This window comes from Paenibacillus sp. FSL H8-0079 (assembly GCF_037991315.1).
Taxonomy (GTDB): domain Bacteria; phylum Bacillota; class Bacilli; order Paenibacillales; family Paenibacillaceae; genus Paenibacillus.
Window position 1 is genome coordinate 2651643 of sequence record NZ_CP150300.1, and the last position, 230686, is coordinate 2882328.

The window sequence follows — 230686 nt, forward strand, 5'->3', positions numbered from 1 at the left end:
ATTTGAACAACATTGGAAGCGCTCCCAACTATACAATCAATGCGGCATGGCTGAATCGAATTCAGCAAGTCGTAGATTATGCGTACAATGAAGGTCTGTATGTCATCATCAATATTCATGGCGATGGATACAATTCCGTACAAGGTGGATGGCTGCTCGTAAATGGTGGCAATCAGACTGCCATCAAGGAAAAGTATAAAAAGGTGTGGCAGCAGATTGCTACCAAGTTCAGCAACTACAATGACCGTCTGATTTTTGAATCCATGAACGAAGTATTCGATGGCAACTATGGCAATCCGAACTCGGCGTATTACGCCAACCTGAATGCCTACAATCAAATCTTTGTGGATACGGTTCGTCAGACTGGAGGAAACAACAATGCCAGATGGTTGCTGATTCCAGGCTGGAATACCAATATTGACTTCACCGTTGGTAATTATGGTTTTGCTCTTCCAACAGATAATTTCAGATCATCGGTAATTCCTAGTTCTCAGAAGAGAATCATGATCTCGGCGCACTATTACTCTCCGTGGGATTTCGCAGGTGAGGAAAACGGTAATATCACGCAGTGGGGTGCAACAGCAACGAATCCTGCCAAAAAGTCTACTTGGGGACAAGAAGATTATCTGGAATCCCAGTTCAAGTCCATGTACGATAAATTTGTGACTCAAGGCTATCCTGTGGTGATTGGTGAATTCGGTTCAATTGATAAAACGTCCTACGATTCAACCAACAATGTATATCGTGCGGCTTACGCCAAAGCAGTTACAGCAAAAGCCAAGAAATACAAAATGGTTCCTGTGTATTGGGACAACGGGCATAACGGTCAACATGGATTCGCTTTGTTTAACCGTTCAAACAATACCGTGACGCAGCAAAACATCATTAATGCGATCATGCAAGGCATTCAATAATTTCCTATCTATCTGTATCCGTGTAAACGGCGTGTTCCTGCAAAAGGAACATGCCGTTTTTTTGTGCTACCCGAAGATGAAGATGAGCAATATTTACCAATGCATTTTACATAAGCCATATACAGAATTCATTAAATCCCACACTACCTTTTATATACTTAATTTGCTTGATATAGCGGACTAAAAGGACTAGGTGGTAGACAGAATGTTAAAAAAACGTGATTTGCAGGAATGCCATTCACTGTACAGCTTAATGATGGACCCCGCAGTTTCTCCTTACGTTCGTTATGCATGCCAATCGTATGAAGAATATCTATTCCTGACCAAACAATTGATGGCCGAAGAAGAACAAAAGACGGTGATTTCCCGCACGATTTTGAATGAAACTGGGCAGCCTATTGGTACCATTGATCTGTATCATATCGAGCATCAAACGGGTTTCTTAGCCACATGGATTGGATCACCGTATTTTGGGAATGGGTACAGCCAAAGAGCGAAATCAGCCTTTTTCGTTGAATTGTTTTTGGAACATGACATTGAAACGGTATTTATGAAGATTCGTAAGCAAAATATAAGGTCTAGAAAAGCGGTAGAAAAACTGCCATATGTGAAATTAGCTAATGATGTCTACTCCGATGTATATCAATTCATCAATGCCAAGGAGCAGCTCTATGATCTGTATCATGTAGAACGGTCAGCCTTTTTCGAAAATAGTATGGATCTGCACCATGTAGTAGCTACGTAACCTGTTCAGAGAGCGTACAACAGCGCCGTCAGTAATGACGACGCTATTTGCTATGATGAAATGGGATTAGATTCGGATTCGTTGATGAAAATGCAGGAATATGGGATAGAGAACCGAAAGACATTAAGTAGATAAAGCTGATGTAATATTGTGGAGGGATGAGATTGTCCGAACATGAGGAAGAATTTACGGGAGGTAATGTGAATCAGGTTGTCAGAATAGGCGAGACGGTTCGCCGGCATGCCAAACCAAATCCATATGTGCATGAACTGCTTTTACATCTCGAAAAATTTGGTTATACCCATTCTCCTCGATTTCTGGGAATAGATGAACAGGGGAGAGAAGTACTTTCTTGCCTTGAAGGCATCGTTCCATGCAATGACTACCCTGAGATCGAAGAGTATATGTGGTCAGACGAATCTTTGATCGAAGTTGCTAAACTGTTGAGAAGTTACCATGATGCGACCGTTGGATTTACAACAACATCAGAGTCAACGAACAGATATCCAGGCATAACAGAAGATGAAGTTGTATGTCATAACGATTTTGCGCCGTATAATATGGTGTACAAGGGTGGACGTCCTCAAGGGATTATTGATTTTGATATGGCAGGTCCGGGTCCGCGAATGTGGGATATCGCCTATGCCTTGTATACAGCCGTTCCCCTCGCAGATTTTTCACCAAAGATGGATGGAAAAGGTGTTGTACCTTACACTAGCCAGGCGTACGGAACTGTTCGAAAAGAACGTATTGCATTATTCATGACTACGTACGGGCTGAGTGTGCCAGCAGATTTGAAGGAATGGGTCATATCCCGTATCCGTTTTATGTGTAAAACACTGACTGATCGTGCGGCTGCCGGGGAACTCGCTTTTATAAAAATGATAGAAGAAGGTCATCTCGCACACTATGAGAAAGAGCTTATCTTTCTGGAAAAGCATTTTGATGACTGGACCTAATTAAGGAGTGATTGCTTCAGTGTACAAACCAAAAACAACCATAACAGACCAAAGCGTCATTGAATTTATTGAACTGATCGAGAATCCAAAGAAACGGGAAGACGCCTATCAATTATTGGATATTTTCACGGAGACAACAGGTTATGATGCAAAAATGTGGGGACCGAGTATTATTGGATTCGGTGCATATCATTACAAATATGAATCGGGTCACGAAGGGGATGCACCTCTAGTGGGCTTTTCGCCAAGAAAGGCCAAGATTAGTTTATATTTTGCCTCAGGGGATCGTGAGCGAGAGGATCTATTAAAGGACTTTGGAAAACATACGACAGGTAAAGCGTGTGTGTACATCAACAAGGTAGCAGACATCGATGTGGATGTGTTGAAAGCGCTAATTGTGCAGTCTGTCCGGTTTCTACAAGAAACCTATCTGGATCAATAACTCTGCACACTATCACTTCGCCACCATAATCGAGATGAGTGAGGGAGAATTAAACAATTGGAAATCAAAGATCGTCCAAAGATTGCAATTAAAAAAACGAAATTAGAAATAGCTATAGACGTCACAACAATTATTTTGTTTGTTATCTTTACGGTATACTTCACGCAGCAATGGAGGACTTTGCCCAATGAGTTGCCTATACATTTTAACATGAAAGGAGAACCAGATGGTTGGGGAGGAAAGTGGGTAGCTTGGATACCTTTAATAATTGGGCTTATATTATGGATTGGGCTATCGAAACTTGAGAAATATCCACATACTTATAATTACTTGAATTTAAACCTAGAGAATGCAGAGCGACAATATAAAAATGCTCGTATCATGATTAATATCATGAAAGCGGAAATAACCATATTATTTATGTATATAAGTTGGATGATCATTGGTTCTTCCAGTGAAAAAGAGTCTGCCATTAATAATGGTTGGATACCCATTCTAATCTTCATTATCGTTTTATTCGGTTCAATTGCATTTTTTATTCACAGATCATTTAAGCTGAAATAGATCTTTTAAAGGCATTGGAGTACCCCTCGAATTCATGATAACTCCCAAGGGGCTGTTCCAGTGCTTTTTACGTTCAGTTCTTACCTACTTACTGTTGGCTCCCCGTACGCCCGAATCTCAATCAACTCGGCGTATCTGCTGCCATTGGTGGCATCGATGCTTACCCTAAGCGCCTGTGCATCCACAGGTGTGTTCAGGGAATGAATGACTTTTCTTCTGCGGTTTTCCGTTACACGTACAATCTCGATCCATTCCTCAGACCGACTCAATACTTCCACCCGATAATCACGCACAAGTTCAGGCATAACGCGGAATGTTGTGCGATGGTGATGCAAATTAACCAGATCCTCGTTCACATCATCATTGAACGTCAAGTGCAGTTCAGCCACGGTTTGTGGCTCCTCCCATGTCAGTTGTACCCATTCCGGCTTGCCAGACTGCATCGGCTGCGACATCCACTGCTGCGGCCCGCCGAAAGGGCGATGGTAGCCGTTAATCGTGTTGTCCGCTGAATAGGCCATAGTCTCAGAGAGGGTGCGACAGCAGAAGGGCTGACGCGCCAACCCTTGCATGGACCATAATACGACAGGCTGATCTGTGGCATGATCCTCCAGATTTTTGGACACGTGGTTTTCTTCTGTTTTGAAGAAGATTAGCACCCCGCTGTGTGCTTCCGTAGAATGGTAGAGGGTGACGGCTGCATTCGCCTTGATGATGATAAAAGCATTTTGCAGTTCTTCCGGTCGCCATTCGAGCGGAAGCTTCACCCACTGCGCGGTTCCCGCCGTCACGTTAACGGTCGCCGTAGCTTGTAACGAATGCGGGACGTAGTTCTCCTTACGCCCCGTATCCCACAGCTCTACCGTCAGCGCGGTATCGCTGGATGCATCCAGCAGCAGCTCCAGACCGCTGAGCACTGGATGCACAGGCAGCAGCAGGGCAACATCCGTACCTAGCGGGTACGTCTTGCCAGGCTGCTCCAGAGCGATGCCCGTCAGCGTGCTGGAGGCTGTAGCCTTGGCACGCCGGGCCAGATCCAGCTCATCGTGGCTGCGCACTCCGATGATGGATGCGTCCTGCCGCAGCAACGTCTGCTGCAGCACCGCAAGATGCCTCGCGTGCAGCTCGCGCGGCGACACCCCCATGGCCGCGCAGAGCGCCGCGCCCGTACCTGCGGCTTCGCCGATGACCGCGCATGTCGCCATGACGCGGGTCGTGCCGAAGGCGACATGCGAAGCGCTGATGTCGCGTCCGGCCATGAGCATATTCCGCACATTCGCGGAATACAACGAGCGGAACGGCACGTGATACACGCCATCGGCATGCATATGCTTCGAGCCGCTCGCTTCGGCGTACATGCCCTGCGGGGGATGCAGGTCAATGGACCAGCCGCCAAAGGCAACAGCGTCCGGGAACTCCCGCTGGCTAATAATATCGTTCTGGGTGAGCACATAGTCACCCGTGAAGCGGCGGTATTCCCTTTTGCCAGGCAGTGAACCGATCCACTCCAAAGTCATATGGTCGGCTTCGAACTTGCCGGAGTTCTTGATATAGTCCCAGATCCCGTAGATCACGGACCACAGCTCATCACGGATCAGCTCATTGTCATGAACGGTGTCATGTTCACCGCCCCATTCAATCCACCAGTAATGACAACCGGAATCCCCACTGCGAATGACCCGGCGAATCGGGATGCTCGTCTGCGTGATATCCTTGGCAAAAGAGGGCGGGATATAACGGACAGGCGCGCCCGTATCCTTGGTATAAAAGAGGAGCGTACTACCCAGCGTGATCTGGTCTGCCACCTCAGGCGCCCATTCTTCACCATATTCGCTACGGGCTTCCCGGCCGAGTGCAAACTTAGCTCCAGCCAGGAAGCCCACCAGTCCATCGCCCGTACAGTCCAGATAGATCTGACTCTCGAATCGGATTTTGCGTTCAGAACCCATCATCCACCCGGTAACGGAGGTAATCATGCGTTCCTCTCCATCTCCAGTGGCCTCGACTTCATGGACATCCGTGTTCAGGTACAGGGTGATGTTGGATTCAGCTCGAACGGCTTCCAGAATCACCAAGTCCCATAGATAGGGATTGCCCTCCGGATTACGATATTGATTCTCTACAAACAGTTCCCCCATGATGCCTGTCTCGCGGGCATAGCGGTTAATCCCGTGGGCGGTAGCGCCACAGACCCATACGCGTACTTCGCTGCTGGAATTGCCGCCGAGTACGGGGCGATTCTGCACCAGCGCGACCTGTTGGCCCAGTCGTGCCGCAGATATAGCCGCGCATACGCCAGCAAGCCCGCCCCCGATGACGGTGATATCCGGTTTAACGAGTTCGTGTTTCATAGGAACACCTCTCTCATTGAATGTTAAGGAGCTTAAGCTCACATTTCATATCTATAATTTCATAATAGTTCTATATATTTACTTTTCAAATACACTATATTATCATCGAGCATATACTTTATTTCACAACAAAGGCAGGTGTGTCATGGACCTCCTTAACCACATCTACTGGAAGAAGAAAGCTGAATTTGCTCTGGCAGAAGATATCTACGACGCTTGGGTGGTCTTTGCCGTTGAAGAGGGCGTATTCCGTTATGAGATTGGGGGGCAGACCGGAGAGGCGGGTTTCGCTGATTTGGTGTTGTGTCCACCCCAAGTGCCTTTTCGCAGAGAGACGATAACACCGCTGACGTTTCACTATATGCAGTTCAGTTGTGACGCCGCAGAGCATGAGTGTCTTCTACCACCAATCGGCAAATCACAGATTAATGATACGAAGCGGCTAGCTTCAACATATGCTTATCTGCGTCAGGCGAGCGAGGACAACGATGCGGTTACAACAGGATGGAAGACCCATCTGATGATGGATTTATGGCAATTGTATCAATGGGAGCGCAGACAGAGCAGGCTAATGGAACGAAAGTTCACCGAAGATGCTCTCATGGCTGAAGCGGCAGTTTTGTTAGAGGAGTGGGCAGGAGAGGCGATCAGTCTACGAGCATTGGCCGAGCGTCTGGCGTTGAGTCCAGTCCAGCTCACCCGAAGGTTCCGGGAGGCCTTTCAAGAAACACCATCCGATTATCTGAAAGCGATCCGTCTCAAAAAGGCAAAAGCCTTGCTTGCAGATAGCGGTCTGACCCTTGCACAGATTGCTGAGAGATGTGGATATGAGAACGGATTTTATCTGAGCCGCGTATTTTCGTCCACCATAGGAATCAGTCCCTCGGAGTATAGGAGAAGACATCAAGTATGAGGTAAAGAGTCTCGTCCATCTAGCCATCCATCCATTCACTCATTCATTCATTCATTTCTTTTTTACACCAATAGAACATATCTGTGCATTTCACATGAATGCAGACAACGAATATCACAAATCCATGCAAATCATTCGACCCCGGCCGTAAATGGCAGACAGGTGCTATAATGGGGTCATTAATTGTAGGGGAGCGAGCGCAAAGGAATGAAGAAGCCAAACTGGAAGAGTTGGTTGCCACAGCGGCTCAGGTACCGTCTGTTCGGTGCATTTGTGGTGTTGATTCTCTTGCCGTTCAGTGCATTGAATGTCTACAATTATCAGCAGATTGAATCCCTGGTCGAGCAGAAAATCAGCGAACAGAGTCATGAGCAGCTGGTGCAGATGTACCGCTCTCTGGAGGATCAGATGAGTATTGCCTTCAAAACGCTCATTTTTCTGGAACAGGATTCTGCCGTAAGAAGTGTGCTCACCTCCCCGGACAGTCGTACTCCGCTTGAGAATAAGTCGCTGGTGGAAGAGAAGTTCAAGATGATCAACAACAGTTTCTTTCTATACAATCCTTCGGTGTACTTTACCTTGCTGGATTTTTATGATAGCGTTTACACTTCGTATTTGCCCAAAAAAGCACTGGCTTATGGCCCCTATTTGGAGCAATTCCGCGAGCGTCTTGGCGAAATAACTATCTCAAAAACGGGTGCAGATTCGCACCCACTTCAACCAGAAGAACTCTTTTATCGCTGGGATGCCCGGGATACCAACCACGTGCTCAGAGAGTTGTCCTCCAGCCCGTATCTGTTGTCGCTGTATGCCTACATGAAAGATAGCGGCGGCAAGCGGTACGGACTGGCTCGGATCAGCATTGATTACTCCTACTGGTTCCAGACCATGCTGAAGGATTCACAGAATAACCGGGAGTACTTTCTAATTACAGGTAGCGGAGAGACCATCGCCCGTTCATCCAAAACAGCGGCGCTTTCCCCAGAGGTTACGCGTGAAATAGCTCTTCATCCGGCACAGGCTTATCTGACTGATGCAGCCTCGGATACGCTGATTAACTACGTGTATATTGAATCACTGGACTGGTATATGGTGAATCGCATTCCGCTGTCCATCCTGTTTACAGAGATATCCGAGCTTAAGCAGCGTTACTTTTTGACCTTTTTTGGTTTCACAGGCGCATTTGTGCTGATGGCTTTTATGATCTCGGCGACGTTTACGCGCCCTTTATCGCATTTACAGAAACAGATGAAGGATGTCGTCCGCAAAAACCTCAAGATTCGTATTCCTGAAGGCCACAGCCGTGGCGAAGTGCTGGAACTGACACGTACGTTTAATACGATGCTGGATGATGCCAATCAGATGATCAACAGACTCAAGACGGAGGAACGGCAGAAGGAAGCGGTACATTTTCATATGCTCTTGGCTCAGATGAATCCGCACTTTCTCCTGAACACGTTGAATACAATGAAATGGAGTGCGATCCGCAGTGGAAATGAAGAAATCTCAGAGATGTGTGTTTCCCTGGGCAAATTGCTGGAAGTCAGCCTGAATTCACAGGTCGAATTGGTGTACCTGAAGGATGAGATCGAGTTGGTTCAAGCCTACCTTCATATCCAACGTATTCGTTATCGGGACAGCTTCGAGGTGACTTGTGAATTTGACGATAAGCTGGAGTATGCGCTGGTGCCCAAGCTGAGCTTGCAGCCACTGGTGGAGAATGCCATTCACCACGGTGTCGGACCACAGGAGCAGCTTGGTCAGATCCGTATCAGCATTTATAGGCAAGACACAGGAACACTGATGCTGGAGGTGGCAGACAACGGAATCGGAATGGAGGAATCCCGGCGTCTGCAGGTCACCCGGACGCGTCCGGGGATCGGCCTGTCTAACCTCAGGGAACGATTGAGGTTACTGTTCAGAGGTCAAAGTAAACTTGAAATAATGGATAATCAACCTGGGACATTAGTGAGGTTCAGCATTCCTTTTTTATTGTCGACGCCTTACGTACAGAAGCGGTCTGACTAGACGACTGGAGAGGGGAATCTGGAATGTGGAAGGTACTACTTGTAGAGGATGAGGTATTCGTACGAGAATCGGTGCGAGAGATTATTTCCTGGGAGGAGCTGGGCTTCACGGTCATCGGAGAATCCGGTAATGGGACCGAAGCGCTGGCGATGATCATTCAGGATACACCGGATCTGGTGCTGACTGATATTGTTATGCCGGGTATGGACGGTCTGGAATTACTCAAACAGACTCGTCAGGCCGGGCTGAAGACCAAATTTGTGATGCTCACCTGTATGGGGGAGTTCGAATATGTACGCCGTGCAATGGAATACGGGGCTTCCAATTATATTCTGAAGCTGTCCATGAGTGTGAATTCACTGCGCGATACCTTGCGTAAAGTAAGTGCGGAACTTGGTACTTCGACGGAAGTTCGAACGGATGCAGACCATCATGGAGTGCCATCTCCACCTCCGCTAATCACATCAACGCCTGATTCGCCTACTTCACTGATGGTCTCTTCTGCGCCCGCGTCTGAGACGGATCTTCCGTTCACACCTGTTCGTGAGCTGGTTGTGAAGCATCCGGAGATTAGCAAAATAATTGAGTACATTGGACAGCATTACGACCAGGACATTACCGTCAAATCCATGTCACGATATGTGATGATGGGCGAGAATTATGTGAGTGCTTTGTTTAAAAAGAAAACGGGCCATACCCTCATTCATTACTTGCACGGGGTACGGATGGAGAAAGCGGCTGAATACTTGCGCGAGACGGATCTTCCTGTACAGGAGATTGGTTATCGGGTAGGGTTCGGAAGTGATAATTATTTCATCAAAATATTCAAGCGTTGGACCGGTTGCACGCCCAGTCAGTATCGCCATCGCTCGTGACTCACAGGATGAGTAGAAGGAATATGTGTACCAAGTACTCAGGCAAGCACAAGTAAATCCGTATTTTTGTTCAATCCGAATCATGGATATGTATCTTATGAACCCAGCAAGGTCCCTGCTACGATGTAACGGAAGGTACACTTCAATTCAGGGAGGTCATGTGACCAGATGAGAATCAAAAAAGGATTAACCGGGTTAATCGTAGGTGCGCTGATGCTGAGCTTGCTTGCCGGCTGTGTAGGTAAAAATGAGACGAACGGTGGAGATAACGGAGGTGGAGCGGCAGGTGGGAAAGTGAAGCTCACCATGTGGGGCGCCGTGCCGCCCGAGAATGGTCCACAGGAAGTGGTGGATACCTGGAATGCGGAGAATCCTGATATTCAGGTGGAATATGTACGGTTTGTGAATGACGATGATGGCAACCTGAAGCTGGATACGGCGCTGTCCACTGGGCAGAACGTTGATTTATATGTCAACTACACCCTCACGAATCTGGATAAACGTATCAAGGGTGGAACAGCACTGGATCTGGGCGAATTCACTGACTACAACATTGATGAGAAAATGGGTGAAGATGCGGCTTCCTGGAAAGTGGACGGAAAATATTACGGAATGCCGACCAAGAAAAACGCTGCCTTCTTCGCTTTAAATATGAAAGCGCTTGATCTAGCAGGACTGAGTGTACCGACAGCCTGGACTTGGGATGAAGCCCGTGAATATGCACTCAAGCTGAAGACGGCTGGATTCAAATACGGATTGGTGCAGCATACCGCTTCCTATGTAGACCCGCTCGATTCCGTTCTGGTGAAGAATGGCTATGTTAAGGCAGATGGTACTTCCAACCTCGATGATCCGCTCGTCACTAAATGGATGGAGACATTGAACGGAATGATGAAGGAGGATGCAACTACGCCACCACTTGGCGAGCAGTTGACTTCCAAAATGCCGGTGGAGAACATGTTCCTTGGCGGTGAGTCTGCCATGATTAATATCGGCGAATGGCTGATCCGCACATCAAACAATATGACCGAGTTCCCGCGGGATTGGAAAATCGCCTTTGCCCCTGTACCGAGACTGGCTGCACAAGAAGCAGATATGGTGAAGAGTGGAGGACTTGGTGACTTTATTGCGATCAATTCCAAGTCGAAAAATAAAGAAGCTGCATGGGAGTTCCTGAAATGGTACGCCGATGGAGGAATGATGCCGATGGCTGCTGGTGGACGTCTGCCTTCCTCGAATGCGGTTGACCAACAGACTGCCATTGATCATCTGCTAGGTGATTATGCCGATTCCTATGACAAAGAGTCACTGGAATTCGTGTTGTACGGTGATGAGACACCTACGTTTGTCCGCAGCATTGCGCAGGAAGTGGTCGATTTGCGTGCACAGGAGTACGAAAAGTTCTTCCTTGGTAACCAGACTGCTGAAGTTACGGTTCAGAACATGGTCAAACGCCATAATGACTGGCTGAAGCAGAATCAATAGAATGCGAATGCACTGAGTCCAAAGGCCGTCCCAATGGGGCGGCTTTTTCTATATAAGTAATAGTTCAATAGAGAATTAGATGTAAGGCATTAGCTAGGACTTTCCGGGCTTAAAGGAAATAGAACAATTCCATGTTATTTCTCTCCCGAAAGACACTGCCGAAATACATATATCTGTGATATCAGGTACAGGGTTATGTTCCTTAAATGTTAGAGGACATCTTGTTATGCTTAATTCCAGAACAGATGTTAAGGAGTGGGGGAGCATATGCATAAATCCTGGATGAAACGGCAGAGCAGGCTCGGGTATCTGTTTATTGGGCCCAATATGATTGGCGTGCTGTTGTTTTTTATTATACCGGCTGTCTATTCGTTCTATCTCATGTTCACTGATTACAAATTTATGAGCCCAGAGACGAATTTCGTTGGACTGGACAATATCCGCAGAATGTTGAATGATGATCTGTTTGGGGTGGCGCTGCGAAATACATTTGTCTTTTTATTAGCGGTTCCCGTATCGATGGGGTTGGCATTTATCGTGGCTGTAGCGCTGAACAAGTCGGTGTACTGGCAAAAAACGCTGCGTGCCCTCTATTTCATGCCCTATATCACCAGCGGTGTTGCCATCGCCTTTGTCTGGATGCTGCTGTTCCAGCCAACGTCGGGGCCGATTAACGGTTTCTTGCGGGGAATCGGTATTACGAATCCACCCGGCTGGTTATCGACAACCGAGTGGTCCATGTATGCAATTGATATCATCTGGATCTGGTTCATGCTGGGTTACAACATGATTATTTATCTGGCCGCCTTGCAGGAAATCCCGGAGGAATTGGTTGAGGCTGCACGGATTGATGGAGCCCGTCCTTGGCAGACGATACGCCAAGTGATCTGGCCGCTTGTGAGCCCGACTACCTTTTTGCTGCTGATTACAGGGCTGATTATGACCATCAAGAACTTTGGTATCATTCAGGCGATTACCCAGGGTGGGCCGGGGAACAGTACAACCGTCCTGTCGCTGTTTATCTACCAGAATGCCTTCCGCTACTACGAGATGGGCTACGCTGCTGCCATTAGCTGGGCACTCTTTGCCATCATTATGATCTTCACTGTTTTGCAGTGGCTCGGTCAGAAACGTTGGGTTCACTATTAAGGAGGGGAGGGAATCGTTATGGAGAAACCAATTACCTCGAACGCGAAGCCCACAGCTCCGCAATCACCTAAAGTCCGCATGGAGTCCTTGACGCAGATTCGGAGAATCATACTGACGCTTCTGATGGCCGGTTTTGCCTTACTGATGATTATGCCGTTCATCTGGATGATCAGCACGTCGTTCAAATCTCCTGCGGACGTATTCACCTATCCCATCCAGTGGATACCCTCCAGCCTGAACTGGGAGCATCATATCAAGGTCTGGAGTGGGGCGGATACCTTTGCGACGTATTATCTGAACTCGTTGAAAATATCTCTAATTAGCACGGTCGGAGCTATATTTCTCTCGGCTTTTGCAGCCTATGGCTTCGCACGGATTCAATTCAAAGGTCGGGAGACACTGTTCCTGATCTATCTCTCGATGATGATGGTACCTCCGCAGGTGCTCTTTGTACCAAAGTTTCTGATGTTTGAGTGGGTTGGCATATATAACACGCATTGGGCCTTGATCCTGCCCGGAATGTTCACGATCTTTGGGGTGTTTATGCTGCGGCAGTTCTTCCTGTCGGTGCCTTCAGAGATCTCGGAAGCGGCGTTCATCGACGGAGCTGGACACCTGCGCATATTCTTCAGGCTGATTCTGCCCTTGGCAAAGCCTGCGCTGGCTACGCTGGCGATCATCGATTTCTCCTGGCATTGGAATGACTATGAGAACGCGCTCGTGTTCCTGATCGACAAAGACCTGTACACCGTGCCGCTCGGATTGCAGAACTTTATTCTGGAGAACAATGTAGACTACAACGGCATGATGGCCGCTGCCACGGCAGGCATTATTCCAATGATTATCGTCTTCCTGGTGGGACAGCACTATATTATCCAGGGTGTGGCCGGAAGTGCCGTGAAGGGGTGAAGCTGCTATAACTGTGATCCCATAATATAACCCTTTTGCTGAACGAAGAGATTTTCGCGGCAGAAGGGTTTTCTATTGAAAGGGAGAATTAATCTAAGATCTGAGTTTATCAATTGGAGGAGATTCTTATGGAAATGAAAGTCATCACTTTGCCTGCTTTTCACATTGTAGGATACTCAATCGAAGCGACTATAGAAGAGTTCGAATCGGGTCTGGGCAAGAGCCACTATCATAAGCTTGTTGAGAGAAAAAATGAAATTCAACATCGAAAAAATGACAACGTCATGTTGATGCAGATATACCCGATGAATGAGGATTTTAACGCAAAGACTGATAAGTTCACACATCTAATAGGATATGAAGTAACTGGTTCAGAGAATGTCCCATTAGAGATGATAAGTCATGAGGTCCCTGACAGCCAGTATGTGACGTGCACACATCAAGGGATTGAGTCAGAGATTGGTGATACATACGACTATGTCTATGGACAGTGGATCTGTGAGAACGGACATAAACCCAAAGATTATGATTTTGAAATATGGGATGAGCGTTATCAACCGGAAAGTACCAGCAATGAGATTGATATATATGTAGCTTTGCAATAATCGTTATAGCTGTATCTTTCCGCATTACAATAGTTCAAATTTCGTATATAATTATCAATGATATACGATTCCATATGACTACATAACTATCGCGAGGTGCACTAGACTTATGCCAACCATCTATGACTTTACCGTAACCAGAACCAGTGGAGAGCGTTTCCCGCTCTATCAATATGAAGGAAAACCTGTGCTCATCGTAAACACGGCAAGCAAATGTAAATATACGCACCAGTTCGATGACATGCAGAAGCTGTATGACCAGTATAAGGATCAAGGGCTTCAGATTATTGGTTTCCCGTGTAACCAGTTTGCAGAGCAAGAGCCTGGAAGCAGTTCGGAAGCGGAATCGTTCTGCCAGATTAACTATGGTGTGAAATTTCCGATGTTCTCCAAACTGGATGTGAATGGAGAAGCGGCGCACCCGCTCTACGACTTTTTGAAAAGATCAGGGCCTTTTGCTGGCTTTGATGAAACAGATATACAGGCCAAATTATTGAAATTAATGGTGGCCGATAAAGCACCAGAATGGTTACATGGAGATGCAATCAAATGGAATTTCACGAAATTCCTGATTGATGCAGAGGGTCGTGTGGTCAGACGCTTTGAACCGATCGACTCCATCGACGAGATTCAAGAAAGTATTAAACAGCTTCTATAATTTCACTTTCATATATCCTATAGGGGCATGACTGGAGTCATTTCCCTCTCCCGAACAGGAGGTGCATGAATGTGCCGAGTATGATGCAATTTAGTGCTCCACTAGAGTATAGCTACCGTTCCACCAGTATGTTTAACCCAGGGAAGTCAGATGGATTCCATTCACATCCACACTATGAAATTTATTATTTTCATGCTGGAGAATGTACCTATATCATAGGAGACCGGGTATACAATCTGGAGCCGGGTGATCTGGTGCTGATGCATGGCTTGACTCTTCATCGACCGCATCCGAAACCAGGCAGTGCTTATGAGCGAAGCACACTGCATTTTGATCCGTCTGCCATGCGCAGCAGCCTGCATCCGGACCGCATGGTTGAGGTGCTCAAGCCATTTGAAGAACTCAGAAATTGCCGAGTCAATCTGACGGGAGAGACCCGCTCTGAATTCGAAGCACTGTTGCATGATCTTCATCGTTTGTCTCAAAGTCAGAGCAATTTCAGGCAAGAGCGCATGAATGTGCGGCTGTGTGATCTGTTGTATTTTATAGCAGAGATCTGCCAGGGAGATGTAGAAGAACACCTTCCTTCATCGGAGAGGGAGCGGCATGTGCAGCACATTATCCGTTATGTGGATACGCACTATATGAAGGATATTGGTCTGGATGATTTGGCACTGGAATTGCATCTGTCAAAGCCATATCTGGCAGGCATGTTCAAGGAAATGACAGGGCTGACGATATTCAAATACCTGTATGACCGTCGCATCAATCAGGCGAAGCTGTTGTTTCAGTTCCAGCCGGAAATCACCGTGACAGAAGCAAGTCGATTGTCCGGTTTTAAACGCCTTTCACATTTTAGCCGGATGTTCAAACAAAGTGTGGGATGTTCGCCTGATCTGTATCGTTCCCAATTGCATCGTCAAACATAGAAGCCTTCTGTGAGCTGACCAGCTTGTCTGGTTGGCTTTTTTTGATGATTTTCTTTCAGGAAATGCATATCACCTTGTTTAGAGGACAGGCAGAACAGGTAAAGAAAGGGTAATGAAACCAGAGGAGGCGATCATGAATGAAAGAGCGCACACCGGATCAGAATAACAGCGATACCCGTCAGGAACGATCCCATGACAATCCCGAACAATACAAAACGGAGCACGACAGTTTGCTTGACCGACATGAAGAAGAACAGACTGTAGATCCAATTCCGATGGAAGATCTGAATATGGAGGCTCAGGAAGAGAAGAATAAAGATCAGACGAAAAGCAACTCGTCTACCGAAGAGAAATACCGGGCAGATTACCGCAAAAAGGCGAGCGAAGGGTAATTACAATTGCTTTTTTGAGCAAAGAGGTTGAAGTGTTTTCGGTGAATGTATATTTAGTGAAAATAAATTAGTTTGTTGACTAATGTATGTTACTATATTATAGTTACTATGTTGGCAATGAAAAACACCATTTTGGGAGGCGAATAAGAATGACTACTTTTTTTGATGCGTTAAAAAACAGAAGATCTTATTATGGAATCAGCAAGGAATCTACAATTTCGGATGCCAAAATCCAGGAAATCGTAGAAGAAGCGGTGAAATATACACCAACTTCCTTCAACTCACAAACATCCCGTGCCGTTGTATTGCTCGGTGAACAGCATGATAAATTGTGGAATCACACAGAAGAAATTTTGCGTGAAGTGGTAGGTAATGAAGAAGCCTTCAAATCCACAGCTGAGAAAATGACCGGATTCCGCAGTGGATATGGTACGGTTCTCTTCTTCGAAGACAACAATGTGATCGCACAGCTTCAACAGAATTTTGCAGCTTATGCAGATAACTTCCCGATCTGGGCTAACCAATCCAACGGTATGTTGCAACTGGTAATCTGGACTGCTCTGGAACAAGAAGGTCTGGGTGCATCTTTGCAGCACTACAATCCGCTGATTGACGAGAAAGTGAAGCAAGAATGGAACATTCCTGAGAACTGGAGATTGATTGCTCAGATGCCATTTGGTAAACCAACGGCAGCACCAGGCGAGAAAGAGTTCCAACCGATCGAAGAGCGCGTAAAAGTACACAAATAAATCAATTTCATAATACCTTTAGCTGCTTCAATCAAGGCTAGATATAGATCAAAACGTTTCAATTTGTCTATATCTAGTTACATAAATTCATTTTAATGAGTTATGAAATTGATTCAAGTAAGCTTCGCATTTCCCAACATTTAACCACATACGGCCTCGCTTCAATTTGATACGATGATACTTGATCGTAATTCAATGAAGGGAGGCTTTTTAATGTGAATAATAGATTAAAAGACATAACGAACCAACGTCTATGGAAAATGGCCTTATGCGGGATATTAGTACTTGGATCGGTGGCTGGATATAGCAATATTGTTCAAGCTGCAACAGTCCAGAAACAGTTTCAGGATACGCGTACCAGTTATGCCAAGGATGCCATTACACATTTGGTGGACAAAGGCATTGCTGCCGGTACTTCAGAGACTACGTTTGAACCGAAGAAAGCCGTTACTCGTGCAGAATTTGCGACATTTGCGGTGAGATTGCTAGGTTTGAAGCCCGTTAAAAATAACATTAATCCTTATCAGGATATAAGCATGAATGCTTGGTATTACGGCAACGTTGCCGCCATGACGAATCTTTTTATTCTGGAGGGCAAGGGTCAGGGAACGTTCCAGCCTAACGCTTCCATTACGCGCGAAGAAGCGGCAGCCCTGCTAGTTCGGATGTTAAAACAGCAACCCGTAGAGACATCACTCTTATCTTCAACGTATTACGATGCAGCTGATATCTCAGACTGGGCACGCCCTTATGTGCAGACGGTATATCAACTTGGACTAATGCGGGGAAGCGAAGGCGTGTTCCGACCACATGACCAGGTAACACGCGAAGAAGCAGCCGTTATGCTCGATGCCATTTTACAAAAGAAAACATGGTCTGAACAGTTACAACGTGGGGATGAGCTCGGCGTTCAGCTGGGGTGGCAATATAACTCCACTACAGCCGAATTCAAGAAGCAAGTGGAACACTCTGAGGTCAATACGCTCGTCCCACGCTGGTTTTTCCTGAACAGCAGTATGAAAGTAACAGATCACGCCGACCCGACACTGATCTCCTGGGCATCCGCTACTGACAGGCAGCTATGGCCATTGCTTGGTAATCGTTCGGATTCGGCACTTACCCATCAGATGTTATCCAGTTCGGTCAACCGAGCTGCGGTGATCTCACAGGTAGCCGCCTTTGTCAAAACCTATAAGCTGGACGGGATTAATGTGGACTTCGAGAATGTCGATCCTGCGGATCGTGAAGGGTTAACCGCATTTGTCACTTCCTTGACGGCTACGTTGCACGCACTGGGTGCAGTAGTGTCTGTGGATGTATCACCAGACCTTGGTACAGATTGGACGGATGCATTTGATTATGCCAAACTGGGTGCTGTATCGGATTACATGGTGCTGATGGGATACGAGGAACACTGGAACGGTGATCCGAAAGCAGGATCAGTGGCGTCTCTTCCATGGTTGGAAAAAGCATTGGATACCATGCTCTCCGAGGTGGTACGTGCCAAAACAATTTTGGCTCTTCCGCTATATACACGGGACTGGTCTTCAGTGAATCCGGCAGCTAGTTCTTGGGACATTACACTGGCAGAACAGGGAACACGTGCGCATACCACGGGATCTGTAAGACGATGGGATGCAAGTCTGGTTCAATATATTATCGGGTACAACAGTAACGGTATGCCAAGATATATATGGGCAGAGGATAGTCGTTCGTTATCTGCCAAAGTGTTGATGAGTGAGCAACGGCAAATTGCTGGACTGGCATACTGGTATATGGGCGGCGAAACAGCCGATGTATGGAATGCTATATCGAATGCATCGCGATTTGAATCTTATAATTTTTAAGCAATCATAAATCTTATAGGCCCAAACTCACCGTGATTCGGGCGGATGGTTTGGGTCTGTTTATTTTGGTATAAGATAAGCAATAAGAGGACGCGTTAAGTTTGACTGAACGGTTTAATGTATAGAAGGACAAAATATATGTTCAGGAGGAGAAGGAGCATGCGAGAGGTTGATTGCATAATCGTAGGTGGAGGGCTCGCAGGGCTTCAGGCAGCCATTCAGCTTGGGCGTTATTCGGCCCATCAGGTGTTGGTGATCGATGCGGGAGAGGGCAGATCGACGTTGTGTCGGACTTATCATAATATTCTCGGTTTCCCCGATGGGGTGTCTGGCGAAGAACTCCGTGCCCGAGGCAGGATTCAGGCAGAGCGGACAGGCATATCTTTTGAGAAAGACCGTATCGTAAAAGCGGGACGTCAGGGTGACAAGATTCAATTATTCGGTACTTCCGGATCTGAATATAGGAGCAAAACCGTACTACTGGCAACAGGGCTCTCGGATAGAGTTCCCGATATTCCGGGATTAACTCCGACGCTGGGGCGTACAGTCTATGTCTGCCCTGATTGCGATGGCTATGAGATTCAGGATCAACGTACAGTCCTGTTGGGATCTGGTGAAGCAGGTGCCAATATGGCGATGATTTTAATTCAGCGTACGAATGATCTGTTATATATCAATCATGAGCAGGCCCCCATATCTGCTGAGCTTCATCGCAGCATGAAAGAGGCAGGAGTTCGCTATCTGGAAGTGGCGGTCCAGGAAGTGCAGCAGATCGAGGACGGCCATATCACCGGTGTTCTGACCGAAGATGGACAGATTTTTGAGTCGGAGCGAGGGTTTATCGCATTTGGAGGCAATCGTGTACACTATGAACTGGCAGAGCAGCTTGGAGCTGTGATCGCAGATAATAAACATGTAGAAGCTGATCCACGCAGCTTGCAGGCAGCGACGAATGTATGGATTGCCGGAGATCTGGGTTTACATGCAGAGCAAGCAACGGTTGCGATGGGTGAAGGTTCCATTGCCGCGATCTGGATTCATAAGGCGCTGCAGCAGATGACAAAGGATTCACTTTGAAATGCACCTCCTGATATGAGGTTGATTGTTCAATTTTGCATTACCAAAAAGTCCTCCCAAGCCATGCATGTGGCAGGAGGACTTTTTGAGCTATCTTTTGCTAGGTAGAAAAGAATCACGCTTATTTACTCGATGAATCCGTTGACTTGGAAGAAGACTTCTCGTCCTTAGAGTCATGTGAGAAATCTTTGCGAATGTTGTCCACGATATCGCCAACGACACCTTCAATCATATCGGTTGGCCCGGGATTCTGCTTGTCTGGGTGTATAACCGTGTTCACGCCTGGTTCAAGTTCATCATTTGTTTTCTCATGTTTGGTTTTGTCGCTCATGGGAAATCCCTCCTTGTTCCGTAATGTACAGGTGTTTCTTAACATAACCAAACACCATTACGTATATGTAAACGATTAACCGCTGGAGTTCATTTGAAACGTGATGCTCGAAGATCAGGACGTTTACAGGATAGAAATGGACTGATTAATCTTGGACAAGCAGTTTATATTATAGATAACCGGTTAATGTTACGCGTGTTGCATGAATCCAATGAACGACTACTTTCAAGGAGGTTATTCAGATGAATGAACAAAATCACGTCATCCATAAAGATGGCCAAGTTTCGACTGACAAGGTGGACAATGCAATGATGCATTCAAAGAATACCTGGGTAAGCGAATTGCGATGGGAGAATCCATTGGACTAAGCGAGGAGCAGATGGCCAAAATCGCCGAGAAAGTAGCAGATTATCTGGCAGATCGGGAAGAACCTCGTAATCGTGAAGAAAAACTGCTTCAGGAGCTGTGGAATGTCGGCAAGGAAGATGAACGTCACATGCTGGCTCATATGCTCGTTCGTTTGGCGCAAAGCTCCACAACAAATCATTAAGAGTAGCAAGTAAAGAACCCCTGAATGGCGATGCCTTCAAGGGTTCTTTGCCGTTTACGAAGACGATAGACAGAAGTGATGACGCGCGTTGTAACTATTTTTAATCTGGCTGATACTTTTATAATCTCTGTTCCAAGTATGATAGGAAAAGAAAGAACGTTGGAATGGATAGTTCACATGAGCGTTTGAGAAGAAAGACTTCCGGTTAAGGAATAGTAACGTTCATATTAAGGAGAGATGTTACCTATGAAGAACGCGACAAAACAATGGAAACTACGAATGATCGGTGCAGTTGTTGCTTTACTTGGTATGATTGTGCTGACTACATATTTGCTTACCCCTGCGAATGCTCAAGGTAGTACGGACGCTCAACAACCTTCTGCGAAAGAAGCTCAGGTTGCAAACTCCGAGATGTTTACTGCCTACGTGGAAGGTTTGCACCAAGAGAATGGCAAGTTGTATATGACAGTGGACAAGATTGGCTGGTATCAAGGTGAAGAAGCCGATGCGGTTTTTGCACAGCGTAACCCGGAAGCCGGTATAGATGGTGCTCCAGATGGTTACTATATTGTTAATGACAGCAAAGAGCAGGAACAGGTTGAAGTTAGCGCCAATGCTGAAGTATTGATGCAGTTGTACGATCGGGATGGTACGATGCAGGGCGCAGACATTCAGTGGAATGAACCTGTGACATTATCCAAGTTCGAATCGTTGTATGAGAATACCCGTATCCTTGATCTCTCTGTATTCCCGTATCATCTGACGGTGCAGGACGGAAAAGTTACTAAAATTGTGCAACAATACATCCCATAAAAATGAGATGAAATTGATCAGTCAAGCATTCCTCCGGTTCTTTGGAACGGTGAGGGATGCTTTTTAGTTATGACAAATTCATGAAAGCGATTGTAATTAATGGTAGGTACATGTATCATTATTGGAATGGCGTTTTTACATAGTTCAGGAGGAGCCTCATGCTTAAAGACATGATTGCATTAACCAAACCCGGACTTCTAAGGCTGAATGTGTTTGCGGTGGCGGTAGGATTCTGGGTAGCTTCAAAATGGGATATCAACTGGTTATCTCTGCTCATGGTCGTGATTGGATCAACTTTGGTTATTGCTTCAGCTTGTGTGATTAACAATTATTGGGATCGTGAATTGGACCAAAAAATGGAGCGCACCAAAAAAAGGATGGATTACATTAACCATCTGAAGCCAGGGTTTGTACTTGGTTATGGCATTATCCTTGGTGTTGTGGGACTAGCAGTACTGTATCTCCTGGTGAATCCGTTATCAGGTTGGATGGCCCTGCTCGGATGGTTCGCTTACATCGTGATTTACACGATGTGGTTGAAACGCAGTTCAACGTGGAGCACGTCGCTGGGTGGAATTGCGGGAGCGATGCCTCCTGTCATCGGTTATACAGCTGTAACGAATGAAATTGATGCAGGTGCCTGGTTGCTGTTCGCGCTTTTGTTCCTGTGGCAACCACCACACTTCTGGTCATTGGGGATTCGCCGGGTGGAGGAGTATCGCGCTGCCGGTTTTCCGTTGTTGCCTGTCGTAAAAGGGGTAAAACGTACCAAACTTCAGATGATTCCTTACGTTTTCCTGCTGCTTCCTGCCGTATTTCTGTTGTATTACTACGACTATGTTGGTCTGGTATTCCTGATTGTATCCCTGATCGGTGGGCTAATCTGGTTCGTGCATACACTTAGCGGACTGAAGACACAGGATGATGAGAAATGGGCAAAAGTGAACTTTCTGATCTCGGTGAACTATCTCATGCTCGTATTTATTGTCATGGTCGCGAACACGGTATGGTCATAATTAGACGATGAACAGATCGTTTTGCGAGAGATTTCACCTCAAGCTAGCTGGCTGCATCGAATGAAAAAGCACACGATGGAATAGCGTTTGGACAACCTAGGTTGTTAAAACATATTCTCTGGGGTGCTTTTTTGGTATAATAAAACAATTGAATTATATATGTGGGAATTATAATGCAAGATGGGAAGTGACAGCATGAGTAATTTGGAACAGGCCGTGCAATGGAGACAAGAAGGTAAAGTACAGGAAGCGATTGAACTATTGCAAGAGATTACAGGGCAGGAACCCGAGAATGCGAATGTCTGGTATCAGCTGGCTTGGGCACATGATTCGCTTGGATTGGAGCGGGAGGCTGTCCCGCATTATGAGAAGGCACTAAGTCTTGGGCTTTCTGCTGAGGACAGAGCAGGCGCAATACTCGGGCTGGGCAGCACATATCGAACGCTTGGACAGTATGAGCAGGCAAAGGATTGGTTTGAAAAGGGGATGAAAGAATTCCCGGCGTACCGGGAATTTGAGGTATTCTATGCCATGGTGCTCTATAATCTGGGTGAACATGCAGAAGCGATGCAACGACTGCTCGTGCAACTCGCAGATACATCAAGTGACAAGAGAATAAACGACTATAACCGAGCGATACGTTTCTACGCAGATCAGCTGGATCGGGTGTGGGAATAGATCGAAGACACAGAAAAGGGAGATGGATGTATGAACTCCAATCAAGATCTGAAACAGGTAAATGAAAGATTGGATCAAATTGAGCGGAAATTGGATAACCTGGGAGGCAGCCAGCAGAACAAACGCTCACCTGGCGTGCGCTTCCTGATTGGTTTTGGCATCACGATTGCGGTTATATTTGTACTGATATTGACCCTCGGCGTTATCCAATTTGTGAGTGACGGATAGGAGAAATCGATCTTAACGACAGAGGTGTGAGTTCTCCAAATTTACATTGTCTGGCCGAGCCACTGTTGTACCTCTTCAATGAAACGCCGCGTAGCTGGCGATAGATTACCCAAAGATGGGCAGGCCATGCCAATCGTACGATAAGGATCTCCAGAGAGTGGCACGAGCGCGAGCGCATCGGTATGATTTTGAAGTACCATTTCCGGCAGCAAACTGATGCCCAGACCATTACGGACCATCGCCATGATGGCTTGATCTTCTGCGACTTCATAGACGACATTGAGCTTGGCTGCATGCTGCCGGATCAGTCGTTCAATCTCGTTATCTCCCCCCCATTTAGGCAGAATGAAGGGTTGCTCCAGTAGAATATCAAATGAAACAGACTCCTCTGAGGCGAGAGGATGATTCAGAGGCAGGATACACATCATCCTGTCTTTTTGCAATGGGATGGTCTCAAAAGGCGATGAATCGCCGAGGGACAGAAATCCGAGATCGATGGCGCCTCCAGCCAGCCAGCCCTCAATCTCAGCATAATCGCCTTCCCACAGCTTAATCTCAATTCCTGGGTGACGCAGGCGAAATTGTTTCAGAATACCAGGCAGCCACTGTGTGGAGACACTGGCGAAGGTACCGATACGCACGGTACCAATCTCGGCACCGCGAATGAGGGAGATCTCCTGGTTCATCAGTTCCGTCCAGCGCAGAATCTCACGTGTGTATCCCAGAATGCGTTCGCCTTCAGCGGTAACCCGTACACCGGAGCGGCCGCGATGGAGCAGGGAGAAACCACATTCTGTCTCCAGACTGGCGATGGCATGGCTGACTGCGGATTGGGTGATATTCAGCGCTTCTGCTGCTTTGGTAAGACTGCCATATTCGACAACGGTATTCAAAATTTCGTATTTGATCAGTGACATGAATGGTTCCGTTCCTTCCCATTTCAGATGCATGAGTTTATTTCATATAATACATTATAAATATTCATTTTTATAATGCAAAGAGATCGTTTATACTTGCCAAGGCGAGTTAGTTTGACGCACGATCTCACAGATCAGAATACATAGAATGAAGGTTGAAGCAAGATGAATGGTGTACAGGTAAATCAAGGTCAGGCAACAAGAAGAGCGGACATACAGATGCTGCTCGCAACGGTCATATGGGGATCATCCTATCTGTTTATGAAATCGGGCCTGGAGTCCATGCAAGAATTAAATCTGGTGGCATTTCGTTTCGGAATTGCCTTTATTGCGGCAGGGCTTCTTTTTCATCGGCGGTTGTTTAACATGGATCGTAGAACACTTGTGGCAGGCGCCATTATGGGAACAGCTTTATTCGCTGCATTTGTGTTCATCACCTACGGTGTGCAACGAACAACGACATCCCAAGCGGGATTTCTGATAAGTTTGGCCGTTATTTTTGTACCCATCCTGACGACAATCCAGCATCGTCGTATGCCGGACAAACGTTTGACGCTCAGTATCCTGGTTGCAGTTACCGGGCTTGGGTTGCTGACGCTTCAACATGAGCTAAGTCTGCACACGGGAGATATTCTGTGCATTCTTGCAGCACTCGTGTATGCGATCTATATAATGATTGCTGGCAAGTACACACCGAAGCATGATCCGTTAACATTGGGAACGCTGCAATTAGGTGTTGCGGCGGTGTGGGGAATTGCGGCTACATTTTTGCTGGAAACGCCACGTATGCCCGATACGGCTGAATCTTGGGCAGCAATTCTCGGGTTAGGTGTGTTGTGTAGCGGATTGGGATATATTTTGCAGACACTTGCACAGCGCCATGCTTCTCCCACGAGAACGAGTCTGATCTTCTCACTCGAACCACTGTTTGCAGCAGCCTTTGCATTTACCTTTCAAGGGGAGTCGCTAACGTTGCAAGGATATGTCGGAGCAACGCTAATGTTAGTCGGTGTTCTGATCACAGAGATCAAACTTCCACAGCCTATCTTCTGGCGCAGAAAACGTCCGGCTTTACAGTCGGAACTCGGCGATCAGGGAGCACCAGGCGTATAAGTAAGGGACAAAGGTCCTTTCGTCATCTTCTATGGAAGGTGAGGAGAGGGCCTTTTTTTGTTAGCGTGCCCAGAGGCACGCATTATCTAGTTGGTGAAAGTCCAATCAAAGGAGGGGCCAAGCCACCTTTGTAGCTAGGATGCTTGCACATGGCGAGATCTGTGTGTAAAAGCGCATCGACAAAAGTACCGGTCAGAGACCGGGCGAGCGACAATCCAGGCCGCAACATCAAGTGAATCCTGCCGCGTCGTCAAAAGGGCCCTGCGAAGGGGAAAAGAGGGAGCCGAGTCTTGTGACAATGGACGAAGGCCAAGGAAGCTGTGCAGAACTTGGGACAACAGTGAAGAACCCTCCGGCGTAAAGGGAACGGCATGGCTTGAAAGATGATGCAGTGAACTGGGGAGACCCTCCCCCACACGGATTTTTTTTTTTAGGAATTCCGTAAAGAGATGCTCTATAAGTCCAAAAGACGAAGTGAAACGTCTGTGGGAAGGGAGTCCGAGGGGCTCATAGTACCGAAGAACCCAAGGACAACATAACCTTGGGGAGGGAAGGAGCCCTGCTTTGTTTATGCTTTTGGAGGAGGTACGAGTGAGTGAATGCCAACCGGCTAACAACACCAAAGGAAAAAGTTCAAAAACTCCAAGAAAAGCTAGGCCATGTGGCCAAGGAGAACAGCAAGCGTAAATTCCATGCCTTGTACGACAAAGTCTACCGGTGGGATGTCTTGTGCGAAGCCTGGAGACGAGTGAAAGCGAACAAGGGAGCGGCAGGTGTAGATGCCATGACGCTTGCGGATGTGGAGGAACAAGGAGAAATGAACTTCCTCGAGGACTGTGAACGAGCATTGAAAGAAGGCACCTACCATCCGCAGCCTGTACGGCGGCACTATATTCCCAAGAAAGATGGGAAGCAAAGACCGCTGGGCATACCCACCGTGCGCGACCGTGTCATACAGATGGCAACGAAACTGGTGATTGAACCTATCTTTGAAGCGGATTTTGAGGACGTATCCTTCGGATTTCGCCCGAAACGAAGTGCAAAAGGAGCGCTGGAACGAATTCGGAAAGCCTGCAACCGCAAAGGGAATTGGGTAATCGACGTCGATATCCAAGGTTACTTCGATAACATTAATCAAGAGAAGCTTATGAAATTGGTGCAGATGCGCATCAACGACAGGCGGATACTGAAATTAATACGGAAGTGGCTTCAGGCGGGAGTGATGGAAGAAGGAAACGAAAGGCGCTCCGATTTAGGAACACCGCAAGGTGGTGTGATATCACCGCTTCTGGCGAATATCTATCTGAACTATTTTGACCGACTATGGGAGAAACATGGAAGAGGTCTGGGAGAACTGACAAGGTATGCAGACGACTTTGTAGTAATCTGTAAAACCAAAAAGGATGCCGAGCATGCGTATGAACTCATAGGCAAAATTATGGAACGTCTGGAGCTAACCCTGCACCCGATCAAAACTCGCATTGTAGGTCTATGGACAGGAGACGAGGGATTCGACTTCCTAGGAATGCACCACCGAAAAACGAAAGCAGAAACGTCGCAAGGGAAGGTATATCACACCACGCAACAGTGGCTAACGAAAAAGGCGGAGGAACGTATTCAAGGGGTAGTCAAAGAAAGACTGGCTCCACCGAGTATGCGGTCGAAATCGTTCGCGGAGCATGTGAAATGGCTCAATCCGAAGATTCAAGGATGGAGAAATTATTACTACACGAGCTACAGCCAAAAGAGATTAGCTAAGTTGGACTGGTATATTCTGCAACGATTAACACGGTGGTACGCGAAGAAGAGACAACGTAGGAGTTGGATGAGTTCACGATCGGAAGTCAAGTATATTGCCAATATGTATGGATTAAAAACGCTATTGTAATCTCTGCATGCCCATGAATGACGAACATCGGAAAGCCGTATGAGGGAAAACCTCACGTACGGTTTGATGAGGAGGGGCTGGTTTGAATCCAGCCCTTTACTCTAGTGTCGAACACCTTGTGTAACAGATAAATGACTACCTAACAAAAACAGAATAACATAACCTTGTTTTGTTGATTTTTGTTTTTTATGCTAAACTGAATGGAAAATAAGGAAAAACGGGTGAGTAGGATGGCCAAAAGAGTAACGATGCAGCAAATTGCAGATGCTGCGGGGGTATCCAAATTCGCAGTCTCTCGTGCGCTGACGGGCAAGCCTGGTGTGAGCGAGCATACACGCGAGATGATTGTCAGAACGGCGGGGCAGCTCGGGTATTTCAGAACCGAACCGAAGCGTTATCCGGGGGAGACACCGGCGTCTGCCGAGATGAAGCCAGTAGCGGAGCGACAAGGCACTATATTGATTTTGTTTCCTAACATTCGTTCTCAGAATCGATCATCCTTGTACTGGGGACCAGTGTTCGATGGCATTTCGGAGAGGCTGAATGAGAAGGGCATGGATATTTTAACGCTGACGGAACCCTCTTCAGATCGGATGTTCTCGGTCCTTAATCCGGAAGCGATTAGCGGAGTTATTACCGTGGGCACCATTTCAACATCAGTATTGCTGGAGATTTACAGGTTGCGCATTCCGCTTGTTATGGTGGATCATGAAGACCCCGCCATATACGCAGACTCGGTTTTTACGGACAATATAAAGTGTATGAAAGAACTTGTTCTCATACTCGTTGGAAAAGGGTACAGAAGATTCCAGTTTGCTGGGCAACTGCCTGATGCTGCAAGCTTTCGAGAGCGTTGGCTTGGATATCGTACGGTGCTGGAAGAGAAGCAGTTGGAGGGGGAGCAGCAAGCAGGCTTACTCGGAGCAGAGTACGAGCAGATCCGGAAATCCATTGCTGAAATGAAGCTGGAGGACATCCCGGAAGTCATCGTATGTGCGAATGACCATACAGCTGTCATTGTTATTCAGGCACTACAAAGTAGAGGTATTCAGGTGCCTGAACGCTGTGCCGTAACCGGGTTTGACAATACGCAGACGGATGAGCCCATTCTCGCTTCGGTGCATATTAACAAAGAGAATCTGGGCACGAGAGCGGTAGATCAGCTGTTGTGGCGGATCAAACATCTGGATGAACCTTATGAACGCAAGCTGATCTATTCGGAATTAATTATTCGCGATGAATATAATGCCAGTATACAGTAATAAGATACGAACTTATGGATCATTTTAACAATGAACATACGGGTAAATAAACTCAGGTGAGAGACATGGAGAGGTCAGAGCTTCATGTCTTTTGGCTATGCAGAAATTATTTAACAAATTAAATCACAAAACAGATTGACTACGAGAAGCATATTGTGTTAATTTTGTTTTGTAAGTTATTTATGTTTATGCTAACAAAACCTAACAAAATAATGTTTACCAACTCTAACAACAATGGAGGCTGTCATGAGCACAATACAATCACATGTTTTTCAGAATTGGACGTTCAAGGCTTGCGAAGATCAAGAGTGGATGCCGGCTCAGGTGCCAGGCTGTGTGCATACAGATTTGCTGAAACTGGGCAAGATTCCAGATCCTTTTTATGGAACGAACGAGAAGGAAGTACAATGGATTGATAAAATAGATTGGGAATATCAGACGGAATTTGACGTTGCCGAAACGTTGTTCTCCCAAGAACATCTGGAACTGGTGTTTGATGGTCTGGATACATATGCGGATGTTTATGTGAATGATGTGCATGTGTTATCAGCAGATAATATGTTCCGGGTATGGAAGGCGGATGTGAAGTCCGTATTAAAGGGGAGCGGGAACATTCTCCGAATACGTTTTCGGTCTCCAATTCAGGAAGACCTGCCGAAGCTGGAGAAGCTCGGCTATGCATTACCTGCATCCAATGATCAGTCCGATGTTGGCGGACTAGGCGATAAGAGAGTAAGTATCTTTGCTCGTAAAGCTCCATATCACTATGGCTGGGACTGGGGTCCGCGTTTTGTAACCAGTGGTATCTGGCGTGAAGCACGTCTTGAAGGTTGGACACAGGTGCGAATCAATGATGTGTACATCCAGCAAAATGAAGTAAGCGCTACCTTAGCTTCACTAACGGCTGTTGTGGAAGTCGAGACATCACAAGCGGTAGATACGGTCATTCGTATTGGGGCAGATGGTCAGAGATGGGAAAGATCCGTATCGCTACAGCCCGGAGCTCAGACGGTGGAGATTCCAATCTCCATGAATGAACCGAAACTGTGGTGGAGCCGTGGACTTGGTGATCCGCATCTGTATACCTTCCTTACCGAAGTGCTTCAAGGTGAGCGAGCTGTGGCTGAATCTACAGTGAAGACTGGGCTTCGTTCCATTCGGCTAGTACGTGACAAAGATGAAGCGGGAGCATCCTTTTACTTTGAACTAAATGGTGTTGCGGTCTTTGCCAAAGGGGCTAATCACATTCCGAATGATAGCTTCATCACCGAAATTACACGTGAACGTTATCGACATGAGATTGTATCTGCTGCCGAGTCCAATATGAACATGCTTCGTGTGTGGGGCGGCGGGATCTATGAGCAAGATGACTTCTATGAACTGTGCGACGAATACGGTATCCTGGTATGGCAGGACTTCATGTTTGCCTGCAGCATGTACCCGGGAGACGAAGCGTTCCTGAACAGTGTGAGACATGAAGCCATCGATAATGTGAAACGTCTGCGCAATCATCCAAGTATTGCACTCTGGTGTGGAAACAACGAGATTGATTCGGCTTGGGCTCACTATGTTGAGAATGGTGGCTGGGGCTGGAAGAAGGAATTTACTGCCGAGCAGCGTGAAAGCATCTGGGCCGATTACGAAGCCATCTTCCATGATCTGCTGCCAGAAGTGGTTGAAGCGTATGCTCCAGGTGTGGATTACTGGCCTTCTTCACCACTTGTATCACTGACAGGGGATGAGAAGCAACATGCGCACCCGTCCACAGCCGAAGGCGATATTCACTACTGGGGCGTGTGGCACAATGTAGAACCGTTTGAAAACTATAACGTGCATGTGGGTCGTTTCATGAGTGAATACGGATTCCAGTCTTTCCCGGAGTACAAGTCAGTTCGGACTTATGCGGAAGAAGAGGATCTGGCTCTGGAATCGGAAGTGATGCTTGCGCATCAGAAGAATGGCGCAGGTAACCGTCTGATCAAACAGTACATGGATATGTACATGCATGAATCGAAGGATTTCCCATCGTTCCTGTATATGAGCCAAGTGCTTCAGGCGGAAGCGATGAAGACAGCGATTGAAGCGCACCGTCGCCGCAAACCATTCTGTATGGGCACGCTTTACTGGCAAATGAATGACTGCTGGCCGGTGGCTTCATGGGCCGGTATGGACTACCTTGGTCGTTGGAAAGCATTGCAGTATTATGCGAAACGCAGCTTCAGCGATGTGCTCGTATCCGTAGACGGAACCAAGGAAGATACAACAGATATTTATGTCATCTCCGATCAACTTGAGCCGGTGAAGGGTCAATTGCAGGTTCGACTGATTGGATTCGATGGCACGGTGTACCGTGAAGAAGAGCATGAAGTAAGATTGGCTTCCAACTCGGGTCAACAGGTGTTGTCACTCATCCAGGCTGAATGGCTCGAAGGACATGATGCAGCATCTACGCTGCTGCGGATTGATCTGAAGCAGAATGGAGTAGCGGACATTGTGCAGGAGCATTATTTTGCACCATCCAAAGATCTCGCATTGCAGCCTTCACAAATTAAAGTAACTGAAGTTACTGAAAATGATGGCAAATATCTTCAACTGGAAAGTGATGTGCTTGCCAAACAAGTATGGATTTCCTCCGAAGCGGAAGGCGTATTCTCGGACAACTTCTTCGATCTCATTCCAGGCATTCCGGTGAAGGTGCAGTTCACTTCCAGAGAAGGGCTGCAATCTGCCGATGCGGTTTCCAATACAGGACTTATTCAGGTTCGTTCCATGGTTGACTTTATCAAACTATAATAAGGCTTAACATTAGAACGGTTGAGATCTCTCTATGAGAGATTTCGACCGTTTTTATTTTGGAGCACCCAAACAAACTAACTACAAGAGAAGTGGACTTCAAAGATAGCTTTAATATTGTTATAATTGATAATCATTATCAGTTATAAGTGGGTTTTTAGTCACATGCCAGAGTGTTGTGCGTGTTTGATTGCTTAGGAAAGGGAGTCAATATGGGAATTCAGAATGACATCAAGCTGTGGGATCAGGTTCAGGTTCGCGTGCTTGATGTCCGTCTTATATCACTGGCAACAAACGAGTTCATACGAAATTATGTGTTACCGACCAGTGCATTTGTGTATGTTCAAGGCAGGGGGCAGGTGTGGCTGGATGAAGAGGTGTGGTCTACAAGCCAGTTCTTGCTACTGCACGGGGGAAAAGGAACGCGCCTGACACTTGAAGCGACCGGGGCTACGGAAGTACATCTGATTTTATACAAATCAACGTTACCCTCCAATGTGTTGGTAGAGTACCGAATGATGCTGAACCAGCGTAATCCGTTTGAAGAGTCCTGGGCGACAGCGCCGGATCATGCACTTGAGCTACGTGAACTTGTGCGGAATATAGATAAATGCTGGTCAGGACAGGAGCAAGTGGGCAAAATTCAGGTCAAAGTGTACTTCTTTCAACTGGTACAGCTTGTATTGTTACAGCGGAATCGCATGCTTAACGAAGTTCAGCAGCCCTCGCTTACCGATCAGGTTTTGCGATATATCAAAGCTCATTATCGGGAATCGATCTCGCTTGATTCGCTTGCCCAGTCCTTGAGTTACAGTCCGCAATATCTATCACGCAAATTCAAGGAACAGACGGGATGTACACCGACAGAATATGTGATTCGGTTACGAATGGGTGAGGCAAGGAGTTTGCTTGCATCCACGGAAGCTCCATTACAGGAGATTGCTGCGTATGTGGGCTATATGGACCCGTTCTATTTCAATCGTATATTCAAAAAAGAGACCGGCATCACACCCGGACAATATCGGATGAAGCAGCAGGCAAACTCGAAATCAGTTTCGAATAGTACATTAAATGCAACAAATGAATCCATTGTAACAGAGGGAGAGGAACGTTATCCTTTAATTGATGATGATAATCATTATCAATATACGGGAGATGAGGAAATCAACATGTTTAACCATTTCAAATCAGCGATCATATCGCTTGCGCTTGTACTCACATTGAGTGCTTGTGGAACAGCCCAGCAGGGGGCAGAAACATCCGAAGTTGCGGCTGAACCCGAACAACCGGCAGTCGTGGAGACCCAAATGGTAAATACGACCTTTGGTGAGGTAGAAATTCCTGCACACCCGGAGCGAGTTGCTGCCATAGATTATCTGGGAACGGTGCTTGCTCTTGGTGTCAAACCGATTGGTGGAGGCCAATTTCTAATGAACAGTCCTTATCTGGAAGGTCACATGGATGGTCTTGAAACGATAGGGGATTCCGTTGAACAATTGATGGAGCTGGAACCGGATCTCATTATTACATTGAATCCGGACAAGGCCGCTTATGAGAAATACAGCAAGATTGCTCCAACCGTTTCGATCGCATCCATCACTTTCCCAGCACTGAAGGACGAAGTAAACTATTTCGGTAAAGTCCTTGGCAAAGAAGCGGAAGCAGAGAAGTGGCTGTCTGATTTCGATGAGGAGATTGCCAAAATCAAGCAGGAGGTGCGAAGCGTTGTTCCAGCTGACGCCACATTCTCCGTAATGCAGGAATATGATCGCCAAGTCTTCATTTTTGGCAATCAGTCGGGCCGGGGAGGACGTAACATCTATGAATTGCTCGGATTGCAAGCACCAAAGAACATTCCAGCCGAGTTGATGCAGGGCGCATATCATGAATTCTCCATAGAACTGCTTTCGAAATATGCCGGAGATTACATTGTGCTGACCAGTAACTCTCAATTGAAAGATCTTCAGGCAGATCCGATCTGGGGTTCATTGCCTGCTATCAAAAATGGAAAAGTGTACATATGGACGGAAGAACAATCCTGGTTCCGTGACCCTATCGCCTTGTTGAAACAGACACAGGATTTGGCTGAATGGATTATTGGACTTAATACACCGTCTAAATAAGGAACTTCAAAAAAACCGTGCCGCCCAGTTTGCTGAGCAGCACGGTTTTCATATTTCTATGTAGGACTGAACAGTAGAAGGGGATGAGCTGCCTGTACGGAGATGAAATAGCGGTGTGATGCCGTATAAGAGATATCGGTTATTGTTTCTTTTGTTCGTTCTGAATTTCTTGCAGATCCTCCAGTTGCAGTGTGAGGTCATTCTCGGGGTTTGCGCTCACAATGACTTCTGACTGTGATTGTTGCTGACCTGGCTGGTTCGATTTCGCGGCAGGTTTGATCACGTAGAGACTTTGAACGGAGTTGAGCAGGCTGGCAGGGGTGTCTTCATACGTTTCCAGGAAAAGCACATAGTCTTTGGTAGGGATCAGCTTAAGGTTATCATCATTAATAATCTCGGTGTTGCCCAACTGTCCGCCAAGTTGCTTCACTTCAATTTCTTCCCCGGCAGTGTAACCGCCCTTATAGGATTCAGCGACCTGAATCGTGTGGATCGTATAGATTTTGTCAAAAGAAGACGGCTCGCCGCCCGGATCGGACGCTGGGTTTAACTCGTTTTCATTCGCAGCATCGGTAGCTTGTACGATATCGTTTAAAGCTTCCACACGAGTCTCAACCACACTGCCTTTCACAATGGTATTTGCTCTCTCGGACAGGTCGCCAATGCTGACATAACTCGGGTAATCTTCAGAAGCAATAATGTTCATGGGTGCATCAGACGGGGACGCGGTAGGTGTAACAGAAGAACATCCAACAGCAGATAGAATGAAAATGGAAGAGAGAAGTAGCGTTAATACTCGTTTTTTGTTCATGGACAGGAATCCTCCTTGGATTTAGGAATGAGTTCGTAGCGGATTAGTACTTGGATCTTACGTTGTTGATATCAAAGGTTTGGGGTTGGGTCATGGAATTGCGGTTGCGGGAGTAAGACATAATGGAAGGACTGCTTGTTGTCGGGTTGTCACCGAGCCATACGGAGTGTCCGAGTTCGTGGACGAATACGCTTTGAATGAAGTTGGATAAGTTGGTCGCGTCAGGGGTGATCGTGGATGCATTGAGTTCGATGCGGAAGCTTACGACTTGATTGCCGGATACGGAGGCGTAGTTGACACCATATGCTGTGTTATTGAAGTTTCCTGCGGTGATGGTGTTCGGAGAGTTACTTGTTTTGGTGAATTGAACTTTGGCACCTGCATTGTTCCAGTTGGTAAGGGAAGCGTCCATTGGAATTTGCCATGCGGAGGCGTAATTATACGTGCGAATGGGGATGGTGGTGCTGGGATAACCATAGGTTAGAAAGGTTGCCGCATAGATGGTACTGCCGAACATGGCAATCGCCGAGAACAACATGATGCTCATCAAAAACTTCCTTTTCATACTTAAAACCTCCAATAAATGTATTTTATTCTCTATTATAGTAACAATTAATAGTTGGATTGAAATGAGTCCGAGGTCGTTGTTTTTGTCGTGAAAAATATGAAATATATCTTGATCCGACTATAATGGTGTCAAAATAAGTCATTTTCTGTTCGATGTTCATGCATAATTTCCCTAAAGTTACAAACAATACATCCAACTTACACAGGGAAAGGTAGTGCTTGAGCATGTGCAACCGTTTTTCATTGGCAGCCGATCTGGACGAAGTCAGAGATCATTTCAAAGTTCAGCGAGTGATGTATTATTACAAAAACCGATACAATATCAGTCCAACCCAGCATACGCCGATTATTTTGCATCAGGATGGTGAGCGTGTATTGGATGAGTTCCGGTGGGGGTTCATACCATTCTGGGGCCGCGATGCGGTTAACGCGAATCTCATGACTGTGCATGAGAATCCTTCCTATTACAAACTGGTAGAGACCAAGCGCTGCGTCATTCCTTGCAACGGATTGTATTACTGGCGGCAAGAGGGCAAGAAAAGTTATGCGGTTCGTGTTGTCATGCCGGATCGTGGCCTGTTTGGCATTGCTGGTTTATACGAAGTATGGAAAGACACACGGAAAGAGCCGCTTCGGACCTGCACGATGCTTATGACAGGGGCGAACATGGTTACCCGCGAGTTTGGTAGCAAAATGCCAGCCATTCTCTCCGAAGAAGAGATCAACACCTGGCTTGATCCTGCCAATACACGAGTGACTCAGCTGCTTCCGCTGATCAAATCCTATAACAGTACAGAAATGAATCTGTATCCGGTAACACCGATGGTTGCCAATGACGAACACGACTGTTTCGAATGTGTGGAAGAGATGGATCAGAAGCTGGCTTACATTCGGAGTTTCTGAAAATCTTATGAATAGAGTGAAGAAGATGAGGAGGCGGAGAGTCTGAAGACACTCTGCTCTTTTTTTCTTTCTGAAAATGAAGAGTTGCAATTGCGGTGAAACGTAACTATAATCATTACAGTAAGCGAACGCATATATTCATATATCTATTAAAAGAGATATTTATAATCAGGAGGGAACCACGAATGAATCCAAAGTTTAACCAGATGTTCGAACAAGTTTCACTACCGACTGGCATTACACTGAAAAACCGTATCGTGCTTGCTCCGATGACTCATATGTCCTCTAATGCAGATGGTACGATATCCGATGCTGAACTTGCTTATTATGCACGTCGCACCGGTGGTGCTGGTATGTCGATTACGGCTGTAGGGCATGTAACAGAGACTGGGATTGGTTTCCCGGCTCAGTTTGGCGTTTATGATGACCGCTTCATACCTGGTCTGAAGAAACTGGCTGATACCATTAAACAACAGGGCTCCGTAGCCGTATTGCAAATTTTCCATGCGGGCCGTCTGACACCAGAACAAGCCGTACCTGCGGGTCAAGTGGTTGCTCCTAGTGCAGTTGCGAGTGAGCGTCCGGGATCTCCTGAACCAAGAGAGTTGACCGATGCCGAGATTACTTCCATTATCAAAGACTTTGGTGAAGCGACACGTCGTGCAATCGAAGCCGGCTTTGATGGTGTTGAGATTCACGGTGCGAACGGTTATCTGATTCAGCAATTCTTCTCCCCGCATTCCAACCGACGTGAAGATCGTTGGGGCGGAAGTGCCGAGAAACGTCTGACATTCCCGCTTGCTGTAGTGGACGAAATTCAGAAAGTTGTTGCCGAACATACGAAACTGCCGTTCATCATTGGCTATCGCTTCTCCCCGGAAGAACCGGAAACACCGGGACTCACGATGGAAGAAACGTACCTACTAGTGGATGCGCTGAAAGATAAAAACCTGGATTACCTTCATGTATCTGTGAACGAGTTCTGGTCCAAACCAAGACGTGGCGAAGCAGATACGCGTTCAAGAATGGAATTCATCCTGGATCGTGTGAACGGCAAATTGCCTGTGATCGGTGTGGGTGCGATTCATACGGCTGCTGAGGCTGCTGAAGCGCTTCAAACGGGAGTGCCATTGCTTGCCATTGGACGTGAGCTGATTATCGAACCGGATTGGGTCGAGAAAATCGAGAGCGGACGGGAAGAAGATATTGAGACGATTCTGACCAAATCCGATCAGGAACGTCTGGTTATCCCTGACGGATTGTGGAATGCAATCATCCACACACCGGGCTGGTTCCCTATGGCAGAAGATAAATAAGATACACTTCAGGACTGGAATGGAGGGGGCGAAAGCTCCCTCTTTTTGCACGTGGACCAAATTCTCCTTGTGATCGCACTGTGGTATGATGGAGGAACAGGATCAACTGGATAATCAACGGTTTGGAGTGAAGGAATATGCTCGTAGCTGAACGGTATGAGAAAATAGTGGAATGGGTGGATACGCAAGGCAGCATGCGTGTGACTGAACTTAGTGAGCGCTGCGGGGTGACGGAGGAGACGATTCGTCGTGATCTGGACAAGCTCGAACAGGCGGGCAGGCTCAGGCGGTCCCATGGCGGGGCGGTTAGCGTGAAATACAAGGAAGAGTTACAGTCGGAGATTCCGTATCCGGAACGGGCTGTAGCTCATGCAGAAGAGAAGCGCAGAATTGCCAGCGAAGCGGTGAAAATGGTGGAATCAGGCGACCGGATCGCCCTGGATGCAAGTACAACGGCGTGGTATATGGCGGCAGGATTGCCGAATATTCCACTGACGGTATTAACCAACTCGATTAAGGTTGCTGCAGAGCTGAGTAACAAGGAGCAGATTCGTGTGATTGCCACAGGTGGGCAATTGGCTTCGAAGTCACTGTCTTTTGTAGGGCCACTGGCGGAACGTTCGCTGGATGCTTACCATGTGGATAAAGTGTTTTTGTCTTGCAAAGGTGTGCATCTGACCAAAGGCATTAGTGAATCCAATGAATTACAGGCCTTGGTGAAGCAAAAGATGATTCATATTGCAGATGAGGTCATTTTACTTGCCGATTCCAGCAAGTTTAACATACAGGCATTTACCAGAGTTGCTGAGATGAGCAGTGTGGGGAAAGTGATTACAGATCAGGGTGTAGACGAAGAACAAGTCAGCGCATTGATCGAACAAAATATTACGTGTATACGTGTGTAAATCAGAAAGGAATGAATGTCATGAAACATCCTTTTCATCTGAAAGCGGTATGGAATGGTGGACGTAACAGTGAGGGAACCATTGATGCAGGTGGATTAAAAACAGTCATATCGATTCCGCAGGAGATGGGCGGACCCGGTACGGGAACCAACCCGGACGAGATGCTGTTGGGTGCAGCCTCCACCTGTTACCTGATCACGCTGGCAGCGATGCTGGAGCGTTCGGATATTACGCCGGATGAGTTGACGCTGGAGTCGGAAGCAACGGTCGATGTTACGAATAACGTGTTTACGTACGAACGGATCGTACATAGACCCCGGATTGTGCTCAGTGAAGATGCCTCCGAGGCGGATCTAACCAAAGCCGAGCGCTTAGCGCACAAGGCTGAATCATCCTGCATGATCTCCCGAGCGGTGGCAGGTAATGTCGAGATGGAGACACAGCCAGTCATTGTTATCACTGGAGCTAACGCGGTGTGATATACTGAAGAATAGACGATTCAAGTCGTCATTTGTACAAAATAAGGAGAAATTCGGTATGAACACACAGAAGCGCAAGACTAACCGCTGGGTACGTTTAACACGTGCTATGAAGCTGAATTTCCTTAAATTGTTACGTGCTCCCGGAGGTGCCCATAAAGTATCCACCGGATTTGCCATAGGGTTCGGACTGGAACTGATCGTCATCTCGACCGCATCCCTGATATATCTCGTATTCTACCCCATTGTGCGACTGTCTGGAGGTTCGATGCCAGCAGCAATTGTTGGTAACGTGATTGGAAAACTTACGTTTTTGCCTATCATTCTGATGCCGCTCGCCAAACAAATTGGCTCATGGATTCTTCCTGCTCACAGTATGGGACAAGGACCGGTACACGAGAGTGCATTCATGGAACTGTTTCGTGGAAACTGGTCGGCCGTGAGTGAACTGTTGCTTGGTGGATTGGATATCCTGGCAGGCATGTCTGTGTTTGGTGTCATTTTGGGTGTGATTTCGTACTTTGTCGTGAAATTCTTCTACGTCAGAGCACTCAACCGGCGTTATGAACGCCGGCTGGAGAAACGCCGACAAGCGGATCTAGCGTCGGTATCGCCTCCGGTATTAATCAGGAAGCCATCACAATCATAATCGGCAGCATCAACATGGATGCAGCGGTTGTCCACAGGATGCAACGGGATACAAATTGCGGAGAAGCATTGAACTGTTCAGCCAAAATAACGGCGTTCACTGCGGTCGGCATCGATGCGAGGATCAGCAGCACACTGAACAACGTACCCTCGACCTGAAGCGCGGTCAGAATCAGCCAGGATAGGATGGGTGCAGCTGCGAGACGGACCACAAGTCCGGTCCAGAAGGCTCGGCGTACATTGGGCAGCCAAGGCACCGTTGCACCTTTTGGTCTGAGCATCTGTGCTCCCAGAATGGCGAGAACGACAGGAGAGTAACCTGCGGCCAGCATGGAGATGCCTCCATCGAGTGCGTCAGGCAGGCTGAGATTGGACGCACGTAGCGTAATGGCGATGCCAGCAGCATAGATGGAGGGCATGCGGAAAACGGACAGAATTGCATCTTTTACCGTGAATTGGGATCTTGCGGCAAAAAAGATACCTACTGTATTGACAATGATCATCTGTCCAATGACATAGACGGAAGCCTTGTCCAGTCCAAGTTGACCAAAGGCAAGCAGTACAAGCGGGAGCCCGTAATTCACGCAGTTCGTAAACGTGGACACGAGGGTGAGACCCGCTTTTTCGCTTGCACCCAGACGGAAAACCCGGCTTAACAGCTCGGCGAGTGCCCAGAGGGCAATCAGATTAATGATGGAGAACCAGAACGTGCTGGTGACGTCCGTCCAGGTAATCTCCGCATGCAGTAATGTATTGAAGATGAGCGCAGGGCTCAAAATATAAAGGGAAAAGGTCGAGAGTGACCGGGTATCCCAGTTCTTGAAGTGTTTTAACAGAATTCCTCCAATCACGGGAAGTGATATCGGCAGGAATACATGGTATAACGTAAGTAAAAATGAGTGAAGCAATGCAATTCAGTCCCTTCTGGATGAAAAACCTATCTTATCATAGCAGAAGATGCACCTCATATGAATGGATTTCAGTATGATCGTGTGCATTCCACGCGTTGTTTAACCGATAATTTTACGGTTGTACAGCGACAGCGGATTGCTATTTTGATATGGCAGATTTATTATAGAAGAGGTGCAACAAGATTACATACACATAGAGGAGGAAACTGTAATGAGTGAATCAAAACGCTTGCTCGTACTTGCTGGCTCTTATGCCGAAACGGAAAATGAGGGCATTTATGCATATGAATTGAATGAGGATACAGGCAGCTTGTCCAAGCTTGACGGCATCGCTGGTGTGAAAAACCCAACGTTTGTCAACGTGGATGCTGAGGGTAATAAACTGTATGCGATTGGTGAAACAGCGTCAGCTGAAGGCAATAAAATGTCTGAAGCTGTAGCTCTGAGCATTGATCCTTCTACAGGAAAATTAACGTTGCTGAACCGGAATAACTCCATTTCAGCTCCACCATGTCATATCCAGCGTGATCCTTCCGGAAAATACTTGATCCTTTCCAGCTACCACGGTGGTCTAGTAGGTCTGCAAGCCTTGACGGATAACGGTGAAGTTGGAGCGCTTCTGGACGAGAAGAAACATGAAGGACAAGGTGCGCATCCTGAACGTCAGGACAAGCCACATGTGCACTCCGCATTCTTCAGCCCGGATGGCAAATACATGATGGTACAGGATCTGGGTGCGGATAAAATCGCGATCTATTCCATTGATGCAGACAAGAATGAACTTGTACTGCACAGTGAAACCAAAACGCATGCGGGTGCAGGTCCACGTCACTTGGCGTTCCACCCGAATGGTCAATTCGCTTATGTCATCAACGAAGTGGATTCTTCGATTACTTCGTTCCAATATGATGCAGCAGCGGGTACACTGACTGAATTGTCTACCGTATCCACATTGCCTGATGGATATGATGGCAAAGAAAATACAACAGCGGAAATCACAGTTTCCAATGATGGACGTTATGTATATGGTTCTAACCGGGGACATGACAGCATCGTTGTATTTGCAGTAGATGCAGACAAAGGTCACCTGACACTGGTTGAGCATGTATCTGCTGAAGGCGAGCACCCGCGTCACTTTGCGCTGACACCTAACGGCAAATTGTTGATCGCAGCTAACCGTGATACCAACAACCTCGTGACATTCACGGTGGATCAGGAGAGCGGACGTCTGAAATACACAGGTCACAGCACAGGTGTATCCAAGCCGGTATGCGTGAAACCTGTATATCTGTGAAAGGTTAAACCTGAATTTCGAAAGCAGACATTAACAAATCATCTATAGGAATCTGCACTACGGAGTTTTTTCAAAAAACAGCTTGCACAAAATGGATGAAAGAAAAGCGTCCTATCTGAATTTGTTCAATTCACTTTCAAAATTCAGGATAAATCCTACTTAAAGAGGCTCAAACTTGCTATTGGTGGCTTAGCTTTGGCCTTTTCAAGTAGGATTCCCACTTACTAAACATCACAGCATAAGCTCGGTCGCACCAAAAGTTGAGTTGCTAAATTTATCCCATTCATGGACAGGAAGTAGTTACTGTGGAATAGGTTTGGTACCCATAAAATATCTTGGAGCTTCGCATATTGATGTCACTGTCTGAAAACAAATCGACTGATACGTGATCTTCAAAATCTGCTAAAACACCAAATTTTTAAATGTTATAGTAGGGGGATACCTTGTGATAAGAAATCTTAAAAAAGTAACAGTAAGTTTTATGATGCTAGTTGTTTTGTGTTGTTCGTTAGCAGTAGCTACTTCTGCTGAAAGCAAAACTGAACTACCACAATTAAGTAAGTTACCAATGGAGACGGGTGGCTGGTCGAAGTTTGCGGTAAGTCCTAATGGGAAATTGTTGTTTAGTGGAGGCGGAGAAAAGGCGTATCTTTGGTATCTGGATAGTGGTAGGAATAAAGAAATTACAGAAATAGGTGTATATTCCAATGGTAACGGATTTCTTATCATTGGGGATGCAGCGTTTAGTCCAGATGGAAAACTACTGGCGGTTTCTATTTCCAAGGATTCATCTGACTCAGATCAGTGGGTGGTGTTAATAGATAGTGAATCCGGTAGTGTAGTGGATAAAATTAATATTTCGACTGGTTGGGCTGTCAATTCCATTCAGTTTTCTAATGATGGGAAGGTTCTCATATTCGGAGCGCTGTGGGATCGGATAGGTGTAATAAATGTAGCATCACATGAGGAACTGTACAGCATTCCGAAAGAAGAATACATAGATATCATACGAACAAATCCAAAACGAAACGAGTTTGCGGTAAACAGTGCGTATAAAAGTGATGATAGTGTGGGTGCTGTGCAAATCAGAAATACAAGTACAGGAGAAATTATTAAATCTTTGGGTGATTCACTTCCTCTTGATAAAAGTAGAGTTCTTGATATGAAGTACTCTCCGAATGGAAGGTACTTCCTTGTCTCATTAAAAGACAATCTTGGAACTTACGTCTTTGATGCAGAACAATCATATAGACAAGTTGCTGTACTGAAACACTATGGGAGCATTTCCTTCAGCAAAGATAGTAATCTAGCTATCATTGGAAACTATGCTTATTTAGCTGCTGATAATTTTATAAATTTTTACAAATTGAAAGTGAAAGATTCTGATGAGAATCTCAATCCCGAATTAACATTTTTGACTGCTGATGGAAAGTACTTGATTAGTCAATTTGAGTCTTATAACCCTAGCGGTTTGGTTATTCTTGACGCTTCTAAGGTATCTATGCATCTGACGGGAATTCGAATTGAACCAGAATCAATAGCGGTTGGTGTCAACGATTCGCAAGATTTGAAAGTAAAAGGAATCTATTCGGATGGGACAGTTAAAAATCTTGATATCGAAGCGATTAAATGGACAGTGAAAGAGTTCTACAAGGCAGAGATTAGAGGAAGTATTTTGTATGGTTTGGGGAGTGGAGCTACGGAACTAACTGCAGAATACGGGGGATATAAAACTACAGTACCGGTAATTGTTGCCGAGTATCCGTCCCGGTTAAAGGCTACTGTAACTGGAGCACAAGTAAAAATGACGTGGGCCGGGATTAGTAGTTCAGATAATTTTGTTGGTTATAACCTTTACAGACGTACGACGAATGGAACTTACGGAGATGTCCCATTAACTGATTTTCCATTGAAGACGACTAGCTATATTGATGCGAATATTGATAGCAGTCAACAATATTACTACGTTGTCAGGGCGGTTTATTCCGACAATATGGAATCTCGTGCATCTAATGAGGTTTCTTCAACGTTGGGACAAAAAAGAATAGTTTTGCAGGTGGGAAATCCGAAAATGAAAGTAAATGACGAAAGCAAGGAGATTGATCCAGGCAAAGGGGTAACACCTGTCATGTATAAAGGCAGATTAGTGTTGCCTGTACGATCACTCATAGAAGAATTAGGCGGAAAATTAGTACTTCAAAGCGACGACAAGAAAATAACTATTGATCTGAATAGTAAGAAAATCGAATTGTGGATAGGTAAAAATGTAGCAGTCGTTAATGGTAGCGAGAAGACACTTGATGTTGCTCCAGTTGTAATTAATGGACGTACAATGCTGCCGCTTCGATTTATAGGCGAGAACCTTGGAGTTCATATAACATGGGATGGAACTAATCAATCGGTTGAAGTAGTTATGTAACGAAATCAAAATGGAGGTTTAAAAATGAAAATCATCGGTATTTTGTTATTGGCTATAGGTAATCAGACTTCAGCCACTTAGTGTGGCGTGGAAGCAAAACATTAACTTATAGTGTGAGGTGTTTGGATGAGTATATTCTTTTTTCTAGTATCCTTTTTAATGTTTTTTTTCTTAGTTTTGGGATTGATTTGTCCTAAAGCTGCAATTTATTGGGGTGATAAATCTAAGCGATCAAGAAAAAAAGTTCTTCTGTATCATGGGACAGGTATGTTGTTGTCGTTTATTTTGTTTGTTCTATTTTTACCTGAACTAACGCCAGAAGAAAGAGAAGCTCTAGCTCAGGAGCAAATAATTAAAGCAGAACAAAAGGCTGAGCAGGATAAATTAGATGAAGCTAAGAGAATAGAGGAAGTGCAACTAGCAGAGGCAGAAAAGGCTGAGAACGAGCGTATTAAAGAGGCAGAAAAGTCAGAACAAAAACGATTGGCAGCACAAGAGAAGCTTGAGAAGGAAAAGAAAGCGGCTAAAGAAGCTCGGTTAAAGGAAGAAGCAGAGCAGCAAAAACTAGAAGAAGCGGATCTATTAGAAGAAAAAAGTCGTCAAATTATTAAGGAACAAGCCCGAGGTGTTGAGTATGAATCGCTAGCTCGAAATCCAGATACACATGTGGGGAAAATTGTAGTTTTTCAAGGTCAAGTTGTACAGGTTGTGGAGGATGGAAATGATGTTTTATTTCTAGTAGATACTTATTTTGACCAAAATTTTGGCTACGATGGAGATACTGTTTATTTGACTTATGAAAGAGAGGATGGGGAAATGCGAATTTTAGAAGGAGATCTTATCAATTTATATGGTGAATATCAAGGTCTCGTTTCTTATGAAACTATTTGGGGGCAGCAGGTTACAATTCCACAAATTCAGGCAAGTTTTATTGAAATGACGGAGTGGGTATATTGAGGATTACTTTCATTAAGAAGACATTGAGACAATGTTGTATTTAACAGACGCTATTTTCAAGCTCACCTTCCTTGAAAATAGGCGTGGGATAAAACAATTCGTTCAGATACCTCGGTTTATGTGAGAAGAGCTGGGGTATATCTTTATTTGTGGCAATAATGTATTTGTTTTGGTGCAAGCCTGAACGCATTCCATGTAGCGTTTTATGTAGAACTTTCAAAGAGATAATTATGCTGTAATTGGAGTGGAACAGAAATTCCATCCTAATATGTTAATTCGGATAACAACGATTGATTATCAATAGTATCGTGCAAGTAACTACCCCACTTCAAAGTGCGTACTTCCTGAATGGATAGTCAGGGTCTACAATGAGTGAGTAGCCAAAACAAACACTGCATGCATCTGAACAGACAAATTGGTGCAGGCTAAATATCTGATTATTATTTTTACAGGAACGACTCATACTTGAACAACAAAGGAGAAATAAATGATGAAATTGCAATTGGCGCTCGACTTGGTAAATATCCCTGATGGTATCGCACTGGTTAAAGAGGTTGAACAATATATTGATATCGTTGAGATTGGTACACCAATCGTTATTAATGAAGGTTTGCACGCGGTAAAAGCGATGAAAGAAGCATTCCCTAATCTGCAAGTTCTTGCAGACCTTAAAATCATGGACGCTGGTGGTTATGAAATCATGAAAGCAGCTGAAGCTGGTGCGGATCTGATCACTGTGCTTGGGGCAACCAATGACAGTACGATCAAAGGTGCAGTAGCAGAAGCGAAGAAACAAAACAAACAAGTTCTTGTGGACATGATCAACGTGCCTAACCTTGAACAACGTGCTCGTGAAATTGATGCGCTTGGCGTAGATTACATCTGTGTACACACAGGTTATGATCTGCAAGCTGAAGGACAAAGCCCGTTCGAAGATCTGCAAACGATCAAAGCCGCTGTGAAAAACGCTAAAACGGCTGTTGCTGGTGGAATCAAGCTGGAAACATTGCCAGAAGTAATCAAAGCACAACCGGATCTGGTTATTGTAGGCGGCGGTATCACAGGACAAGCAGACAAAGCGGCAGTTGCAGCTGAAATGCAACGTCTCGTTAAACAAGGGTAAGCAGATGAGCAAAACACAGTACGCAGCTGACATCTTGAAGGAGCTGGAACGTACGCTAAGCCAGATCGATGATGCAGAGATGCAAGCGATGGCTGAACATATTCTGGCTGCGGAACAGATTTTTGTGGCTGGAGCAGGTCGGTCAGGTCTTATGGGAAAGGCTTTTGCCATGAGATTGATGCAGATGGGGCTTCGTGTATATGTGGTGGGTGAGACCGTTACACCTGGGATCAGCTCGAAGGACTTTCTCTTGTTATGCTCAGGCTCAGGAGAAACAGGCAGTCTGGTAGCGATGGCTCAGAAAGCTAGTTCGGCAGGTGCACCTGTCGGTCTGATTACGATCAAGCCAGAGTCTACGATTGGGCAATTGGCGACTACGGTTGTGCGTCTTCCGGCTTCAGCCAAAGAGGACACAGCAACTTCCGGAGCGAATGTAACCATTCAACCGATGGGCTCGTTGTTCGAACAAGGACTGTTGATTGGCATGGATGCTCTCATCCTTACGATGATGGAAATGAAGGGGATGACCGGAGCGGATATGTTTGGCCGCCACGCGAACCTGGAATAGAGTGAATAAATGAAAGACTGGAATCCTTTGATTGTGAAGGGTTCTGGTCTTTTTTGCGACACACAGTCATTCATGTCTATAGGTTTTATCCGTAATTTTCACTTAAACTTTGCATCCCGACCAGGCTGTAGTAGAATTAATAGAAAGCTGTATCGAATGAATGTACTTATTACATCATGCATGGAGCGGAAAGCATACTTTGTGTGAAGTGTCCCCGTGATATGCGTAATATACGCGATATAAGATTGAAGATGAGGGGGCTCGGAGCCATGGCATCCGAAGTGAAGGAACGGATTAATCTGAAAGAAATCAACTGTGAGAAGGAATTGACCCTTGCGGTGATCGGTGGCAAATGGAAACTGATTATTTTGTGGCATTTGGGTCTGGAAGGCACCAAACGTTTCAGTGAGCTGAAACGCCTAATCCCTCATATCACCCAGAAGATGCTGACCAACCAGCTACGTGAGCTGGAGGAAGACAAGCTGATTGAGCGCAAGGTGTATGCAGAAGTCCCTCCTCGGGTGGAATATACGTTGACAGATCACGGTCAAAGCCTGATGCCCGTCCTGCACGCGATGTATAACTGGGGTAAAAACTATGGTGAAAATGTAATCTGGAAAGAAAGCTAAATAAGTAAGATCTATAATGAACCGCAGGGCAAATGGATTCTTCCATTACCCGGCGGTTTTTTATTTACTTTTAAATTTTGGTCAGATGAGCAAAAGTTTATACAAAACGTAGAGGACAGAAATAGCTTGAAGAAGCGAAGTTAAAAGCTTTCTGAAAGAAAGCTACATCGGAAGCATATACTGGCCTTTATTCTAGATACCCCTTTTCTATAGATGGAACTAAACATTCACACGAGAACGTAGAGGACAGAAAGAACCTGAAGAAGCGGAGCGTTCGCCTTTATCACCGGATTTTCACCTTTGAAAAAGGGAATCAAAAAATCCGGGGATAACAGCGATCGGAAGGTTGTTCTGTCATCGGAGTGGTAAGTGTGAATAATCTTTAGTCCAATCTATACTCCCCTGAACCATTTTAGTAGATGTCATGTATAGATGCGCGGAATATGATACGATGAGAGATATTGGAAAATGCAAGGAGGATGACAACTAAAGATGGAAAAAATACGTACACGTGCTGAGGTAAACCAGGAAACGACTTGGGATTTGAGAGACTTGTTTACAACTGATGTAGAGTGGGAGCATGAGCTTCGATCACTTCCTGAGGCTGCGGCCCAAATCGAAACGTTCAAAGGACGTCTGGGCGAAGGCGCTGAACAGTTACTGGCTTGTCTGGATGCACGTGAAGCTTTGCAGGAGCGGATCGGCAAGACGGCTTCTTATGCCCGCTTGAAACAGTCAGAGGACAGCACCAATCCGGTGAATATTGAGAATTCAGCCAAGGCAGGAGATATCCTATCGAATCTGTCGTCGTCCTTGTCTTTTATCAATTCGGAGATCGTCGATCTGCCGGAGGGAACCGTTGAGCTTTACCTTGAAGAACTTCCGGGATTGGAACCGTACACGCGCAGTTTGGAGCGTTTGATTCGAGAAAAAGCACATCGGCTCACACCGGAGACCGAAAAGGTACTCGCTTCACTCGGAGAGGTACTGGATTCGCCATACCGTATCTATCTACGCGGTAAATTGGCAGACATGACGTTTGACGATGCTCTCGATGGAGAGGACAATAATCGTCCACTGTCCTGGTCATTCTATGAAAATAATTATGAGATGTCGTCCGATACGAAGCTGCGCCGTTCTGCATATGCTGCGTTCAGCTCGACATTGAATGAGTACAAAAATACGTTCGCAGAAGGTTATGCAACCGAAGTGAAGAAGCAGGTTGTTTTATCCAGACTGCGTGGTTACGACGATGTTACAGATATGCTTCTCAGCCCACAGCAAGTGAGCAAAGAGATGTACAATAATGTGCTCGATATTATCCAGCAGGAACTCGCACCTCATATGCGCAGACTGGCGGCTCTCAAGAAACGTGAGCTGGGTCTGGACAAGCTGATGTTCTGTGATCTGAAGGCCCCGCTTGATCCTGAATTTAGCCCTGCCATTACATATGATGAGGCGTGCACACTCATCCGTGAAGCACTTGCTGTTCTTGGACCGGAGTATGGCGAGATCGTAGAGCGCGCATTTAGTGATCGCTGGGTGGATTACGCAGATAATGCAGGCAAATCGACAGGGGCATTTTGTTCCTCCATATATGGTTCGCACTCCTATATTCTAATTTCATGGGCGAACAATATGCGTGGGGCATTTACGCTTGCGCATGAAGTAGGACATGCAGGCCACTTTATGCTCGCCGGACGTTACCAAAAGCTCACGAATACACGGCCATCTCTTTATTTTATTGAGGCACCGTCGACCATGAATGAAATGCTGCTGGCAGATCATCTATTGAAGCGTTCCGATAATCCGAGAATGCGTCGTTGGGTCATTTTGCAACTGTTGAATACGTATTACCATAACTTCGTTACGCATCTGCTGGAAGGGGAATTACAGCGCAGGGTGTATGCACTCGCAACCAATGATGAGCCCATTACGGCGAAGACGTTAAGTCAGCTCAAAGGAGATATCCTCTCCAAATTCTGGGGACCTGATCTGGTTATTGATGAAGGGGCCAAGCTCACGTGGATGAGACAACCTCATTATTATATGGGACTATATCCATATACCTATGCGGCAGGCTTGACGGCTTCCACAGCGGCTGCACAGCAGATCCGGGAAGAAGGACAGCCAGCCGTAGATCGCTGGCTTGAAGCACTCAAAGCCGGTGGAAGTCTCACACCGCAGGAGTTAATGAAGCTCGCCGGTGTGGATATGTCCGGACCTGAGCCAATTCGTTCTGCAGTTGCGTATGTCGGCAGTCTGGTCGACGAACTTGAACGTCTGTATTCCTGATCTGGTTCATATAGTATACGGACAAGGCAGAACGGGTTGTCTGCATGCACCGCCTTCCTTGCGTGGGGCGGTGCATCTTATTTTGCATGGGGAAAGGAACGATGATGAATGGCTTTAACGAACATGTCCTCATCGATCGGCCGATTAAGCGTAGATGGTTTCGGTGTGTTTGATGACATGAATGGAGTACCGGGTTTTGAGGGCAATCAGGGTGGCTTTTTTTCGGGATTCAATGAGTTTGCTGCAATGAATGCATTTGCTTCGATTTTCATTGGCGCCATATTTCTCATCATTGCGGGAGTTATTGTTTTTGTTATTATTTCAGGCATACGCTCAGGGTTGTCAAATAAAGCGGCAGCCTTGTTAACCCTGCACTCAACGGTGGTGGCCAAACGAACGGAAGTCTCGGGTGGAAGCGGGGATAGCAGTGCGACTACTCGTTATTATGCTACATTTGAATTCGACAATGGGGAGCGGACTGAACTAATTGTTGGCGGAAACCATTATGGCATGATGGTGGAAAATGATCGAGGGATGCTGACGTATCAGGGTACGCGGTTCAAGCATTTTGAGAGAGATGTACAGCCCCAGTCGGGGGTAAGCAAAGGTCAATTTTATACGTAGAAAAAGAACTGCGGCTCCTCCCAAGTGGGAGAGAGTCGTTTTTGGTATGCCCAAAAGAAAGAAAAACCGAAGGGTATTCAAACGCTTACAATGGTGATATACTCGTAAAATAAAGTAAAACAGTATTAAACAAAAACAAACAAACAATAAATACAGAATAAAGTACAGGGTTACGGACTGAATCAAGGGATACCGTTTGGAAAATAGGATGGGTTCGAAAGGTTGGTGAAGCGCGGTGAGTGTGCTGGCTTATGATTTGGGCGCTGGGAGCGGGAGAGCACTACTAGGACATCTGAATGATCGAGGGATCGAAACAAGCGAAATTCATCGGTTCAAGAATGAACCGGTGAAGGTTGGCGAGCGGATGCACTGGGATATTCTGCGATTGCATCATGAATTGTTGCAAGGGCTTACGCTTGTGAAGCAGCAAGGGGAACAGCCGGAGAGCCTGGGAATCGATTCTTGGGGCGTTGATTTTGGTCTGCTCGGTAATAATGGGGAGTTGTTGGGTAATCCGTATCATTACCGTGATACACAGTTTAACGGCATGATGGATCAGGTACGGCAAGAGCTGACCTCTCAGCGAATCTTTGAACGTACAGGGATTCAGTTTCTTAGCTTTAATACCCTGTATCAATTGGCAACGCTTCAACGCAGCGGTTCCCCGTTACTTCATGAAGCAGAGCGTTTTCTCATGATTCCGGATTTGCTACGTTATTTCCTGACAGGAGAAGCGGTGAATGAGTTCACCAATGCAACGACAACGCAATTATACAATCCATCGGCTGGTCAATGGGACAGTGAGTTGCTGGCGCATATTCGTATTTCGGAAAAACTGTTCGGTGAAGCCGTACTGCCAGGTACCCTTGTTGGACAGTTACGCAGCAGTATCTGTAACGATCTGGGTCTTACCCCGATTCCCGTGATCGCGGTTGCAGAGCATGATACGGGTTCAGCCGTTGTGGCTGTTCCTGCAACGGAACGTTCATTTGCTTATCTGAGCTGTGGGACCTGGTCCCTGATGGGTACGGAGATAGATCATCCGGCAATTAGTGCCGAGAGTCTGGCTTTGAACTTCACGAATGAAGGCGGGGCGGGCGGAACATTCCGTCTGCTGAAGAACATTATGGGACTATGGATTTTGCAGGAAAGCATGCGGGAGTGGGAGCGCCAGGGGCAGGGAATTAGCTATGATGCGTTATTGGCGCAGGCGGAACATGCACCTTCATTTTCCAGTTTGTTTGATCCGGATGATGAACTGTTCATGCCAGCAGGAGATATGACGACGCGTATACGTCAGTATTGTCGTGATACAGGGCAAGTGGTACCAGAGGATCAGGGGGCTATTGCCCGGGCAATTCTGGAGAGTCTGGCATTGAAGTATAGGAGAGTCCTGGAATGGACGGAACAATTATCGGGACAGACGTTCAACGGATTGCATATGGTCGGTGGAGGCATCCAGAACCGCCTGTTATGTCAGTGGACTGCAAATTCCATTGGCAAGCCGGTATGGGCAGGTCCGGCAGAGGGAAGTGCCATCGGGAATATGGCTGTGCAATGGATGGCAAGCGGAGCTTTTAAGGATATCTGGGAAGCCCGTAAGACCATTCGTGATTCATTTCCGGTAACTGCATATGAGCCGCAGGACAGGTCAGTTTGGGAAGATGCTTACGGCAAATTTCTGCATGTGACGGCTTCAGCTAATTCACAAGCGGGGAGTGAGGTGTAACATGCTGGCAGCCGAGCGGTATGACCGGATTGTGGAGATGGTGAATGTAAAGGGCAGTATGCGTGTATCTGAGCTTAGTGAGCGCTGCCGGGTGACAGAGGAAACCATCCGGCGCGATCTGGATCGGCTGGAACAGGCAGGACGATTGCGTCGTTCTCATGGTGGTGCAGTGAGTGTGAAGGAAGATCAACCGGAGATCCCTTACCGGATCAGGGAGACAACCCATGCGGAAGAGAAGAAGCGGATTGCACAAGCGGCTCTGGCGATGATTAATCCGGGTGATCGCATTCTGTTGGATGCCAGTACAACGGCAGGTTATATGGCAGCGAACATGCCGGATTTTCCGCTGACGGTCTTAACTAATTCTATTCAGGTAGCTACGGAACTGAGCAGTCGTGACAAGGTGGAGGTCATCTCAACAGGAGGCCAGCTGGCACCTCGCTCATTGTCTTTTGTAGGGCCGCTCGCGGAGCGTTCTCTGGAGACGTATCATGTGGATAAATTGTTCTTGTCTTGCAAAGGCGTACATCTTGAAGGTGGCGGAATCAGTGAATCCAATGAACTTCAAGCAAGGCTGAAGCAGAAGATGGTTGGCATAGCCGATCAGGTTATCTTACTTGCAGATGCCAGTAAATTTGGTGTTCGTGCTTTTGCCCGGGTGTCTGGGTTAAATGCAGTCCATACGATCGTTACCGATCAGCCATTGGAGGCTGAACAGACAGACCGTTTGAGCGGATACGACATAGGGATTATTACGGTTTAAGCTTTTACTTTATCTACAATTTATCTACTAATCAGTTAATAGGAGCGTGTAATTATGAAGGTCTCCTTATTCATTACCTGCCTCAGCGATGCCATCTATCCCCGAGTAGGGGAGGCCATGGTCAGATTGCTCGCCGCTCATGGCGTTCGGCTGGATTTTCCGCCGGTTCAGACCTGCTGCGGTCAGCCATCCTACAATAGCGGGTACTGGGACGAGACTCGGGTAGCGGCCAAAACGATTCTTGAAGCGTTTGACGACAGTGATTTTGTAGTCTGTCCATCCGGATCATGTACGTATATGATTCATCATTATCCCGAACTGTTCGCGGATGAACCGGTGTGGCTGGAGAAGGCAAAACGATTGGAAGCAAAAGCCTATGAATTCACTCAATTCCTCGTTCAGGTACTCGGGATAACTGATCTGGGTGCACATTTTCCGCACAAAGTAACCTATCATCCATCCTGCCACGGCAGCCGTCTGCTTGGTGTAAAGGATGAGCCGATGGCGCTGCTCTCTCAAGTAAAAGGTCTGGAATTGGTTCCACTTCCATTCGCTGAGGATTGCTGTGGGTTTGGGGGCACATTTGCTATTAAAATGTCCGATATTTCAGGAGCGATGGTGACGGAGAAGGTCGATCATGTCAAAGAGACACAAGCCGAAGTACTGGTGGGGCTGGACATGGCCTGTCTGATGAATATCGCAGGTAATCTGCGTTATCGGAATGAACCGGTGCGTGTGATGCATTTGGCGGAACTACTGTATGAGGGGGTGCGAACAGGATGAGCCAACCGGGAGTTATGGATACTACGGTCAAAGAACGTGCCGGACTGGCCTTGAATGATGATTTTCTGCGTAAAGCGGTAAAGTTCACGACAGAACGATTGCGTAACGGGAAAAAGTCCGCCTCAGAAGAACATGGGAATTGGGATGAATGGCGGGAGCGTGGCCGGCAGATTCGTCTGCATACGATTGCGTATCTGGATTATTATCTGAATGAATTTGTGAATAACGCCCGTGCGAATGGGGTTCATATTCATTTTGCAGATACATCGGTGGAAGCAGCGGCAATTGCGCTGGATATTGCGGCACACAAGCAAGCTTCTACGGTGGTGAAGTCCAAATCGATGGTGTCGGAGGAAGTACATCTGAATCATGTTTTGGAGTCGGCGGGCATTGAAGCCATCGAGACCGATCTGGGTGAATACATCATTCAGCTGGCAGGCGAAGCTCCTTCTCATATTGTCATTCCAGCCATCCATAAGAACCGCTATCAGATCGCAGAGTTGTTATCCAAAGAAGCGGGTGAAATTCTGGAGCCGGACACGACGGTACTTGCCGGATTTGTTCGCAAAAAGCTGCGCGAGAAGTTCCTCGAAGCGGATATCGGCATGACTGGATGCAATTTTGCAATTGCAGAGACAGGTTCCATGGTTTTGTTCGAAAATGAAGGCAATGCCCGTATGGTATCCACTGTTCCCAAAACGCAGATTACACTCATGGGCATGGAGCGGATCATCCCGTCGTGGACGGATCTGGAGGTCATGGCAACCTTGTTGCCGCGCTCTGCAACAGGTCAAAAACTCACGATGTACATGTCAGGCATAACAGGTCCTCGCCGTACAGCGGATGCGGATGGGCCGGATGAAATGCACATTATTATCGTGGATAACGGTCGATCCCTTCAGCTCGGTGATCCCGAATTCCAAGAACTGCTGAATTGTATTCGCTGCGGTGCTTGTCTGAATGCTTGCCCGGTATATCGCCATATTGGAGGTCATGCCTACGGTGGAACCTATAGTGGACCGATTGGCGCGGTACTGACACCCGCACTCAATGGCAACATTGATGAATGGAATGATATTGCCGGTGCTTCGAGTCTTTGCGGAGCCTGCTATGAAGCATGTCCGGTCAAAATTCCGCTGCATGATATGCTCGTTTATTTACGCAGACGCAAGGTAGAGGATGGTCATGGAAACAAAATGGAGAGCATGGGCATGAAGGGCTTTGCTGCCGTGGTTTCCAATTCGAAACGCTTCAGTGCGGCCATACGTCTGGGACAGATCGGACAAAAGGCAGTTGTACGCAACAACGGCATTTCTCTCAAGCTGGGTCCACTCAAAGGCTGGAATAATTATCGGGTTGCGCCAAGTCTCGCCAAGAAATCTTTCCGGCAGCAATGGAACAAGTTGGACCAAGAATTGAACCAGGAGCAACCGGCCATGAATTCTTCCGTTCGCAGCCGCATGGAGCAGATTATTCGTGAACGAGAGGAAGGGGAGGATAAGCATGGTCACTGAACATCAGCAATGGCTCGCGCAATTGGAGAAGAAGTCCATGGAGCAACAGGAGCAGTTCATGAATGACATTGCTTCGAAATTGAGAAGACCAAGGCAACAACATGCGCCGACCCAACCCTTTCGGGGAGCACCCGACTTTTGGACTGAGCTGGAATGGGATGAAGAGAAGCGCATTCAAGCATTTACCGATAACTTTGTGAGTGTAGGCGCCCACATTGCCCGGGTTCAGAACATGGAAGAAGTGTCTCAATTTATTGCCAACAAATCTCATGAACTGAGTGCGAAATATATCATTCGCCAAAATGAACAGGCGCTAAAGGATCTCGGATTGGAAGAACAGTTACCGGATGTGCAGATCTCAGTCTGGAATAGTCAAGCGGATGAGAACTGGAGGGCACGTGCAGCTGAGGCTGATATCGGGGTGGTCATGGCGGATTATGCGACAGCATACACAGGCTCGGTCACTGTGCTTTCTTCACCGGAAAAAGGTCGGTCAGTGAGTCTGTTGCCTACGGTACTCATCATCATTATTCCAGTGGATCGACTGTACACCAGACTGGGTGAGACGTTGGATCGATTTGACGAAGCGGGAAGAGAGAATCTTCCGGCAGGCATTCACTTTATTTCAGGGCCAAGCCGCTCTTCCGATATTGAAAATGATTTAACCATTGGCGTACACGGACCAGGTATTGTATATGGTTTGATTATGGGTTAACGGTGTGTTGATCGTGATAGAGCATCAAGATTTGATAACTGTCCTAGATGCAGAATTCGTCTGCTGAGGGCAGTTTTTTTTGTTTACATTTTATAGTTAAAAGCTATTGATATTATATTTATTATATATTTCACCTATTAATAATGGAGGCGTATAATCCATTTCAAGAGCGAATTTATATGAGGTACGAAAGAGAAAGAGGAGGATGAGTAGACATGAGTATATTTTCTTACCAGGTTCCGTTCATGGATGGACACGAGGGTGATTTTTCTGCTTTAAAAGGCAAAGTACTGCTTATTGTGAATACAGCAAGCCGGTGTAGCTACTCCCGCCAGTTCAGTGAACTTCAGCAGATGTATGAGAACTATCGTGATCAGGGACTGGAAATTCTGGCGTTCCCGTGCAACCAGTTTAACGGTAAAGAACCTGGGAGTAACATGGAAATAGCCGAGTATTGCAGAAGTCAGTTTCAGATATCCTTTCCGATTTTGGAGAAGGTTGAGGTCGTTGGGCAATCGGCGCATCCAGTGTTCCGTTATCTGATTGAAGAAGCGCCATTTCAAGGTTATGATCTGGCCACGAAGGAAGGAAAATGGATGGACACCTTTGTGAAGGAAAAGTATCCAGAGTTGTACCAAGGAGACGGGATCAAATGGAATTTCACCAAATTCCTGATTGATCGTAATGGGGACGTCCATGGCCGTTATGAAACGACAGTAGCTCCATTAGAGATGGAGTCGGTTATTCAGAATCTGTTGAAGAAATCATAGGTATATCGCAATCCCTGTCCTGAGGTCCTATGACTTTGGGACTGTTGAAGATTAGAACTGGAAATGTTAGGGTAAAAGAAGATAACCAATGCATACATTTTTTTTGATCAAAAATGACCAATATACCATTTCGGTCAGTTAGTTCTATTGTGGTTTTATAGTTATCTGGATGAAATATGAAAATGTGCAAAAAATAACTTGAATGGTTGTTCTGAAGAGTAAGTGTAATCGCGTCTGTAGTCACGTCATTATTTTTTAGTTGTAGAACTCTTAACTTGGAAAGAAGGAGTGAGTGTCATGCCACCAATTTCAGTGCCTCAACCGAAAACATTTGGCCCACTGGGCAACTTGCCGCAATTAAACTTTGATGAGCCGGTGCAATCCCTGGTGAAACTGGCTGAAGAATATGGACCGATCTTTCGTATGGAATACCCGGGGCGGAGTGAATTGTATATTTCCGGTCACGAACTGGTCGCTGAGGTAACAGATGAATCCAAATTTGACAAACGTGTGTGGGCACCTCTGGCTAAGGTTCGTGCTTTTGCAGGAGATGGACTGTTTACGAGTTGGACCGAAGAACCGAATTGGAAAAAAGCCCATAACGTGTTGCTACCAAGCTTCAGTCAACGTGCCATGCAGGGATACCACAACAAAATGATTGATCTGGCTGTGCAGCTGGTTCAGAAATGGTCACGATTGAACCCGGATGAGACGGTTAACGTTCCAGATGATATGACACGGCTTACGCTCGACACGATTGGACTATGTGGGTTCAACTATCGGTTTAACAGCTTTTATCGGGAAGAACCACATCCATTCATTACGAGCATGGTTCGTGCGTTGGACGAATCCATGAGTTCATTGCAGCGACTGCGTCTGCAAGACAAGCTGATGATCACCAAAAAGAAACAGTTTGAACAGGATATCCGTTCGATGTTCTCGCTGGTGGACCACATTATTGCCGAGCGCAAAGAACAGCCACAGGAAGGCGCAGACGATCTGTTGTCTCACATGCTCAGCGGCAAGGACCCGGAGACGGGAGAAACACTGGATGATGAGAACATCCGTTATCAGATTATTACCTTCCTGATCGCTGGACATGAGACCACAAGTGGACTGTTATCCTTCGCTGTCTATTATCTGATGAAGAATCCGGATACGCTGGCTAAAGCCCAAGCTGAGGTGGATCAGATTCTGAAAGATCCAGTTCCAACGTACAACCAGGTTCGCAATCTGAAGTACGTTCGCATGATTTTGAATGAATCACTGCGGTTATGGCCGACGGCCCCGGCATTTTCCCTGTATGCGAAAGAGGACACGGTACTTGCGGGTCAATATCCTTTGCAAAAAGGAGACAGCGTCAGTGTGCTTATTCCCAAGCTGCATCGCGACCGCGAAGCATGGGGAGACGACGTAGAGGAATTCCGTCCGGAACGATTCGAAGATCCGAGCAAAGTGCCGCATGATGCTTACAAACCTTTCGGTAATGGTCAGCGGGCCTGCATTGGTCAGCAGTTTGCACTTCAGGAAGCAACGCTCGTACTGGGCATGGTGCTCAAGCATTTTGACTTCATAGATCATTCCGATTATCAGTTAAAGGTGAAAGAAACCCTGACGCTCAAACCGGATAACTTTACAATTCGTGTACGTGCGCGTGGCGGTCAGCCAGTTATGGCCGTTCCGGGTGTATCGGTCGAAGAACCGACGCCAGTTGCCAAAAGAACAGAGCCGGATGCGGCGAATGCCCATCACACACCGATGCTTGTTTTGTACGGTTCTAATCTAGGTACCGCGGAAGGTATTGCACGTGAAATTGCGGATACTGCCAGATATCAGGGTTTCCGTAGTGAGGTTGCTGCGCTGGATGATCGCGTTGGCAAACTGCCGAAAGATGGTGCCGTTATTATTGTCAGTGCATCCTATAATGGTCAGCCGCCAAGTAATGCCAAGATGTTTGTCGAGTGGATCGAACATGCGGATGCCAATGAATTCAAAGGTGTGCGTTTCGCCGTTCTTGGATGCGGTGACCACAACTGGGCCAGCACCTATCAGCGTATTCCGCGTTTAATAGATGAACAGTTATCTTCCAGAGGAGCAGAGCGATTATCGCCGCTGGGTGAGTCAGATGCAAGCGGCGATTTTGAGAAACAGGTGGGGGATTGGACAGAGCAATTATGGCCGGATCTCGCACGAATGATGGGACTGAAATTAAACACAAGTTCCAATAGCGAACGTAGCTCACTGTCTGTACAATTTGTCAGCGGACTCGCCGTGACCCCGCTTGCGGGTACGTATGATGCACATGTGGCAGAAGTACTGGAGAACAGGGAGCTTCATAACGCGGGCAGTGAACGTAGCACACGTCACCTGGAGATCAAATTGCCTGAAGGCATAACCTACAAGGAAGGGGATCATCTGGGCATTCTGCCGCAGAATCCACCGGAGCTTGTGGAACGTGTACTTCGTCGATACGGATTTACTGGTACGGAGCATCTGGTTCTGGATGCATCCGGTCGGAGTGCCGCTCATCTACCGTTGCATCAACCTGTTAACCTGTACGATCTGCTCAGTCATAGCGTTGAGCTTCAGGAGGCGGCAACTCGTGCGCAGCTGAGAGAAATGGCAGCATACACAGTATGTCCACCGCACAAGAAAGAGCTTGAAGCGCTGCTTGATGAATCCATGTATATGGATGAAGTGCGGAATAAACGGATATCCATGCTGGACTATCTGGTGAAATATGAGGCATGTGAACTGCCGTTCGAGCGTTTCCTGGAATTACTGCCTTCATTAAAAGCCAGATATTATTCGATCTCCAGTTCACCACGTGTTCAGCCCGATCAAGCGAGTATTACGGTTAGTGTTGTGCGTGCCCCGGCATGGAGTGGACAGGGAGAATACAAAGGCATTGCGTCCAACTATCTGGCTAACCTGAAGTCGGGTGATGAGATTGTCATGTTTACCCGGACACCGGAATCCGGTTTCCAACTGCCGGAGGATGCACAGGTTCCCGTCATCATGGTGGGTCCGGGTACAGGCGTTGCCCCATTCCGTGGTTTCCTTCAGGCAAGGCATGTTTTGAAGGAACAAGGTCAAGAGGTTGGCGAAGCCCATCTGTACTTTGGATGCCGGAATCCCGAACATGATTATCTGTACAAAAATGAACTGGAAGCGGCCCAGCAAGAAGGACTTGTAGAGCTTCACACGGCCTTCTCCCGAGTGGATGGGGAAGAAAAATGTTATGTACAGCATCTGATGAGAGACGATGCCCGTCATCTGATTCCTTTGCTTGAAGCGGGTGCGCATCTGTATATTTGTGGTGATGGTAGCAAAATGGCACCTGATGTGGAAGCTACTCTCCAGCAGGCATACACTGATATTCACGGCAAGTCCGCGAAGGAAGCAGAAGATTGGCTTAATCAGCTTCAGCAGGAAGGTCGTTATGCCAAGGACGTATGGACAGGCATCTGAACTAAACATGTGAAGGATCAGCTTGATCCGTAATTGGCTGAGCGGTGAGATACAGAAGCAGTTCTGTTCTCACCGCTTTTTGACATAAACTGATTCTTCAGCAGAAGAGTGGGCGCATGGGTTATAATTATATATTGGAAGGGAGCACCCGTATGCAGACATTCGGAAACCAGTATAAGGTTTGTGAAAAGAACCAGCTTTACTTCCGGCTACAAGGCCGTTTCAGGCTCTTTCTTCCGGCGGTTGGCCGATAGATCGACTCAACGCTGGAGAGAGGAAATAGAATACGGGAAGGGACTCTGCCTTTTCCCTGGAGTTCAAGATAATCCAATCCCACGCCTACAAGTCTGATATTGTTAAATGCATTCCAGGAAGGGAACGTCGTACGGATTCCGACTCTGATGCCTCGCCGTGTTCGAGGAATATCGAATACCCGAATGGAATTCAGGCTGAGTGGAATGAATAATTGACGGTTTACTTTGATAAACTGCTTTGAATAGACACGACGAATACGTCCCGGTTCCAACCCGGAGAGTGGAGTATTCAGTTCGGCAAGGTGCCCCTGGAGTTCTGCCAGACGCTGCTGAAGTGTTTTTCCAGTATGGAGATGCTGCCAGCTCATAAGTATTCCTCCGTTCGCCATTTGTACCTAGTATATGAAGGAACGGGGTCGGAAGGTGTACGTTTGATAGCCCATGTTCGTTAAGGCTAACGGGGTTTCTTTTATAATAGAGGAGTGATTCACATGATCGTAGAAATGTATAAAGACCTCATTAAGGATGAGCGTGGCAATTATTATATGGCAGTGCAGATCGAGGACAATGAGCTTACGCTCGTTAATGCATTCGTCGAAGCGGCATTCACGCCTGAACTGATCTACAATGAAGAGTTTCGTACCAAGCATAAAGAGATGGAAGGCGGGTTTGTAGGCAAAATTGCGATGGACCTGTTAAGGCATGATGTGGTCATGGGGATGAAGCAAATCGACCGCAAACTGTTGAACTTGTCGGATGTGGAACAGCAGTTCACGGTAAATTATATTGATACGATTGAATTTTATCGTCATCCGGCGTGGCAACGGAAGGTGTAGAAATAAAGAAAGGGAAAAGCGCAAGTGCAGGGGCAGTAAACCTCCGCAACTTGCGCTTTTTGCATACGAACAATTAACGATACGTAGGATGGATGATGCCAATATCGCGCTCGGTTCTCAAACTTCCATTAGCATAACGCTGCATTTCATTTCCTTTGATCCGAATCGGAATACGCTCTCCTTGATAGAAAAGCTCTCCCTCGACGGTGCGGACGCTCATTCCAATAACGCCTTCCAGATGTCCACTATGATCCGTCACCAGTCGAATCCCTGACGGGCCGTCCAGATGAACCTTGCCTTCCAGATATACCGTCATGCGATCAGGAGTGTTGACCAATTCATATCTTAGTCCATGGACCTTCCGGCTATAAGCCGTGTTGCCAGATACGATCTCACCATGATCCATATCGATAGGAAGCAGACCGGTAAACCAGAGCTGATTCGATCCAACAGGCATAATTCCGCATAATCGCTCCACATAATCGAGAAGACAAAGGATAGTAGGTGAGTAAGTCTCGGTATAACCTTGTTCTCCGGTCCATGGGCTTAGTACCTGACCAAATCGCTTATCTTTGGATAGAGCGGACAAGATAGGCTGCATTACCCAGGTTAGCTCCACATAACGATGATGATACTCGAATGCGTGTGGTGCCCGAATCAGACTCAGGAAATTGGATGCCCCTCCCCAGCTGTTATAGGAGGAAAAGGGATCGAATCTGGGATCATCCATTGAAATCGATGTGAACGGGTATTTAGCGAAAAACTTCCTTGTATTCAACAGGTACCGACGCAGCATATTATCGAACAATTCACGGTCGCCCACCTCGCAGGCCATTACGCGGAGCAACACATCAGATTGGACTCTGACCAATTCGTCATTGCGATCCCGATCATAGAAGAACATATCCTGTTCGTCGTAACAATAACGGAAGAGACTTTCCAGGCTGGACTCGGCTTTTGCTTTCCAATCCGTTCCGGATTCTCCAAGCTCCTCAGCCATACGGGACAGATACATGCGCTGACAATAGATATTAGCGGTCAGATCTGGTGCCAGAAACGGCAGAATCGGAGAATCCGGGTGATAGGCAGAAGCATCATTCATGTAAGGTGTATCCGGAACATGCCAGAATCGGGGAGATAAGTCATGTCCGGTATCAAACGTACTGAAGGCTTCTACACAGCCGGTTCCTCGAGTATTACGGTTGCGTGCAATCCACTCATCGTAACGAACCATGGCCTTATACATCGTATTGAGGAAAGACGAGTGCTTGCCATGAAGCTGATAGTGGTTCCACACACTGCGTGCCAGTGGAGTGACCAACTGGATTTGCCGGAAAGAGGGTCCGTTTGCCGTGAGTTTATACGGAAGCAATCCATCATCTCTTTGCTGCTCGGCAAATGCGAGGTACGTTGTTTCGGACACGGAAGGCAGCAGGCGAGACAGCAGCTCCGCATTGATGGTACCTGTGCTCTCTAACCAACATCCCAGATAGATGCCACCTTCTTGTAAAATGGGATCGCTGTCTCCTAGGGGCAGGATGCAAGCAAGCAATTTTTCCACTGCCGCATAATACGTAGCTTCCATTTGACCGCCCGATGCCGCAAACCGGATACCCGACGCATGCCATTCCTGTAATAACTGCTGATCTTCCGGTTTAACTGGCTGAACTTGATCCATTATCGAAATGTTGCGTAGCCGATTCAGTATCTCTTCTGTCATTTGTTCCTCCTTGTAACGTCTGCTTATTGATTCGATTCAAAGATCCGAACGGTACCGTTATAGAAGTCGGAGACAGCTTGCTCCACACTTTTTCGTCCAAATCCGATCTCCTGATTCGTCGTCTGAGCTAACTTGGAGAACTCTGCAAATCCCGGAGGATTGTAACTTACGTCAAAAGGTTCAGTCTTCGTAGCTTCGGAGACAAGGCTCGTATAGTTATAGACAATCTCCTCCACAGGGCCTGCACCTTCCTGAAGAAGATTTCGATTGGCTTCCGTAACGGGCACCCCGCGGTCATTACCGAGGATTTTGGCTGCTTCAGGATCATGAATCCAGAAGTTCATCAACGTCGCCACTTCCTTCGGGTGTTTCGTATTGGCATAACCTGATAATCCCTGACTGGATTCAAATACAACTCCCGTTCCCTTAGGGCCACGTGGTACAGGGAGAAGAACTAACGGGTCTTCCGTCAAGCTCTGGAACGCAGCCAGCTGGTTGGAGGGCAGGAGGGTCATGGCTGCTTTACCTGTGATCAACAGGGACTTACTGGTGTCATCATGCGGGTTGGATACCTGCAATTCCGGTGTAACTACACCGCCGGATGCCGAAGTCTTTTCCCAATACTGGAACCATTCCAGAATATCTTCCTTGGCGAATCCGAGTGTGCCGTTTTTCATGTCATACAGCTGTTTACCCCGTTGTTTTAGATAAATATCCATTCCGTCGACGGTAAAATTGTACGTTCCATAGAAGCCGTCTCCGAGCTTGTCGGACAACTCCTTGCTAATGGCGGCATAGTCCGCCCAGTCCCAATCTGAAGCTGGCAAAGGCACGCCGGCTTTCTCGAAGAGTGCCTGATTCACAACAATTCCCCGTGCGTTCGCACCGGCAGAGATATGTTGCAGCTTCCCGTCGAGACGTCCGTATTCGATCATGGTTTCATCCATACCGTCCAGATTCAGTTCGTTGCCTACATACGGGTCCAGATTAAGTAGGACATCTTTTTTGGCATAGTCCACGACATTTCCACCAAGGAAAAAGACATCTGGTGCTGTGCCTGATGCCAACTGTGTATTCAGTTTGTCGAAATATCCGGAGGAGGGTGCAAATTCACCTACAATTTTAATATCCGGATGTTTTGCCTGAAAGATCTTCAAGGCTTCATTCGTAATATCTGCCCGTTTCTGGTCACCCCACCACATGATGCGCAGTTCGACCTGTCCGCCCTCGGTAGTTCCATTATCATTACCATTGCTTGCGTCATTAGCACCCGTATGGTCTGTTCCGGAGCAAGCGGTTACGAATAACAAGAGTGAAGTGATCATACCGATCATGAAGCGTTTGAACATGGTAAATCCCCCTGTCTGTGGATAATGAGAAACGTGTTGTTACTTCAGACCTGTCGTCGCAATGCCCTCAAGGAAATATCGCTGAAACAGTAAAAAGATGATGGTCACGGGAAGCAGTGACAGGGTGGACATGGCGAGCAAAGCGCCCCAATCGGATTGTCCTGATGGATCGAAGAGAGACCGAATGCCCAGCTGCACGGTGAACAGATCAATTTTGCTCAGATAGATCATCTGGCTGAAAAAATCATCCCAGCTCCACAGGAAGGTGAAGATCGCGGTTGTAATCAGTGCTGGAACGAGCAGTGGCACTACGATTCGGAAAAAGATCTGTGATTGCCCGCAACCGTCAATGGTTGCACTCTCGTCCAGCTCCCGCGGTATACCGCGTATGAATTGAACCATGAGCAAGATGAAGAAGGAATCCTGCGCGAGCCACTTGGGCAGAATCAGCGGGAAATACGTATTAATCCATTGAAGCTCATTATAGAGAATGTACTGGGGAACCAGAGTAACATGGTAAGGCAACATAATCGTGATCAACATCATGCTGAACCACAGGCCTTTGAATCTGAACTTCAATCTGGAGAAGGCGAAGGCTGCAAGGGAACAGGAGATCACATTGCCCAGCACACTCATGACCGAGATCAGCACGGAGTTGCCGAAGAAACGGCCGAAGGAGATGCCCTGGAGACCTTTCCAGCCATTAATATAGTGCTCCAGCGTGAAGCTGGTTGGGAAAAGACTGCCACTGGTGAAGATGAGATGGTTCGGTTTAAACGAACTGAGAATCAACCATAGTACTGGATATAACATCAGCAGACCGAGGAGTATAATGGCGGCATGCCTCCCGGCCTGAACCAGTTGTCGTTTGATTGGCATATGCATTACCTCCCCTCCTGATTATCCCCGTAGAACACCCAAAATCGGGATGTGACAAAGACGATTGCGGTAAATACTCCGATAATGACCAACATGATCCATGCCAGAGCCGAAGCATAACCCATATCAAAGAACGAGAAACCTTTCAGATACAGATACAAGGTATAGAACATCGTTGCATCGAGTGGACCCCCGCGGCCATCCCCGATCACATAAGCTGGTGTAAACGCCTGGAATGAATTGATCATGCTCATGATCAGGTTAAAAAAGATAACGGGGGAGAGCATGGGCAGGGTAATTCCAAAAAATTGACGTATCTTGCCCGCTCCATCGACATCGGAAGCTTCATATAAGTCTGCCGGGATCTGTTTCAGACCCGCAAGAAAGATGACCATGGCAGACCCGAATTGCCACACGGATAGTGTAATGATGGTATAGACTACATAATCCGGATGCGCAATCCAGGATGGTCCCGAGATACCAAACCAGCTTAAAAACTGATTGACCAATCCATTCCCCTCAAAAAGTTGCCGCCAGACGATTGCAATCGCGACGCTGCCACCCAAGAGGGAAGGGATGTAATATACGGTCCGGTAGATGCCGAGGGCTCGAATTCCTTTGTTCAGCGCCATTGCCACCAATAGGGCGAAGGCGAGCCTTAGTGGAACGGATAGAAAGACATAATAAAACGTCAGCCCAAGGGACCTGCGAAAGGTATCGTCCTCGGTAAAGATGTGAACATAGTTGCTGAGTCCAGTCCAAGTCGGTGATGACAGTAGATTGAATTTGGTCATGGATAAGTATAGGGACGCAACCATCGGTCCCAGTGTCAGACAGAAGAGTCCGATCAGCCAGGGCAGAAGAAACAAGTAGGCTGTGGTATTGTGCTGACCGTATAAGGGCTTGGTCTGTTTTTTCATATGTGCCTCCCTTCTGAATGGGTAAGAATAATGGTCACCAGTTATGAATCCGCTTACAACATACGGCGTTCTCTTGGTAACCACATCATACCGGGGAAGGGGATCAGCTTGAATCTCATTTCTTCGGATCATGACTATCGATTTTTTCGGAATGCAGCAAGCGATAGTCTGATGGACTCATGTTGAACATTCTTTTGAATTTCGAGCTGAAATAACTTGGCGAACTGAAGCCGGTCAGTTCTGTAATATCCCACACGGTTAATTGGGTTTCCTTCAGCAGTTGCAAGGCGTGTTTCATCCGAACGCCCGTCACATACTGAATAAAAGAGGTACCTGCCCCTTCCTTAAACAATTCGGAGAAATAGGTAGGATAATAGTTAAATCGTTCAGCGAGCAACGTCAACGTTAGCTCCTGCATGTAGTTCTCCTCGATATATCGTTTGGCTAACTCTATAATCGTCCCATCCCCATCTTCTGAAGGAAGTTGTCTACTCAGGAAATCTTGAGCCCATTGCATTAATAAGCGTTCTGCTTGATCTGGCGTCTTGAGCCACAGTATCCATTCCGGGGTCATCGGAAAATCCATCAACAGTGAAATTTGAAAAATACCTCGTGTCATTCGGGATGGAGAGAGCTGGAATGCTTCGTGAAGTTCCTTGCGGATCAGGCTGCGGAAGGAGTCCAGTTCCCCTCGGATGAGGCAACGATGTAGCGTTCGGGTAGTTTCCTCAGGCAGTAATGGACTATAATCTGTTCCTGCCTGAGGATTCGGAGTGTTGCCAGCCCGTTCAGCTGAATTCCAAGCCAGAAGGGAATGGATGTAACCTTCTTTCCAATGCTCAAGTCCAGAACCAGAAAGTCCCACCCCAATCTTGAGTTTCATGGAAAAAACAGATGCCGTATGTCCCGTGAGCTGTTGGATGAATTCGTACTGCATACCGTCTTGTACCATGAAATGCATGATGCCTGCGTGTGCTGAATCATGAAAAACCTGGACATTGTCTGAATCAGACTGGGCGATTTCGTAACATACCAGCTCAAAAGGGAGATGCATCTGCTCGTGTGAGCGATCTTTTCGAATATTCTGCTTGTCTGATTGACTTATACTCGCGGTGATGAAACAGACCTTCTGATCCTGCCATGATTCGAGATGGAACAACCGGAGTCGTTCTGGCAGTGAGGAAGGCGGAAGACGATTGCCTCTGACGAGATCAAGAAGGAAACGTCCCTTCATTTCCCGGTAATACTGAGAGAGGCGCCATTGCAGTAATTCGGAATCACCTCGTACTTTACGTTGATCATCCAGATCCGCTTTGATTTTGCATAATGTCGCTTTCAGTTCATCCCGGGTTACAGGCTTCAGTAAATAATCCATGACCTGGCTGCGGACACCCGCTCTGGCATATTGAAAATCTTCATAACCCGTGATTATGACAATCTGGATAGAAGAATTATAACTGCGGCAAACATCCAGTAATCGGACACCGTCCATAACAGGCATGTTCATATCGGTAATCAGCAGGTCGAAATGTTCAGATTTCAAAAGTTCGTCCGCTTCAATCCCGTTAGATGCTTCCCCTGTTATAACAAAGCCCATGCCGTGCCAATCGACTTTCAATTTTAATCCTTCGCGAACTTCGAATTCGTCATCTGCGATTAATACGTTGTACATCATATTCCTCCTGTACGGGTAGAGTTAGTTCAATACATGCGCCTCCGCTTTCATCGTTCTCCATGTGGACAGTGAACAAGTCACCATAATGCAGACGGCAACGAGCAATGACATTGCCCAGTCCAATATGCCAGCCTTCGTTATGCAATATGGATTCCAACGAGGGGGGAGCTACGTGATGCTGCAACTTGTGGATTATTTCTGCTGGAATACCTGGTCCATTATCTGAAACACTGATATGCAGACGATCATGCATCCGGTTGATCCGTATCTGGACCTGGGCTGTCGTCTGATGCTGGAAACTGTATTTTACTGCATTTTCAATAAGCGGCTGAAGAATGAACTTGATGATGACCAAGGCGTTCAATGTGCCTTCCTTCGTTATCGAAATGTCGAGTTTACGACCGAAACGGGTTTGCAAAATGGAGATATAACGTTGTACATAATCTAGCTCTTCGGTCAGGGGAACACGGTCGTCATTAGTGTTGATGGAAAAGCGCATCATTTTACCCAAATCCTCAATGACCTGAACCGTATCATCCGTTCTACGCTGAATGGCAAGGCTGCTCACCAGCTCCAGGGTATTAAACATAAAATGTGGATTAATCTGTATGAGAAGTGCTTTATACTCTGCTTGCTGGCGGAGCAGCTTCAGCTCGAATTCATTCTGGATATGCTGTCGCAACTGACTGATCATATAACGGAAGGTGAAGATCACATAACTGATCTCGCTCTTTACATTTTTATCCGGAGGCAGTAGTGAATCGGCTTGGTCGAAAGCACCTCGTTGAACTTGTCTCATCGCCAGCACCAATCTGGTCAAAGGTTTGGTTACACCATGGGATAGCCATGCAGCAGCCAAGAGGGAGACTAGAATCAGGGCAATCGTCACCGCCACAATCGTGCTTTGGAGCTTATGGAGAGACAGGTACATTTCCTTTTCCGGTGCCAGACCCGCCAATATCCAGCCCGTACGTCCCAGTTTCTTGTATACAAGGATGTCTCGCTGTCCTTCCTGGTTTGTGAGATATGTGACTCCGGATTTGAGCGGGCTATTACGAATACGATCGATCTCTGCGGTAGCTACAGCACCCAACGTGTCTACCTGCTGTGAGAGAATAGGATTTCCTTGCTCGCCCAGCAGAAAAATAGTGCTACTCTCCGCAAGATGTATGCGACGGAGCGGCTCCAGAAAATAGGATTCACTGACATTTACCTTCATGACACTCTGCGCTGTAGCATGATGAAAGGTGCCAATGGGCATCAGCAGACTGACCACTGGATTACCATGATCTCTCACACGTTCATGTTGGTCGGTGTGTGCAGGTAACCAGCGTTCCCCCAACGTGTAGAAATTCGTATACCAGGATTCTTGTTGAAAGGCAGGATCATACGCTACCTGATTCTCACTGCCAATTCGCAGTCCATTCCGTCGATAGATGGATACATCCGAGATACTGGTGTAGCTGTTAGTTGCCTGGGTGAGAAAACGGCTCATCGCGAGGTTGGCCAGCATCTTTTCTCCTTCCGAAAGGTTCGGATCTCCGATCGCATTATCCCAGTTCTTGCCCATATCACTATTGAAAACAAGAGAGGCGACATCATAGATTTGCATCTGCACCATATCTACGTATGAACCGTATTCCTCCATTTTCTCAAGAGCAGAGGATTCGATGTAAGAACGGATGACCATGCGTGATTCCTTGAAGAGCAGGTAGGAGAGTGTGCCAAAAGCGAGGACAAACAGGACAACGATAAAGGCAATCAGGCGGTTTTTTAAAGAGAAGAACATGGATTTCCTCCTTCTACCGAGTCAACTTGCGTGCGCAGGTTAATTATAAAAATATAAAAAAAGACTGCGTAACATGCGCAGCCTTTAAATAAAATTAATAATGTAGTGCAGATCTGGAAGACTTAGAAACGAACCAGATTATTGACGTTGACAGGCAAGCCCGTCGCGATGGCACGATTGGCCGCAATGCCGGTCAGAATGGATCTGGCACCGTCCACATGGTTAGCAGCGCGATGATACGGATCTTCAACAGGCTCTCCAAACAGATCATTCAGCAGAACCGGGTCACCTCCGCCATGTCCACCTGCTTTCTCTTCCACTTCAACCTCATATGGCGCATCGAACATCGGGAGAACCCGCAACGTTTTACCGATCAATGCACCTTCCTTACTTTTATCACCCAATGAATTGACATAGGATTGCTCCACAATGTTCATCTCAATCCGACCTTTGGTACCATTAATGGCAATGCGGTAACCTTCCCACGGCTGGTAGGCGACGAGGGAGTACGTCAGAATCGCTTTGTTCCGATACTTCACAAGAACGCCCATCGTATCCTCAATGTTGATGCCATCCCCGAATACGCTCTGATCGCGCTGGTAACCATCTTCTGATTCAGCATCCAGATACATGGACTTCATATGTGCATCCGAATCCAAATGCAGTGCAAAAGGATCTTCTTTCGCGATCGGATTGCCAGTTGCTCGATTGTAGAACTGCGTTACACCGCGTTCTTCTGCGTTTTCTCTGCCGTAATACATCAGATCACCAAATGCAAACACGGTATCCGGCTGCGAGCCAATCCAGAAATTCACCAAGTCGAAGTGATGGGTGGATTTGTGCACGAGCAGCCCGCCACTATTACGCTTGTCCCGATGCCAACGGCGGAAATAATCTGCCCCGTGGCGGGTATTCAGCAGCCATTCGAAGTGAACGGAAGTAACTTTCCCGATGGTATCATTCAGAATAAGTTCCCGAATCTTAGTATGGTGCGGCGCATAACGGTAGTTAAAGGTTACTCTGACGTTCTGACCAGTCCGCTTGACGGCATCCAGAATCTCCTGACATTTCTCCTCATCGACGGTCATCGGTTTCTCGGTGACAACGTCACAACCCAGTTCCATCGCGCGAATGATGTACCTGTGATGGGTGCGGTCAACGCTCGTTACGATGACATAATCAGGTTTCTCGTTCTCAATCATCTGATCAAACTGATCTGCAGGATAAGTGGGTACCTCAGGATACTCGTACTTTTCCTTCAATAGTTGATTCGCGTAGTTCATACGGACTTGATTTATATCGCAAAAGCCGACAAGCTCGGATGTATCCCTGTAATCCCGGGTCAAAGCACCATAAAAAAATTCGGCGCGGCCGCCGGTTCCAACTAATACATAACGTTTCTTGTTACTCATGTCTATCGCCTCCTTGAATATAGCTCTAGACTATAACAAGGGAGTACTTCTTTCGCCGCATTTTATGCGTAACCGCTTTCAAATGCCGCATATTTTGCTATAATTTATGGAAAGGAGAGAGGGCGACATGACAGAACCTTTTCGTGCAGATTTTCATGATCCCACGGATTTGCTACACATCGAATATGATCGTCGCATTGGATACTTCTCAATGACGGATGACCATCTGCATGATCATTATGAGTTGTATTATCTGTTGTCTGGCGAGCGTATTTATTTCATCAAGGACCGGACTTATCGGGTCAAGGCTGGCGATCTGGTGTTTGTTGACCGCAATACGGTTCACAAGACATTGGAGAGCGGTGTGCCCGACCATGAACGAATGGTGCTATATTTGAAGCCTGAGCTTTTTGCAGCCATAGCTACTTCCGCGGAGTTAGTTGAAGGCTTGAAGGAACCCTTCTGTTGGGAGATTCCCATTGTAAGATTTCCTTCACAGGTCACGGAGGTTTTGGAGCGTATGGTTAGCGAGATGGTGGATGAAATGCTTCGTCCCCAACCCGGAAGCAACTTGTTGCTTCGTCACCGGGCTATTGAATTGTTGCTGCATGCTTATCGGAATCAGCACCTGGGCAGGTTATGCTCCGATGATCGTGAGCCGGTTCTTCATCCCAAGACACAGGCAGTTGTACGTCACCTGAATGAGAACTATCAGAAACCACTGACATTACCTGAGGTGGCGGGTATGTTTCGCATTAGTCCGCATTATCTGAGTCGATTGTTCAAACAAACGACGGGATTTACCTTCAGTGATTATCTGAATCTGTTACGGGTGAAGGAAGCACAGCGTTTGCTGCGAGAAAGTGAGGAATCCGTTACGGATATCGCTTGGCTTGCGGGATTCAGTAACTTCTCTCATTTTGGCAAGATGTTCAAGCGTACTGTTCAGGTATCACCAAGAGTCTATAGGCAGGAGTACAGGGAAGCTGGTTTAATGAGAACGATAAAATAGGAGGAAAATAAACGATGATTGAAGCAAGAATGAAAGAACTGGGGATCATTTTACCACAGGCCAGCGCGCCCGCTGCAAAATATGCCAATGCCGTTATTGTCAATGGAATCATGTATGTATCCGGGAAAGGACCTGATACCTCTGAACGTGGCAAACTGGGATCAGACTTCACAACAGAGCAGGGATATGATTTTGCCCGGAATGCTGGACTGGAGGTGCTTGCTGTAGTTCGAGACGTGCTAGGTTCACTGGATCGGGTGAAGAGAGTGGTTAAAGTGCAGGGCTTCATCAATTCGTCCGCTTCGTATCAGGAGCATCATAAAGTGCTGAATGGATTCTCGGATCTGATGATGGAGGTATTCGGGGATCAGGGGGTACACGCCCGTTCGGTATTCGGTGCCGTATCTGTGAGGGATAATTTGCCGCTGATCATTGATTCTATTTTTCAGGTAGAGGAGTAGGTATAACGATGACAGAATCGTCTTCATTTAATCCGATCATGCTAACGATTCCCGAGAGCTTCTACACAGAACGTCTCATGATTCGTGCCCCGCAGTGGGGAGATGGCAAGGCTGTGAATGAAGCGGTCCGTGAAAGTGCGGAACAACTGCGGTTGTGGTTGCCTTTTGCCGAGAAGATCCCGTCATTGGAAGAGTCCGAAGTGACTGTTCGCAAAGCAAGACTGCAATATCTGGAGCGTACCGACATGATGTTACATTTGCGTGATAGACATACGGATGAATTCGTAGGCAGCAGCGGGCTACATCGCATTGACTGGAATGCACGCTGTTTTGAGATCGGTTACTGGATTCGAACATCGCGAGCTGGTGAGGGTTTGATGACAGAAGCGGTGAGAGGCATTGAGCAATTTGCCATTACTCATCTGGAGGCGAATCGGCTGGAGATCCGCTGTGATGCCAGGAATGTGCGAAGTGCCAAAGTAGCCGAACGAGCGGGTTATACGCTGGAAGGTACACTACGTAAGATGCGACGGGACAGTACAGGTACGCTGGTGGATTGTATGGTTTTCTCTAAAGTCAGAGGCAGTGAGTTCGGAGGGTAAATATGGAACGAATCGGTCAAGGAAGAACTGCAGAAATCTATGCATATTCGAACGAGCACATTATGAAGTTATATCGAATGGATTTTCCAATCGAAGCAGTCCAGAATGAATTCAGAATAAGTGAGTTTGCATTCAAAAAAGGACTCCCCGTCCCACAGGCAGTATCCTTGATGGAACATACTACATCGCGAGCAGGGATTGTTTTTGAACGACTTCAGGGGACTACCCTGTTAACACTTATCATTCAGCAACCGGAGTTGCTGGAGCAGCTGGCGTTTAAAATGGCTGACTGCCAATACAGACTTCATTGTGAGCGAGATGATGAAGGGACGCTCCCCTTACAGAAGCAGATTTTATCGGGAGCGATTCACAATGTTCGATTATTGTCGGAGGACGATCAAGCGCGAGTCCTTTCTTACTTAACAACATTGCCTGATCAACAGCAGATCTGTCATGGCGATTTTCACCCTGATAATGTTATGCTCAGTGAGGCTGGCGATCAATACTGGGTCATCGATTGGATGACTGGTATGTCCGGTGATCCTGCGGGTGATGTGGCTCGAAGCTGGGTAATATTAATGAGCGGCACTTTGCCGGAAGATACGGAGCCTGCGATACGAATGGGTTTTGAAATGGCTCGTGAATCACTGGTCGAATATTACATTAATCACTATATACATCTTTCCGGGATTTCCCGGGAAACGGTTGAATCCTGGATGCTGCCAGTTGCTGCAGCACGTCTTGACGAGGATCTGCCTGCTCAAGAAGCGGAACAGCTGCTAAAGTTTGTTCAGGAACGACTTCGTCAGCTAGACGAATCTAATTATTTTATATAAAAGGGTAGAGAAAGAGAGGGGACGAATTCATGCTGCATTCATTAAAGGCCATACAATCATACAAGTCAGGCAACATGCCGGAAGCCCAGCAGCAATGGCTGCAACTGCTGGCAGCGGCGGAGAAGCCCCATATTAACCTCGAACGCATTCATTCCATTGCCGAACTTGAGGGCACGAATCCAGTGTTGGATTACACTGAGCGTACACTGCACGTGCTGGAGAAACTTCAGGTTTCTTTTTGGGTGCGAGAAATTCTGGAGGACGTATTAATCTGGTCAGAGACGGCGAAGGCCGGATCACGGGAGCAGCGGCGAGGATGGCAAAAGCAGGGCGTTAACCTGTTTGTACACAATGTGGGGTCCGCCCAGTTATATGAGCTGTACTCAGGGGCAGACCACCTGAATAACGACATCGGTAAGAGCAGGGAGACGAGTATCAATCCACCTGGATCTCCGAGCGATGTCCTAAGTAAGAATGCGGAAATAAGCGAGCATACTGCGCCGCCTTCACACACGCCAAGATATGAGATTATTCGTACGCTAATTACTACGCATGGACTTATCGGCCAATATATACGCGGCGAGATTCCATTTGCCGAGAATGCTCCGCTTCACGGCTTGATCGTCAAAGGATGGCTAACTCCAGATGAACTCCATACCATACTGATGACATTAAATGAGTGCATTATCGCAGGCGTTGATCCAGCGCTATGGAATCAGGTTTGTGCTGAGGTACAGCGAATTGTAGGCTGGATTATCGCTGGACCGGATCATGAGGACTGGAGCGTGAAGGAACGGTTATCCCGCTTAAGAAGTTCATCCATACGGCAAGGAGAAGCTATGGACGAGGCTTATGCCAAACTTCAAACGGAACTGGATGTGGAACCAATTCTGGCTCCGCTGGCGCATCGTACGCTGTGGTATGTGGAGTCGGCCATGCAGGATTTTTCGTTGCAGGAGATGGTAAAAGTGTTCCTGTTGACGCTTCGCAGCGAAAGTATGAATCCAACATCCATGGAGAGTCGATCTGAAATCGTTCGTCATATCAGCTTCGAACTATTGATGAATACGATGTATTACGACTACAAGGGCGTTAAGAAGCTCAATATTTACAAGAAACGAATGATTGAAAAATATTTGGAACAGTATTCGTGGGAACAAATTGCGGCAGGGGAGCAGATCGTCTATCCCCATCTAACCCATCGCATTGAACGTCATACGGATCTTCCGGATACATTATTCGTGACCTTCGAATTTTCCCCAGCGGCGGAGAAATTGATCGCATTCTGTATTGAAGCGGAAAAGTCGCCGTTATATGAGAAGGCTGTTCTGCTTTTATTCGATCTGTTCGGGTTGCGCCGGGATGCCTATGATCGGTTCCATAACGAAGAGACGTATTTGTCCGATATGAACAGTTCTGGCGATTACAAAAAAGTGTTGCTGGACTATATCGTAGGTAAACGGGTACTTGATATTGGTCCAGGTGGAGGGATTCTGCTGGATCTGATTGAGCAGGAAAAACCGGAAGTGGAGCCAATCGGTATCGATATCTCAGCCAATGTCATTGAAGCGCTGGAGCGCAAAAAACAGCGCGAGGGACACAGCTGGCAAGTCATGAAGGGCGATGCCCTGCAACTGGAGCAATATGTGCAGCCAGGCACCGTGGATACGGTTATTTTTTCATCCATTCTGCATGAATTATATTCATATATTGAACTAGACGGCCGAAAATTTAATTCCGACACAGTCGCGGCAGCGCTGAGAAGTTCATTCCGTGTGCTGTCACCTGGAGGACGAATTCTGATTCGGGATGGCATCATGAGTGAACCGGAAGCACAGAAGCGCCAGATTCGTTTCCTGGAACCGGATGGGATGCGCTGGCTGGAGCGGTATGCAGAAGATTTTCAGGGACGTGCAATTGAATATGAGCGGGTTTCACACAACGAGGTTGTACTGCCGATTAACGATGCAATGGAATTTCTCTATACGTATACGTGGGGCGAAGAGGCATATGTACATGAGATTCAGGAACAGTTTGGTATATTTACGCCAACTGCCTATGAGAACTGTATTCGAGAAGCGCTAGGCGAACAAGCCGAGATTATCACCTTCGAACATTTTCTTCAGGAGGGGTACACAGAAGCACTCGGAGAACGAGTGATCTTCATGAACGAAGATGGGGAGCTTGCGCCTTTGCCAGACAGCACCTGCCTGATCGTCATTGAGAAGAAGAAAGGGTTGGCGGACGGATGATGAGCGAGGCCAGCACGGTTTTGTATTTTGTTAGACATGCGGAGTCTCGATATGTTGAAGGACAGGAGCGCGAGCGTGGGCTGACAGAACAAGGTCATCAGGATGCGAGAACGGTTGCCAGTCTGCTCCATGGGGAGCAGATTCAACTTTTCTATTCCAGTCCATACAGACGGGCGGTGGATACGATTCAGATTCTGGCAGATCGGTCAGGTGGAATGGTGGTGACAGAGGAAGATCTGCGTGAACGCCAGTTATCGAGTTCGGATGTGAAGCATGAGAGTTTCCATGAATCCAAGGAACGATTGTACCGTGATCTTACGTATGCGTTTCCTGGTGGGGAGTCTGGTGAACAGGCTCGCTTAAGAGCAGTAGCAGTGATCGAGATAATTCTGGATAAGCATGCGGGTCACAAGGTAGTCATCGGAACCCATGGAGATGTAATGACGCTTATTTTACAACACTATGATGCTTCATACGGTTATGATTTTTGGGAGAGTACTACGATGCAGGATATTTATAAGTTAGAATTTGATGGAACGCACAAGTTGGTTCAGGTCACTCGATTGTGGGAGTAACAGAGTTAAAAATGAGAAATGCATTAACCGTGATGAGAGTAGAGAGGAGTGAGTTGAACGGATGAAAATTACGCTGTTGCCTGATACATACTTTATTGAGAATCTAAGCGTATCTTCATTACAGGATAGAATGTACTGTATATTTGATCTCGAAGGTACGGGCATTAATCCTGTGGTGGAGAGTGTGACACAATTTGGTGCGATGCATTACCAAAGAGGACAACAATGTAATACAACATTTTCATCACTTGCACGTGCGAACAAACCTATACCAGAACCTGTGGCGAAATTAACAGGCATTTCGAATGAGGATATGTTGGAGGCTCCTTCGTTCGTAGAAGCATTTCAGACCTTTCAGGAGTTCATTGGGGATAACGTTCTTGTGACACAAGCCGGATATGAGTATGACCTGCCCATCTTGAAGCGGCATTGTGATGAATATGGTCTCCCGATGTTGACCAACCCGGTGTTGGATACAAAAGCGATGTTTACTTACATTCATCCTGAGATTAACGAGGTCGTTTCTACAGATTTTCTAATTCGGTATTATGATCTGAATACAGATGGAATTCACAGGCACAATGCTTTGGCAGATTGTGGTGTGATCGCTGGTATCTTTGAAAGTATCCTTAGCGAATATGAGGAACTTCAATTGGATCATTTTACAGCCGATCCTAATCGAATGATGAAGCGTTTTGTTATACCTGAGATGTATTTGACATGATGATGAACTGGAGGGGAGATCAATGAGCAAAACGGATGTGGAGAAGCTACTGTTGGATCTCAACGAGGGACGGATTCTGACCCAGCAGACATTCGAAGGATTGGATGTGGAAATTTACCTGGATGAAAGGGATGCCCCTGCATTTGCTGACGAGTGGATGAAATCCTTTGAACGATGGGTTCAAGCTTCCGCTGTGGCTGAAGAAGAGGTGCTGCGCGCAGGTAGGGAACAGGCGTTCAAACAGACCTTAGCTCTCACCGACGAACCTGAGTTAGCGGGGTATGTGAGTGATGATATGGGTTTAATTGGCGCTGCACTGTTACAGGATGTGATGCAAGATTCCTTTGTGAATCAGCTATTGGAGAGTTATCGTCAAGGTCGATTGCCCCTGCGATAAGCGGGGGAGGACGAACAGGGTTGTTTTCGTTTGTATAAAAAAATAGCATCAAATGTACATTGTGAGTCGGCTGAAGCATGAGGTACAATTCACCTAAGCAATAAATGAGAATGATAATCATTATATGTAAAACATTCTCATGGTTACATCAACAGATCACATAGGGGTGAAGGGTATCATGGTAGGTTTTATTAAAGGTTTCAAAGGGTGGGCGATTACATTACTGCTCATGGGTCTAGTTATTTCAGGATGTAGTACAAATACCGCAACGAATGCGGAACAGACTCCTGCAACTGAAAGTGCAGCTTCTGGAGAAAATACTACTGAAACCGAGACAGAGCCTGCTACACGGGTTGTACAGGATGAATTTGGAGATGTGACGATTCCGGTTCAACCACAGCGGATTGCTGGAATATATGTAGAAGATTATCTGAAGGCGCTCGATATTACACCTGTAGTGCAGTGGTATCATCCTTTGTGGGGTGTGCAGGAGTATTTAAAACTGGACGTTCCGCAATTTGATATAACAGGAAGTATTGAAGCTTTGTTGGAATATGATCCGGATCTCATTATTGTGGATGGTGTAGTGGATGCGGAGAAATATGAGATGTATTCCAAGGTAGCACCGACGTATCGTCTACCTGAAGGCATTCTGCAGGATTCCAATCAAGTCTTGACAGCCATTGCCGATGTTGTAGGTAAACCGGATAAGGGTGAAGAAGTTTCGAAGGCATTTGAGGCTAAAATTGCGGATGCCAAGTCGAAGTTGCAGGAAGCGGTCGGGGACGAGACTGTTGCGGTTGTCCGGTTGAATGTTAACGATAACACGCTGGCGTTGTTCGGCATCAAAAATCGCTACACCGGATTTATCTATTCAGAGTTAGGTCTGACACCTCATCCACTGGTAAGTAAAATGGAGGACTACCAGGAGATCCTGTCAGAAGAAGCAATTCCGCAGCTTGATGCGGATCACCTTATTATTTTCCCTTCCAATGGGGAATGGTCATCTCCAGAGAACAAGGAAGCCTTGAAGGTACTCGACAGCAAGTTGTGGCAATCGCTTCCGGCGGTTAAAAATAATCAGGTGTACATTATGGAAAGATCACATTGGCAATCAGGTGCGATTACAGCAAATTCCATGAAAATCGATGATCTCTTGGAAAAAATGACTCCATAAGCATAATCTCATAAGAAAGTTCTTCAGCCAGGGTTGAAGAGCTTTCTTTTTTCGTATACACTATTTTAAATGATAATAATTCTCAGTTAAGGACGATGAACATGTGCCCCATGATAATACAACTGATTCCCAAGCCCTGGCTATGCACGCTTCAACATATGGAATACGTAGATTATAATCAATCTCATATCGATAAACGTTTGCTATACAGAATGTCGTCCTCCCACTCTATATTCGTTGTAACGTCTGGGAAAGGTTCAATGGTTTGCTCAGATCGGGAAGTTCATTTGGAAAAAGGAATGATTATGTTTGTTCCGGCTGCAACATCCATTAAAATAGAAAGTTCTTCTTGGACTGAAAATGAATTGCAATACTATAAGCTTGATCTAATGGTGGCTGAATTGAAAGAAGAGAATTCGAACGCTTTGTCTAGAAGAAACATGGAGGAGCAGCAGGAACCTCCCCAAGGTACAGATTCTCCGAGAATACTACCTCTTATGCAGCTGAATTACAGCCCGTGGAGTTCCTGTCTGGAATCCTTGGAACAAATACTGCGTCAACAGATCACTGGCGATTGGCTGGAGCAATGGGAGGTGCAGCTTCGTTTCCAGGAGTGGTTCCGTGCTTTGCTTAGCCAGAGTAATCCTGAAATCGAAGCACCAGATGAGCGTGCACGTCTTCAAAGTTCAATTCGTTATATTGGCGACCACTATGATCAGACGATAACCGTGGATGAGCTCGCGGCAGATATTGGTCTTACCAGAGCTAGCTATACTCGGCAATTCAAAAAAATTACAGGCAAGCTTCCGCTTGATTATGTGAATACGGTTCGGCTGGAGCGTTCGAAACAACTATTGCAGCTGACGGATGATCGCATTCATGAAATTGCACAAAATGTGGGATTCAGCAGCGAGTATTATTTTGGTCGCCGTTTCAAGCAATATGCGGGTATTTCACCTGGATTGTACCGTCGTCATCACCGTCAAGAGGTTCGTGTCTTTGCTCCGTATCTGGAAGACTTTGTGTTGGCCCTTGGCGTAAAGCCTGTATTGCAATGTTCGCATCATTCCTGGGGCAGACAGCAATATTTGGAGTTGGATGATGTACCCGAATTTGATGTGAGCAAGCAGGATGCTCAGTTTAATCTGGGCAATGTACCTGACTTTATCATGCTGGACAAAGGATATGATCGATGGAATCTAGATCGCTTCGAGCAGGTAGCACCTACATTTTACGTGGATCATTTGGGAGAGGATTGGCGCTCCATTTTGAAATCCACAGCCGATGTGTTGGGGAAGGTGAGTCGGGTTCAAGATGTAATCGGTGCGTATGAAGACAAGGCAATGGAAGCCAAAGGAAGGTTAGCACGTTATATGCGTGGTCAGACGGTAGCTTTTTTACGTATATCTGCATCGGATATTACTCTCTATGGGGATCAGCAGGGCTACGTCGGGCCTGTAATTTATCAGGATCTTGGATTGACTCCTCACTCCCGTGTGCAGCAATGGACAAGACACGAGCGGAGGATTCTCATTGGATTGGAGCAGTTAAGTCAGCTTAATGCGGATCACTTGTTGATTACATTTGACACTGGAAATTCTGCTAAACCTGGAGATGAGCGCGAACTGCTCGAAAGGGATGAATGGAAACGCCTGCCTGCGGTGAAGAGTGGTAATGTGTATGAAGTGGATTTCATGTCGTGGATGAACTACGGCGTGATCTCTCATGGGAAGAAGATTGAGGATATATTGCGGTTTATGGCTTGATGGATGGGAGTTGAATAACAAACATACTGGATTCAACATCGGAGAAAAGGAAAATATTATAATATTCCATTTTAATGTATAATATAGGAAAAATAGAATTGGAGAAGGAGCTTCCTATGCGGAAAAAAATCTGGGCCTCACTTTTAGTAGTAGCTGTTATTGGGATGATTCCTGCTACAGCAATATCAACGACTACGGTTGCCGAATCGCATGAAATTTTGGGTGAAGATCTTCCTGAAAGCTTAAGATATGATTCTAACCATCCAGATGTAATTTATGTGAAGGATTGTGGGGTCTTCGAGAAAGTGGATTCTAGTTTAATAGATTACGGTGAAGAAGAAGTTGTGGTCGATGATATACAAAAGGTAACAGATAAAACGAATGTAATTATTGCTTATGATGCAACTTACATCAAAAAAGGTGAATGGGAATAGCTCATGCAATAGATTTATAATAGGGAGCGCAAGGAGAGTTTTATTCTTCTTGGGCTTTTTCAATATCCAATAAGAAAATAAAAATTCAAGAATTTAGCTGAATTTTATAGATGAGCAAGTTTATGTTTAGACACATGAACATATATACACTAAAGTGAGTTTGTACATAAACACTTTAGGAGGATTCATGTGAAGACAACATTGTTCAAGAAAGTTGGGTTATTGATTGGAGCATTAATTTTTACAATCGGTTTTGCATCTAATTCAGGGGTACATGCAGCGGTAGATTATAGCGGCGGGCTCATGGATAAGATGATAATGACACTTAGCGATACGGAAAACAAGGGGAGTAAATCTACATATGCATTAACAGATAATAATGAAGCAACAAGCGCGATTATAGAAAAATGGAACACGCCATCATCAGCAGTGGATCATGCTGTTGGAATCTTTAATGGAACAGTTACAGCGAATGCAATCCGTGTAAAAGCAGATTATGATGTTTCCGTTGGATTATTTGATTCCACTGGAAAGGCGATTATACCGACGTATTGGTACACAGTAAAAGCAAATCAGGCTGATGGAAGATTAATTTATCTTCCTACAACGTACAAAGGAATAGCAAAAGTTAACTTGTTTAATTACTCCAATACACGGACAGTCAGTGTATCCGAGTTTCAGCTGTATAATATTACACCTCCAGCTAATCCATTAGATCTCGAAGCATCTGCAGATGAATCATCCATTGGATTGGAATGGAATGAAGTAACAACAGCAACCAGTTATACGATTAAAAGATCAACTACAGCAAATGGGCCATATACAACAGTGGCAACTGGCGTAACCAAGGTCAATTATACAGATTCAGATGTAACTCCAGGTACGACCTATTATTACGTAGTGACTGGTGTTAATCCTGTTGGTGAAAGTGTTAACTCTAACGAAGCATCAGCCATTATTGAGAGCAACGGGCAGGTTGATCCGGAACCAGAGCAACCAACCACACCAGAACCTGAAGAACCTACAACTCCGGAACAACCAGAGCAACCATCCACCAACCGTGCCATCTTTGTCGTCACCATGACAACGGGCTTGGAGAAAGAATTCGACCTAAGCATGAAAGAAGTAAATGATTTCATCGACTGGTACGAAACCAAGCAAGCGGGAAGCGGAAAGGCATCTTATGCCATCGATAAACATGACAACAACAAAGGGCCATTTAAGAGTCGGAAGGATTATATTCTGTTTGATCGAGTGCTGACGTTTGAGGTAAGTGAATACTAAAAAATGTGAAGTTCCTTCAGCTTAGCTGAAGGGGCTTTTTTTTGGTTCACTCGATGAATGAGCCAATGCAACTACTCGAAAGGCTTGTGTTAACTTATTTTAGTGTAGCGTTTACAAAAAAACAGGATAACGAGCACGAAATGCGAAAGCGGGTGTCCTTGACTGAACGATTACGACATACCATTAAAATGAAGGCTGATCTGTAACGCAGGGATTGAGGTCTTCAAGCATAGCCATGAATGGCGGATGGGAGAGCTGTAATGACAAAACGGGTAATTCTGTTGGAAGAAGATATGGCAGAGATGAAAGGGCTAATGGGCAGTAAAGGGGCTGATCTTGCAGAACTTATCCTTGCAGGGTGGTCTGTCCCAGCCGGATTCGTGGTCACAACGGAATGCTGTCGCGAGTTCTGTACCCGTCTTGGACATCTTTCCGGTGAAGGAGAGGAAGAGATTGTTAACGCGATCCGGCATCTGGAACAGCAAACCGGCAAGTTCTTCGGACATTCGGAGAATCCGCTACTACTCGCAGTACGGACGGATCAGGATCGAGCATCAGCAGCTTCGACACAATCACTGCTCAATGTTGGTCTGAATGATGTTACTGTGGAAGGACTCGCACGTCAAACCGGTGATCGGTTGTATGCACTCCAATGTTATCTAGATTACTTAGAGGAATATGGACAGCTGGTATATGCAATTCCGTCTGAATTTTTCACAAAAATATCAAGTCACGTCAAGGGTCGGGATGAAACGGAACTTGAATTAACCATTACGGAATTTAAATATTTAATTGAAGCGAAGGAACGTAACCCTTTTCCTCAAGATGTTCAAATTCAATTCAAAGAAGCAGTGCGTGCGGTATCTCATTCACAGCGTATCAAAGCATCCAGATCTCAGAACGAGATCATGCGTAAACCATATTATATTTCTTCGGAGCAAAGCGCTCCTGTTCTTATACAGACGATGATGCATGGAACATGCGGAGACTTAAGCGGGACTGGAACAATATATACACGCAATCTACTTACAGGAGAAAGGGGAGTCACTGGACAATACGTCCCAACCGGGAACGCCAGCCAAATAGATCACGGTCTGGAGCGTTTACGGAATGAAGAACCTGAGCTGTATGCACGTTTGCTGGAGATAGGTAGCCAGTTGGAGACGCGTAAGGGAGAAGTGCAGGAAATCACCTTTGTAATCGAATCTGGCGTGTTGTATGTTGCTCATACTCAGCCCGCCCGATTATCCTCAACAGCCACACTGAGGAGTACTGTGGATTTTGTCCATGAAGGACTCATCACCAAGGAGGATGCACTTCTTCGCATCCAACCTGCGCATATCACGGAAGTGCTGAAGCATTACACAGATTCTAGAAAAGAAGAGAGTACTGGAAATCTTCCCACACAGATCCAGCCAGTAATGAATGATGAGTGTCCAGCATCTAAGAATAACTCAAGTTCGCCTTCATCAGCAGATCTGCAACTACTGCTCGAATGGGCTGATGAAGTTAAAGAGTTGACGATACTTGCTACTGCTGATCGACCACAGGATGCCATCACTGCAAGACTAATGGGGGCTGAGGGTATAGGTCTGTGCAGGACTGAGAACATGCTGTTGTCACCTGCACGGTTACCTTTTGTACAAAAAATGATCTTGGCAGACAGTGAATCCGAACGCAGGCGTGGGTTGGAGCGTCTGTTGCCGATGCAGCAGTCTGATTTTGAACAGATATTCGAAGCGATGGATGGATATCCGGTAACGATACGTTTGCTCGATTCGCCGTTGCATGAACTGTTACCGGATCTGGGAGTGTTGGAGAAACGACGTGAGTGGTTACAAGCAGAGGAGTGGCAGGAGCAAAAAGACCATCAGAATGAACTGGAGGAACTGGAGCGTGTCATTCGCAGAGTCTGTGAATTGCATGAACATAATCCGACATTGGGGCAACAGGCTTGTCGGCTGAGTACGGTGTTCCCGGAGATCGTTGATATGCAGCTGGAAGCGATATTCCGCGCAGCGGTGAAAGGCATCCGGCAAGGCTGGTGGGTACGTCCCGAGATTATGATCCCGCAGATCGGTCATGTGCATGAACTTCAGGTGATGAGAGATCTGGTGGATCATGTGGCTGACCAAGTGCTTGGTGAGGAGAAGCGGCATTGTCTCTATAGAGTGGGGGCGATGATCGAAGCTCCGAGAACGGCGCTGACGGCGACTCACATTGCTCGCCAGGCTGACTTTTTCTCGTTTGGCACGGATGAGCTGACAGAGATGACATTTGGATATAGTCGCCATGAAGCTGAGAAGCGGCTCCTTCTCCTTCAACGTGATACGGACTCTCGTGCGGTAACGAATAATCCATTTCATGTACTGGACATTGAGGGAGTCGGACAACTGATTGAGATGGCGGTCGTCCAAGGTCGAATTCGAAAACCTCATCTGAAGACAGGGATCTGCGGAGAAAATGTTGTGGATCTGGAGTCGATTACGTTCTGCCACCGCATTGGTCTGGATTACGTAAGCTGTTTGCCTGAACAGATCCCTTATGCACGAATTGCTGCTGCACAAGCAGCCATTAAGGGACAGAGAGAGGGAGCGGACACGCAGAACACGGATATCTCTACAATTGCGTAACGATCACCCTGTCCTACACGGAACTTCCATGGAATAGCAACCAGAAAACTGTTATACTGAAATATGCGTTTTGTAAAATGAACGTAAAATTTCAGGGTAAGGGTTGAAAGCGACCATGTATAATTCCAAAAATGAACGAACTTCATCACGGACCTTATTTGCCGTGTTATTCATTCTTATGCTGCTGAAGCTGTCACTGCTGCGGTATTTCTTTTTCCAGGGTCTGTCCGGCATTGGTCTGTTAACTGACGCATTAGGCGCACTAACTGTGGTATGCCTGCTGGATCTGATCGTGCCCAAAGGCTGGAAGCGAGCAGTATACGGAGGATTTAATGTTCTGTTTTCTCTAGTGCTGTTCGCGGCTACGCTGTATAACGTTCATTTCAGTTCGGTACCCACCTATACCGCGCTAAGTGAGCTGGGGCAAGTTGCCCAAGTACGGGGAAGTATCGGACCACTGGTACGACCGGAGCACTTTCTGTTTTTTGCAGACATCGTACTGGCATTGCCAATATGGTTGATTATGCGCAAACGTGCTGGCGGGCGTAACCGCAGCAGTTACCGCGATAGCGGTTTGACGTTTGGCAGAATTCGCAGACGTTACTGGGGCAAGCTCGGCGTTGCGCTTACGGCTGCATTCTGCATCGTGCTGTCTGGCAGTTTTATTGTCAAAGGTGAAACGATTGATAATGAGCTGGTGCGGGCCGAGAATCTCGGTTTCCTGAACTACCAGGTATCGTCTGCCATTCTGACGAGCAAAGAAAATGAGGCCATTGCGAATGGCAACATTAACGAAACGATTGCCAAGATCAATGAGCTGGTTAGCCAGTATCCGTATCAGGATAAACCAAGTGACGGTACAGCCGTGAAAGCCAAATATTTTGGTCAGGCCAAAGGCAGTAACCTGATTGTGCTGCAACTGGAGTCCTTTCAGAATTTCCCGATTAATGCTTCATTAGACGGTCAAGAGTTAACACCGGTACTGAATGATCTGGCCAAAGAAAGCTATTATTTCTCTCATTTTTTCCAACAGATCGGACAGGGAAACACATCAGACGCGGAGTTCATGTCGAACACGTCTATCTATCCAACCGGAGTTGTTCCCATGTCGGCAGGGTATAGTGACCGTGAACTGCCGAGTCTTCCAAAGTTATTAGGTAAAGAAGGATATGAGTCCGAGACGTACCACGTCAATGACGTCACCTTCTGGAACCGGAACAAAATGTATCCGGCACTCGGATTCACTCGTTACTTCGACAAGCCCAGCTTCGAGAACGACAGATTCAATGACTTTGGACCATCGGATGAAGAGTTGTACCGTGTAGGTGTGGAAAAAATGACTGCGCATCAGGCTGCGAACCAGCCGTTCTATGCTCAGTTCATAACGGCATCGAGCCACTCGCCGTTTACGGTTCCCGCTGATCGTGCACGAATTACGATTCCTGCGACCATCACGAACAAACTGCTTCACGATTATCTGCAAGCGATCAACTATACGGATTATGCCATCGGTCAACTCATTAATGAGTTGAAGGCGAACGGATTATGGGATAATACTACTCTAGTGCTCTACGGAGACCACTTTGGTCTGCCTGCTGATGAAGAGATTACACAGCAAATCCAGGCCAATTTGGGCGTCCCTTATGACGGTAAAGTAAGTCGATTCAACATCCCGTTCATGATTCATACGCCGAAACAGACCAAAGGACAAGTGATTGAGCAGCCAGGCGGTCAGTTGGATATGTTGCCAACGATCATGAACCTGATGGGTGTTTCGCTCCAGGATGAGAAATTCACTGCCTTCGGACATGATCTGCTCAACATGGACCATAATGCCTTCGGTATCCGGTATTATTTGCCGACGGGTTCATTTGTTAACAATGACATCATGTTTATCCCGGGTGCGGGCTTTGACGATGGAACAGCCTATTCGCTGAAAACATACGAGCCGGTAACGGATTTGGAACCGTATCGTGCCGATTATGAACATGTGCTCAGCCTGATGAAACTGTCTGACGAGTATGTGAAGTTGTTACCAAAACGTGCACCATAAATCAATTTTCTGCAATAGGTCAGTCAAAAACGTCACCAGTTCAAAAGCTGGTGGCGTTTTTTTGCATGTTTCTTGCACAAGTGTGGTAATAAAGAGAATAACTAAAGTTTGAAACTGTAATAATTAATGTTACAATGGAATGAGCAAGAATGAAGTGAGCAAAAGCGCGTAATATTCGCAGATCTCATATTCACAGAACGCATGAACCTAACAGACGAGAGGATTGAATATATATGAAACTGAGTGTACTCGAACATGGACATATCAATGAAGGACGAAGTGTACAGGATACGTTGCAGGAAACGGTGAAACTCGCACAACATGCAGATCAATTGGGGTACTCCCGGTTCTGGATGTCGGAGCATCACGGTAGTGGTGCGCTGTCATTCTCCAGTCCTGAAGTTATGATTGCACATGTGGCTGCACATACGGATCGAATTCGCGTAGGTTCCGGTGGCGTTATGCTTCCTCATTATAGTGCCTATAAGGTTGCAGAGAATTTCCGCCTGCTGGAAGCTTTGCATCCGGGGCGGATTGACCTGGGGATTGGCAGAGCACCAGGTGGCATGCCGATTGCCAGCAGAGCTCTGAATGAGGGGAAATCATCGAATGTACAATTCTTTCCGCAACAGATCGCGGATCTGGGCGGATACTTCCACGAGCAGTTGCCCGAGGATCATCGGTTTGCATCTCTGGTAGCCGGACCATCGGTTCCCACGGTACCAGAAGTGTGGTTGCTGGGTTCCAGCTCCGAAGGTGCGAGAATTGCTGCAGCGCAAGGGACATCGTATGCGTTTGCCCAATTCTTCGGAACACCAGGCGGCGAAGAAGCGATGAAACATTACCGCAGACATTTCAAGCCGTCCATCCTGAATGACAAACCACATTCAATGATTGCTGTCTCGGCATTCTGCGCGGAGACAGAGGAAGAAGCCGCTGAACTTGCGCGCAGCAATGAACTTTTCTTCTTACGCCTTGGACGAGGTCTTGAACAAAGTTCATTCCCATCTCTGGAGACGGTGAACAACTATCCATACACAGCGATGGAGATGGAACAGATTCGTCAACGTCGTTCTTTTTCCATCGTGGGAACACCGGATCAGGTGAGAGACAAAATTACCGCAATGGCTGAACGCCATGAAGCGGATGAAGTCATTATCGCGTCAGCGGTCCATTCGTTTGAAGCACGTCTGCGCTCATTCGGCTTGATTGCAGAAGCCTTTGGACTCAAGCAGGACTAATGGTGAGCAAGCGGGAATAACTACTCTAAACAGACTGGAATCTTGCTCATGCAAGGTTCCGGTTATACTCTTGCGTGATCAGGGGGAGGAGAGATTCACATGCGCAGATGTGTCATTAGTGATATTCATGGCTGTTACGATGAATTTAATGCACTGCTTAAGCTTGCAGATTATAATCCGCAGCAGGATGAATTGATTTTACTCGGTGATTATGTGGATCGCGGTCCAAGCAGCAAACAGGTCATCGAACAGATTATGCAGCTTCAGCAACAGCACGATATTATGGTGATCAAAGGCAATCACGATGCAATGATGGTCAAGGCGTTAACCCAGGATGTGGAGCAATATGATCAACACTGGATCCGTAATGGTGGATTACAGACGATGGCAAGTTATCTGGATCTGGAGCTTACTTATGATGAGCAGCAGATAGATTGGGAAGCTTATGCTGAAGCCAAAAAGTGGATACGTACACACTATGAACACCATCTTCGTTTTCTGGAACAGCTTCCGCTGGTGTACGAGATTCCGGGTTATATTTTTGTGCATGCCGGGATCAACCCGGATATCGAGGATTGGAGAAGCCAGTCCGAGCGGGACTTCATTTGGATTCGTGAATCATTCTATTCCAAACCAACGACGATTAGAGAGACGGTCGTATTTGGACACACCCCCGTGAAGCATTTGCATGATGAGACAGGCATTTGGTTTGACCCGAGCGGAGACAAAATTGGCATTGATGGTGGTTGTGCCTACGGAGCACAACTGAACCTGCTGGAGATTAGCGAGGACGGCAGTCTACAGACCTTTTTTGTACGGCAAGGGCAGAGCGCGGAAGAGCCTGAGATTTAATGTTTTCGTTGCGTATCAGAGTTTCGTATGCTAATTTATAAGGTTGTACGATGGAATAAATAGGATACATAGCATATCAGCTTGAGGGAATGAACCAAGTTTGGCTATTTTCCAAAATGACTTGCCTGAGAATGATTTGCAATTAATTCGCTGTAAAGGGATTGGAATTAAGCCTTATTAGCGCTATAATCAGTAGGGTATGATTAAATATGACATTTATTTTCTATATAAGTTCAACTAAACTTTTTACACGAGAACGGAGAGGACAGAAAAAAGCTGGAGAAGCGGAGCGTTCGCCTTTATCACCGGATTTTCCCTTTAAAAGGGAATCAAAAAATCTGGGGATAACAGCGATCGGAAGGTTATTCTGTCATCGGAGTGGCAAGTGTAAACATTCTTTGGTTAAACTTATATAAATCAGAATTGACGGAGGGCTATGAATATGGAAAAAGCGTTAATCTTCGGTCACAAAAATCCCGACACGGATACGATCTGTTCGGCAATCGCCTATGCGGATCTGAAAACAAAATTGGGTCAGGACGTTGAAGCTGTGCGTCTCGGCGAAGTCAATGGTGAAACCCAGTTCGCACTGGATCAATTCAAAATCGCAGCACCACGTCTGATTAAAACAGCTGCAAATGAAGTAAACAAAGTTATTCTGGTTGACCACAACGAGCGTCAGCAAAGTGTAAGCGATATTGAAGAGGTGACTGTTGTTGAAGTTATCGACCATCACCGTATTGCTAACTTTGAGACAAGCGGACCTCTGTATTTCCGTGCAGAGCCTGTAGGTTGTACAGCAACCATTTTGAATAAAATGTACAAAGAAAATGGTATCGAAGTGAGTGCGCCGATTGCTGGTCTGATGCTGTCTGCCATTATCTCCGATTCCCTGTTGTTCAAATCCCCGACTTGCACAGAGCAGGACGTAGCCGCTGCACGTGAACTGGCTATTATTGCAGGTGTAGATGCTGACACTTATGGTCTGGACATGCTGAAAGCCGGCGCGGATCTGAGTCAAAAAACAATTGCTGAACTGATTTCCCTGGATGCCAAAGAATTCGTAATGGGTCAATCCAAAGTGGAAATTGCACAGGTTAATGCCGTTGACGTGAATGATGTTCTCGTGAAGCAACCTGAGCTTGAAGCAGCTATTGAAGCGATTATTTCGAGTAAAGGTCTCGACCTGTTCGTATTTGTCGTAACAGACATTCTGAACAACGATTCCGTTGCTCTTGCATATGGCGCATCCACCAAAGCTGTGGAGAAAGCTTACAATGTAACGTTGTCTGATAGCAGAGCTATCTTGAAAGGCGTAGTATCACGCAAATCACAAATTGTACCGGTTCTGACTGAAGCATTCAACACGCTGTAAATCGGACGAATTGGCGTATTCGTACGCTGATATGTTTTGCAAATAGTAGCAACACCATCCTAGCCTGCTCTGATCCGTAAATGGTCAGGACAGGCTTTTGATGTGGAGGAGGAAGAATCATGATCAAAAATGAAAAAATCAAAGCGGCTGAAGTGCAGCTTACCGGATTGAACGGTGAAGATCTGGGCGTGATGTCGACGCAGGAAGCTCTTTTACTTGCGAAGCAGCATAAAGTAGATCTGGTGTGTCTGTCCTTGATGACGAGTCCGCCACCATGCAAGCTGATTGGCGCAGGAGCAGCCAAAGCGGAAGCGCAGCAGGCGAAGAAAAAAGAGAGTAAATCCCCCGATAAACGGAAAGTAAAAGAAATTCGTTTGAACCTTGGGATGGAGGATCATGACCGGGAGACGAAGCAGTCTCAGGCGGAACGTATCCTGAAGAAGGGTGATTCGGTAAGACTCGTCATTCAGGTGCATGGAGCCAAAGAAGGGGCTGCAGGCAAGGAATGGGCAGAGCAACTGAGCAAATCACTGGCTGATTTCGGTAGCAAAAAGACGGGTGTTCAGGTAAGTGGTAAACAGGTTGTTGTTCAACTGGACCCGAATGCGTAAATTGCCAGGAGCGATTCTCAATGTAGCACAAAGGTAAGACAATGCTGATACAGTAATGATCATTTGAATGTGAGGAAGCCCAATGAGGTGGCAGGGTAACTGCTGCTCCATTGGGCTTTTTTCGTGGTCATCCAGCTTGAGATATCATGCGCGCAATTCAATGTGCAAGCCGTTTCCGTTCCGTTAGTTCAGCTTCGTAAATAACGACTGCCCCCAAGGCGTACGTACAACTGTCCGGGTAATACAGGCGTAGAGCCAGCGGCCATATTATTCTGGCTGTTTTTGGCGAATCGGGATAAATAAAAGAAGTCCGGATAGATCACCATATCCATTAAGTAGGCGGAGACCCGGCTACCTGGAAAGCGGAACTGATTCAGAGTGCGTATAATATCTTCGCCGCGTGCAATGCCAATGCCATGTCCATAATACCAGTTCTCCCGCAGCATTATCGTATTCTCTCCCTGCCACTCGGGGGTTTCGGGAGAGACATCCGGATTTTTAAAATACAACACATCTCCCGGAAGGGCGGTTTCACTACCGTTTTTTTCCGTCAATCGCAAGTCACTGTCATAATGCCAGTCAAATAGTAACAGATTTCGAAACAGCGAATTAAAGGCATCTTCGCGAATGCTTCCCAGCACGCCACCATACAGCACAATGACGGTGGCTGTTGCACATTCAAAGGCGTATAAGTGTCCATTCCTCCAGATATCCCGGATGCCCTCAGCGGGGGTCACATTCGATTTGAGCTCGAATCCACCCTCAGCATTACGATTCCAGTAGGCAGGATTACATCTGGATTTTTCAAAGGATGCAAAACTCACCCCGCTTCGATCAAGTCCTTCAGCAGCATCCACAAGAGAGCCCCTCAAGTCCCATTCAAATCGAAGATGATCCATGGATTGGTACACATACCTCGTTGGACGATTCTGGAGTTGCTGTAACCAATACCATTCAAAATCAGACCATTCCGCTCGGTTCAGTTCGACCGGTTGATTGGCAACAATGATCATGTTCCATAACCTCCGTTCCTGTTCGAATATTCAACATTGTATAATCGGGAAAGCACGGGTATTGTGTAGTATATGACGTGATGTGTTCGAATTGGTATGTACACAATGAAAGTCGTCAGTATCCAAGATTAAAAATGTCGATTCATGTGGGGATTTTGCCTAACCTCGTTTATAAATCATGGCATTTGGGGTAGTACTCTATAGATGAAGTTATGTTCAGGTCGATCTGTTCATACGGAATACATTCAGATTCTCATAAAGGAGGACATGTGGTGTCTAAATCCATTACAGAGAGCCGGTCTCTGTTCGAACAATTGTACACGCACGCACCCATAGGCATTGCTGTCGCTTCACATGTGAATGGACGTTGGTTGCAGCTTAATCCGGCATTTTGCGAGATGCTCGCATACAGTGAAGATGAACTAATCGATACGTCGGTCATACATATGATCTATGAAGAAGATCTGAACATGGAGGAATTCCGCAGCAAATTCTGGGAAATGACCCATGAAACACGCCCAATGTATGAGACGGAGTTCCGTCTGAAACGAAAAGACGGTTCGTTATTATGGGCAACCATTAGAGCTTGCATTGTGAGGGATGAAACGAATGGTGAGCCATTGTATCTGTTGGTACAGGCTGCTGACATTACGAAACAAAAGGATGCAGAGGAACGCCTCATTGTGCAGCGTAAGCAACTGGAAGAGAGCAGTCGCATTTCACGTCTGCTGGCAGAATCTTCGCTTGACCTGATTGCCATACATCAAGCCGATCCTGATCGTACATTCAAGTATGTATCGGATGCATGCAAAAGCATGTTGGGCTATGAACCGGAAGAAGTAATAGGTAAGCCGGGAGTATTCGTTATCTATCCCGAGGATATCCCTTTGGTTGAAGCCTACGTGGAGGAGCAGAAGCGGGGTTTGGCTCCGAAACGAATTAGTTACCGACTGCAGCATAAGGATGGATCTACGGTATGGGCAGACACAATTACTCATTATGTATATAACGATTCAGGTACACTGATGGAGATGGTCGCGGTAACTCGTGATATCTCAGCCAGTCAGCAACAACAATTAAGTCTGCAGGAGTACAGATCGTTATTTGACTGTAACCCGCTGGGAGTCGCTTCTCTAGATCTGGAAGGCAATCTGTTGAAGGCCAACGTGGGTCAGGAACAATTGACAGGACACACCAAGGAGGAGCTGCTCAGTCGACCTTTTGATCATCTCGTTGATCCTGGGGATCTGGAGAAGACTCGTCATCATTTTGAAGAGACGGTGAAAGGCACTGCACAGAGCTACGAGATAGGTCTGATTCACAAGGATGGGCAACGAATTGAGACGAGTGTGATTAATGTTCCCATTTTACTTGAGGACAAAGTCGTTGGAATCTACGGGATCACCAGTGACATTACTGAGTCCAAACGTTACGTGGAAGAAATCGAGAACCTGAGTTATGAACGGGCACTGATTCTGAATGGCTTGTCTGAGGGTGTGATTGGACTGGATCTGGAAGGCAATCTGAACTTTGCCAATCCGGCCGCCGCGGAGATTATGAATTTCTGTCCAAGTGAAATGAATGGTAGACCGCTCGAACAGATGATGATCCAAATGCAGAGCGAAGGCATCCCTTATGCATCCAAGGATACACCGATTCTGCAGGCTGTACGTGAGGGACGAAGTCTCCCGCGTACCGAATCCGTATTTTGGAGACCGGATGGGTCTAGTTTCCTGGCTGAGTTTCAATTGAAGCCGATTATGGATCAGGGGAGAACCCGTGGAGCCGTTTTGGTTTTCCGTGATATGACATCGGTGAAAGACATCATACGTGCCAAGGAAGCAGCAGAACATGCAGACCGTGCGAAGTCCGAGTTTCTCGCTATCATGAGTCATGAGCTTCGTACGCCATTGAACGGCATTATGGGCATGGCTCATCTGTTGATGGAAACCGAGCTGGATGAGGAACAGAAAGGCTTTGCGGAAATCATCATTGACAGTGGTGAATCTCTTTTGTACATTTTGAATGAAATTCTGGATTTCAGCAAAATCGAGGCAGGCAAAATGGATCTGGAGCGCGCACCTGTAGATATTAAGGCGATGCTGAGTGGTGTGATCGAACTGTTTGCACTGAAAGCCTCTGAGAAAAATATTGAACTCTACTGTGAAATGTCAGATCACATTCCTGAACGTGTTCGAGGGGATGAGACGCGGATCCGGCAGGTGTTGATTAATCTGGTGGGTAATGCCGTTAAATTCACAGAGCAGGGCCGCATTACGGTGAAGGTAGGCGTTGATTTCTCAGAGGAACATGGTCAGGATCACCTGATGTTGATCTTTAAGGTCCAAGATACAGGAATCGGTATTCCAATGGAGAAGCAGCACCAACTGTTCCAATCCTTCTCACAGCTTGATCCGGCCATCAATCGCAAGTTTGGCGGGACAGGTCTGGGACTTGCGATTAGCAAGAAACTGGTGGAGTTAATGGGTGGAGCGATTGGCGTTCAGAGTGAGATTGGAGAGGGGGCAGAGTTTCAGTTCACCCTGGTGCTTGAACGCTGGCTCGATGAAAGTAGTGACCCGATCGAGGTCGCCGGGAATGATGAACTGCCATTGGATCGAGCAAGTCTTGCGAATAACATCAAAATTTTGATTGCTGAAGATCAGGCAGTCAATAGTCATCTGCTGGAGGAAATGCTGCGTAAATTTGGCGGGGTATGTGATATTGTTGAAAATGGTGCACAGGCCGTTGAGTTATTGAACAATGTACAATATGACCTGGTGTTCATGGATATTCAAATGCCGATTATGGATGGTATTGAAGCGACCTGCAAAATCAGGCAGACCCATCCGGAGATCCCGGTCATCGCAGCGATTACAGCCTTTGCAGGCGCCAGTGACCGTGAGGAGTGTCTGAAATGCGGAATGCAGGACTTTATCAGCAAACCGTTCCATTCTACAGAGATTAGCCGTGTACTGAATACATGGGTCCCATACATCCGCTCTCAAAGAGTAGAGTAACAGGAAAAATAACCTGTGCCTTGAAAATCAAGGTCCAGGTTATTCTGTCTTTCAGTCCTATTCATAGGCTCCTGATAACAAGGATCAGGACCATCCTCCGATTAACCCGGAGAGGGTTACGCATTCGTCATCTTCCAATTCTGCAATCAGAGTGAGTTCTTCGTTGTCTTGTGGATCAACGGAGAATAATTCACGGCGTCCGTCTTCGTGTACAATAATGACTAACTGATTGCCGCCCTTTGTATCAAACTGGTACTTAACTCCGATACCAGGTAGTGGGCATTCCCGGATATTCATGAAACCTGTCACCTCTTTAGCTTTTGCTTAATTAAAAATCTAACCGTTCACACAGTACGGATGTATTCTACTATCCATAACACCGTTTGGCAAGTCACAAATAAAATTATTGTGATGGAATTAACGTTTACCGCGATGTGATCTTGCACTTTGACGCTGTCTGGTCCGTCTGCGGCGAACGAAAATCCAGATGAGCAGTGCAACGATTAACAATAAGCCAAGGACTGCCACAATGATGATATTCCGGATATTGGGAACCTGTACAGTCAGATCTAGCTTATTCATCTGGAGTGGTGAAACGTGCCAAATGAGCGTTTTTCCACCATCCTCCACCTGGTCCGCGTTGGAATCGGCTGCCTTGATGGGCAAAGACAACTTGAAGTCAAAGTTAACATCTTTTAACAAGAGGTTCTTCAGAAAGCTAGGCACCTTGTTAATTTGGTTTTTGATCTCACCATCCGGCATGGACTCCATGAGATCGGCTTCTGCTGTGATATGCATTTTGGAAGTGAAGAAGCCAGCTGTAGTGGATTGTTCAACCTGGATGCCTTGGGGTAACTTGGACGTATCAAAGCTGGTCGTATTGTTTTTTTCATAATGGGTTGTCGCGGTGAGTTGCTTCTGATCTCCCTGTTCCGAAACCTCTGCCTGGAAGTTATTTCGATTCAATGCATCTGCGATCAGAGGCATGAGATTGTCTTGTCCGATCTTTCCAAGTGCAGAGTTGGTTACATTGAGATTGAGATCCAGATCCGTTGATCCATCCATATTCACCGTTAGATGCGCTTCTCCATCCGCACAGGCGGATAAAATAGATAACATAAGGACTAGTAAAACAGTAATCATTAGCTGACGTAAAGGAATGCGAGTCGACATGTCTTTCAACCTTTCTGCGTAAATATCCAAATTCCAATTCATAGAAGTATAGTATACACCGTAAGCATGGCGGATGAAACTTTGACAGTGCAGCAAGATAAGCATGATACAATGAGAATGGGGACATAATTGATTTATTAAAATTAAAGATTTCGTATTTTTGTCAATGTTCGGTCAATTCAAACGGGGCTTCACCGTGTACACTAGTAGTAGTGTGATGAATATACGGAAGCAGGGAGGTTACATTCATGACATATATCATTATTATGGCTGTTATTATGGTCGTGGGCATGGTCGGAATGGGCTGGTTCTATCAGATTATGGATAAAGACCAAAGCTAGTATTCATTAATTGTGGAAATGAAGAGACAAGCCTATAAGCTGGCTTCGCTAATGCGAGGCGGGCTTATTTGTGTGGAAAAACATCTTGAATTGCAAGACCTTACATTGGCACGTAATATATATGACCAGTCGTGTTGCACGATTTGACCGATGGACAAATATTTTTCGTAAAGATGGGATTTTTTAGCTGCTCTTTTGTATAATAGGGGATAGTTTAACTCGGGATATTCCCGAAATTCTGCCAAACAGGAAAGGGTGTACATAAATGAAATTTGGTGAGTATACGTATACACGTCCCGATCTGGAACACATCAAGACATCTTTCCGTGAGCTGCTGAGCGGTTTCGAAGCTGCGGCAACGGTTGAAGAACAAAGCGGATTCATGGATCAGATTAACGCGCTGCGCAGTGATTTTGAGACGCAAGCCCAATTGGTCTACATCCGTCATTCTATTGATACGAATGATGAGTTTTACAAGGCGGAGAACGAATTTTTGGATGAGAACGCACCAATTGTGCAGGAATACATCACGGATTTTTACCGCGCGCTGGTTAACTCCAAATTCCGCAATGAGTTGGAACAAAAATGGGGTTCACAGCTGTTCCAGCTGGCGGATCTTTCATTGAAAACATTCAGCCCGGAAATTATCGAAGAACTCCAGAAGGAGAACAAACTTTCCACAGAATACAATCAGTTGATCGCTTCGGCCAAAATTCCGTTTGAAGGTGAAGAGCGCACGTTGCCACAACTTCATCCATTTGAACTGTCCACGGATCGCTCCATGCGTGAGCGTGCTTCGGAAGCCAGATATACGTTCATGGCTGAGCACGAGGCTGAATTCGATCGTATTTACGACGAACTGGTTAAAGTACGTACACAGATCGCGAAGAAACTGGGATATCCAAGCTATGTGGAACTCGGCTATGATCGCATGAACCGTACAGACTACAATGCCGAGATGGTAGCCAACTTCCGTGCACAAGTTCGCGATTATATCGTGCCTGTAGCGACCAAGCTCAGAGAGCGCCAGCGTAATCGGATTGATGTGGAGACGTTGTATTTTTATGATCAGGGCTTCAGCTTCAAGACGGGTAACCCGACTCCGAAGGGTGACGCGGACTGGATTATTGAACATGGTAAAAAAATGTATGCTGAATTATCGCCAGAGACGGATGCCTTTTTCCAAATGATGACGGAAAATGAGCTAATGGATCTGGTAAGCAAAAAAGGTAAACAGGGCGGTGGATATTGTACGTTCCTGAACGATTACAAAGTGCCGTTCATCTTCTCTAACTTCAACGGTACATCGGGAGATATTGATGTATTGACGCATGAAGCAGGTCATGCTTTCCAGGTCTATGAGAGCCGTGATTTTGCAGTGCCTGAATACAACTGGCCGACGTATGAATCGGCTGAGATTCATTCCATGAGCATGGAGTTCTTCACATGGCCGTGGATGAACTTGTTCTTCAAGGAAGATACGGACAAGTACAAGTTTGATCACCTGTCTTCTGGTCTGTTGTTCATTCCGTATGGCGTAGCCGTGGATGAATTCCAGCATTTTGTGTATGCGAATCCGGAAGCTACACCAGCGGAACGCAAACAGGCATGGCGCAACATTGAGAAGACCTATCTGCCACACATCAATTACAAAGATAATGCGTATTTGGAGCAGGGTGGTTTCTGGCATAAACAGGGTCACATTTTCTCATCGCCATTCTATTATATTGACTATACGCTGGCACAAATCTGTGCCTTCCAGTTCTGGAAACGCAGCAACGAAGATGTGAAGTCCGCATGGGCCGACTATCTGACATTGTGCAAAGCGGGAGGAAGCCTATCCTTCACTGGATTGGTTGAACTGGCTGGATTGAACTCTCCATTCGAGGACGGTTGTGTATCCTCCGTAATTGGGGATATTGAGGCATGGCTTGACGGCGTGAACGATAAGGCCCTGTAAGCCATAGTAGATATGCTTTTAGTGAAAGCATCTTCCATTATAGAATAAGTAGTGGGGGGCTTTAAAATCGACAAGTGAGACGGCTTGGAGACCTGCGGGTGTCTGAGTCGTCTTTTTCATTGCGGGTAAAAATCCGATCTCAGTGTAACATTTATCGGACTCATTGTGATTTATTTCACTATATCTGAAAACGGATTCAGTTACAATGGAGATAGTAAATCAGGGGTTACAGGAGGCTGGTTCAAATGGCAACACATGCATATTATGTTCCGCCCGTGAACTTGATGGGTAGAGGATGTTTACAGGAAGCAGGCCAGATGATTGAACAGATGGGTATCCGCAAAGCGCTGGTTGTAAGTGATCGTCAATTAATTACTTCAGGCGTTGCAGAGCAGGTACTGTCTATATTACGAAAATCAGGGTTAGACTATGTCGTATATGATGAGGTTCAGCCTAATCCAACATGTCAGAATGTACATGACGGACTTCGAGTATTCCAGGATCATGGCTGTGACGCCATTATATCGATAGGCGGAGGTTCACCGCAGGATGCTGCCAAAGGCATTGGCATTGTAGCTACCAACGGTGGCCATATCCGTGAATATGAAGGATTGCATCAATCGAAACATAAGTCCGTGCCACTTGTGGCTTTTAACACAACGGCTGGCACATCGAGCGAGGTGACAATTAACTACGTGATTACAGATGAGGAACGTAAAGTGAAGATGGTGATGGTAGACCGCAACAGTCTGGTCTCCCTGTCGGTTAATGATCCGGAGCTGATGCTCAGCAAACCTGCAAGTCTCACAGCGGCCACAGGAATGGATGCGTTGACCCATGCCGTAGAAGCGATGGTTACGCCGGGTGGATTTACAGTGACAAGTGCGACAGCTGCAGCAGCTGTTGAACTGATCTTCGAATATTTGCCAAGAGCTGTGAGAGACGGCAGTGATCTGGAAGCGCGGGAACATATGACGTACGCATGTTTTCTTGGCGGGATTGCTTTTAATAATGCTGGCCTGGGTTATGTGCATGCGATGGCGCATCAACTGGGTGGCGTATATGATCTGCCGCATGGTGTGTGCAACGCAATGTTACTCCCTTATGTGGAAGAGCTGAATGCCAAGCATGTACCGGGCAAATTCCGTCATATTGCTAAGGCAATCGGTATGGATGTGAAGGGTAGAAGTGATGAGGAGTGTTCAGATTACGTCATTGAGGCCATTCGACAGCTATCGAAGGAAGTTGGTATCCCTGAGAAACTGTCTGAACTCGGCGTGAAAGATCCTGATGTTGAACTACTTGCTGATAACGCAATGAAAGATGCCTGTGCACCAGGCAACCCATATCAACCGTCCAAGGATGAAGTGATGGAGCTGTTCCGCAAAATTATATAGATTTGAGCACAAAGAGAGCCAGAGTATATTCTGGCTTTTTTAGTATTGTGTGAACTTCTGAGTCGGTTGAATACGGAACCATTTCCTGTAATGGATATATTAGTTTTAATCCTGCTGTAAGCAATATTTTTTGTTTGACAGAGGGATTTCTTTGATCCATAATCAATCCATACTAATCAGATATGAATTATTGGAAGGGGATATTCAGACATGTCACAGTTTAAATTATCAGCCAGAAAGTCATTATGGGTAGGAGCTTTAGCGGTCCTATTATTAGTGATCGTTAGCGGATGCTCCGGGTCCAAGAATGATCCCGCTCCCAATACAGCAGCTCAGCCAGGTTCTAGTCAAGGTACGGATGATAAATCAACAGACGAGACTGTGGCGGGAGGCACCTTTGTCTACGGCAGGCCAGCTTCTGTAACCTCGTTTGATTTGCATAATCAAATCACGTCGAACAATGCTTTTGCGATTGATAAAGTATTTGAATCTTTGGTTGCTTTTGACAGCAAGGGAGAAATTGTGGATTGGCTTGCCAAGTCGCATAACATCAGTGATGACGGCTTGACGTATACGTTTGTGTTGCGTGATGGATTGAAATTCTCTAACGGCAGTGATGTTACTGCTGAAGATGCTGTATTCTCTCTTGAGCGGCATTTGAAGGTTGGCGGCCCGCTGGCTATATCCGCCAAAGTGGATACGGTTAAAGCAACGGATAGCCAGACGCTGGTTATTACGCTTAAAGAGCCGTATACACCGTTTATCTCCGAGTTGTCCAACTTCTCGAATGGGATTATCCCGAACAATTTTGGTGGAGTTACGGAGGAAGAATTTTTCAAGAAACCGGTAGGTACGGGACCGTTCGTGGTTGAGCAGTGGGACCCGGCAGGCGATGTAACCTTTACTAAGAACACTCATTATTGGCAAGAAGGAAAACCTTCAGTGGATAAACTGGTGTACAAGCTGATTGAAGACGATAGTCAAGCCATCAACCAGCTGAAGGCAGGAGAAGTAAACGCGATTGAATCGTTGGCCCTGCAAAATGCCAATGAAATAAAGAATGGTGCAGATACAACCGTGGTAACGAACGGCAGTTGGGTGACAGAGCAAGTATTCTTCAATACGCTGGACAAGCATTTTTCCGATGTGCATGTTCGTCGTGCCCTGGCCCTGGCACTTGATCGTGACGGTCTGACTAAGGCGCTTACCTTCGGGTATGCACAGACCGCTAATTCATTGTTGCCTACGACGATTCCATATAATGCGAATGACACAATTAAGGCGCTGAACTTTGATGTAACTGCGGCGAAGGCAGAACTGGCAAAATCGGCTTTCCCAGATGGATTCACTACAAAATTGCTTGTAGCCTCAGGCAACAGCACTAGAGCGCAAGAAGCGCAAATCATTCAGGCAGCGGGAAAACAAATCGGCATCAACATCGAGATTGAATCGATTGAGCTGGCAACCTTCCGTGAACGATTCTTTGCTTATGATTTTGCAGTAATGTTGAATAGTGGACAGGCGGATTCTCCTGAAGCAAACTCCATTATTGCTTTCCAGACCGATCCTGACGGATTCAGTAAATCGTACTGGACACATTACACCAATGATGAAGTAACCAAGCTTCTGTATCAAGGTCAAAAAACTGCAGACGGCGATGGTCGTGCGGAAATCTACTCCAAGCTGCTTCAGACGCTTGCCGATGAAGTGCCATATCTCCCGCTTTATTATCCCGACATTCTGATCGGCGCTCGTTCTTCCGTAGATGGACTCGTGGTGTTGCCTAACGGCAGCGTACGGTTCGAAGACGTTCATATTCAGAAATGAAGAAGTTCTGGTTGTTCAGCGTTGTAGGAAGAGCATTGGTTGTAATCTTTTGTGTGATAACAGCAGTCTTTTTTCTCATCCGTATGGTACCAGGAGATCCCGCTAAAATGATTCTGGGGGAATATAGCACGCCAGAGGCGCTTGAGAGCATGCATCATGCTCTCGGGCTGGATCTTTCGGTGGGAGAACAGTACGTTCGGTTTGTCCAAACGCTGTTCACGCAGGGAGATACCGGCAACTCAATTATCAATGGAACCTCTACCCGAGAGTTGATTGCTGACCGGGCGCCCATCACGTTGTTGCTCATCGGTATGGCTTGTGCTTTGGCCATTGTAATTGCCCTTGTACTCGCCACGCTGGCAGCTACGCATAAGGATAAGCTGCTGGATCATGTCATACGTATTTTTCCTACCGTAACGCTAGGTATGCCAATCTTCTGGGTTGGCATCCTTTTGATTCTGCTGCTGAGTGTGCGTCTTCATTGGTTTCCCGTTGGTGGAGTCGGCGAAGGGTGGTGGGGCACCTTGTACAGCTTGACGCTTCCTGCCATTACCGTAGCTTTGTCACAGATTCCGACATTGGTTCGATCATTGAGAGCCCAGATGCTTGAAGTACTGGAATCTGATTTTGTAATTACTTTGAAGGCGGCGAGATTGCCAAGTCGGGTTATTTTGTTCAAACATGTCCTGCGTAATGCGGCTCTACCAACGCTGATTCTTCTTGGTGTTAATATTTCTTATCTGATTGGTGGGACCTTGGTCGTTGAACAAGTATTTGGCATTAAGGGAATCGGCAGTTTGCTGTTTAGTTCTATTTCTAAACGGGATTTCCCGGTCATTCAAGGCATAGCCCTTTACTGTGCTGTATCTGTGGTGATTATTAGTCTCCTGATAGAGATTCTTACCAGGTGGCTTGATCCCAGAACGAAAGGAAACCCATGAAAATGATAGGAACAGAATCTCGATTATATGAAGAGCACTTGAACCCGACCCTTATGAACCGTATCTTAAAAATCCCTTCCCTGCTTGTGGGAGGTGTTATGTTTGCTGTGCTGATTATCTTGGCTGTGAGCATCCCGTTTATTAGTCCGTATGACCCTTCCGAGCAGAATTTGAGTGCCTTTTTGCAGCCTCCGTCTGCCGAACATTGGCTGGGTACAGACCAACTGGGGCGTGATTTGTTTACCAGACTGATCCATGCTGCGCGAACCGACCTGAGTATTATGGTGTTGGCGGAAATTGTACCTTTTTGCATGGGGATATTTCTGGGTATGCTTGCAGGGTATTACGGAAAATGGGTAGATAAAATTATATCGTTGATTTCGGACACATTTATCGCGTTCCCTTTTTATCTAATCGTCATTATCGTGGCGTTTGCCAGCGGAGCAGGCGAGCGAGGAATTTATATTACGTTTATGCTCGTTGGCTGGATCGTATTTGCCCGTGTAGTCAGAGGCTTAAGTGCATCTTATCGTAAACAGGAATGGGTGGCTTCCGCACAGACGTTGGGACTACCGGGAATACGAATTATCCTTCGTCATCTCCTGCCTAACGTACTGCCCCAGGCAGTTGTTGTGCTAATGACGGATATGGTCGGCCTGCTCGTGGCAATTGTTACGCTCGGTTATCTGGGCATTGGCATCGCACCTCCTACCCCAGACTGGGGCACAATGATCTCGGATGGTCAATCCTTTATCACGACAGCTTGGTGGCTTTCGGCAGTTCCGGGATTCGCAGTGGTATACACTGGAATTGCTTTGTCTCTTGTGGGTGATGGGTTGGCCGATCTATGGAGGAAAAAATAATGTCCACAAGTCCGATTTTGGAAGTCGAGGCATTGTCACTGTCGACCAAGTCGAATCAAAAATTAGTTCAAGATGTGCATTTCTCGCTCGGCAGAGGGGAGAGCCTGGGATTAGTAGGTGAATCCGGTTCCGGTAAATCACTTACATTGCGTTCCATTCTGGGACTCCTGCCAAGCGGTGTGGAGCAGACTGGAGGTACCATTCGGAGTGACGTGAGCAGCGCAATGGTGTTTCAAGACCCGAGAGGTGCGCTCGATCCGCTCTGTACCGTTGTTAAACAACTGGCCGAAGTTGTCTATTACAGGCAAAAGTTAAGCAGGAAGGCTTCAAGGATAGCCGCACTGGAGTTGCTTGAACTGTTGGGTCTTCCCGACTCGCTGAAGCGTGAGGACCGATACCCTAGCCAGCTGTCAGGTGGGCAGTGCCAGCGTGTAGTTATTGCACTGGCTTTGGCCTGCAAGCCGGGCATTCTGCTCTGTGATGAGCCAACAACAGCGCTGGACGTTACGGTGCAGCAGCAAATTATAGAGACGATCACCCGATTGCAGGGTGAACTGGGCTTCGCCATGGTATTTGTAACACATAATCTTGCCATTGCAGCGACCCTCTGCTCGAAGCTGTGCGTGATGAAACAGGGGCGAATTGTAGAGCATGGAGATTCGCTTGCCATTTTGCAAAATCCACAAAATGCGTACACACAGATGCTGATTAACTCGGTGCTTTCTTTGCCGGAGCTTGAAGGGAGCAAATAACGATGAATCCAGCTTTACAAATACAAAATGTATCGGTTCGTTATGGTGACTTTACTGCACTGGACCACATTGAATTGAATCTCCAGCATCATACGACACTTGGTCTTGTCGGTGAGTCTGGTTCGGGAAAATCTACTCTTGCGAGGGTTATTGCCGGCTTGATCACGCCCGATGAGGGGCAAATTCTGCTGGGAGATCAAACATTGAAAAAGAAGAGAAGTCGTGAGCAATATAAAAAGATACAGATGATCTTCCAAAATCCGGATGCCTCGCTTAATCCCAAGCATTCCATCCGGCAGATTCTTGCTGAAGCACTGTTGTTTCATCGGATTGTGGAACGTTCACAGGTGGAGAAAAGATCGAGAGAGCTCCTGGCCCGTGTTCAGTTAGAGAGTAAAGCACTGGACAAGTATCCTCACGAATTCTCCGGCGGACAACGCCAACGGATTGCGATCGCACGAGCAATAAGCGTGGAGCCGAGCCTGCTGATTGCGGATGAACCGACGAGTGCACTGGATGTCTCTGTGCAGCTGAGTGTGCTTGAACTGTTCAATTCGCTAAAGCGTGAGCTTAATCTTACATTGTTGTTCATCTCTCACGATCTGGGAGTCATCCATGCTATTAGTGATACAGTAGCAGTTATGCGGCAGGGTCAGCTTGTGGAGATCAGTCCCAAGGAGCAATTCTTCACTCGTCCTGAAACGGCATATAGTCGAGAGTTGCTGTCCGCCGTTCCAAAAATGCCAAAATCAATTTCATCTGGAGGTTTATATGAGCCAACCTTATAAAGGATTTGTACCGCTTACGCGGAGTGAATACGAGACACTTACGCAGTTGCTCTCCAAGCTCTTGTCTACGGAGCATGCCCCGGTGATCATCCCTGGAGAGGCGATCTTGGGCATAGAGGCCGTGGCAACCGGAATATCCGCGCCGGGTCGTACCATTGTCAATGTCGTGACAGGGCCATACGGCAGTTTATTTGGTCAATGGCTTGAACGCGGCGGGGCCACGGTTATTGAAGTCAAAGTCCCTTTTGATGAAGTTGTACCTGCGGAGCAGGTTGCTGCCGCGATTGAACGGTATAAACCGTCCGCGTTATCCTTTGTTCAAGCTGAGGTGGTTACAGGTGGATCCAATCCAGCGGAGGAAATCATAAAGATTGCCCGTGCCCACAAACTGATTACGGTGAGCGACTCCGTCTCGGCAGTTGGGGGAGAGGCTCTACCTGTTGATGAATGGGGCGTGGATTTTGTAGCTATCGGTGCCCAAAAAGCTCTCGCTGGTCCGAATGGTATCAGCGCTGTAAGCATTTCGCCGCGCGGCTGGAAATTTCTTGAGTCCAATGCGTATGCGCCGCGTAATTCCATTCTCTCTTTGCTCGATCTGAAGCCATCCGGGAAGGGGATTGCACCGGTACGTGTTCCTCCCAACATTCCAACGCTGGAAGCCAGAGCGCTAATCACGGCATTGACAGCGATCGAGTCAGAAGGCTTGGAGCAGGTGATCAAGCGTCATGAACGGGCTGCTGCATCAGCCATTGCCGGTATTCAGGCTTTAGGTCTGGAGCCTTGGCAAAAAGATAACAAAACGTATTCTACACTAACTACGACGGTTCGAATTTCCGGGGAGGAGAAGTTGCATATCGATCACCCGATCGGCATTGTTGCTCCGGGGGACGGAGAACTTTTGGGTCAACTGCTGCGAATTAATCATTTTGGGGCCAATGCATCTTTGTCGGGCGTGGAGGAAGCTGTTGCGACTATTGCGGCATTATTGAATCAGGACCATGAGCAGGCAGTCCAGGCTGTTCGCCTCGTTTGGGGGAAATGAATATGACTCAGGTAAAATCGGAAGATCAAAACTTTAAACATATTTTCATAGCAGGTATTGATGGCAAACACTTCGATATCTCGATTCAGAATGGCCGGTTTACATCAGTTGTAGAATCCGTGTCACCGTATGATGATCAGGTTCGTCCAGATGCTGATTTGTGGATTAGTCCGGGCATAATTGATCTGCATACACATCTGGCATGGACAGACTTCGACCACTCGGATCAATTGAAGCGTGACAAGCAAGAGATTGAAGTCATGCAGGCGCAAGCTTTTGCAGCTACGCTTAGGACTGGCGTAACCACAGCTCGTGATGCAGGTGGATTGTTGCCAAGTACGGCTCAGCATCTTGCTGAACATTATGGACATTCTCTGAAGGTTGAAACCAGCAGTGATATGTTGGGTGCGGCAGATGCGCGTGGTGTGAGGCATCTGGAACAACGGTTGAACGATATATTTGATACAGGCGCAGGCTGGGTTAAAATTATGGCAACAGGTGGACTTGGAGCGCCTACCGAACAAGTACTTGATCCCGTATTTTCGGAGGAAGAGTTTGCATTTCTCGTTCGCCATGCACATGCTCATCATAAAAAGGTGCTTGTTCATACTTGGGGAGGCTTGACGATCGACTGGTCGATCCAGGCAGGGGTGGAATCAGTGGAACATGGGATGTTCTTAACCGAGGATCAGGCCGGCAGACTTGCCGAGTCCCGAACCGCCTTTGTGCCGACCACATCGATCTATAGGATTGCCGCAGATCCAAAAGGTGTACTGGCGCTGCCTGCTGTCATTAGTGATCGTGCCGCGCGTGCTGCTGAAGCTCATTCCACAGCCATCGGATATGCCAAAAGAGCAGGGGTTCGTTTCGGGTTCGGTACCGATTATGCCACACCTGCGCTCCATGGCTACAACCTGCAGGAGCTGGACACGATGATAGACTACGGCATGACTCGGACAGAAGCGTGGCAGTCTGCGACGACTCACGCTGCCGAGATTTTGGGTCGTGGCGACGAATTGGGGCAAATTGAAGAAGGTTATCTTGCGGATGCCATTATTTTCAATGCCGATCCATATCAAACGAAAAATGCAGATCAGCTGCGGGAGAGTATTGTTTCCGTCATTATCGGAGCGCAGAAACCATAAATTTGGTTTCTGCGTTTTTTCTTTATTGTTGGAGGACGTGAACGCTTCCGCTATCAGAAAAGAGAAGATAGGTAGATTTTATTCAGTGACTATTGATTTACCAAAAGTTTTCCAAAAGGATTTTGATTCCCTTATATCGAATACAATGTTTAATAACAAGGCACTAAGGAGGAGTAACACCTACCTGAATTTCTGTCGATGTTTTCCAGTAAGATTCCCCAGTCCGTTTCGTGTTTAATGTTAAATAGGAGTAGTCTATTACATTGTCCACGAGCTACACCTTAAGCTCTACATCTAACATTCACCTCAGTAAGTCAGTCAAGGCAATTCTACACCGCATTATCTCTATTTCAGGCTTCACAATCCAAGAAGTTCAATTGCAAGTTGATTCATCCAGCTACACATCTGTACAGCAAGCTCCTAATCAAGACAACAGTGTCCACACAACAGAATATCGATTATGGGCTCTGAAATGAATCAGAACGAATGCACGTGGAGGAGGCTGTAATGATGGCGAAAAAAGAAGTTGTAGCGATGCTACTTGCCGGAGGGCAAGGGAAGAGGTTAAAAGGATTAACCAAATCACTGGCGAAGCCAGCTGTATATTTTGGCGGCACGTACCGAATCATTGATTTTCCACTGAGTAACTGCTCCAATTCGGGTATTGATACGGTTGGCGTGTTGACCCAGTATGAACCACTTGTCCTGCATTCTTACATAGGCATTGGCAGTGACTGGGATCTGGACCGTAAAAACGGCGGGGTATACGTACTTCCTCCACATGAACGTGAAGACGGTAGCAACTGGTACCGGGGGACAGCGGATGCGATTTTCCGCAATCTGAACTTTATTGAACAATTCGATCCTGAGCATGTGCTCATTCTGTCAGGGGATCATATCTATAAAATGGATTACGAAAAGATGCTCCAGTATCACAAAGAAAAAGATGCGGACTGCACCATATCGGTTATTGATGTCTCATTGGAAGAAGCCAGCCGTTTCGGGGTGCTGAACACCAACGATGACTATAGCATTTATGAATTTGAAGAAAAACCTCCTGAGCCCAAGAGCACACTCGCTTCCATGGGTATCTATCTCTTCAAGTGGGATGTACTGAAACGTTTCCTGATCCAGGATGAACAACAGGCATCCACCTCCTATGATTTTGGTAAAGATATCATTCCTTTGTTGCTTGAAAATGAAAAATCCTTATATGCGTATCCGTTCGAAGGTTACTGGAAAGACGTAGGTACCATTCGCAGTCTGTGGGAATCCAATATGGACCTGTTGGACGAAGATACACCGTTTAATCTGAATGATCCGGACTGGCGTATCTTTACACGTAATCCAAATCAACCTGCACAATACATCTCGCCATCGGCCAAGGTGCGGAATTGTATCATTAGTGAAGGCAGTATCGTGCATGGTGAGGTCAATCATTCGGTTCTGTTCTACGGCATTGAAGTTGGAGAGAACAGCGCCGTCATTGATTCGGTCATCATGCCAAGGGTGAAAATCGGGCAAAATGTGCGCATTCACCGAGCGATTATCTCAGAAGGATTGGTTATTCCGGATGGAACACAGATTTCGCCTGCACCGGGAGATGAGAGTGATATATTGCTCGTGGATCAGGAAGAACTGGAACGTCAGCTTCGCCAAGGAATAACCAGCAAGGCCTAATTGAAGCCAAAAGGACGGTGCATGCGATGAAACCATTGATCGGAGTTATTAACCTTGACCATGAACTTGAGGAATTGAAGGAATTGACGTACTTTCGCTGCGGAGCCGCGGTGCCTTATGCCGGGCGTTACCGTCTGATCGATTTTGTTCTATCGAATATGATGAATGCAGGTATTGAGAGTATAGGGGTATTTGTACGGCGAAAATATCGCTCACTGATGGACCATCTCGGTGACGGCAAGCCGTGGGATCTGGATCGCAAGCATGGAGGTATGTTTATATTGCCACCGGACTGGAACGATCCAACAGATACGTCACAGGGGGACTTGCAGCATTTCCATAACAATTTGGACTTTTTCCACAGAGGTGCAGGGCAATATGTTGTGCATGCGGGCAGTCGCCATGTGACCAAAGCAGACCTTCAGGATGTCTATAGGTATCACATCAGCAAAGGAGCTGACGTTACACTGGTTTGCAAAAAAGTGGATCAGCTGCTGCCTGAGCATGACGCCTGTGTCAAAGTTGACCATGACGGGGACGGTAACGTGGTGGACATTCACCAAAGCGCCAATCATCCGAATATATATACAGAAATTTTCATCATGGAAAAGGAATTATTCCTGCGCCAGGTGCAACGCTGCATCGATCATGGCGAGAGCCATTTCTTCAGGGATGTCATTCAAAAAAATCCCGATGGATTGAATATCGCTGCGTATGCATATGATGGCTATCACGCAGTTATCAATTCGATCGACAGTTATTATCGCAACAGTATGGATCTGTTGAATACAGGGCAATATGAACAACTGTTCAAGGAAGATCCCGTTCAGACCAAAATTAAATATGAAGCCCCTGCCAAATACCTGGATACCGCTGATGTTAAACATTCTCTCCTTGCCAATGGCTGCATCGTAGGTGGAGAGGTGGAAGACAGCATTTTGTTCCGTGGTGTACAGGTGGCCAAGGGTGCCAAAATTAAAGGTTCCATCATCATGCAGAAATGTTACATTGGTGAAGGAACGGTCCTTGAGAACGTCATTCTGGATAAAGACGTGAAACTGACCGGAGGACAGACGCTGATCGGCGACCCGTCAAATCCATACATTTTAGCGAAAAGCACTATTATCTAATACCCACACGTAACCGATATCTTCTATATATAAAATAAAAATCCTGTAGGATGGATTCAAGGTTCATACACTTTCGACGCATGAATTGCATCTTCGAAAGTTCTCACCAGCATGCAAACGTAGTGAAGGGAACGAAATCGATTCTGAAGAAGCGTAGCGTTCGCCTAAAAGCTTTCTGCAAGAAAGCTACTCCGAAAGCATATGCTGTCTTTAAATTTTAACTTGTATTATATAAATTCAACTTAAACACTTACACAAAACGGAGAGGACAGAAATGACCTGAAGAAGCGGAGCTAAAAGCTTTCTGAAAGAAAGCTACATCGGAAGCATACGCCTCGCCTTTATCCCCGGATTTTCCCTTTTTAAAAAGGAATCAAAAAATCTGGGGATAACAGCGATCGGAAGGTTATTCTGTCATCGAAGTGTCCAGTGTAAATATTCTTTAGTTCAATTTATATAGGTTAATCAAGAAAATTTGGAGACAACAGGGATCATAAGAACGATTCGTAACCGTAACGGCCACTTTGCACAATGTTGAGCAACTGAGTGTATGTACCGCCACCGTCCTGCAGGATTTCCCCGGGAGGAACCTACTTTTGTTTGACAACAAGGAAACGTTCAAGAGTATCTTTACACGGAATCTGGTCAGCAAATTGGGCAAACCGATTGAAGAAGCAACACAGGAAGACGTGTACCACGTACTGGGAAGCATGATTCGTGAATATGCAGGCCAGGATTGGGCAGCGTCGAATCAGGGGTTTAAGCAGCGCCAGGATAAACAGGTCTATTACTTCTCGCTGGAATTCCTGATTGGACGTCTGCTCGGCAACAATCTGTTGAATGTGAATGAATTGGAATTGGTGCGCGACAGTCTGGCTGAACTGGGTTTCTCCTTGGAAGAGGTGGAAGAACAGGAGGCGGATGCAGGACTCGGTAACGGAGGTCTCGGACGACTCGCTGCCTGTTTCCTGGATTCACTTGCATCACTTGGATATGCAGGACATGGCTGCGGCATTCGGTATAAATATGGGTTGTTTGAGCAAAAAATCATCAATGGCAATCAGGTCGAATTACCTGACAATTGGCTGGATAAAGGCAACGAATGGGAAGTCCGTCGTCCAGACAAAAAGGTGGAAGTACAGTTCTGGGGCCGGGTAGAAGCTCATGAACAGGATGGAGAATATCAGTTTGTTACAAAAGATGCCGAATCGGTTGTCGCCATTCCCTATGACGTGCCTGTCATCGGTTATGGTCAAACCCATGTGAACACATTGCGTCTATGGAGTGCCGAGCCGAAGCGCGAGACTTCACTCGATACCCCATCGAACTACTACGGATATCTGGATTATAGCCGTTCGGTTGAATCGATCTCCGAATTCCTGTATCCGGATGATTCCCAGTACGAAGGAAAACTGCTGCGATTAAAGCAGCAATACTTCATGTGTTCAGCAGGCGTGCAAAGTGCGTTACGTACGTTCAATAAGCTGGAGCTTTCGTATGATCGTTTGCCAGATAAAGTGGCTTTCCACATCAACGACACGCATCCAACCTTGGTTATTCCAGAACTGATGCGCATCCTGATTGATGTGAAAGGTTATGGCTGGGATGAAGCATGGGATATCACGACTAGAACCGTATCGTATACCAATCATACGACGCTGAGCGAGGCGCTTGAGAAATGGCCTGTATCCATGATCAGCAAGCTGCTGCCACGCATCTATATGATTATTGAAGAGATCAACAAACGCTTCTGTGGCATGCTGCTGGACCGGTATCCGGGAGATCAGGATCGCATAGGGCACCTGGCGATTGTTGCGAACGATCAGGTACGGATGGCGCATCTGGCGATTGTAGGCAGTCATAGCGTGAATGGTGTCGCGGCATTGCATACCGAGATTTTGAAGGAGCGTGAGATGGCTCCGTTCTATGCACTGTATCCAGAGCGTTTCAATAACAAAACGAATGGCATTACCCATCGTCGCTGGTTGATGCATGCCAATCCGAAACTGTCGGATCTCATCACGGATACAATCGGTAACGAATGGATAACAGAGCCGGGCAAGTTGGATCAGTTGGCAAGCTTCGCGGATAATACATCATTCCAGGAACAGTTCCGTTCGATTAAGCGGGATAACAAGGAACGGCTTGCTTCGTATATTCTGGATCATACCGGAACGACAGTGAATCCGGATTCCATTTTTGATGTGCAGGTGAAGAGGCTGCATGGGTACAAACGGCAACTGTTGAACATTCTGCATGTGATGCATCTGTATAATCGGCTTAAGCATGATGCTTCGTTTGATATGGTGCCACGCACGTTCATCTTTGGAGCTAAGGCAGCACCGAGTTATTATTTTGCCAAAAAAATCATCAAGCTGATCAATACGGTATCTGACACGGTGAATCGGGATGCAGCGGTGAATGACCGCTTGAAGGTATTTTTCCTCGAAAACTATTCCGTTTCTCTTGCAGAGAAGATTATTCCGGCCGCGGATGTTAGTGAACAGATCTCAACCGCAGGCAAGGAAGCTTCGGGTACGGGCAACATGAAGTTTATGATGAACGGCGCCTTAACGATTGGCACGATGGATGGAGCCAATGTGGAGATGGCAGAGCAGGTCGGAGAAGAAAATATGTTCATCTATGGTCTGCGTGCGGACGAAGTGCTTGAGTATTATCGTTCTGGCAGCTATCGTCCGAATGAGATTGTGCAGCACGATGATCGGATTCGCGAGGTCGTGGAGCAATTGGTGCATCCAGGTGCATTCTGTTATCGAGATGGGGAGTTCTGGGACATCTATGACTCGTTGCTGGCTCATGGTGACGAATACTTTGTATTGCGTGATTTTGCTGCTTATGCAGACGCACATGCTGCCATTGACCAAGCGTATCGGGATGTTCCAGGCTGGACTCGGAAAGCGATATTGAACACGGCGCATTCCGGCATATTCTCCAGCGATCGTACCATAAGTGAGTACGCGACAGATATCTGGGGCATTCATCCGGTGTCCGGGAACTGGAAAGGTTAAGAATAAATTGTTAGGCAAAAAACCCCCCTTGTTCACAAGAGCTATCTCTACAGGTTACTCAATCAGCGTAGAGAGCATCTCCTTGTAGATCAAGGGGTTTTTGGCATACAGTGAATTAATGAACGGAGGGAAGGGCCGGACTTTGAAGTGACGGATGTCTGGAAATCGACCCCTGAACAACTGGACATGAAGATCTATATCCCGTTAAAATAGACCTTACCGCTTCGCGGAAATCAAGGTCGGAGGCATAGAATAAATGAGCGAAAAGTCGTGGCTCCACTCCAAGTGGATGCTGACCATTGTTGCTTGCATGGCAGTTCTTTACATACTGATTATGGGCAGTTTACTGTTTGTCAGTGGACGAACACCTAGCATGTATTATCAATATAATCTGGTACCCTTCGAGACGATTCGGCCACTTCTCTTGGAGAGGGAGAGGTACAATACAGATACCTGGGTCAAAAACCTGTTTGGCAATATCGTGTTGTTCATTCCGCTGGGAATCTGGATTCCATGGTTGTTTCGGAGGTGTCGTTCGTTCCTGACCTTTACATCGACAGCTGTCTTGCTTCTACTGGGGGTTGAGCTCACACAATTGATCACACGTGTGGGTTCGTTCGATGTAGATGACATTATTCTGAACACGATCGGTGCCTGGATAGGTTACGCCGCATTTAAGTTGTTTTTATGTTCACAAAGAAGGACTCGGAATTGAGCCGCAGATCGCGGTCGATGACCGGGTCTTTTTGCATAAGATACCTTTCAAATGTTTACAAGGGAATCTTTTCGGATAAAACATATTAACGGCTTAATATAGTGAACAGAGATTATATATAAATTTAACTAAACATTTACACGAAACGGAGAGGACAGAAATAACCTGAAGAAGCGAAAGCGTGCGCCTTTATCACCGGATTTTCCCCTTATAAGGGGAATTCATAAAATCTGGGGATAACAGCGATCGGAAGGTTGTTCTGTCATCGGAGTGTCTAGTGTAAATATTCTTTCGTTCAATTTATATATAGAACAATGATGAGAGCGAGGTGGGCGATATCGTTTGGTGGAAAGAGAGTGTGGTATACCAGATCTACCCGAGTAGCTTCAAGGATTCGGACGGGGATGGGCAGGGCGACTTGCAGGGGATCTATGAGAAACTCGATTATTTGGAGAATTTGGGTGTGGATGTGATCTGGCTCTGTCCCATCTACGATTCACCAGGACATGATAACGGATATGATATCCGGGATTACTACGCCATTTTACGCAAGTATGGCACGATGGGGGATTTTGATCGGTTACTGGCAGAGGCACACAAGCGTGGCCTCAAGATCATGATGGATCTGGTGTTGAATCATACGTCGGATGAGCATGCGTGGTTTGCCGAGTCTCGTTCATCGAAGATGAATCCGAAGCGGGATTACTATATTTGGCGTTCAGGCAAAAATGGTCAGGTGCCGAATAATTGGGAGTCCTATTTTGGCGGCTCAGTATGGAAGCATGATCCCGAGACAAATGAATATTATTTGCATCTGTATTCGGAACAACAACCGGATCTCAACTGGAACAATACACAGATGGCAGAAGAGATGTATGAGATGGTGCATTGGTGGCTGGAAAAAGGGGTCGACGGATTTCGTTTCGATGCAGTAGCGCATATCGCCAAGGCAGAGGGGCTGCCTAGTGCCCACAATCCAGATAATCTGCCGGTAGTTCCAGCATATCAGCTCTTTTCTAACCTGGAACAGGTACACTCCATCCTGAAGAAACTGAATAACATGATCCTGAAACCTTATGGACCCATGACGGTTGGCGAGACTTCTGGACTTGGGCCTGAACAAGCGCTGGCTTATGTGGGAACCGATCGTGACGAGCTTAATATGGTATTCCAGTTTGAGCATATGTTCATCGATGCCAAATCTTCCGGAATTGGTAAGTGGAATTATAAGGAATGGAAATTGACCGAACTCAAAGAAATCATGAGCCGGTGGCAAACGGTTTTGCACGATAGAGGCTGGAACGCCAATTACATGGGCAACCATGATCAGCCACGTCCGGTTTCGCGTTTTGGTGATGACGGTAAATATCGGGTGCGTTCTGCTCAGATGCTGGCGACATGGATGCTTACACTCGAAGGGACCCCCTACATCTATCAAGGAGAAGAGATTGGCATGACCAATGTCGCTTTCCCAGATATCGAGCAATACCGGGACATCGAGACGAAAAATTATTACAATCATTACATTGGTCAAGGTAAGTCGAAGCATGAAGTCATGCAGGCGATCTGGCTGAAGAGTCGCGATAATGCCCGGACGCCAATGCAATGGGATGATACGGAACACGCAGGGTTTACCCAAGGTCAGCCGTGGATTCAGGTGAATGATAATTATTCTGAGATTAACGTAGCCGATGCCGAAAGTGATCCGCAATCCATTTTGAATTTTTACCGTAAGCTAATTGCCCTTCGCAAACAACATAAAGTGCTTATCTATGGCGCGTATGAACTGCTGCTACCGGATGAACCTGATATCTATGCCTATACACGAACGCTGGATGATGAGCAGATGTTGGTCATTCTGAATTTCCGTGGGCATGAACCGGAGATGCACTGGCCGGAAGGTTGGAATTCCGAGCATGCCAAGCTGATCATCAGCAATGTAAGCAGACGTTATTCTACCGATGAAGGTGCGATTCAGCTTCAGCCGTATGAAGCAAGGGTGTATCGTAAGCAGCGGTGACACGGAGGCTAGCGTAATTTTGCGTTGGTGAAGAGCTATGATTTATAATAAATAAAGTGGTTTTCAAATAATCAAAACATATGTCGGGAGGAATCCAAGTTGTTGAATATTACGTTCCACGGTCACTCCAGTGTACAGCTGGGCACAGAAGAAAAGTCTCTGATCATTGATCCCTTCCTGCGTGGCAACGAGCTTGCTGTCACGAAGCCTGAAGATATCAAGACCGATGTGGTGTTGCTGACACATGCACATATGGATCACATTCTCGATGCTGAACCCATTGCCAAAGCGAATAACTCCAAAGTTGTGGCTATTGTGGAGCTAGCTACATATATGTCATGGAAAGGTTTGGACACGCTCGGCATGAACATGGGCGGCACGGTAGATCTTGACTTTGCTCAAGCCAAAATGATTCAGGCATTCCACACTTCCGGGATCGTGTTGGAAGAAGAACAACGGATTATGTATGCAGGTTTGCCTGCTGGATATATCATTAATATTGGTGGCAAAACCATTTTGCATGCCGGAGATACAAGTCTCTTCGGGGATATGAAAATGATTGGTGATCGCCATGATATCGATGTAGCGTTCTTGCCGATTGGTGGACATTTCACCATGGGACCTGAGGATGCGCTGCAAGCGGCCGAATGGTTTAATGCCAAACTGACCATTCCGGTTCATTATGATACATTCCCGGTAATTCGTCAGGATGCGGAACACTTCGTGCAGCAGCTGGCTGCTAAAGGTTTGGAAGGCCTTGTGCTGGCCCCGGGGGAATCCATTAGCTTGTAACTGTTACAACAACCAAGTTCAACCAAAAGAAACCGTCTGTTACCCACGCCAATCGTGGGAAGAACAGGCGGTTTCTTGTTTTATCAATACAGATATCATGGAGTTCACGAACGCAGGTTCCAAAATAAATGTTACAGAGGAAAGATTAATGGGGAATGTGTAGAAGAGACGAAGAATATACATATTATAGTTTCAACTTGTATATACATGTTTACTTATGTAATATAGATATGAAGTTAGCCGAGAACATTACATGAGAGCATTACAATTAATTGGAGGCGTTAACATGAGTTCTAATAACACAACTCCGTCATCTTGGTGGAAGACATCAACGGTATATCAGGTATATCCGAAGAGCTTTAATGATACAACCGGATCGGGTACGGGAGATATTCGTGGTTTAACTGAGAAGCTTGATTATTTGCAGCATCTGGGTATCGATATTGTGTGGTTGCAGCCGGTATATGTATCCCCGCAGCATGATAATGGGTATGACGTAGCGGACTACTACCGAATTAATCCGGATTATGGAACGATGGAGGATTTTGACGAACTGCTGTTAGGTCTGAAGGCTCGTGATATGAAACTGATGATTGATATCGTGGTGAATCACTCCTCGACAGAGCATGAATGGTTCCAGCAATCCCGTTCATCCAAGGATAATCCGTATCGGGATTATTATATTTGGAAAGATCCTGCTCCGGACGGCGGTGTGCCTAACAACTGGCAATCCAAGTTCGGTGGACCTGCATGGCAGTATGATGAACAGACGGGACAATATTTCCTGACTTTATTTGATAAAACGCAGGCAGATCTGAATTGGGAGAATGAAGAAGTACGCAAAGCTGTACGGGATATGATCAAGTTCTGGGCCGAAAAAGGTGTGGATGGTTTCCGTATGGACGTGATTAACCTGATCTCCAAAGACCAGCGTTTCCCTAATGATGATGGCAGCGTGTCGCCGGGTGATGGGCGCAAATATTACACGGATGGACCGCGTGTGCATGAGTATATCACCGAGATGTACGATGAAGTATTCGGGCCTCACAACATGGTGACGGTAGGGGAAATGTCCTCCACAACACTGGAACACTGCATCCAATATTCGAACCCGGCTTCCCGGGAGTTTTCAATGACGTTCAACTTCCACCACCTGAAAGTGGATTATCCGAATGGTCAAAAATGGGAACTGATGCCGTATGATTTCGAAGCGATGAAGCAGCTCTTTAGTGAGTGGCAGACAGGCATGCAAGCCGGTGGAGGCTGGAACGCGCTGTTCCTTAATAACCATGATCAGCCTCGGGCACTGTCCAGATTCGCCGATGATGGTGACTATCGTGCCGAGAGTGCCAAGATGCTTGCAACGACCATTCATGGCATGCAAGGTACACCTTACGTCTACCAAGGTGAAGAGATCGGCATGCCGAATCCGGTCTGGAATGACGTCAGCGAGTTCCGCGATATCGAATCGACGAACATGTACCGTTTGCTTCAGGAAGAACGAGGCAAATCCGCTGAAGAAGCTTTCAACATTGTAAAAGAGCGTTCCCGAGACAACTCTCGAACACCGATGCAATGGAATGGAAGTAAGAACGCTGGATTCACTAGCGGAACACCTTGGCTGAAGGTGGATGAGCGGTATCCGTCCATTCACGTGGAACAGCAACTAGCTGATCCGGATTCAATCTACTACCATTACCGCAAATTGATTGCCCTGCGTAAACAGGTTAACGTGCTGACCGACGGTCTGTATGAACGCCTGGACGATGCACACCCAGATGTGTTTGCTTACGCAAGAACCAATGGAAGTGAAACCCTGATTGTTGTATCGAACTTCAGTAAACGAGAGGTCACGTTCTCGCTTCCAGAAGCGGTCTGGAATGATCATATTGCAGGCAAATCCGCTGAATTACTCATTGGGAATACAGAGGCAGCACCTGTACTGACACAGGAAATCTCCCTCAGTCCGTATGCATCCTATATGTGGCTTGTGCCACAACAGGACTAATCACATTTTATAAATAGGAAGTGACACTATGGCAATCGATAAAAAACAGGTTGAGGAGATCGTCCGGGCAGTTGGCGGCAAAGAGAATATTGAAGCTGCTACGCACTGTGTTACACGACTCCGGTTTGCCTTGTATGATGAGAGTAAAGTGGATACCGAAAGTCTGGATCAGAATGATCTGGTCAAAGGACAGTTCTCTTCCCAAGGACAATTCCAGGTCGTTATCGGGCCTGGTCTGGTGGATAAGGTCTATGATGAGATGATTCAGATCACCGGGGGAGATCGTTCTTCCAAGGATGATGTGAAGGCCGTTGCTGGTAAAAAGCAAAATCCAATTCAGCGAGCAATTAAAACACTCTCGGATATTTTCATTCCGATCTTGCCTGCAATCATTACGGCAGGTCTTTTGCTCGGGATTAACAATATTCTGACAGGTCCAGGCATTTTCTTTGATGGAAAATCACTGGTGGATGTCTATCCAGCCTGGAAGGATCTTGCGTCCATCATTAATACGATCGCGAGTACAGCCTTTACGTTCCTGCCGGCTCTAATTGGTTGGGCAGCTGTAAAAAGGTTCGGCGGCAGTCCGTTGCTCGGGATTGTGCTTGGTCTCATTCTGGTACATCCCGATCTGCTGAGTGCATATGGTTACGCTGATGCCGTGAATAATGGCACGGTGCCAACATGGAATCTGTTCGGTTGGGAGATTGAGAAGATCGGTTATCAAGGGCAGGTTCTGCCGGTACTGGTATCGGCCTATCTGCTTGCGAAGATGGAGATTTTCCTGAATAAAAGGGTCCATGATTCGATTAAACTGCTGGTCGTTGCACCAGTCACGTTGCTGATTACCGGATTCCTGGCCTTCACGATCATTGGACCAGTTACATTTGCCATTGCGAATGCAATTACTTCCGGCTTGATCTATGTTTACGATTCATACGCGGCGCTGGGTGGTCTGATCTACGGTGGTCTATACGCTTTGCTTGTTATCACCGGTATGCATCACACGTTCCTCGCGGTCGATGTTCAGCTCATTGGTAGTCAGGGTGGTACGTTCCTGTGGCCGATGCTGGCATTGTCCAACATCGCACAAGGTTCGGCGGCACTTGCGATGATGCTTGTCCTGCGTGAGAAGAAAATGAGAGGACTTGCGGCAACGTCCTCGGTGTCGGCCTTCCTCGGGGTAACCGAGCCGGCAATCTTCGGAGTGAATATCCGTTACCGTTATCCATTTATCTTCGGTATGATCGGTTCCGCGATTGGTGGTGTGCTGCTGACGATGAATAATGTTCAGGCAACCTCCATCGGTGTAGGTGGCGTACCTGGATTCCTGTCGATTTTCCCTAACAAATGGGGCGTCTTCTTCATCGGCATGGCGATCGTCCTGGTTGTACCGTTTGTACTGACCGTTATTTTTGGTAGAGCCAAACTTAGAAAAGAAGATCGTAGTGAAAGCAATGAAACCGTTGCTGAGCCTAAAGCAGCTACATCACAGTCTGCTTCGGGCGTTACCTCTTCGACTGGAAATTCAGATCCGAACCAGCGCACTCGTAGTGCAGCTCAAGTAGGGGATGAAGCCGTGAATACACTGGAAATCATGGCGCCATTAACAGGCCAGGCCGTTTCACTGGAGCAAGTGCCTGATCCGGCTTTTGCCGAGAAACAAATGGGTGAGGGTGTAGCGATTGAGCCTTCCGGCAACGTGGTAGTTGCCCCGTTTGATGCTCAGGTAGCTCATGTAATCAAGAGTAAACATGCGGTGATTCTTGAACACGCGAGTGGATTACAAGTTCTGATCCATGTCGGGATTAATACAGTATCCCTCAAAGGTGAAGGCTTCAACATGCATGTGGAAGCTGGTGAGCATGTAAAGGCTGGACAAAAGCTGTTGGAGTTTGATCGTAAGGTAATTGAAGATGCGGGATACCCGCTGATTACACCGATTATCATTCCAGATGGTCAGGATATGGTTGAACGGGTGGAAGTCACGACAGGGGATGTTACATCTAATCAAAATGGTGTGTTGAAGGTTCATCTGAAAGGTTAATTGAGAATAACAACAGGATGGGGGCTGCGTGATGCGCAGCTCCTTTTTTGTTGTGAGATCGTTATTTCCATAGTTATCATGGTAAACTGTATATAAAATGGAAGAATCACATTTTTAAAATAATGGTTACTAGAAGGTAACGTCTGACAAAGCAAGCTTCAGGCATGTTCGAGTCGTGGCATTCATATGGTGGAGAAAGAGATCCTAGTCAATCGATGAGGAGGAGAGCCATGACACGTATTGCGGTGATGGTCATTCATGGGCTGGGTATGCGGAAGGCTGGGTACGCGGACAAGCTGATTGCTTGTTTGCATAAGGAATTGGACAAGGTGATGGTCTTGCCTGGAGCCTCGAAACAGATGCTGGATATCGAACCTGTATATTGGGCGGATGTATTTGAGGAGCGGGAAGAGGCGCTGTTTCAACAGCTCGTCAGCTCTCCGGGATTGAATTACCAGACATTGCGCCGGTTTGTCATCCATTACCTGGCTGATGCGGTTGCTTATCAACCGGTGGAGAATCAAGGCCATAACTATGATGCCGTACATCGAACGTTGAATCAGGCGCTGCATACCCTTGCACAGCGTAACGGACCAGAGGCTCCGCTCTGTGTGGTTGCTCATAGTTTGGGTGCCGTAATCGCCAGTAACTTCTTCTACGATCTGCAATATCCGTCCAGTCGTGTTCCTGAGATTGTGGATGTGAACGCGGCTTTGGAGCGGGGGGACACCCTGACCCATTTTTACTCGTTTGGTACAACCCTGCCCTTATGGAGTTTGCGTTATCATGACTTTAGTCGCCCGATTCAGGTGCCCTCCTCCCATGTGAATCACTATTATGCCGGGCTGGAAGGGGAATGGGTGAACTTCTATGACCGGGATGATATTCTGGGTTATCCGCTGCGTCCCATTGATCCGGCTTATGAGAAAGCCGTGAAAGAAGATATTGAAGTGAACTCTGGGGGCTTGGCTTTGAGCTGGAATCCACTAAGTCATGGGGGGTATTTTTCCAATCGAAGCATGAATCGGAGAATCGCGCAGGGGCTGGCTCGAACCTGGACCTGGATAAATCGTTCATAATTAAGAGGTTCTATCTTCATCCCATCTTCTTGGTACTGAAAACCGGTCTTTTTGAACACGCATTTAAGTGTATTGAAATTAGGAGGGAATATGTATGGAATGCAGGACAGGCTGTGCCGCATGTTGTATCGCGATTTCCATATCATCACCGATACCGGGCATGGCTCATGGCAAGCCGGCAGGTGTACGCTGTGTGCAGCTTACGGATGATAATCGCTGCGGAATTTTTGGCCAAAAAGAGCGTCCTGCGGTATGCAGTGGATTGCAGGCTGAGGAAGAGATGTGTGGTAGCACCGATCAGGAAGCCTTTGATATTCTAACCTGGTTGGAGCAAGAAACTGCACCAAAGGTAATGTGAGTATTGCTGAAGATGAGTCTGTACAAATAAAAGAGAGTATCCGCAGGATGTGATATCAAGTGGATACTCTCTTTGTCATGGAATCGGGGCAAAAAATAGTCATTGAAGTGAGGGATCTGCTTTCTTTCTTTTCAACATATGTACGAGAATCATCTTCAGTACGGAAGAGACGATGAAGAAAATAAACAGGATGCGAAACAATTGATATCCGGATACAACCGAAAGATCGGCATTCACTTCATGTGCCATGATACTCATCTGATCCATGCCGCCAGGGGCCATACTGAGTAGTGAGGTAGCCGCCGAGAGAGAGAACACATTCATTAACAGATAACTCAATCCAAGCGCACCAGCAATGAGCAGCACACTGCTAATCACCGCTAGGGTCACCGTCTGCGCTTTACGTTGCAACTGTTCCGGCTTGAGCATCAGTCCAACGTGACTGCCAATCATCAATTGCGATACGTTCAGCAGGGATGTTGGCAGACTTGGCGTGTGCAGCGTTGTGCTTATTTGAATGACACACATGACGATCATGGGACCCAGCATAAAGGCCGTCGGAAACCGGAGTTTGCGTGCAATCCACGCACCCGCTACACAGAGCGGGGCATAGAGGAGAATCTCGGGGAAAAGAGCACCCCACGTTGCTATATCAATGAGCGGCTGACCTGAACCGCCACCTGCGGTACCTCCAATCCACGGACTGAACAGCAAGAACGGAACACAGAAGACGATCATGATTAGCCGAGTCACCTGCAAAAAGGTAACCAGCGTCAGATTGATGGATTTCATCTCTTCTGCAAGGGACACCATCTGGGAGAGTCCTCCTGGAATGCTGCCAACCAGCAGAGAAGGAAAGTCAAAATCAGTCACCCTTGAAGCGATGTAGGCCGTAATTACACACAATCCGATTAAAAGCAGGGTCATCAGCAGCATCATGGGAAGTTGTTGCAGAATGCCGTGCAGTGCCTCTTCTGTTAAGGTGAGTCCAATCGAATAGCCAACGATCAGAATGCCATAGTCCCGAATGGAGGCAGGCCACATGAGGGGCCATTTGGCGACTTGGGAGCCAAGCAGCATAAATACCATTGGCCCGAGCAACCACGGGATTGGTGTATGAATGACTGTGAACAGCAATCCGCCAAGAACAGAGACACCCAGACTAAGAAAAAACCGAAAGACAACGTGGGAACCAAGCTTGCGCATCAGTTCCATCCGTTTAGCCTACCGGTTGAATGAGGTGGTATGAGATTCAGGTATGCATTCAGGTTTAATGAAGGATTCATGTTCATGTGTGATCACTCCTGATGATGAGATACATTGCGTTATCTGCGGAACAACCAGACTGCTACTGTTCAACTCATTAAGATCCTGCGTGAGCCGTAGCGGAAGGTTTGGGTTCTCTGAACATTACAAAGTACATCAGTGATGAAATAACGTATAGACAGCCTGTGATGCTGAATGTGATCGCGTAACCCCAATACGTTCCGTACGTGGTTACCAGATAGGATTGGACAGGTCCCATGGTCGCCCAACCTATCATGAACGCGGTCTGCATCAGTGAATTGGCTATGCCGCGGCGTTTGTCCGAGATCCGATCCACCAGTATCGCTGAATGAATGGGATTGGCTGCGTTCATCAATGCTTGTCTGAATAAGAAACTGAGCGAAGCGATGAACAACAGATTGGTGAAGCCTGTTAATAGAAGGAAGGGCAGCGACATGACCTGGAAAATGACAACGGCTCTTACGCTTCCGACCTTTGCCGCCAAGGTAGGACCAATCAGCATGGATACAATCGTCATAATCTGACCAAGTGCAATTAGTAAGCTCATGCCGCTCAGAGAAACCGAGAATCGATTGGTGAAATACAGATTCAGATACGGTACAACCAGTCCGGAACCTAATCCAATTAACAACTGAGTCACTATAAACTGACCAATCAGTCGGGAATCTTTTTTCTTCGTGATCGAATCGTCCGTGCTTGGGGTATTTGTTGAACTTTCTTTTAGATCCGCATTGGGTTGAAGAACGGGTTGCGCCGGAATCGTGGTCTGCGGAGCAGCCTTGCCTTCGGTTACAAATAACAGTGGAATAAATGCAGCTAGTGTTGCTGCACCACCGACAAATAAAACCGTCTGCAATCCGGTCACTTTGGCGAGTCCTGCCGTATGTAACAAATCTGCGAATACACCGCCACCCAGGCTACCAAGAACCTGGGAAGCCAGCACAAGGGATGAATAATAACTGAACATTTTCAGCCGCTGGCTTTTTTTGACGTTTTCCGCCAGATAAGGAATGGCCAGTACTTGGAACACCCCAGCGAAAAGGCCAGAGAATACCGCGAACCAAATCAGTCCTGTAGCCGAATAATCGAAGGAGCGTCCGATCAGAAAGATTCCACTGAATAACGCCCCGGTAATGAGTAATCGCTTACGGCTGAACAGATCACCGCATAGACCGATAGGAACAAACATAATGGCTGTTGCGAGTGATTGAATACTTACAATCTGGCCGTTCATTGTATCATTATAGCCCAGACCCTGAATGTACAGATTGTACAAGACAGAGAACATGCCATTTCCGATCTGATACAGAATGCTTGCCAGGAAAAACAGTTGAATATTGCGGGACCAGCCGCGAATTTCATCATGAATATGTCGTAAAACTCTCAAGTGGTTCCCTCCAGTCTGCCTGTGCAGTGATTCCAGTTTAACAGGAAAGGAGAATTTGCGGAAGAATTGACCACTGTTTATTTTGGTATAGGGGTATCAATCACACGAGCGATGACGAAACCATCGTAACCTTTGCTACCGACGGTTTGCAGTGCTGTAGCTTCAAGCCGGGGGTTACTGGAAATCAACTGCAGGAAGGATCGAACGCCCTGAACTCTGGGGTCCGTGCTGTCTGCACGGATCACTTCACCGTCCCTGACGATATTATCACCAATAATAAGACTCCCCGGCCGAGTCAGTCGCAGGGCCCATCTCAGATAATCGGGATTACTGGGTTTGTCAGCATCGATGAAGATCATATCAAACGGTTCCCTGTATTCTTCCTGAACATCGGGAAGGGTGGTCAGGGCAGGACCAACTCTCAGGTCAACCTTGTGCATCAGTCCTGCTCGTGTGAGATTGGCTTTGGCCAAGTCCGCATGGTGTGGTTCGGATTCCAGTGAGACAATGCGTCCGTGTTCAGGCAGTGCTCTTGCCATCCAGATGGTACTGTATCCACCCAGTGTGCCGATTTCAAGTACACGGGATGCGCCTTGGATTTGAAGCAGAAGTTGGAGTAACTTTCCTTGATTTGGTGTTACGTCATGAGCGGGCAGACCAGCTTTGGCATTGGTTTGCAGTGTTTGCTCCAACAAGGTATCCGAGGGAATCAGCAGATTATTCATGTAGTCGTCGACTTGGGTCCAGGTATGCTGTAGGTTGGTCGTATTTATATTTTTCATGTTCACATGTTCCTTTCCTTGTCTCTTGTATTGGATTTCATAATTCAACTATAAACGGAGTTGATATATAAATAAAATATATAATATGTATGTTAATATAACTTTAGATTATGTATTTGACGTGGAAGAGGTGTAGCACATGAATCTGCATGGTTTACGATTATTTCATGCCATTGTGAGATATGGCGGAGTCACTCGTGCCGCAGAGGAACTTAATATTAGTCAGCCTGCGGTATCTTCTCAAGTGAAGAAGTTTGAACGTGAGCTGGGTATCCGACTTTTTGCTTCGGAGGGAAGAAGATTGGTGCTTACGGATGCCGGGATGCAGTTAACAGGTTATGCCGAGCGTCTGTTCATGCTGGAGCAGGATGTCGAGAATTTTGTGCAGGATTTTCGGGAGGGAAAGAAAGGAATGATCCGTCTTACGGCAACCTACTTGCCTTCGAATTTTCTGTTGCCGGGCTGGATTGCGCGGTTTAAGCAAATGCACGAGGATGTGGAGATTGTTGTTAGCACAACCAACACCCGGATGGCGTTTGACCAATTACTTCGTTATGAGGCAGAGATTGCAGTGTATGGTGGAAGTGGCATTACACATGCAGGTGTCCAATGGGATGAATTGTTTGACGATGAGATGTGGTTTGTTGTGCACCCTGACCATCCGTATGCGGGCAAAGAAATCGAGCTGCATGAGATGATGGCAGAACCGTTCATCATGCGCGAAGAAGGCAGTGCCACGCGTGAGCGACTCGTTTCCCTATGCACAACAAATAACCTGGCCGCTCCCCGCATTGCGCTTCAGTTCAACGGGCTGAACGAAACGATTAGTGCGGTGAAGGCAGGTTATGGGGCCAACTTTATATCTTCTTTGGTTGTGAACGAAGATGTGCAGCAAGGCAGGCTGGCACGTGTGCTCGTTCGTGGTGTACAGCTGAGAAATACGGTTGCTGTGTGTACACGAGCCGGGGAGGTATTATCGCCTGCTGCACAGCATCTGGTCAATCTTATCCGCCAAGAAGCTGCTTTGATGAAATAAAAAGTGCGATTAGACTTAAACATGAATAGGTTGCTTTTCGTTTATTAGCATTAACCTTCGCTTTGTTGTGAAGTTCCCCATGCATGTAATCGGGCATACAGGGTTATGCCGCCAGTGATCAGGACAGGAATCCAGACTGCGATCATGGGCACACGGTGAAACAGCAATGCGGCTGCAATGACGCCGACCAAATAGATAACAACAGCACCCGCACGGAGGTAGGAGTCTGTAGATAAGGCTTTGACCAGCGATCGGATATTGGCATGTCGCAGCCTCTTAAGGATGCTTACGGTATCCTCAACCACAGCGGCCAGATTATTGGTGAGCACGGTTGTTGAAATGCCGGCAATTCCAATTCGGCGTGCAGCAGTCGTTTGCATTCCCATTGCGATAGCTAGTATGACAATTAACAGATAAGACAGTTGTTCTGAGTAGGGACTAATCATGGCGATCGCGAACAGCAGGAGCAATATGCTTTCAACAGTAAATACGGCTGTGACCTTGGAGGACCAGCCATTTTTGGTCTGCACATGTCCAACCATATGTGCTGCAATGGCATTGCCGGCAATAAAACCGATGAGAGCAAGCAGTGACCGCAGCACGACAAATTCCTGCGCACGTGCGATGGCAATACCGAGCAGTACAATATTTCCCGTCATATTGGCTGTGAGCACATGCCCCAGTCCCAGATATCCGATCAGGTCCACCATTCCCGCAGACATACAGAGTAGGAGCATGGCGTATTTTTGGAGGGTACTTTGATTCATCAGATCCATCCTTTCAAAAAAACGTAACCCCTCCAGTATACAGCCATAGAGCATGATTCTTCAAAATGAAATTCATGGCGCGGACTATGGTGCTGTAAGCCAATTGAACATATTGTTCACCGCTGCCTCATGTATTCTCTCGTGAAAATGATGATCCTGGCCGCCATAGGCGTGAAACGTAACGTTCGCACCTCCGCGCTTCAGCCAGTGATACATTCGAGTTCCGTGACTATAGTTCACCTGTGTATCTGATGTGCCGTGCATGATGAGCACAGGACAAGAGAGTTTGTTTGCATTTGACAGGGGAGAACGGGCGAGATAAGCTTCGGGAATTGCGCGTGGGGTACCACCCAGAACCCGTTTCAAAGTGCGTCTCAGGTCGGTTCGTTCATGGTAAGTGCGTTCGACATCGGCGACACCGCTCCAGAGAACTAGCTTATGTACTTGATCAGGTCCCTCATTGTAGGCAGTTGCGGTATGTACGGCATTAATGGCTCCACGAGAGAAGCCCATTAACGATATCCGGGTCGAGTCGGCAAAAGGCAAACGTTGCACCAGCCGGTAAGCGGCATGCACATCTTCGGCATCTCTTCCGCCATACTCGTCACGGCCTTCACCGCCTTCGTTACCACGATAGGATGGAGCGAACACGATATAACCTTTCTGTACAAATTGCTCAAGCCAAACGGTATTAACCCCGCCATAGTTGCCAAGTCCGCCGCGGCAATAGATCAGAACCGGCCACTGTTCCGGTATATTATCCGTATCATGCATAGTTGCAGCATGATAGTGGCTGGCGAGCGGTTGCAGATGTAGAGATGTATGTATGGAAGTGAATTCCGGAAAGGCAGAGGAGACAGAGCCGGGATGAGAAGTTTCATATGCTGTGAGAGCAGATAACGAACAATCTCGTGGCAGGAATAAATAAGCTTTAACCCGAAGCGTATCGGACGAATACGTCACTTGATAGAGCAGGGAAATCCACCTCTTTTATTCGTAATATCGTGCCAAATGACAGGGATACTTCTATAGGATGCACGTAAAATAAGTTGCCATACCTTCCAGGCTGAATCGGCAGCCCGAATGTAAGAAATTCGTTTATTGGCTCCATATGATTTATAATGGTTCAGGAGACATGTGGATTGACCGCTGTCCTCATATTTATAAAACTAACTTTAGTGTGCAGAAAGAAAGGGAGAAAGCTATGATGAACGCTCCACATCCAATCGATCAATTCAAGAAATTCAAATATGAAATTACCAGATTTATGATGATCTATAAATTTGCTCTGGATCAAATGGAGACCAAGATTGAAGTCCTGAAGGAAGAATTCCAGTCTTTGCATGATTACAGTCCAATTGAACATACAAAGTCCAGACTGAAATCACCTGAGAGCATTATGAACAAGATGTTCCGCAAAAATCATGAGTTAACGTTTGAGAGCATCAAGCAAAATATCAAGGATATCGCCGGGGTGCGGATTACATGTTCCTTTATCTCGGATATCTATCGCATTAAGGATATGCTGTGCAATCAGAGTGACTTGCGTGTGCTGGAGGTCAAAGACTACATCGAGAATCCAAAGCCAAATGGCTACCAAAGCCTTCACCTTCTGGTGGAAGTGCCTGTGTACATGTCCAATGGTGAGGAACGAGCTTGTGTGGAGATCCAGATCCGTACAATCGCGATGGATTTCTGGGCGAGTCTGGAGCATAAGATTTTTTATAAATACAATAAAGATGTTCCCGAGCATTTGACCAAGGAGCTCAAAAGTGCAGCAGATTCTGCGAATGCACTGGATCAGCAGATGGAACGACTTCACCGGGAAATTCAGGAGATCAAGGACGCCGAGAACGAGCGGGATGAAGAAGAACTACGCCGTATTATTATTAACAACCAACAGTTCACACTGCCGTCTAACTTGCTCAAACTGCTGGGTAGCGGGGAGTAGTACTCGATGAAAAGTACAACAGCTTCATTGAACACGAATTCCACATCGCGTGTGCGAATGGCATTAATTCTGGGGACACTGTCGGCCTTCGGGCCGTTGTCCCTGGATATGTATTTGCCCGCATTGCCCATTTTGGCAGATGAGTTCGGCTCATCTACCTCGTATGCTCAGCTCAGTCTGACGGCGTGTATGATTGGACTTGCGGTTGGTCAGTTGCTTGCAGGACCTCTAAGTGATGTACGTGGTCGCCGAACACCGCTCATAGCAGGGCTTGTGCTCTATACTATCGCTTCCATACTCTGCCTGGTCAGCCCTACGATGGGCTCTTTTGTTGTGCTACGATTCATTCAGGGGGTGGCCGGAGCGGCCGGGATTGTCATCTCGCGTGCGATTGTCAGAGACGTATATTCGGGCCCGGAACTGACACGGTTCTTCTCCCTGTTAATGCTGATTAACGGTGTAGCACCGATTGCGGCACCAATCATTGGTGGACAGTTGTTGACGTATACGTCGTGGCGCGGCGTGTTTATTTTACTGAGTCTCATCGGTATACTAACGCTGTTTGCTGTCATTTTTGGACTAGGAGAGACACTGCCTGCCAAACGCAGATCAAGCGGGGGATTGAAGCAGACCTTGATTACATTTCGTAAAATCGCAGGGGATCGTCAGTTTATGGGTTATGCGTTAACTCAGGGTTTCGTGGCAGCTGGCATGTTTGCCTACATATCAGGTTCACCGTTTGTGCTTCAGAAGATATACGGGGTATCCCCACAAATGTTCAGTGTTTGCTTCGCCATTAACGGGCTAGGCATTATTCTGGCTAGTCAGATTGCTGGTAGACTTGCAGGGAAAGTATCTGAAACCCGCCTGTTAATTGCGGGGCTGCTAACTGCAGCGCTGGGAGGAACATCTCTGCTCGTCGCCATTCTGGTTGGAGGTAATCTGATCTCTGTGCTGATTCCGTTATTTCTGGTGGTGTCCAGTGTCGGGCTGGTCAATACCGCGTCCTTCGCCCTGGCTATGGCTAATCAGGAGAAGTCGGCAGGCAGTGCGTCTGCGCTTATTGGAGTGATGACGTTCCTGTTCGGAGGTATTGTCGCTCCGCTCGTAGGTCTCGGAGGAGAAGGTACAGCTGTGCCAATGGGAATCGTTATCGCGTGTGCTGATCTCGGTGCATTGGTGATATATTTCTTAATGGTCAGTAGAGGCAGGAAACGTCAGAACGATCAGGCGTTGAGTTAAAGGTACTGAATCGGTAAGCCTTGCTTTTGTGGAGTTTAATAGTCTGAGGCTAAGGCTACCTCTGATTAAAAGAAAGAAAAAGGAGCCCCACGTGGAAGGATTCATCCTTCCACGTGGGGCTCCTGCTCTAAGTAAGGATAGGATTAGCAGAGCGCAAATAAAATTTGTGTATTCAACAGAATGCCTGGCGTCTGGAATGGATAGAAGTATCCCACCACAAAACCAAACAGATTAATGGCAGGCCACATCAGGTAGACATCATTGTAAGTGAATACAAGAGACCATCGGTTGTAGCAAAAGTTGGGCAGTGCACGTTCTTCGTTATCCCGAGGTGCCGCAGCACCTGTCTGTGCAAATTGCACTGCTTGAGTGAGACTTTGTGGCTGTTGCTGGAGAAAAAGCGGAAGCAGACCCGGGCTGCTTTTGATCAGGTTATATAGAAAAAGCATTTCTGCCGGAGGCTGACCTACCGGACGAGGATAGGCACTAAGTAGCGTAGGCAGATTGCCTTGAGCCAGTTGAGCAGGTACGCCCGGTGCTGCACCTGGGATTGTACCCGGAATGCCTCCAGGGATATATGGCCCTGGTCCTCCGCCTGGAATGAATGGAGGATAGGAGCCTTGGCCGCCAGGTAGGCCAGGAAACGTCGGACCACCCGGTGTGCCGCCACCTCCACCACCTGGGAACAGTGGGGGCAGTTGAAATGAACGGTCTTCTCCATAACTTATATAAGGGTTATATACGTAACTCATGTACAGAACATCCTTCCTGTCGTAGTAGTCTGCAATCAGCATATGGCGGCATCCGCCCATAGGTGAATGCCGCCAAGAAGATTTTATATGATCTATATAGTTGAACTAATCATTTACACCAAACGGAGAAGATAGAAAAAACCTGAAAAAGCGAAGCGCTCGCATTTATCACCGGATTTTCCCTTAGAGAAAGGGGAATCGAAAAAAATCTGGGGATAACAGCGATTGGAAGGTTGTTCTATCATCGTAGTGTCAGTGTAAATAAATTTTAGTTCAACTGTATAACGCAGAATATAATCGAATTGACAACTGAACTGATAACAATTATCATTGTCAATGGAATCGGACAAATGTACATACGGATATTATATGTATCAATAATAGTGTCAATATTTTTGAACGTTGATATCTGTCACAATAGCGCCGAATAAGGTTTTCATAATGAATTGAAAGGGGATATATCAAGTGTTTAAGAGAAATAAAAAGATGATCATGCTTCTAATTACGGTGATGGTTATGTCCATCTGGTTGGCAGCGTGTGGAACGAAGCCGGCAGAGAATGGAGCAGCAGGAGAGAACGACACAGCAACTGAAACCGAGACACAGACTGAAGCTCCGACAGAACGCACTTTAACAGACGCAATGGGGCACGAAGTAACAATCCCGGCTAATCCGGAACGCGTTATCGCATCTTATCTGGAAGACCATCTCGTTACACTCGGTGTTAAGCCAGCAGCGCAGTGGTCCATCAACAACGGCAGTGGCTTGCAGGATTATCTGCAAAATGATTTGAGTGGCATACCTGGTATTGCAAGTGATCTACCTTTTGAAGCGATGGCCAGCTTTTCACCAGACCTGATTATTATGGGTTCTGAAAGCACAGTTGAAGGAGAGAAATACGAACAATACAACAAAATTGCTCCTACTTATGTACTCGGGGATGAGGTCAACAAGGATTGGCGTCAGGCTCTGCTCAAGATTGGCGAGATCCTTAACAAATCGGATGTAGCACAGAAGGCGCTTGACGATTATGATGCCAAAGCAAAGGAAATTAAAGAAAAAGTATCTGCTGTCACTGGTGGAACAAAATCCGCTGCAGCGTTGTGGTTATTCAATAATAAGTTTTATGTGGTAAGCAACAATGTTTCCAGTGGTGAAGTAATGTACAATGAACTGGGACTCGCAGAGCCTAATGTCGTGAAGGAAGCATCTGCGAAGGCGACGGGTAATTGGTCTGAGATTTCACTGGAAAAAATCGCAGAAATGGATGCAGACTATCTATTCCTGGTGAACAGTGATAAGGGAGCGGGCTCGGAAGCGCTGCAAGATGCCGTATGGCAGAGCATCCCTGCTGTGAAGACCGGCAATGTGTTCGAATTTGAAAGCACAAGCAGCTGGTTGTACAGTGGTGTTCAAGCGAATACTCAAATTTTGGAAGATATTCAAAGCAGTATTGTGAAGTAATACAAAAAACAACCCCTACGAAACAGTAGATTAAACGCTTTGATGCCACGAGCATCAGAGCGTTTTTTTGTTTTTTGAACAGATATGGATATATAATAACGAGGAAGTACCGTAAGTGAACCATGTTTAACGTTACACGAGCAGGGAAGGGGATATTTACATATGTATACATTGGATCCACGTGAAATAACGGGAAGAGACAACTATAAGCTCATGAGCGGTTCGGTGGTGCCACGTCCGATCGCTTTTGTGACGACACGTTCAGATGAGAATGGTGCAATTAATGCAGCGCCTTTCAGTTTCTTCAATGTGGTTAGTTCGGACCCACCGCTGTTATCCATATCCATTGCACGTAAAGACGGGATCATGAAAGATACTGCACGCAATGTGCTTGCTCATAAGGAGCTGGTCGTGCATATCTGTGATGAAGCAATCATAGCCGAAGTGAATGAGACAGCAGCCATACTGGAGCCCCACGAAAGTGAGCTTGAGCGGACAAAACTTACTACAGTGCCAAGTACCAAAGTTTCAGTTCCGGGAATTCAGGAAGCACTCATTCGGATGGAGTGCGAGCTGTATCAGCATATTCCCATTACGAATGATGAGGGCAAACCGGCGAGTGATCTGCTGCTAGTACGCATTGTGCAGTATCATTTCAGCGAGCAAGTCTATAATTCTGATAAGGGCTATATCTTGATGGATCATTTGAAACCGGTCAGCCGGCTGGCGGGTAATGATTATGCCAAACTTGGGGAGAGATTCACGATAATTCGGCCTGAATAGTTCTGACAGATCGTATATGTAATATAGGAATGGGTGTAACCCTGTATCAAAGGCGGACAGCACATGCGTAAAACGCATAGGTTGTCCGTCTTTGCTTGTTAATGTGAACATAAACGGGACAGGTAGTGAATAGACTTGTACTATATCCTGCACATGTCATATGAACCTATTTTATATATAGGTTGTTTAAAAAGCCTACTTTTGAACACGTACTATAAGGGGGTTAAGCCAATGAGCCAGCTTGAGGGAACTATAGGCGCAAGTATTATGGGGATAGGGACGGCCTTGCCAGCCCACCGTATTGAGCAAAAGGATGTGTCTGCCCGTCTCGCGCAAGCGCTGGAACATGAGCCAGATGCGAGAAGGTGGGCGAAACGAATCTTTAATCAGTGCGGTGTGGAGACTCGGTATACGTGTGAACCGAATCTGCTTGAGCCTGTTGATTCTTGCCGATATTTACCCTTTACCAATGCGGACGAGGTTCCGACTACATCCGAGCGTATGGGCAAATACAAAGCTGCTGCTGTTCCACTTGGTCTCGAGGCGGCCGGACAGGCCCTTCGGGATGCAGACGTAACGTCCTCGGAACTTACACATCTCATTACGGTGAGTTGCACGGGGCAATTCCTGCCCGGACTTGATGTTCGGCTGATCCAACAGCTTGAACTGTCACCGCAGATCAACCGGATTCCACTGGTGTTTCAAGGATGTGCAGCCGGTCTGAAGGCGATCCAACTGGCGAATTCCATTGTAACGACAGATCAGAAGGCTACAGTTCTCATCGTGTGTGTGGAACTATGTACACTTCACTTTCAGCCATCTGCCAAACGGGACGACCTGTATGCTGCATCGTTCTTCGGAGACGGCGCCTCTGCCTGTGTTATTGGCGCGTCCGGAACAGACCGCAATGAATGTTTTCGACTGGGTCGTGGGCACTCAACGCTGCTCCCGGATTGTGCAGAAGAAATGATCTGGGAAGTGGGCAATACAGGCTTTGATCTCTACCTGTCACCACAGATTCCGAAGCTGCTTGGTTTGCATCTCGGTCCAGAGGTAGAAAGGTTGCTGGGGGGGAGCGGTTTACCGGACATATGGGCGATCCATCCGGGAGGACGAGGCATCGTAGATGCCGTTCAGAAGCTGTATCAGTTGACAGATGAGCAGGTCTCCTACAGCCGAAACATTCTGCGGGATTATGGAAACCTGTCGTCCGTGACGATTCTTTTTGTTCTTCAAGCCATCCGCGAGGATTACAGACAGAAGGAAGAGCATTCCAGTGGGATAGCGCTGGCCTTTGGCCCGGGACTGACGGCAGAGTTACTTCCTTTTACATACATTCCTGTCCCCGTTGCGAATAGAACTCCTGTGAATCATGGCATCTAATAGATCGCGAACCCGGCTGAGGGGCACCAGATCGGATAATGTATGAGCGTGCCTACGATCTTACGGATGAACGTAATCGAATGACTAATCTGATCGCAGAGGAGCTAAGGTATGGGTTATCGCAGACTTGCTGTCCTCATCAGCCGATATCCGCGGTTCATTATTCTCTGCTGGGTGTTTATCATCGGGATGTCAGCGGTCTGGGCGTGGAAGTTACCTGACATTGTTCAGGATCATGGATTGAAACGGGTTCACGGGGATGCGCAAGCGGTTGAGCTTGTTCTGGAGAATGAATTCGGTTCTCCTGCTGATCCGGTCATTCTAGTTTTTGAGAAAAAGGAAAATACTTCGCCGTTAGAGTTCCGACAGTGGATCAGGGATCGTCTGACACAGGTCCAAGCGCTGCCTGCGGTAACCGCTATTACATCCCCTCTTGATGCTAGGGAAGGGATGATGCTGCAAGATAATAAGGCGTATGCCCTTGTGAACATGGATGTGCCTGCGCATCAGATGGGTCCTCCGCTGAAGCAACTGCGCGCCGTGCTGGCAACAGACGGTCCAGGTACGGTTCGGTTGACGGGAAAGGCGGTCGTGCAGCAGGACGTGAATCGTCTGAGCTTTCGTGACCTAGAACGAGCAGAGATGGTGGGAATTCCGATTGCCCTGATCGTTCTGTGTTTTGCATTCAGGGGGCTATACGCAGCATTGATCGCCGTCATGATGGGAATCAGTGCTGTCATTACGGCTATGGGGGTCACGTCTCTCCTTGGTTATCAGCTGGAACTGTCCAACTTTATCATTAACGTGATTCCCATGGTGGGCATGGCACTTAGTATAGACTTTGCCCTGATCATCCTGAGCAGGTACAGGGAAGAACTTCAACGGGCCTATGAAGATGGAGGCCAAGCTAAAGTTCTGGACAGCAGTCTGGTTATGCAGAGCGGTATTCTGCGGAGCGAGATTCTTCAGCGAACATTGCGTACAGCAGGCAGAGCGGTGTTGTTCTCGGCAGCTTGCGTGCTCCTTGGACTACTAGGGCTGCTCTGGATCAGACTGCCGATGTTTCTGAGTGTCTCCTTTGGGGCCATCATCGTTCTGCTCCTATCACTACTGTTGAACGTAACGCTGCTTCCTGCCCTGCTGTCACTGTCTGCGGATCGGGTCTTCAGGCGAAAGTCAGTCCATTCGTTACCCAGAGCTTCGATCTGGCATAGGTGGTCAGCAATGGTCATGAAACGACCAATCAGAATGGCAATCGGAGGTACGGTGTTGCTGCTCCTGTGTGTCTATCCAGTGACCCGGCTGGAACTATCCATCCCGGATGCCTCTTCACTGCCTGAGAGAATGGAGTCCCGTCAGGCAGCTGAGCAGTTTCAGCATGATTTTGGTCAAAAGAATACCTCCACCATCGAGATGGTGATTGGCGGACAGCAGGAGCTGTTGACTGCTTCGCACTGGCAGATGGCCCACTACAAAGCACGTCAACTTCTACAGGACTCGGGCGTATTGAACATTATTTCACCGTGGGGACTGTTACAGTCGGATCAAAATAGCGTGCAAAACCAAACCCTTTTTCCAATTGCACTGTCGTCGCTCACTTCTTCCATAGAAGCCAAGGAGTCAACAAGGTCGGCATGGCTGCATTCAACGGTTTCTGATCATTCGATCCGATTGATAGCCACCGTACATGGGGAGCCTGGCTCGGAACAGATCGCAGATTGGCTGGAACGAATGAGTAAGAGCGATCATGCCCTGGGTTTCAACGACGTAAAACTACGCTATGGTGGGGAAGCTGCCAAGCAACATGAAATTATGCAGGAAGTCACAAGTCAACTGCCCAAAGTATTGGTATTTGTAGTGGTATCCAATTATCTTGTGCTACTGGCAGCATTCCGATCTCTGCTCATTCCAATCAAGGCGATTCTGATGAATCTGCTCAGCTTAGCCGCTTCATTTGGCATATTGGTGTGGGTGTTTAATGAGGGCCATCTGGGGATGGAGCCGTCAGCCATTGCCATAATGATTCCTGTATTCATTGCAGGATTGGTGTTCGGCATATCCATGGATTATGGGGTATTTATGTTGAGTCGTATCCAGGAAGTCTATAGACGAACCGGAGACAGTGACGTGGCAGTTCAACAGGGATTGGCTTCTACAGGTCGTCTGGTTACTTCTGCGGCGACCATTCTGCTTGCGGTGACCGTACCCTTTGCTTTTGCTGAAGTTGCAGGTGTGAGACAGTTGGGGATCGGCATAACCGCTGCGGTGCTGATTGACGTTACACTGATCCGTCTAATACTGGTCCCTGCACTGATGAAATTAATGGGGCGGTGGAACTGGTGGTTGCCGGGTCAATTATAATGAAGGGTATTACCGAAGCCTGAATGCAGGCCAGGAATATCCTTTTTTTGGCTAGAAATCATATGTTTTCATTCAAAACAGGCAAACATGTTCAATTCATGGGTGACATAGATGTTCTATAATGGATGGGATTAATTCCATATGACAGTCTTATATCTACGTTATCCTACGAAAAACAGGAGGGACACAGGGCAATGTCGGATATAGAAGCCTATCTGCAACAACAAACGAATCTTCGTGGTCGTTCCGCGTATCAAGCAGATCAACCTATGGAGTTATGGCGCAGTCAGTTACGTACAAGTGTGAAAGAACGACTGGGCGGTTTTCCAACGATGCCAGCAGCGCTCAATCCTGTATTACTGGAGCGCATTACATGTGACGGTTATATCCGCGAGCGGGTAGAGATCACGACCTATGCAGGACTTCGCATGCCTGTGTACATGTTGATTCCAAACGATGTAAGCGTTACTGATGTGAAGAGACCTGCGATCGTTGCTTGTCATGGACATGGGTACGGTAGCCGAGAGATATCGGGCATGGAACCAGATGGGTCACCACGGACAGGAGAGCCTGGGTTGCACAAGGATTTTGCAGTAGCTCTTGTGAAGCGGGGATATGTGGTTGCAGCTCCAGAGCTGCTCGGATTTGGTGATCGAAGACTGGAAGAGGATCGCGATGCGCCACCAGGGACAAGTTCCTGTACGAAAATCGCTGCGCATCTGCTCATGGTGGGGAAGACTCTAGCTGGGCATAGAGTATACGAAACAACGCGTGTACTGGATTATGTATCGAGTCGGGATGAAGTGGATTCGGAGCGAATCGGAAGCATGGGCATTTCGGGCGGTGGACTGGTGACCGCATTTACAGCCGCACTGGATGAACGTTTCCGTGCAGCTGTCGTGAGTGGTTATGCAAGTTCATTCCAGGGTAGCATACTGGATCGGAACCATTGTCTGGACAACTATATGCCAGGTATCCTGCGTGAAGCGGAGTTGCCGGATATCATCGGTCTGATTGTGCCTAGGCCACTCTTTATAGAAGCTGGTAGTGATGACCAGGTGTTCCCAATTCATACAGCAAGAGAGGCGTATGCGCGTTTGACACATATCTATGAACAAGCCGGAGCAGAAGAATCGCTAGATGCAGATTTCTTTATAGGTGGACATGAGATTAGCGGAGCGAAAGCCTATGACTGGCTTGACCAAGTTCTGTGAAACTGAGGGTTATTACCATCTATATAAGTTATTATGAACGAAAATGAGCTCCCCTTTATGCAAAACCGTGGGTTATCTTGGCAATACTGTCCCAGTAAAGAAACCAAATCCAAACTGGACTGCCTAAAAACAGAGCCACATTGCAAAGGAGAGCTATACAATGAAGTCTGTCACAAAATATGTGGGTTTAGACGTATCTAAAGAAAAAATTGCCGTTGCTGTCGCGAACGAGGGCCGTGAGCCTGCTTATTTTATCGGGATGTTCCCCCATACAGAAAAAGCGGTTCGTAAGTTTATTCAGACCTTGACTCAGGATGGTAGCTCACTTGAAATTTGTTATGAAGCAGGTCCTACCGGCTACGCATTGTATCGGTTGCTTACAAAGATGGGCATTTCCTGTTCGGTGATTGCTCCGTCGCTTATCCCTTCTCGTCCAGGCGACCGGGTGAAAACGGATCGGCGGGATGCTTTAAAGCTCGCACAACTTCTTCGTTCAGGTGAGCTACAGGCTGTCTACGTTCCCACCGAAGCGGATGAAGCCTTGCGCGATTTAGTTCGTGCCCGGGAAGATAGTAAGGAAAATCTGCTTCGCGCTAAACATCGTTTAACGAAGTTCCTTCTTCGCCATAGTATTCCTGGACCCGAAGGGGTTCGTCGCTGGTCGGTGAAATATTGGTCCTGGTTAAAGGTGCTGCGTCTTCCTAATGCCGTTCAGCAGACAGTTCTTCAGGAATACATTCATACGATTCAAGAAGAGATGCTACGCCTAGAACGCTTGGAAAAATACATGGCTCAAGAAGCTCAGAGTGGCCCACGGGCTTCCCTCATTACCGCTTTACAAGTTTTGCGCGGCGTGGCTCTAATCACAGCGATCACGCTGGTGGCAGAAGTCGGTAGTTTTCTTCGGTTTCCAAAAGGGAGTTCGTTTATGAGTTACACCGGACTCGTTCCCAGCGAGTACTCCACCGGGCAAACGACGCGTCGAGGAGCCACAACAAAAGCAGGCAATCGGCATGTACGCCGAGCTGCTGTTGAGGCTGCCTGGAGCTATCGGTATCAGCCTGCCTTGAAAGGGAAATTGCTGCAGCGACAACAGGGTCAGAACGCTGAAGTGTGTGCCATGGCTTGGCACGCTCAGGTTCGTTTACACGAAAAATATCGAAAGCTCCTTTCCCGGGGCATGAACAAGAATAAAGTCATTACCGCAATTGCAAGAGAACTCAGCGGATTTGTTTGGGCAATTGCTTCTCAGATCGAAACCCAGCAGCGCGTTGCAAATCAAACGACGTAGTGCCCTCTTTCTTAAAACCTCGTTTAAAAAGGAAACGGTTTTTCATGTGGAGGGTTGAGCCTTGAAGGTGAAAGGAAAACACGTAGCAGAAGAATCCACGGCGTTCAACTTGCGATAAGAGCTCTTGGCTCCGAACTCGCGATTTAAGTTTATCCGGCAGCTTCTGCGCGACGTAGGGATTACATGTGGTAACCAATCCACGAATATCAGATTGCTCAACGTCAACGAGCCGTTTTCACCTTCGGGGCTGAGCCCTTAACTTTGCTTCAAAACGGAGCTGTGAAAGGAGTTTCTTAAGGCGCCTTTGACATTTTCGTTCATATCAGTTGAACTAATCATTTACATGATAACGGAGAAGATAGAAAAAATCTGAAAAAGCGAAGCTACAAGCTTTCTGCAAGAAAGCTATTTCGAAAGCATACGCTATCACCGGATTTTCCCTTGAGAAAAGGGAATCGAAAAATCTGGGGATAACAGCGATTGGAAGGTTATTCTGTCTTCGTAGTGTATTCGAGAGGAGAATTCAGTGATGAAATGGTCAACATCCGTAAAATATCTACTATCTCTTGTTCTGTTTGCAAGTACGATCGGCATTAGTCTGGGAAGCAGTGGAGGGCACATCGCCGAAGCGGCAACGGACAATTACAGATTTGATTTTGGCTCGGGTTCAGTTGAGAGCGGTTACACAGGTGTGTCCGCAGGAGACGGCTATACTGCGACGAAAGGATATGGTTTCAACACACCTGCTAATATGAGAAATGTGTCTGCCTCTGGAAGCGGAGTTATGAGTGATGCTGTACAGTTTCTGACATTTGGCACGAAGAGCACCAATACCTTCAATGTGGATCTGTCCAATGGTCTCTATGAGGTCAAAGTGGTTCTGGGCAATACAGCCAGAGCGAGTGTGGCTGCAGAAGGTGTATACCAGATTATCAATATGACGGGCAACGGGGCGACGGACCAATTTCAAATTCCGGTGACTGACGGGCAATTAAACCTGCTGGTTACGGAAGGAAAGACAGGCACCGCCTTCACACTTAGTGCTCTCGAAATCCGAAAAATATCCAATCAGGCCGTGACCAATCGCACGATCTACATTGGTGGCGACTCAACGGTGTGCAATTACTATCCGCTTGGCAGCAGTGTACAGGGAGGTTGGGGACAGCTATTTCCATCCTATGTGAACAATGCCACCTTCCAGGTTCGAAATATGGCATCAAGTGGTCAATTTGCGAGAGGTTTCCGCGATGATGGTCAGATGGAAGCGATTCTGAAGTATATCAAGCCAGGAGATTATTTCATTTTGCAATTTGGAATTAACGATACCAATGCCAAGAACAATACAACGGAGACTCAGTTCAAAGAGATTATGCGGGATATGGTACGCCAGGTGAAGAATAAAGGAGCGACGGTCATCCTCTCCACGCCTCAGGGGCGGGCAACGGACTTCAATTCCGCCAATGTGCATCAAGCGGAGAACCGCTGGTACAATCAATCCACCCGTGCACTCGCTCAGGAAGAAGGAGTCACACTTGTTGAACTGAATAAGTTAAGTTCCGCTTATTTCACGTCCATTGGTCCGGCGGCAACACTTGCTCTGTATATGACAGGAGATAGTTTGCATCCGAATCGTCAAGGTGCTGCACAGCTTGCGCGCATTGTTGCCGAGGATCTGAGAAGACAGGGACTGAATGGCTTCTGACGATGCAATTAAATCTGCCTGCATGATCCAGGTTTGATATGATCCGTGTATGAAAATAAAAAAATACCCCGAGGAACATACCGCAAAACGAGCGGTTGATCCTCGGGGTATTCGTTATACCTAGGCTTAGGATTATTCCATCATATCCTTGGCCTCATGGTTCACCTTTTTACCTTTTAACAAAGGTTCCAGTTCATCTTGAACGCTTTGCTCCCACAGTGGCACATCTGTGCGATAGGCGGCCCGTCCGTTCAGGTGTCCGGCGACGGGAGCCGTGATGAATACGAACAGGATACCTAGCAACAAGCGTGCGCTAATATAGTTGTCGAAGTACCAAAAGAAGAAAAACGTAGCGCTTAGTACACAGAACACGCCAAGCGTCATACTTTTGGTTGCGGCATGGGCTCGCAGATATACGTCAGGCAGTCGAATAAGTCCGAACGCACTGAGTGCACTAAGCAATGCACCGAGCAGTACGAGTAGACCTATGGCTGTTTCAGCGGCTACATTAACGATCTCCATCATTTTTGAATACCGCCCCCCGTTCAATATAACGTGCAAATGCCACCGTACTTAGAAAAGCTAAAATACCAATCAGCAAGATGATATCCAGATAGGCCTGGGTTTGCAGCATCATCGACAGAACGGCAACGATGGCAATCACATTGATACCGATCGTATCCAGTGCCGTGATCCGGTCAGCCATGGATGGTCCCCGAAGCACTCTGTACAAGCAACCCAGAATGGCTAAGGAGAGAATGAGCAATGAGATGAACAACAGTGAGGATAACATTAACGCGTCACCTCCATAATTGCTTTTTCGAATGTGTTTTGGATATCATCTCTCAGTTTCTGTTCATCCTTAATATCCAGTGCGTGAATAAATAGTTTGCGTTGATTGCCCGAGATTTCAAGCGGCAGGGAACCTGGTGTCAATGAGATGAGCAGACAGAGCAGGGTGACCTCCCAATCCGAGGACAATTCAGTCCTATATGTGAAAATACCTGGACGTATATCGAGCTTAGGCTTGATAATCTGGCGTATAACCTCAATGCTGGCACGCACCAATTCCTTGAACAGCAAATTAATCAGTTTGATGATGGCCCAGACTCTCACAATATAGAAGCGCTGGGGGAAGAATCGGCGCATCCCCCCGATGAGAAGCAGTCCGAGCAGGTAACCTATGAGAAAACCAACACCATTCCAGGCATTGTTCAGAAACATCCATACAAAGGCAATGATAAGATTCAGTACAATCTGAAAGGCCATAGACATCTACTCCTTCAATACGGCATCAATATAAATATTGGGATGCAGTAGAATATCGCCTGCGCGAGAGGTCAACTGGAACATGCCTTCAGCCCCCACACCCATTACGATGATGAATACAAACAGAATTCCGGCAGGAATCAGCAGGCCGTTCACCGCGTAAGGGCGTCTTGTAACCCCCGCAGGCGGTTCGCCCCAGAACGCTTGTATGAAGATGCGCAGTACCGAATATAACATCAACAAGCTGGAGAGCACCGCTATACCGGTCAGACCATACAAGCCTGCCTGCAAGCCACCTTCGAAGAGAAGCAACTTACCCGGAAAACCACTGAATGGAGGCAAGCCTGCCAAGGCAAGTGCGCTAATGAAGAACATCCAACCAAGCAACGGATAACGATGGATTAGCCCACCCATGTTGTCGAGCTTTGATGTTCCGGCAACAGCGATCAAGGCACCGCCGAGCAGGAAGAGCAATGTTTTGATCAACATATCATGCAGCATGTAGAAGAGCAGACCTTCCAGTGCAGGACGACTGGCCGAGGCCATACCGAAAGCGACAAACCCTACACCTGCGACCACGTTGTAGATGAGAATCTTGTTTACATCGCGGTATGAGATCGCACCGATGACACCAAGAACCATCGTGGCACCTGCCATCCACCCGATCAGTGCATGGAAGAAATCAGGATCATGATAGAAGATCAGTGTGAATGTTCGCACAATCGCGTACAGGCCAACCTTCGTGAGCAATCCTGCGAACAATGCAGTGACGACTGCAGGTGGCGCCGCATAAGAGCCGGACAACCAGAAGAACAGGAACAGTCCGGCCTTGATGCTAAATACGATCAGGAAGAGTACGGCAATCAGGGTAACGACCCCGCTCTGTCCCACCTCAGCAATTTTGACGGACAAGTCCGCCATGTTCAGTGTGCCAGTAATGGAGTAGAGGAAGCCGATGGAAGCGACAAACAGTGCTGAAGAGACGATGTTAATCAAGACATATTTGATCGTTTCTCGCAGTTGTCTTTCGGTACCTCCCAATACGATCAGTGCATAAGAAGAGATGAGCATCAGTTCAAAGCTGACAAACAAATTGAACAAATCTCCGGTTAGGAATGAACCGTTAACGCCCGCAATCAGGAAATGAAAGAACGGATAGAAGTGATGCTCTTCCCGCTCCTTGTTCACACTGCGGAACGCATACAGCAGACACGCCAGTGCGATGATGGAAGCGGCGACGACAAGCAACGCCGATACCATGTCCGCAACAAGCACAATACCATAGGGAGGGGCCCATCCACCCATATTAAGCGTTAGAACTCCAGTTTGAGCCACACGTGTAATGAGTATCGTGGAGACTGCTGCGGTGAATAAAAGTCCGATGACACTAATGATCCGTTGGATGTTCGTTTTCCGGAAAAACAGAAGGGCCAGAACACCTGTAATCAATGGCAACAGAATCGGCAGGACGACGAGATTATTCATATGGGCGCCCCCTTACTTCTTCCATATCGTCTGTTCTCAGCTTCAGATAGGAGCGATACGAGAGAACGAAGAAGAACGCAGTGAGTCCGAAATTAATAACAATGGATGTTAATATCAGCGCCTGTGGAAGTGGATCGACATAACGTTCAGCCATCTCCCCAAGCAGTGGTGGTGACCCGGTTTTGAGACGTGACATGGTGATCAACAACAGATGCACGCCATGGGTTAGTATGGACATACCAAGTACGATTCGGAGCAGGCTCCGCGACAAGATTAAAAAGACGGCAACCGCAAACAGAATGCCAACGGCTACACACATCAATATTTCCATATCAGCGATCCTCCCCGATCTGTAGAATGATGGTCATGGTGACACCCAGGACAGCGAGATACACGCCAAGATCGAACAGCATGGCCGTGGCAAGTTCTGTCTCTCCCAGCAAAGGAAGTTCGAAATAGCCGAAGGTTTGACTGAGGAACGGTACTCCGAATATAAATGAACCCGCGCCCGTAAGTAAGGCTATACCCAAGCCGATTCCTGTTAGAATACGGAAGTCAACGGGCAACGCTTTGCGTATCGTATCTGTACTGAATGCCAGAGCAATCAATACGAGCGCTGCCGCTGTGACCAGGCCGCCGATGAAGCCTCCGCCCGGATTGTGGTGTCCTGCGAAGAACAGGTGCATGGCAAACGTCAGTATGATGAACACAACGACCTTGGTGGTCGTTTGCAGCAATACATCATTACTCTGCAAGGGTACAGTATCCCACGAGGATGAGCTGCGTTCCCGGTTACCATACTTTTTCGTATTGTCCGTTTCATCATCCAGATCAGACTCGGAATCCTGATTTTCCTCTTTTTTGCGGAACTTCAATCGGGCTCCGAGATCCTTCGCTTCAAGGTTCAGATTAATCATGGAATAGATGGATAATGAAGCAACGCCCAGCACCATGATTTCCAATAACGTATCGAAGCCACGGAAATCTACCAGCAACACGTTTACGACATTTTTACCACCGGCCGAGTCATACGCTTCCTGAAGGAAAAAGGTAGAAATGCTCTCCAGTGATGCGGTTCCGCTTGCAGCTAATGCAACGAAAGTCATCACGACCCCGACTGCAATCGCTACGATCATATTCACCGTGAGATATCTGCGGCTTGATTTGCCACGTTGCAGTTCAGGCAGATGGTAGAAGCAGAGCAGGAACAGTGCAACAGATACCGTCTCAACAATCATCTGTGTAAGTGCCAGATCCGGTGCCCGGAAGAGTACGAACAGCAGGGTTACGAGGTAACCAACCGCTCCGGTCATAATGACTGCTGACAGTCTGTTCTTGGCAAATGGAATCGACACCGCGGCACCAATGAGCGTGACTAACAGTACGACTTCATAGAATGAAAAGGGCGCATTGCCCTGCAGATTCCAGGTAATATTTTCGCCTGAACGGAAGAAGGCATAGACCAGTAAGGCAACTGTGAATGAGAAAATATAAACGAGATAACTACGAACCGAGCCATTCATATAGGCTTCCGTCCATTTACGTGCATAATGCTGAAGATTATCGAGTACGACATGGTACATATTGTTAATCGTTAATCCTTGTGGATAATGCTCATAAATATTCCTCCATCGTGGCAACAGCTTGTAGAGAGTGATTCCCAGAATCACGACTCCGATGGTCATAATTAGTTCCGGAGTCCATCCATGCCACAGAGAGAAATGTACATCAAAGCGCTCGTTCCCATTCAGTAGGGAAGGAAGCACAGCGGCCATTGCCGGTTCGATCAGTGATCCGGCCAGCAGGTTCGGAAAGAGTCCGAAGATGATGACAAGAATACCGAGAACAACGGGCGGAATGAGCATACCGGCGGGCGCTTCGTGCAGCTTCTCGGCAGGGATCTCGCTTTGGCTACGACCGAGGAATGTTTTGAACACGATAATAAGCGCATAGATCAGGGTAAACACACTTGCAAGCCAAGCGAATACCGGCAGTAGAACACTCCAGGAACCAAGTCCAAAGATTCGCAGATGCGTGACTTCGACCATCGCCTGGAAGAATAGCTCCTTGCTCAGGAATCCGTTGAACGGCGGCATCCCCGCCATGGCAAGTGAGCCGATCAGTGCTACGGTGAATGTAATTGGCATGAATGAAGCAAGTCCACCGAGCTTCCGAATGTCACGTGTACCCGTTTCATGATCGACGATGCCTACGACCATGAACAGAGCGGCCTTGAAGGTCGCATGATTAAACAGGTGAAGCAGCGCAGCGGTTATCGCCACGGTGTACATCGCAGAGGACTCGCCATATCCGAAGTAGAGAGCAGCAGATCCAACCCCGAATAGGGACATGATCAGACCAAGTTGAGAGATGGTCGAATAGGCGAGAATCGCTTTGAGATCGTTTTTTTTCACCGCCAGGAATGATCCATAACACAAAGTCAGAAGACCAACGCCAGTGACCAGCCAGAACCAGAGTCCCTGTCCACCGAAGATCGGTGTGAACCTGGCCACAACGTACAGTCCGGCCTTGACCATGGTGGCTGAGTGCAGATAGGCACTCACTGGTGTAGGAGCTTCCATGGCATCCGGTAACCAGATATGGAACGGGAATTGGGCTGATTTGGTGAAAGCTCCAATCAGGATCAAGACAAGCGCTGGCAGAAATAGTGCGCTTTCCTGAAACTGTCCCAACCCTGCAATGGTTGCACGAATACTGAACGTTCCTGTAATGAGATACATCATCATGAATCCGGTAAGCATGGCGAAACCGCCAAATACCGTAATCAGGAATGATTTTTGTGCTCCTGAAGTCGAGGCTTTACGTTTGTAATGAAATGCAATCAACAGGAATGACGTAATACTGGTCAATTCCCAGAATCCGTATAGCACGATCATATTATCAGACAGCACTACGCCCAACATGGCTCCCATGAACATCAACAGATACAGGTAGAAGCGGTTCAGGGCTTCTTTCATATCCATGTAGAAGATGGAGTAGAGCACAACGAGCACACCGATTCCGGTGATTAGCAGTGTCAGCATCAGGCTTAGACCGTCCAGATATAAGTTAAATCCAATGTCCAGTGAAGGAATCCATGGGATATTTCCGGATACGGTGTTGCGCTGGGACACAGCGGGTATGAGGCTCGCAAAGGTTACAAATAATAGTGCCGGGACAAGGAGAACCGGCCATCCCAAATGTAATTTACGGAAGAAACGATGCAGCGTGGCAAGAAGAATGCCAGCGGCAAAAGGCAGAATAACAGCAACATGAAGCAGGCTCAACATTACACCCCCAATGTTTAGTATTTCGACGACTCTCTCTGTGACATACAGGCGCATGATCCTCAAAGGATATGCTTGCTCTCTATATTCATAACCCAAGTATGTATATACAGAATCGTGTCTATTCTTTGAATGGAAGAAACACGGTGAAGATTTCAGTATAATATTGTATGGGCATGTATAATGAAAAAACACAAAAGATCCGATAAATATGAAAACGATTAGGTGACATCCCGTGTACCCTTTGCAGCATAGTTATGTTGAGAAGCAAGATGGTTTCACCGTGTAATGGAGGAAATAATGTCATTCAAAATCAGAACCGTGCTTACAGTTATCTTCGCTGTTTTATCCTTGCTGGTTACCCTGACGATTGGATCTATTTTTAGCCAAAAGTCATTTGTTGCTGTAGAGACTGAGATTGGTCACTCCCTTACAGGCACGGCCTCCCAGGCATCGGACAAGCTGGATCGGTTTATGTCCGCTCGCGCGGGTGAACTGGACCTGCTGGGCCGCATGGCTGCGCTGGAAGATGGATTTAAACCATCTGAAATTCAGATGTTGCTGGATCAGCTACAAGATAGCTTTCCCTCATTCTCATGGGTTGGATTCATGGACCCGAAGGGAAAAGTATTAGCTGCGACGGATGGCATCTTGCTTGGTGAAAATTTATCCGAGCGACCTGTGTATCAGGAGGGAATCAAGGGTAAGTTTATTGGAGATGTGCATAATGCAGTACTTCTTGCCAAGCTGCTTCCGAATCCAACGGGAGAGCCGTTACAATTTGTCGATATCAGTTTTCCGCTGAAGGATAGCAAAGGTCATATTCAAGGTGTGCTCGCTGCACATTTAAGCTGGGCCTGGGCGAAAGAAGTCGAGGAATCGGTGCTTGCTCCGCTGAAGCGAGAGGAAAAGGACATTGAATTCTTTATCGTGAGCAAAAATGAACATACCGTACTGCTGGGGCCTAAGGAATGGATCGGTAAACCGCTGATATTACCGGGTATCGCAGAGGCCCAGCGTAACAAAAGCAGTTGGTCGATTGAAGAATGGCCTGATGGGAATGACTATGTGACAGGGTTTGCTTACAGTCAGGGTCATCTGGATTATCCCGGATTAGGATGGACCGTAGTTATTCGTCAAGGCAAGTCAACTGCGCTTGCTTCTGTCTTTGACCTCATGTGGTTTAATGTGTGGGCAGGACTTGCCGTTACCGTGCTGTTTGCACTTATTGGCTGGTATGTCTCTCGTCTGATCTCTGCCCCAATTGTACGTCTTACCAGGGTAGCCAATCGACTGCAAGTAGGAGACGCTCTTGAGATTCCCGAGAATAAAGGGATTAAGGAGATTGAAGTGTTGTCCCGTTCGCTACGGGATATGGTGACCTCTCTTACGAATAAAGACTCGGAGCTGGTCGTGATGCAGAATCTGGCCCATTTTGATCAGTTGACTAGTCTTCCGAATCGTACTGCCCTGGAAGCGTATCTGGAAGAGTCACTGGAGACCGAAAGTGAAAATCACACCCTGACGTTCCTCTATCTGGATCTCGATGGATTCAAACGTGTCAACGATACACTTGGACATCAGACTGGAGATGTACTCCTTCAGAAGGTGGCCCAACGTCTATCTGCTCTTGGTCAGGAGAAGGGCATAACGGTCCGGTTGGGTGGAGATGAATTCCTGATTGTACTTCGGTCTGTTGGAAGTCATCCGAGGGAGGAAGCCAGCGCATATGCAGAAGCCATCATTCAAAGTCTGAACAAGCCGTTTATTATTGAATACGAGCGAATTCGGATTGGATGTAGCATCGGAGGTGCCGAATATCCGACCAACAGCAACAACCCAAGTGAGATTATCCGAATGGCGGACGAAGCTTTGTATGAATCCAAACGTGCAGGTAAGAATAGAATGACATTTTATTCCGATTTGAAGCAGGGGCATTAGCGTATAATAATATTAGCTGAGATATCCAATCACCTTTGTACGATTCTGTATATAGACTAGGAGGGGTGACATGTCTGGAAAATATACATCGGTACCTTACGGTTATGAGCCACCTGCGGCCAGTCGCAAAGGCACACTGACTTTTTATGACTCGTTCGAACATGTGACCGATGAGCAACTCGAACGCGCCGCTGCAACAGTGGATACCCGTTCATTCGTACAGCTCGTTCTGTATCCTTTACACGAAAGTACGTTTAAGCGAATGAGCAAGGATACGATACAAGCCTATTACAAAAGAGAAGACCGCCTGCATGATTGGCGGCGGGAACATCCAACCTCACGTATACGTGTAGAGGGACTGGAGGGCAAGAGAAAGAAATATACGCCTGTGGATAGCGCGCTGCGCCATATCACTGCGGAATACCCTGCCCCTCACTTTCTTTATTTGACGGTAGAGATGGCGAATATGTTTGCTTCGTTTGATTCCTTCAAAGATTGGATCAAAGAGCTGCGTCTCATCATTGACGGATCGTCCGGAGATCTGCATCCTAGGTTGGAGCAAAATCGTCATCGCTGGGAATGGGCGGAATGAAGGTATAAAATTACAATGTGGATGTAGTTAAAAACATCAGCTCGGTGATCATAAGAAAACCAAAAAAAGTTGTGTTGTACAACCGTAATTCCGGTGTACAGCACAACTTTTTTTATTATGATTTTCAAACGAAGGACGAAGTCAGATCAAGTGACGTTACGGTTTTATTTTTACCTGTTCGTTTGGCGAGATACAGACAGGCATCCACTTCCTCGAACAATTTGTCTTTGCTCAGATTGGGACTGTAGCTTTTGAGACCGATACTTACCGTAATGGAAGTTCCTTCAAGTTCCAGATGACCCATCAGGGCAATCTTCTGACGAATCTGTTCCACCAGGGCGTAAGCCTGCTCGAAGGATTGCTCAAACATCAATAAGGCGAACTCTTCGCCACCGTAGCGTGCTGCAATATCACTTGAGGTAATCGTCTCCTGAATGATCAATGACACTTTCTCCAGAATGATGTCTCCAACCCGATGACCGTACGTGTCATTAATGGATTTGAAATCATCAATATCGATTAGAGCCAGATGCATACTCATGCCACTGTTGGCGTACTCAAATGCTTTTTCATAATAATCCTTGAATGAGCTTTGGTTGTAGAGGTTGGTTAAACCGTCTGTTTTGGACTGTTTGGTCATAATGGCGTTTCGCACAATAAGGTCCTGTTTGGCAAGCATGCTTGCCTGAAGGTCGTCCAGCACTTCGACTCCGCTGGTTACGATAACCTGTGCTACATATGTACCAAGGATTAGAAAAGCCGGAATGGATACCATGTCAAATGAAGACAGGTAGGATCGATAGGCTGGGTCGAACAGAACCAGAAGATAACCCATCATCTGCATCAGGAAGACTATCCAGACTCTCTTTTTGCTGAAGAACAGAACCGAAGCGAAGATAGGTAACAGGCAGATCGCTAATATAATCCGAATGTCATAATTGACATGAATAATCGTCCAGGCGATAACTGTGCTTGCTACAGACATGGCATAGAAGGAATATGAACTGAAGCGCCGATCAACCCAACTTGCGATCAAAATGCAAGAACTGCTAATGGCCGTAGGCCAGAACAGGACATTCATCATGAAATCTGCAGGTGCGCGATCATACTCCAGAAACAGGAAACAGCCCACTTGAATGGCGAAATGTGCACTGATGACAACCCAGTAGGCATGGAGCATTTTTTTAATCCATTTGGAATGCTTGAACTCGTATTCTGTTGGAATGTGGCTATTGTGCGTATGGAAACTCTTCATATATCACCGCTGACTGCATCATAATGGTACGACAGAATTCTCTCGTATATGATAATTATAAATCACAATGAACAAAACGCAAATCATTATATTTAGAGCATGAGAACTAAGCTTACATTATATTACAGAGAGAACAGAAACTTTCCGAAAAGGGACATACAAATTTCGGAGGGAGCGTCATAGACTAATAATAGGCTCCGTTTCATAGGATTGTAATTCTTGCTGAAGGGGAGGTGACTTCCATTCCTCTTGTCGTTCGTTCAACCGTCAACGCTACGGGGGCAATTACGTTTACGGGCAATACGCTGGGCCTGAGCCGTTCCGATACGGTAGGGGTGCCTGGTACGCAGGACAGCATCGGGGCGTTCTCGACGACCAACGCAGACGTGCGTTTCGGAACGTATCCGCTGGGAACTACAAGTTTGTACCAGAGCAATAGTTCCGCCGCGAGTCTTGTGCTTCCTGCAGGGAGCACGATTCTGTATGCGGAATTAATCTGGGGCGGAAGTTATATCAATGGAACTGTCAATCTGAGCGCGGCGATCAACAATCCGGTAACGTTCATCACCCCTGCAGGTTCATTCAGTGTTACACCCGACCCGGCGACCTACAATCAATTTGATCTGGGGGGCGGTGGTGCTGGCTATGTACGTTCCGCCAATGTGACTACACTTGTACAAGGCGGGGGAGCCGGTACATATATCACCGGAGCAGTGGTAGGGACTATTGTTATTCCGAGTGATTCCACGGCCAATCATGCGGGGTGGACACTTGGGGTTATTTATCAGAATCCCAATCTCCCTTTTCGCAACATGTCTTTGCGTGCAGGGGGCGTACTGGTGCAATCTACTTCACCACCGGTAGTAACAACATTGACAGGATTCGCAACCCCCCTCTCCGGTGCACTTGGAGGAAGAGCACTGTTCAGTGCCCAGGAGGGTGACGCGAATCGGACAGGAGATCAGGCGTTATTCGGACCCACCTCGGCGACATCAGTAGCCTTATCGGGACCGAATAATCTGGCAGCAAACTTTTTTGCCTCCCAAATCAATGGAGATACGGGAGCACTTAACACAACAGGCACGTTTGGCACACGAAATCAGACCAATGGAGCTCCAGGCTCGAACATTGTTGGCGGTCGTCAAGGTTGGGATATTACCAATGTGGATGTGTCTGCAAGACTGATTAACAATCAATCCTCGGCAGTACTGACGCTAACCACTTCGGGTGACGCGTACATTGTGAACGCGAATGCGATACAAGTTGATATCAACGCACCCAGAATTACAGTGGCCAAGGGTTCTGTGGCGACTGGAGCGGTCGCGGGAGACAGCGTCCTGTACACGGCAACGATTAGTAATGGAGGTACAGCCAGTGCTGCCAGTGTAGTATTGTCAGATACTTTGCCACCGGGTCTAACTTTCATTCCAGGCAGTGTCACAGTGGGCGGGGTGTCCCGTCCAACGCTGGATGTAACCGCAGGCATACCACTGGGTTCATTAAATTTAAGCACTAGTATTGTCGTTACTTATCGCGCATTAATCGCTAGTGATGCAAGTATCCTTCAACTCGTCAATTCGGCAAATGCAGCATTTACCTTTCAAAGCGTTGCAGGTGGTGCAGTCATCACAGGAGTCATTCCGTCGAATAACTCTACACTTCCTGTGTATTCACCTAACCTGTCCATTGTGAAATCGGCAAATACAACAAACGCTACCGTCGGAGATCAGGTAACGTATACACTTCAAGTCGTTAATGGAGGAAACGTGGCGGCTAACGTTACGATATCCGATAATATTCCAAGCGGCAGCACCTATGTTGCCGGAAGTTTTCGCGTGAACGGAACGGTTATTGCAGGAGCCAATCCGGCTACAGGGGTTAATTTGGGAAGTCTTGCAGCAGGAAGCACAACCACGGTAACCTTTCAAGTGCTGGTCACAAACCTGCCTACACCGCCTACGTTGGTGGATCAGGCTACGGCTCCATATTCATTTATTTCGGCTGACGGACGCACCATAACGGGTACGGTGGCGTCCAACACACTGACGATTCCGGTAACTTTGCCGAATGTATCCGTTGTGAAAAATGCAACAGTAACAGATGTTGCTGTTGGAGAGACCTTTACCTATTCGGTGGTTACAACGAATGGCGGCATACAAACGATTAGTAACGTAGTCCTAACCGACAGTCTACCGACGGGTCTGAATTTTGTGCCTGAAAGTGTGGTTGTCAGGGGGGCGAGTGTACCGGCAGCTAATCCGGCCAGTGGTATAGCCCTTGGTACATTAACGGCAGGAAGCTCAGCAACCGTAACATTTCAGGTCAATGTGCAGTCTTTGCCTAGCACGGCTACGCTCGTCAACCGGGCTGTCGTATCTTATAGCTCAGGGACATTCACGGGGATCTCTAACTCGAATTCCATCACAACGCCTGTATATCAACCTGTAATTACAATTAACAAGTCTGCGAGTCAGAGCAACGCGACTTTGGGAGATCAAATTGCGTATACCCTGCTCGTGTCGAATAGCGGAAACATAGCAGCACAGGTGAACGTGACGGATACGATTCCGGCAGGGCTTACGTTCATTCCCAATTCAGTTACTGTAAATGGGACAGCGCGACCGGGAGTCAGCCCTTTAACCGGGATCACGGTGGGTAGTCTCCCGCCCGGCGGGTCCGCAACGGTGGTATTTCGCACGTCACTGACGACGATCCCGTCCCCGCCAACATTGGAGAATCAGGCAACAGGAAGTTATACGTACCAGCTTCCGAGTGGACGTAATCTGTCAGGAAGCACGTTGTCCAACATCGTTCGCATACCCGCTTCCGCTCCGAATATAACGATTGGCAAAACAGTCAATACAGCAGATGCCACTGTAGGAGATGTGCTTACCTATACGGTTGTAACGACGAATTCAGGCAGTGGGGCAGTTCAGAATCTGGTTCTATCGGATACGCCTTCTGCGGGGTCTGAATTTGTATCCGGGAGTGTCACAATCAATGGAGCTGCTGCCAGAAATGCAAGCCCGGTTTCGGGTATTGCTTTGGGGACATTGAATAGCTCCAGCAGCGTAACCGTAACCTACCAGACAAGAGTGACCGCCATTCCTGCTTCAGGTTCGGTCAGCAACCGGGCGAGTACAGCTTTTACGTCAGGCAGTTTTAATGGTGTTTCCTCATCTGTGACAGTGAATACGCCGATCTTTCAACCCGTCATTCAAGTGGTGAAATCGGCCAGCACAACGAGTCTGACCGTGGGAGATACCTTTAATTACGCCATCCAGATTACGAACACGGGCAATATTGCAGCGACGGTTACTTTAACAGATCCAGTTCCTGCCGGAGCCATATTCAATACCAACAGTGTCATCATTAATGGCTCACCTGTACCCGGAGTCAGCCCAAACGCTGGAATCAGTCTGGGAGCACTCGCCGCGGGCGCAACTGCGACAGTCACTTTCCTTGCAACGGTCACAAGCCTACCAGATGCAAGACAGCTGATTAATCAGGCCATCGCATCCTATAGCTACGCTCTTCCGAGCGGAAGGAATATTTCAGGTTTTGTTTCATCCAATACAATCACCATTCCCGTATCCCTGCCAAATGTAAGCATTGTAAACAGTGATAATCTAGATTACGCCGTATCTGGAGATGTTGTTCGATATACTTCAGTCATTCGTAACAACGGAACAGTAGCAGTGAACAACGTGGTATACGCGAACCCTCTTCCTTCGAACACCCCATTTATACCCGGAAGTGTCATTGTGAACGGGACTTCATTCCCGCTCTCCAATCCGACCGCCGGCATTCCAATCGGTACATTGGCCCCAGGGGCTGAAGTAACCGTAACTTTTGAGGTGAGGATAACTATGCCGATCCCTTCGCAGATTAACAATCAGTCGACGGTCAGTTTCACATCCGGTTCATTTTCGGGGTCATCATCGTCCAATACCACACAGACTCCGGTCATACAGCCACAGATTTCACTTGTCAAAACGGCGAATACAGCTAATGCAACCGTAGGTGATACGGTGGTATATACCGTGACGGTGAGCAATGCCGGTAACCTGGAGGCCAATGTAACGGTGACCGACACCATTCCGGCTGCAACCACTATTGTTCCAAACAGCGTGGTGGTATCCGGTGTGCCACAGCCGGGAGCAACACCAGGTGCAGGTATTCCGGTCGGTATTGTAGCAGCGGGAGCGACAGTTGTGGTCACATTTGCGATAGTTGTGAATTCACTTCCATCGCCTCAGCAACTCAGCAATTTTGCAACGTCATCCTTTACATTTACACCTCCGGATGGAAGGATATTAACAGGAACAGCCACTTCAAATACACTGACATTTCCCGTCTCGTCACCCAACGTTGCCGTGGTCAAAAGCACTTCATCGACTGCTGCAGCCTTGGGCGATACAGTCAGTTATTCCATTCTAATTACGAACAGTGGTATTGCGCCGGTAAGCAATATTCAATTTTCCGATCCGATTCCTGCTGGAGCAACTTTCAACACAGGCAGTGTTACCGTGAATGGGGTGGCTCAACCTGGTTCCAATCCGGCAGGTGGGATATCACTTGCTACACTGGGACCTGGTGCATCCGCGACTGTGACGTTCAGTGTCAGGGTCAATGAGATTCCACCGGCGGGACAGTTGAGCAATCGTTCTACGGTCAGTTTTACCTCTGGAGCGTTCTCAAGCACGACATTTTCCAATACAGTGGTCACTCCGGTGTACCAACCGATTCTTACAGCTCAAAAGACAGCAAGTACACAAAATGCCACCGTCGGGGATACGGTTAGCTATACGATAAACGTGAGTAATCAGGGGAACTACGGAGCCCAAATCAATCTGACGGATAACCTGCCAGCCGGTACTATTCTTGTTCCAAATAGTGTCATTGTGAACGGTCAACCGTTACCAGCTGCAAGTCCGGCAACGGGCATTCCCGCAGGCAATGTGGCTGCCGGGGCTACAACCACGATTACGTTTTCCGTTGTTATTGATACGTTGCCAACCCCGCAGCAACTCGTGAATCAGGCTTCCGTTGCGTTATCCTTTACATTGCCAGACGGGCGGAATATTACTGGGACAGTGATATCCAATGTGCTTACGATTTCGGTTTCGGCACCGGATGTGGCTGTGGTCAAATCCACAACATCCACAGCGGTTTCCGTCGGGGACATCGTAACCTACAGCATCGCCGTAACCAATAACGGAATTGCGAGTGTTAGCAATGTGATTTTTACAGATGCGGTGCCGGCAAGTACAATTCTTACCGCAGGTAGTGTGTATGTTGATGGTGTTCTTCGCCCAGGTGCGAATCCATCAACCGGAATAACACTCGGTTCCATTGCACCAGGCGTAACCGTGACGGTTGTGTTTAGCGTACAGATCACATCTCTTCCGGCAAGTGCAGTTTTGAACAACCAGTCAACCGTGAGTTTCACATCCGGTGCATTCTCTGCTACCACATTTTCCAATACCATTACAACACCGGTGTACCAACCCATTCTGGCAGCAGTCAAAACAGGAGATCAGGCCATTGCAACTGTGGGAGATACGGTGGTCTACAGTATTGCCATTACCAATACCGGAAACTACGGAGCATCTGTCACATTGACGGATACCATCCCTGCTGGAACGGAGCTTGTACCGAATAGTGTCATTATTAATGGCGCTTCAGCACCAGGTGCTGATCCGGCTTCGGGTATCCCATTGGGTGTTGTATCCACAACAACTACGGTTCTGTTCTCCGTTGTGATCGTGACGCTGCCTCTGAGCCAGTCCATAACCAATCAGGCTTCTGCCACCTTCTCCTACACATTGCCTGATGGAAGAACACTGGGAGGCAGCATTACGTCCAACGCACTCAACATTCAGGTATCTGCTCCGAATGTCAGCGTAGTGAAGACCACTCCTGTCATTGATGCTGTGGTAGGTGATACGATCATATACGAGATGGTTGTGAGCAATAACGGAATTGACCCTGTCAACAACATTGTGATCACCGATCCGATTAGCCCAGCCACGACATTTGTTACAGGTAGTGTTCTGGTGGACGGCGTCCCGCGTGCCTTAGCTAATCCGGCGCTTGGTATTGCTCTTGGTACGCTGGCACCGGGAGCATCTGTAGCTGTATCGTATGTGGTTCGGGTCAATTCACTTCCAACGCCACCACAAGTGAGTAGTCAGTCTTCCGTAAGTTTCACGTCCGGCGTTTTTTCGGGAGCAGCCTATTCCAATACCGTTATCACACCGATCTATCAGCCAATCGTTGCATTAACGAAGACAGCCAGTACCTCCAATGCAACGATCGGTGATACCATCATTTATTCCTTTACCATCAACAACAGTGGAAATCTTGCAGCTGATTTAACATTAACGGACAATATTCCAGATGGCGCTGTACTGCTTCCCAACAGTGTTCTGATTGATGGTGTCCCACAACCAGGAGCTAACCCGGAATCAGGCATTGTTGTTGGTACGATACCGCCTGGTGGATCGGTGAACGTAACGGTTACGCTTGAAGTTACCGTGGATTCGTTGCCTCAGAATCAGCAGCTGATCAATCAGGCCACTGCCAACTATACCTTTAGTCCTCCGGATGGCCGTCTGTTGACAGGAACCGTATCTTCTAACGTGCTGGTGATCCCTGTATCCGCACCAAATGTTGTTGTTGTCAAAAGCACTAGTGCCATTGATGCTGTGGTTGGCGATGTAATCACCTATACGGTTGTCGTAACCAATAGCGGTATTGAAGTGGTGAATAATGTTGTCATGGTTGACCCTGTGCCGGCAGGAACGGTATTTGTAACCGGAAGTGTGATCGTCGATGGCGTGGCAAGACCTACCGGAAATCCGAATACAGGAATAACGCTCGGTTCCATTGCTGCCGGTGCTTCCGTTACCGTTACATTCCGAGTAGAGGTCGTTGTGTTATGAGCCAGACTTCCGGTCCGTTGTCCCACTGGCTTCAGAATCAGTCGTTGGTTCGATTCAGCTCGGGTACGACTGAACTGGAACAGGTGGCGTATTCCAATACAGTCATTACTCCATGGGTCGGGCCCAGGCTGGAAGTGAAAAAACAATGCAACGTAGCTGTGGCTACACTGGGGCAGTCCCTGACCTACCTGATCGAGATTGTGAACACAGGCAATTGTACAGCTATCGTTCATGTGGTGGATTCTTTATCTCCAGAAACATCACTTCTTCCAAATAGTGTACTGCGTGACGGGATTCCCCTACCTGGGGCATCACCGGAGCGTGGGCTTCCTCCTGCAGAGATCGTACCTGGGGCAACTCTACGATATCACTTTCAGGTCGTGGTCATGCGGATACCCTCAGGCTTAAAGCTGCTCAATCAAGCTCAGGTTAACTATGAGTTTGGAACATCCGAGGGCAGGACCGTCAGAGGTGTGGAGAAATCCAACACGGTGGAGGTGAGCATGGTTTCTTCCCGGCTTGAGGTCAGCCTTCAAGCCGAGCGGGGCCAGACTTTCTCAGGAGACATTGTTATGTACACCGTCATTGTGAGCAATCCTGGTTTTATTATAGCTACGGGTGCTCAGGTAACGATTGCTTTGCCTCAAGGGGTTGTTTTTATTCCTGCCAGTGTGATTGTCAATGAGATGTTCGCGCCACAAGTCACGCCTGATACCGGAATAGAGCTTGGGGAGATTGAGCCCGGAAGTTCCGTTCGGATACAATACCGCGTTCAGGTCGTGGGGGGGAGTGATACGAACGAAATATCAAGCGTAGCTGTACTAACGTATATCTCGGCAGGTCAGCAGGAAATGGTCTACTCCAATCAGGTAATCCTGGAATTGATTCAACCCCAGATCTCTGTGGTCAAAAGTGTACTCCCGGTGACGGCCACATGGGATGATGCCGTCCGATATAATATTACCATCTCCAATGCAAGCAGCTATGCGGTGGATGGAACCCTGCTGGATGTATTGCCAACAGGTATGACATTTGTCGAAGGCAGTCTGGGTTGGAATGGGGTTAAACGTCCTGGCACCAATCTGGCCAAAGGGCTTAATCTGGGGACGTTGACTGCCCGGTCTGTTCTTAATATTCAGTTCGAGGCGAAACTTGCAGAACGTGGTGAATTGATCCCTGATCAATACCGATATGTGAATCATGCTAGCCTGATGTATACATTTCGCTTGCCCGATTCACGGTCAGTGCAGCGGATGATTCGATCCAATGAAGCTATCGTCGAGTTGAAAACGCCGATAATCCAGGCCTATGTTCAAGTGGAACCGACATTGGTTGAGCAGGGAGGCACGGTCACGTTCGAGGTACGTGTGGCGAATACGGGCAATTTGCCGGCACGCGTACAATTGGGGGGCATTTTACCTGAGGGTGCTAAATGGCTTGGGCAAGCTGCGGGTCAGATCCAATGGAGCATTCCGGAATATTCCACGCCAAGGATTCTGCATGTGGGGGGAATTGAGCCTGGAACGGAAAGGAACATCTCCTATGTAGCGCAGTTATCTTCCGAACCGACAGGTACGCTGCAAGGGGCCCTGACCGTCATGTACACATATGAATGGAATGGACAAAAACGGGCAGGTGAATCCCGATCGAATGAGTACAGCATCATTGTAGAGTATGGTGAAGAATAGGGGGTAACACGGTTAACGGTAACTTGCCTGAGGAATTTGTTCAATCTTGGGTGCCATGACATTACACGGACGTAAATGAATGGTATACTAATTGAATACGAACTCGGCAATCAACCCGTGGAATCGGGACGTCGGAGTAGAGGAGGCAGCCACATTGGCAAAAGCAAAAGTAGCAAAAAGACCTACACGGGATGAGTTTGAACTTGAAGAGTTGGGAAATCAGCTGGTTGAAGCCTTTCGTGAACGTTCGGAAGTACTGTTGACGGTATGGGGCAAAGAAGATCAGGTGCAAGGAGTTATCGTCAAAATGGACTCCCGCACACGACTCGTGCATGTAGAGTATACAGAGGAAGAGTTTACGGCGAAGGTACCTTTTCTGGACATCATGCGAGTGCAATCTCCCCGGTACTGAACGAAAAAAAACAGCATTTGAATAATTAGGGCATCCGCCCTGTCAAAGTCGTTCTTCCTGCATAAGATAACCCATACCTGTTGCAGAGGAGGTACGGTCAATGAGCGAAGTATTAGGTGGAGAAGCAAGAGGCTACGGATACGGAGGTTTCACTTCTGTAGGTGCCATTCTGGTTCTGTTCATCCTGTTGGTTATCATCTCCAAAGCGTTCTTGGTATAATTGCATATCTCTTAAGAATGAAAGAAGCTCTGCCATCGCGGCAGAGCTTTTTTGTTCGTTCAGTCATTGGCGAATTTTGTAGAAAATCGGTGTAAGTCATGCTTACGTTATGTTAGAATATAACCATCCCTAGAGAAAGAAAGAGGTGTTTTGATAATGAGCAAAGAGTTAACAGAATCTTTAAATGAACAGATGAACTTTGAGTTTTATTCCGCTCATGTATATCTGGCTATGGCAGCCTATTGTTCGAGCAAAAGTCTGGATGGATTTGCGAACTTCTTCATCGTGCAAGCGGAAGAAGAGCGATTCCATGGCATGAAAATATACAAATTCCTGAATGATCGTGGACAACGTGCTACACTTGCGGCATTGCCAGAACCGAAGAATGAATATGCTTCGATGCTGGATGTATTTGAGCATGGTTATGCTCACGAGCAACAAAACACGAAAAAATTCTACAATCTGGCTGACATCGCCCTGAATGAACGTGAACATGCGACGATGTATTTCCTGAAATGGTTCATTGATGAGCAGGTTGAAGAGGAAGCATTGTTTGACAACATTATTCAGAAGCTGCGCCGCATCGAAAAAGACAGCAATGCCTTCTACATGCTGGATGCAGAGTTTGGCAAACGTTCGTTCACTGCCCCTGCTGAATAACTGTACGTGAGAGTCGGGAAGATTCCAGCGACAAAAGATCATCTACATACAGCATGATACCTTATGCTGATTGAAGACGAAGAAGCTTGCACTTTGTGCAGGCTTTTTTTGTATGCAAAGATATTTCGTTATTTTATCGATATGCTTGAATCGGAGAAAAAGTCTATCAAAACCCTGAATATGGGTAATAGAGGATATGTCACAATTGATCTATCCTGGCGGGATCTCTTTTTTTGCGCAAATCTATCAAATTCGTATTAAATTTTAGGTTTATCTGACAAAAGTGTAACTCTACCGTAGCCTTTGAAGCGAGAACAAGAGCCGCTATCTTTGATAGTATTAGGATTAATCGCCAAGGGATGAAGGTAGAACAACATGGACACCCGGGGAAATATAACACACAAGGGAGAATTTTAATTATGTTACATATTCGCAAATCTATCATGGCTACACTTGCTATTTTACTAATCATTCCACTACTATTGCCGCATTCGGTATCTGCCAAATCAGCTACATCCAAGGATAGCGCAAGCAAAGCGAGTTCCAAAATCATATACCTGACGTTTGATGATGGGCCAACCGCTCACACGGGTCAGTTACTCGATATTCTCGATCAATATAATGCGAAGGCAACGTTCTTCATGTTGGGTCCTCAGATGGAGCAATTTCAGAAGGCTACCAAACGCATCGTAGCTGACGGGCATGGGTTGGGTCTGCATGGTGTGACTCACGTTCCAAGCAAATTCTATAAATCCGCCTACAGCGGATTGAAAGAGATGCAACAGGCCAATGTAAGTCTGAATAAGGTTGCCGGAGTTAAAACAAGTCTCGTTCGTACGCCATACGGCAGTAAACCATACCTCAAGCCGGCATTCCGCAATGTGTTGCTGGGTCAGGGTGGATTCCATCTGTGGGATTGGAATGTGGATTCGGAAGACTGGAAATACAAGAAGGATCACCAGAAGGTCTATAACAGTGTAATGAAGCAGATTCACAATGTACAAAAGAGTGGAACAACGCCTGTTGTGCTTATGCACGACCAGGAAGCGACGTTGAAAGTCCTGCCACAAGTGTTGAAAACATTGAAGGCAGAAGGGTATCGTTTTGAAGTATTAAACAAGAAAGTACAGCCGGTTAACTTCTGGAATGACAAGCGTTAATCTTTTTAATTTTCCAATTCAATCAGTCGATAGAAAGACCCAGACTACAGATTGGCTACAACCAAGGAGGTACACATCATGAAGAAACAACCATTGTGGATCACCATTCCGGTAACGACTGCCGTGTTACTCGCTCTAGCAGGGTGTGGCGAACCGGATTCGAATAATGCATCATCAGATAATGGCTCTTCTCCAACAACGACAGTGGGTGAACAGACCCAGACCGGAAGCGGAGGTGCTGATTTTTCTAATGAAAATGAAGGGGGAAGCAAAGAAAACACGAGCACAACAGATGGTGAAGAAACATCAGGATCTAAGGCGAATGACAACCAAGCTACCAATGGTCAGGTGGGTGTGAATGAGGTAATCCAGCAAGTTCGTAACCAGTTGACGATGAAGAATGTATCTTTACCCACATCCTTTACGTTAGAGAAGGGCGAATATTTGGGTGCGGCAATACCGTCCAACACTGCTGATGCGTTTAAAGTAAACTTCTACGCCACGACTCAGTCTGTTGCCATTAATGATCAATCTTTAACTGCATCCGACAGTAAGATACCTGTACTGGCTTCCTATGAAGTGAAGACCTACAAGGACCCGAATCTGACAGAAATTTTCCCTGAGACGGACCTGAAAGACATTCCAACAGACATGGCTGTGGATCTGGGACATGGGATTAAAGGCATGAGTGAAGGTGCGGCAGGCAGTCAATATCTGACTTGGCAAGAAGGAAGATGGACGTTACAGATTCGCTCGGTTTCCGAAGATAAAATGAATAATCCAGGTATTGCGAAGAAAATAGTGGAGTATCTGGAGTCACATACATTGCCTGTACCGAAAGATAAAGGGTATATCAACGTGGAATACCCAAGTGGAGGAAAGTCTGTTCGTGTAACGATCTCATGGCAGGACGGTCATCAAATTCACCAGCTCAAGACCGATCAAATGCCACTAGAAGCCCTTGGTATGGCTGTATCTGTGAAATCTTGAGCATCTCATTGATATTCTGAAATATACAAGAAGTGAATATCAGATTATTATAATAAACATAAAAAGCTTGGCCCAAGAAGTGTTTTCCTGGGCCAAGCTTTTATTTCGAGCATGTTATTATGACTGACTTGTGCAGCCGAGCTACATGCTTATTTATGTTTCAATGGGTTAAAGCGGTACTTTCATTTGAACCACCCTTTTTCCTTGGAACGCGTGATGGCTTCAATGCGGTTACTGGCATTTAACTTGTTGAGAATGATGGAGATGTAGTTACGCACCGTACCCGTTGTGATGAACAGATGTCCGGCAATTTCCTTTGTGTTCTTCCCGTCTGCCATGAGGCCGAGTACGGCGTTCTCCCGTTCAGTCAGCGGATTCTCTTCGACATAAGCCTCATCGACCAAGTCGGGAGCGAAGATGCGTCTGCCATTCATGACTTGGCGGATCGCCTCGGCAAGTTCTTCAATAGGACTGTCTTTAAGCAGGTAGCCACGGACACCACCCTTCAGGGCACGTTCAAAATAACCGGTCCGGGCAAAAGTGGTCAGAATAATGACCTTGCAGCTCATTCCTTTGAGTTCTTCTGCCGCTTCGAGGCCGCTCTTCACGGGCATTTCTATATCCATCAGACAGATGTCGGGTGTAAGCTCTTGGACAAGGGAAAGGGCTTCCTGGCCATTGCTGGCACGTCCGACAACTTCCATATCTTCCTCCAGATTAAGCAGGGAAGACAAGGCACCGAGCATCATGCGCTGATCTTCTGCGATTACAATTCTAATCATGATTCTGCCTCCTTTATCGGTTTGCGGACGAGCTTGGGAACATGAATAATGATGGCTGTACCCTCGATGTTTGTATTAGATCGAATATCCAGACAACCATTGACGAATTCAAGTCGTTCTTTCATTCCCAAGATTCCCGTTCCACGTCGTTCTTGTTTACGAGTTCGTTCTATCCCAACGCCATTATCCTGTACAGTTAGGACATTATCGGCGGGTGTCTCTTCAATTATGATGGTACATGTTGTTGCCTGACTGTGTTTAACGACATTGGTGACGGCTTCTTTCAAACACATGCCGAGCACATTTTCATTCAATTGTGACGTGTCTTGCAGCTTAGGATTGCCTTCCAGCGCAAATTCAATCGAAGCGGCCTTCAGAATCTGCTCCGCCCGGAACAGTTCATCGACCAATTGCGTACCACGCATGGTCGTTACCATTTCGCGTACTTCCTTCAGAGCTGTGCTTGCCGTTTGTCTGAGGTCGTTCAATTCGATCTCGGCTTGATCGGGATTACTGCGGAGCAGCCGCTTTGCGAGATCGGTTTTGAGCCCGATTAGAGAGAGTTTCTGTCCAAGCGTATCGTGCAGGTCACGAGCAATACGTTGACGTTCTTCCATTTTTACGAGATCATCGAGTCGTTTGTTGGCATTCTCCAATTGGCCTTCCAATTGCTCAGTCTTATTTTTATTATACGTACTGATTGGAAGCAGGATGGACGCCATTAAGCTGATGAATACAAACGGGAACTGACTCACGAGCAATGAACTCTGATTGATAAAACCATAATTAATGGTTAGGAAGCTGGCTCCCAAATTCACCGAATAGAGGGTGAAGAAACCGGCTTTATTTTTAATATTGCCAATAAAAAAAGCAAGAAACAATGAGAAATAGGCATAATCATAGGCGATCGTCATCGTAATGGATATCGCAATGAGCAGTCCAATCCACATGTACACTTGCCAACCCTTGGTGATGAAGGCGAGCAAATAACAGACGAAAAAGACGAGAATGATTACAATGCCAGTTACCATTGTCCATAATTTGGAATATTGTGAAATGTAATAGAAGGGCAGGATGAAAAAGACAAGCCATACATAAGGGTTCAACCCTGTATTTTTATAAAAAATCTGCATCCACTTTTGAATGGAAATTCTCCTCCTCAACTTGCAATGTACTCAAACTTAGCCTGACTGTAGCACGACTTTAGCCTGAATACAAGAAAACGAATCCGACAGAGTTAAGGCTTCTCTGTCAGACCCGCTGGATTGGTTACTCGGATAGGCGGTTGAACATACGGCTTGCGGGATAAGCTTTTGAGCTGTCTGAAACTAATAAATTGTTTGGAATCTTCGTCCCATAAGCGGAAGCGCAGGGCAACCAGACTGGAACGTAGTGTAATAGTCGTTGCTTTTTGCAAAGGCGGTGTTGCATTATGTGCCTCTTCCAGGAAATAGTTCGGTACACGCGGGCTCAAGTGATGAACATGATGGAACCCGATGTTACCACTGATCCATTGCAATAATTTTGGCAATTTGTAATAAGAACTGCCTTCAACCGCTGCTTTTACATAACTCCATTCATCTTCATGTTCAAAGTACGTTTCTTCAAACTGATGCTGAACGTAGAACAACCAAATTCCGAAGAAACCGGAGAAGAAGAATATAGGTGCTTGCACCATAACAAAAGCTTGCCAGCCAACTAACCAACACATGGCAGCATATAGCGCAACGATCAATACCGTAGTCAAATGAGTATTAATACGTTCTTTACGTCTTGCGCCTTTGCGGTTAAAGCGATACGCGAGAAGGAACACATAGATGGGTCCAATACAAAACAATACAAACGGATTACGATAAATGCGGTAGAACATACGACCCCAAAAGGAAGCTTCTTTGTATTCGTCAACGGTCATAACCCAGATATCGCCTACACCACGTTTGTCGAGATTACTGCTGGTTGCGTGATGGATGGAATGCTCGGCTTTCCATTGTTGATAAGGTGTTACGGTTAATACACCTGTAATGGTACCGAGAATATCGTTGGCACGTTTGCTTTTAAAGAATGAGCCATGACAGCAGTCATGGAAGATAATGAATGTCCGTAGTACAAATCCGGATGCCACCAGGGCAATCGGGAAGGTAAGCCAGTAGGAAACCGATAAGCTAAAGTAAGCTGCAGCCCATAGCAAGAAGAGCGGGAGCAATGTATTGATTAACTGTCGGATACTTAATCTGAGATCATTTTTTTCGTAAGGGGTGACTTCTTTTTTTAGCGCCATTTCTTTGTTTCTGCTCATTGACGTTTGTCCTCCTTCAATCGTTATAGCTGTAGTCAGCTACAACTTGGCGTTTCCCGGTAGAACTTTCCTTTAGGAAGCGTTTTTATCATTGTAAAACAAACCGACCATGACAGTAAGTCACAAACGTCAGCCTTCTATAATGATGAATATCAATGATGACCCATGACATTTGTCATGGGTGCATGATGGTGAATGGCTTTGCAGAAGAGAAAAGAGGACGGTTTTGTAAATTCCTTTGCACAAATCACGCAACAATTTGTATTATGTATACAAATTTTGTTGTGGGCATGGTAAAATCTATCTTTGAGTGATTATGACAACTTATGAGACGGGTCGATTAAGTTGATTTCTGATGGATTGGATGGAATGCATGATGAAGAAACGAATTACGGATATTCTATTTATTATGGCAGGTGCATTTCTGTTTGCACTGGCGGTGAACCTGTTCGTCATCCCGAACGACTTGGGTGAAGGCGGCGTAACGGGTATCACGATTATTTTGTATTACCTGTTTGAATGGTCTCCTGGACTGATGAACTTGATCCTGAACGGTATTTTGTTAATTGTGGGATATCGGTTTCTTGATAAAACGACTACGGTGTATACGATTATTGCGGTCGTATTCAACTCATTGTTCCTGCATCTGACGGAGAACTGGACGATTGCATCGGATGAACTATGGATTAACACCATCTTTGCTGGTGTATTTGCCGGTCTTGGTATTGGCTTAATTGTTAGAGTGGGAGGAACAACGGCGGGGACAGTGATCTTGGCCCGACTTGCCAACAAATATCTGGATTGGAATATCAGTTACGGACTTCTGTTTTTCGATCTGATTGTGGCCTTTTCTTCATACTTCATCATTGGACCACAAGGGTTAATGTGTACCATTGTCTTGCTGTTTGTCGGAACCAAAACGATGGAGTTCATTATCGAAGGACTCAATCCGAAAAAAGCCGTTATGATTATTTCTTCCAAACAGGATGAAATCGCGAAGCAAGTCATTGAGAAGATGGACCGCGGAGTAACCGTCCTGTCCGGTCATGGCTATTACACGAAAAATAAGAAAGAAATTCTATACATTGTGATTAGCAAGCAAGAAGTTTCCATGCTGAAGAAGATTGTACGAGCAGAAGACGAGATTGCTTTTATCACCATTCATGATGTGCGTGATGTATTCGGTGAGGGATTCATTGAACTCTCCAAAACTTGATACACTTATATAGAAGAAAGAAGTTGCGGTGAAAGCTCACTGCAGCTTTTTTTGTTGCGATGATGTGGGGTGATACTGAACTTAATCCGACCCATAGATGGTTTTGAGCTTACTTCATAAACTTCTCCAAGAACACAAATCACAACACCTGGTTACTTTCCATAATGTCCGTATAAAGTGTACTTTGCGTCAAGATCTGAAATTGTAGAACTTTTTGGACTCCCCATCAAATAATAAGCAAACTTGTTTCCGATGTTATTACGTTATATTCCGGATTACCCATGCCAGTCAGAATGGACATAAAGTGCTCTTGCTTGATGAAATAACTTTCTGGGGCAACCTATATGAAGGTAATTGTTTCCCTGATGTCGAAATAGTATTTGTAACATTATAAGGGAGAGAGGCTAGAAGCGTTATGAGTACGATATATCAACGATTTACGAAGCGTTTGAATTAATAACTGAAGAGAGAGAATGAATATTAAACATGCTGTGAGTTGGGCACGTAGAATAGGAGTTAGTATCTCCTAGTGTGGGAACAGCGCATGGTTGTGGAGGTGCATAATACGAATGATGATGATTGTATCGTTATCTATGATGGAGGGAAGAGGGGGATATAAAAAGTTTCCTTAATTAGTATGTTATCGCTTAATAATGAGTGTGATCTTCGAACTGCTGTACCAAGATTGTAATTTTCGATTACGATCAAGAGTATGCATTAGAAGAAAGTGAGCCTCTTTTTATTTTCTTGTGTGGTATGTTTTTAGTATCTATACGTAAAAAGGATAATTGGTTAATCGCTTTAGAGCATTTTAATGAAAAGAGGATTCAGGAATTTCAGTGCATAATTTGGACTCAACAAGTTACTAATGAGTTAGTATAGTCGTTATAGAAATATAGCCTTGAAAAAAGGTAGATAATTGAATGTAATGCTTTAATCCAAAATCTCTGTAATGGGGAGTATAGGGAGAGAGACAAATTCTAATATAGTCGATTTTATTGATTTTTTTAATTTGAACTGGAGGCAGTATATGTTTTTAAGAAAAATGACTAAAAAAGTAAGTATATTTATATTAGCTACAAGTTTTGTATCCTTGATCGGTGGAGTTGCATATGGGGAGAAAGCCCATTTGGATATTGAAGGACATTGGGCAGAACATACTTTTAATAAATGGCTTTCAGAAGGGCTGATTAAAGGATATTCTGACCAAACACTTAAACCCAACAATGTAATTACACGTGGAGAATTTATGGCATTGGTTAATCGTCAGTTCGATTTTAATGAAGTAGAAGAACTACATTTCACAGACTTGCCGTCTTCAAATTGGAGCTATCTAGAAGTGCAAAAAGCGGTAAAAGCAGGTTACATACAAGGTTATAAAGATCAAACTATTCGTACTTCTAAACCGATAAGCCGTCAAGAAGCTGCAGTTATTGTAGCAGACTTACTGAAATTACCTAGTAATGAAAAAGCAGCTTTAGCGTTTAAGGATTCTCCAGAATTTACATATTGGAGTAAGGGTGCCATAGGTGCTACATTCTCAAAATATATCATTACTGGTTATACAAATGGTTCATTCAAACCGGCATCTCCAATTACGCGAGCTGAGGCAGTTGTGATGTTGGATAAAGCGATAAGCTTGATTAAAGAACAAGAACAAGAACAAGAACAAGAAACAGAAAGTGAAGATAACGATAATATACCTTCACTATCTATACCTACTGCGAGTTTAAGTTTAGATTCAAACAGTACATCTAATGGATCCGGTTCACCTTCGATTACTACTGGAGTGAAGACCTCCACATTAATCACCACCGAAGGAGTCAAAGCCGTTCAAGGCATATCTCAAGTTGCCACTCTGACAATTACAAGTGGTGCAGATACGGCAGGTTCATTGCGTGCTACATTTACGGATGGAGTAAATCCAGTGACCGTTGATGTAGAACTCAATGGAACTGAAATGGATTCTGAGGTAGCTGTTAAAGTCGCTAGAGCGTTTGAGAATGTGTTAACAGGATGGAATGTGAATGTTGAGCTCGCAAGCATTTATTTCTCAGCAGTAAATCCAACCGTTAACAACGAACTTGTTAAAGTTACCTTGGAAAGCATAACGACGGGGGTGGTCTCTAGTGGTAGTGTCATTACTGTCCCAGGTAGTATTTATAACAATTCAGGTACAGCTCAAGTAGCAACACTGGTTATAGAGAACGGTGCAACGGCTCCGGGTTCATATAATGTTTATTTTACAGATGGAGGAGTGCCAGTTCAAAAAAATATCTACATGTTGGGAACAGAAACAGCGGCTGAAGTAGCATCTAAAATAGCAGTCGCGTTTGGAACATCCGTAGCGGGTTGGGGTGCAGATGCTGATGGGACTCGAGTACATTTCACATCGCAAACGCCAGGTACTAATAACGAAAATGTTCGAATATACGCTTTGGAACCCTCAGGAGTAGGGGCACCTTCAAGTACACTTGAAGTTCCAGGAAATCCTGCAACCAACACATCCCAAGTAATTAAGCTGCGTCTTCCCAATTCAGAGAGTGATCATGGGCCGATAGGCGTCAAATTCACGGATGGAGTCTCCTCGTGGACAGCCTATGTCTCTATGATGGGAAGTCCTGAAACAGGAAGTGATCTTGCTGACAAGATAGTAGCAGCATTCGGGAGCACGATTCCGAATTGGATCGTTTCTTCACGGGGCTCAGAAGTGATTTTTACAGCCGAGTTTCCAGTAGAGAATAACATAAAAGCTATGGCGAGACTTTCAGGATTAAACACAGGAATTGGTATGCCAGATAGTTCGATTACATCTGTAGGAACAGCGCCATTACAGGGTACAGCTCAAGTAGCAACACTGGTTGTAGAGAACGGTGCAACGGCTCCGGGTTCATATAATGTTTATTTTACAGATGGAGGAGTGCCGGTTCAAAAAAATATCTACATCTTGGGAACAGAAACAGCGGCTGAAGTAGCATTTAAAATAGCAGTCGCGTATGGAACATCCGTAACGGGTTGGGGTGCAGAAGCTGATGGGACTCGAGTACATTTCACATCACAATCGCCAGGTACTAATAACGAAAATGTTCGAATATACGCTTTGGAACCCTCAGGAGTAGGGGCACCTTCAAGTACACTTGAAGTTCCAGGAAATCTTGCGACAAACACATCCCAAGTAATTAAGCTGCGTCTCCCCAATTCAGAGAGTGATCATGGGCCGATAGGCGTCAAATTCACGGATGGAGTCTCCTCGTGGACAGCTTATGTGTCTATGATGGGAAGTCCTGAAACAGGAAGTGATCTTGCTGACAAGATAGCAGCAGCATTCGGGAGCACGATTCCGAATTGGATCGTTTCTTCACGGGGCTCAGATGTAATTTTTACAGCCGAGTTTCCGGCAGAGAATAACATAAAAGCTATGGCGAGACTTTCGGGATTAAACACAGGAATTGGCATGCCAGATAGTACAATAACGACCGTAGGAGCTCCATACCCTACTGGCGAAGCACAAGTGGCTACCTTAGTGATAGATTCAGGGGCTACAGCTGCCGGAACGATTACCGCTACATTTACAGACGGTAGCACAACCATTCTTAAAGATATTGAATTAATAGGTACAGAAACTGCTGCCGAAGTAGCAACGAAGATAGCTTGGGCATTTAACACGTCTTTAGTTGATTGGAACGCTACGTCAAATGATAGAAATGTTATATTTACAGCCCGAGCACCTTCGGATAATAATCCTAAACTATCCGTGGCAATCGTGGAAGCTACAACAGGTATTGGATTGGTATCAAGCTCGATTACTACACCAGGATCGGAGACGTTTGCAGGCGTAAAGCAAGCTGTAAGTTTAAAAATTGATTCTGGCCTCAGCGAGCCAGGGATTATTAGAGTTGTATTTCGAGACGGTACGAATGAAGTTTCCAAACGTTTAAGATTGTCAGGAACAGAGACATTAAATGGACTGGCTGAGAAAATTGGTTCTGCATTTGAGAATTCAATGGCTGGGTGGAATGTCACCACGATGGATCATAATGTCATTTTTACAGCAAGTACGCCAGAAGATAACAATTCTAATGTAAGTATAGTTGTCTATCAGGAGTAAAAGAAACGAATAAATAAAACTAGATCAAATTACACGGTACCTCATAGAGACCCTTAAAAAAAGTCGCTCTATGAGGTATTTTTGTTGTATGTTAAATGGATCCAATAATGGAGATTACCCATAAATTATTTATAACAATAGAATGAAACAACTTCCCGAAAATCTATAATGAGTAATCAGTATAAGCCGAAGGGATTACGTATACTGATAAGTTCAAGCACCTCTAAATTACAAGAAGTATGTAAGAAAAGCTTGTGGTTTTAGATGGGGAGGTCCTTGGAATGACTCGGATCAACCAGTTGCTAAACATTGGAGAGTGAAATATATAATAATAAAGGACATTTAGGTTATAAACCCGAAATTGTGCTGGTGAGAAAAGAACGTGAGACTTGAAGCGTAGATTGACCTGCTCGGAGCAGAGAGTGAACTCTAAAATATTCGCATGGCCGAACGGAGATAGAACCACGAGTAAAACTAACATCTAGTGCAGTTGCGATCATGCGGGGGGGGGGACCTGAACTTGTGATCTTAGACAAGGATTGATTTGAATAGGACACGGAGAATGTGGGAATATCATGTCATCTATTGGAGCATAAAAAGCTGTACACTCCCAAAAGGCGGTGATATATTGAATTTAATCAATTTGTTAATAAACTTAACTAACTAAGCATTTAGCATAATTTCCAAGAGCGTTTTACAATCAGCAAAATATAGATCGAAACGGTGTTATTCGTCTATATTTTGTACCCGAGAGCGACTTTAATCGAATTATGCAAAATGCTAACTATAAAAGGAGGGGATAACATGGCTGGCACACCGCAATATATCCGCAATCTGAATGAAAATCTGATTATGGATGCTCTGATAACGCAGGGAACCATGTCCAGAGCGGATATCAGCCGTCAGACCGGACTTAGTAAACCCACGGTGTCGTCGGCGGTCGAACATCTGATTGATCGTAATCTGGTCAAGGAAACGGGGAGAGCCGACAACGCTCAGGGTCGCAAAGCAACGCTCATTCGTTTCAATGAAACGGCTTATTATGTCTGTGGTATAGATCTCGGAGCAACACGCATTCGGATCGCATTATCCGATCTGAATGGAGAGATCATCGCCTATCGAACGTATCCCATGATAGTCCAAGCAGCCAATGACCGAGCAGAAGCGACAATGTTGGAGCTGCTTCGAAGCCATATGAACGCATTGCTTGACGAGAATCATCTGAACTGGAATCAGATTCAGTGCATCGGGTTCGGCATACCGGGTGTAGTACTGCCTGATTTGGGTCGCATTAATCGTATTGTGGACCCGTTAGCGGGTCTGGAACAAGCCTTCTCACTGGAGTCGTTGTCAGGAGCATTTCCCTGTGAAGTAATCCTGGAGAATGATGTGAATCTTGCGGCGCTGGGGGAGTACAGGACTGGTGCAGCAGCAGGTTGTCCTTTGTTTGTTTTTTTCTCCATTGGAACAGGAACGGGCGCTGGCATCATGGTGCATGGTCAACTGCTTCGAGGTCTTGGTGGGTTAACTGGAGAGATTGCGGAGATGCTGATGGAGGATGGTCGTCGTCTGGAGGAAGTGCTGTCAGCCGATGGTCTGATGCAATTGGCGAAACGCTACCTTAATCCACATGATGAACTATTGGAAGTTGCTGATTCGGGTGTGGATATAAATGCAGATGCAGATGATCTTCGGAGACACCTGACTCCCGAGATGTTGTTTGAAGCAGCACGTAGTGGAGAAGTAGAGGCGTTAGAGATTCTAAAGCAGTATAGCCAGATGATTGCTTCAGCTTTGCGTCAGATTAGCGTTGTGCTTGCTCCTGAACTGATTGTACTTGGCGGAGGCATAGGGGGAAACGGGGATGTGTTGTTACCGTTATTGAGACAGAACATATCTGAGCAATTCCCGGTGCAGCCACAGTTAATCTGTTCCAAGCTCGGTGAGCAGGCTGTTGTCACTGGCGCGGTGCAGGTGGCTGTACAACAAACGATGCTAAATCTGCAACAGGAAGCCATGGAATAGATATTGGATTTACACATGTAAGGAGGGAAACGGGATGACAGAATCCGTGAAAAATGTAAGTAATGATCGCCAGTCTAATCAGGATGGTACGGTTGGAGGTGATCCATCCGGCTGGATTGCAGGTATTGACATTGGAGGCACCAAAACATTAATGCTCTTGTCATCACAACAGGCTGGAAGTGAAGTTCATGAACGTCGCTTGCCTACGCTTGTCAGTGATCAGCCGGATGAGTTCTTCCAATGGTTATTTGCTGAATTGGAAACATTCTGCCGCGAAGTTGGATGCAGTCTGGATCAACTTTCGGGTGCAGGCTTGGGGTTCCCTGGTGTGATTCTGCAAGATGAGGGAATACTGCGAAGTGCTCCGGCTTTTCAGTGGCCTGAGCTAGATATTCGCCCTGTTATTGCGAAGTATTACAGCGGGAATATCATGTTGGATAATGATGTGAATATGGCTGCAATGGGAGAATATGATCAAGGGGCAGCACAGGGACATCAACACTGTGTCATGGTCACGGTTGGAACAGGCATTGGTTCTGCTCTTATCCTGAATGGACAGCTGTATAGCGGTCAGAATGGAGCAGCAGGCGAGATTGGGCATTTCATTGCCGGAGACGAAGGGCTTCATACCGGTTACGTTGCGGATGCGGATTCCTTTGGTGTATTCGAGCAAGCGACTTCAGGTACGGGAATTACCGAACAGGCGAGGCGTTATTTTGCAGATGGAAAAGGAAGTGATATATCCCTGATCATGAGTCTGGCAGGGGAGAAAGTGGAACAGATCGAAGCCAGACATGTATTCAAAGCAGCTGAATCAGGTGATATTGCTGCACTGGAAATCCTGGAGCTGCCCATGCGTTATATGGCACGAGGCTTGGCGAATATTATAGCTTTACTTAATCCTTCCATAATTGTGATCGGTGGTGGCGTGGCAGCATCCAACCCATCCTATTATCTAAATGAAGTACGTACACGCCTTGAACGATATACTGTTCTGCCTGCACGTTTAGCTATAGCTGAACTAGGGAACCAAGCAGGCGCGATCGGGGCATTGGCTGCAATCAGGTCAAGTCTAGCACGGACGTATCAATAGAGAATAGGCGAAGCGACTACAGAATTAAAGGATGGAGATCCGGATGAGAAGCAGACATATGAAGGCTTACACAGAGAAAACAAAAGCCGATTCCAATGATGCAAGACGTGTTTTACTCAAATTGCAGGGCCTATATCTGTTTATGGGACTTGCGGGAGGAATGTTTAACCCGTACATTAATCCCATATTGGTTGCACAAGGTTTTTCCAGTAAAGAAACCGGATTTATCATGGCGTTTGGCACACTCGTATCTATTATTCTTCAACCTATATGGGGAATTCTGGTAGATAAGTTTAAAAAGACACGGTTCGTACTGGTAATAAGCTTGCTTGTTCCTGCATCGTTAGCGTACTTCTACAATATTCAAGTGTACATTATATTAATATTGATTTATACTTTATGCACTATATTCCAAGTGACTCAGATACCTGTGGCTGACTCCTATGCGGTTACCGCCGCGAGGGCAGCCAATACCTCATATGGCATGATCCGACTCTTCGGCAGCATCGGAACGGGAGTTGGTGGATTCGCAGCAGGGATGTATCTCTCCCAGTTTTCCATTCACATGTTATGGCTGCCATTTCTGATGTTTAACGTTCTGAGCGCCATACTGGCAAGTACACTTCCCCGGCAGACGAGCATATCCTCGTCCTCGGTAACCTTCTCCGTAGGTTTGGCAAGATTGCTCCGAAACCGGACATTCCTTCTATTTCTAACAGGTTGTTTCCTGGTTAACCAAACGCTCACTGCGTTTAACTCCTTTTTCGTTATTTCATTTCAGATGGCTGGCGGTTCTGTGACCATGACAGGTACGGCGCTGTTACTTGCGTCGATTACCAATGTTCCATCCATGTTGGTAGCGGCATTCATACTCCGAAAATGGGGACATGAACGCACGATGTTGTTTGCAGCTGGGGCGTATATGTTACGTTGGGGAATACAATGGTTATGGCCGACACCTGAGGTGATGATTGGCGTTCAGGTGCTGCATGGACTATCCTTCGGATTCTTCTATATCGCAGCAGTGGAATATGTGGCTTCTGTTACGGGACGAGAGATGCAGGCCACAGGACAAAGTCTATTTAACATGGTATTTGCTGGCCTGGGCGGAATTGTTGGTAATATGCTTAACGGATATTTACTCGATTCCGGCGGTCCGTCATTGATGTATCTGTCTTGCACGATCAGTGCGGCACTAGGATCAGTGATTCTGTATATTGTCAGCAGGCAGGCCAAAGAACAGAGAAGATCATACTCATTAGAATAGAGATGGAAGGAGTTGGAGCCTATGAAAGTAAATCTGAAGCGGAATTGGCACACCAAGTTGATGTATTCCTATTTTCCTATTTTTCTGCTTACGATTTCCATTCTGATCTTTCTCTCCTTCCTGATTGTCAACGAACTCTCGCGTAATGAAACGCAAAAAGCCGACATGATCTCCACCCGCTATATCGTGGATACACTGGAGCGCTCGTTAAGCGACATTGAACTTCGGTTGCTTGAAGACATCGGTGCGAACAAGACATACAGTCGTTTTCTGGAAGCTGGACAGGGACAATTATCGAGTCAGTTCATCTATGATGCGGCAAGCGGGCTGGGACGTATGCTGGATCAGCAGGATATGATTCAATCCATTTACCTCTATCGCATGTCGGATTCCCAGATTCTTACGCCCAGAGGTATGATGCGCTTGGAAGATTTCCAAGATCGTGTTTATATTGAGCAAGCGTTGAAAGATCGCGAGAACCTCGGTTGGAACCTGCCACGTGAATACAAGGAACGTTCGTTCGACGTACCTTCACAGGTGATTAGCATGAATAAGTGGCTTCCTTTGCCGTGGGGAGGGGAAGGTCTGCTGGTCATTACGATCCGCATGTATGCAGTAGAACGGCAGATTGATAACATGACGAATGAAAAGTTGTCTGTTCTTCAGGTTAGGGATAAGAGCGACAATCTGATCTATGCCGCGCATCAAATGGGCCCTTCAGCAGGGGAAATCCTTAATCGTGTGTCTGCGGACAAGCTTGGTTTGGTCTTCGAGAGTGGCATTCAATCCGGACAACTGTATTCATGGGTATCGCTTGTCTCCTATGTGTGGATCGGCATTGGTTTATTAACGATAGTTGGTGCAGTGGCGGGCCTGATCTACATTACTCGCAGAAATACTCGACCCATTCAGTTGATCATGAATCGAATTCAGGCGCTACAGCCACGTGCCGAGGAAGATGAAGCAGCTCCGTCCGTTAAGGATGAACTGGCTCTCATCGACCGTGCGCTGGAACATTTGATTGCTCAAACGGTTGACTATGAGAAACAGCATCATGAGAACCTGCTGATTCATCGCAGACAGTTGCTTGTTGATCTGATGGAAGGAGAGCGAATGGATTCGTTCCGTCAGCGACTTCGTCATCTGCAACCGCTAGAGGAACGTTTCATGGAACCGAAGAGCGTTGCTGTCCTCATTGCGGAGATGAATGGTGACGATCTCTCGACCAATCAGAATATTCTGAAGATTGCGCTCATGAACGTGGTAGAAGAACTTGTGCAGAACGAGACCCAGTTCGGTGGTTGGGCTGAATGGTTTGGGAACCGCAGACTTATTGTGGTGATTGCATCGGATGAGCAGGAAGGACTGGATCGTAAATTGCTTATGGATCTGGCTAAACAGATGCATATGTGGATTGCGGAACACTTCCGACTCCGGTTTACCTTCGGCATTGGACGAACCGTATCAGGTTGGGAAGAGATCACGCGATCCTACGCTAGTGCAGATGCGGGTTTACAGCATAGGCTTACCCTTGGTAAAGATGCGATTGTTCTCAGTGAGCAGCTACCGGATCGTACTGAGCTTCAATCGTACAAGTACTTGCAGATGCTCGCGGACTTTGTCCGTGAATTCAGGCTTACGGGTGATGGCTGGCGGACGCAGCTGGATCAGATGTTTGTTGCGTTCGGCGAAGATCAGATTACAGATAACGATATTCGGATGTTGCTGCAGGCGTTAATCCAGATGTTGTCCCGTGAATTCGGGGAGCTGTCAGAACGGTTGCAAAGCCAGTTTGCCGAGGAAATCCTGACTCGTCTTCGCAGTGATATCCAGCAGGTGGAGACACTCGAGGAAATTCAAGAGATTTTGCAGGAATGGCTTAAAGAGGTTTATCGCAATTATGTTTCTGTGAATGAAACGAAAAGTCATCGAGCGATGATCAACGAGCTGCGGATCTATATTGAAGAGCATTTTGATGATCCGGATCTGTCGCTGAAACATCTGAGTGATCGGTTCCAAATCTCGGGTAAATATGCGAGTTATTTGTTCAAGGAAGAGTTTGAGATGAAGTTTGTTGATTTTCTTGTGAAACTGAGGGTTGAAAAGGCCTGCCGTCTGTTGTCTGCATCCGATATGGCTGTTCAGGATATTGCTGTGCAAGTGGGCTATGCCAATGCCATTTCCTTCGGCAGAGTATTTAAACGGATTATGGGCGTAACACCAGGGGACTACCGCAAGCAAAGTGGAAAACAAGGGGAGCAATAACGATCGATATTGGACGTGTCAGAACATCCAAGCATCGCATGAAAAGCAATATTCTTAGAGATATTTCATGAAATCTCTTGTATGAGGGGATAAGGTTCGTGCCTTATCGTCCTTTTACAGGAGATTTTTTGATGTTTAATACAACATCTTAGGCTCATTAAGCTGGTGCGTTAAGGAATTTTACGAATGACCTATACTAGCATTATGACAATCCATTAATTCATAGGGAAGGAGTTGAAGATGATGTATACATACGGACAGCAAGTGTGGGGATCGGTAGATATCAATAGGCGGGTTACCATCACAGCAAGCAACAACACATTCACATTTAATGTAGATGACTCGTCATATACGATAACTATACCTGATGGTATCTACACGACCACTCGCCAAAGGCATGAATCGGAACTTGTGCAGGCCATTTCGAAGGCGGGGGCAGCCCAGAACATTCCTGTGAAGTTTATTTTGGGCGGAATGCATTATGATGAGAAGTATAATGTGTTGATTCTGGAACATACGGACACGAGCAACGAACATGTCATCGATCAATTTGCGGGAAATGCCCTCGATACATTGTTTGGTCAAGTGAAGTTTAATCTTCCGCCGAGGGATTAGTGCATGAAAAGCTTTTAAATCTGCTGCACATGGAGATCACTACAGATGTGGTCTCTTTTTGTTATGGTTTGATGGGAGTACCCAGCGGAAAAAGGATTATTGCGAATTCGGTTATGCCAGATGGTGCACAATAAATCAAGGGAAACCAAACACTATGTGTTATTATAGTTAACATAAACGTCGTGAAAATTGTATATTGTCAGGAAATATGTTTATATATCGCGGTATTTAACTTAAAAAACGCAATTTTTACATTTTGAAAATAGTTTATTGTCTAAATATAAGATCATATGTAATGATTAGTGACATTCACAGGTGCAACGAAATGGTTGAACAAAGTGGAGTGGCAATCATGTGAATCCATTCAGAGAGTGTGCGAAAGGGGAAAGGTCAAATGAGATTATTTCAAAGACGTAAGGCAGGCAAGGCAAGTTCAATCCTCGCAGTGGTAACAGCATTCACTCTATTATTATCTGCATGTTCGTCAGGAAGCGAATCTACATCTTCATCAGGAGAGTCGGGTTCGGGGGAAAAAACGACTTTGAAAGTGGAAATCTTCGACCGGGGAAACACACCGGCGGGCTACACCATTTCGGACAGTTATCTGACTCGCTTCATTCAAGAGAAGTTTGGCGATCCAAACAACATCGACGTTCAGTTTGTTCCGGTACCACGCTCGGAGGAAGTACAGAAGCTTAACGTTCTGATGGCGAGTGGCTCTGAAGTACCTGATATCGTCTTTACCTACGACTCGGGAACATTCAACCGTTATGCACAACAAGGTGGTTTAACTGAACTTACGGATCTGATCAATCAAACGGGTCCTAACCTGAAAAAATTGCTGGGAGATGAAACGCTGGCCTACGGTCAATACGATGGACAACAGTTTGCGGTTCCAGGTAAACGTCTCGTACTTGGTAAGTACGCATCCTATGTTCGTCAGGACTGGTTGGACACGCTCGGATTGCCTTCACCGGAGACAGCTGAGGAGCTGCATACAACACTGAAGGCCTTTAAGGAAAAAGATCCGGGTAACGTTGGTACAGGACTTATTCCAATGGGGATGTCCATTGCCTCTGCTCAATATGAGCCCCTGATCTGGTCATTCATTGAACCACTGACGGAAGAACAAAAATATACATTAACTCAACAACTGGGTTCTAATGACTATCCAACGTTGTTGCCTGGTTTCAAGGATGCCTTGAAATATTTGAACACACTCTATAATGAAGGATTAATGAGCAAAGACTTTGGACTCGACAAAGACAAGAAAAAGCTGTGGGAAGATGTGTCTAACGGCAAAGTTGGATTCTACACCGAGGATGCAGGAGAGATATACATCTCTGGTACGTACAAAAACTTGCAAACCAATCAACCTGGTGCAGTGATGACACCGATCGATGCATTCAAAAACTCCGAAGGCAAATTCGCCAAACCGGCTTATGCACCCAATGCGATGTATGTCATGATTCCGAAGTCAAGCAACAATGCGGAAGCAGCAATGAAGTATCTCGATTGGATGGCTTCAGGCAACAACCTGTTCGACCTGCAATTCGGTGTTGAAAATGAGAACTATGAACTGGTGGATGGAGTTCCACTGATCAAGGATGATGCTTCTCCTGAAATCGCAGGTCGTATCTATAATTCCGGTGACATTGCCATTATCGTCAATGGTAAATACGTTGGGGATGACAAGAAAAATGAAGAAGCTTATGTCGTACAGGTAGAGTCGAAGTATCGGGATGATATGCGTAAGTCGGTAGCGATCTCTAACACGGACACGATTCAACCGGTGCGCTTCTCCAAACCGATTGAGGCGGAAGCACGCTACGGTAACGGGCTGAAAGACAAGTTTATGGAGTTCTTCGTGAAAACAACCATTTCCAAACCTGCTGATTTTGAAGCCACGTATGACAGCATGATGAAAGATTACATGGCGAGCGGTGGTCAAGCGATCCTGGATGAACGTACAGAAGCTTACAATGCGATGAAATAATTAGAGTAGAGATCACATCTAATGCGTATGGCAACAAAGAACAGGGATTTCATCAAGGCGATGACAACATCGTCTTGATGGAGAAATCCTGAATGACATGGGGGGAAGGTTTATGAAAACAAGCATCTATTTCCGCAGAAACTGGCAACTATATGCGTTGCTCCTACTGCCCATGATCTACTTCATTATTTTCAAGTATGGGCCAATGTATGGCGTGCAGATTGCGTTCAAGGACTTTAACTTCTTTCAAGGTATCGCTGGTAGTGAGTGGATTGGCTTGGATGCGTTCAGAGAAGTCTTTCAAAATCAGGGATTCTACACGGCATTACGCAATACGTTAGTGCTTAACATGCTGGACTTACTGGTATCCTTCCCAGCGCCACTGATATTGGCTATTTTATTATTCGAGCTGAAGAAGGCCTGGTTTAAAAAGTTGGCACAGACCTTACTGTACATTCCTCACTTTATTTCGTGGGTTATTATTGGAGGGATCGTACTTCAGGTATTCGGTACGCAATCCGGTTTCATTAACAATATCTTAATGAGTATGGGATTCGATCCGTTACCATTCCTTTCAGACAAAAACTATTGGCTCTTCACGTATCTTGCGGTAGGCGTGTGGCAGAGTGCAGGCTGGGGTACGATACTGTATCTGGCATCCCTGACAGGGATTAACCGGGAACTGTACGAAGCGGCAGAAGTGGATGGAGCAAGTCGGCTACGCAGAATCTGGCACATCTCCTTGCCAGGCATCAAAACGACGATTGTTACCTTATTGATCATCAATGTCGGCAACATGATCTCTATCGGCTTCGACCGACCATTTATTATCGGTAACGTGGCTGTACGTGAATACTCGGATGTGCTCAGCACATTTGTCTATCGTGTCGGTTTACAGTCTGGTCAGGTTACGCTCGCAACAGCTGTAGGTTTGTTCCAGGCTTTAGTTGGACTTGTCTTCATACTCGGAGCGAACTATACGTCCAAGAAATTAACCGATGAGAGCATTATGTAGTGGATTGAATCACATATGATCTGTAAGGAGTGAGTGAGATGTCTGAAAACACGGCGAATCGAATATTCAACACGGTAAATGTCATTCTTATTGTCATTACGATGGTGCTGTGTCTTGCACCATTCATTCATATTATTGCGATCTCGCTCAGTTCGAACCGGGCGATCGGTTCAGGAGAAGTTTCCTTTTTCCCAAAAGAGTTATCCTTTGAGGCGTATACTAAAGTATTTGCAGATGGATCAATGATTCGTTCCCTCATCTATACCATTTGGCTGACCGTCCTGAGTACGGTGCTCAGCATGGTGATGACCATTGCAGCGGCATATCCACTGGCGAAGAGTAATCTGAAAGGGCGCAAGTGGTTCATGCTTGTCATTGTGGTGACGATGTTCTTCAGTGGGGGCATTATTCCCGAGTACATTCTGATCAAGAATCTACATCTACTCGACAGCACATGGGGGCTTATTCTGCCTGGATTGATTAGTCCGTTCTATATGATCATCCTCATTACCTTCTTCCGAGGGATTCCTGAAAGTCTGGAAGAAGCGGCGGGCATTGATGGAAGTAGCCACTTTGGAACACTTATGCGGATTATTTTGCCGCTATCCCTTCCGGTTATGGCGACACTGAGTCTATTCTACGCGGTAGGACGGTGGAATGGTTTCCAGGATGCACTCATGTATATTACCAAGCCTGAGCTATACCCTTTGCAATTGAAATTGTATCAGATGATTCAGCAAAACCAGATTACAGAACTGATGCAGAACGAAGGCATTGGTGCCGTTCAGGTCCTACCTGAGAGTCTGAAAGCAGCCAGCGTTATATTCTCCACGTTACCGATCCTGCTTGTGTATCCGTGGTTGCAACGGTACTTTATCAGTGGCGTAATGGTAGGTGCTGTAAAAGGTTAATAGAGGTTGTTCAAAAAGTTCACTTTTGATTACGAATGATGCCTAGTGGCATCATCAGCATCGAATATGAAATTCAGCCGAAATAAGCGGGAGGCTTACGAAGTATGTTTCCTTCGGAAACATTGTAGTTGCTCACGTAGTTGTCCTACGCTCCGCTACTCCATTTCTAGCTTAATTCCATCTTCTTGGTACTGAAAACTGATCTTTTTGAACACGCACCTATAGTCTCAGGAGGTCCATGACATGACACAACGAATGGTAGAGAAGATGTCGAAAGAGCAACAGTATCTTGTAAATCAATCCATGTTGATGATGGATAGCTTCTATGATAAAGAACTGGATCTGCTTCGCAGTTTTGAAGAGGAGGATTCATCGCAGCACAGCACACGGGCCAGTGCACATTATGCGCTCGGGTTGTTGATTCGAAATGAGCCTGGTGATGTGGAACGCGCGATACGAGTGTTCCACAAGGTGCTCGATGTTCAATATGACGCTCCAGATGAGATCTATCACGGAACCTTCGCGACCCGACCCAATGATGTGCATCCACCAGCGGGTCACTATGCTTGGAAATCTTTTGCGCCAGGCACGGCCTATTTCCTGGAACGCACCTTTGAGAAGGTGTCTGCGCAGTTTATCCATAAACTACAGGAAGAGGGTTCTCTGCTCACAGAGGCAGCAGATCCCAAACAACTGAAAAACCTGTTTCATTCGGCAGTGAATCAGGTTCTGCCACCGGTCTGGATCAGCTACGATCCCAACTGGCGCGAGTTTATCGCTTGTGTCTGTGTGGTCGTAACTGCCGAATTTGCCGAACTACTGCCGGAGACACTCATGAAGCGGATGGATCATGCAATGGAGTTGGCTGTACAAGGGTCAATAGAACGCAGGTTATCCGACGTAATCCCAATGAACACGAATATTGAGTTAATGCATATTTTCATCACCCACTACTACGGCCATCGCTTGAACCGGACAGAATGGATTCGGCATTCGGATGAACAGGCGGAGGGATTGATGAAGGAGTTCGAACACTACGACGGCACATTCGCCGAGTTCAATACGACAACGTATTACGGAGTAGATCTATCCGTGCTTGGTATGTATCGAAAGTATGGACTCACCGAACGTTTGGTTGAAATTGGACATCGGATTGAACACGGGTTGTGGAATAACATTGCGCTATACTACAATGCCAACCTGGAGAATCTATCCGGCCCGTTCTCTCGGTCTTACGATATGGAGATGCGAGAGCATAGTTCGATCGGTGTATTTATCTATCTCTTGCTCGGTGAAGGGTATGAATATCTCACAGACATTAACTGTGAGTCAGGCCATGATCCGATGATTGCGCTCCTTGGGGTGGATGTGCCCGCGGAAGCCGTACCGTATTTCAAGGCTCATCAAGCGGATCGGCTTGTGCAGAAACAATTTATGGAACTGTGTGAGCGCAATGATCCAACGTCCAATCGGAATCTGTGTACAGCCAAAGCCTGGATCGGTGAGAATCGGATGATCGGGGCCATGTCCGGAAGTGTGAATACCAACGGCCAGATGCATCCCGCCACGATCCACTGGCAGACAGAGACGGGTGAGCGTTATTATCTCCGCTTGATCCGTCGTGAGGTAGGTGAGGGGTGGAACAGTCATCTGCGCGGAGTAACTTTCGATGCGGATCTCACACCCGATTCATTAGCTATTGATGTGGAGCTGGATACGGCGGAAGAGATCGACGTTTATTTTGAAATCAGAGGGCCATCGCTTCGTCAGCAGGATATTACACCAGCGTTATGGCAGTTCCCTGGACTTACGTGTACCGTGAAGGCTGATGCGCCTGAACCATCCGTGTTAATGTACGTGAATCATGTGGAGATCATCTATCGTTATGTGCCTGGAAAGACTGCAAACAAGATGAGATTTGAATTGATCCTCCGTGAAGACAACGGTTAGAGGAATGAATAGGTATATAAGATGAACTGAACATTTACACGAGAACGAAGAGTGCAGAACCGATCTGAAGAAGCGGAGCGTTCGCCTGAAAGCTTTCTGCAAGAAAGCTGCATCGGAAGCATAAGCTATCACCGGATTTTTCCCTTTGGAGAGGGGATCAAAAAATCTGGGGATAACAGCGATCGGAAGATGGTACTGCAATTGGAGTGATCTAGTGTAAAGTTTATTGGTTCAACTTATATAGATAGAGATAAATGGAATATGAATGGGCGATAGAATGAGAGACAGGAGGACCAATAATGTATACGGACAAACAGGAATATTCGTTCTCAACATGTTGGAATATCAAACGTCATACGACCGGACAAGGCATGATCGAGGAGATCAAGTCTCTTGGATTCAGACAGGTTGAACTGAATTATAACGTTACGGAAGAGATGCTGCAGACGATAGAACCGATGATTGAACGGGGAGAGATCGGTATATCCAGTGTGCATAATACATTTCCGCATGTGGCTGATCCGGATTACGGGACGGATTCCGTCCTGCTCGGATTCGATGATGAGCCGCGCCGCAAACGGGCGATTGAACTGTTACTTCGCTCAGCCGAGTACGCACATCGTTATGGGGCCAAGGCTGTCGTTGTACATCCCGGTGAGGTTCCGTTTGAATACAATATAGATGAAGCGTTGAAAAAGATATATCACGATCAAGGACCGGATTCATCGGCATATCAATCTTTATGGCAAGAGATGCTGGAGAAGCGGGAAGATGGCAGTGCTCATTATCTGAGCCGGATTCAGGAAAGTCTGGAAGAGGTATGCGACTTGTCGGAGCAGCGGGGATACGGAGTGAATTTCGGTATTGAGACCCGTTCACGCTGTTATCAGATGCCGACTTTGCACGAAGCAGGAAAGATCATTGGACAAATGAAGGGCGCGCCGCTTGGTCTCTGGTACGATATTGGTCACGGCATGATGATGGATCGAATGGGCCTATATGACAATGTACGTGAAGCTAACGCGTTGATTGATCACGTGGTTGGGGTGCATATTCATGAAACCGTAGGGTTGGCAGATCATTGGTGTCCATACGTTCATAGCAAAGACATGACCTTCTTTGATTCCTTTTTGGATATTATCGACCGTTCGCCGGTGAAAGTATATGAGCTGAAAGCCGCTTGTACACCGGAAGAGATCGATGAAAGTCACGGATTGATTACAGCTCGCATTGCTGAACGTCAAGCGGCACGTCAGCGCGGATAAGGATTGGTATATTTTATACTAATCGCATAGATGGGTAAATGATAACGAATGTGAAGCATATTTTTCAGCTGATGTCTGACGTCCAATTGGGGTAGAAGATATCGTCTATTTTATGTGCTATGCGGAGATGTGGGGATATTTAATGGAAAAAGGGATCGGTTTCATCGGCCTGATAGGCTTGGTGACACGGATCCCTTTTTTTTTGATTTTGTTTGATATGTAAATGTGATTGGTGTACAGCTTTCATTCAGATCACATTTTGGCGCACACTTGGCTTCATTGCTGGGTACTCTTTGGAAGCTAACGAACCTGACGCACCTTATTCCAAGCATATGAGTCAGATTGAAATCGTAAGGAATCTGAGACACCTTATTTATCCGTTTGTAGCAGGTTTTGGCCCGTTTTCATTCATTTTCATTCGTCTGCTCCCGTTTAGCGTTATTGAGGTTCGTTAGAATTTTAATATTAGTCTAAACAAGGCAATAAGGTGCCACAGGTTCGTTAGAGTTCAAGAAGTGAGTCACAACTTGGCGAGAGAAGCGTTTAATTGGAGCTAGAATGAAAAGTGGACACCCGTTAACGGACGGAAGGATAATAAGACTAACGGAGGTGTCCACATGGGAGAACAGCGGCAACGATATAACGAAGAATTCAAGAAACAAACGGTCAAATTCATTCAAGAGCAGACGAAGACACTTGGAGATTTGGCAGAAGAACTCAACATTCCAAAAAGTACGTTGCACCAATGGATGAGTAAGTACCGCGAACTAAAACATGAGCCTGTTGCCAGCGTAGATCGAGTGAAACAACTGGAAGCAGAACTCCAAGAGATGCGCCGGTTGCTTCAAGAGAAAGAGCACACGCTCGCGGATACACAAGAAGAACTGGCGATTGTAAAAAAAGCAGTGCACATCTTCAGCAAACCAAAGAGCTAAGATTTCAGTTTGTAGAAGATCATCGCTCCGAGTTTTCTTTGGAGAAGATGTGCAGAACCTTTCAAGTATCACGGAGCGGATATTACAAATGGCGAATGGACCGAACCAGCATGCGGCAGAATCACAAAGACGAGGTCATGAAGCGTATTCGCTATCATTTTTACGACCACCAGATGCGGTGTGGAAGCCCTAAAATTACGTATCTGCTCCATTTAGAAGGGTTGCGAATCTCTTCTCGTACCGTCAGTATATACATGCGTCAAATGAATCTACGTTCTGTGGTCATGCCCAAATATCGCGTTCAGACGACGGATTCCAAACACGACCATCCTCTTGCGCCAAATACGCTGAATCAGCAATTTAAAACGTCCAAACCGAATACAGTATGGGTTACCGACATCACCTACATTCCTTGCCGGGGAGGTCGTCTATATCTCGCCAGCGTTCTGGATTTGTGCACACGTGAAATTGTAGGCTGGCGTCTATATAACCATATGGAAACCAGTTTGGTGATAGGTGCACTGGAGGAAGCTTACAAGGCCAAACGCCCCGCTCCGGGATTACTCCATCACTCGGATCGCGGCTCTCAATACACGTCAAAAGAATACGTGGAGCAACTAAAATCATACGGAATGGAATCAAGCATGAGCCGGCGAGGAAACTGTTATGATAACGCCTGTATTGAGTCATGGCACAGTATTTTAAAGAAGGAACTCATTTACTGCAATCCTCGTTTTAAGACGCCGGAAGAGGCTTATACTGCCATCTACCAGTACATTGAGTTCTATTACAATCGCAAGCGAATGCATGGCGCGCTAGGCTATCTTTCCCCTGCTCGTTTTGCGATGAAATTTACGGACAAATCCGCAGCGTAGTGTCTACTTTTTTGACATAGGTCCAAATCTACCTATCACCAAAGTAAGATTGAGCGTGTGATTCTTTTTTACTCGTACATCCGTCGTTCAAGTTCGGCATAGGCAATCGCAGGATTATCACTGGAGTTATCAATATAAGCAACGGATGCAGAAGGGAGCGGCCAAGCTACTTCTTTACGGACGAGAGAAGCTGTGAAAGCATCCCAGTTTGCAAGTTTCCATTCATCTAGTGGGGATTGTCTTGCTGAGATCCGTTTGTGATACAACGCTTCATTCTCAAGATAAATATAGGCCACACGCACATCCGTATCATCCAGGGTATGTCCAATTCGTGCAAGTTCCTGAGCAATCCAATCCGGGGTACCGATTTCTTTGGTAAATGGCCCCACAACGATCGTATCGATACCCAACTGAACGTTATCCAGAGCAGCATCCATCGTAATGCGGTACCCAAGATTACGGCATAACCTTTTGTATTCAGGCGAATCTCGGTCGGATGGATCGAGTCCCTGAAGGGTCATGATCGCCTCAGCCGCCGGACGAAGTAGAATATCCATATCAAAGAAAGCAGCTTTATGTTTACGGGAAAGGGCTTTGGCTAGTGTGGTCTTGCCACTTCCGGCCCCGCCGAGAAAGAAAATTAGTTTGCTCATGAATGTAATGCCTCCTTAATTTGATTCGAAAATAGGATATGTAATTGATTAGACGAATAGATAGATTCATCATTAAAGTCCGTGAATGAAAGGACTTGTTTATTTTAACATAAATAAAGAAGCTTGTTGGCTAGACAGAAAAGGAAGGATAAGGTAATATCATACCTAGTTTTCCTATGCATAGGTTTCCGATGTATGTGAAAAGGAAGGAGTGAGCGCGTTGCAGGTTAACAAACAAATGATTAAAGGCAGTACCGAAACATTGATTCTGACCCTGCTTCAGGAACGACCGTTGTACGGTTATGAATTAATTAAGGAATTACATCGTCAATCCGAGGGTGTTTTTAATCTGAAAGAGGGTACGCTATATCCTATTTTGCATGCTATGGAGATTGAAGGATGGGTAGAGTCGTACTGGATGGAGGTTGAAGGCCGTAAACGGAAATATTATTCGATTCGTGACAAGGGCATGGAGGCCTTACAAAGTAAAAAAGCAGAATGGAATATGTTCCGTAGAGCTGTGGATCGGGTGCTTGGGGAAGGAGGCCTGACATGACAAATCGACATGAGCGAATTCAGCATTATCTTGATCACATGTGTGTTCAGGTTAAAGCTCGCGAAGTACATAACGACCTGCGTGATGAGTTGGGAAACCACATAGAAGAAATGATGTTGGACAAAGAACAAGAAGGTTATACAGAGGAAGAAGCAATTGCATATGCGATTGAACAGATGGGTGATCCAGCTGTCGTAGGCAAGAGCATGCACCGGTTGCATCGCCATCGTATGCATTGGGGTCTGTTAGTTGGACTAATTGGTTTGTCTATAACTAGCCTGTTACTGATATGGATTTTTACGATTAATGTAGCAGATGAAAAGTATCAGTTCTTATATCGCGGTCATGTGATTTACACCGTTATAGGTGTAATGATTATGTTGTTCTTTATTTACTTTGATTATCGTAAGTTGAAAAAAGCTGCTTGGTGGATCTATATTCTACTTAATGCCCTGTTGTGGATTAATCCAATGATATCTACGAATTTTTATGGTATGAGCAGATTCCTGATTGCACCACTTGGATTTGTAATAGACCTTACCACTGCTTCAGTGTGGATTTTGCCACTTGCCATAGGGGCAATTGTGCAGGAGAAGCTTCATTCAAACTGCAATATGCAATCCATATTGACCTATATTGCTATGGTAGCGTTACCTGTAGTGCTATTGTTTCAAATGTCGGACTGGGTGCGCATGTTTCTGTTTGGCACAATGTCCATTATTTTATTTGGTTGGCTCACGCGAAAATGGCTTTATACAGTCTTAGGTGCTGTTGTAACAGGAAGTATTTTTGTATTGTTATTGTTTTTTGCAGATAGGTACGGCCCCCTGGAGAGGCTTTCTGTCGTTTTGAATCTTCAGGATGACCCTTACGGTGGCTATAGTAACAATTCCATTATTAAAATTATTCAATCAGCCGGGATACTGTTATTGGTGGGTATCATCTGGTTTGTTGCAAGTATGGTGAAGATGCTTTCTCGCATTCGGGACAATTTCGGTCGAATGATAATTATCAGTATCACATCCATGTTTGCGTTGCAAATCATCTATTCGTTGGCGATGACTACCGGCAAGGCTCCAATTCTTAGCATTGTTTTTCCTTTAATAGGATATGGCAATCACCTGCTTTTCGAATATGCCATGGTCGGCTTACTTCTCGGTATTTATCGTCGGAAGGATACCATTTCGACGATAAATGAAAAAATACAGCAGAAGATGGATGCCGACCTACTGACCAATTCATAGGCATCCAAAATCATTACCGTATCATGAAATGAAGATATTGTTATGCTCGTTTAACGAGCATTCACGGAAACCAGATATGACGCAGGTTCACCCAGCCCTGGCTGTTGAAAGATAGACCTCGCACAGAAGGTAGATAAGCGGTTTCTACTGGTTTTTTGGATAAATGGAACAGTAGGTTCTGATCAACCAAAAATTGCTCAATTCGATCTAATTCAGAAGTTCGATCTACTGCGATGGGAGAGGCGACGATGGTTTGCAAAATCTCATGAATCGTTATACGAGCAGAATCTTCCAGATGCTCAGATAACGTGGAGTAGAGATCATACCTGCGCAGTTCTTCGTCCCTGTCCCGAATGAGAGAGAAGAGAATCAGATCAGATTCCAGCCGCAGATTTCCTTTGAACTGCTCCATCGTAGCGGTTCGGACGGTACAAGAGAAACCGCACTGCTCCAGTATGGACGCCAGATGTTGAGCATCCCTGCGATATTGTGGAATGGTTGCAATGTGTAAGGAGATGGGACTGGAGGATACTGAACTTATCGATATATCGCTAAATCCCTCCGAGTGGACCTGGACTTTCATGGTATTCACCGCACTAAAATCAGTATCCACGATCTCAGAGTTATCTGCATGTCCATCATCTCTATACATTCCAGCAAGGCATGACTTGAGGTGTGCTCTTACTTCCGGATCGTTTAACGGTCCGGCTTTTTGTGTATTACACGTGAGTAATTTATGAACCATCACACCTGCACTAATCTGTGTCCAGTCTGCACCCGCAGACGAAGACGGATTATGAACAAGATGAAAAAACGGAGTTTCGATATCTTGGCTATCATCCATTTCTGTCGAAGCACTCCACGGAATCTGCAGGATATCCACACGGTCCATATGTGCTCTACCCTGAAAATACGATGTAAATACCTCAAGTCTGCACAAGTGATCATCCCAGACAGTGACCTTGAACGGCCCCGTGCCAACAGGTTTTTGCATCCCGTGCACATCACCCGAGAGCTTCATCTTCTGTTCGTTTGTTCCTGGTGAGGGTACAATCGCCGCACGACTTGTTGTAAGAAAGGACAAAAACAATTCATGAGAATCTTTAAGCTGGAAACAAACGGTTAAGGGATCGACTGCTTCAATAGATAAAATTTGTTTACTCACATCGCGGTATAGTGTCCGGCGATCTGAGGATAGCAGCCGCTCAAACGTGTGCACAATATCATGGGCCGTCAGCATCTGACCATTGTGAAATGTAATCCCTTTTCGCAAATAAAAGATCCAGGTCTGCCGGTCTGCGCTGACATCCCAAGTGTGAGCCAGACAGGGAAGAATCTCTCCTTGTTCACCCCTCTGAACCAACCCGTCAAAGACATGACTGGTAACAAAGGATTCAGCTAATAGATTAATGTACAGCGGATCAAGCGCATGAAGCTGTTGGCGCAGGGGCAACCGAAGCGTATCAATCTGCTCATTATTGGTGCCGGCTTCCGTATGATGTCCTGAATACCCAAGCAACCACTGATTTAGATGATCCTGCATGGTTGTTGAACTGGAGAATGCGCTCACCTGCTCGGCAGCTTCCTGCAATTCCCGGCGATTCATGGCCTGCATCATATATTCTGCGGCGATTTGATCAGCCGGAACAAGCAAGGTCAGTGAAGAACGCCGACCCCGGCCACGCTGGGAAACCCAACGAATCCAGTCATGGGCTACCATCTTTTTGACAATCGTTAACGTATTGCGGTGCGTACAATTCAGAAGTTCAGCGAGATTGGCGAGTGTAAGTTCATGTTCTATATGGTGACCGTAATGACGATGCAACAGCAGATATTGCTGATGTAATTTCAAAGTGTTGATTCCCTCCTGGAGGTGATCTCTGACGCAATCCTCTAAAATAAGAAGTTTTATCGATTTTAATTTCTATTTATATTCCTATTTTATCATCTAGAATAAAGCATAGAAAGGTTAATGGAGGTTTTTCCCATGATTGATAAAATAATGGCTTCACCGCACCGCGCGCTGATCACGCTACTGTCTGCATGGATACTGGCAATCATTCACCAGTATTTATTCTATGGTAATGAAATTGGCGTATCGTATCCTATCTTTGTAATTCTCTTTTATGTGTTCATGTATCTGTTTGCACGGGACCGCATGAGGTCTTTCAAGTTCATTGATGCTTTTGTAGCGGCTGTAGTGCTATTGTTGTCGCTAACGTTCCTGTTATACGACAATGAACTGCTGTATGTTCTTAATTTTCTGGTCATACCTGGCGTAGTTATCTTACATATGACGTATCTGATGGGCAGAAAACAGAAGCAGTGGTGGGAGATTGGTTTGATTGGTACGGCTATTGACCACATGCTGCCTCAAGCCATACGTCATTGGGGGACTGTTGCTGCTATTGCTGTAAGAGCAGGCGGGCGTGGCATGGGCAAATCCCAAAAAACAGTTGTGTTCAAAGTGCTCATTGGTCTTGTGGCATCCTTGCCGATCCTCATTGTAGTCGTTGCATTACTGTCCTCCGCTGACGGGGTCTTCGATCAATATTTAGCCGGTTTTCCGGAGTGGTTGAATCAGCTAGCTTTTACTCCAGGGATACCGAGAATCATCTGGATTGTCATTGCAGGTGTATTGCTGTTCGGTTATGTATGGGGATTTGTACAGCCGATGCAATATGAGGCAGAGAAGAGAGCGAACGCACATTGGAAAAATGGAGCAGCGTCCACGGTTGATAAGCGTGATCACACCTATATATTCTCTCCTGTGGACCCGGTCACTAAAGGTGAGGTTACGAATAAGATTACACCCGAGCCCGCACGCACTCCGGTTCATCGGGAACCATTCAGATTGGATCCCATCATAGTGGGTACGATGCTCATCGTCATCAACTGTGTGTACGTTCTGTTTGTACTTGTACAGTTTTCGTATCTCTTTGGTGCGGGAGAGGGGCATCTTCCGGTAGATCTGTCCTACGCAGAGTATGCGAGAAGTGGATTTGCAGAATTGATTCTCGTCACGGGTATTAACTTCTTTATCCTTATTGTTGCTTTGCAGTATACCCGTCTGAGTGGAAAAGCAGGTTTAATCATGCATCAGGTACTCCTCCTGATTTTGGTCAGTTGTTCGGCGATCATGTTGTATTCCGCGTTTATGCGCCTTAATCTCTATGAGCAGGCTTATGGATATACGTACATCCGCTTCCTGGTGCACGCATTCATGATTTTCCTGGCACTTCTGTTGCTGATTGCCGGCCTTCGCATACGCTACACGTCAATACCGCTGATCCGTTGGTATATTGTGCTTGCGCTCACTGCATATGTTGCTGTCAACTACGTGGGCATGGATAATCGGATTGCCGAGCTGAATATTGAACGTTATCATCAGACTGGCAATATTGATGCAACCTACCTGGCAAGTCTGTCAGCAGATGCAGTTCCGTTACTTCGAGAGTTTGCTCTCGAGGAGTACCCGGATCTCAAGAGAGAAATGCTGGAACGTCAAGCCTACTTGGACATGTACTCATCAGAAGGTGCCTGGCCTTCTTATAACGTTGCAAGACACAGAGCGGAGCTAGAAATGTCCAAATTAAGAACGGAATAGTTGAATAATCACTGTTTTTACGTACGGATTTATGCAAAAACAATATGTAAGTGTTATAATATAAAAACTAACCTATAAAGGGGGTGAATCCCTTGTTTGAACTGCAGGAGTTATTACCATATTTATTCTCGATTGGACTCATCTTCACCGTCAGCTATGCCTATATTGCCCATCTTCACTGTGGCATGACAGAGTACTGGGTGGAAGGTGGCGTCGGTGGTGGACTTGAACCTGTACTTCCTGCCCTGTGTTTGGACAGACAACATAGACAGGAAGACTGGAGCCGCATGATTAGACGAAGAGAAGCGCCCGATGAAGATGAACCAGATTGTCATTCCTCGTTGAACGATTGGTCAACAAATCAACGAGGAGGATATATATGGAACATAAGACTAACAAGGGATTCACTTTTGGATCGGGCAAGGGACGGATCTATGGCCTGATTGCCATTTTGTTTGCAGTCATGCTGCTTGCCGGATGCAGCAACAACGTGTCGGAGATTACTTCATCGACACCGGGATTTTTTAACCACTATATTGTATTTCCACTGTCGTATCTGATACAGCACATTGCCACCATATTTAATGGAAGCTACGGGGTCGCGATTATCGTGATCACACTGATCATTCGTCTTGCGCTGCTGCCGTTGATGATGCGTCAAGCCAAGTCCCAGCAGGGAACACGTGTCATCATGAACGCCATGAAACCCGAGATGGATGCGCTCAAGAAAAAATATGAAGGCAAAAATGATCCTGCTGATAAGCAAAAGCTGTCTCAGGAAACGATGGAGCTATACAAGAAGCATAAGTTCAATCCGCTGAATATTGGTTGCTTGCCGATGCTCATTCAGTTGCCTATCCTGTCAGGTATTTACACGGCTATCCGACTTACACCGGAACTTTCTTCCCATTCGTTCCTTTGGTTCAAACTGGGAGCGCCGGACTACGTACTCGCTGTGGTGGTCGCGGTCATTTATCTGGTGCAAGCGAAGGTATCACAAGCCAATATGGCGCCTGAGCAGCGAAAGCAGTTCGCCATTATGGGTTATCTCTCCCCACTGATGATGGCATTCTTTTCTCTATCAGCCCCGGCAGCTATGCCACTTTACTGGACGGTAGGGGGGGCATTCCTGGTACTACAGACGTTATTGTTCCGTAAAATGTATCCTGTAGAACATCCGCAGGAGCCTGTGGTTGTGGAAGTGAGTAAGAAAAAGAATAAAAATGCTAGTTCATCCAAACCTTCTCGGAAACCTGCAAAGTCTTAATCAAGTCGGTCGCAGGAGACTATGGAAACATGGTGACTACGGAAACTTGTTGAACACGAAAAACATAATGAAGAAGCCTGATCCATATGGATTAGGCTTCTTTTTGTGTTGAGAGCAGACATTCCTGTGCCAAAAGAGGGCAAAAGCATCTATGATAGCGAAGTCATGCATTACAATGAGCATACCATCTGAATGATTTGAAAGATATCTTAACAAAATGAATGATATTGCAATGGACGAAGCTTGTGAAAACCTGCAATGATATAGAAAATAACGACGCATCATTCAAACGAAGTGAATGTTACACAAGTCTACGACATGAAGGAGGAGTGTACATGGCATCTCGACAAAAGCGGGGCTTTAAAAACCAGGCCAAGTGTATTGTAATGTTTATTTTAATCGTGAGTTTGGTTGCAATGGCTTATCCTTATCCAGTATCAAATGCGGCGTCTGTGAATGAGAATACGGCAGCAGAATATCTGCCAACGATTTATGAGGAAATTGATGCAAGCGGTTTCGAACATCCGGGAATTGGGCTCACCAAGGACATTCTTGAGAATATGCGCACACAGGTGCTGGCAAAGCAAGAGCCTTGGTACAGTTATTTTAATCGAATGGAAAATTCTCCAACCGCATCTAGAAACGTTACCTCCAGCAATCAGAGTAGTGCGGATCCGACAAAGCCTGGCAGCTTGGATTTTAACAGTCAATCCTTTAACTCCAGATTTATTGCGGACGGCTTAAAGGCCTACACACAAGCCATCATGTATTATGTAACCGGGGAAGAGGTGTACAGGGCTAACGCCATGGGCATCATTCGAATCTGGTCTCAGATGGACCCCGCCAAATACACCTATTTCATTGATTCGCACATTCACACCGGAATTCCACTGAATCGCATGGTGACAGCAGCAGAGATTTTAAGATACACGAGCAGCACAACGCAAGACCTGGAGTGGACAGACCAGGACACAACCGATTTTAGCAATAATCTCATCTATCCGGTCATTGATACTTTCCAACATGATAACGGGTATTTTATGAACCAGCATCTGTATCCGCTCCTTGGAGCGATGTCGGGATATATATTTACAGGAAACCGTGACCGTTACAATGAGGGCGTGGAATGGTTTACCGTGAATGAGTCCGCTGTGGATCAAGGGCAGAATGGCTCGATCAAGCAGCTGTTTCGATGGGTGGACACTAATATTGTGACAGGTGAAGCAGTGGTTCCACCGAGAGTGCAGCATGTGGAGATGGGCAGGGATCAGGCCCATGGCGCTGGGGACCTCACCAATGTGGAGATCTTGGCCCGCCTGTTGGAAGCACAGGAAACCAAGGTCGATCCAGTCGCAGGAACGGTGTCCACTGCGGAGAATGCGGTTAATGCGTACGAATATCTGGATCAAAGGATATTGAAAGCGGCCGATTATTTTGCACAGTTCATGCTGGGCCATGATACGCCATGGACACCGGTAGCGGCTCATACGGATGCCGATGGCAATCCGACCATTATCTATAAAGAGCTGGCTGAAGGATACAGAGGACGTATTGGCGGCAACGTATATGGTCTCTACTATTATTACAAATATGCGGCAGGCCTAGATATGGAAGAGGAAGCTCCATACTATGCCGATATGTTTAAGAAGCGACTACCGTTCTATTGGGAATCTCCGGATGGAGGCGCCGATTATTGGATGTTTATCCCCGAAGAAGCAGCTACTGAGGGCGCAACAACACTTCCAAAAGTATCGACGAATGCGGATTGGAATGAAATTGAACACCGAGCTACAAGTCTGGATTCACACTCCGAGATAAAACAAGAGGGTGAAACATCTTTTGTAGAGATTACAGCCACGGAAGAGGGGAGTCGATTCTCCGTCGTCAGTACCAGCACTCCCGTCAAAACCATAGGTCTGCGAATACGGACGAATGGTACAGCCAAGCTTGTGATCAATGGGTGGCACGATGCTCCTTTGATTTTGCCGGATACCAAGGGGCAGTGGAAATATGTATCCTACACCATGCACAACTTGCGAGGTCTAAGTGATTTGACGTATTTCAAAATTCAGGGAGCTGGCACTGTGGTGGATATGGATCACATCCATCTAAAAGCGGGTGAACAGCTGACGCCACCTGTCTTTAACGAGAGCGGAACCTCTCTTGATTTGTATACGTATGTCGGGTCAAATGCAGCATTGCAGTACGATTTTACTGCCATCGATGATGGCATAGTCGACAGCGTTACTTACCAGATCGATCATAAGCCTGAAGGGGCTGTCTTTGACGAAAGCACGGGTGCTTTTTCGTGGGAGCCGGAGCAGGTCGGCACCTACTCCATAGTGGTAGGAGCGACGGATGGGGCCACCATCACAGCCAAAGAAGTCAGGGTCATCGTGAGCGCTGACCGTTCGTCTGCCGTTGCCGCAGTGATTGCTGCCTATAACCCGGAAACCAGCTATGTATCTGCGAGTTTAACACACTACAATAGCATATATGCTGATGTCATGGATGTAATAGCAACGGCTTCAGATGACGAGTTTTTGCAAAAGCTGGTGGAGTTGAGAGCTGCGGTAGTAGGTCTCCAAGAATTAACACCGCAGCTTCAGGATGGAAGTATGGACTATTCCAATATGCTGGCTGCCGCAACCTTCTACAACGAAACGCTGAATTTATTGGATAATTACGCGGGGAGCTTTGCATTTTACGGTAACGCCGTCAATTTGACACACACCATGGATTTTGGACCGGATTATAAAGTCACTGCGGATGCTTTCTCCCTTCAGGTAAGGGCAAGCTTCCCCGAGCGGATCGGCGGTACTGCGATTTTTGGTTCTAATGATAATGAAACATGGACACGGCTAACCCCAGGGTTGACCGTCGTATCTGAAGATATGCAGACACTTGAAGTCAGCGAAGGTCACAGGAATACTGCCTTCCGTTTCTTCAAGATTCAGATGATTGAGCCATCCAGTACGATGCTGGAGTTGTCCGAATTCAGAATATTTGGAGAACGCCATGAAACGAATAATAAACTTCAATCGCTCACAATAAGCTCGCCCCAGAGCGTACAGAACCGCGTTGATGCAGGTAATACGGTTGTGCTGACCTTTGAATCCACCGAACCAATTCAAGATGTGCAGGCTGTGATTCAAGGTCAGGAGGCAATGGTGCATTCCACAGATCAGCTGAACTGGACGGCATCTGCGGTCATGGATAATCTTGCGCCTACAGGTCCTATTCGGTTTGCCATCGATTATAAGACGGCTAATGGACTGTCCGCAGGTCCTGTCATCTTCACGACGGATCGATCTTCGCTCTATTTGGTGAACCAATCCAAGCTCCTCGATGTATCCAGGCTGGCGACAGTAATGGCTTCAGATAAGCAGTATGGTACAGGCGGACTGAGCAAGGAACGAGTAGGCTATCTATTGTTCGATGGCAATACGGGGACTTTCGGCGATCTGGCTACTGGTGCCGGAGCTTACTATACGGTGGACTTTGGACCAGATGTATCGGTAACACTGAGCGATATAATGCTGATGCCCAGAGCCTCCTATCCCGCAAGAATGAACGGAGTGGTCCTGCAAGGTTCGAATGACAATAACAGCTGGACGAACTTGATTGCAGCCGTCACAGGAACAGCAGAAGGCAAGTGGACTTACATTGGCGGGGACAGAATAATTGATCATGATGCTTACCGATACCTGAGAATCTACAACAGCGCTGCTTGGAACGGGAATGTGGCAGAAGTGGAATTGTACGGACAATATGATATTCGCAGTATCGATTCCAAGGTAGTCAGCCCCGAAGGATATACGAAGGGAAGCTATTACCAATACATGCAAGAGGTTGAGCGGATTCGAGCACTCTTCAACAATCCTGCATCTGATCGGCCTGCTTTGCTGGAGGAGTTGTACCAGGCTCAAGAGCAGCTGGATTCTCTTGCTTCCCTGCCTGCACAGAAGATTACCGTAACGCCTTCCATGGTGGCGGCCTCCACGCCAGTCTATCAGAACAAGGGGACCAAAGAGCAGAATGGTTGGCGTGCCGTGGACAGCAACGTGGATACGTTTACCGATACGATGGATGCTGTAGCATGGGTTGATATTGATTTGGGAGAAAATCAGGCTGAGTCATTGTCGAGCTTCAAGTTTTATCCGAGAAATGGTAAGGCTTCAGAAATTACGCGTGTTAACGGAGCTATTCTACAGGGATCTAACGACGGCACGCATTACACCGATTTGTATACCATCAGTGGGATCAGTAGCGTCCAATGGCATACGGCTTCGATAACCAACGATACAGCGTTCCGTTATCTGAGGTACTATTCACCAGGCGGTTATGCCAACGTGGCGGAACTGGAATTGTATAGCAAGCCCACAGACCCGACACTGCTAATCATGCTACTGGTACAGGCAGACACCTTACAGGAAGAAACCTATGATGAGGCTGGCTTTACTGCCATGTTGGCGGCCAAATCACTGGGAGCGGTAATAGCGGAAGATGCGGACAGCACCCAAACACAGATTGATTCCGCAGCTAACGAGCTGCTTCAGGCGATACAGGCACTGGTTATCCAGACGGAACCGAACGAAGAAGGATGATAGGAGGTGCTGAGCTCGAACCATCCTAATAAATCATTTTGACGAATCTGCTTGTCTGCAAAAAAAAGCACGTGTTCAATGTAAATGTCCCGAAGCCACTGAATAAGGAGGCTTTGGGGCATTTTTTTGCATTGTGTTGTACCAGATATGTGCAGGTCCACTACAGGGTTGAAAGAAATTAGAATGAAGTGAAAGATTTTATACTGGATTTTAGAGAATGATTTTGATAGCTTAAGCAATATGAATAACTATTGTTGATCTCATTTATGATAGCGCATACATTATTGTAGGGACGGGATAGTGCACGATGAGCGAAGCCAAAGGGGATGGATGAAAATGCCTGAATACAGAAAAACCATCTTTATCAAATTTATATTGTCATATACTGTTCTGTCTGTGGTTCTGATCGGCATTATGGGTGGGTATTGGTATACCCAGGCTAATGAAATGATGGAAGATGAGATTGCCAAAGACAATAAAAATCGCCTGATTTCCGCCAAGGATTATATCGAGCAGACGATATTAAAGAAATATGAAGACAACCTGCAGAATAAAGCACTCTCCATTCGGTTCATTCAGAATAACTTCAACTTGAATCTATTGTTAACGAAGAGCTGGGAGGGGAATTTGAGTCGCATTGCATCCTTTCGGCAGGAACTGGAATTCTACAGGATTGAAAATGAAGGGTTAACCAATGTTACCGTTTATTTTCCGGCTCATCATTATGTCGTGGATGCCAGCAACTTTCATATGAAGAGTGGTACATCCGAAGATGCAGCTTTCATTCTGAAGTTGAACGAAGTGAAGCCTAAAGAATGGCTGTTTCGGACATTGGCGGATGGAAGCAAGGTGATGACCTATGTGATTAAATTGCCATATGAGACACCTGGCGTGCCAACCATGGGTTATTTCTATATGGATGTAGGGGTGGAATATCTACAGACGGCGGCTTCCCGAATTTTGAGTTCCCCGGCAGACCAGCTGTATATTTTTGATTCTTCGGGTAAAGAGCTGCTTCACACGGGGGAGTATAATGAGGCTCTCGGTGGTTTAATGCAGAATACCATTCACAACCGCCAAAGCGGAGAACAGATTATAGAAGGAGCGGAAGGCAAAGCCGTACTGTCTTATCTGGAGTCCGCGAACTCGCAGCAGGATTGGACGTATGCGATGTATCGTCCGATGAACTCATTTGTCCTGTCCTCTGAACAGTTGAAAAACAGTCTTGTAATTAGTTGCGGCGTAGTTGTTCTATTTGGTTTGCTACTATCGTTCTTTTTCTCCAAACAACTCTACATTCCGATAAAAAGACTGATGATGCAGATCAAAGGTTTACATACATCAAGTGCTGTCACGTCCTTAGGTAATGAGTATGCTTTTATAGGTAACACCTTCCATCTGATGGAAGAAAAGATCGTAAACCTCGAAACCCAAGCGAGAAAAAATGATTTGAAAAATCTCTTGCTTGGCGTAAGCCTGGAGATCGAAGCGGAACAGTTCATCCAACCGGGATATCACTATTGCACCGTCTATCTCCGAATTCCAGAGGAAGGCAGTGCAGGTCTGAAGATGCGTTATGAAAAGATGAATCGGTCTTTACACAGTAATTTCGTTCCATTGAATGAAAATGAGGCGGCTATCATTTATTGTATTTCTCCTGATGAACAGGACGCAGAGAAGCATATTATGGCCGATTTGCAGGAGGCTCAGCATTCTAATGAGCATGGTTCCCGGTTTGGAGCGGCTATTGGGAGCAGGGTAGACCACCCAGAAGCGCTCGCCGATTCTTATCAGATGGCCAAGCAGGCAAGCAGATATCATTTTTTATATGGAAAGGATTCAATCGTTGCGTATTCCAGAGTACTGGAGATGAGTACGGCGCCTTATCTGTTTCAATACGATCATTTCAAAAATGCACTACAGGCAGGAGATCAGGAGGCGGTTGCTGATTTCATTAATCATTTTCTGGAGATTCTTCAGGATGGTCATATGCAGATCGAGACTGCAGAACTCGCTGTGCTGCAATTAATAATGCAATTGTATCAATCGGTGCTTGAGTTGAAGTTACAGCACTTTCTGCCGCATTCCAATATTTTTGATGAATTGAAAAAGGATACGCTGATCGAGACGGTCGAAGGAATTCGCAGGCTGTGCATGCAGATTACCGAACATTTGAAGTATGCGGGTAACCATGCTCACACGGATGTGATTCGTACGTTGAAGGTATATATTGCAGAGCATTTGCATGAAGAGTTATCCCTGCAAATCCTCTCGAAGGAGGTTTCACTGGCCCCTGCTTATATTTCTACACTTTTCAGTGAAGGGACCAAAGAATCTTTTACGGAATATGTAACCCGGCTGCGGCTGGAAAAAGCTGCGGATCTGCTGCGTGATCAACCACGGCTCTCGGTGTCGGTTATTGCAACGCAAGTCGGATACCGGAATCCTCAGTATTTTCACAGCAAATTCAAATCACGCTACGGCGTAACGCCTGTGCAATATCGGAATTCACAGCTGGCAGCGCTGGATTCATTATCTCTGGATAAGGAATAGCAGAAGCAAGTATGGAGCTAGAAGGTAAGGTGCATATGACTGTTGTTTGGAGCATCTAACGAATGTTACCCAAGCAGCGGTCATTTTTTTATGAATTCGTTAGATTTTATAAGAAACCGTGAAAGAATTTATAAAGAATTGAATGAACTTGCAATAGAAAAAGCGCTTACATAATTCTAAGATTGATGTGTGGCTTGAGGAATTTTGGATGGTTGGAAAGGAGCAGTTATTATGAACCCGGTGCACAATCCGGAAGTGGATGGCAAAAAGAATATATTCCATGAACAGCCGTCAAAATGGGCAGCAACCTGGAGGGAATACAAGAAGTGCAGATATCTGTTTCTGCTGCTTGCTCCGGTAATGATTTGGTACGCGGTCTTTGCATACGGCCCAATGTACGGTATTCAACTGGCTTTCAAAGATTTCAGGATCATGGATGGAATCTGGGGCAGTCCCTGGGTGGGATTCAAGCATTTCGAGTTTTTGTTCTTTCAATCTCCTGACTTCTTAATGATTCTGAAGAATACGATCATCATTAGTTTTTTGCATATTCTGTTTGGATTCCCGGCGCCTATTATACTCGCGCTACTGATCAATGAGATCCGGTCAGGTGCCTTCAAAAGGGTAGCACAGTCGCTGACCTATCTGCCGCATTTTTTCTCCTGGGTCATTCTCTCGGGGATATTGATTACACTGCTGTCTCCATCGTCTGGAGTAGTCAATTATTTGCTCCAGCTTGTGGGATTGGAGTCGGTTTATTTTCTGGGAGATCCGAATCATTTCCGGTCAACTCTGGTCATTTCGGCGATCTGGAAAGAAGTTGGCTGGGGCACGATTATCTATCTGGCCGCACTTGCGGGTGTACAACCCGAGATGTATGAAGCTGCCGTGATGGACGGAGCGAGTCGCTGGAGGCAGACCCTCAGTATTACACTTCCGACAATTATGCCGGTCATCGTACTGATGTTTATTCTGCGCATTGGCAATGTACTGGATGCCGGCTTTGATCAGATTTTGAACCTGTACTCACCTGCGACTTATAGTGTGGCGGATATTCTGGACACCTATGTTTATAGGGTAGGCTTGCAAAATTTTCAGTTCAGCCTGACGACAGCGGTCGGTCTGTTCAAAAATGTGATTGCTTTTGCGCTGGTACTTGCAACGAACTATATGGCTAAAAGGTTTGGACAGCAGGGGCTCTTTTAAACAGAATAACCAGATTGGAGGACAAGGCAGTGAAGCATAGCAGGGGCAGTAATCTTTTTCAGGGTTGTTTGATTACGTTCATGATTATTTTGTGTATTGTCATGCTGTATCCGTTTGTTCATATGCTTGCGATCTCGTTCAGTACACCGGCAGAAGCATTGAGATTGGGTATCCATCTATATCCACAGCAGGTTTCATTTTTTGCTTGGCAGAAGGTACTGGGTAATCAGGATATCTGGATGGGGTTTGGCAACACCGTTTTTCGTACCGTGGTGGGGACCGTGTGCTCGATCCTGTTTATGTCGTTTGGAGCATATCCGCTATCCCGTAAATACTTGCCGCATCGCAATGTGTATACGATGTTAATTGTGTTCACGATGTTCTTTAGCGGGGGGATGATTCCTTCCTACTTTCTGATCAAATCGCTTGGGCTGCTGGATTCGCGACTGGTGTACATTATCCCGGGATTGATCAGTACGTTTTCCATGCTGATTCTGCGTAATTTCTTTCAGAACATACCTGATGAGCTGGAGGATTCGGCCAAAATCGATGGGGCAAACGATTTGCGTATTCTGTTTCAGCTGGTTCTCCCGTTATCGATGCCTGTTATCGCCACATTGTCGCTATGGTCTGCGGTAGGACATTGGAATGCCTGGTTTGACGCGGTGTTATACATCCAGGACCCTTCCAAGCAAGTGCTTCAGACGTTCCTGCGGCGAGTAGTCATCACGGGAGAAAATCTATCCATGTTCGCGGCAGACGTTAAGGGCTCAGAATTGGGTTATCAGGAACCGATCAAAGCCGCTACACTGATGTTCACGGCACTGCCCATTATTATTGTGTATCCATTTCTGCAAAAGTACTTCGTAAAAGGAACGATGGTAGGCTCGCTCAAAGGGTAACACGGGTTCATTCAGGCTGCCTCAGGGTGTCTTGATTCACATATGCGAATTGTTAGATCAAAAGGGAGGAATTCAGAGATGAGACAAAAGAAATTCATTACCGGTATGCTGGGCCTAGTGGTATCGGCTTCATTACTCGTAAGCGGTTGCAGTGGTGGTACGATTACTGATAATAGCACTGGTGAAAGTTCAGATGGGGGTAATGAAAAGCCAATTGAGATTTCAATCGCAAACAACTGGAATATTCCCAAAGCCGATAACAATTACGTCCAGAAGTTTCTGGAGGAGAAATTCAATGTGAAGTTCAAGAATATCTCCTTCGAGACGGCAACCTGGAAAGAGCAATTTAACGTCATGCTGGCTTCCGGACAGATCCCGGACATTATCTCCGTAGACGGCACCGTAGGCGATGTGGTGCAATGGGCGGATCAAGGTATCCTTGCGAGTGTATCCCAAGAGGAGATCAAGCAATATATGCCTAAATACACGGCGGACGTGGAGAGCGTTGATCCAAATGCCTGGGACCCGGGTACATATAACGGCAAGAACTGGGGTGTTCCCAAGGTATGGGGGGAAGGTGCAACAGGTTTTATTCCCGCATATAACGGACAATGGTTGAAGGCTATTGGCTACAATGAACCGCCAACGGATCTTACCGAGCTTGAGGATGTGCTGACCAAATTCATGAATAATGACCCGGACGGCAACGGTAAAAAGGATACTTATGGCTTGACCGGACGAGGCAAGGATGCCCAGGCACAACTGTTCAATACGGTGTTCGCAGCTTACGGAGTAGCACCGTACCAGTTCAAACTGGACGCGAATGGCAAAGTAACTTATGGCGCAATTACAGAGGAAGCGCGCAATGCGCTGAAGCTGTTAAATGAATGGTATAAGGCGGGCATTATTGATCCTGAATTCATCACCGATGGCAATAGCGAGATTCAAACCAAATTTGTCAGTCTGCGTACCGGGATCATTGAAACCGGAATGTGGCACCATCTGTATGATGATGGATACTTTGGCCTGATCTCCAAGGATAAAGGCATTGAACTTGTTCCCGGTGTTCCGTTCGCTGGGCCGGACGGCAAGAAGTATGCGATGGCCAATGGAGCATTGCAGCCTCCATTGTTGTTTGGAGCACAGCTTGAGAAGGATGACGCCAAACGAATTAAAATTTTGCAAATTCTGGAGTATGTCACGACGGATACGGAAGGCTACTTGACGACAGTGTTTGGGGAAAAAGGAAACTCCTATAACCTCGAAGGTGAATTGGCGGTCGTTACGGAAGCGGCAGCAGGTACGGAGTTAATGAGTGAACTGGGTGCAGGTTTCTATAATCCATTCGGTGCCAAAGTCAGCTCCATGATGAAGCATCACTATTCTCCTGAAAAGCTGGCTTTCAAAGAAAAGCTGACGAATGTGGAAAATGTAACTGTCTTGAGTGATCTGATACAGTCGACGGTGATGAAGACCAAAGCCCAATATGAGGCCATTTTGAACACACTACAGGCTCAATATTATATTAAAGCAATCTCTGGTGAAGCGAATACAGATAAAGATTTTGATGATTTCCGGTCACAGTGGCTGAACTCCGGGGGACAGTCGGAACTGGATGAGGCCCAACAGATTTACGAGGAACGCAGTAAATAAAAATGACTTTCAGGGATGATGGCATGATCGTTAGCAGATGAACCTGGGAACGGTGCTCATCTGCTAACCGTCTCATCTCTAGGTATGGAGGAGAACGGATATGCAGACTGTAAATACGCATTTAGTGGTTTATCCAGCCCCGACGGGTGCCGTAGTCAACCCGGACTTCACCGTGAATGTCCGCAAGCCACATGGGGAGTGGCAGCCCTTGTTCAGTTACAATGTGAAGGTCGATATGCATGATGTCCGCAATGCATCGATGGTCACGTTCGATTGTAATGGGCCGGTGGAACTGGAGATTGTGAAAAATGAAGGGAGTGTTCAGACTGCAGTCATCCGCCCAATCTCAACAGGATTAAGCTGTGAGTTGGAAGCAAACCGTATATTGCTTCGTCTGGACGGTCCACAGCAACTATCCCTGGAAGTGGACGGAGACCGATTCCACAATCTGCACATCTTTGCTAATCCGCTGGAGCAGGATGTCCCGCTGGTTTCAGATGATGGTGTCCTGCCGCTTGAACCGGGTATGCATGACACGGCAGATATTCTGGGGAACTTGGCAGCTGTGAGTTCAGCAGTGAAACACAAAGTGATATATTTTCAACCCGGTATCCATCATTTCGATACATCTCGTTTAGAAGTACCTTCGAATACAATGATCTATATCGCCGGTGGCGCAGTCATCTGTGGGGGCTTTATTTGCAGTCACGTGGAGGACGTGGTCATTCGTGGCAGAGGAATTCTGTATTTGTCCGATTTTGAGAAAACGACCTTTTATCGTGGGGTAGAAATCAGTTACGCCCGAAACATATCCATTGAAGGCATCACGGTTATTGATCCGCCCCATTATACAGTCCTGATTGGTCAATCGGAGTCTATAGATATTTGCAATATAAAAACGTTTAGTACACGTGGCTGGTCGGATGGCATTGACATGATGGCCTGTTCAGATGTGAACATCGACAGTGTATTTCTGCGTACTTCTGATGACTGTATTGCGATCTATGCTTCAAGGGATGAATATCGAGGTGATACCCGGAGGGTTCGTGTTACCCGTTCGATCTTGTGGGCAGATGTAGCGCACCCAGCCAATATAGGCACACATGGCAACTATGAAGGAGATGGAGATGTGATTGAGGATATTATATTCAGCAATATTGATATCCTCGAGCATCACGAACCACAGCCGGATTACTGGGGATGTCTTGCGATCAATGCCGGAGACAACAACACGGTACAGAACGTAGTGTATGAGAATATCCGCATTGAACCGTTCGAATTGGGTGAACTGTTCAATGTGAGAGTGCTGCAAAATGCAAAATACAATCCTGCTCCGGGGAAACAGATCCGGGATATTCTTTTCAAAAATATTACGTATAACGGAAGTTGTCTGAATCCATCCCATATCGAAGGCTACGATGAAGCGCGGAAGGTAGAGAACGTGAGATTTGAGAATGTAACTGTTAATGGGGAACATTTCTCTATGGAGAGAGATGTTATTCTCGGACCTCATACCAATGAAGTGGCAGTGAAACCAACATAAGTGTGATTTTGAACTGTCCAATGGAGCATTCGCACCCTTATCCGCTCACGGGGAAAATAAGCAAGCGACCCCAAAGGACAAGAATATCGTCGCTTAAGAAGTCGCCTGAATGGTGGCTTTTTTTGCTTTGGTAACCCAAGTGAGTTGGAACTGTAGAGTATATTGCTTACCTCTCAGCATTTATATGGCCGTCTCATCCGACAGCTGGAAACGGGAAACGAAATACCAGATGAGCTCGCGACGTGAAGATACCTTGGTTTTGGCGAAAATGGATTTCAAATGATCCTGAACCGTATAGACAGAAATATGCATCGCGGCAGCAATCTCTTTGGAAGAATAGCTACGCAGCACATAACCCAGTAGTTCCCGTTCTCGACTGGATAATCCATGGCTCTCGGCGAGCAAGGGCAGCAAATCCTGCGGCATCGCCTGCTCCAAACGAATAGCAATCTGATCCGGTCCCGCAAGCTGTTGCATAAGACTGGCATGAAGGATGAGATAACGCCCATCCGGAAGTTGGATACAGACTTTGGAGGGCGAGTCGGGAGCGAGTTGACGATCGTCAGCCCGTTCTGCCCGATTCTTGCGCTGCAAGTGGGAACTCACTGCACGTACCGGACGGGGCAGAATGTCTGGCCCTACATGTTCCAGCGTACGCAATTGGGACAGCCAATATTGAGCCGGGGCGTTCAGCGATAAGAGCTGGAACGTGTCCGAGGTAATCAAAATTCCGGGTTCATCAGGACTTTCACTCGTGATCTCATCCATGAGTGTCAGACTCGTGGACCGCAGCATGGATGCAATAGAAGTAGTCCAGCTCTGAATCAGCGACCGTTCCTCCTCTGTAAAAAAAGAATTCTCGGTCTTACGATACAGGGTCAGGTATCCCCAACAAGCGTCTCCACTGACCAATACAGCGCGCAGTTCGTCACCGAACCCCGCTGGCTGAAGAATGTTGATATAACGTGGGCTTTGTTCAGGTTGTTCGTTCGTGCACGTATGAAGGGTAGCAGTATGTTCACCGCTGCGAATTAATTCAGCGTATTTATGTATGTCTTCTTCCATGTATTCATTGATGAATAACCGATCATGAATGGCTTCAATGCCATCTTCCGTCACAGCTCCTGTGGAGAGAAGAGTCAGAGGATCAACGGTGGTGAAACAGTATGCGTCATAAGGGACCGCCGAATGGATCTGCTTCAGAACAGCTTCCCGGTAGGTACGCGAGGTCCAGGTTCCTTTTTCAAGAGAAGTGATAAGTCTGTGGTTCCGATCAATACGTGATGTCAACAAGATATCTCCTCTCGCTATGCGTATATCCCAATGTTCTGGGATTGTAGGTTCGGCGTATCCTTCTATAATGAAATTAGACGAACAGCGAGTCAAGTCTAACTTCAATTCAAGAGGAGTGTAGTATCCATGAATCACAATCCATCACCCATGAGCTGGGAAACGGCAGATGTACATCGCTACGAACAATCGATAGCCCTGAAGATTCCGGGTTATTCTCATATGCATGATCTAATGGAACGGCTGCTTGCAGCATCTGTTATGGATAACAACGATATTCATATACTTGTAGCCGGAGCGGGAGGGGGAAAAGAAATTGCTCTGCTTGGATCACGCCATACCGGGTGGACATTGACCGGAGTAGATCCTTCACAGCCCATGCTGCAACTTGCCGAGATCCGAGTCGCGGAAGCCGGCATCGGTTCCAGAGTGAAGCTGCAATCTGTCACGGTTGAAGAATTACCAGAGGATATTTTATATGATGGGGCCACAAGCATGCTCATGTTACATTTTATTCAGGGGATGGAGGCCAAGAGAACGTTTCTGACCAGCCTCGCAGCGAGACTTAAACCGGGTGCACCACTGATCATTGCTGCTGTAAATGCCGATCTTCGTTCCCCTGCATATCCAGTGATGATGCAAGCTTGGAAGGATCACATGTTGAATGCAGGTGTTCTTCCTGAAGAGTGGGAGCGCTTTGCTGCTTCTTTGGGCCGTGAATCCGATCCCATATCCTCTGAAGAGATGACTCAGCTACTGACCGAATGCGGTTTCTCACATATTACACGTTACTTCGGGGCGTTCTGGGTGGAGGGATATTATGCAAGTCGGAACTAATGTGAAGTCTGTGAAAGATCAGATCTGGGTGGTTGGTGGTTATGGTCAAGTAGGGCAGATGATATGTACTCAGCTGGGGAAATTGTTTCCGGGTAAAGTATGGGCAGCGGGTACGCGTATGAACCGTGCGGAAGAATTCAGCCGATCGACAGGTGGTGCTGTACTGCCGCTTCAACTGGATGTGACAAAACCTGTGGAGCCTTCCATGTTACGGTCTGTGAAGCTCGTGATCATGTGTGTGGACCAGAGTGATACTCGGTTCGTTGAATCCTGTGCACAAGCCGGAACGGATTATATTGATATTTCTGCAAAATATGATTTTCTCGCTCAGGTTGAACAGTTGCACACCAAAATGCAACATTCCAAATCGACCGCGATCCTCAGCGTTGGATTATCACCGGGAGTCACGAATCTGCTTGTACGTGAAGCGACCATGCATATGGATCAGGTGGAGGAAGCAGATATTACCGTAATGCTGGGACTTGGCGAGAAACACGGGAAGGCTGCCGTGGAATGGACCGTTGATCAGATGAATGCCACCTACCAGGTAATGCAAAAGGGCAAACCAGCTGAGGTACAAAGTTTCGGAGATGGCAAAAGGATTGATTTTGGAACGGAACTGGGGAACCGGAAGGCCTATCGATTTAACTTTTCGGATCAACATGTGGTTGCTCGGACGTTACGTATTCCAACCGTATCTACCAGACTCTGTCTGGACTCCCGCTGGATCACAAGATCCATGGCAATCTCCAAACGTGCAGGGTTATTTTCATTGTTGCGTGTCCCGTCTATTCGCAATGGAACGGTTAAGGCATTTGGCCTTATTCCTGGGGGAGAGCCGATGTATGCGGTCAAGGTTGATGCCGTAGGATGGGAAAATGGTGAGCAAGTACGCGTCGAACAACTGCTGGTTGGTCATAAAGAAGCAGATGCGACGGCGGCGGTGGCAGCAGCCGTGGCAGAACGCGTGTATAGAACAGCGTTGCCACATGGTGTGTTTCATATTGAACAGGTTCTCTCTTTGCAGGACATTCAGGATGCACTTCATACGCCACTAAAGGTGACAACCAAGATCACCTAGTTTCATGTTCTTTTGCGGGTACCCTCCAATCTGCTATGATGGAACAATAATCATGGTATGAATGGAGGGAGATCATGAACTGCGTTGCTGTATTACCTTATTACAAAGTACAGAGAGAAGTGACGGGTCTCGCCCAAGAGATTGAGATGAATGCCCGCTCCATGATTCTGTATTCAGATAAAATCGTGACCAAATACCGCGAGTTCAACATTACGGAAGTGTTTGACATGTCATTTCGACGAATGGGCGATGAAGGTGGATTTTTCTATCTGCACACAAGTACAGGCGTGTATCCATACATGGTCGAAATTGACCCTAAACCCTTTATACAAAGTTTCAGAAAGATGACGATCCAAAAATTAAAATGACTTGACCTTGCCGTTACGTGAAGGCTTACCCTCGGATATGGAAGGAACGATAACCAATCCAGAGGAGCCGTGAATGTAATGAGTATATTGATTCAGCAAGCGACCATCCTAACGATGAAAGATGCCGAGGCCCCCTTTATGGGGGATATTCGTATTGAAGGAGATCGCATTGTACAGATTGCGAACCACATTCCTCCTCAACCTGACGATGAGATTATCGATGGCCGCAATAAGGTTGCTATGCCGGGACTGATAAATGCCCACCAACATACACCGATGAGCCTGCTCCGGGGATTCTCGGATGATCTGAAGCTGATGGACTGGCTCGAACGTAAAATGTTGCCTGCCGAAGCACGGATGAACCCGGAAGACATCTATTGGGGTGCCAAGTTATCCATCGCCGAGATGATCCGTTCAGGTACCACTGCTTTTGCGGATATGTATATCCATATGAATGAGATTGCAGAAGCAGTGAAGCAAACAGGTATGCGGGCATCGCTTACACGTGGGATGGTATTCATGGAGGATGATGGGGGACGCAGGTTGCAGGAGGCGATCGATCTTGTACAACGCTGGTCTGGAGCGGCAGAGGGGCGAATTACAACCATGTATGGCCCCCACTCGCCCTACACCTGTCCCGTGGAGCCGCTCCGTGAAGTCATTGCCATGGCTGTCGCGGAGGATATTCCTCTACATATTCATCTAGCTGAAACGAAGGAAGAAGTCGTGAAGATTCGTGAGCGCTATGGCATGACGCCGACGGAGTATTTGGAAGAGGCGGGGATGTTCGAACAGGCACATGTCCTGCTTGCACATGGCGTACACCTTAATCGAAGGGACATCGGCAGATTGAAGGGTATGCGCGGCGGTGTAGCACACAATCCGGTCAGCAATCTGAAGCTGGGTTGTGGAATTGCTCCGATTACCGAGATGTTGGCCCAAGGAATTAACGTGGGAATGGGAACGGATGGAGCGGGAAGTGCCACAACCGTGGATATGTTCGAGGAGATCAAAGCCGCGACCTGGCTGCAAAAGCTGGACTATGGTGATCCCACTCGCTTGCCAGCCAAGGAAGTTCTAAGCATGGCGACACGCGGAAGTGCTAATCTGCTTGGCCTTCAACATGAAGTGGGTGTGCTTGAAGTGGATCGCAAAGCTGATCTGATTCTGATCGACTTGGCCAAACCACATCTTCAACCGGTACATGAGGTAGAGTCGCTACTGGCATACAGTGTAAACGGTGCGGATGTGGACACCACGATCGTGAATGGCCAGATTCTCATGAGAGGCAGAAAGCTGCTCACAATCGATGAGGAAGAACTTTACCGTGAGGTGAAGGTTAGAGCCAAACGAATCGTTGAAGGAATTTAATTTTAGGTCAATTTGTTCCAAACTGGAAAATGATTTGTGCTCAAAACGCCATGGAGGCTTTCTCCATGGCGTTTTTTGTCGAATTATAACTGGGAATAGTTCCATGGACCTGTTCAGAATCGGTTCAGAATGACTCGTTATACTGAGCATGTAGTTGTTCAAATTTGAAATGTACACGAGGAGGAACATGAATTGAAGGGGAAACAAAACAAAAAACGGCTTAAGCCGATATTGAAAAAAAGCATGTTGACTGCACTCGGGTTGGGCATTGCATTGCCTATAGGTGGAACGCTTCCTCAAGCTAACGCAGGAGCAATTGGTCCGGTAATAAACATTTCACGACCTGTTCTTAACGATGGCATCCAGTGGTTAAGTTATTCATCGGAACAAAATGATCCTTCTTTTGTACCCGATGTGCCCATAGAGGTAACAAGCAATAATACAGTCAGAATCAATTTAAGTACACATTTTCGATCCGATGAGTTTAATATGCTCACAGCCAGTTCAGGTGATAGCAGTATAGCTGAGGTGTATGTAGAAACAAGACAAGATGAAAATATGCCTACACCTACAAGTACATTGGTGGTTATTCCTTACAAGAGCGGCAAAATCAATATCGAATTGAAAGCTAAATATACAGTATCTGATGTACCAGAAACGGTTACGGATAACTTTGAACTTCACATTAGTAAAAAAGGGGATGTAAATGCAGACGGAAAAGTGAATTCTGCGGATGCAGCAGACCTTTTGGAATATCTTCGTAACATGCTAAGTCGCCGCGGCTTTACCTACGTAGAGATGAACCGAATGGACGTGGATCGTAATGCGGAACCCTCTTTGGGGGATATGAATGCGTTGTTAAACGGATATGCCAACAAAACACTTGGCGCGAAAAACAATGACTATGTGTTGACCTTCCAACAAGTGGACGATGCGCCTTATGTGTTGAATGGTCAATTGAAGGATTACATGGAGAACGCAATTGCCACTGATTATGATTTAATGGATGTTGATGGGGATTACATTAATACTCCTTCTTATCAGTGGTACCGCGCAACAGAAGCTTCAGGAGGAGATATGGTTCCAATAGAAGGGGAGACACGAGAACAGCATACCGTTACATCGGAGGACGAGGATCATTATCTTGTGCTCGAAGTGACTGCTCATTCCACTTCAGACGCGAATACGGAGCCTAGACGAGTATACATTGTTGGAAAAGAAAAAATACAACTCCCTGATTAATTCATATTTTTTAATTTAGATAACGAATAACAATACTTTTCTATCTTCACCATGCAATCTACCAATTGATAAAGACATGGAGGCTAATACATGTTTCAACCGAAAAAGAAACGTCCAAGAATCAGAAAAACAATGTCAGGTCTCATCGCACTGACGCTACTCTCGTCTCTCGTATTCCCGAGTATAGCTGGGGCAGAGCCGGCAGAACCATCACAGGTGCAATTTGCAAATGTTAGTGTACAGGCGGGGCAGACGGTTCATGTCCCTGTTACATTAAAGCAGTCCTATTCTCAGGTTAGCGCTTATAATATGCAAATTGATTATGATACATCTGCACTGGAAGTTGTCCGTATCACGCCTAAATCTGTCAGTACCATTAGCACATCCCCAGAAGAAACCGGTACAGGAGACTTCCAGTACGTAATTAATAACGAAGAAGGCTGGGTACGGATTATCTGGGTTGATTTCAATGCAGGTGAACGTCTGATTTCAGACGAACAGCAATTATTTGATATTGAGGTCAAAGCCAAAAGTAATGCGACTCCTGGTACAAAACAGCTCACAGTGGTGCAAGGCGATTCAGAACATTGGCATTTTACAAATCTAGAACACAATAGTGGTGCTCAGTTGTCCGGTGGAACGATCACAATTACAGCAGCAAACCCAAGTGGTGGCAATTCGGGTTCTCCAGGTTCCTCTTCGGGAGGAAGTGTATCGCCAACTACACCCGTGGTTACCCCAGTTCCATCGACTCCGGCGGTAACCAAAGGCGTAGATATCTATGTGAATGGACAGAAACAGGAACAATCTGCGACGGCTACCACATCAACGGTAGGCAATCAGGTTACTACCACTGTTCACGTGGATAATGACAAAGTCATTAATCAGATTGGAAGTGGACTGCGAACGCTTCTGCTACCCATTACAGGTACTGGCAAGGGCGCGGTCGTTGGTGAACTGAACGGCAAACTAGTCAAAACGATGGAAGGAAGTAATGCTGAAGTTGTCATTCAGACTGATAGCGGTACTTATACCCTCCCGGCTAATCAGATTCAGGTAGATCAGGTTCTGAACCAATTCGGAAGCACCGTTCCATTGGAAGATATCACCATTCAAATCGCTATTGTGCCTAGTGCCACATCCAAGCAAACAGCAATTCAGGCCGCAGCGGACAAACTGCAGAACACTACAGTGATTGCAACCCCAGTTGATTTTGAAGTGACAGCCATCTGGAATGGACAGCAAGTCAATGTGGATCGTTTCAATTCATATGTAGAGCGCTCCATTACACTCCCAGAGGGTGTCGATGGTTCAAAGATCACGACAGGTGTCGTACTTCAACCAGATGGCAGCCTTCTGCATGTGCCGACCAAGGTTATCAAAGGTAACGGGCAAGATTCTGCTATTATTAACAGCTTGACGAACAGCACTTACGCCCTGATCTATCATCCGGCAACATTCAGCGATGTAACGAATCACTGGAGTCGTGAGGACGTACAGGATCTGGCATCCCGTCTGATCGTACAAGGTACTGGTGATAACGTGTTTGCGCCGGACCGGAGTATTACGCGGGCAGAGTTTACGGCTGTTTTGTTAAGAGGTTTGGGTCTGCACTCCCCGATTAGCGCAGAAGCAGCATCATTCACGGATGTGAAGACAGGCAGCTGGTATGAGGATGAGGTTCAGACGGCTGTGTCCTATGGCCTGATCTCAGGTTATGCTGACGACAGCTTCCGTCCGAATAGCGAAATTTCTCGTGCTGAAGCGCTAACCATTGTGTCACGTGCGATGAAACTGGTCGGTCTGGCACAGGCCGACGCGTCAGAGACAACAAGCCTGCTGAGCACATACAGCGATAGCGCTAAAGTACAATCATGGGCAGCAGAGCCGGTTGCATCGGCGATTAAACAAGAGCTGGTACAAGGTGCTGATGGCAAGCTGATGACAGATGCAGACATTAGTCGTGCACAGTCAGCGGCAATTGTGAAAAGGCTGCTGGCAAAAGCCGGACTAATCTAAACTTTATAAGTTGAACTAAAGATTATTTACACTGACACTACGACGACAGAATAACCTTCCAATCGCTGTTATCCCCAGATTTTTTGAATCCCTTTTCCAAAGGTGAAAATCCGGGGATAAAGGCGAACGCTTCGCTTTTTCAGGTTTTTTCTGTCTTCTCCGTTATCGTGTAAATGATTAGTTTAACTTATATTATCAAATGCAATAACGAAATAAGACAACCCGAGTCCTTATATCTAAGGATTCGGGTTTTTTGCATATAGTTCTTTTGAACAACCTCTTATAGGTGCAATGGTCCAGTTCATTATCAGTTCACAATGATTTGTTACGATATGAAACATGAAATAGATAGATAGAAGTGCATGATCAGGAGAGGAAGAGATCCATATGAAAATACTAGAAGTTAAAAATGTGAAGAAATCATACACCTTATATGGAAAAGAAAGAGTTCCGGTACTCCACGGTTTGAACTTAAGCTTTGAGACGGGGGAGTTCGTCTCCATCCTAGGCGAATCTGGCTGCGGTAAGTCAACGCTGATGAATATCATTGGGGGAATGGACTCCGATTATGAAGGGGACGTCGTTGTTCGTGGCAAGAACTTAAGTGCCATGACAGAGAAGGAAATGGATGATTATCGGAAGAATAATATCGGCTTTGTCTTTCAAAATTTCAATCTGATCCCGCATCTGTCTGTCCTCGAAAATGTGACGATTGCGATGCAAATGACGGATACCAATGAGAAGGAGCGGAACCAACGTGCCGTTGATATATTAACAGAGGTCGGGCTGAAGGATCATCTGAACAAACGTCCCAACCAGTTATCTGGCGGTCAGAAGCAACGAGTTTCCATCGCACGGGCGTTATCCAACAATCCGGATATTATTCTCGCAGATGAACCAACAGGTGCTCTGGATAGGGAAAACGGAGATCAAATCCTCGCTTTGCTCGACAGTATAGCAAAAAAGGGAATGCTGGTGATCGCCGTAACTCACTCGCAGAAAGTCGCTGACTCCGGTACACGTATTGTGAAGGTTGAAGAAGGGCGCATTAGTGATGATATTCACCTGAAAGATCCTTCTACGGCTGTTTATGAGAGTCGTCAGGATTCTTCCCGGAGCCTGAGCTTGCTTGCTTCATTCAAGATGGCACTTAAAAATATGAAACTCAACGGCAAGCGTAATGTTCTGGTCGCTTTGGGTGGATCTATAGGTATATTAAGTGTACTCCTGATGCTCTCCTTGGGGAATGGTATAACGACGTATATGAATGACGAAATCAATTCAAGTATGGACCCTTTGCTCGTGGATATAACGAAGCCGAGTGAAGAAGCCAAGGACATGCAAGGTCCCGAGGCCTTGATGGCACCAGGTGAACAATTTACCGAAGCTGATGTTGAGACAATTCGCAATTTTCCTAATGTGGATCATGTAGAGACGATCACAACTATTACAGGCAAATCGACTATGGTGAATGAAGAACAAAGTGTGGGACTTACGCAGTTAACGACGTTAACGGATGCTTTTGATCCAGCACTGATGACAACGGGGGTCCTTCCTGTAGAAAATCAGATGCTGTTACCTCTCGATACGGCGAAACAATTAAGCGGAATCGACCAAGCCGAATCCATAATCGGCAAGTCCGTGTTTCTATATATCAATGAGATGGATGGCAATAATAAACCAGTAACCTTGGAGAAAGAAGTAACCATCTCAGGAATCTATGAAGCAGCAGACCCAAGATCTCCAATGCAACAATCCCCGGGATACATCTCATCAGAGACGTTGGAGCCAATGTATACGGATAAAGGAATAACGATCGGGCCGATTCAGGTTAACGCCTATGCAACCGATATGAAATATGTAAATGATATCAATGAAGCTGCTGTGGATGCTGGCTTCGCAGGCTCTCAAATGGCCAAGGTCATGGAGAATATCACGACTTATGTTAGTATGGCTTCCATTGTACTCGCTGGTATTGCAGGCATTTCGTTGATCGTATCCGGTATCATGATATTGGTTGTACTCTATATTAGTGTCGTGGAACGGACGAAGGAGATCGGAATTCTTCGGGCAATTGGAGCGAGAAAGAAAGATATCAAGCGAATATTCTTCTCCGAATCTGCCTTATTAGGGGTATTTAGTGGTATTATTGCGGTAATCTTTGCAGTGATCATTAGTTATGTGTTAAACATTCTATTGGACAATGCATTTGGAGCAAAACTCATTAATCTCTCAGGATATTATATCTTGTTCGGTATTGTGGTAAGTACAGCGATTAGTATCGTGGCCGGTCTGATGCCGTCATCAAAAGCTGCAAAACTCGACCCGATGGAATCCTTGCGATACGAATAAAACCAATTGCGGAAAGGATAATGGCTACATGAACACGATTCTGGTGGTGGACGATGATTCCCATATCCGCAAATTAATCCGAATCTATCTTGAAAAGAATCAATTCTCAGTGCTGGAAGCACCAGACGGTCAAGAAGCGCTGGATATCCTCTCTCATACAAGAGTTGATCTGGCGATTGTGGATGTAATGATGCCGCGAATAGACGGCATTGAACTTACCGAAGATATCCGATCTTATCTGGATATTCCGATTCTCATGGTAACTGCCAAGGGAGAATCCAAGGACAAAGTCAGAGGGTTTAATGCGGGGTCAGACGACTACCTGGTTAAACCTTTTGATCCGGTAGAATTAATCCTGCGTGTAAAATCGTTACTGAAACGATATAACAAAAGTCCATCGAACATGATTCAGATCAGCGGTGTAACGATTGATTTGGGCAATCTGATGGTTGTTTCGGATGGACAATCTATCGAATTGAAAAAGAAGGAATGTGAATTGTTATTTTCTCTGGCGAGTTCGCCAGGGAAAATATTCACACGTACACAGCTTATAGATGATATATGGGGTATCGATTATGAAGGCGATGAGCGTACGGTCGACGTGCATATCAAGCGGTTAAGGGAACGGCTTGAACCCGTACCTGAGCTAGTGATCTCAACGATAAGAGGACTCGGTTATCGCCTGGAGCGTGCATGAACATGTTGAGGAAAAGCCTGCGACTTCGAATCGTAGCTACGTTTATTGGAATTGTTCTGGTGAGTTTGATTCTCTCCTTTATGCTGAATAGTGGGACACAGGAAAAGACGCCAGATCGTTTTATGGTTACCTTTGCCGAAGATATCGCTACACTGATTAATTTGATCGATGATCCGGAAAAAGTACAATCAAGCTTAGGTATCTTTGCCCGGTATGGCTTGAACATCACTCCGGTGAATGAACAAAGTGAAGTGTTATCTTCCTTGCCTGAGGACAAAGTTCATTCGTTATTTGAGATGGGTACAACGGGTGCAATGTTTATGTCCAGTAAGGATGGAATTGCGACCATAGGTGTTCCCGGAACCAACGAGGGGATAGGCACCTTTCTAATTCAAAGCGATTTCTCCTCTCTTTTTCATACACTGCGGAACACGCTCTTAACTTCACTATTAACGGTTCTGGTCATTGGTAGCTTATTAATCCTGTTTATGTCCGGGTACATTGTAAAACCGATTAAGAGGTTAACGGTTGCAGCGAAGGAGATGTCCTCAGGAGATCTGTCGGTCCGCCTGAAACACAATAATAAGGATGAGTTTGGGGAACTGATGGAGAGCTTTAATCATATGGCCAGTGAGTTGCAGAAAATCGATTCGGTTCGTGATGACTTTGTCAGCAATGTCTCTCATGAAATGCAGTCTCCGCTCACATCGATCAGAGGGTTTACCAGAGCACTACAAGATGGTGTTATTCCATTAGAAGAGCAGAAAGAGCATTTGGATATTATCTATGAGGAAACGCTGCGCTTATCGAGGCTCAGTGATAATCTGCTACGGCTAGCCTCGCTAGATTCGGAGCATCATCCGGTTCATTTCACCACATTCCAGTTGGATGAACAATTAAGAAGGGCGATCTTACTGGCAGAGCCGCAGTGGGCGCAGAAGGACATACAGATCGAGTTGGACTTGTTGCCCTGCGAGATCACAGTGGACAAAGATTTGTTTGATCAGGTCTGGCAGAATTTAATAAACAATGCGATCAAATATACCGGTTCTATGGGTACCATTCATGTCGAAATTGAGACGTCATCTTCATTCGTGAAGGTATTGATTAGAGATTCTGGACAAGGCATACCTAAGGAAGCCCTCCCGTATATCTTTGATCGATTCTATATGGCGGACAAAGCGCGGAGCAGCTCGCTTCGAGGTAATAGATTAGGGTTGTCCATTGTGATTAAAATTTTGAAATTGCATCAATGTACAATTGATGTAGAGAGTGAAGTAGGAAAAGGCACGCAGTTTATTGTCACGATTCCCAGATCGGTCATCACATCTTAGGCATGTCAGAATAGAGAGAGCAATATAGAAACAATCGGTCCCTGTGCGTTCAGGGTTCAGATTGCTTCCATGTTGCTTTTTGACATTTGTAATCGCGACAAAATTTCACATATAGTTTTGTTTAGCAGTGGATCATTTGATAAAATAGAAGAGACGTTATGTGAATCTATGAACTTAATCAATTTATCATACAGAGAATGGAGCCATCCAATGAAATATCGCAATATGGAAGATTGTATTAACGATCTGGAGCAGCACGGTCATTTGATTCGGGTCAATGAAGAGGTTGATCCTCATCTGGAGATGGCAGCGATCCACATGAAAGTGCACGAGGCTAAAGGCCCGGCGTTATTATTCGAAAATGTAAAAGGCTCAAAGTTCCAGGCCGTATCGAATCTGTTCGGCACGGTGGAACGAAGCAAATTCATGTTCCGCGGTACGCTGGAAGGCGTACAACGGGTCATGGCTGTTCGTGACGATCCCATGAAGGCGCTTAAGACGCCATTCCAGCATGTCCAAACAGGTCTAGCTGCGTGGCAGGCGCTGCCGAAACAGAAGTCTATTAGTCTACCCGTGTCCGCGCAAGAGATTCAAATCTCGGATCTGCCGCTCATCAAGCACTGGCCTATGGACGGCGGGGCATTCGTGACGCTGCCACAGGTATATTCCGAAGATCCGGATAAGCCAGGAATCATGAATTCCAATCTGGGGATGTACCGGGTTCAGCTGGATGGCAATGATTTTGAAATGAACAAGGAAATTGGACTGCACTATCAGATTCATCGCGGAATTGGTATACATCAAGCCAAGGCTGTCAAAAAGGGAGAACCGCTGAAAGTCAGTATTTTCATCGGGGGTCCACCAGCACATACACTCTCAGCGGTGATGCCTCTGCCTGAAGGACTCAGTGAGATGACATTTGCTGGCCTGCTCGCTGGACGTCGTTTCCGGTACAGTTACAAAGATGGGTATTGCATTAGTAATGATGCCGATTTTGTCATCACAGGTGATATCTATCCAGGCGAGACGAAGCCTGAAGGCCCGTTCGGCGATCATCTGGGTTACTACAGTCTGACGCATGAATTCCCACTAATGCGTGTGCATAAAGTCTATGCCAAACCGAATGCCATCTGGCCGTTTACGGTTGTTGGTCGTCCACCGCAAGAGGATACGGCTTTTGGCGATTTGATTCATGAGATTACAGGAGACGCGATCAAACAGGAGATTCCTGGCGTCAAAGAAGTGCATGCGGTCGATGCAGCAGGGGTTCATCCATTGCTGTTTGCCATTGGCAGTGAACGTTACACGCCTTATCAGGCAGTGAAGCAACCGACAGAGTTGCTCACGATTGCCAATCGTATTTTGGGAACAGGTCAGCTCAGTTTGGCGAAGTACCTGTTCATTACTGCTGAGGATCAACAGCCTTTGGACACCCATAAGGAAGTTGAATTCCTGACCTATATCTTGGAGCGCATGGATATGCAGCGGGATATTCATTTCCATACCCATACGACCATTGATACATTGGATTACTCGGGTACAGGGCTGAACAGCGGTAGCAAAGTTGTTTTTGCAGCCTATGGCGACAAGATTCGGGATCTATGCACGGAAGTGCCGGAGTCTTTGAAAAATATTCGAGGTTATGAGAATGCGCAACTCATCATGCCGGGCATCGTTTCGATACAGACATCGGCCTTCACGAGTTATGCGGATACAGCACAAGAGATGCAAGCATTCACGTCTCTATTGAAGGAACAAGGAGGTCTGGACTCGTGTCCGATGATCATTCTTTGTGATGACAGTTCGTTCCTGAGTGCTAACCTCAGCAACTTCTTATGGGCAACCTTTACTCGAAGCAACCCTTCACATGATATGTATGGGGTTAATAGCGGATATAACCACAAGCATTGGGGTTGTGATCAGGTTATTATTGATGCGCGTACCAAACCTCATCAGGCACCGCCGCTGATTCCCGATGCTTCGGTCGAGAAGAGCATTGAACGATTTTTCGTTAAAGGGGCAAGCCTGGGTTCGATCAAAATCTAATTTGTGATGATTAAGAAGTTCAAACATAAGAGTTTGAACTTCTTTTGCTTACTATGATCCAGCAGTTTCTAACAGAAAAGTGAATAAATGTTCAAAACCGGGACTAATTCAGATGCAGGAGTGAGGATAAAGTCTTATATATTCGTATTTACCTTTGCGATTAAGGTCGTTTGAACTATGTAGGAAATGAAGAATTTTAACGATATAAAGAAGTATAGGTATTTTTGTGGGCCCGATCCATTGGGTGCTGTTACTATAATGAATTGTTCAGGGGGAATACCGATTTGAGAATCCATATTATGAACCTGCAAGACGGAGACCGTCTGACTGCAGATACATTCAGCGATGCAGGATTACACGTTCTCGGAAAGGGGACTGTAATCAAAAGTGAGGATATCTCCTTGCTCATGCAGCACCGTGTAGATTATGTAGATATTGAATCACGTGAAGAGGAAATTACTGAGGCCGAATTTTTTGCTGCAGCGGCAAAGCATGCTTCCGGGTCAAGCGTAAGCACGAAGGAAGAGCCGCCTGAAGAAGAGATGAAGTCCCAATTTATTCAGACTGTACATAATTATCAAAATGCTTTTCTCGAAGCTCTGACTGTTGGCAAGTTCAATGCCACCATGGTGGATGATGCACTGCAACCGATGGTTGAGGGACTGGATGAGCAGAAAGATGTCGTTCATCTCCTGATGATGCTGGAACGCGATGACGTCAATAACTATACACATTCAATTCAGGTAGGTTTGTTGTCCTTTTACCTTGCGAACTGGCTTGGATATTCTCAGAAGGAAAGTTATCAGATCAGTCGTGGTGGCTACCTGCATGACATCGGAAAGTGCAAAGTATCCCACCGGATTCGGAACAAAACAGAACCGTTGACGGCTGATGAGCAGCTTGAAATGCAACGTCATACGATCTATGGCCATGATATTATCAAAAATTCCATGACGGATGAAGCGACGGCATTGGTTGCCCTGCAGCATCACGAGCGAGAAGATGGTTCCGGTTATCCGATGCAACTGAAAAAAGAGGAGATTCATCCCTATACTCAGATTGTATCTGTAGCCGATATCTATATTGGCATGAGATCTGGGAACCACGGAGGCAGTAATCCGAACCTGATCAACAACCTTAGAGATATCTATGGTATGGGATTTGGTAAATTGAACGAAAAGCCGGTTCAGGCATTGATGCAACATTTGCTTCCTAATTTCATTGGGAAACAGGTTCTGCTCAGCAACGGAGAAAAAGGTGTTATTGTCATGAACAATACGTCTGATATTTTCAAACCGCTCATCAAAGTGGAATCTGAAGAATATCGCGACCTCTCCAAAGAGCGTACGCTTGCCATTGATGAATTGCTTATTTAATATCGATATTCATTGCTATTCAGTATTACATAGAAGACGGGTCTCCTGTACTAAGACAGGGGACCCGTTTTTTTGTTATATCATCCTTGATATGTTGTTCGACAAGAAAAGCAAGCGTATACTTTGCAAAGACCTTATTTTTCCTGCCAAGGAGCGATTGCCATGATTGAAGTGACAACCGAGATTACGATACATGCCCCGATTGAACGGTGCTTTGACTATGCCCGGGATATTGACGTACATACTCAGACCGTCTGGAAACATACGAGAGAGCGAGCAATCGCAGGAGTAACAACAGGAAGAATTGAAGCAGGGGATACGGTCACATTTCAGGCTACTCATTTTGGGGTCAGACAGAAGCTGAAATCCCGAATCATGCAGTTTGAACGACCTTTCCTCTTTGTGGATCAGATGGAGAAAGGTGCTTTCAAGAGTATGCGACATGAACATCATTTCAGCGTAATTGGAGATCAGATGACTTGCATGAGAGATACACTTCGATTCGAAGCTCCACTTGGATTGATGGGATGGGCAACGGAGCGACTTGTGCTGAAGAGATACATGCAGGCATTTCTGGAGAGTCGTAATCGTAAGCTCAAAGCGATGATTGAGCAGCAGCCAGAATTGAATGGATAAAGGAGAGAAGACGATTGATGGATAATGAATACTATGTAGGTTGGGGCACACTTGCCTTGATTAATGCCGGACTGGCTCAGGGAAAAAACAGAAGTGGTCGGAACTGGTTTCTGATTTCCCTGTTATTTGGTCCGTTAGCAACCCTCTTTATTGTTGTGTGGAATAAACTTGACTAGGGCGTGTCTTAAAACTCGCCCTAATTCAACGAACAGTATTCCGATGCATATAACGATCGATCATCCAGAACACAAGGGCCGTTGCACTAACGCCCGCACCTAACCAGCAAACCGCTGTCCAGCCCGCCCATGCATACACTTGGGTAGAAACGATGGAGCCGGTCGCACTGCCGATGGAATAAAAGATCATATAAGCTGCCGTTAGGCGGCTCTGCGCTTCAGGACGAACTTCGTAGATCAGGCTCTGGTTGGTAACATGTACTGCCTGCACGGCGAGATCGAGCAGGATAACGCCCAGGATTAGGAACCACAGGGAGTGATGCACATATCCGATGGGCAGCCAGGATAGGAGCAGAATGACAAGTGAGATGCCGGTTGTTTTTTGCCCAAGTCCCCGATCGGCGAGTTTACCTGCACGAGCAGCAGCCAATGCTCCCGCCGCTCCTACGAGACCGAATGCACCTATGACTGTATGAGACAGGGACAGTGGAGGGCTACTTAGTGGCAGAACCATGGAAGTCCACAAGATGCTGAAGGCTGTAAAAATCAGCATGGCCAGTATACCGCGTACTCGTAATACAGACAATTCACGGTACAGTAGCAAAACAGATCTGAGTAATTGGAAATAGCTTTGTTTCACGTATGAGGACTGCTGCCTTGGGAGAACAAGATATAAGGCGACAATTCCGAGTAAGGTAAGGCTTGCGGAGAAGAGATATACCGATCTCCACCCGAGCCAATCGTTCAGCGTACCTGCAACCGTTCGTGCAAGTAAAATGCCAATGACGATTCCGCTAGTTACCTGCCCGACAATGCGACCACGTTCGGAAGGGGCTGCCAAGTGTGCAGCAAAGGCAACCAGTGTTTGTGTAATGACCGCGAGTAGACCTACGACGGCCATCCCGATGAACAACAGGGAACTGGATTGTGAGGTGCCTACCAGAACCAGTGCAAGCACAGATAAGAGCATCTGAATGATAATCAGCTTGCGACGGTTTAAGAGGTCACCAAGTGGAACGAGAAGGAACAGGCCCAGTGCATAACATATTTGAGTCACTGTGATGACAATACCTATGGACGATGGAGAGAGGTTAAATTCTTGAGCAATGGAGTCCAGCAAAGGCTGAGCATAATAGATATTGGCGACCGCAAGTCCACTGCACACGGCAAAGAGAAGAGCAACTAACCGCGACATGGCAGGGCGATCCTTATCGAATAATTGTGCATCTGGGGAAGAAGTTTGCATGAATGGATGTCACCTTTCTATTATGTACCGATTGGTATGATATGTTTCCGCATAACCATACTTTAATTGTGTGAATTCTGTCAACAGAGATTTAGGTGAGGGTTGAACAAAAGAATATTTACACAGAGACCTCGATGACAGAATAACTATTAAATCGCTATTATTACAAGATATTTTGATTCCATTGTAACTAATAACTACTTTCTGGTTATTTGGTTTTGACTTTGTAATAAGAGTGAGATTACAATATAATAAATACTGATCGATACATAAAGAGGTGGGTTGTATGGTTAGACAACGGGAATTTGATACGGATAAAGCACTTGATGCAGCGATGCATACGTTTTGGGACAAAGGATTCGAAGCGGCATCTTTGAGTGATTTGACGAATGCAATGGGCATTCAACGCCCCAGTCTGTATGCAGCTTTTGGGGATAAAAAGGAATTATTTGAAACGGCGCTTCGCAGGTATACCACTCAGCATGCGGCTCAAGTCAGGGCCAGACTTCAACAGGGTTCCTCCGTGCGGGAAGCCTTTCGTAGATTGTTTGAACATATTGGAGCAGAGGGGAGTGTGACCGAGCCTAGTCACGGCTGTTTTTGCATTAATACGATGGTTGAACTAGCTCCGCATGATCCCAAATTCGCTGTCCTTACGCGAGAGCATCAGATGTACCTGGGTGTTCTTTTCAAGGAAACGATAGAACGAGGGCAACAGAGCGGAGAGTTGTCTGCTGACATGAACGCGAGTGCAGTAGCACAGTCTTTGGTCGTATCGATGATTGGACTGACGGTATTGATGAAATCAGGACCGGACCGCTTGTTTGTAGAGCAGAGCATCCAGGTTACATTGTCTCTGCTGAATTAGCAGGGGGATGATCTTTGTTTATATTGATGCGGAGTTGCTGCAATATACATAAATTGAACTAAACATTTACACAAAACGGAGAGGACAGAAATAAGCTGAGGAAGCGGAGCGTTCGCCTTTATCCCCGGATTTTTCCTTTATAAAAAGGAATCGAAGAAAATCTGGGGATAACAGCGATCAGAAGGTTGTTCTGTCATTGGAGTGACCAGTGTAAATATTCTTTAGTACAATTTATATAGATAAGAATTGAGAATTGAGCAGGTATAGGAGGAGATCAGGAATGGATACGAAGTTGCGCTGTGCCGTTTTGGACGATTATCAGAACGTTGCGCTGACATCGGCGGACTGGAGTCCGTTGATGGAACGGGTGGAGATTCAGACATTCAACAACTATATGGGTTCGGAAGAAAAAGTCATCCAGGAATTGCAGGACTTCGATATTGTGGTCCTGATGCGGGAACGCACACGGTTTCCGGAGAATGTCATTTCGCAGCTCCCACGGCTAAAACTTCTGATTACAAGTGGTATGCGCAATGCGTCCATAGACCTCAAGGCTGCGGAGCAGAACGGGATCATTGTGTGTGGAACCGAGGGGAGCTCCAACCCGCCGACCGAACTTTCCTGGGCGCTCATTCTGGGACTGTCCAGACAATTAGTTACGGAAAATAATGCACTTCGCTCCAATCGAAACTGGCAGAGCACGGTCGGGTTGGATCTGCATGGGAGAACACTTGGATTGCTCGGTTTGGGCAAAATAGGTACTCGTATGGCTGAGATCGCACAAGCATTCGGTATGAATGTGATCGCCTGGAGCGAGAATCTGACACGAGAGAAAGCCGAAAAACATGGTGTGATCTGGGCCGAGACCAAGGAGCAACTGCTTGCACAGAGCGACATCGTTTCCATCCATCTGGTATTAAGTGATCGTACGCGCAATCTGATCGGACAAGCTGAATTTAAACAAATGAAACCTCATGCCCTATTGATCAATACGTCACGAGCGGGCATTGTCGATCAGGAAGCTATGGTGAAGGCATTGCAGAGTGGTTTGATTGCAGGTGCAGGTCTGGATGTATATGAGCAGGAACCACTGCCCGTTAACCATATCATGCGAACATTGCCCAACGTCCTGGCCACACCGCATCTGGGTTATGTAACTCGCGGCAATTATGAGATCTATTATAATCATACCGTAGAAAATATAGAGATGTTCCTGAAGGGAACACCGATCAGGCAACTGCTACCTTAGAAGGAATGTATGCTGAATAACCATTTACCTATAGTTGTATAGATTCAAAGACAAATAAGGTGTTGCCAGGAAAGGATTATCCCTAGGCAACACCTTTTTAGTACATCCACATAAAAGAAGAACTTAAGGGACTGTTACAACCGTAGCCGTAAGGTACTCCGATCTATTCCACTCACCAAGTTTAACGGTGTGGTCCTTGATGAGAAGAACGGATCATGGCAACGCTCGATTCACGAACAATTAGGCGCGGTTCAAATTGAATGTGCTCGTAGTCGGTCGTGTTCATCTCCCGAATTCGTTTTAACAGCAGCTCGGTAGCAAGTCTGGCGACTTCTTCTCCCATAATGGACACAGAACTAATCTGTGGAGACGAGACAGTGGTCCATTGATTGTTATCCACGCCCACCACAGCCACATCTTCGGGTACACGCACCCCCAACTCCTTGAAACGATTAACCAATCCGATGGCGACCATATCATTAATGGCATAGACGGCATCTGGCATATGCGTGAGTCCGTAGAAATAATCGGCAGCATTGGCGCCTGTATTCAATGAAAAGTCCTCACCAAAATAGACAAGAGAAATGTCCACATGGCCAACGGCTTGTTCATAAGCACGGAAGCGTTCTTCAATAATGTCTTTGGGTGCTCCGGCATAAGCAATTCGGGTCCGGCCGATCTTGAACAGATGTTCCATCACCAATTTGCCTTCAGGTTGAGACAGAGAGACGATATCTGCCTTCATGCCCGGTTCCAGTTTCTTGCCGTAATTAATCATGGAGATGGGTAGAGGAGCTTTATCAATCAGTTCAGGCAATGTTTTGGGATAAGCCAGGGGCATGAAGATCAGCCCATCCACATGCAGTTTTTTTACATTACGAATCGTTTCCAGTTCCGTTCGCGCATTGCCCGCCGTATTAATCTGCACGACATGGTATCCATGCTGCTTCGCAGTTTGCTCCACGGACCAGGAAATTTCAGGAATGATGGCGTTACGTATGTCGGGTACAACAAGTGCAATCTGGTGGGTTTGCCGGATTTTTAGACTCTGTGCAGAGGTGTTGGGTACGAATCCAAGTTCTTCAATAGCCTGCATCACCTTATCTCGTGTTTTACTGCTGATGCCTTCTGAATTGTTGATAGCCCGGGATACGGTAGCAATGCCTACGCCAGCACGTTCTGCCACGTCCTTGATCGTAAGTTTCTGTTCTTTACTCAATGTATGGTTACCTCACTTTATTGGAAACGATTCCGAATTATCGGGATATGTATGCATTTCACGATGGTTATATAACTTGATTATAACATTTGAGGCATGAAGTATCCCGTGAAAGGACCAGATTTTTACTGAGGGTTGATTAAATTTCAATCGCTCTGTGATGAAATCAGCCATATCAGCTGCCATATATATGTCAATAGCATGGATCACATCGTTTGTAATACAGCAAAGACAACTAAAATTAAAGTATAAGCATCCCAATGTGAGCTTGTTATGATCACGAGATAGACATATGAGTGGAGAAATTTGTTTGACAGTGTATCTAAAATGTGACATATTTAATTTACGGAAACGTTTCCGATTATATTATAACTTATGATCTAGGAGATGAATTGAATGAAAGCATTACGTTGGCATGGAGTCAAAGATTTACGTCTCGAAAATATTAATGAACCTCATCCTGAAGAAGGTAAGGTCAAAATAAAAGTGGAATGGTGCGGCATCTGCGGCAGTGATTTGCACGAGTACACAGCAGGGCCGATCTTTATTCCGGCTCAAGCTCCACATCCGCTAACAGGGGAACAAGCGCCTGTAGTTATGGGCCATGAATTTTCAGGACAGGTCGTTGAAGTAGGCGAAGGCGTTACCCGTTTCAAGGCGGGCGATCGTGTCGTGGTAGAACCAATCTACGCATGTGGACACTGCGAAGCTTGTAAACAGGGCAAATACAATCTGTGCGATCAGATGGGGTTCCTTGGTCTCGCTGGAGGCGGAGGAGGATTCTCCGAGTATGTAACTGCTGCAGAATCCATGGTCCATGCTATACCAGATTCAATCTCTTATGAGCAAGGGGCATTGGTTGAACCTTCGGCTGTAGCACTTCACGCCGTGCGCCAAAGCAAGTTGAAAGTGGGCGATACGGCAGCAGTGTTTGGCGCAGGCCCGATTGGACTGTTGGTGATCGAAGCACTCAAGGCTTCGGGGGCGTCGGATATTTATGTGGTGGAGCTATCGGATGAACGGAAAGCAAAAGCCGAAGAGCTAGGAGCCATTGTGATTGATCCAGCACAGTTCAATGTGGTGGAAGAGATTCATCAACGTACGCAAGGCGGCGTTAACGTAGCCTATGAAGTAACGGGTGTTCCACGTGTACTGCAACAAGCTATCGATTCGACACGTATTGGCGGGGAACTGATGATTGTCAGCATTTTCGAACAGGAAGCACCGATTCATCCGAACTCGATTGTCATGAAAGAACGTACGGTCAATGGTATTATCGGATATCGCGATGTCTTCCCGGCAGTTATTAGTCTGATGGATAAAGGTTTCTTCCCGGCAGACAAGTTGGTGACCAAACGAATTTCGCTGGATGAAGTAGTAGAGCACGGATTTGAAGCGCTGCTGAAAGAGAAAAACCAGGTTAAGATTCTGGTGAAAGCAGAGTAATAGAGTGGCAAACGAAAAAAAGAAGTATGAAGTCAAGTTGAAGTTACTAAACTAAATATCCAGGTAGACAGCTGTAATAAGTTGATTACAAATAGACAACGTATCTTTCGATGCGATTGTCTATTTTTTTTGTATAGATCGGGCGGAATTTGTTGCATGTACGGGTGGTTTTACATAGTATGAAAAGATACAATTTGTATCATCTTGGTATGAAGGGATTTATTATGAAAATATGAAGGAGGAAGCGGACATGCAGAGACATGCAAAATGGACAGCCATCATTTTGACCATCGTTGCAGGAGTGAGCTGGATGCTTATGGGCAGTTCCAAGCCGAGAAACAACACGTCAACGACTCAACCACCTGCGACTGAACGTGGGCTTGC

Annotated in this window: 184 protein-coding genes and 3 pseudogenes (2 of these 187 only partly in view); 149 read left to right on the forward strand and 38 right to left on the reverse strand. The window is 46.5% G+C overall.

Translation table 11 applies throughout. From position 1 onward, the window contains the following. From MHI06_RS12135 to MHI06_RS12155, 5 genes are all read left to right on the forward strand, one after another. Positions 1-914, forward strand: partial view of a glycoside hydrolase family 5 protein gene (locus MHI06_RS12135; protein ID WP_340401606.1) — the 3' portion only. It extends 274 nt beyond the left edge of the window; 914 of the gene's 1188 nt are visible here — the last part of the coding sequence; its start codon lies off the left edge, out of view; the stop codon is at positions 912-914. A 205-nt stretch (positions 915-1119) separates the two neighbouring features. Continuing rightward, on the forward strand, positions 1120-1659 hold the full coding sequence (locus tag MHI06_RS12140; RefSeq protein WP_340401608.1) for a GNAT family protein: 540 nt from the start codon (positions 1120-1122) through the stop codon (positions 1657-1659). A gap of 158 nt (positions 1660-1817) precedes the next feature. Further along, on the forward strand, positions 1818-2618 hold the full coding sequence (locus MHI06_RS12145; RefSeq protein ID WP_340401609.1) for a phosphotransferase: 801 nt from the start codon (positions 1818-1820) through the stop codon (positions 2616-2618). A gap of 19 nt (positions 2619-2637) precedes the next feature. Beyond that, positions 2638-3060 carry a DUF1801 domain-containing protein gene (locus tag MHI06_RS12150; protein ID WP_340401610.1) on the forward strand — a complete coding sequence of 141 codons (423 nt, stop codon included), beginning with the start codon at positions 2638-2640 and terminating at the stop codon, positions 3058-3060. A gap of 57 nt (positions 3061-3117) precedes the next feature. After that, positions 3118-3624 carry a DUF1648 domain-containing protein gene (locus tag MHI06_RS12155; protein ID WP_340401611.1) on the forward strand — a complete coding sequence of 169 codons (507 nt, stop codon included), beginning with the start codon at positions 3118-3120 and terminating at the stop codon, positions 3622-3624. A gap of 80 nt (positions 3625-3704) precedes the next feature. On the opposite strand, the gene MHI06_RS12160 is transcribed toward MHI06_RS12155, so the two are convergent. Next, positions 3705-5975 (reverse strand): FAD-dependent oxidoreductase, encoded by a 2271-nt coding sequence (locus MHI06_RS12160; protein WP_340401612.1) that lies wholly within the window; start codon positions 5973-5975, stop codon positions 3705-3707. A gap of 145 nt (positions 5976-6120) precedes the next feature. Here MHI06_RS12160 and MHI06_RS12165 point away from each other — a divergent pair, with 145 nt between their 5' ends. The 13 genes from MHI06_RS12165 to MHI06_RS12225 all read left to right on the forward strand — a co-directional run bounded on the left by MHI06_RS12165 (position 6121) and on the right by MHI06_RS12225 (position 19591). Next, positions 6121-6888, forward strand: a complete 768-nt coding sequence (locus tag MHI06_RS12165; RefSeq protein ID WP_340401613.1) for a helix-turn-helix transcriptional regulator — start codon at positions 6121-6123, stop codon at positions 6886-6888. A 207-nt stretch (positions 6889-7095) separates the two neighbouring features. Continuing rightward, positions 7096-8916 carry a histidine kinase gene (locus MHI06_RS12170; protein ID WP_340401614.1) on the forward strand — a complete coding sequence of 607 codons (1821 nt, stop codon included), beginning with the start codon at positions 7096-7098 and terminating at the stop codon, positions 8914-8916. Positions 8917-8939: 23 nt separating this feature from the next. Continuing rightward, entirely contained in the window at positions 8940-9791 is an 852-nt protein-coding gene (locus tag MHI06_RS12175) for a helix-turn-helix domain-containing protein (RefSeq protein WP_169478366.1), read from the forward strand. 168 nt (positions 9792-9959) lie between these two features. Next, positions 9960-11276 carry an ABC transporter substrate-binding protein gene (locus MHI06_RS12180; protein ID WP_340401615.1) on the forward strand — a complete coding sequence of 439 codons (1317 nt, stop codon included), beginning with the start codon at positions 9960-9962 and terminating at the stop codon, positions 11274-11276. 267 nt (positions 11277-11543) lie between these two features. Next, a complete protein-coding gene (locus tag MHI06_RS12185; RefSeq protein ID WP_036670532.1) occupies positions 11544-12425 on the forward strand; it encodes a sugar ABC transporter permease in 882 nt (293 codons plus the stop codon). A gap of 78 nt (positions 12426-12503) precedes the next feature. Beyond that, positions 12504-13334 (forward strand): carbohydrate ABC transporter permease, encoded by an 831-nt coding sequence (locus MHI06_RS12190; protein WP_340402101.1) that lies wholly within the window; start codon positions 12504-12506, stop codon positions 13332-13334. A 128-nt stretch (positions 13335-13462) separates the two neighbouring features. Further along, a complete protein-coding gene (locus MHI06_RS12195; protein ID WP_340401616.1) occupies positions 13463-13939 on the forward strand; it encodes a GyrI-like domain-containing protein in 477 nt (158 codons plus the stop codon). A gap of 109 nt (positions 13940-14048) precedes the next feature. Beyond that, positions 14049-14597, forward strand: coding sequence for a glutathione peroxidase (locus MHI06_RS12200; protein ID WP_062833964.1), 549 nt, complete (start codon positions 14049-14051; stop codon positions 14595-14597). A 65-nt stretch (positions 14598-14662) separates the two neighbouring features. Next, on the forward strand, positions 14663-15526 hold the full coding sequence (locus tag MHI06_RS12205; RefSeq protein WP_340401617.1) for an AraC family transcriptional regulator: 864 nt from the start codon (positions 14663-14665) through the stop codon (positions 15524-15526). 137 nt (positions 15527-15663) lie between these two features. Then, a complete protein-coding gene (locus MHI06_RS12210) occupies positions 15664-15918 on the forward strand; it encodes a hypothetical protein (RefSeq protein WP_340401618.1) in 255 nt (84 codons plus the stop codon). A gap of 149 nt (positions 15919-16067) precedes the next feature. Beyond that, positions 16068-16667: a nitroreductase family protein gene (locus tag MHI06_RS12215; RefSeq protein WP_076330783.1), complete on the forward strand. Its 600-nt coding sequence runs from the start codon at positions 16068-16070 to the stop codon at positions 16665-16667. 215 nt (positions 16668-16882) lie between these two features. Further along, positions 16883-18514 carry an S-layer homology domain-containing protein gene (locus tag MHI06_RS12220; RefSeq protein WP_340401619.1) on the forward strand — a complete coding sequence of 544 codons (1632 nt, stop codon included), beginning with the start codon at positions 16883-16885 and terminating at the stop codon, positions 18512-18514. A gap of 159 nt (positions 18515-18673) precedes the next feature. Then, a complete protein-coding gene (locus MHI06_RS12225; RefSeq protein WP_340401620.1) occupies positions 18674-19591 on the forward strand; it encodes an NAD(P)/FAD-dependent oxidoreductase in 918 nt (305 codons plus the stop codon). A 121-nt stretch (positions 19592-19712) separates the two neighbouring features. On the opposite strand, the gene MHI06_RS12230 is transcribed toward MHI06_RS12225, so the two are convergent. After that, positions 19713-19922 carry a hypothetical protein gene (locus MHI06_RS12230; RefSeq protein ID WP_340401621.1) on the reverse strand — a complete coding sequence of 70 codons (210 nt, stop codon included), beginning with the start codon at positions 19920-19922 and terminating at the stop codon, positions 19713-19715. A 242-nt stretch (positions 19923-20164) separates the two neighbouring features. Between MHI06_RS12230 and MHI06_RS12235 the strand changes: the two are divergent. The 5 genes and pseudogenes from MHI06_RS12235 to MHI06_RS12255 all read left to right on the forward strand — a co-directional run bounded on the left by MHI06_RS12235 (position 20165) and on the right by MHI06_RS12255 (position 23207). Next, a pseudogene (locus MHI06_RS12235) lies at positions 20165-20472 on the forward strand (DUF3243 domain-containing protein). A gap of 246 nt (positions 20473-20718) precedes the next feature. Continuing rightward, positions 20719-21285: a hypothetical protein gene (locus MHI06_RS12240; protein WP_169482863.1), complete on the forward strand. Its 567-nt coding sequence runs from the start codon at positions 20719-20721 to the stop codon at positions 21283-21285. A gap of 158 nt (positions 21286-21443) precedes the next feature. After that, on the forward strand, positions 21444-22301 hold the full coding sequence (gene cyoE / locus MHI06_RS12245; RefSeq protein WP_062833972.1) for a heme o synthase: 858 nt from the start codon (positions 21444-21446) through the stop codon (positions 22299-22301). 195 nt (positions 22302-22496) lie between these two features. Further along, the gene (locus tag MHI06_RS12250) at positions 22497-22979 is read left to right on the forward strand and encodes a tetratricopeptide repeat protein (protein WP_340401622.1); all 483 of its coding nucleotides are present in this window, start codon (positions 22497-22499) and stop codon (positions 22977-22979) included. Between the two features lie 30 nt (positions 22980-23009). After that, a complete protein-coding gene (locus MHI06_RS12255) occupies positions 23010-23207 on the forward strand; it encodes a hypothetical protein (RefSeq protein ID WP_169482860.1) in 198 nt (65 codons plus the stop codon). A 41-nt stretch (positions 23208-23248) separates the two neighbouring features. On the opposite strand, the gene MHI06_RS12260 is transcribed toward MHI06_RS12255, so the two are convergent. Next, positions 23249-24124 (reverse strand): LysR family transcriptional regulator, encoded by an 876-nt coding sequence (locus MHI06_RS12260; RefSeq protein WP_340401623.1) that lies wholly within the window; start codon positions 24122-24124, stop codon positions 23249-23251. Positions 24125-24289: 165 nt separating this feature from the next. Here MHI06_RS12260 and MHI06_RS12265 point away from each other — a divergent pair, with 165 nt between their 5' ends. From MHI06_RS12265 to MHI06_RS12285, 5 genes are all read left to right on the forward strand, one after another. After that, positions 24290-25237, forward strand: coding sequence for a DMT family transporter (locus MHI06_RS12265; RefSeq protein ID WP_340401624.1), 948 nt, complete (start codon positions 24290-24292; stop codon positions 25235-25237). Between the two features lie 595 nt (positions 25238-25832). Beyond that, a complete protein-coding gene (gene ltrA, locus MHI06_RS12270; protein WP_340399554.1) occupies positions 25833-27125 on the forward strand; it encodes a group II intron reverse transcriptase/maturase in 1293 nt (430 codons plus the stop codon). A gap of 230 nt (positions 27126-27355) precedes the next feature. Next, a complete protein-coding gene (locus tag MHI06_RS12275) occupies positions 27356-28387 on the forward strand; it encodes a LacI family DNA-binding transcriptional regulator (protein ID WP_340401625.1) in 1032 nt (343 codons plus the stop codon). A 246-nt stretch (positions 28388-28633) separates the two neighbouring features. Further along, positions 28634-31180 (forward strand): glycoside hydrolase family 2 protein, encoded by a 2547-nt coding sequence (locus MHI06_RS12280; RefSeq protein WP_340401626.1) that lies wholly within the window; start codon positions 28634-28636, stop codon positions 31178-31180. A 212-nt stretch (positions 31181-31392) separates the two neighbouring features. Next, positions 31393-33303 carry an AraC family transcriptional regulator gene (locus MHI06_RS12285; RefSeq protein ID WP_340401627.1) on the forward strand — a complete coding sequence of 637 codons (1911 nt, stop codon included), beginning with the start codon at positions 31393-31395 and terminating at the stop codon, positions 33301-33303. A gap of 139 nt (positions 33304-33442) precedes the next feature. Here MHI06_RS12285 and MHI06_RS12290 read toward each other — a convergent pair whose 3' ends face one another. Beyond that, positions 33443-34114, reverse strand: coding sequence for a hypothetical protein (locus MHI06_RS12290; RefSeq protein ID WP_340401628.1), 672 nt, complete (start codon positions 34112-34114; stop codon positions 33443-33445). A gap of 43 nt (positions 34115-34157) precedes the next feature. Next, positions 34158-34679, reverse strand: coding sequence for a hypothetical protein (locus MHI06_RS12295; RefSeq protein ID WP_340401629.1), 522 nt, complete (start codon positions 34677-34679; stop codon positions 34158-34160). A 227-nt stretch (positions 34680-34906) separates the two neighbouring features. Here MHI06_RS12295 and MHI06_RS12300 point away from each other — a divergent pair, with 227 nt between their 5' ends. The 5 genes from MHI06_RS12300 (at position 34907) to MHI06_RS12320 (ending at position 38933) form a co-directional block, all read left to right on the forward strand. Continuing rightward, on the forward strand, positions 34907-35584 hold the full coding sequence (locus tag MHI06_RS12300; protein WP_340401630.1) for an SOS response-associated peptidase: 678 nt from the start codon (positions 34907-34909) through the stop codon (positions 35582-35584). A gap of 185 nt (positions 35585-35769) precedes the next feature. Then, positions 35770-36900 carry an NADH-dependent flavin oxidoreductase gene (locus tag MHI06_RS12305; RefSeq protein ID WP_340401631.1) on the forward strand — a complete coding sequence of 377 codons (1131 nt, stop codon included), beginning with the start codon at positions 35770-35772 and terminating at the stop codon, positions 36898-36900. A gap of 137 nt (positions 36901-37037) precedes the next feature. Beyond that, entirely contained in the window at positions 37038-37805 is a 768-nt protein-coding gene (locus MHI06_RS12310; RefSeq protein ID WP_076330796.1) for a DeoR/GlpR family DNA-binding transcription regulator, read from the forward strand. 20 nt (positions 37806-37825) lie between these two features. Next, the gene (locus MHI06_RS12315; protein ID WP_340401632.1) at positions 37826-38284 is read left to right on the forward strand and encodes an OsmC family protein; all 459 of its coding nucleotides are present in this window, start codon (positions 37826-37828) and stop codon (positions 38282-38284) included. A 58-nt stretch (positions 38285-38342) separates the two neighbouring features. Beyond that, positions 38343-38933, forward strand: coding sequence for a DUF2062 domain-containing protein (locus MHI06_RS12320; protein WP_340401633.1), 591 nt, complete (start codon positions 38343-38345; stop codon positions 38931-38933). On the opposite strand, the gene MHI06_RS12325 is transcribed toward MHI06_RS12320, so the two are convergent. Next, on the reverse strand, positions 38911-39840 hold the full coding sequence (locus tag MHI06_RS12325; protein WP_340401634.1) for an AEC family transporter: 930 nt from the start codon (positions 39838-39840) through the stop codon (positions 38911-38913). The genes MHI06_RS12320 and MHI06_RS12325 overlap by 23 nt on opposite strands. A 214-nt stretch (positions 39841-40054) precedes the next feature. Here MHI06_RS12325 and MHI06_RS12330 point away from each other — a divergent pair, with 214 nt between their 5' ends. The 15 genes from MHI06_RS12330 (at position 40055) to MHI06_RS12400 (ending at position 59497) form a co-directional block, all read left to right on the forward strand. After that, positions 40055-41137 carry a lactonase family protein gene (locus tag MHI06_RS12330; protein ID WP_340401635.1) on the forward strand — a complete coding sequence of 361 codons (1083 nt, stop codon included), beginning with the start codon at positions 40055-40057 and terminating at the stop codon, positions 41135-41137. Between the two features lie 445 nt (positions 41138-41582). After that, complete coding sequence (locus MHI06_RS12335) at positions 41583-43556, forward strand: stalk domain-containing protein (RefSeq protein WP_340401636.1); 1974 nt, start codon at positions 41583-41585, stop codon at positions 43554-43556. Positions 43557-43682: 126 nt separating this feature from the next. Further along, on the forward strand, positions 43683-44513 hold the full coding sequence (locus tag MHI06_RS12340) for a hypothetical protein (protein ID WP_340401637.1): 831 nt from the start codon (positions 43683-43685) through the stop codon (positions 44511-44513). 490 nt (positions 44514-45003) lie between these two features. Beyond that, the gene (hxlA, locus tag MHI06_RS12345; RefSeq protein WP_340402102.1) at positions 45004-45636 is read left to right on the forward strand and encodes a 3-hexulose-6-phosphate synthase; all 633 of its coding nucleotides are present in this window, start codon (positions 45004-45006) and stop codon (positions 45634-45636) included. A 4-nt stretch (positions 45637-45640) separates the two neighbouring features. Continuing rightward, the gene (gene hxlB, locus MHI06_RS12350) at positions 45641-46204 is read left to right on the forward strand and encodes a 6-phospho-3-hexuloisomerase (protein WP_340401638.1); all 564 of its coding nucleotides are present in this window, start codon (positions 45641-45643) and stop codon (positions 46202-46204) included. Between the two features lie 269 nt (positions 46205-46473). Further along, the gene (locus tag MHI06_RS12355; protein ID WP_036608849.1) at positions 46474-46833 is read left to right on the forward strand and encodes a helix-turn-helix domain-containing protein; all 360 of its coding nucleotides are present in this window, start codon (positions 46474-46476) and stop codon (positions 46831-46833) included. 492 nt (positions 46834-47325) lie between these two features. After that, positions 47326-49128, forward strand: coding sequence for an oligoendopeptidase F (gene pepF / locus MHI06_RS12360; protein ID WP_340401639.1), 1803 nt, complete (start codon positions 47326-47328; stop codon positions 49126-49128). A 108-nt stretch (positions 49129-49236) separates the two neighbouring features. Continuing rightward, positions 49237-49752, forward strand: a complete 516-nt coding sequence (locus MHI06_RS12365; protein WP_340401640.1) for a DUF2500 domain-containing protein — start codon at positions 49237-49239, stop codon at positions 49750-49752. 235 nt (positions 49753-49987) lie between these two features. Continuing rightward, positions 49988-51481 carry a rhamnulokinase family protein gene (locus tag MHI06_RS12370; RefSeq protein ID WP_340401641.1) on the forward strand — a complete coding sequence of 498 codons (1494 nt, stop codon included), beginning with the start codon at positions 49988-49990 and terminating at the stop codon, positions 51479-51481. 1 nt (position 51482) lies between these two features. Further along, the gene (locus MHI06_RS12375) at positions 51483-52244 is read left to right on the forward strand and encodes a DeoR/GlpR family DNA-binding transcription regulator (RefSeq protein WP_340401642.1); all 762 of its coding nucleotides are present in this window, start codon (positions 51483-51485) and stop codon (positions 52242-52244) included. Positions 52245-52298: 54 nt separating this feature from the next. Further along, positions 52299-53027 (forward strand): (Fe-S)-binding protein, encoded by a 729-nt coding sequence (locus tag MHI06_RS12380; protein ID WP_017688927.1) that lies wholly within the window; start codon positions 52299-52301, stop codon positions 53025-53027. Then, positions 53024-54541, forward strand: coding sequence for a LutB/LldF family L-lactate oxidation iron-sulfur protein (locus MHI06_RS12385; protein WP_076330804.1), 1518 nt, complete (start codon positions 53024-53026; stop codon positions 54539-54541). The genes MHI06_RS12380 and MHI06_RS12385 overlap by 4 nt, the downstream gene beginning before the upstream one ends. Beyond that, positions 54531-55256, forward strand: coding sequence for an LUD domain-containing protein (locus tag MHI06_RS12390; protein WP_340401643.1), 726 nt, complete (start codon positions 54531-54533; stop codon positions 55254-55256). Before MHI06_RS12385 ends, MHI06_RS12390 begins: the two co-directional genes overlap by 11 nt. 215 nt (positions 55257-55471) lie before the next feature. Further along, the gene (locus MHI06_RS12395) at positions 55472-56026 is read left to right on the forward strand and encodes a glutathione peroxidase (RefSeq protein ID WP_340401644.1); all 555 of its coding nucleotides are present in this window, start codon (positions 55472-55474) and stop codon (positions 56024-56026) included. A gap of 297 nt (positions 56027-56323) precedes the next feature. After that, a complete protein-coding gene (locus tag MHI06_RS12400; RefSeq protein ID WP_340401645.1) occupies positions 56324-59497 on the forward strand; it encodes a bifunctional cytochrome P450/NADPH--P450 reductase in 3174 nt (1057 codons plus the stop codon). 199 nt (positions 59498-59696) lie between these two features. Here the strand turns inward: MHI06_RS12400 and MHI06_RS12405 are convergent, their stop codons facing one another. Next, the gene (locus tag MHI06_RS12405) at positions 59697-60119 is read right to left on the reverse strand and encodes a hypothetical protein (protein ID WP_169482839.1); all 423 of its coding nucleotides are present in this window, start codon (positions 60117-60119) and stop codon (positions 59697-59699) included. A gap of 123 nt (positions 60120-60242) precedes the next feature. Between MHI06_RS12405 and MHI06_RS12410 the strand changes: the two genes are divergently transcribed. Further along, entirely contained in the window at positions 60243-60587 is a 345-nt protein-coding gene (locus tag MHI06_RS12410; protein ID WP_169482838.1) for a hypothetical protein, read from the forward strand. Positions 60588-60660: 73 nt separating this feature from the next. Here MHI06_RS12410 and MHI06_RS12415 read toward each other — a convergent pair whose 3' ends face one another. The 7 genes from MHI06_RS12415 to MHI06_RS12445 all read right to left on the reverse strand — a co-directional run bounded on the left by MHI06_RS12415 (position 60661) and on the right by MHI06_RS12445 (position 70331). Then, positions 60661-62307 (reverse strand): hypothetical protein, encoded by a 1647-nt coding sequence (locus MHI06_RS12415; RefSeq protein ID WP_340401646.1) that lies wholly within the window; start codon positions 62305-62307, stop codon positions 60661-60663. Between the two features lie 23 nt (positions 62308-62330). Then, positions 62331-63656, reverse strand: a complete 1326-nt coding sequence (locus MHI06_RS12420) for an extracellular solute-binding protein (RefSeq protein WP_340401647.1) — start codon at positions 63654-63656, stop codon at positions 62331-62333. Between the two features lie 39 nt (positions 63657-63695). Then, positions 63696-64535, reverse strand: coding sequence for a carbohydrate ABC transporter permease (locus MHI06_RS12425; protein ID WP_062835997.1), 840 nt, complete (start codon positions 64533-64535; stop codon positions 63696-63698). 5 nt (positions 64536-64540) lie between these two features. Next, positions 64541-65455: a sugar ABC transporter permease gene (locus tag MHI06_RS12430; protein WP_047842642.1), complete on the reverse strand. Its 915-nt coding sequence runs from the start codon at positions 65453-65455 to the stop codon at positions 64541-64543. 115 nt (positions 65456-65570) lie between these two features. Then, entirely contained in the window at positions 65571-67127 is a 1557-nt protein-coding gene (locus MHI06_RS12435; RefSeq protein ID WP_340401648.1) for a response regulator, read from the reverse strand. Then, positions 67102-68919 (reverse strand): histidine kinase, encoded by a 1818-nt coding sequence (locus tag MHI06_RS12440; RefSeq protein WP_340401649.1) that lies wholly within the window; start codon positions 68917-68919, stop codon positions 67102-67104. The genes MHI06_RS12435 and MHI06_RS12440 overlap by 26 nt, the downstream gene beginning before the upstream one ends. A gap of 122 nt (positions 68920-69041) precedes the next feature. After that, on the reverse strand, positions 69042-70331 hold the full coding sequence (locus MHI06_RS12445; protein WP_340401650.1) for a Gfo/Idh/MocA family oxidoreductase: 1290 nt from the start codon (positions 70329-70331) through the stop codon (positions 69042-69044). Between the two features lie 127 nt (positions 70332-70458). Here MHI06_RS12445 and MHI06_RS12450 point away from each other — a divergent pair, with 127 nt between their 5' ends. From MHI06_RS12450 to infC, 18 genes are all read left to right on the forward strand, one after another. Then, a complete protein-coding gene (locus MHI06_RS12450; protein WP_340401651.1) occupies positions 70459-71343 on the forward strand; it encodes an AraC family transcriptional regulator in 885 nt (294 codons plus the stop codon). A 14-nt stretch (positions 71344-71357) separates the two neighbouring features. Continuing rightward, complete coding sequence (locus tag MHI06_RS12455) at positions 71358-71804, forward strand: RidA family protein (protein WP_340401652.1); 447 nt, start codon at positions 71358-71360, stop codon at positions 71802-71804. An 8-nt stretch (positions 71805-71812) separates the two neighbouring features. Next, complete coding sequence (locus MHI06_RS12460; RefSeq protein WP_340401653.1) at positions 71813-72406, forward strand: GNAT family N-acetyltransferase; 594 nt, start codon at positions 71813-71815, stop codon at positions 72404-72406. A 2-nt stretch (positions 72407-72408) separates the two neighbouring features. Then, positions 72409-73242: an aminoglycoside phosphotransferase family protein gene (locus tag MHI06_RS12465; protein WP_340401654.1), complete on the forward strand. Its 834-nt coding sequence runs from the start codon at positions 72409-72411 to the stop codon at positions 73240-73242. A gap of 29 nt (positions 73243-73271) precedes the next feature. After that, positions 73272-75494, forward strand: coding sequence for a class I SAM-dependent methyltransferase (locus MHI06_RS12470; RefSeq protein WP_340401655.1), 2223 nt, complete (start codon positions 73272-73274; stop codon positions 75492-75494). Beyond that, positions 75491-76069, forward strand: coding sequence for a histidine phosphatase family protein (locus tag MHI06_RS12475; RefSeq protein WP_340401656.1), 579 nt, complete (start codon positions 75491-75493; stop codon positions 76067-76069). The genes MHI06_RS12470 and MHI06_RS12475 overlap by 4 nt, the downstream gene beginning before the upstream one ends. A gap of 61 nt (positions 76070-76130) precedes the next feature. Next, the gene (locus MHI06_RS12480) at positions 76131-76793 is read left to right on the forward strand and encodes a 3'-5' exonuclease (RefSeq protein WP_340401657.1); all 663 of its coding nucleotides are present in this window, start codon (positions 76131-76133) and stop codon (positions 76791-76793) included. Between the two features lie 22 nt (positions 76794-76815). Then, entirely contained in the window at positions 76816-77190 is a 375-nt protein-coding gene (locus MHI06_RS12485; protein ID WP_169482825.1) for a hypothetical protein, read from the forward strand. 178 nt (positions 77191-77368) lie between these two features. Then, on the forward strand, positions 77369-78367 hold the full coding sequence (locus MHI06_RS12490; RefSeq protein WP_169482824.1) for an ABC transporter substrate-binding protein: 999 nt from the start codon (positions 77369-77371) through the stop codon (positions 78365-78367). A 287-nt stretch (positions 78368-78654) separates the two neighbouring features. Next, entirely contained in the window at positions 78655-80133 is a 1479-nt protein-coding gene (locus MHI06_RS12495; RefSeq protein ID WP_340401658.1) for an AraC family transcriptional regulator, read from the forward strand. 116 nt (positions 80134-80249) lie between these two features. After that, on the forward strand, positions 80250-80567 hold the full coding sequence (locus MHI06_RS12500) for a hypothetical protein (RefSeq protein ID WP_340401659.1): 318 nt from the start codon (positions 80250-80252) through the stop codon (positions 80565-80567). Positions 80568-80756: 189 nt separating this feature from the next. Beyond that, positions 80757-81851: a fibronectin type III domain-containing protein gene (locus tag MHI06_RS12505; protein WP_340401660.1), complete on the forward strand. Its 1095-nt coding sequence runs from the start codon at positions 80757-80759 to the stop codon at positions 81849-81851. A 260-nt stretch (positions 81852-82111) separates the two neighbouring features. Further along, positions 82112-84484, forward strand: a complete 2373-nt coding sequence (locus tag MHI06_RS12510; RefSeq protein WP_340401661.1) for a putative PEP-binding protein — start codon at positions 82112-82114, stop codon at positions 84482-84484. A gap of 115 nt (positions 84485-84599) precedes the next feature. Beyond that, a complete protein-coding gene (locus MHI06_RS12515) occupies positions 84600-86537 on the forward strand; it encodes an LTA synthase family protein (RefSeq protein WP_340401662.1) in 1938 nt (645 codons plus the stop codon). A gap of 233 nt (positions 86538-86770) precedes the next feature. Continuing rightward, positions 86771-87778 carry an LLM class flavin-dependent oxidoreductase gene (locus MHI06_RS12520; RefSeq protein WP_339199203.1) on the forward strand — a complete coding sequence of 336 codons (1008 nt, stop codon included), beginning with the start codon at positions 86771-86773 and terminating at the stop codon, positions 87776-87778. A 99-nt stretch (positions 87779-87877) separates the two neighbouring features. Further along, the gene (locus tag MHI06_RS12525; protein ID WP_338708614.1) at positions 87878-88630 is read left to right on the forward strand and encodes a metallophosphoesterase family protein; all 753 of its coding nucleotides are present in this window, start codon (positions 87878-87880) and stop codon (positions 88628-88630) included. A 442-nt stretch (positions 88631-89072) separates the two neighbouring features. Beyond that, positions 89073-90005 carry a manganese-dependent inorganic pyrophosphatase gene (locus tag MHI06_RS12530; protein WP_264929071.1) on the forward strand — a complete coding sequence of 311 codons (933 nt, stop codon included), beginning with the start codon at positions 89073-89075 and terminating at the stop codon, positions 90003-90005. Positions 90006-90124: 119 nt separating this feature from the next. After that, entirely contained in the window at positions 90125-90616 is a 492-nt protein-coding gene (gene infC, locus MHI06_RS12535) for a translation initiation factor IF-3 (RefSeq protein WP_340401663.1), read from the forward strand. A 188-nt stretch (positions 90617-90804) separates the two neighbouring features. On the opposite strand, the gene MHI06_RS12540 is transcribed toward infC, so the two are convergent. After that, entirely contained in the window at positions 90805-91629 is an 825-nt protein-coding gene (locus tag MHI06_RS12540; RefSeq protein ID WP_340401664.1) for a protein-glutamine gamma-glutamyltransferase, read from the reverse strand. A gap of 272 nt (positions 91630-91901) precedes the next feature. On the opposite strand from MHI06_RS12540, the gene MHI06_RS12545 reads away from it, so the two are divergent. Further along, positions 91902-94649, forward strand: a complete 2748-nt coding sequence (locus tag MHI06_RS12545; protein ID WP_340401665.1) for a PAS domain S-box protein — start codon at positions 91902-91904, stop codon at positions 94647-94649. An 84-nt stretch (positions 94650-94733) separates the two neighbouring features. Here MHI06_RS12545 and MHI06_RS12550 read toward each other — a convergent pair whose 3' ends face one another. Both MHI06_RS12550 and MHI06_RS12555 read right to left on the reverse strand, forming a co-directional pair. Then, complete coding sequence (locus tag MHI06_RS12550) at positions 94734-94946, reverse strand: hypothetical protein (protein WP_062834023.1); 213 nt, start codon at positions 94944-94946, stop codon at positions 94734-94736. A gap of 120 nt (positions 94947-95066) precedes the next feature. Beyond that, positions 95067-95822 carry a hypothetical protein gene (locus tag MHI06_RS12555; RefSeq protein WP_340401667.1) on the reverse strand — a complete coding sequence of 252 codons (756 nt, stop codon included), beginning with the start codon at positions 95820-95822 and terminating at the stop codon, positions 95067-95069. A gap of 606 nt (positions 95823-96428) precedes the next feature. Here MHI06_RS12555 and MHI06_RS12560 point away from each other — a divergent pair. The 20 genes and pseudogenes from MHI06_RS12560 to MHI06_RS12655 all read left to right on the forward strand — a co-directional run bounded on the left by MHI06_RS12560 (position 96429) and on the right by MHI06_RS12655 (position 121736). Further along, positions 96429-98123: a M3 family oligoendopeptidase gene (locus tag MHI06_RS12560; protein WP_340401668.1), complete on the forward strand. Its 1695-nt coding sequence runs from the start codon at positions 96429-96431 to the stop codon at positions 98121-98123. 245 nt (positions 98124-98368) lie between these two features. Beyond that, on the forward strand, positions 98369-99520 hold the full coding sequence (locus MHI06_RS12565; protein WP_340401669.1) for an iron-containing alcohol dehydrogenase: 1152 nt from the start codon (positions 98369-98371) through the stop codon (positions 99518-99520). A 210-nt stretch (positions 99521-99730) separates the two neighbouring features. Further along, positions 99731-101347: an ABC transporter substrate-binding protein gene (locus MHI06_RS12570; protein WP_340401670.1), complete on the forward strand. Its 1617-nt coding sequence runs from the start codon at positions 99731-99733 to the stop codon at positions 101345-101347. Beyond that, on the forward strand, positions 101344-102288 hold the full coding sequence (locus MHI06_RS12575; RefSeq protein ID WP_340401671.1) for an ABC transporter permease: 945 nt from the start codon (positions 101344-101346) through the stop codon (positions 102286-102288). Before MHI06_RS12570 ends, MHI06_RS12575 begins: the two co-directional genes overlap by 4 nt. 53 nt (positions 102289-102341) lie before the next feature. Then, complete coding sequence (locus MHI06_RS12580) at positions 102342-103151, forward strand: ABC transporter permease (protein WP_340402103.1); 810 nt, start codon at positions 102342-102344, stop codon at positions 103149-103151. Next, the gene (locus MHI06_RS12585; RefSeq protein ID WP_340401672.1) at positions 103151-103903 is read left to right on the forward strand and encodes an ABC transporter ATP-binding protein; all 753 of its coding nucleotides are present in this window, start codon (positions 103151-103153) and stop codon (positions 103901-103903) included. Before MHI06_RS12580 ends, MHI06_RS12585 begins: the two co-directional genes overlap by 1 nt. 2 nt (positions 103904-103905) lie before the next feature. Continuing rightward, positions 103906-104691 (forward strand): ATP-binding cassette domain-containing protein, encoded by a 786-nt coding sequence (locus MHI06_RS12590; protein ID WP_340401673.1) that lies wholly within the window; start codon positions 103906-103908, stop codon positions 104689-104691. Next, complete coding sequence (locus MHI06_RS12595; protein WP_340401674.1) at positions 104675-105733, forward strand: aminotransferase class V-fold PLP-dependent enzyme; 1059 nt, start codon at positions 104675-104677, stop codon at positions 105731-105733. Before MHI06_RS12590 ends, MHI06_RS12595 begins: the two co-directional genes overlap by 17 nt. 2 nt (positions 105734-105735) lie before the next feature. After that, positions 105736-106878 carry an amidohydrolase family protein gene (locus MHI06_RS12600; RefSeq protein ID WP_340401675.1) on the forward strand — a complete coding sequence of 381 codons (1143 nt, stop codon included), beginning with the start codon at positions 105736-105738 and terminating at the stop codon, positions 106876-106878. Positions 106879-107388: 510 nt separating this feature from the next. Next, positions 107389-108558, forward strand: a complete 1170-nt coding sequence (locus MHI06_RS12605; protein WP_340402104.1) for a glucose-1-phosphate adenylyltransferase — start codon at positions 107389-107391, stop codon at positions 108556-108558. A gap of 26 nt (positions 108559-108584) precedes the next feature. Further along, positions 108585-109688, forward strand: a complete 1104-nt coding sequence (gene glgD, locus MHI06_RS12610; protein WP_169482801.1) for a glucose-1-phosphate adenylyltransferase subunit GlgD — start codon at positions 108585-108587, stop codon at positions 109686-109688. Between the two features lie 596 nt (positions 109689-110284). Next, positions 110285-112717 carry a glycogen/starch/alpha-glucan phosphorylase gene (locus MHI06_RS12615; RefSeq protein WP_340401677.1) on the forward strand — a complete coding sequence of 811 codons (2433 nt, stop codon included), beginning with the start codon at positions 110285-110287 and terminating at the stop codon, positions 112715-112717. Positions 112718-112837: 120 nt separating this feature from the next. Next, a pseudogene (locus MHI06_RS12620) lies at positions 112838-112930 on the forward strand (AraC family transcriptional regulator); the annotation flags it as partial. Positions 112931-112973: 43 nt separating this feature from the next. Beyond that, positions 112974-113432: a VanZ family protein gene (locus MHI06_RS12625; protein WP_340401678.1), complete on the forward strand. Its 459-nt coding sequence runs from the start codon at positions 112974-112976 to the stop codon at positions 113430-113432. A 328-nt stretch (positions 113433-113760) separates the two neighbouring features. Next, positions 113761-115452, forward strand: coding sequence for an alpha-glucosidase (locus MHI06_RS12630; protein WP_340401679.1), 1692 nt, complete (start codon positions 113761-113763; stop codon positions 115450-115452). Between the two features lie 99 nt (positions 115453-115551). Continuing rightward, complete coding sequence (locus MHI06_RS12635) at positions 115552-116244, forward strand: metal-dependent hydrolase (protein ID WP_340401680.1); 693 nt, start codon at positions 115552-115554, stop codon at positions 116242-116244. Between the two features lie 286 nt (positions 116245-116530). Next, entirely contained in the window at positions 116531-118252 is a 1722-nt protein-coding gene (treC, locus tag MHI06_RS12640; RefSeq protein ID WP_340401681.1) for an alpha,alpha-phosphotrehalase, read from the forward strand. 28 nt (positions 118253-118280) lie between these two features. Beyond that, positions 118281-120299, forward strand: a complete 2019-nt coding sequence (gene treP / locus MHI06_RS12645) for a PTS system trehalose-specific EIIBC component (protein ID WP_340401682.1) — start codon at positions 118281-118283, stop codon at positions 120297-120299. A gap of 230 nt (positions 120300-120529) precedes the next feature. After that, the gene (locus MHI06_RS12650; protein WP_340401683.1) at positions 120530-121378 is read left to right on the forward strand and encodes a chemotaxis protein; all 849 of its coding nucleotides are present in this window, start codon (positions 120530-120532) and stop codon (positions 121376-121378) included. A gap of 94 nt (positions 121379-121472) precedes the next feature. Next, positions 121473-121736, forward strand: a complete 264-nt coding sequence (locus MHI06_RS12655; protein ID WP_340401684.1) for a YkgJ family cysteine cluster protein — start codon at positions 121473-121475, stop codon at positions 121734-121736. 99 nt (positions 121737-121835) lie between these two features. On the opposite strand, the gene MHI06_RS12660 is transcribed toward MHI06_RS12655, so the two are convergent. From MHI06_RS12660 to MHI06_RS12670, 3 genes are all read right to left on the reverse strand, one after another. After that, positions 121836-122951 (reverse strand): AbrB family transcriptional regulator, encoded by a 1116-nt coding sequence (locus tag MHI06_RS12660; RefSeq protein WP_340401685.1) that lies wholly within the window; start codon positions 122949-122951, stop codon positions 121836-121838. A 148-nt stretch (positions 122952-123099) separates the two neighbouring features. Beyond that, entirely contained in the window at positions 123100-124410 is a 1311-nt protein-coding gene (locus tag MHI06_RS12665; RefSeq protein WP_340401686.1) for an MFS transporter, read from the reverse strand. A gap of 77 nt (positions 124411-124487) precedes the next feature. Then, positions 124488-125192, reverse strand: a complete 705-nt coding sequence (locus MHI06_RS12670; protein ID WP_340401687.1) for an O-methyltransferase — start codon at positions 125190-125192, stop codon at positions 124488-124490. A gap of 139 nt (positions 125193-125331) precedes the next feature. On the opposite strand from MHI06_RS12670, the gene MHI06_RS12675 reads away from it, so the two are divergent. Further along, complete coding sequence (locus MHI06_RS12675) at positions 125332-126228, forward strand: LysR family transcriptional regulator (protein WP_340401688.1); 897 nt, start codon at positions 125332-125334, stop codon at positions 126226-126228. Between the two features lie 50 nt (positions 126229-126278). On the opposite strand, the gene MHI06_RS12680 is transcribed toward MHI06_RS12675, so the two are convergent. Then, positions 126279-126995, reverse strand: coding sequence for a YoaK family protein (locus MHI06_RS12680; protein WP_340401689.1), 717 nt, complete (start codon positions 126993-126995; stop codon positions 126279-126281). An 84-nt stretch (positions 126996-127079) separates the two neighbouring features. Next, positions 127080-127769, reverse strand: a complete 690-nt coding sequence (locus MHI06_RS12685; RefSeq protein WP_340401690.1) for a prolyl oligopeptidase family serine peptidase — start codon at positions 127767-127769, stop codon at positions 127080-127082. A gap of 433 nt (positions 127770-128202) precedes the next feature. On the opposite strand from MHI06_RS12685, the gene MHI06_RS12690 reads away from it, so the two are divergent. Both MHI06_RS12690 and MHI06_RS12695 read left to right on the forward strand, forming a co-directional pair. Then, positions 128203-128946, forward strand: coding sequence for a GTP pyrophosphokinase family protein (locus MHI06_RS12690; protein ID WP_124114270.1), 744 nt, complete (start codon positions 128203-128205; stop codon positions 128944-128946). 6 nt (positions 128947-128952) lie between these two features. Next, the gene (locus MHI06_RS12695) at positions 128953-130188 is read left to right on the forward strand and encodes a multidrug effflux MFS transporter (RefSeq protein ID WP_340401691.1); all 1236 of its coding nucleotides are present in this window, start codon (positions 128953-128955) and stop codon (positions 130186-130188) included. A gap of 143 nt (positions 130189-130331) precedes the next feature. On the opposite strand, the gene MHI06_RS12700 is transcribed toward MHI06_RS12695, so the two are convergent. Further along, entirely contained in the window at positions 130332-130940 is a 609-nt protein-coding gene (locus MHI06_RS12700; RefSeq protein WP_340401692.1) for a hypothetical protein, read from the reverse strand. A 465-nt stretch (positions 130941-131405) separates the two neighbouring features. Between MHI06_RS12700 and MHI06_RS12705 the strand changes: the two genes are divergently transcribed. The 7 genes from MHI06_RS12705 to MHI06_RS12735 all read left to right on the forward strand — a co-directional run bounded on the left by MHI06_RS12705 (position 131406) and on the right by MHI06_RS12735 (position 141138). Further along, the gene (locus MHI06_RS12705) at positions 131406-132404 is read left to right on the forward strand and encodes an ABC transporter substrate-binding protein (RefSeq protein WP_340401693.1); all 999 of its coding nucleotides are present in this window, start codon (positions 131406-131408) and stop codon (positions 132402-132404) included. 162 nt (positions 132405-132566) lie between these two features. Continuing rightward, on the forward strand, positions 132567-133187 hold the full coding sequence (locus tag MHI06_RS12710) for a flavin reductase family protein (protein WP_340401694.1): 621 nt from the start codon (positions 132567-132569) through the stop codon (positions 133185-133187). 231 nt (positions 133188-133418) lie between these two features. Beyond that, a complete protein-coding gene (locus MHI06_RS12715; protein ID WP_340401695.1) occupies positions 133419-134570 on the forward strand; it encodes a type III polyketide synthase in 1152 nt (383 codons plus the stop codon). A 111-nt stretch (positions 134571-134681) separates the two neighbouring features. Further along, the gene (locus MHI06_RS12720; RefSeq protein WP_340401696.1) at positions 134682-136931 is read left to right on the forward strand and encodes an MMPL family transporter; all 2250 of its coding nucleotides are present in this window, start codon (positions 134682-134684) and stop codon (positions 136929-136931) included. A 194-nt stretch (positions 136932-137125) separates the two neighbouring features. Continuing rightward, the gene (locus MHI06_RS12725) at positions 137126-138145 is read left to right on the forward strand and encodes an alpha/beta hydrolase family protein (RefSeq protein ID WP_340401697.1); all 1020 of its coding nucleotides are present in this window, start codon (positions 137126-137128) and stop codon (positions 138143-138145) included. A 160-nt stretch (positions 138146-138305) separates the two neighbouring features. Further along, positions 138306-139436, forward strand: a complete 1131-nt coding sequence (locus MHI06_RS12730) for an IS110 family transposase (RefSeq protein WP_340401698.1) — start codon at positions 138306-138308, stop codon at positions 139434-139436. A 529-nt stretch (positions 139437-139965) separates the two neighbouring features. Continuing rightward, positions 139966-141138, forward strand: a complete 1173-nt coding sequence (locus MHI06_RS12735; RefSeq protein WP_340401699.1) for a GDSL-type esterase/lipase family protein — start codon at positions 139966-139968, stop codon at positions 141136-141138. A 132-nt stretch (positions 141139-141270) separates the two neighbouring features. Here MHI06_RS12735 and mnhG read toward each other — a convergent pair whose 3' ends face one another. From mnhG to MHI06_RS12765, 6 genes are read right to left on the reverse strand one after another with little or no spacing between them, the layout of a single operon-like run. After that, positions 141271-141663, reverse strand: a complete 393-nt coding sequence (gene mnhG, locus MHI06_RS12740) for a monovalent cation/H(+) antiporter subunit G (protein ID WP_169481694.1) — start codon at positions 141661-141663, stop codon at positions 141271-141273. Beyond that, positions 141647-141931, reverse strand: coding sequence for a Na(+)/H(+) antiporter subunit F1 (locus MHI06_RS12745; protein WP_017688855.1), 285 nt, complete (start codon positions 141929-141931; stop codon positions 141647-141649). The genes mnhG and MHI06_RS12745 overlap by 17 nt, the downstream gene beginning before the upstream one ends. After that, entirely contained in the window at positions 141931-142407 is a 477-nt protein-coding gene (locus MHI06_RS12750; RefSeq protein WP_340401700.1) for a Na+/H+ antiporter subunit E, read from the reverse strand. Before MHI06_RS12750 ends, MHI06_RS12745 begins: the two co-directional genes overlap by 1 nt. 6 nt (positions 142408-142413) lie before the next feature. Further along, the gene (locus MHI06_RS12755) at positions 142414-143892 is read right to left on the reverse strand and encodes a Na+/H+ antiporter subunit D (RefSeq protein WP_062834058.1); all 1479 of its coding nucleotides are present in this window, start codon (positions 143890-143892) and stop codon (positions 142414-142416) included. Beyond that, positions 143885-144223: a Na(+)/H(+) antiporter subunit C gene (locus MHI06_RS12760; protein WP_062834059.1), complete on the reverse strand. Its 339-nt coding sequence runs from the start codon at positions 144221-144223 to the stop codon at positions 143885-143887. The genes MHI06_RS12755 and MHI06_RS12760 overlap by 8 nt, the downstream gene beginning before the upstream one ends. Before the next feature lies 1 nt (position 144224). Continuing rightward, a complete protein-coding gene (locus tag MHI06_RS12765) occupies positions 144225-147179 on the reverse strand; it encodes a Na+/H+ antiporter subunit A (RefSeq protein ID WP_340402105.1) in 2955 nt (984 codons plus the stop codon). Between the two features lie 300 nt (positions 147180-147479). Between MHI06_RS12765 and MHI06_RS12770 the strand changes: the two genes are divergently transcribed. Continuing rightward, positions 147480-149120: a diguanylate cyclase gene (locus tag MHI06_RS12770; RefSeq protein WP_340401701.1), complete on the forward strand. Its 1641-nt coding sequence runs from the start codon at positions 147480-147482 to the stop codon at positions 149118-149120. 70 nt (positions 149121-149190) lie between these two features. Then, complete coding sequence (locus tag MHI06_RS12775) at positions 149191-149712, forward strand: hypothetical protein (protein ID WP_340401702.1); 522 nt, start codon at positions 149191-149193, stop codon at positions 149710-149712. A gap of 124 nt (positions 149713-149836) precedes the next feature. Here the strand turns inward: MHI06_RS12775 and MHI06_RS12780 are convergent, their stop codons facing one another. Further along, the gene (locus tag MHI06_RS12780) at positions 149837-150967 is read right to left on the reverse strand and encodes a GGDEF domain-containing protein (protein ID WP_340401703.1); all 1131 of its coding nucleotides are present in this window, start codon (positions 150965-150967) and stop codon (positions 149837-149839) included. Between the two features lie 233 nt (positions 150968-151200). On the opposite strand from MHI06_RS12780, the gene MHI06_RS12785 reads away from it, so the two are divergent. The 7 genes from MHI06_RS12785 (at position 151201) to MHI06_RS12815 (ending at position 163044) form a co-directional block, all read left to right on the forward strand. Then, positions 151201-157914, forward strand: coding sequence for a hypothetical protein (locus tag MHI06_RS12785; RefSeq protein WP_340401704.1), 6714 nt, complete (start codon positions 151201-151203; stop codon positions 157912-157914). Further along, entirely contained in the window at positions 157911-159602 is a 1692-nt protein-coding gene (locus MHI06_RS12790; protein ID WP_340401705.1) for a DUF11 domain-containing protein, read from the forward strand. Before MHI06_RS12785 ends, MHI06_RS12790 begins: the two co-directional genes overlap by 4 nt. Before the next feature lie 154 nt (positions 159603-159756). Next, positions 159757-160014 carry a YolD-like family protein gene (locus tag MHI06_RS12795; protein ID WP_036608707.1) on the forward strand — a complete coding sequence of 86 codons (258 nt, stop codon included), beginning with the start codon at positions 159757-159759 and terminating at the stop codon, positions 160012-160014. 100 nt (positions 160015-160114) lie between these two features. After that, positions 160115-160234, forward strand: a complete 120-nt coding sequence (locus MHI06_RS12800; RefSeq protein ID WP_024631887.1) for a hypothetical protein — start codon at positions 160115-160117, stop codon at positions 160232-160234. 156 nt (positions 160235-160390) lie between these two features. After that, positions 160391-160894 (forward strand): ferritin, encoded by a 504-nt coding sequence (locus MHI06_RS12805; protein ID WP_062834066.1) that lies wholly within the window; start codon positions 160391-160393, stop codon positions 160892-160894. A 419-nt stretch (positions 160895-161313) separates the two neighbouring features. Then, on the forward strand, positions 161314-162054 hold the full coding sequence (locus tag MHI06_RS12810) for a polysaccharide deacetylase family protein (protein WP_169481701.1): 741 nt from the start codon (positions 161314-161316) through the stop codon (positions 162052-162054). A 78-nt stretch (positions 162055-162132) separates the two neighbouring features. Beyond that, positions 162133-163044 carry a hypothetical protein gene (locus MHI06_RS12815; protein WP_340401707.1) on the forward strand — a complete coding sequence of 304 codons (912 nt, stop codon included), beginning with the start codon at positions 162133-162135 and terminating at the stop codon, positions 163042-163044. Positions 163045-163226: 182 nt separating this feature from the next. Here MHI06_RS12815 and MHI06_RS12820 read toward each other — a convergent pair whose 3' ends face one another. The 3 genes from MHI06_RS12820 to MHI06_RS12830 form a co-directional block, all read right to left on the reverse strand. Continuing rightward, the gene (locus MHI06_RS12820) at positions 163227-163826 is read right to left on the reverse strand and encodes a response regulator transcription factor (protein WP_169481703.1); all 600 of its coding nucleotides are present in this window, start codon (positions 163824-163826) and stop codon (positions 163227-163229) included. Further along, on the reverse strand, positions 163823-164971 hold the full coding sequence (locus tag MHI06_RS12825) for a sensor histidine kinase (RefSeq protein ID WP_169481795.1): 1149 nt from the start codon (positions 164969-164971) through the stop codon (positions 163823-163825). The genes MHI06_RS12820 and MHI06_RS12825 overlap by 4 nt, the downstream gene beginning before the upstream one ends. Before the next feature lie 92 nt (positions 164972-165063). After that, on the reverse strand, positions 165064-166122 hold the full coding sequence (locus tag MHI06_RS12830) for a fatty acid desaturase (protein WP_169481704.1): 1059 nt from the start codon (positions 166120-166122) through the stop codon (positions 165064-165066). Positions 166123-166498: 376 nt separating this feature from the next. Here MHI06_RS12830 and MHI06_RS12835 point away from each other — a divergent pair, with 376 nt between their 5' ends. The 14 genes and pseudogenes from MHI06_RS12835 to MHI06_RS12900 all read left to right on the forward strand — a co-directional run. Then, complete coding sequence (locus MHI06_RS12835) at positions 166499-167338, forward strand: YitT family protein (protein ID WP_340402106.1); 840 nt, start codon at positions 166499-166501, stop codon at positions 167336-167338. Between the two features lie 1030 nt (positions 167339-168368). After that, on the forward strand, positions 168369-171446 hold the full coding sequence (locus MHI06_RS12840; RefSeq protein WP_340401709.1) for an S-layer homology domain-containing protein: 3078 nt from the start codon (positions 168369-168371) through the stop codon (positions 171444-171446). Between the two features lie 804 nt (positions 171447-172250). Continuing rightward, positions 172251-173471, forward strand: coding sequence for an ROK family transcriptional regulator (locus tag MHI06_RS12845; RefSeq protein WP_340401710.1), 1221 nt, complete (start codon positions 172251-172253; stop codon positions 173469-173471). Positions 173472-173505: 34 nt separating this feature from the next. After that, positions 173506-174564 (forward strand): ROK family protein, encoded by a 1059-nt coding sequence (locus MHI06_RS12850; protein WP_340401711.1) that lies wholly within the window; start codon positions 173506-173508, stop codon positions 174562-174564. Positions 174565-174607: 43 nt separating this feature from the next. Next, on the forward strand, positions 174608-175831 hold the full coding sequence (locus MHI06_RS12855; protein WP_340401712.1) for an MFS transporter: 1224 nt from the start codon (positions 174608-174610) through the stop codon (positions 175829-175831). 21 nt (positions 175832-175852) lie between these two features. Beyond that, positions 175853-178096, forward strand: a complete 2244-nt coding sequence (locus MHI06_RS12860; protein WP_340401713.1) for a helix-turn-helix domain-containing protein — start codon at positions 175853-175855, stop codon at positions 178094-178096. Positions 178097-178336: 240 nt separating this feature from the next. Then, positions 178337-178711, forward strand: a complete 375-nt coding sequence (locus tag MHI06_RS12865) for a hypothetical protein (protein ID WP_340401714.1) — start codon at positions 178337-178339, stop codon at positions 178709-178711. Between the two features lie 394 nt (positions 178712-179105). After that, positions 179106-180707: an extracellular solute-binding protein gene (locus MHI06_RS12870; RefSeq protein ID WP_169481709.1), complete on the forward strand. Its 1602-nt coding sequence runs from the start codon at positions 179106-179108 to the stop codon at positions 180705-180707. 112 nt (positions 180708-180819) lie between these two features. Next, on the forward strand, positions 180820-181722 hold the full coding sequence (locus MHI06_RS12875) for an ABC transporter permease subunit (RefSeq protein ID WP_017688833.1): 903 nt from the start codon (positions 180820-180822) through the stop codon (positions 181720-181722). Between the two features lie 38 nt (positions 181723-181760). After that, entirely contained in the window at positions 181761-182633 is an 873-nt protein-coding gene (locus tag MHI06_RS12880) for a carbohydrate ABC transporter permease (RefSeq protein WP_047842693.1), read from the forward strand. A 243-nt stretch (positions 182634-182876) separates the two neighbouring features. Further along, entirely contained in the window at positions 182877-184583 is a 1707-nt protein-coding gene (locus MHI06_RS12885; RefSeq protein ID WP_340401715.1) for a hypothetical protein, read from the forward strand. Positions 184584-184882: 299 nt separating this feature from the next. Next, positions 184883-185848, forward strand: a complete 966-nt coding sequence (locus tag MHI06_RS12890) for a TIM barrel protein (protein ID WP_340401716.1) — start codon at positions 184883-184885, stop codon at positions 185846-185848. Between the two features lie 617 nt (positions 185849-186465). Beyond that, positions 186466-186783: a transposase gene (locus MHI06_RS12895; RefSeq protein ID WP_340399283.1), complete on the forward strand. Its 318-nt coding sequence runs from the start codon at positions 186466-186468 to the stop codon at positions 186781-186783. A gap of 20 nt (positions 186784-186803) precedes the next feature. Beyond that, positions 186804-187658: pseudogene (locus MHI06_RS12900) on the forward strand (IS3 family transposase); the annotation flags it as partial. Positions 187659-187726: 68 nt separating this feature from the next. Here MHI06_RS12900 and MHI06_RS12905 read toward each other — a convergent pair. Beyond that, complete coding sequence (locus MHI06_RS12905) at positions 187727-188311, reverse strand: AAA family ATPase (protein ID WP_340401717.1); 585 nt, start codon at positions 188309-188311, stop codon at positions 187727-187729. 220 nt (positions 188312-188531) lie between these two features. Here MHI06_RS12905 and MHI06_RS12910 point away from each other — a divergent pair, with 220 nt between their 5' ends. Beyond that, positions 188532-188867 carry a helix-turn-helix transcriptional regulator gene (locus tag MHI06_RS12910; RefSeq protein WP_074094807.1) on the forward strand — a complete coding sequence of 112 codons (336 nt, stop codon included), beginning with the start codon at positions 188532-188534 and terminating at the stop codon, positions 188865-188867. Then, positions 188864-190111: a permease prefix domain 1-containing protein gene (locus MHI06_RS12915; protein WP_340401718.1), complete on the forward strand. Its 1248-nt coding sequence runs from the start codon at positions 188864-188866 to the stop codon at positions 190109-190111. The genes MHI06_RS12910 and MHI06_RS12915 overlap by 4 nt, the downstream gene beginning before the upstream one ends. A 61-nt stretch (positions 190112-190172) precedes the next feature. On the opposite strand, the gene MHI06_RS12920 is transcribed toward MHI06_RS12915, so the two are convergent. Continuing rightward, positions 190173-191963, reverse strand: a complete 1791-nt coding sequence (locus tag MHI06_RS12920; protein ID WP_340401719.1) for an ABC transporter substrate-binding protein — start codon at positions 191961-191963, stop codon at positions 190173-190175. Between the two features lie 135 nt (positions 191964-192098). Between MHI06_RS12920 and MHI06_RS12925 the strand changes: the two genes are divergently transcribed. From MHI06_RS12925 to MHI06_RS12965, 9 genes are all read left to right on the forward strand, one after another. Further along, positions 192099-193718 carry a DUF4173 domain-containing protein gene (locus MHI06_RS12925; RefSeq protein WP_340401720.1) on the forward strand — a complete coding sequence of 540 codons (1620 nt, stop codon included), beginning with the start codon at positions 192099-192101 and terminating at the stop codon, positions 193716-193718. Between the two features lie 92 nt (positions 193719-193810). Continuing rightward, complete coding sequence (locus MHI06_RS12930) at positions 193811-194161, forward strand: hypothetical protein (RefSeq protein ID WP_211175704.1); 351 nt, start codon at positions 193811-193813, stop codon at positions 194159-194161. Then, a complete protein-coding gene (gene yidC / locus MHI06_RS12935; RefSeq protein ID WP_169481716.1) occupies positions 194098-194985 on the forward strand; it encodes a membrane protein insertase YidC in 888 nt (295 codons plus the stop codon). The genes MHI06_RS12930 and yidC overlap by 64 nt, the downstream gene beginning before the upstream one ends. A 335-nt stretch (positions 194986-195320) precedes the next feature. After that, on the forward strand, positions 195321-199592 hold the full coding sequence (locus MHI06_RS12940) for a discoidin domain-containing protein (protein ID WP_340401721.1): 4272 nt from the start codon (positions 195321-195323) through the stop codon (positions 199590-199592). 336 nt (positions 199593-199928) lie between these two features. Next, entirely contained in the window at positions 199929-202145 is a 2217-nt protein-coding gene (locus MHI06_RS12945; RefSeq protein ID WP_340401722.1) for a helix-turn-helix domain-containing protein, read from the forward strand. 231 nt (positions 202146-202376) lie between these two features. Further along, a complete protein-coding gene (locus MHI06_RS12950; protein ID WP_340401723.1) occupies positions 202377-203351 on the forward strand; it encodes an ABC transporter permease subunit in 975 nt (324 codons plus the stop codon). A gap of 29 nt (positions 203352-203380) precedes the next feature. Then, the gene (locus MHI06_RS12955) at positions 203381-204253 is read left to right on the forward strand and encodes a carbohydrate ABC transporter permease (protein ID WP_340401724.1); all 873 of its coding nucleotides are present in this window, start codon (positions 203381-203383) and stop codon (positions 204251-204253) included. 78 nt (positions 204254-204331) lie between these two features. Further along, complete coding sequence (locus MHI06_RS12960; RefSeq protein ID WP_340401725.1) at positions 204332-205906, forward strand: extracellular solute-binding protein; 1575 nt, start codon at positions 204332-204334, stop codon at positions 205904-205906. A 100-nt stretch (positions 205907-206006) separates the two neighbouring features. After that, positions 206007-207449, forward strand: coding sequence for a glycosyl hydrolase family 28 protein (locus MHI06_RS12965; protein WP_340401726.1), 1443 nt, complete (start codon positions 206007-206009; stop codon positions 207447-207449). Positions 207450-207629: 180 nt separating this feature from the next. Here the strand turns inward: MHI06_RS12965 and MHI06_RS12970 are convergent, their stop codons facing one another. Continuing rightward, positions 207630-208739 (reverse strand): LuxR C-terminal-related transcriptional regulator, encoded by a 1110-nt coding sequence (locus tag MHI06_RS12970; RefSeq protein WP_340401728.1) that lies wholly within the window; start codon positions 208737-208739, stop codon positions 207630-207632. A 129-nt stretch (positions 208740-208868) separates the two neighbouring features. Here MHI06_RS12970 and MHI06_RS12975 point away from each other — a divergent pair, with 129 nt between their 5' ends. The 13 genes from MHI06_RS12975 (at position 208869) to MHI06_RS13035 (ending at position 224274) form a co-directional block, all read left to right on the forward strand. Next, a complete protein-coding gene (locus tag MHI06_RS12975) occupies positions 208869-209576 on the forward strand; it encodes a class I SAM-dependent methyltransferase (protein ID WP_340401729.1) in 708 nt (235 codons plus the stop codon). Then, positions 209560-210657 (forward strand): saccharopine dehydrogenase NADP-binding domain-containing protein, encoded by a 1098-nt coding sequence (locus MHI06_RS12980; protein ID WP_340401730.1) that lies wholly within the window; start codon positions 209560-209562, stop codon positions 210655-210657. The genes MHI06_RS12975 and MHI06_RS12980 overlap by 17 nt, the downstream gene beginning before the upstream one ends. Positions 210658-210731: 74 nt before the next feature. Then, the gene (locus MHI06_RS12985; RefSeq protein WP_076214685.1) at positions 210732-211025 is read left to right on the forward strand and encodes a hypothetical protein; all 294 of its coding nucleotides are present in this window, start codon (positions 210732-210734) and stop codon (positions 211023-211025) included. A 78-nt stretch (positions 211026-211103) separates the two neighbouring features. Next, positions 211104-212396 (forward strand): amidohydrolase, encoded by a 1293-nt coding sequence (locus tag MHI06_RS12990; protein ID WP_340401731.1) that lies wholly within the window; start codon positions 211104-211106, stop codon positions 212394-212396. Between the two features lie 192 nt (positions 212397-212588). Next, a complete protein-coding gene (locus MHI06_RS12995) occupies positions 212589-213638 on the forward strand; it encodes a hypothetical protein (protein WP_340401732.1) in 1050 nt (349 codons plus the stop codon). Between the two features lie 90 nt (positions 213639-213728). After that, on the forward strand, positions 213729-215657 hold the full coding sequence (locus tag MHI06_RS13000; RefSeq protein WP_340401733.1) for an S-layer homology domain-containing protein: 1929 nt from the start codon (positions 213729-213731) through the stop codon (positions 215655-215657). Between the two features lie 387 nt (positions 215658-216044). Further along, positions 216045-218009, forward strand: a complete 1965-nt coding sequence (locus MHI06_RS13005) for an ATP-binding cassette domain-containing protein (RefSeq protein ID WP_340401734.1) — start codon at positions 216045-216047, stop codon at positions 218007-218009. Positions 218010-218037: 28 nt separating this feature from the next. Beyond that, positions 218038-218706 carry a response regulator transcription factor gene (locus tag MHI06_RS13010; protein WP_340401735.1) on the forward strand — a complete coding sequence of 223 codons (669 nt, stop codon included), beginning with the start codon at positions 218038-218040 and terminating at the stop codon, positions 218704-218706. A gap of 2 nt (positions 218707-218708) precedes the next feature. Beyond that, a complete protein-coding gene (locus tag MHI06_RS13015) occupies positions 218709-220040 on the forward strand; it encodes a HAMP domain-containing sensor histidine kinase (RefSeq protein ID WP_340401736.1) in 1332 nt (443 codons plus the stop codon). Positions 220041-220250: 210 nt separating this feature from the next. After that, positions 220251-222086: a UbiD family decarboxylase gene (locus MHI06_RS13020; protein WP_340401737.1), complete on the forward strand. Its 1836-nt coding sequence runs from the start codon at positions 220251-220253 to the stop codon at positions 222084-222086. A gap of 284 nt (positions 222087-222370) precedes the next feature. Further along, entirely contained in the window at positions 222371-223462 is a 1092-nt protein-coding gene (locus tag MHI06_RS13025; protein WP_340401738.1) for an HD domain-containing phosphohydrolase, read from the forward strand. A 162-nt stretch (positions 223463-223624) separates the two neighbouring features. Continuing rightward, positions 223625-224098 carry an SRPBCC family protein gene (locus MHI06_RS13030; RefSeq protein WP_340401739.1) on the forward strand — a complete coding sequence of 158 codons (474 nt, stop codon included), beginning with the start codon at positions 223625-223627 and terminating at the stop codon, positions 224096-224098. A 14-nt stretch (positions 224099-224112) separates the two neighbouring features. Then, positions 224113-224274: a hypothetical protein gene (locus MHI06_RS13035; RefSeq protein ID WP_169481673.1), complete on the forward strand. Its 162-nt coding sequence runs from the start codon at positions 224113-224115 to the stop codon at positions 224272-224274. 25 nt (positions 224275-224299) lie between these two features. Here the strand turns inward: MHI06_RS13035 and MHI06_RS13040 are convergent, their stop codons facing one another. Continuing rightward, the gene (locus MHI06_RS13040) at positions 224300-225520 is read right to left on the reverse strand and encodes an MFS transporter (RefSeq protein ID WP_340401740.1); all 1221 of its coding nucleotides are present in this window, start codon (positions 225518-225520) and stop codon (positions 224300-224302) included. A gap of 286 nt (positions 225521-225806) precedes the next feature. On the opposite strand from MHI06_RS13040, the gene MHI06_RS13045 reads away from it, so the two are divergent. Further along, positions 225807-226388, forward strand: a complete 582-nt coding sequence (locus MHI06_RS13045; RefSeq protein WP_340401741.1) for a TetR/AcrR family transcriptional regulator — start codon at positions 225807-225809, stop codon at positions 226386-226388. 280 nt (positions 226389-226668) lie between these two features. Continuing rightward, positions 226669-227637, forward strand: a complete 969-nt coding sequence (locus MHI06_RS13050; protein WP_340401743.1) for a D-2-hydroxyacid dehydrogenase family protein — start codon at positions 226669-226671, stop codon at positions 227635-227637. A 181-nt stretch (positions 227638-227818) separates the two neighbouring features. Here MHI06_RS13050 and MHI06_RS13055 read toward each other — a convergent pair whose 3' ends face one another. Then, the gene (locus MHI06_RS13055) at positions 227819-228856 is read right to left on the reverse strand and encodes a LacI family DNA-binding transcriptional regulator (protein ID WP_340401744.1); all 1038 of its coding nucleotides are present in this window, start codon (positions 228854-228856) and stop codon (positions 227819-227821) included. 396 nt (positions 228857-229252) lie between these two features. Here MHI06_RS13055 and MHI06_RS13060 point away from each other — a divergent pair, with 396 nt between their 5' ends. After that, positions 229253-230302, forward strand: coding sequence for a 2,3-butanediol dehydrogenase (locus MHI06_RS13060; RefSeq protein WP_340401745.1), 1050 nt, complete (start codon positions 229253-229255; stop codon positions 230300-230302). Positions 230303-230552: 250 nt separating this feature from the next. Continuing rightward, on the forward strand, positions 230553-230686 hold the start of the coding sequence (locus tag MHI06_RS13065; protein ID WP_340401746.1) for a hypothetical protein. Its footprint extends 1180 nt past the window's final position; the window shows 134 of its 1314 coding nt (coding positions 1-134); its start codon is at positions 230553-230555; its stop codon lies off the right edge, out of view.

Coding starts and splice junctions, on each gene's coding strand:
- MHI06_RS12140 (WP_340401608.1), top strand. CDS start 1,120: ATGTTAAAAAAACGTGATTTGCAGGAATGCCATTCACTGTACAGCTTA.
- MHI06_RS12145 (WP_340401609.1), top strand. CDS start 1,818: ATGAGATTGTCCGAACATGAGGAAGAATTTACGGGAGGTAATGTGAAT.
- MHI06_RS12160 (WP_340401612.1), bottom strand. CDS start 5,975: ATGAAACACGAACTCGTTAAACCGGATATCACCGTCATCGGGGGCGGG.
- MHI06_RS12165 (WP_340401613.1), top strand. CDS start 6,121: ATGGACCTCCTTAACCACATCTACTGGAAGAAGAAAGCTGAATTTGCT.
- MHI06_RS12170 (WP_340401614.1), top strand. CDS start 7,096: ATGAAGAAGCCAAACTGGAAGAGTTGGTTGCCACAGCGGCTCAGGTAC.
- MHI06_RS12175 (WP_169478366.1), top strand. CDS start 8,940: ATGTGGAAGGTACTACTTGTAGAGGATGAGGTATTCGTACGAGAATCG.
- MHI06_RS12180 (WP_340401615.1), top strand. CDS start 9,960: ATGAGAATCAAAAAAGGATTAACCGGGTTAATCGTAGGTGCGCTGATG.
- MHI06_RS12185 (WP_036670532.1), top strand. CDS start 11,544: ATGCATAAATCCTGGATGAAACGGCAGAGCAGGCTCGGGTATCTGTTT.
- MHI06_RS12190 (WP_340402101.1), top strand. CDS start 12,504: ATGGAGTCCTTGACGCAGATTCGGAGAATCATACTGACGCTTCTGATG.
- MHI06_RS12195 (WP_340401616.1), top strand. CDS start 13,463: ATGGAAATGAAAGTCATCACTTTGCCTGCTTTTCACATTGTAGGATAC.
- MHI06_RS12200 (WP_062833964.1), top strand. CDS start 14,049: ATGCCAACCATCTATGACTTTACCGTAACCAGAACCAGTGGAGAGCGT.
- MHI06_RS12205 (WP_340401617.1), top strand. CDS start 14,663: ATGAATGTGCCGAGTATGATGCAATTTAGTGCTCCACTAGAGTATAGC.
- MHI06_RS12210 (WP_340401618.1), top strand. CDS start 15,664: ATGAAAGAGCGCACACCGGATCAGAATAACAGCGATACCCGTCAGGAA.
- MHI06_RS12215 (WP_076330783.1), top strand. CDS start 16,068: ATGACTACTTTTTTTGATGCGTTAAAAAACAGAAGATCTTATTATGGA.
- MHI06_RS12225 (WP_340401620.1), top strand. CDS start 18,674: ATGCGAGAGGTTGATTGCATAATCGTAGGTGGAGGGCTCGCAGGGCTT.
- MHI06_RS12230 (WP_340401621.1), bottom strand. CDS start 19,922: ATGAGCGACAAAACCAAACATGAGAAAACAAATGATGAACTTGAACCA.
- MHI06_RS12240 (WP_169482863.1), top strand. CDS start 20,719: ATGAAGAACGCGACAAAACAATGGAAACTACGAATGATCGGTGCAGTT.
- cyoE (WP_062833972.1), top strand. CDS start 21,444: ATGCTTAAAGACATGATTGCATTAACCAAACCCGGACTTCTAAGGCTG.
- MHI06_RS12250 (WP_340401622.1), top strand. CDS start 22,497: ATGAGTAATTTGGAACAGGCCGTGCAATGGAGACAAGAAGGTAAAGTA.
- MHI06_RS12255 (WP_169482860.1), top strand. CDS start 23,010: ATGAACTCCAATCAAGATCTGAAACAGGTAAATGAAAGATTGGATCAA.
- MHI06_RS12260 (WP_340401623.1), bottom strand. CDS start 24,124: ATGTCACTGATCAAATACGAAATTTTGAATACCGTTGTCGAATATGGC.
- MHI06_RS12265 (WP_340401624.1), top strand. CDS start 24,290: ATGAATGGTGTACAGGTAAATCAAGGTCAGGCAACAAGAAGAGCGGAC.
- MHI06_RS12275 (WP_340401625.1), top strand. CDS start 27,356: ATGGCCAAAAGAGTAACGATGCAGCAAATTGCAGATGCTGCGGGGGTA.
- MHI06_RS12280 (WP_340401626.1), top strand. CDS start 28,634: ATGAGCACAATACAATCACATGTTTTTCAGAATTGGACGTTCAAGGCT.
- MHI06_RS12285 (WP_340401627.1), top strand. CDS start 31,393: ATGGGAATTCAGAATGACATCAAGCTGTGGGATCAGGTTCAGGTTCGC.
- MHI06_RS12290 (WP_340401628.1), bottom strand. CDS start 34,114: ATGAACAAAAAACGAGTATTAACGCTACTTCTCTCTTCCATTTTCATT.
- MHI06_RS12295 (WP_340401629.1), bottom strand. CDS start 34,679: ATGAAAAGGAAGTTTTTGATGAGCATCATGTTGTTCTCGGCGATTGCC.
- MHI06_RS12300 (WP_340401630.1), top strand. CDS start 34,907: ATGTGCAACCGTTTTTCATTGGCAGCCGATCTGGACGAAGTCAGAGAT.
- MHI06_RS12305 (WP_340401631.1), top strand. CDS start 35,770: ATGAATCCAAAGTTTAACCAGATGTTCGAACAAGTTTCACTACCGACT.
- MHI06_RS12310 (WP_076330796.1), top strand. CDS start 37,038: ATGCTCGTAGCTGAACGGTATGAGAAAATAGTGGAATGGGTGGATACG.
- MHI06_RS12315 (WP_340401632.1), top strand. CDS start 37,826: ATGAAACATCCTTTTCATCTGAAAGCGGTATGGAATGGTGGACGTAAC.
- MHI06_RS12320 (WP_340401633.1), top strand. CDS start 38,343: ATGAACACACAGAAGCGCAAGACTAACCGCTGGGTACGTTTAACACGT.
- MHI06_RS12330 (WP_340401635.1), top strand. CDS start 40,055: ATGAGTGAATCAAAACGCTTGCTCGTACTTGCTGGCTCTTATGCCGAA.
- MHI06_RS12340 (WP_340401637.1), top strand. CDS start 43,683: ATGAGTATATTCTTTTTTCTAGTATCCTTTTTAATGTTTTTTTTCTTA.
- hxlA (WP_340402102.1), top strand. CDS start 45,004: ATGAAATTGCAATTGGCGCTCGACTTGGTAAATATCCCTGATGGTATC.
- hxlB (WP_340401638.1), top strand. CDS start 45,641: ATGAGCAAAACACAGTACGCAGCTGACATCTTGAAGGAGCTGGAACGT.
- MHI06_RS12355 (WP_036608849.1), top strand. CDS start 46,474: ATGGCATCCGAAGTGAAGGAACGGATTAATCTGAAAGAAATCAACTGT.
- pepF (WP_340401639.1), top strand. CDS start 47,326: ATGGAAAAAATACGTACACGTGCTGAGGTAAACCAGGAAACGACTTGG.
- MHI06_RS12365 (WP_340401640.1), top strand. CDS start 49,237: ATGGCTTTAACGAACATGTCCTCATCGATCGGCCGATTAAGCGTAGAT.
- MHI06_RS12375 (WP_340401642.1), top strand. CDS start 51,483: ATGCTGGCAGCCGAGCGGTATGACCGGATTGTGGAGATGGTGAATGTA.
- MHI06_RS12380 (WP_017688927.1), top strand. CDS start 52,299: ATGAAGGTCTCCTTATTCATTACCTGCCTCAGCGATGCCATCTATCCC.
- MHI06_RS12385 (WP_076330804.1), top strand. CDS start 53,024: ATGAGCCAACCGGGAGTTATGGATACTACGGTCAAAGAACGTGCCGGA.
- MHI06_RS12390 (WP_340401643.1), top strand. CDS start 54,531: ATGGTCACTGAACATCAGCAATGGCTCGCGCAATTGGAGAAGAAGTCC.
- MHI06_RS12395 (WP_340401644.1), top strand. CDS start 55,472: ATGAGTATATTTTCTTACCAGGTTCCGTTCATGGATGGACACGAGGGT.
- MHI06_RS12400 (WP_340401645.1), top strand. CDS start 56,324: ATGCCACCAATTTCAGTGCCTCAACCGAAAACATTTGGCCCACTGGGC.
- MHI06_RS12405 (WP_169482839.1), bottom strand. CDS start 60,119: ATGAGCTGGCAGCATCTCCATACTGGAAAAACACTTCAGCAGCGTCTG.
- MHI06_RS12410 (WP_169482838.1), top strand. CDS start 60,243: ATGATCGTAGAAATGTATAAAGACCTCATTAAGGATGAGCGTGGCAAT.
- MHI06_RS12415 (WP_340401646.1), bottom strand. CDS start 62,307: ATGACAGAAGAGATACTGAATCGGCTACGCAACATTTCGATAATGGAT.
- MHI06_RS12420 (WP_340401647.1), bottom strand. CDS start 63,656: ATGTTCAAACGCTTCATGATCGGTATGATCACTTCACTCTTGTTATTC.
- MHI06_RS12425 (WP_062835997.1), bottom strand. CDS start 64,535: ATGCCAATCAAACGACAACTGGTTCAGGCCGGGAGGCATGCCGCCATT.
- MHI06_RS12430 (WP_047842642.1), bottom strand. CDS start 65,455: ATGAAAAAACAGACCAAGCCCTTATACGGTCAGCACAATACCACAGCC.
- MHI06_RS12435 (WP_340401648.1), bottom strand. CDS start 67,127: ATGTACAACGTATTAATCGCAGATGACGAATTCGAAGTTCGCGAAGGA.
- MHI06_RS12440 (WP_340401649.1), bottom strand. CDS start 68,919: ATGTTCTTCTCTTTAAAAAACCGCCTGATTGCCTTTATCGTTGTCCTG.
- MHI06_RS12445 (WP_340401650.1), bottom strand. CDS start 70,331: ATGAGTAACAAGAAACGTTATGTATTAGTTGGAACCGGCGGCCGCGCC.
- MHI06_RS12450 (WP_340401651.1), top strand. CDS start 70,459: ATGACAGAACCTTTTCGTGCAGATTTTCATGATCCCACGGATTTGCTA.
- MHI06_RS12455 (WP_340401652.1), top strand. CDS start 71,358: ATGATTGAAGCAAGAATGAAAGAACTGGGGATCATTTTACCACAGGCC.
- MHI06_RS12460 (WP_340401653.1), top strand. CDS start 71,813: ATGACAGAATCGTCTTCATTTAATCCGATCATGCTAACGATTCCCGAG.
- MHI06_RS12465 (WP_340401654.1), top strand. CDS start 72,409: ATGGAACGAATCGGTCAAGGAAGAACTGCAGAAATCTATGCATATTCG.
- MHI06_RS12470 (WP_340401655.1), top strand. CDS start 73,272: ATGCTGCATTCATTAAAGGCCATACAATCATACAAGTCAGGCAACATG.
- MHI06_RS12475 (WP_340401656.1), top strand. CDS start 75,491: ATGATGAGCGAGGCCAGCACGGTTTTGTATTTTGTTAGACATGCGGAG.
- MHI06_RS12480 (WP_340401657.1), top strand. CDS start 76,131: ATGAAAATTACGCTGTTGCCTGATACATACTTTATTGAGAATCTAAGC.
- MHI06_RS12485 (WP_169482825.1), top strand. CDS start 76,816: ATGAGCAAAACGGATGTGGAGAAGCTACTGTTGGATCTCAACGAGGGA.
- MHI06_RS12490 (WP_169482824.1), top strand. CDS start 77,369: ATGGTAGGTTTTATTAAAGGTTTCAAAGGGTGGGCGATTACATTACTG.
- MHI06_RS12500 (WP_340401659.1), top strand. CDS start 80,250: ATGCGGAAAAAAATCTGGGCCTCACTTTTAGTAGTAGCTGTTATTGGG.
- MHI06_RS12510 (WP_340401661.1), top strand. CDS start 82,112: ATGACAAAACGGGTAATTCTGTTGGAAGAAGATATGGCAGAGATGAAA.
- MHI06_RS12515 (WP_340401662.1), top strand. CDS start 84,600: ATGTATAATTCCAAAAATGAACGAACTTCATCACGGACCTTATTTGCC.
- MHI06_RS12520 (WP_339199203.1), top strand. CDS start 86,771: ATGAAACTGAGTGTACTCGAACATGGACATATCAATGAAGGACGAAGT.
- MHI06_RS12525 (WP_338708614.1), top strand. CDS start 87,878: ATGCGCAGATGTGTCATTAGTGATATTCATGGCTGTTACGATGAATTT.
- MHI06_RS12530 (WP_264929071.1), top strand. CDS start 89,073: ATGGAAAAAGCGTTAATCTTCGGTCACAAAAATCCCGACACGGATACG.
- infC (WP_340401663.1), top strand. CDS start 90,125: ATGATCAAAAATGAAAAAATCAAAGCGGCTGAAGTGCAGCTTACCGGA.
- MHI06_RS12540 (WP_340401664.1), bottom strand. CDS start 91,629: ATGATCATTGTTGCCAATCAACCGGTCGAACTGAACCGAGCGGAATGG.
- MHI06_RS12550 (WP_062834023.1), bottom strand. CDS start 94,946: ATGAATATCCGGGAATGCCCACTACCTGGTATCGGAGTTAAGTACCAG.
- MHI06_RS12555 (WP_340401667.1), bottom strand. CDS start 95,822: ATGTCGACTCGCATTCCTTTACGTCAGCTAATGATTACTGTTTTACTA.
- MHI06_RS12560 (WP_340401668.1), top strand. CDS start 96,429: ATGAAATTTGGTGAGTATACGTATACACGTCCCGATCTGGAACACATC.
- MHI06_RS12565 (WP_340401669.1), top strand. CDS start 98,369: ATGGCAACACATGCATATTATGTTCCGCCCGTGAACTTGATGGGTAGA.
- MHI06_RS12570 (WP_340401670.1), top strand. CDS start 99,731: ATGTCACAGTTTAAATTATCAGCCAGAAAGTCATTATGGGTAGGAGCT.
- MHI06_RS12575 (WP_340401671.1), top strand. CDS start 101,344: ATGAAGAAGTTCTGGTTGTTCAGCGTTGTAGGAAGAGCATTGGTTGTA.
- MHI06_RS12580 (WP_340402103.1), top strand. CDS start 102,342: ATGAACCGTATCTTAAAAATCCCTTCCCTGCTTGTGGGAGGTGTTATG.
- MHI06_RS12585 (WP_340401672.1), top strand. CDS start 103,151: ATGTCCACAAGTCCGATTTTGGAAGTCGAGGCATTGTCACTGTCGACC.
- MHI06_RS12590 (WP_340401673.1), top strand. CDS start 103,906: ATGAATCCAGCTTTACAAATACAAAATGTATCGGTTCGTTATGGTGAC.
- MHI06_RS12595 (WP_340401674.1), top strand. CDS start 104,675: ATGAGCCAACCTTATAAAGGATTTGTACCGCTTACGCGGAGTGAATAC.
- MHI06_RS12600 (WP_340401675.1), top strand. CDS start 105,736: ATGACTCAGGTAAAATCGGAAGATCAAAACTTTAAACATATTTTCATA.
- MHI06_RS12605 (WP_340402104.1), top strand. CDS start 107,389: ATGGCGAAAAAAGAAGTTGTAGCGATGCTACTTGCCGGAGGGCAAGGG.
- glgD (WP_169482801.1), top strand. CDS start 108,585: ATGAAACCATTGATCGGAGTTATTAACCTTGACCATGAACTTGAGGAA.
- MHI06_RS12625 (WP_340401678.1), top strand. CDS start 112,974: ATGAGCGAAAAGTCGTGGCTCCACTCCAAGTGGATGCTGACCATTGTT.
- treC (WP_340401681.1), top strand. CDS start 116,531: ATGAGTTCTAATAACACAACTCCGTCATCTTGGTGGAAGACATCAACG.
- treP (WP_340401682.1), top strand. CDS start 118,281: ATGGCAATCGATAAAAAACAGGTTGAGGAGATCGTCCGGGCAGTTGGC.
- MHI06_RS12650 (WP_340401683.1), top strand. CDS start 120,530: ATGACACGTATTGCGGTGATGGTCATTCATGGGCTGGGTATGCGGAAG.
- MHI06_RS12655 (WP_340401684.1), top strand. CDS start 121,473: ATGGAATGCAGGACAGGCTGTGCCGCATGTTGTATCGCGATTTCCATA.
- MHI06_RS12660 (WP_340401685.1), bottom strand. CDS start 122,951: ATGGAACTGATGCGCAAGCTTGGTTCCCACGTTGTCTTTCGGTTTTTT.
- MHI06_RS12670 (WP_340401687.1), bottom strand. CDS start 125,192: ATGAAAAATATAAATACGACCAACCTACAGCATACCTGGACCCAAGTC.
- MHI06_RS12675 (WP_340401688.1), top strand. CDS start 125,332: ATGAATCTGCATGGTTTACGATTATTTCATGCCATTGTGAGATATGGC.
- MHI06_RS12680 (WP_340401689.1), bottom strand. CDS start 126,995: ATGAATCAAAGTACCCTCCAAAAATACGCCATGCTCCTACTCTGTATG.
- MHI06_RS12685 (WP_340401690.1), bottom strand. CDS start 127,769: ATGCATGATACGGATAATATACCGGAACAGTGGCCGGTTCTGATCTAT.
- MHI06_RS12690 (WP_124114270.1), top strand. CDS start 128,203: ATGAACGCTCCACATCCAATCGATCAATTCAAGAAATTCAAATATGAA.
- MHI06_RS12695 (WP_340401691.1), top strand. CDS start 128,953: ATGAAAAGTACAACAGCTTCATTGAACACGAATTCCACATCGCGTGTG.
- MHI06_RS12700 (WP_340401692.1), bottom strand. CDS start 130,940: ATGAGTTACGTATATAACCCTTATATAAGTTATGGAGAAGACCGTTCA.
- MHI06_RS12710 (WP_340401694.1), top strand. CDS start 132,567: ATGTATACATTGGATCCACGTGAAATAACGGGAAGAGACAACTATAAG.
- MHI06_RS12715 (WP_340401695.1), top strand. CDS start 133,419: ATGAGCCAGCTTGAGGGAACTATAGGCGCAAGTATTATGGGGATAGGG.
- MHI06_RS12720 (WP_340401696.1), top strand. CDS start 134,682: ATGGGTTATCGCAGACTTGCTGTCCTCATCAGCCGATATCCGCGGTTC.
- MHI06_RS12725 (WP_340401697.1), top strand. CDS start 137,126: ATGTCGGATATAGAAGCCTATCTGCAACAACAAACGAATCTTCGTGGT.
- MHI06_RS12730 (WP_340401698.1), top strand. CDS start 138,306: ATGAAGTCTGTCACAAAATATGTGGGTTTAGACGTATCTAAAGAAAAA.
- MHI06_RS12735 (WP_340401699.1), top strand. CDS start 139,966: ATGAAATGGTCAACATCCGTAAAATATCTACTATCTCTTGTTCTGTTT.
- mnhG (WP_169481694.1), bottom strand. CDS start 141,663: ATGATGGAGATCGTTAATGTAGCCGCTGAAACAGCCATAGGTCTACTC.
- MHI06_RS12745 (WP_017688855.1), bottom strand. CDS start 141,931: ATGTTATCCTCACTGTTGTTCATCTCATTGCTCATTCTCTCCTTAGCC.
- MHI06_RS12750 (WP_340401700.1), bottom strand. CDS start 142,407: ATGGCCTTTCAGATTGTACTGAATCTTATCATTGCCTTTGTATGGATG.
- MHI06_RS12755 (WP_062834058.1), bottom strand. CDS start 143,892: ATGAATAATCTCGTCGTCCTGCCGATTCTGTTGCCATTGATTACAGGT.
- MHI06_RS12760 (WP_062834059.1), bottom strand. CDS start 144,223: ATGGAAATATTGATGTGTGTAGCCGTTGGCATTCTGTTTGCGGTTGCC.
- MHI06_RS12770 (WP_340401701.1), top strand. CDS start 147,480: ATGTCATTCAAAATCAGAACCGTGCTTACAGTTATCTTCGCTGTTTTA.
- MHI06_RS12775 (WP_340401702.1), top strand. CDS start 149,191: ATGTCTGGAAAATATACATCGGTACCTTACGGTTATGAGCCACCTGCG.
- MHI06_RS12780 (WP_340401703.1), bottom strand. CDS start 150,967: ATGAAGAGTTTCCATACGCACAATAGCCACATTCCAACAGAATACGAG.
- MHI06_RS12790 (WP_340401705.1), top strand. CDS start 157,911: ATGAGCCAGACTTCCGGTCCGTTGTCCCACTGGCTTCAGAATCAGTCG.
- MHI06_RS12800 (WP_024631887.1), top strand. CDS start 160,115: ATGAGCGAAGTATTAGGTGGAGAAGCAAGAGGCTACGGATACGGAGGT.
- MHI06_RS12805 (WP_062834066.1), top strand. CDS start 160,391: ATGAGCAAAGAGTTAACAGAATCTTTAAATGAACAGATGAACTTTGAG.
- MHI06_RS12810 (WP_169481701.1), top strand. CDS start 161,314: ATGTTACATATTCGCAAATCTATCATGGCTACACTTGCTATTTTACTA.
- MHI06_RS12815 (WP_340401707.1), top strand. CDS start 162,133: ATGAAGAAACAACCATTGTGGATCACCATTCCGGTAACGACTGCCGTG.
- MHI06_RS12820 (WP_169481703.1), bottom strand. CDS start 163,826: ATGATTAGAATTGTAATCGCAGAAGATCAGCGCATGATGCTCGGTGCC.
- MHI06_RS12830 (WP_169481704.1), bottom strand. CDS start 166,122: ATGAGCAGAAACAAAGAAATGGCGCTAAAAAAAGAAGTCACCCCTTAC.
- MHI06_RS12835 (WP_340402106.1), top strand. CDS start 166,499: ATGAAGAAACGAATTACGGATATTCTATTTATTATGGCAGGTGCATTT.
- MHI06_RS12840 (WP_340401709.1), top strand. CDS start 168,369: ATGTTTTTAAGAAAAATGACTAAAAAAGTAAGTATATTTATATTAGCT.
- MHI06_RS12845 (WP_340401710.1), top strand. CDS start 172,251: ATGGCTGGCACACCGCAATATATCCGCAATCTGAATGAAAATCTGATT.
- MHI06_RS12850 (WP_340401711.1), top strand. CDS start 173,506: ATGACAGAATCCGTGAAAAATGTAAGTAATGATCGCCAGTCTAATCAG.
- MHI06_RS12855 (WP_340401712.1), top strand. CDS start 174,608: ATGAGAAGCAGACATATGAAGGCTTACACAGAGAAAACAAAAGCCGAT.
- MHI06_RS12860 (WP_340401713.1), top strand. CDS start 175,853: ATGAAAGTAAATCTGAAGCGGAATTGGCACACCAAGTTGATGTATTCC.
- MHI06_RS12865 (WP_340401714.1), top strand. CDS start 178,337: ATGATGTATACATACGGACAGCAAGTGTGGGGATCGGTAGATATCAAT.
- MHI06_RS12870 (WP_169481709.1), top strand. CDS start 179,106: ATGAGATTATTTCAAAGACGTAAGGCAGGCAAGGCAAGTTCAATCCTC.
- MHI06_RS12875 (WP_017688833.1), top strand. CDS start 180,820: ATGAAAACAAGCATCTATTTCCGCAGAAACTGGCAACTATATGCGTTG.
- MHI06_RS12880 (WP_047842693.1), top strand. CDS start 181,761: ATGTCTGAAAACACGGCGAATCGAATATTCAACACGGTAAATGTCATT.
- MHI06_RS12885 (WP_340401715.1), top strand. CDS start 182,877: ATGACACAACGAATGGTAGAGAAGATGTCGAAAGAGCAACAGTATCTT.
- MHI06_RS12890 (WP_340401716.1), top strand. CDS start 184,883: ATGTATACGGACAAACAGGAATATTCGTTCTCAACATGTTGGAATATC.
- MHI06_RS12895 (WP_340399283.1), top strand. CDS start 186,466: ATGGGAGAACAGCGGCAACGATATAACGAAGAATTCAAGAAACAAACG.
- MHI06_RS12905 (WP_340401717.1), bottom strand. CDS start 188,311: ATGAGCAAACTAATTTTCTTTCTCGGCGGGGCCGGAAGTGGCAAGACC.
- MHI06_RS12915 (WP_340401718.1), top strand. CDS start 188,864: ATGACAAATCGACATGAGCGAATTCAGCATTATCTTGATCACATGTGT.
- MHI06_RS12925 (WP_340401720.1), top strand. CDS start 192,099: ATGATTGATAAAATAATGGCTTCACCGCACCGCGCGCTGATCACGCTA.
- yidC (WP_169481716.1), top strand. CDS start 194,098: ATGGAACATAAGACTAACAAGGGATTCACTTTTGGATCGGGCAAGGGA.
- MHI06_RS12940 (WP_340401721.1), top strand. CDS start 195,321: ATGGCATCTCGACAAAAGCGGGGCTTTAAAAACCAGGCCAAGTGTATT.
- MHI06_RS12945 (WP_340401722.1), top strand. CDS start 199,929: ATGCCTGAATACAGAAAAACCATCTTTATCAAATTTATATTGTCATAT.
- MHI06_RS12950 (WP_340401723.1), top strand. CDS start 202,377: ATGAACCCGGTGCACAATCCGGAAGTGGATGGCAAAAAGAATATATTC.
- MHI06_RS12960 (WP_340401725.1), top strand. CDS start 204,332: ATGAGACAAAAGAAATTCATTACCGGTATGCTGGGCCTAGTGGTATCG.
- MHI06_RS12965 (WP_340401726.1), top strand. CDS start 206,007: ATGCAGACTGTAAATACGCATTTAGTGGTTTATCCAGCCCCGACGGGT.
- MHI06_RS12975 (WP_340401729.1), top strand. CDS start 208,869: ATGAATCACAATCCATCACCCATGAGCTGGGAAACGGCAGATGTACAT.
- MHI06_RS12980 (WP_340401730.1), top strand. CDS start 209,560: ATGCAAGTCGGAACTAATGTGAAGTCTGTGAAAGATCAGATCTGGGTG.
- MHI06_RS12985 (WP_076214685.1), top strand. CDS start 210,732: ATGAACTGCGTTGCTGTATTACCTTATTACAAAGTACAGAGAGAAGTG.
- MHI06_RS12990 (WP_340401731.1), top strand. CDS start 211,104: ATGAGTATATTGATTCAGCAAGCGACCATCCTAACGATGAAAGATGCC.
- MHI06_RS13000 (WP_340401733.1), top strand. CDS start 213,729: ATGTTTCAACCGAAAAAGAAACGTCCAAGAATCAGAAAAACAATGTCA.
- MHI06_RS13005 (WP_340401734.1), top strand. CDS start 216,045: ATGAAAATACTAGAAGTTAAAAATGTGAAGAAATCATACACCTTATAT.
- MHI06_RS13010 (WP_340401735.1), top strand. CDS start 218,038: ATGAACACGATTCTGGTGGTGGACGATGATTCCCATATCCGCAAATTA.
- MHI06_RS13015 (WP_340401736.1), top strand. CDS start 218,709: ATGTTGAGGAAAAGCCTGCGACTTCGAATCGTAGCTACGTTTATTGGA.
- MHI06_RS13020 (WP_340401737.1), top strand. CDS start 220,251: ATGAAATATCGCAATATGGAAGATTGTATTAACGATCTGGAGCAGCAC.
- MHI06_RS13030 (WP_340401739.1), top strand. CDS start 223,625: ATGATTGAAGTGACAACCGAGATTACGATACATGCCCCGATTGAACGG.
- MHI06_RS13040 (WP_340401740.1), bottom strand. CDS start 225,520: ATGCAAACTTCTTCCCCAGATGCACAATTATTCGATAAGGATCGCCCT.
- MHI06_RS13045 (WP_340401741.1), top strand. CDS start 225,807: ATGGTTAGACAACGGGAATTTGATACGGATAAAGCACTTGATGCAGCG.
- MHI06_RS13050 (WP_340401743.1), top strand. CDS start 226,669: ATGGATACGAAGTTGCGCTGTGCCGTTTTGGACGATTATCAGAACGTT.
- MHI06_RS13060 (WP_340401745.1), top strand. CDS start 229,253: ATGAAAGCATTACGTTGGCATGGAGTCAAAGATTTACGTCTCGAAAAT.